Annotated in this window: 197 protein-coding genes, 15 tRNA genes, 1 other RNA gene and 1 pseudogene (2 of these 214 cut by a window edge); 128 read left to right on the top strand and 86 right to left on the bottom strand. The window is 52.2% G+C overall.

The genetic code is table 11. The features are described 5' to 3' along the window. A protein-coding gene (locus ATY27_RS19805) for a DUF885 domain-containing protein (RefSeq protein WP_208930545.1) crosses the window boundary here: on the top strand, positions 1-712 show its final stretch. It extends 1,100 nt beyond the left edge of the window; the window shows 712 of its 1,812 coding nt (coding positions 1,101-1,812); the start codon falls outside the window, past its left edge; its stop codon occupies positions 710-712. A 66-nt stretch (positions 713-778) separates the two neighbouring features. Here the strand turns inward: ATY27_RS19805 and aguA are convergent, their stop codons facing one another. The 3 genes from aguA to ATY27_RS19790 all read right to left on the bottom strand — a co-directional run bounded on the left by aguA (position 779) and on the right by ATY27_RS19790 (position 3,787). Continuing rightward, positions 779-1,900, bottom strand: coding sequence for an agmatine deiminase (gene aguA, locus ATY27_RS19800; protein WP_244151259.1), 1,122 nt, complete (start codon positions 1,898-1,900; stop codon positions 779-781). Positions 1,901-2,010: 110 nt separating this feature from the next. Next, entirely contained in the window at positions 2,011-2,898 is an 888-nt protein-coding gene (gene aguB, locus ATY27_RS19795; RefSeq protein WP_208930546.1) for an N-carbamoylputrescine amidase, read from the bottom strand. A 250-nt stretch (positions 2,899-3,148) separates the two neighbouring features. Further along, a complete protein-coding gene (locus ATY27_RS19790) occupies positions 3,149-3,787 on the bottom strand; it encodes a peroxiredoxin-like family protein (protein WP_244151260.1) in 639 nt (212 codons plus the stop codon). A gap of 182 nt (positions 3,788-3,969) precedes the next feature. On the opposite strand from ATY27_RS19790, the gene ATY27_RS19785 reads away from it, so the two are divergent. After that, on the top strand, positions 3,970-5,127 hold the full coding sequence (locus ATY27_RS19785) for an FAD-dependent oxidoreductase (protein WP_208930547.1): 1,158 nt from the start codon (positions 3,970-3,972) through the stop codon (positions 5,125-5,127). Positions 5,128-5,230: 103 nt separating this feature from the next. Here the strand turns inward: ATY27_RS19785 and ATY27_RS19780 are convergent. The 4 genes from ATY27_RS19780 to ATY27_RS19765 form a co-directional block, all read right to left on the bottom strand. Next, positions 5,231-5,305, bottom strand: a tRNA-Gln gene (locus ATY27_RS19780). A gap of 58 nt (positions 5,306-5,363) precedes the next feature. Then, positions 5,364-5,438, bottom strand: a tRNA-Gln gene (locus tag ATY27_RS19775). A 28-nt stretch (positions 5,439-5,466) separates the two neighbouring features. Continuing rightward, positions 5,467-5,551 (bottom strand) — tRNA-Leu (locus ATY27_RS19770). Positions 5,552-5,578: 27 nt separating this feature from the next. Beyond that, a tRNA-Met gene (locus ATY27_RS19765) sits at positions 5,579-5,655 on the bottom strand. Between the two features lie 247 nt (positions 5,656-5,902). On the opposite strand from ATY27_RS19765, the gene ATY27_RS19760 reads away from it, so the two are divergent. Next, positions 5,903-7,447, top strand: a complete 1,545-nt coding sequence (locus ATY27_RS19760) for an oligopeptide:H+ symporter (RefSeq protein WP_208930548.1) — start codon at positions 5,903-5,905, stop codon at positions 7,445-7,447. A gap of 61 nt (positions 7,448-7,508) precedes the next feature. Here the strand turns inward: ATY27_RS19760 and ychF are convergent, their stop codons facing one another. The 6 genes from ychF to lolB form a co-directional block, all read right to left on the bottom strand. Further along, positions 7,509-8,600, bottom strand: coding sequence for a redox-regulated ATPase YchF (gene ychF / locus ATY27_RS19755; protein WP_208930549.1), 1,092 nt, complete (start codon positions 8,598-8,600; stop codon positions 7,509-7,511). Between the two features lie 58 nt (positions 8,601-8,658). Continuing rightward, a complete protein-coding gene (gene pth / locus ATY27_RS19750; protein WP_208930550.1) occupies positions 8,659-9,252 on the bottom strand; it encodes an aminoacyl-tRNA hydrolase in 594 nt (197 codons plus the stop codon). Beyond that, positions 9,252-9,851, bottom strand: a complete 600-nt coding sequence (locus ATY27_RS19745; protein ID WP_208930551.1) for a 50S ribosomal protein L25/general stress protein Ctc — start codon at positions 9,849-9,851, stop codon at positions 9,252-9,254. Before ATY27_RS19745 ends, pth begins: the two co-directional genes overlap by 1 nt. 181 nt (positions 9,852-10,032) lie before the next feature. Then, positions 10,033-10,968 carry a ribose-phosphate pyrophosphokinase gene (locus ATY27_RS19740; RefSeq protein ID WP_106388982.1) on the bottom strand — a complete coding sequence of 312 codons (936 nt, stop codon included), beginning with the start codon at positions 10,966-10,968 and terminating at the stop codon, positions 10,033-10,035. A gap of 83 nt (positions 10,969-11,051) precedes the next feature. Continuing rightward, entirely contained in the window at positions 11,052-11,915 is an 864-nt protein-coding gene (ispE, locus tag ATY27_RS19735) for a 4-(cytidine 5'-diphospho)-2-C-methyl-D-erythritol kinase (protein ID WP_208930552.1), read from the bottom strand. Continuing rightward, positions 11,912-12,514, bottom strand: a complete 603-nt coding sequence (lolB, locus tag ATY27_RS19730) for a lipoprotein insertase outer membrane protein LolB (RefSeq protein WP_208930553.1) — start codon at positions 12,512-12,514, stop codon at positions 11,912-11,914. The genes ispE and lolB overlap by 4 nt, the downstream gene beginning before the upstream one ends. A gap of 144 nt (positions 12,515-12,658) precedes the next feature. Here lolB and hemA point away from each other — a divergent pair, with 144 nt between their 5' ends. The 6 genes from hemA (at position 12,659) to kdsA (ending at position 19,068) form a co-directional block, all read left to right on the top strand. Beyond that, complete coding sequence (gene hemA, locus ATY27_RS19725) at positions 12,659-13,906, top strand: glutamyl-tRNA reductase (protein ID WP_208933477.1); 1,248 nt, start codon at positions 12,659-12,661, stop codon at positions 13,904-13,906. Between the two features lie 30 nt (positions 13,907-13,936). After that, on the top strand, positions 13,937-15,028 hold the full coding sequence (gene prfA, locus ATY27_RS19720) for a peptide chain release factor 1 (RefSeq protein WP_208930554.1): 1,092 nt from the start codon (positions 13,937-13,939) through the stop codon (positions 15,026-15,028). Beyond that, entirely contained in the window at positions 15,028-15,882 is an 855-nt protein-coding gene (gene prmC, locus ATY27_RS19715; RefSeq protein ID WP_208930555.1) for a peptide chain release factor N(5)-glutamine methyltransferase, read from the top strand. Before prfA ends, prmC begins: the two co-directional genes overlap by 1 nt. Positions 15,883-16,076: 194 nt before the next feature. Next, positions 16,077-17,630, top strand: a complete 1,554-nt coding sequence (locus ATY27_RS19710; RefSeq protein ID WP_208930556.1) for a DUF3369 domain-containing protein — start codon at positions 16,077-16,079, stop codon at positions 17,628-17,630. Positions 17,631-17,790: 160 nt separating this feature from the next. Then, a complete protein-coding gene (locus ATY27_RS19705; protein ID WP_208930557.1) occupies positions 17,791-18,165 on the top strand; it encodes a SirB2 family protein in 375 nt (124 codons plus the stop codon). Positions 18,166-18,228: 63 nt separating this feature from the next. After that, positions 18,229-19,068: a 3-deoxy-8-phosphooctulonate synthase gene (gene kdsA / locus ATY27_RS19700; protein WP_208933478.1), complete on the top strand. Its 840-nt coding sequence runs from the start codon at positions 18,229-18,231 to the stop codon at positions 19,066-19,068. Positions 19,069-19,108: 40 nt separating this feature from the next. Here kdsA and ATY27_RS19695 read toward each other — a convergent pair whose 3' ends face one another. Further along, the gene (locus ATY27_RS19695; protein WP_208930558.1) at positions 19,109-21,805 is read right to left on the bottom strand and encodes an ATP-binding protein; all 2,697 of its coding nucleotides are present in this window, start codon (positions 21,803-21,805) and stop codon (positions 19,109-19,111) included. 254 nt (positions 21,806-22,059) lie between these two features. Here ATY27_RS19695 and ATY27_RS19690 point away from each other — a divergent pair. The 6 genes from ATY27_RS19690 to gpt all read left to right on the top strand — a co-directional run bounded on the left by ATY27_RS19690 (position 22,060) and on the right by gpt (position 25,126). Next, positions 22,060-22,135, top strand: a tRNA-Phe gene (locus tag ATY27_RS19690). Between the two features lie 69 nt (positions 22,136-22,204). Next, positions 22,205-22,280 (top strand) — tRNA-Thr (locus tag ATY27_RS19685). 15 nt (positions 22,281-22,295) lie between these two features. Further along, a tRNA-Phe gene (locus tag ATY27_RS19680) sits at positions 22,296-22,371 on the top strand. A gap of 323 nt (positions 22,372-22,694) precedes the next feature. After that, positions 22,695-23,912: a phosphopentomutase gene (locus ATY27_RS19675; RefSeq protein ID WP_208930559.1), complete on the top strand. Its 1,218-nt coding sequence runs from the start codon at positions 22,695-22,697 to the stop codon at positions 23,910-23,912. Between the two features lie 20 nt (positions 23,913-23,932). Further along, positions 23,933-24,634, top strand: a complete 702-nt coding sequence (deoD, locus tag ATY27_RS19670) for a purine-nucleoside phosphorylase (protein WP_208930560.1) — start codon at positions 23,933-23,935, stop codon at positions 24,632-24,634. A gap of 15 nt (positions 24,635-24,649) precedes the next feature. Then, positions 24,650-25,126 (top strand): xanthine phosphoribosyltransferase, encoded by a 477-nt coding sequence (gpt, locus tag ATY27_RS19665; protein ID WP_208930561.1) that lies wholly within the window; start codon positions 24,650-24,652, stop codon positions 25,124-25,126. 111 nt (positions 25,127-25,237) lie between these two features. Here the strand turns inward: gpt and ATY27_RS19660 are convergent, their stop codons facing one another. After that, complete coding sequence (locus tag ATY27_RS19660; RefSeq protein ID WP_208930562.1) at positions 25,238-26,416, bottom strand: endonuclease/exonuclease/phosphatase family protein; 1,179 nt, start codon at positions 26,414-26,416, stop codon at positions 25,238-25,240. Positions 26,417-26,777: 361 nt separating this feature from the next. Here ATY27_RS19660 and ATY27_RS19655 point away from each other — a divergent pair, with 361 nt between their 5' ends. From ATY27_RS19655 to ATY27_RS19615, 9 genes are all read left to right on the top strand, one after another. Beyond that, positions 26,778-29,966, top strand: a complete 3,189-nt coding sequence (locus tag ATY27_RS19655; protein ID WP_208930563.1) for a TonB-dependent receptor — start codon at positions 26,778-26,780, stop codon at positions 29,964-29,966. Between the two features lie 158 nt (positions 29,967-30,124). Then, positions 30,125-30,757 (top strand): uridine kinase, encoded by a 633-nt coding sequence (gene udk, locus ATY27_RS19650; RefSeq protein ID WP_208930564.1) that lies wholly within the window; start codon positions 30,125-30,127, stop codon positions 30,755-30,757. A 354-nt stretch (positions 30,758-31,111) separates the two neighbouring features. Next, positions 31,112-32,326, top strand: coding sequence for a NupC/NupG family nucleoside CNT transporter (locus tag ATY27_RS19645; RefSeq protein WP_208930565.1), 1,215 nt, complete (start codon positions 31,112-31,114; stop codon positions 32,324-32,326). Positions 32,327-32,341: 15 nt separating this feature from the next. Next, positions 32,342-33,295, top strand: coding sequence for a 2-oxoglutarate and iron-dependent oxygenase domain-containing protein (locus ATY27_RS19640; protein ID WP_208930566.1), 954 nt, complete (start codon positions 32,342-32,344; stop codon positions 33,293-33,295). Positions 33,296-33,515: 220 nt separating this feature from the next. After that, positions 33,516-33,600, top strand: a tRNA-Leu gene (locus ATY27_RS19635). A gap of 46 nt (positions 33,601-33,646) precedes the next feature. Then, positions 33,647-33,731 (top strand) — tRNA-Leu (locus ATY27_RS19630). Positions 33,732-34,273: 542 nt separating this feature from the next. Beyond that, complete coding sequence (sixA, locus tag ATY27_RS19625; RefSeq protein ID WP_208930567.1) at positions 34,274-34,762, top strand: phosphohistidine phosphatase SixA; 489 nt, start codon at positions 34,274-34,276, stop codon at positions 34,760-34,762. Positions 34,763-34,945: 183 nt separating this feature from the next. Next, the gene (locus tag ATY27_RS19620) at positions 34,946-36,121 is read left to right on the top strand and encodes a tetratricopeptide repeat protein (RefSeq protein ID WP_208930568.1); all 1,176 of its coding nucleotides are present in this window, start codon (positions 34,946-34,948) and stop codon (positions 36,119-36,121) included. Continuing rightward, positions 36,099-37,091 carry a M28 family peptidase gene (locus tag ATY27_RS19615; protein WP_208930569.1) on the top strand — a complete coding sequence of 331 codons (993 nt, stop codon included), beginning with the start codon at positions 36,099-36,101 and terminating at the stop codon, positions 37,089-37,091. Before ATY27_RS19620 ends, ATY27_RS19615 begins: the two co-directional genes overlap by 23 nt. On the opposite strand, the gene ATY27_RS19610 is transcribed toward ATY27_RS19615, so the two are convergent. From ATY27_RS19610 to ATY27_RS19600, 3 genes are read right to left on the bottom strand one after another with little or no spacing between them, the layout of a single operon-like run. Then, positions 37,070-38,584 carry an FAD-binding domain-containing protein gene (locus ATY27_RS19610; protein WP_208930570.1) on the bottom strand — a complete coding sequence of 505 codons (1,515 nt, stop codon included), beginning with the start codon at positions 38,582-38,584 and terminating at the stop codon, positions 37,070-37,072. The two genes, ATY27_RS19615 and ATY27_RS19610, sit on opposite strands and share 22 nt — an antisense overlap. A 3-nt stretch (positions 38,585-38,587) precedes the next feature. Continuing rightward, positions 38,588-39,976 carry an FAD-binding domain-containing protein gene (locus ATY27_RS19605; RefSeq protein WP_208930571.1) on the bottom strand — a complete coding sequence of 463 codons (1,389 nt, stop codon included), beginning with the start codon at positions 39,974-39,976 and terminating at the stop codon, positions 38,588-38,590. Further along, positions 39,973-41,496 (bottom strand): cryptochrome/photolyase family protein, encoded by a 1,524-nt coding sequence (locus tag ATY27_RS19600; protein WP_208930572.1) that lies wholly within the window; start codon positions 41,494-41,496, stop codon positions 39,973-39,975. The genes ATY27_RS19605 and ATY27_RS19600 overlap by 4 nt, the downstream gene beginning before the upstream one ends. A gap of 177 nt (positions 41,497-41,673) precedes the next feature. Here ATY27_RS19600 and ATY27_RS19595 point away from each other — a divergent pair, with 177 nt between their 5' ends. Next, positions 41,674-43,023: a GAF domain-containing protein gene (locus ATY27_RS19595; protein WP_208930573.1), complete on the top strand. Its 1,350-nt coding sequence runs from the start codon at positions 41,674-41,676 to the stop codon at positions 43,021-43,023. A gap of 80 nt (positions 43,024-43,103) precedes the next feature. Beyond that, on the top strand, positions 43,104-43,643 hold the full coding sequence (locus tag ATY27_RS19590; RefSeq protein ID WP_208930574.1) for a DUF2796 domain-containing protein: 540 nt from the start codon (positions 43,104-43,106) through the stop codon (positions 43,641-43,643). Between the two features lie 63 nt (positions 43,644-43,706). Here ATY27_RS19590 and ATY27_RS19585 read toward each other — a convergent pair whose 3' ends face one another. Beyond that, positions 43,707-44,318, bottom strand: a complete 612-nt coding sequence (locus ATY27_RS19585; protein ID WP_208930575.1) for a DUF3299 domain-containing protein — start codon at positions 44,316-44,318, stop codon at positions 43,707-43,709. 72 nt (positions 44,319-44,390) lie between these two features. On the opposite strand from ATY27_RS19585, the gene ATY27_RS19580 reads away from it, so the two are divergent. The 3 genes from ATY27_RS19580 to ATY27_RS19570 all read left to right on the top strand — a co-directional run bounded on the left by ATY27_RS19580 (position 44,391) and on the right by ATY27_RS19570 (position 48,086). After that, positions 44,391-45,098 (top strand): ATP-binding cassette domain-containing protein, encoded by a 708-nt coding sequence (locus ATY27_RS19580; RefSeq protein WP_208930576.1) that lies wholly within the window; start codon positions 44,391-44,393, stop codon positions 45,096-45,098. Then, positions 45,089-46,348: an ABC transporter permease gene (locus tag ATY27_RS19575; protein WP_208930577.1), complete on the top strand. Its 1,260-nt coding sequence runs from the start codon at positions 45,089-45,091 to the stop codon at positions 46,346-46,348. The genes ATY27_RS19580 and ATY27_RS19575 overlap by 10 nt, the downstream gene beginning before the upstream one ends. A 70-nt stretch (positions 46,349-46,418) precedes the next feature. After that, on the top strand, positions 46,419-48,086 hold the full coding sequence (locus tag ATY27_RS19570) for a response regulator (protein ID WP_208930578.1): 1,668 nt from the start codon (positions 46,419-46,421) through the stop codon (positions 48,084-48,086). A 48-nt stretch (positions 48,087-48,134) separates the two neighbouring features. Here ATY27_RS19570 and ATY27_RS19565 read toward each other — a convergent pair whose 3' ends face one another. The 10 genes from ATY27_RS19565 to smpB all read right to left on the bottom strand — a co-directional run bounded on the left by ATY27_RS19565 (position 48,135) and on the right by smpB (position 57,662). After that, complete coding sequence (locus ATY27_RS19565) at positions 48,135-50,942, bottom strand: PAS domain S-box protein (protein WP_208930579.1); 2,808 nt, start codon at positions 50,940-50,942, stop codon at positions 48,135-48,137. Positions 50,943-51,025: 83 nt separating this feature from the next. Beyond that, a complete protein-coding gene (locus ATY27_RS19560; RefSeq protein ID WP_208930580.1) occupies positions 51,026-51,502 on the bottom strand; it encodes a hypothetical protein in 477 nt (158 codons plus the stop codon). Between the two features lie 158 nt (positions 51,503-51,660). Then, positions 51,661-52,155, bottom strand: coding sequence for a Dps family protein (locus tag ATY27_RS19555; protein WP_208930581.1), 495 nt, complete (start codon positions 52,153-52,155; stop codon positions 51,661-51,663). 226 nt (positions 52,156-52,381) lie between these two features. Beyond that, positions 52,382-53,806, bottom strand: coding sequence for an APC family permease (locus tag ATY27_RS19550; protein ID WP_208930582.1), 1,425 nt, complete (start codon positions 53,804-53,806; stop codon positions 52,382-52,384). Positions 53,807-53,977: 171 nt separating this feature from the next. After that, a complete protein-coding gene (locus ATY27_RS19545) occupies positions 53,978-54,199 on the bottom strand; it encodes a hypothetical protein (RefSeq protein WP_208930583.1) in 222 nt (73 codons plus the stop codon). 73 nt (positions 54,200-54,272) lie between these two features. Continuing rightward, complete coding sequence (locus ATY27_RS19540; protein WP_208930584.1) at positions 54,273-54,896, bottom strand: DUF1294 domain-containing protein; 624 nt, start codon at positions 54,894-54,896, stop codon at positions 54,273-54,275. Between the two features lie 80 nt (positions 54,897-54,976). Further along, the gene (locus ATY27_RS19535; RefSeq protein ID WP_244151261.1) at positions 54,977-55,414 is read right to left on the bottom strand and encodes a DUF86 domain-containing protein; all 438 of its coding nucleotides are present in this window, start codon (positions 55,412-55,414) and stop codon (positions 54,977-54,979) included. Further along, positions 55,404-55,811, bottom strand: coding sequence for a nucleotidyltransferase domain-containing protein (locus ATY27_RS19530; RefSeq protein WP_244151262.1), 408 nt, complete (start codon positions 55,809-55,811; stop codon positions 55,404-55,406). Before ATY27_RS19530 ends, ATY27_RS19535 begins: the two co-directional genes overlap by 11 nt. 856 nt (positions 55,812-56,667) lie before the next feature. After that, positions 56,668-57,025, bottom strand: a transfer-messenger RNA (tmRNA) gene (gene ssrA, locus ATY27_RS19525). 154 nt (positions 57,026-57,179) lie between these two features. Continuing rightward, the gene (gene smpB / locus ATY27_RS19520; protein ID WP_208930585.1) at positions 57,180-57,662 is read right to left on the bottom strand and encodes an SsrA-binding protein SmpB; all 483 of its coding nucleotides are present in this window, start codon (positions 57,660-57,662) and stop codon (positions 57,180-57,182) included. A 114-nt stretch (positions 57,663-57,776) separates the two neighbouring features. Between smpB and ATY27_RS19515 the strand changes: the two genes are divergently transcribed. Next, positions 57,777-58,220: an SRPBCC family protein gene (locus tag ATY27_RS19515; RefSeq protein WP_208930586.1), complete on the top strand. Its 444-nt coding sequence runs from the start codon at positions 57,777-57,779 to the stop codon at positions 58,218-58,220. After that, positions 58,213-58,581, top strand: a complete 369-nt coding sequence (locus tag ATY27_RS19510) for an RnfH family protein (RefSeq protein WP_208930587.1) — start codon at positions 58,213-58,215, stop codon at positions 58,579-58,581. The genes ATY27_RS19515 and ATY27_RS19510 overlap by 8 nt, the downstream gene beginning before the upstream one ends. A 210-nt stretch (positions 58,582-58,791) precedes the next feature. Here the strand turns inward: ATY27_RS19510 and ATY27_RS19505 are convergent, their stop codons facing one another. From ATY27_RS19505 to nadK, 3 genes are all read right to left on the bottom strand, one after another. Then, entirely contained in the window at positions 58,792-59,157 is a 366-nt protein-coding gene (locus tag ATY27_RS19505; RefSeq protein WP_208930588.1) for an outer membrane protein assembly factor BamE, read from the bottom strand. 86 nt (positions 59,158-59,243) lie between these two features. Then, positions 59,244-60,911: a DNA repair protein RecN gene (gene recN, locus ATY27_RS19500; RefSeq protein ID WP_208930589.1), complete on the bottom strand. Its 1,668-nt coding sequence runs from the start codon at positions 60,909-60,911 to the stop codon at positions 59,244-59,246. Between the two features lie 103 nt (positions 60,912-61,014). Further along, positions 61,015-61,896 (bottom strand): NAD(+) kinase, encoded by an 882-nt coding sequence (gene nadK, locus ATY27_RS19495; protein WP_208930590.1) that lies wholly within the window; start codon positions 61,894-61,896, stop codon positions 61,015-61,017. 201 nt (positions 61,897-62,097) lie between these two features. Between nadK and hrcA the strand changes: the two genes are divergently transcribed. The 5 genes from hrcA to ATY27_RS19470 all read left to right on the top strand — a co-directional run bounded on the left by hrcA (position 62,098) and on the right by ATY27_RS19470 (position 69,158). Beyond that, entirely contained in the window at positions 62,098-63,105 is a 1,008-nt protein-coding gene (hrcA, locus tag ATY27_RS19490) for a heat-inducible transcriptional repressor HrcA (RefSeq protein WP_208930591.1), read from the top strand. 42 nt (positions 63,106-63,147) lie between these two features. Further along, the gene (gene grpE, locus ATY27_RS19485; protein WP_208930592.1) at positions 63,148-63,708 is read left to right on the top strand and encodes a nucleotide exchange factor GrpE; all 561 of its coding nucleotides are present in this window, start codon (positions 63,148-63,150) and stop codon (positions 63,706-63,708) included. Positions 63,709-63,895: 187 nt separating this feature from the next. Next, complete coding sequence (locus ATY27_RS19480; RefSeq protein WP_244151263.1) at positions 63,896-65,383, top strand: NAD-dependent succinate-semialdehyde dehydrogenase; 1,488 nt, start codon at positions 63,896-63,898, stop codon at positions 65,381-65,383. A gap of 40 nt (positions 65,384-65,423) precedes the next feature. Further along, positions 65,424-68,375 (top strand): ligand-binding sensor domain-containing diguanylate cyclase, encoded by a 2,952-nt coding sequence (locus tag ATY27_RS19475; protein WP_208930593.1) that lies wholly within the window; start codon positions 65,424-65,426, stop codon positions 68,373-68,375. 54 nt (positions 68,376-68,429) lie between these two features. Further along, positions 68,430-69,158 (top strand): transporter substrate-binding domain-containing protein, encoded by a 729-nt coding sequence (locus ATY27_RS19470; RefSeq protein WP_208930594.1) that lies wholly within the window; start codon positions 68,430-68,432, stop codon positions 69,156-69,158. Positions 69,159-69,204: 46 nt separating this feature from the next. On the opposite strand, the gene ATY27_RS19465 is transcribed toward ATY27_RS19470, so the two are convergent. Then, entirely contained in the window at positions 69,205-72,795 is a 3,591-nt protein-coding gene (locus ATY27_RS19465; protein ID WP_208930595.1) for a hybrid sensor histidine kinase/response regulator, read from the bottom strand. 79 nt (positions 72,796-72,874) lie between these two features. Further along, positions 72,875-73,369 carry a TIGR00645 family protein gene (locus tag ATY27_RS19460; protein WP_208930596.1) on the bottom strand — a complete coding sequence of 165 codons (495 nt, stop codon included), beginning with the start codon at positions 73,367-73,369 and terminating at the stop codon, positions 72,875-72,877. A 208-nt stretch (positions 73,370-73,577) separates the two neighbouring features. Here ATY27_RS19460 and ATY27_RS19455 point away from each other — a divergent pair, with 208 nt between their 5' ends. From ATY27_RS19455 to ATY27_RS19410, 10 genes are all read left to right on the top strand, one after another. Next, entirely contained in the window at positions 73,578-75,749 is a 2,172-nt protein-coding gene (locus ATY27_RS19455; RefSeq protein ID WP_208930597.1) for a S46 family peptidase, read from the top strand. A 160-nt stretch (positions 75,750-75,909) separates the two neighbouring features. After that, positions 75,910-76,410 (top strand): WbuC family cupin fold metalloprotein, encoded by a 501-nt coding sequence (locus tag ATY27_RS19450; protein WP_208930598.1) that lies wholly within the window; start codon positions 75,910-75,912, stop codon positions 76,408-76,410. Beyond that, positions 76,407-77,150, top strand: coding sequence for a hypothetical protein (locus ATY27_RS19445; RefSeq protein ID WP_208930599.1), 744 nt, complete (start codon positions 76,407-76,409; stop codon positions 77,148-77,150). Before ATY27_RS19450 ends, ATY27_RS19445 begins: the two co-directional genes overlap by 4 nt. Further along, positions 77,140-77,607, top strand: a complete 468-nt coding sequence (locus ATY27_RS19440; RefSeq protein ID WP_208930600.1) for a regulatory protein RecX — start codon at positions 77,140-77,142, stop codon at positions 77,605-77,607. The genes ATY27_RS19445 and ATY27_RS19440 overlap by 11 nt, the downstream gene beginning before the upstream one ends. A 14-nt stretch (positions 77,608-77,621) precedes the next feature. Further along, entirely contained in the window at positions 77,622-80,240 is a 2,619-nt protein-coding gene (gene alaS, locus ATY27_RS19435) for an alanine--tRNA ligase (RefSeq protein WP_347876422.1), read from the top strand. 3 nt (positions 80,241-80,243) lie between these two features. Further along, positions 80,244-81,455 carry an aspartate kinase gene (locus tag ATY27_RS19430; protein WP_208930602.1) on the top strand — a complete coding sequence of 404 codons (1,212 nt, stop codon included), beginning with the start codon at positions 80,244-80,246 and terminating at the stop codon, positions 81,453-81,455. A 111-nt stretch (positions 81,456-81,566) separates the two neighbouring features. After that, positions 81,567-81,770 carry a carbon storage regulator CsrA gene (csrA, locus tag ATY27_RS19425; protein ID WP_031568392.1) on the top strand — a complete coding sequence of 68 codons (204 nt, stop codon included), beginning with the start codon at positions 81,567-81,569 and terminating at the stop codon, positions 81,768-81,770. Between the two features lie 167 nt (positions 81,771-81,937). Next, positions 81,938-82,027 (top strand) — tRNA-Ser (locus ATY27_RS19420). An 18-nt stretch (positions 82,028-82,045) separates the two neighbouring features. Then, positions 82,046-82,122: transfer RNA gene (locus ATY27_RS19415), tRNA-Arg, on the top strand. 64 nt (positions 82,123-82,186) lie between these two features. Further along, positions 82,187-82,263, top strand: a tRNA-Arg gene (locus ATY27_RS19410). Between the two features lie 522 nt (positions 82,264-82,785). On the opposite strand, the gene ATY27_RS19405 is transcribed toward ATY27_RS19410, so the two are convergent. Further along, positions 82,786-83,043, bottom strand: a complete 258-nt coding sequence (locus ATY27_RS19405) for a hypothetical protein (RefSeq protein WP_208930603.1) — start codon at positions 83,041-83,043, stop codon at positions 82,786-82,788. Positions 83,044-83,501: 458 nt separating this feature from the next. On the opposite strand from ATY27_RS19405, the gene ATY27_RS19400 reads away from it, so the two are divergent. From ATY27_RS19400 to ATY27_RS19385, 4 genes are all read left to right on the top strand, one after another. Then, positions 83,502-85,580: a methyl-accepting chemotaxis protein gene (locus ATY27_RS19400; RefSeq protein WP_208930604.1), complete on the top strand. Its 2,079-nt coding sequence runs from the start codon at positions 83,502-83,504 to the stop codon at positions 85,578-85,580. Positions 85,581-85,844: 264 nt separating this feature from the next. Continuing rightward, positions 85,845-86,987, top strand: a complete 1,143-nt coding sequence (locus tag ATY27_RS19395; RefSeq protein WP_208930605.1) for a hypothetical protein — start codon at positions 85,845-85,847, stop codon at positions 86,985-86,987. After that, on the top strand, positions 86,981-87,514 hold the full coding sequence (locus ATY27_RS19390) for a polysaccharide biosynthesis/export family protein (RefSeq protein ID WP_208930606.1): 534 nt from the start codon (positions 86,981-86,983) through the stop codon (positions 87,512-87,514). Before ATY27_RS19395 ends, ATY27_RS19390 begins: the two co-directional genes overlap by 7 nt. Beyond that, positions 87,514-89,646 carry a polysaccharide biosynthesis tyrosine autokinase gene (locus ATY27_RS19385; RefSeq protein WP_208930607.1) on the top strand — a complete coding sequence of 711 codons (2,133 nt, stop codon included), beginning with the start codon at positions 87,514-87,516 and terminating at the stop codon, positions 89,644-89,646. Before ATY27_RS19390 ends, ATY27_RS19385 begins: the two co-directional genes overlap by 1 nt. Before the next feature lie 5 nt (positions 89,647-89,651). Here ATY27_RS19385 and ATY27_RS19380 read toward each other — a convergent pair whose 3' ends face one another. Continuing rightward, the gene (locus tag ATY27_RS19380; protein ID WP_208930608.1) at positions 89,652-90,884 is read right to left on the bottom strand and encodes an ROK family transcriptional regulator; all 1,233 of its coding nucleotides are present in this window, start codon (positions 90,882-90,884) and stop codon (positions 89,652-89,654) included. Positions 90,885-91,067: 183 nt separating this feature from the next. Here ATY27_RS19380 and ATY27_RS19375 point away from each other — a divergent pair, with 183 nt between their 5' ends. From ATY27_RS19375 to ATY27_RS19350, 6 genes are all read left to right on the top strand, one after another. Continuing rightward, the gene (locus ATY27_RS19375; RefSeq protein ID WP_208930609.1) at positions 91,068-92,147 is read left to right on the top strand and encodes a substrate-binding domain-containing protein; all 1,080 of its coding nucleotides are present in this window, start codon (positions 91,068-91,070) and stop codon (positions 92,145-92,147) included. Further along, positions 92,144-93,109 (top strand): ABC transporter permease, encoded by a 966-nt coding sequence (locus tag ATY27_RS19370; protein ID WP_244151264.1) that lies wholly within the window; start codon positions 92,144-92,146, stop codon positions 93,107-93,109. Before ATY27_RS19375 ends, ATY27_RS19370 begins: the two co-directional genes overlap by 4 nt. Then, positions 93,102-93,875 (top strand): ATP-binding cassette domain-containing protein, encoded by a 774-nt coding sequence (locus tag ATY27_RS19365; protein WP_208930610.1) that lies wholly within the window; start codon positions 93,102-93,104, stop codon positions 93,873-93,875. Before ATY27_RS19370 ends, ATY27_RS19365 begins: the two co-directional genes overlap by 8 nt. Before the next feature lie 6 nt (positions 93,876-93,881). After that, on the top strand, positions 93,882-95,504 hold the full coding sequence (locus ATY27_RS19360) for a glycoside hydrolase family 3 N-terminal domain-containing protein (protein ID WP_208930611.1): 1,623 nt from the start codon (positions 93,882-93,884) through the stop codon (positions 95,502-95,504). A 207-nt stretch (positions 95,505-95,711) separates the two neighbouring features. Further along, positions 95,712-98,231 (top strand): TonB-dependent receptor, encoded by a 2,520-nt coding sequence (locus ATY27_RS19355; RefSeq protein WP_208930612.1) that lies wholly within the window; start codon positions 95,712-95,714, stop codon positions 98,229-98,231. A 140-nt stretch (positions 98,232-98,371) separates the two neighbouring features. Further along, positions 98,372-100,570 carry a carbohydrate-binding protein gene (locus tag ATY27_RS19350; protein WP_208930613.1) on the top strand — a complete coding sequence of 733 codons (2,199 nt, stop codon included), beginning with the start codon at positions 98,372-98,374 and terminating at the stop codon, positions 100,568-100,570. 85 nt (positions 100,571-100,655) lie between these two features. Here ATY27_RS19350 and luxS read toward each other — a convergent pair whose 3' ends face one another. Further along, positions 100,656-101,162, bottom strand: a complete 507-nt coding sequence (luxS, locus tag ATY27_RS19345) for an S-ribosylhomocysteine lyase (protein ID WP_208930614.1) — start codon at positions 101,160-101,162, stop codon at positions 100,656-100,658. A gap of 251 nt (positions 101,163-101,413) precedes the next feature. Between luxS and dnaK the strand changes: the two genes are divergently transcribed. The 3 genes from dnaK (at position 101,414) to ATY27_RS19330 (ending at position 105,469) form a co-directional block, all read left to right on the top strand. Further along, entirely contained in the window at positions 101,414-103,315 is a 1,902-nt protein-coding gene (gene dnaK, locus ATY27_RS19340; RefSeq protein WP_208930615.1) for a molecular chaperone DnaK, read from the top strand. 117 nt (positions 103,316-103,432) lie between these two features. Continuing rightward, the gene (dnaJ, locus tag ATY27_RS19335; protein WP_208930616.1) at positions 103,433-104,575 is read left to right on the top strand and encodes a molecular chaperone DnaJ; all 1,143 of its coding nucleotides are present in this window, start codon (positions 103,433-103,435) and stop codon (positions 104,573-104,575) included. Between the two features lie 90 nt (positions 104,576-104,665). Continuing rightward, positions 104,666-105,469, top strand: coding sequence for a M48 family metallopeptidase (locus ATY27_RS19330; protein ID WP_208930617.1), 804 nt, complete (start codon positions 104,666-104,668; stop codon positions 105,467-105,469). A gap of 70 nt (positions 105,470-105,539) precedes the next feature. Here the strand turns inward: ATY27_RS19330 and ATY27_RS19325 are convergent, their stop codons facing one another. Then, positions 105,540-106,850, bottom strand: coding sequence for a Na+/H+ antiporter NhaC family protein (locus ATY27_RS19325; RefSeq protein ID WP_208930618.1), 1,311 nt, complete (start codon positions 106,848-106,850; stop codon positions 105,540-105,542). A gap of 267 nt (positions 106,851-107,117) precedes the next feature. On the opposite strand from ATY27_RS19325, the gene ATY27_RS19320 reads away from it, so the two are divergent. The 8 genes from ATY27_RS19320 (at position 107,118) to ATY27_RS19285 (ending at position 117,180) form a co-directional block, all read left to right on the top strand. Next, positions 107,118-108,272 (top strand): iron-containing alcohol dehydrogenase, encoded by a 1,155-nt coding sequence (locus ATY27_RS19320; RefSeq protein WP_208930619.1) that lies wholly within the window; start codon positions 107,118-107,120, stop codon positions 108,270-108,272. Positions 108,273-108,380: 108 nt separating this feature from the next. Further along, a complete protein-coding gene (locus ATY27_RS19315; protein ID WP_208930620.1) occupies positions 108,381-109,310 on the top strand; it encodes an NDP-sugar synthase in 930 nt (309 codons plus the stop codon). Further along, on the top strand, positions 109,300-110,385 hold the full coding sequence (locus tag ATY27_RS19310) for an aminoglycoside phosphotransferase family protein (RefSeq protein WP_208930621.1): 1,086 nt from the start codon (positions 109,300-109,302) through the stop codon (positions 110,383-110,385). The genes ATY27_RS19315 and ATY27_RS19310 overlap by 11 nt, the downstream gene beginning before the upstream one ends. 363 nt (positions 110,386-110,748) lie before the next feature. Then, positions 110,749-111,558: a 4-hydroxy-tetrahydrodipicolinate reductase gene (dapB, locus tag ATY27_RS19305; protein ID WP_208930622.1), complete on the top strand. Its 810-nt coding sequence runs from the start codon at positions 110,749-110,751 to the stop codon at positions 111,556-111,558. Positions 111,559-111,755: 197 nt separating this feature from the next. Beyond that, on the top strand, positions 111,756-112,886 hold the full coding sequence (carA, locus tag ATY27_RS19300; protein WP_208930623.1) for a glutamine-hydrolyzing carbamoyl-phosphate synthase small subunit: 1,131 nt from the start codon (positions 111,756-111,758) through the stop codon (positions 112,884-112,886). A gap of 18 nt (positions 112,887-112,904) precedes the next feature. Beyond that, the gene (gene carB / locus ATY27_RS19295; protein WP_208930624.1) at positions 112,905-116,126 is read left to right on the top strand and encodes a carbamoyl-phosphate synthase large subunit; all 3,222 of its coding nucleotides are present in this window, start codon (positions 112,905-112,907) and stop codon (positions 116,124-116,126) included. Further along, complete coding sequence (greA, locus tag ATY27_RS19290; RefSeq protein WP_208930625.1) at positions 116,123-116,599, top strand: transcription elongation factor GreA; 477 nt, start codon at positions 116,123-116,125, stop codon at positions 116,597-116,599. The genes carB and greA overlap by 4 nt, the downstream gene beginning before the upstream one ends. Before the next feature lie 149 nt (positions 116,600-116,748). Further along, positions 116,749-117,180 carry a hypothetical protein gene (locus ATY27_RS19285; RefSeq protein WP_208930626.1) on the top strand — a complete coding sequence of 144 codons (432 nt, stop codon included), beginning with the start codon at positions 116,749-116,751 and terminating at the stop codon, positions 117,178-117,180. 11 nt (positions 117,181-117,191) lie between these two features. Here the strand turns inward: ATY27_RS19285 and yhbY are convergent, their stop codons facing one another. Continuing rightward, positions 117,192-117,488 (bottom strand): ribosome assembly RNA-binding protein YhbY, encoded by a 297-nt coding sequence (gene yhbY / locus ATY27_RS19280; protein WP_208930627.1) that lies wholly within the window; start codon positions 117,486-117,488, stop codon positions 117,192-117,194. 83 nt (positions 117,489-117,571) lie between these two features. On the opposite strand from yhbY, the gene rlmE reads away from it, so the two are divergent. The 17 genes from rlmE to ATY27_RS19195 all read left to right on the top strand — a co-directional run bounded on the left by rlmE (position 117,572) and on the right by ATY27_RS19195 (position 135,152). Beyond that, positions 117,572-118,201 (top strand): 23S rRNA (uridine(2552)-2'-O)-methyltransferase RlmE, encoded by a 630-nt coding sequence (rlmE, locus tag ATY27_RS19275; RefSeq protein WP_208930628.1) that lies wholly within the window; start codon positions 117,572-117,574, stop codon positions 118,199-118,201. A gap of 53 nt (positions 118,202-118,254) precedes the next feature. After that, on the top strand, positions 118,255-120,174 hold the full coding sequence (gene ftsH / locus ATY27_RS19270) for an ATP-dependent zinc metalloprotease FtsH (protein ID WP_208930629.1): 1,920 nt from the start codon (positions 118,255-118,257) through the stop codon (positions 120,172-120,174). 56 nt (positions 120,175-120,230) lie between these two features. Further along, entirely contained in the window at positions 120,231-121,070 is an 840-nt protein-coding gene (gene folP / locus ATY27_RS19265; protein ID WP_208930630.1) for a dihydropteroate synthase, read from the top strand. Beyond that, the gene (gene glmM, locus ATY27_RS19260; RefSeq protein ID WP_208930631.1) at positions 121,070-122,404 is read left to right on the top strand and encodes a phosphoglucosamine mutase; all 1,335 of its coding nucleotides are present in this window, start codon (positions 121,070-121,072) and stop codon (positions 122,402-122,404) included. The genes folP and glmM overlap by 1 nt, the downstream gene beginning before the upstream one ends. 150 nt (positions 122,405-122,554) lie before the next feature. Then, on the top strand, positions 122,555-123,295 hold the full coding sequence (gene tpiA, locus ATY27_RS19255) for a triose-phosphate isomerase (RefSeq protein WP_208930632.1): 741 nt from the start codon (positions 122,555-122,557) through the stop codon (positions 123,293-123,295). 2 nt (positions 123,296-123,297) lie between these two features. After that, positions 123,298-123,642 carry a preprotein translocase subunit SecG gene (gene secG, locus ATY27_RS19250; RefSeq protein ID WP_208930633.1) on the top strand — a complete coding sequence of 115 codons (345 nt, stop codon included), beginning with the start codon at positions 123,298-123,300 and terminating at the stop codon, positions 123,640-123,642. Positions 123,643-123,667: 25 nt separating this feature from the next. Further along, positions 123,668-123,751: transfer RNA gene (locus ATY27_RS19245), tRNA-Leu, on the top strand. A 119-nt stretch (positions 123,752-123,870) separates the two neighbouring features. After that, positions 123,871-123,947, top strand: a tRNA-Met gene (locus ATY27_RS19240). 213 nt (positions 123,948-124,160) lie between these two features. Continuing rightward, entirely contained in the window at positions 124,161-124,616 is a 456-nt protein-coding gene (gene rimP, locus ATY27_RS19235) for a ribosome maturation factor RimP (protein WP_208930634.1), read from the top strand. Positions 124,617-124,647: 31 nt separating this feature from the next. Further along, positions 124,648-126,144: a transcription termination factor NusA gene (nusA, locus tag ATY27_RS19230; protein WP_208930635.1), complete on the top strand. Its 1,497-nt coding sequence runs from the start codon at positions 124,648-124,650 to the stop codon at positions 126,142-126,144. Between the two features lie 24 nt (positions 126,145-126,168). After that, complete coding sequence (gene infB, locus ATY27_RS19225; protein ID WP_208930636.1) at positions 126,169-128,841, top strand: translation initiation factor IF-2; 2,673 nt, start codon at positions 126,169-126,171, stop codon at positions 128,839-128,841. Positions 128,842-128,918: 77 nt separating this feature from the next. Beyond that, a complete protein-coding gene (rbfA, locus tag ATY27_RS19220) occupies positions 128,919-129,353 on the top strand; it encodes a 30S ribosome-binding factor RbfA (RefSeq protein WP_208930637.1) in 435 nt (144 codons plus the stop codon). Positions 129,354-129,355: 2 nt separating this feature from the next. Continuing rightward, on the top strand, positions 129,356-130,282 hold the full coding sequence (gene truB, locus ATY27_RS19215) for a tRNA pseudouridine(55) synthase TruB (protein WP_208930638.1): 927 nt from the start codon (positions 129,356-129,358) through the stop codon (positions 130,280-130,282). A gap of 107 nt (positions 130,283-130,389) precedes the next feature. Beyond that, entirely contained in the window at positions 130,390-130,659 is a 270-nt protein-coding gene (gene rpsO, locus ATY27_RS19210) for a 30S ribosomal protein S15 (RefSeq protein WP_208930639.1), read from the top strand. Between the two features lie 267 nt (positions 130,660-130,926). Next, entirely contained in the window at positions 130,927-133,050 is a 2,124-nt protein-coding gene (gene pnp / locus ATY27_RS19205) for a polyribonucleotide nucleotidyltransferase (RefSeq protein WP_208930640.1), read from the top strand. Further along, positions 133,031-134,008 (top strand): lipoprotein NlpI, encoded by a 978-nt coding sequence (gene nlpI / locus ATY27_RS19200; RefSeq protein WP_208930641.1) that lies wholly within the window; start codon positions 133,031-133,033, stop codon positions 134,006-134,008. The genes pnp and nlpI overlap by 20 nt, the downstream gene beginning before the upstream one ends. Further along, positions 133,998-135,152, top strand: a complete 1,155-nt coding sequence (locus ATY27_RS19195) for a hypothetical protein (RefSeq protein WP_208930642.1) — start codon at positions 133,998-134,000, stop codon at positions 135,150-135,152. Before nlpI ends, ATY27_RS19195 begins: the two co-directional genes overlap by 11 nt. On the opposite strand, the gene ATY27_RS19190 is transcribed toward ATY27_RS19195, so the two are convergent. The 16 genes from ATY27_RS19190 to ATY27_RS19115 all read right to left on the bottom strand — a co-directional run bounded on the left by ATY27_RS19190 (position 135,133) and on the right by ATY27_RS19115 (position 153,334). After that, entirely contained in the window at positions 135,133-135,486 is a 354-nt protein-coding gene (locus tag ATY27_RS19190) for a PilZ domain-containing protein (protein WP_208930643.1), read from the bottom strand. The two genes, ATY27_RS19195 and ATY27_RS19190, sit on opposite strands and share 20 nt — an antisense overlap. Positions 135,487-135,590: 104 nt before the next feature. Next, a complete protein-coding gene (gene lipA, locus ATY27_RS19185; protein ID WP_208930644.1) occupies positions 135,591-136,556 on the bottom strand; it encodes a lipoyl synthase in 966 nt (321 codons plus the stop codon). 5 nt (positions 136,557-136,561) lie between these two features. Further along, the gene (gene lipB, locus ATY27_RS19180) at positions 136,562-137,209 is read right to left on the bottom strand and encodes a lipoyl(octanoyl) transferase LipB (protein ID WP_208930645.1); all 648 of its coding nucleotides are present in this window, start codon (positions 137,207-137,209) and stop codon (positions 136,562-136,564) included. 86 nt (positions 137,210-137,295) lie between these two features. Continuing rightward, positions 137,296-137,577 carry a DUF493 family protein YbeD gene (ybeD, locus tag ATY27_RS19175; protein WP_208930646.1) on the bottom strand — a complete coding sequence of 94 codons (282 nt, stop codon included), beginning with the start codon at positions 137,575-137,577 and terminating at the stop codon, positions 137,296-137,298. Between the two features lie 110 nt (positions 137,578-137,687). After that, positions 137,688-138,845, bottom strand: a complete 1,158-nt coding sequence (locus ATY27_RS19170) for a D-alanyl-D-alanine carboxypeptidase family protein (RefSeq protein ID WP_208930647.1) — start codon at positions 138,843-138,845, stop codon at positions 137,688-137,690. 45 nt (positions 138,846-138,890) lie between these two features. Continuing rightward, positions 138,891-139,949, bottom strand: a complete 1,059-nt coding sequence (locus ATY27_RS20045; RefSeq protein ID WP_279614554.1) for a septal ring lytic transglycosylase RlpA family protein — start codon at positions 139,947-139,949, stop codon at positions 138,891-138,893. Then, on the bottom strand, positions 139,946-141,061 hold the full coding sequence (gene rodA, locus ATY27_RS19160) for a rod shape-determining protein RodA (protein WP_208930648.1): 1,116 nt from the start codon (positions 141,059-141,061) through the stop codon (positions 139,946-139,948). Before rodA ends, ATY27_RS20045 begins: the two co-directional genes overlap by 4 nt. Then, positions 141,058-143,277 (bottom strand): penicillin-binding protein 2, encoded by a 2,220-nt coding sequence (gene mrdA / locus ATY27_RS19155; protein WP_208930649.1) that lies wholly within the window; start codon positions 143,275-143,277, stop codon positions 141,058-141,060. Before mrdA ends, rodA begins: the two co-directional genes overlap by 4 nt. Positions 143,278-143,280: 3 nt before the next feature. Beyond that, positions 143,281-143,751, bottom strand: a complete 471-nt coding sequence (gene rlmH / locus ATY27_RS19150) for a 23S rRNA (pseudouridine(1915)-N(3))-methyltransferase RlmH (RefSeq protein WP_208930650.1) — start codon at positions 143,749-143,751, stop codon at positions 143,281-143,283. Between the two features lie 3 nt (positions 143,752-143,754). Then, on the bottom strand, positions 143,755-144,075 hold the full coding sequence (rsfS, locus tag ATY27_RS19145) for a ribosome silencing factor (RefSeq protein ID WP_208930651.1): 321 nt from the start codon (positions 144,073-144,075) through the stop codon (positions 143,755-143,757). 98 nt (positions 144,076-144,173) lie between these two features. Beyond that, entirely contained in the window at positions 144,174-144,812 is a 639-nt protein-coding gene (gene nadD, locus ATY27_RS19140) for a nicotinate-nucleotide adenylyltransferase (protein ID WP_208930652.1), read from the bottom strand. Between the two features lie 4 nt (positions 144,813-144,816). Beyond that, on the bottom strand, positions 144,817-145,857 hold the full coding sequence (gene holA, locus ATY27_RS19135) for a DNA polymerase III subunit delta (protein ID WP_208930653.1): 1,041 nt from the start codon (positions 145,855-145,857) through the stop codon (positions 144,817-144,819). A gap of 3 nt (positions 145,858-145,860) precedes the next feature. Beyond that, entirely contained in the window at positions 145,861-146,349 is a 489-nt protein-coding gene (gene lptE, locus ATY27_RS19130; RefSeq protein WP_208930654.1) for an LPS assembly lipoprotein LptE, read from the bottom strand. Next, positions 146,349-148,997 (bottom strand): leucine--tRNA ligase, encoded by a 2,649-nt coding sequence (gene leuS, locus ATY27_RS19125; RefSeq protein WP_208930655.1) that lies wholly within the window; start codon positions 148,995-148,997, stop codon positions 146,349-146,351. The genes lptE and leuS overlap by 1 nt, the downstream gene beginning before the upstream one ends. Before the next feature lie 148 nt (positions 148,998-149,145). Beyond that, positions 149,146-150,318, bottom strand: coding sequence for a serine hydrolase (locus ATY27_RS19120; protein WP_244151265.1), 1,173 nt, complete (start codon positions 150,316-150,318; stop codon positions 149,146-149,148). A 142-nt stretch (positions 150,319-150,460) separates the two neighbouring features. Beyond that, entirely contained in the window at positions 150,461-153,334 is a 2,874-nt protein-coding gene (locus ATY27_RS19115) for a TonB-dependent receptor (protein WP_208930656.1), read from the bottom strand. Between the two features lie 326 nt (positions 153,335-153,660). Here ATY27_RS19115 and ATY27_RS19110 point away from each other — a divergent pair, with 326 nt between their 5' ends. The 5 genes from ATY27_RS19110 to ATY27_RS19090 all read left to right on the top strand — a co-directional run bounded on the left by ATY27_RS19110 (position 153,661) and on the right by ATY27_RS19090 (position 158,297). After that, on the top strand, positions 153,661-154,122 hold the full coding sequence (locus tag ATY27_RS19110; protein WP_208930657.1) for a hypothetical protein: 462 nt from the start codon (positions 153,661-153,663) through the stop codon (positions 154,120-154,122). A 107-nt stretch (positions 154,123-154,229) separates the two neighbouring features. Next, entirely contained in the window at positions 154,230-156,650 is a 2,421-nt protein-coding gene (locus tag ATY27_RS19105; RefSeq protein WP_208930658.1) for an ATP-binding protein, read from the top strand. Between the two features lie 4 nt (positions 156,651-156,654). Further along, the gene (locus ATY27_RS19100) at positions 156,655-157,305 is read left to right on the top strand and encodes a DUF2959 domain-containing protein (protein WP_244151266.1); all 651 of its coding nucleotides are present in this window, start codon (positions 156,655-156,657) and stop codon (positions 157,303-157,305) included. 18 nt (positions 157,306-157,323) lie between these two features. After that, entirely contained in the window at positions 157,324-157,647 is a 324-nt protein-coding gene (locus ATY27_RS19095; RefSeq protein WP_208930659.1) for a hypothetical protein, read from the top strand. 119 nt (positions 157,648-157,766) lie between these two features. Beyond that, positions 157,767-158,297, top strand: coding sequence for a cytochrome b (locus ATY27_RS19090; protein WP_208930660.1), 531 nt, complete (start codon positions 157,767-157,769; stop codon positions 158,295-158,297). 64 nt (positions 158,298-158,361) lie between these two features. Here the strand turns inward: ATY27_RS19090 and ATY27_RS19085 are convergent, their stop codons facing one another. The 6 genes from ATY27_RS19085 to miaB all read right to left on the bottom strand — a co-directional run bounded on the left by ATY27_RS19085 (position 158,362) and on the right by miaB (position 164,728). Further along, positions 158,362-158,910, bottom strand: coding sequence for a glycine zipper 2TM domain-containing protein (locus ATY27_RS19085; RefSeq protein ID WP_279614555.1), 549 nt, complete (start codon positions 158,908-158,910; stop codon positions 158,362-158,364). A 133-nt stretch (positions 158,911-159,043) separates the two neighbouring features. Beyond that, positions 159,044-160,708, bottom strand: a complete 1,665-nt coding sequence (lnt, locus tag ATY27_RS19080; protein WP_244151267.1) for an apolipoprotein N-acyltransferase — start codon at positions 160,706-160,708, stop codon at positions 159,044-159,046. 33 nt (positions 160,709-160,741) lie between these two features. Then, the gene (locus tag ATY27_RS19075) at positions 160,742-161,608 is read right to left on the bottom strand and encodes a transporter associated domain-containing protein (RefSeq protein WP_208930662.1); all 867 of its coding nucleotides are present in this window, start codon (positions 161,606-161,608) and stop codon (positions 160,742-160,744) included. A gap of 21 nt (positions 161,609-161,629) precedes the next feature. Then, complete coding sequence (gene ybeY / locus ATY27_RS19070; RefSeq protein ID WP_208930663.1) at positions 161,630-162,085, bottom strand: rRNA maturation RNase YbeY; 456 nt, start codon at positions 162,083-162,085, stop codon at positions 161,630-161,632. Next, positions 162,086-163,198, bottom strand: coding sequence for a PhoH family protein (locus ATY27_RS19065; RefSeq protein ID WP_244151268.1), 1,113 nt, complete (start codon positions 163,196-163,198; stop codon positions 162,086-162,088). It lies immediately after the preceding gene. A gap of 93 nt (positions 163,199-163,291) precedes the next feature. Next, positions 163,292-164,728 carry a tRNA (N6-isopentenyl adenosine(37)-C2)-methylthiotransferase MiaB gene (gene miaB / locus ATY27_RS19060; protein WP_208930665.1) on the bottom strand — a complete coding sequence of 479 codons (1,437 nt, stop codon included), beginning with the start codon at positions 164,726-164,728 and terminating at the stop codon, positions 163,292-163,294. 205 nt (positions 164,729-164,933) lie between these two features. Between miaB and ATY27_RS19055 the strand changes: the two genes are divergently transcribed. Together ATY27_RS19055 and ATY27_RS19050 are read left to right on the top strand one after the other, a co-directional pair. Then, complete coding sequence (locus ATY27_RS19055) at positions 164,934-165,341, top strand: phosphate ABC transporter substrate-binding protein (RefSeq protein ID WP_208930666.1); 408 nt, start codon at positions 164,934-164,936, stop codon at positions 165,339-165,341. A 318-nt stretch (positions 165,342-165,659) separates the two neighbouring features. Then, a complete protein-coding gene (locus ATY27_RS19050) occupies positions 165,660-166,475 on the top strand; it encodes a hypothetical protein (protein ID WP_208930667.1) in 816 nt (271 codons plus the stop codon). Positions 166,476-166,491: 16 nt separating this feature from the next. Here the strand turns inward: ATY27_RS19050 and ATY27_RS19045 are convergent, their stop codons facing one another. The 8 genes from ATY27_RS19045 to ATY27_RS19010 all read right to left on the bottom strand — a co-directional run bounded on the left by ATY27_RS19045 (position 166,492) and on the right by ATY27_RS19010 (position 177,848). Continuing rightward, on the bottom strand, positions 166,492-167,346 hold the full coding sequence (locus tag ATY27_RS19045) for a DMT family transporter (RefSeq protein WP_208930668.1): 855 nt from the start codon (positions 167,344-167,346) through the stop codon (positions 166,492-166,494). Positions 167,347-167,351: 5 nt separating this feature from the next. Next, entirely contained in the window at positions 167,352-171,953 is a 4,602-nt protein-coding gene (locus ATY27_RS19040; RefSeq protein WP_244151269.1) for an EAL domain-containing protein, read from the bottom strand. A 20-nt stretch (positions 171,954-171,973) separates the two neighbouring features. Further along, positions 171,974-172,966, bottom strand: coding sequence for a cobalamin biosynthesis protein (locus ATY27_RS19035; protein ID WP_208930669.1), 993 nt, complete (start codon positions 172,964-172,966; stop codon positions 171,974-171,976). A 6-nt stretch (positions 172,967-172,972) separates the two neighbouring features. Next, complete coding sequence (mtnN, locus tag ATY27_RS19030; RefSeq protein ID WP_208930670.1) at positions 172,973-173,677, bottom strand: 5'-methylthioadenosine/S-adenosylhomocysteine nucleosidase; 705 nt, start codon at positions 173,675-173,677, stop codon at positions 172,973-172,975. A 120-nt stretch (positions 173,678-173,797) separates the two neighbouring features. Next, positions 173,798-174,685, bottom strand: coding sequence for a pirin family protein (locus tag ATY27_RS19025; RefSeq protein WP_208930671.1), 888 nt, complete (start codon positions 174,683-174,685; stop codon positions 173,798-173,800). 85 nt (positions 174,686-174,770) lie between these two features. Continuing rightward, positions 174,771-175,343 carry a methylated-DNA--[protein]-cysteine S-methyltransferase gene (locus ATY27_RS20040; protein ID WP_208930672.1) on the bottom strand — a complete coding sequence of 191 codons (573 nt, stop codon included), beginning with the start codon at positions 175,341-175,343 and terminating at the stop codon, positions 174,771-174,773. Position 175,344: 1 nt separating this feature from the next. Next, positions 175,345-176,790, bottom strand: a complete 1,446-nt coding sequence (locus tag ATY27_RS19015; RefSeq protein WP_208930673.1) for an AlkA N-terminal domain-containing protein — start codon at positions 176,788-176,790, stop codon at positions 175,345-175,347. Between the two features lie 80 nt (positions 176,791-176,870). Further along, positions 176,871-177,848 (bottom strand): hypothetical protein, encoded by a 978-nt coding sequence (locus ATY27_RS19010; protein ID WP_208930674.1) that lies wholly within the window; start codon positions 177,846-177,848, stop codon positions 176,871-176,873. Between the two features lie 74 nt (positions 177,849-177,922). Between ATY27_RS19010 and ATY27_RS19005 the strand changes: the two genes are divergently transcribed. Beyond that, complete coding sequence (locus tag ATY27_RS19005) at positions 177,923-178,267, top strand: HopJ type III effector protein (RefSeq protein WP_208930675.1); 345 nt, start codon at positions 177,923-177,925, stop codon at positions 178,265-178,267. Positions 178,268-178,293: 26 nt separating this feature from the next. Here ATY27_RS19005 and ATY27_RS19000 read toward each other — a convergent pair whose 3' ends face one another. Beyond that, entirely contained in the window at positions 178,294-178,680 is a 387-nt protein-coding gene (locus ATY27_RS19000) for a response regulator (RefSeq protein WP_208930676.1), read from the bottom strand. A 273-nt stretch (positions 178,681-178,953) separates the two neighbouring features. Between ATY27_RS19000 and ATY27_RS18995 the strand changes: the two genes are divergently transcribed. The 5 genes and pseudogenes from ATY27_RS18995 to ATY27_RS18975 form a co-directional block, all read left to right on the top strand. Next, positions 178,954-179,030, top strand: a tRNA-Trp gene (locus ATY27_RS18995). Between the two features lie 33 nt (positions 179,031-179,063). Beyond that, positions 179,064-179,537 carry a hypothetical protein gene (locus ATY27_RS18990; protein WP_208930677.1) on the top strand — a complete coding sequence of 158 codons (474 nt, stop codon included), beginning with the start codon at positions 179,064-179,066 and terminating at the stop codon, positions 179,535-179,537. After that, on the top strand, positions 179,534-179,989 hold the full coding sequence (gene rimI, locus ATY27_RS18985; RefSeq protein WP_208930678.1) for a ribosomal protein S18-alanine N-acetyltransferase: 456 nt from the start codon (positions 179,534-179,536) through the stop codon (positions 179,987-179,989). Before ATY27_RS18990 ends, rimI begins: the two co-directional genes overlap by 4 nt. Before the next feature lie 28 nt (positions 179,990-180,017). After that, positions 180,018-181,196 carry a serine hydrolase domain-containing protein gene (locus ATY27_RS18980; protein WP_208930679.1) on the top strand — a complete coding sequence of 393 codons (1,179 nt, stop codon included), beginning with the start codon at positions 180,018-180,020 and terminating at the stop codon, positions 181,194-181,196. Between the two features lie 469 nt (positions 181,197-181,665). After that, positions 181,666-181,915: pseudogene (locus ATY27_RS18975) on the top strand (transposase); the annotation flags it as partial. A 20-nt stretch (positions 181,916-181,935) separates the two neighbouring features. Here the strand turns inward: ATY27_RS18975 and ATY27_RS18970 are convergent. The 4 genes from ATY27_RS18970 to ATY27_RS18955 all read right to left on the bottom strand — a co-directional run bounded on the left by ATY27_RS18970 (position 181,936) and on the right by ATY27_RS18955 (position 183,973). Next, on the bottom strand, positions 181,936-182,283 hold the full coding sequence (locus tag ATY27_RS18970; protein ID WP_208933544.1) for a hypothetical protein: 348 nt from the start codon (positions 182,281-182,283) through the stop codon (positions 181,936-181,938). 95 nt (positions 182,284-182,378) lie between these two features. Continuing rightward, positions 182,379-182,627 (bottom strand): hypothetical protein, encoded by a 249-nt coding sequence (locus tag ATY27_RS18965; protein ID WP_208932113.1) that lies wholly within the window; start codon positions 182,625-182,627, stop codon positions 182,379-182,381. Between the two features lie 503 nt (positions 182,628-183,130). Then, positions 183,131-183,796, bottom strand: coding sequence for a hypothetical protein (locus ATY27_RS18960; RefSeq protein ID WP_208930681.1), 666 nt, complete (start codon positions 183,794-183,796; stop codon positions 183,131-183,133). 18 nt (positions 183,797-183,814) lie between these two features. Further along, positions 183,815-183,973: a hypothetical protein gene (locus ATY27_RS18955; protein WP_208930682.1), complete on the bottom strand. Its 159-nt coding sequence runs from the start codon at positions 183,971-183,973 to the stop codon at positions 183,815-183,817. 626 nt (positions 183,974-184,599) lie between these two features. On the opposite strand from ATY27_RS18955, the gene prfC reads away from it, so the two are divergent. The 9 genes from prfC to ATY27_RS18910 all read left to right on the top strand — a co-directional run bounded on the left by prfC (position 184,600) and on the right by ATY27_RS18910 (position 194,987). Next, positions 184,600-186,198 carry a peptide chain release factor 3 gene (gene prfC / locus ATY27_RS18950; RefSeq protein WP_208930683.1) on the top strand — a complete coding sequence of 533 codons (1,599 nt, stop codon included), beginning with the start codon at positions 184,600-184,602 and terminating at the stop codon, positions 186,196-186,198. A 26-nt stretch (positions 186,199-186,224) separates the two neighbouring features. Next, positions 186,225-187,964, top strand: coding sequence for an arginine--tRNA ligase (gene argS, locus ATY27_RS18945; RefSeq protein ID WP_208930684.1), 1,740 nt, complete (start codon positions 186,225-186,227; stop codon positions 187,962-187,964). Positions 187,965-188,034: 70 nt separating this feature from the next. Next, the gene (pdxH, locus tag ATY27_RS18940; RefSeq protein WP_208933488.1) at positions 188,035-188,673 is read left to right on the top strand and encodes a pyridoxamine 5'-phosphate oxidase; all 639 of its coding nucleotides are present in this window, start codon (positions 188,035-188,037) and stop codon (positions 188,671-188,673) included. Positions 188,674-188,774: 101 nt separating this feature from the next. After that, positions 188,775-189,353 (top strand): GNAT family N-acetyltransferase, encoded by a 579-nt coding sequence (locus tag ATY27_RS18935; RefSeq protein WP_208930685.1) that lies wholly within the window; start codon positions 188,775-188,777, stop codon positions 189,351-189,353. 66 nt (positions 189,354-189,419) lie between these two features. After that, the gene (locus tag ATY27_RS18930) at positions 189,420-190,076 is read left to right on the top strand and encodes a TetR/AcrR family transcriptional regulator (protein ID WP_208930686.1); all 657 of its coding nucleotides are present in this window, start codon (positions 189,420-189,422) and stop codon (positions 190,074-190,076) included. Continuing rightward, positions 190,069-191,028 carry an HlyD family efflux transporter periplasmic adaptor subunit gene (locus ATY27_RS18925; RefSeq protein WP_208930687.1) on the top strand — a complete coding sequence of 320 codons (960 nt, stop codon included), beginning with the start codon at positions 190,069-190,071 and terminating at the stop codon, positions 191,026-191,028. Before ATY27_RS18930 ends, ATY27_RS18925 begins: the two co-directional genes overlap by 8 nt. Next, complete coding sequence (locus tag ATY27_RS18920; RefSeq protein ID WP_208930688.1) at positions 191,015-192,019, top strand: ABC transporter ATP-binding protein; 1,005 nt, start codon at positions 191,015-191,017, stop codon at positions 192,017-192,019. The genes ATY27_RS18925 and ATY27_RS18920 overlap by 14 nt, the downstream gene beginning before the upstream one ends. Next, positions 191,982-193,103, top strand: a complete 1,122-nt coding sequence (locus ATY27_RS18915) for an ABC transporter permease (protein ID WP_208930689.1) — start codon at positions 191,982-191,984, stop codon at positions 193,101-193,103. The genes ATY27_RS18920 and ATY27_RS18915 overlap by 38 nt, the downstream gene beginning before the upstream one ends. 195 nt (positions 193,104-193,298) lie before the next feature. Further along, complete coding sequence (locus tag ATY27_RS18910; protein ID WP_208930690.1) at positions 193,299-194,987, top strand: M20/M25/M40 family metallo-hydrolase; 1,689 nt, start codon at positions 193,299-193,301, stop codon at positions 194,985-194,987. 327 nt (positions 194,988-195,314) lie between these two features. Here ATY27_RS18910 and ATY27_RS18905 read toward each other — a convergent pair whose 3' ends face one another. Continuing rightward, the gene (locus tag ATY27_RS18905) at positions 195,315-196,283 is read right to left on the bottom strand and encodes a hypothetical protein (protein WP_208930691.1); all 969 of its coding nucleotides are present in this window, start codon (positions 196,281-196,283) and stop codon (positions 195,315-195,317) included. Positions 196,284-196,424: 141 nt separating this feature from the next. Continuing rightward, on the bottom strand, positions 196,425-196,592 hold the full coding sequence (locus ATY27_RS18900) for a hypothetical protein (protein WP_208930692.1): 168 nt from the start codon (positions 196,590-196,592) through the stop codon (positions 196,425-196,427). A gap of 2 nt (positions 196,593-196,594) precedes the next feature. Between ATY27_RS18900 and ATY27_RS18895 the strand changes: the two genes are divergently transcribed. Continuing rightward, positions 196,595-197,410: a TatD family hydrolase gene (locus tag ATY27_RS18895; protein ID WP_208930693.1), complete on the top strand. Its 816-nt coding sequence runs from the start codon at positions 196,595-196,597 to the stop codon at positions 197,408-197,410. Between the two features lie 16 nt (positions 197,411-197,426). Here ATY27_RS18895 and ATY27_RS18890 read toward each other — a convergent pair whose 3' ends face one another. Next, positions 197,427-198,065, bottom strand: coding sequence for an AhpA/YtjB family protein (locus ATY27_RS18890; protein ID WP_208930694.1), 639 nt, complete (start codon positions 198,063-198,065; stop codon positions 197,427-197,429). 79 nt (positions 198,066-198,144) lie between these two features. Here ATY27_RS18890 and serB point away from each other — a divergent pair, with 79 nt between their 5' ends. Both serB and ATY27_RS18880 read left to right on the top strand, forming a co-directional pair. Then, positions 198,145-199,176: a phosphoserine phosphatase SerB gene (gene serB / locus ATY27_RS18885; protein WP_244151270.1), complete on the top strand. Its 1,032-nt coding sequence runs from the start codon at positions 198,145-198,147 to the stop codon at positions 199,174-199,176. Beyond that, the gene (locus tag ATY27_RS18880) at positions 199,173-200,069 is read left to right on the top strand and encodes an alpha/beta fold hydrolase (RefSeq protein WP_208930695.1); all 897 of its coding nucleotides are present in this window, start codon (positions 199,173-199,175) and stop codon (positions 200,067-200,069) included. The genes serB and ATY27_RS18880 overlap by 4 nt, the downstream gene beginning before the upstream one ends. Before the next feature lie 28 nt (positions 200,070-200,097). Here ATY27_RS18880 and ATY27_RS18875 read toward each other — a convergent pair whose 3' ends face one another. Further along, on the bottom strand, positions 200,098-202,635 hold the full coding sequence (locus tag ATY27_RS18875; RefSeq protein ID WP_208930696.1) for a PilZ domain-containing protein: 2,538 nt from the start codon (positions 202,633-202,635) through the stop codon (positions 200,098-200,100). A gap of 94 nt (positions 202,636-202,729) precedes the next feature. Between ATY27_RS18875 and radA the strand changes: the two genes are divergently transcribed. Further along, on the top strand, positions 202,730-204,094 hold the full coding sequence (gene radA, locus ATY27_RS18870) for a DNA repair protein RadA (RefSeq protein WP_208930697.1): 1,365 nt from the start codon (positions 202,730-202,732) through the stop codon (positions 204,092-204,094). 67 nt (positions 204,095-204,161) lie between these two features. Here the strand turns inward: radA and ATY27_RS18865 are convergent, their stop codons facing one another. Further along, positions 204,162-204,911 carry an outer membrane protein assembly factor BamD gene (locus ATY27_RS18865; RefSeq protein WP_208930698.1) on the bottom strand — a complete coding sequence of 250 codons (750 nt, stop codon included), beginning with the start codon at positions 204,909-204,911 and terminating at the stop codon, positions 204,162-204,164. Between the two features lie 125 nt (positions 204,912-205,036). Here ATY27_RS18865 and rluD point away from each other — a divergent pair, with 125 nt between their 5' ends. The 3 genes from rluD (at position 205,037) to clpB (ending at position 209,487) form a co-directional block, all read left to right on the top strand. Continuing rightward, entirely contained in the window at positions 205,037-206,011 is a 975-nt protein-coding gene (gene rluD / locus ATY27_RS18860; RefSeq protein WP_208930699.1) for a 23S rRNA pseudouridine(1911/1915/1917) synthase RluD, read from the top strand. Further along, positions 206,011-206,787: a peptidoglycan editing factor PgeF gene (gene pgeF, locus ATY27_RS18855; protein ID WP_208930700.1), complete on the top strand. Its 777-nt coding sequence runs from the start codon at positions 206,011-206,013 to the stop codon at positions 206,785-206,787. The genes rluD and pgeF overlap by 1 nt, the downstream gene beginning before the upstream one ends. A gap of 114 nt (positions 206,788-206,901) precedes the next feature. Beyond that, a complete protein-coding gene (gene clpB / locus ATY27_RS18850) occupies positions 206,902-209,487 on the top strand; it encodes an ATP-dependent chaperone ClpB (protein WP_208930701.1) in 2,586 nt (861 codons plus the stop codon). Positions 209,488-209,545: 58 nt separating this feature from the next. On the opposite strand, the gene ATY27_RS18845 is transcribed toward clpB, so the two are convergent. Then, positions 209,546-210,013, bottom strand: coding sequence for a DUF4124 domain-containing protein (locus tag ATY27_RS18845; RefSeq protein ID WP_208930702.1), 468 nt, complete (start codon positions 210,011-210,013; stop codon positions 209,546-209,548). 156 nt (positions 210,014-210,169) lie between these two features. Here ATY27_RS18845 and ATY27_RS18840 point away from each other — a divergent pair, with 156 nt between their 5' ends. Together ATY27_RS18840 and gshA are read left to right on the top strand one after the other, a co-directional pair. Beyond that, a complete protein-coding gene (locus tag ATY27_RS18840; RefSeq protein ID WP_208930703.1) occupies positions 210,170-210,613 on the top strand; it encodes a CBS domain-containing protein in 444 nt (147 codons plus the stop codon). 114 nt (positions 210,614-210,727) lie between these two features. Beyond that, positions 210,728-212,323 carry a glutamate--cysteine ligase gene (gshA, locus tag ATY27_RS18835; protein ID WP_244151271.1) on the top strand — a complete coding sequence of 532 codons (1,596 nt, stop codon included), beginning with the start codon at positions 210,728-210,730 and terminating at the stop codon, positions 212,321-212,323. A gap of 279 nt (positions 212,324-212,602) precedes the next feature. Here gshA and ATY27_RS18830 read toward each other — a convergent pair whose 3' ends face one another. Continuing rightward, positions 212,603-213,871, bottom strand: a complete 1,269-nt coding sequence (locus ATY27_RS18830) for a CNNM domain-containing protein (protein WP_208930705.1) — start codon at positions 213,869-213,871, stop codon at positions 212,603-212,605. A 69-nt stretch (positions 213,872-213,940) separates the two neighbouring features. Then, entirely contained in the window at positions 213,941-214,738 is a 798-nt protein-coding gene (gene ccsA / locus ATY27_RS18825) for a cytochrome c biogenesis protein CcsA (RefSeq protein WP_208930706.1), read from the bottom strand. Between the two features lie 135 nt (positions 214,739-214,873). Here ccsA and ffh point away from each other — a divergent pair, with 135 nt between their 5' ends. From ffh to ATY27_RS18795, 6 genes are all read left to right on the top strand, one after another. Next, complete coding sequence (gene ffh / locus ATY27_RS18820; RefSeq protein ID WP_208930707.1) at positions 214,874-216,244, top strand: signal recognition particle protein; 1,371 nt, start codon at positions 214,874-214,876, stop codon at positions 216,242-216,244. A gap of 337 nt (positions 216,245-216,581) precedes the next feature. Then, a complete protein-coding gene (rpsP, locus tag ATY27_RS18815) occupies positions 216,582-216,833 on the top strand; it encodes a 30S ribosomal protein S16 (RefSeq protein WP_208930708.1) in 252 nt (83 codons plus the stop codon). Between the two features lie 28 nt (positions 216,834-216,861). After that, positions 216,862-217,386, top strand: coding sequence for a ribosome maturation factor RimM (rimM, locus tag ATY27_RS18810; protein WP_208930709.1), 525 nt, complete (start codon positions 216,862-216,864; stop codon positions 217,384-217,386). A gap of 17 nt (positions 217,387-217,403) precedes the next feature. Further along, the gene (gene trmD / locus ATY27_RS18805) at positions 217,404-218,147 is read left to right on the top strand and encodes a tRNA (guanosine(37)-N1)-methyltransferase TrmD (protein ID WP_208930710.1); all 744 of its coding nucleotides are present in this window, start codon (positions 217,404-217,406) and stop codon (positions 218,145-218,147) included. A gap of 34 nt (positions 218,148-218,181) precedes the next feature. Beyond that, on the top strand, positions 218,182-218,541 hold the full coding sequence (gene rplS / locus ATY27_RS18800; protein WP_208930711.1) for a 50S ribosomal protein L19: 360 nt from the start codon (positions 218,182-218,184) through the stop codon (positions 218,539-218,541). A gap of 251 nt (positions 218,542-218,792) precedes the next feature. Then, positions 218,793-220,019 carry a threonine/serine exporter family protein gene (locus ATY27_RS18795; protein ID WP_208930712.1) on the top strand — a complete coding sequence of 409 codons (1,227 nt, stop codon included), beginning with the start codon at positions 218,793-218,795 and terminating at the stop codon, positions 220,017-220,019. Between the two features lie 17 nt (positions 220,020-220,036). Here ATY27_RS18795 and ATY27_RS18790 read toward each other — a convergent pair whose 3' ends face one another. Beyond that, the gene (locus ATY27_RS18790; RefSeq protein ID WP_208930713.1) at positions 220,037-220,795 is read right to left on the bottom strand and encodes a transporter substrate-binding domain-containing protein; all 759 of its coding nucleotides are present in this window, start codon (positions 220,793-220,795) and stop codon (positions 220,037-220,039) included. Positions 220,796-221,160: 365 nt separating this feature from the next. Between ATY27_RS18790 and ATY27_RS18785 the strand changes: the two genes are divergently transcribed. From ATY27_RS18785 to ATY27_RS18765, 5 genes are all read left to right on the top strand, one after another. Next, the gene (locus ATY27_RS18785) at positions 221,161-222,219 is read left to right on the top strand and encodes a 3-deoxy-7-phosphoheptulonate synthase (protein ID WP_208930714.1); all 1,059 of its coding nucleotides are present in this window, start codon (positions 221,161-221,163) and stop codon (positions 222,217-222,219) included. An 8-nt stretch (positions 222,220-222,227) separates the two neighbouring features. Next, positions 222,228-223,376 carry a bifunctional chorismate mutase/prephenate dehydrogenase gene (gene tyrA, locus ATY27_RS18780; protein ID WP_208930715.1) on the top strand — a complete coding sequence of 383 codons (1,149 nt, stop codon included), beginning with the start codon at positions 222,228-222,230 and terminating at the stop codon, positions 223,374-223,376. Positions 223,377-223,433: 57 nt separating this feature from the next. Next, positions 223,434-224,159, top strand: a complete 726-nt coding sequence (gene mtgA, locus ATY27_RS18775) for a monofunctional biosynthetic peptidoglycan transglycosylase (protein ID WP_244151273.1) — start codon at positions 223,434-223,436, stop codon at positions 224,157-224,159. Positions 224,160-224,369: 210 nt separating this feature from the next. Beyond that, a complete protein-coding gene (locus ATY27_RS18770) occupies positions 224,370-225,863 on the top strand; it encodes an alanine/glycine:cation symporter family protein (protein WP_208930716.1) in 1,494 nt (497 codons plus the stop codon). Between the two features lie 63 nt (positions 225,864-225,926). Further along, on the top strand, positions 225,927-226,442 hold the full coding sequence (locus tag ATY27_RS18765) for a GNAT family N-acetyltransferase (protein WP_208930717.1): 516 nt from the start codon (positions 225,927-225,929) through the stop codon (positions 226,440-226,442). On the opposite strand, the gene ATY27_RS18760 is transcribed toward ATY27_RS18765, so the two are convergent. Continuing rightward, positions 226,443-226,667 (bottom strand): hypothetical protein, encoded by a 225-nt coding sequence (locus ATY27_RS18760; protein ID WP_208930718.1) that lies wholly within the window; start codon positions 226,665-226,667, stop codon positions 226,443-226,445. Between the two features lie 168 nt (positions 226,668-226,835). Here ATY27_RS18760 and ATY27_RS18755 point away from each other — a divergent pair, with 168 nt between their 5' ends. Together ATY27_RS18755 and ATY27_RS18750 are read left to right on the top strand one after the other, a co-directional pair. Then, complete coding sequence (locus ATY27_RS18755) at positions 226,836-227,840, top strand: M14 family zinc carboxypeptidase (protein WP_244151274.1); 1,005 nt, start codon at positions 226,836-226,838, stop codon at positions 227,838-227,840. Then, positions 227,825-228,562 carry an alpha/beta hydrolase gene (locus tag ATY27_RS18750; RefSeq protein WP_208930719.1) on the top strand — a complete coding sequence of 246 codons (738 nt, stop codon included), beginning with the start codon at positions 227,825-227,827 and terminating at the stop codon, positions 228,560-228,562. Before ATY27_RS18755 ends, ATY27_RS18750 begins: the two co-directional genes overlap by 16 nt. On the opposite strand, the gene ATY27_RS18745 is transcribed toward ATY27_RS18750, so the two are convergent. Both ATY27_RS18745 and aceK read right to left on the bottom strand, forming a co-directional pair. Beyond that, positions 228,559-229,245 carry a tRNA-uridine aminocarboxypropyltransferase gene (locus tag ATY27_RS18745; protein ID WP_244151275.1) on the bottom strand — a complete coding sequence of 229 codons (687 nt, stop codon included), beginning with the start codon at positions 229,243-229,245 and terminating at the stop codon, positions 228,559-228,561. The genes ATY27_RS18750 and ATY27_RS18745 overlap by 4 nt on opposite strands. A gap of 61 nt (positions 229,246-229,306) precedes the next feature. Then, positions 229,307-230,686, bottom strand: partial view of a bifunctional isocitrate dehydrogenase kinase/phosphatase gene (gene aceK / locus ATY27_RS18740; RefSeq protein ID WP_208930720.1) — the 3' portion only. 369 nt of this gene lie beyond the right edge of the window; 1,380 of the gene's 1,749 nt are visible here — the last part of the coding sequence; its start codon lies off the right edge, out of view; it ends in the stop codon at positions 229,307-229,309.

The raw sequence follows: 230,686 nt of genomic DNA, 5'->3' as shown, positions 1-230,686 counted from the left end.
GGCGTTTAATATCAGACCGAAAGCCCCTATGGACGTGCAACGCGTCCCTGAATTTGCTGAGAAAACCTCGCCCGGAGCTTATTACAATGGGCCTGCGATGGACGGCTCACGGCCAGGTGTATTTTTTGCCAATCTGTACGATATCCGCGCGACGCCTAAATTTGGCATGAAAACACTGGCAGTGCACGAAGGTATTCCAGGCCATCATTTCCAGATTGCGATCCAACAGGAACTGAAAGGCTTACCAACCTTCCGCAATATTCTGCCATTTACCGTCTATGCCGAAGGCTGGGCGCTGTACACCGAACGGCTGATGGCTGAGCTGGGTCTCTATAAAGATGATCCTTTTGGTGATTTAGGCCGGCTGCAGGCTGAGCTGTTCCGCGCCATCCGGCTGGTGGTTGATACCGGTATTCATCACAAACGCTGGACCCGGGAACAGGCCATTGCTTATATGTCCGGTAATGCCGGTATGGCGAAATCGGATGTGGAAGCTGAAATTGAGCGTTATATCGTGATGCCGGGCCAAGCCTGCGCTTATAAAGTCGGCATGATGAAATTACTGGAACTACGCAACAAAGCACAGCAGGAACTGGGTGATAAGTTTAAGCTGACCGATTTCCATGACGTGGTGCTGCAAAATGGCTCGATGCCACTGACGATCCTGGAACGGGTGGTTGACCAGTATATCGCAGCGAAAAAAGCGGCCTAGTCAGGTATTAGACCATTCGATAACAAAAAGGCGCCTGATGGCGCCTTTTTCACATTGTAACTTTCGTTACGCAGGTTGTTGTTGAGTAATACAATGCACGTTGCCACCACCTAACAGAATTTCACGGCCAGGCACAGTCACCACCTGATGCTGCGGAAACACCTTGGCGAGGATATCTGCGGCAACGTTATCCATCGGATCGTCAAAGGTTGGTAGGATCAAACCGCCGTTACACAGATAAAAGTTGATATAAGAGCCAGCCAGGCGGGCTTCGGCTTCGCGCGGTACCGCAGCACCTGTTAAGTCGACACTGTCATATTCTTCGGCATTGGCCAGTAACGGGCCCGGTACCGGCAGTTTATGCACGATAAAAGGCCGGCCTTTGGCGTCTGTGCTGTTTTCCAGCACTGTGAGCGCCGCGCGCGAGCGGGTGTATTGCGGGTCGGATTCGTCATCGGTCCAGGCCAGCAGTACTTCGCCCGGACGGACAAAACAGCACATATTATCGACATGACCATCGGTCTCGTCGTTAAAAATGCCTTCTTCCAGCCAAATCACTTTATCAATACCGAGGTAGTCACTGAGTTGTTGTTCAATTTGCGCTTTTGTCAAATCCGGGTTGCGGTTTGGATTGAGCAAACATTCGGCGGTGGTCAATAAAGTGCCTTCACCGTCGGAGTGAATGGCGCCGCCTTCCAGCACAAAACCTTCAGTGCGATAGCGCGGCAGCCCTTCGATATTCAGCACTTTTTGCGCGACCTGGTCGTCCAGATCCCACGGGAAATACAGGCCGCCATTGAGGCCGCCCCAGGCGTTAAAGGTCCAATCGATGCCCCGCACTTCTTTGCCGTTGGTGACAAAAGTTGGGCCGGTGTCACGGCACCAGGCGTCGTTATTGGACACTTCCACGACACGGATCGGATGCACGGTTTCCTGCAGGCTCAACTGTGCCTGCGCATTGGCAAACTGACGGGCTGACGCCATCACTGTCACTGGTTCAAACCGGGCAATAGCACGGATCACTGCCACAAAAGCTTGTTGTGCCGGTTTCGCGCCTAAACGCCAGTTATCGGTCCGCTCTGGCCACACCAGCCAGGTTTGTTTGTGGCGGGCCCATTCGGCGGGCATATAAAAGCCATCAGCGCGGGGCGTGCTTTGTAAGGTGCGATCTGAAATAAATCCGCTCACGTCAGGTTCCTTGTTCAAGGTTCAACATACTGCTGAAAAGTCGTCAGGCCAGAATAATCCGGCCTGAAGTTCGTCTGTCACTGATTTCCTGCGGTGGTGCCGCAGCGCACTTAGTTGCTGTTTTTAGGCACTGTTTTGCCGTCTTTGGTCAGCAAGGTCTCAAACAGGTCGATGCGGCGGTCACGGTAGACGCCCCAGCTACGGCGGATATGCGCCAGCTCGTCGAGGTCAAAACTATGCACCAGCACCGCTTCGCTGACTTCATCGGCTTCCTGCACTTTGGCACCAAACTGGTCAGCAATAAATGAGCTGCCATAGAAAGTGATAGAGAAATCCTGTTCAGATTCAGTACCGATGCGGTTCGATGCAATCAGCGGCACCAGATTGGCAGCCGCGTGACCTTGTTGCGTGCGTTGCCAGTGGTCGCGCGAAGAAATAGTCGGGTCATGCGGCTCGCTGCCAATGGCTGTTGGGTAGAACAGCAGTTCTGCGCCCATCAGTGCCATAGTGCGGGCACATTCCGGGAACCACTGATCCCAGCAAATACCGATACCGATTTTGGCGTAGGCGGTGTCCCAGACTTTAAAACCGGAATCACCTGGCGTGAAATAGTATTTTTCGCTGTAACCCGGGCCGTCCGGGATGTGGCTCTTGCGATAAGTACCAAGATAAGTGCCGTCGGCATCAATCACTGCCACGCTGTTGTACAGGCAGTTACCGGCGCGTTCATAAAAGCTGATTGGCAGAACCACCTTCAGCTCTTTAGCGATTTTAGTGAAATGCGCGACCGCCTGATTGTTTTCCAGCGGTGTAGCGAATTCCAAATATTCTGGTTTTTGTTTCTGGCAGAAGTAGTTACGTTCAAACAGTTCCTGCAGCAGGATAATTTGGGCACCTTTTGCCGCAGCATCACGCACCAGTTTTTCACCGCGGGCGATATTTTCTTCCACATTCCAGCCACCGATCATCTGAGTGGCAGCAACAGTTACCTTACGCATGCAAAGCATCTCCTGGCAAAAGAACAAAATGGACACATTACTTTAGCCACTTATCGTCACCGCAGCAAAGACTGACGGGCAGTAATGGACGGGCACATAATGCAGTTTGGCCGCGCAAAATGCCGGATTTTTCCCCGCGGGTCAATGAAATTCTGCTGATTTTTCCGTACCTTGCCTGAGATGAATTATCCGCGAATTTCTATTCGGCATTCGCGGATATTCATTAGGTTTTTATGCGATTTTGGCAGGCTTATTGATTGGCCAGTTCAGCGGCCAACAGCAACAACCGTGGTTGCAGGCGGGTTTTGTAATTGATATGCACATAACTGAACTGAATTTCGCCGCTTTTACTGACAATAAAAACGGCCGGCGCCGGTAGCACAGCCTGACCGGTACTGTCATAGGTCAGCTGTATGCCATAAGTACCTTTATAGGTTTTCTCTGTCGCTGCATCCATGTAATACGCCACACCAAAGCCCTGCAGAGCATTGAGGTGAGAATCGGACAACAGCTGGTAATTCAATGCTGCGTCTTTGGTCATTTGTTCCGACTTAGCACTGGCTGCCGGTAATTCAGGGCTGACTGCCAAAATGCGGTAACCCAGCTTTTGTAGTTGCGGGGAAATATCACGAAGGCCGGCCAGTTGCGTGTTGCAATAGGGGCACCAACCACCGCGATAGAACACCAGAATGGTTTTTTGCTGGCTTATCAAAGCCGACAAATCGACAGTGGCACCTGTACTATCCTGCACCTGTAATCCGGCAGGTACTGACTGACCGTTTAATAGAGGTCGGATTAACTCAGGTTTTAAGGCAATCTCTGCCGCACCGGCAAAAAAAGTACAAAGCAACAGCGGGATGGACAATAACATCTGTTGGTAACGGGTCATAGCTTGGGCCTGTGGTTAATTAAAGTCATTGGCATGAACAGACCCGCAGTCTGCCTGTTTTTGTTCATCCAACGAAAAAAATTGTCATTTTGTGATTTACCGCAGCTTTCAGGTGCTGAAGCTGCGTAAAATACCGGCTCAGGATAAGTGTTTGATGGTCATCATGAATAAGGCAGGTCAGCGTGTTTGATATTGCAATTGTCGGTGGCGGCATGGTTGGCGCGGCTTTGGCTGTGGCAACAGCGCGAGCGGGTATGAAAGTTGCGTTACTGGAGCGGCAAATGCCAGTCACGATCAGCGAACACAGTGACGTGGACTTGCGGGTCAGTGCAATTAACCGACGCAGTGAACAATGGCTCAAAGACCTCGGCGCCTGGCCGCGCCTATTAAGCAGCCGGCTGGCTCCTTACGCAACATTACGTGCTTTTGAAGGGGATGCGGCACCGCTGGATTTTACTGCCGCCGAATTGGGTGAAGATCACCTCGGTCACATCATCGAGAATTTACATATTCAGCAGGCGTTATGGCAACATTTACCGGACACCGTCGAACTGTTTTGCCCGGTTCAGCTGCTGGGGTATCAGCAATTTAACGACTATGCCAGTCTGCAGACCGATCAGGGTGAGATTAAAGCTCGTCTGTTGATTGCTGCCGACGGGGCACAGTCGCAACTGAAGCAACTGGCGGGGATTGGCTCACTGGGCTGGCAGTACAGCCAAGCCTGTTTGTTGGTGCACGTCCGCACCAGCTACGATGCATTGCCGATGACCTGGCAGCAGTTTACGCCACAAGGGCCACGGGCTTATTTGCCACTGCCGGGCCGCGAGGCATCATTGGTGTGGTATGACGACCATCTGCGCATACAGCAACTTGCAGCGCTGCCGCCACAACAGCTGGAACAACAAATCAGACAGCATTTCCCGGCGGTACTTGGTGAATTTAGTGTGATCAAACAAGGTTATTTCCCGCTGACCCGAAGTCACGCCAATCAATATGTCAAAGGGCGTCTGGTATTGGCCGGTGATGCAGCGCATACCATCAATCCACTGGCAGGGCAGGGTGTCAATCTTGGTTTTGCCGACGCGCAGTGTCTGGCCGCATTACTGATTAAACAGTTCGCTGCCGGTGCTGATTTGGCTGCCCCTGCGTTGTTAGCCCAATACGAGAGTGAAAGGCGTAAGGCGAATTTATTGATGATGTCCGCGATGGATGTGTTTTATCAGGTGTTCAGCAGCAAACTGACACCGTTGGTACAGCTGCGCCGGCTCGGGTTACAGATGGCCGCAAAAGCAGGGCCGCTAAAAACTTATGTGGGTAAATATGCAGCGGGATTAGTGTGACGCAGTGAAACCAATGCTTGTCGAAACAAAAAGGCTGCAAATCTGCAGCTTTTTTATTTGGTTATAAAAAAGAAAACCCAGCCGAAGCTGGGTTATCAAAGAATGGCAGGGGTACAGGGATTCGAACCCCAGAATGGCGGGATCAAAACCCGCTGCCTTACCGCTTGGCTATACCCCTGCAGAAACACATGTGGCTGTAACGTATGAACTGATGACCATACTGCCACTAAAATTAATGGCAGGGGTACAGGGATTCGAACCCCAGAATGGCGGGATCAAAACCCGCTGCCTTACCGCTTGGCTATACCCCTGCAGAAACTGCAGAATTCTTACTTGCTTTGGTGCGGAAAGAGAGACTCGAACTCTCACGCCTCGCGGCGCTGGAACCTAAATCCAGTGCGTCTACCAATTTCGCCATTTCCGCAATTTACGGCGAACAACGCAGAGAAAGTGGTGGCTACAGCGGGAATCGAACCTGCGACCCCAGCATTATGAGTGCTGTGCTCTAACCAGCTGAGCTATGTAGCCACTGCGTCTTAGTTGTCCTAAGCAAGTGGCGCGTATTATGCTCATCCATGTTTTTTGCGTCAACCGTTTTTTTGCCACAAATCCATGCATTTGAATCGTTTGCTGAATTTATGTTCGCCTTGCTGCAGTTCGCAGCAATTTCTGGCGAAATCATCGCCGCTAAGACCGATAAGGTTTGGCACTTGGCGCTTTTGCGATAGTATCGCTACTAACCTTTTATACGTGAACAATCGCCATTGGATGACTAATGACTGATAAATCTGCGCGCTGGCCGCGCCAACTTCCATACATTATTGCCAGTGAGGCCTGTGAACGCTTCAGTTTTTACGGTATGCGCAATATTCTGACGCCGTTTTTGATGACAGCGTTGCTGCTGTCGGTGCCGGAACAATTCCGCGCTGGTGAAGCCAAAGACATTTTCCACTCCTTTGTCATCGGTGTGTATTTTTTTCCGCTGCTGGGCGGATATCTGGCCGACAAATTCCTCGGTAAATACCGCACTATTTTGTACCTAAGTATTCTGTACTGTATTGGCCACGCTTTTCTGGCGATGTTTGAGACCAACAAAGAAGGTTTTTATGCCGGTCTGTTTTTAATTGCTTTAGGCTCCGGCGGCATCAAACCGCTGGTGTCGGCTTTTATGGGCGACCAATTTGACCAGTCGAATAAACATCTGGCCCGCAAAGCTTTTGACTGGTTTTATTTCACCATCAACTTCGGTTCGTTTTTCGCGTCATTATCGATGCCGCTGGTGCTGAAACACTATGGCGCCGCATGGGCTTTTGGTTTGCCTGGCGCGCTGATGGCGCTGGCCACGTTGTTTTTTTGGCTTGGACGCAGCCGCTACGTGCACGTTGCGCCGGAACCGGATAATCCGCATAGCTTTTTGCAGGTGGTGAAAACAGCGCTGTTAAGTAAACAGGCTGGTCACGCAGATAAAGGCTTGTATCTGGCCTGTACCGGTGTGGCGCTCGCGTTATTTTCGCTGTCACAAACACCTAATTTAGGATTTGTTGCGGCTTTCTGTCTGGCTTTAGTTTTTATGATTGGTTTTGGCGGAGGTGGTGCCGCCTTGCAGCTTGAGCGTGCGCGTGGGGTCCATCCGGATGACGCAGTGGATGGGGTACGAGTGGTATTGCGGGTATTAGTGCTGTTTGCGCTGGTCACGCCATTCTGGTCTTTGTTTGATCAAAAAGCTTCGACCTGGGTATTACAGGCAAATCTGATGAGCCGGCCTGAGTGGTTTGAACCGGCGATGATGCAGGCGCTGAATCCGTTGTTGGTGATGATCCTGATCCCGTTTAATAACTTTGTGCTTTATCCGCTATTGGAACGATCTGGCTTAAAAATCACGGCATTACGCCGGATGGGGGCGGGGATTGCTTTCTCCGGTTTTGCCTGGATAGTGGCGGGCAGCCTGCAGGTTTGGCTGGATAATGGTCATATTGTCAGTATTTTATGGCAGATGCTGCCGTATGCCTTGCTGACCTTTGGTGAGGTGTTGGTCTCTGCGACCGGGCTGGAATTTGCCTATAGCCAGGCGCCGGCCGCGATGAAAGGCATTATCACGGCATTTTGGCAGCTATCGGTCACGATCGGTAACCTGTGGGTGTTGGTGGCCAATAATAGTATCCGCAGCGAAGCTGTGTTATCGCATGTCGACAGTACAGGTCTTAGTCAGACGGCGTTTTTGATGTACTTCTTTGCGGCTTTTGCGCTGCTGGCTGCCAGTGTATTCGCGTTATATGCAAGGCGCTATCAGCTGGTCGATAACTATCGGGCGGCGGGTTAAGCTGCGCCTTGTGCCTATAAAAAAAGCCCGCAGCGCGGGCTTTTTTTTGGCAGAAAACTAATCAGACGTTAAACAAGAAGTGCATCACGTCACCGTCTTTACAGACGTAAGTTTTGCCTTCAACTTTTAATTTCCCGGCTTCTTTGGCACCGGCTTCACCGTTACAAGCGATAAAGTCGTCAAATGACACCACTTGGGCGCGGATGAAACCGCGTTCGAAGTCGGTGTGGATCACGCCGGCAGCTTGTGGTGCGGTGGCACCAACCGGAATAGTCCAGGCGCGCACTTCTTTCACACCAGCGGTGAAATAGGTGTGCAGATTCAATAATGAATAACCGCCGCGGATCACCCGGTTTAAACCAGGTTCATTTAAGCCCATTGATTCTAAGAATTCGGCTTTTTCGTCATCTTCCAGTTCAGAGATTTCTGATTCAATGGCGGCGCAAACCGGCACGACAATAGCGCCTTCTTTGGCGGCAATTTCGCGCACAACATCGAGGTGTGGGTTATTTTCAAAACCATCTTCCAGCACGTTGGCGATGTACATGGTTGGTTTGATGGTCAGGAAATTCATGTAAGAAATCAGCGCTTTTTCTTCTGGCGACAGCTCCAGCTGGCGCAGCGTCAGGCCTGATTCTAAGTGAGCTTTCACCTTTTCCAGCACTTCAATTTCAGCTTTGGCGTCTTTGTCACCGGCTTTGGCTTTTTTGCTGACGCGGAAAATGGCTTTTTCTGCGCTATCCATATCGGCCAGCACTAATTCCATATTGATGGTATCGATGTCGTCAGCCGGGTCGACTTTGTTGGCAACGTGGATCACGTTTTCATCTTCAAAACAGCGCACGACGTGGCCGATGGCGTCGGTTTCGCGGATGTTGGCCAGGAACTTGTTACCAAGACCTTCGCCTTTAGATGCGCCTTTGACCAGACCTGCGATATCAACAAATTCCATTGTGGTTGGCAGGATACGTTGTGGTTTGACGATGTCAGCCAGTTGCGTCAGACGCGGATCCGGCACAGGCACCACGCCGGTATTCGGTTCAATGGTACAAAACGGGAAGTTCGCCGCTTCGATACCCGCTTTGGTCAGCGCGTTAAACAGTGTAGATTTACCGACGTTGGGTAAACCAACGATGCCACATTTAAAACCCATGGAAATATCCTCAGTGCTGAGCCGGCGCCAAGATAGCGCAGCCGCTGTTACCAGACCCTCAGGTCGTGGCGATAAAACTGTGTAAACGATGCTGGGCTTTGACGAGGCCGTCTTTTTGCCACAGCTCAAGGCAACGCAACGATTCGTCGAGCGCGTCCTCTATCAATTTTTGCTCTGCTTGCGGGGCTTTGCCCAACACGTATCCGGTGACGAGGTCTTTATGACCTGGATGGCCGATACCTAAACGCAGGCGGTAAAAATTGGCATTATTGCCCAATTTACTGGTGATGTCTTTTAAACCATTGTGACCGGCATGACCGCCACCGAGCTTAAATTTGGCTACGCCCGGTGCTATCGCCATTTCGTCGTGCGCGACCAGAATATGCTCTGGAGCGACTTTAAAAAACTGCGCCATTGCTGCAACAGCTTTTCCACTTAAATTCATATAAGTGGTGGGGATTAACAACTTGATTTCCTGCCCGGCTAACAGGAATTTCCCTGTCAGGCCAAAATATTTCGGGTCGGCTTTTAACGGTACGTTATAGCGGCGGGCCAGTTGTTCAACAAACCATTGGCCGGCATTGTGGCGGGTTTTTTCATATTCGGGGCCTGGATTACCCAGGCCCACGATAAGCTGAACAAAGTCAGACATTACTCAGCAGTTTCTTCCGCTTTACCAGCTGGTTTGTTTACAGAAACAACCGCCTGGTCATGGCCAGCGCCTTTAGCCAGTTCAGCGATAGTCACGCCGGCTGGAACTTTCAGGTCTGACAGGTGCAGAGTTACGCCAACTTCAACGTCTGCCAGGTCAACTTCAATGAATTCTGGCAGGTTAGCTGGCAGAACTGTGATAGCAACTTCGTTGATGTGGTGAGCAACGATACCACCTTTTTTACCAGCAGCAGCTTCGTTAACGAAGTGCAGAGGTACTACAGTGTGCAGCTCGTGGCCAGCTTCAACGCGTTGGAAGTCAACGTGCATGACTTTTGGCTTGAACGGGTGACGTTGCATGGCTTTAACGATTGCTTTTACTTCTTCACCGCCGACATTGATAGTCAGGATGTGCGTGTAAAAACCTTCGTTGGCTTGTGCCTGGATCAGTTTGTTGTGGTCCAGAGTCACTGACAGAGGCGCTTGGTGGCCACCGTAAATGATTGCAGGAACTTTGTCCGCGTGACGCAGGCGGCGGCTCGCACCTTTCCCCAGGTCGTTACGGATTTCGGCATTTAACGTGTAAATGGCTTCAGACATTTGGATCTCCAAAAATTAAGAACGCCGGTTTCCGCGACCAGAAAACCAGCTCAGATTTTTTTCTCACCAGAAAAACGCAAGGCGCTCTGGCGGAAAAAAGCGCGACATAATAGCACCGGCCCCAGGTTCAGGCAAACAAAAAAGCCGCTCTGGGAGCGGCTTTTATCAACACTGTCGACTGTTAGTCAAACATCGAAGAAATCGATTCTTCGTTGCTGATACGGCGGATACATTCCGCCATCATTTCACTCAGCGTCAGCTGTTTCACTTTGCTCACGGCCTGCATGGCCGGCGACAGTGGAATAGTGTCGGTGATGATCAGTTCATCAATTACTGAGTTGGCGATGTTTTCTGCGGCATTACCCGAGAACACCGGGTGCGTAGCATAAGCAAACACACGGCGGGCGCCTTGTTCTTTTAACGCTTCTGCCGCTTTACACAGGGTACCACCGGTGTCGATCATGTCGTCGACGATGATACAGTCGCGGTCTTTGACGTCACCGATAATGTGCATCACTTGCGCCACGTTGGCTTTTGGCCGGCGTTTGTCGATGATGGCGAGGTCGGCATCGTTCAGCAGTTTGGCAATAGCACGGGCACGCACCACACCACCGATATCCGGAGACACCACGACTGGCGCCTGGAACTCACGCTTACGCATATCATCCAGCAGCACTGGTGAGGCGAAAACGTTGTCGACCGGGACGTCGAAGAAACCCTGGATTTGTTCAGCATGCAGGTCAACGGTCAATACACGGTCAACACCGACGCTCGACAGGAAATCTGCCACGACTTTCGCCGTGATAGGCACCCGGGCAGAGCGGACACGACGGTCCTGGCGGGCATAACCAAAATACGGGATCACCGCAGTGATACGACCGGCAGAAGCGCGGCGCAGCGCATCGACCATCACGATCAGTTCAATCAGGTTATCGTTGGTCGGGGCGCAGGTGGACTGGATAATAAAAACGTCCGATCCACGGACGTTTTCATTAATCTGAACGCTGACTTCTCCATCGCTGAAACGGCCAACTTCGGCATCGCCGAGCTTGATGTACAGGCGGCTGGCGATTTTTCTGGCGAGTTCTGGTACGGCGTTACCAGCGAATATCTTCATGTCGGGCACGGTAGGATCCTCAGGGATTGCTCCGGTTAAAATCTGAAATCAGCACCCGGCAGCAAAAGGGCGCTGATCCCTCGTCATACGGCATGTCGTAACGCAGTCAGCAGCGGCGACTGGTTGAGCCCCCGGGCGACAAATCCGCGGCAATTAGCCGGCAGGTCAGCCAGGGCGCGACGAGCACTGAGTTCATCGGCGAATTCAGCGAAAACACTGGCACCAGTACCCGTCATTCGAGACGGCGCGTATTCTACCAACCACTGTAAGGTTATTGCAACCTGCGGACAGAGACGTTCAACCAGTGGCTGACAGTCATTTCGCCACGGACTGGTCATTAAATCTGCCAGCGTCAGTGCTTTACTGTCGCGAATTAAATCCGGATGGGTAAATACCGCAGCGGTTGAGACGTGCGCATCCGGTGTCACCACTAAGTACCAGCAGTCTGCTAACTCAACCGGCTGCAGCTGCTCGCCAACGCCTTCAGCAAAGGCGGTCTGACCAAACACAAACACCGGCACATCTGCCCCGAGTTTTAAGCCGATATCGGCAAGCTGCTGTGTTGACAAGCCCAGCTGCCACAAGACATTTAACGCGTGCAGCGTGGTTGCCGCATCAGACGAGCCGCCCCCCAGACCTCCGCCCATCGGCGTGCATTTTTCTAAAAAAATGTCGATACCGGCATCGGGGGCGGCGAATGGTCGCAGCAGCTGGGCGGCGCGTACGACCAGATTGTCACTACCAGCAATGCTGATATCTGAGCAGCGAAAATCGATAGTACCGCTTTGGTTGGCGCGAAAACTCAGCTCATCCCCCACGTCCAGCATGCGAAACAGCGTTTGCAGATTGTGGTAGCCGTCCGCGCGCCGCCCGGTGATATGCAAAAATAAATTCAGTTTGGCCGGCGCCGGTAAAATCAGCGTGCTATTGATAAAAGTGCCTGTCATGGCTGCCACTCCCGGATCACCAGCTTGATGCGGGTTTCGCCGGATTGCAGCTGCATTTTGCGTGGCAGTGCTTTGGCGTCAGGGAAAAAATCACTGTAACTGACCTGCCATTGCCGCGCGCGGCTGTCAGTCAGAGTAAAACTGGTCAGCCGGCCCATGCCGTCGCGTTGTAAATTTTCACTGCTGGGGCCAGGCAGGCCTTTGAGCCACAACTGCATCTCTTCAATCGGCAAAGACCAGCCGGATAAATAATCCAGTAAAGCACCGGCAGACATGGCCTGATGCGTCTGACCATCGACTTTGACTGTCGCACCTTGTTGATGAGTTTCCAGTTCAAACACGGTCAGACCCAGGAAGTTGGTCATGGATGCCTGATAATATTCGCCGTGTTGTTGCCAGTTCAGTGTGCCACTGACATTTTCCCCGGGTGCTTTGACGCCCAGAGCCGCCACCACTTTAAATTCGGTCAGCGCATCCAGCGCCTGTTCGCGTTCAGCGGCGGGGAGTGGGCGTGAAACTTGGGGTGTCGGCTGGCTGGCGCAGCCGGTTAACAGTAGGCCCAGCAAACAGCTGGCCCAGAGATTTTGCTTTAAAAACACAGTTTTTCCTGCTTTAAAGTGATGTGCCGGACCTGCAAGCTTATGCAGCAGGCTTTTCAGCGTCCGTGGATTTTCGTACAATCCGCCCTTTATCCGGTACTCTGGCAATATCCTGCCAAAGTTTCCTTACTTATTTTCAGGTGAATCGCTATTTTTGCACTTGGCATCAATCACAAAACTGCGCCGGTCGCCCTGCGTGAGCAACTGGCGTTTGCGCCAGAGCAAGTCGCTGATGCGCTGCTGGATCTGACTGCCAAAACGGCGGTGACTGATGCTGTGATCGTATCCACCTGCAACAGAACTGAATTGTATTTTAGCGGCAGCAGCGAACAATCGAAACAAGTGATTGACTGGCTGGCACAATTTCATCAGCTGAACCGGCAGGAAGTCGAGCCGCATCTGTATCTGCATAGCGCGGATGCCGCCTCGACCCACCTGATGCGCGTCGCTTGCGGTTTGGATTCACTGGTGCTTGGTGAGCCGCAAATTCTTGGTCAGGTTAAGCAGGCTTATAGTCAGTCGCGTCAGTTGGGTACTATTCAGCCGGTGTTTGAACGGCTATTCCAGAAAACCTTTGCGGTGGCCAAGCAGGTGCGAACCGACACTGAAATTGGCGCCAGTGCAGTGTCGGTAGCTTTTGCTGCGGTGACGCTGGCCCGGCAGATCTTCGGCAAACTCAATGATGTCAAAGTGTTACTGATTGGCGCCGGTGAAACGATTGAATTGGTTGCCAAACATTTGCTGGAGCAAGGTGCGGCACACCTGACGGTGGCAAATCGCTCTTATGACAGAGCCGCCGGGTTGGCGGCACAGTTTAACGGTCAGGCGATTAGCCTGGCGCAAGTGCCGCAAGCGCTGGTCGATGCCGATGTGGTGATCAGCTCCACCGCCAGTACTTTGCCGATTGTCGGCAAAGGCATGGTGGAGCAGGCGTTAAAAAAACGCCGGCACAAGCCGATGTTTCTGGTCGATTTAGCGGTGCCACGTGATATCGAAGCACAGGTAGCAGAGCTTGAAGATGCGTATCTGTATACCGTCGATGACTTACAGAATATCGTTGCGCAGAATATGCAGTCCCGCCAGGCGGCCGCTGAGCAGGCCGAACAGATGATTGCGGTTGGCGTGGCAGATTTCAGTCAATGGCTGGCGCTGCAGGGCAATGTCGACTGGGTGCGGGATTACCGCGAACGCTGTGACGCAGTGAAGCAGGAATTATTACAACGGGCGCTGAATCAGCTCGCCAGCGGCCAGAGTGCCGATAAGGTGATGACTGAATTAGCGACTAAACTCAGCAACAGGTTAATGCATGCGCCAACCCGGACTATCCGGCAGTTGCTGCAAGATGACACTACTCAACCCCAAACATTGATCAACACGCTGTTAGATGTGTAGTTGGATGTTTAATCAGGTATTTATTGTTCCATGAAAGAATCGGTATATCGCAAACTCGAAGGTCTGGTCGAGCGTTATGAAGAAGTGCAGGCGCTGTTAAGCGACGCTGCCGTGATCTCTGATCAGAATAAATTCCGCGAGTTATCCCGCGAATATAGTCAGCTGGAGCCGATCGCCCAGCATTTTGCGCTGTATTGTCAGGCGCAGGACGACTTGCAAAGCGCCGAAGAAATGTTAAAAGACGCCGATCCGGATATGCGGGAGATGGCGCAGGAAGAATTTAAATCGGGTAAAGAACGGATTGAAGTCCTCGACCAGGAATTACAAATCCTGCTGTTGCCGAAAGATCCGAACGATAACAACAACTGTTTTCTTGAGATCCGCGCTGGTGCCGGTGGCGATGAAGCCGCGATTTTTGCCGGTGATTTATTCCGCATGTACAGCCGTTATTGTGAAAAGCGCCGCTTTAAAACTGAGATCATCAGTTTTAACGACGGTGAACATGGCGGCTATAAAGAAATTATCGTCAGTGTGCAGGGCGACGGCGCTTATGGTGTGCTGAAGTTCGAATCCGGTGGTCACCGTGTGCAGCGCGTCCCTGCCACCGAATCACAAGGCCGGGTGCATACCTCGGCCTGTACAGTCGCGATTATGCCGGAAGTGCCGGAAAGTGAAGCCATTGAAATCAATCCGGCCGATTTAAAAGTTGATACGTTCCGCGCTTCCGGGGCCGGTGGTCAACACGTTAACCGGACCGATTCTGCGATCCGTATTACGCACTTGCCAACCGGTATTGTGGTGGAATGTCAGGACGAGCGTTCGCAGCATAAAAACCGCGCGCGCGCCATGGCGGTGCTGCAGTCGCGTATTCAGGCGGCTGAAGATGAAAAACACCGGCTGGCGGAAGAGTCGACACGCCGGTTACTGGTGGGGTCGGGCGATCGTTCTGAACGTATTCGTACCTATAACTTCCCGCAAGGCCGTTTGACCGATCACCGTATCAATCTGACCATCTATAAACTGCTGGATGTGATGGAAGGTGATCTGGATCCGGTATTAGGTCCGCTTAGCCATGAATATCAGGCCGACCAGCTGGCCGCACTGGCCGAGGAAAACCGCTGATGTTATTGCGTCAGTGGCTGCAGCAGGCAGAAAACGCGCTGCAGGCGCTGGCGCAGCAAGACCCGCACGCCACCGATCTCGCTTTTGAAGCCACCCGGCTCTGGGCCGATGTGCTGGATAAAAATCCGGCCAGTGAGCGGCTGTTTCTGGAACAACCGCTGAGCGACGCCGAACTGAGCCGCTTAAATGCTGCGTTACAGCGACGCGCCAGTGGCGAGCCTCTCGCCTATATCACCGGGCGTTGGTGGTTCTGGGATCTGGAACTCGAAGTTGCCCCTTGTACATTGATCCCAAGACCGGATACAGAGCTATTGGTTGAGCAAGCTCTGGCGCTGCCGTTGCCGCCAGAAGCTACAGTGTTGGATATGGGTACCGGAACCGGCGCCATTGCGCTGACGCTGGCGTCGCAGCGGCCTGACTGGCAAGTCACGGCTGTCGACTTTTCGCCGGACGCCGTTGCACTGGCGGAGCGCAATCGCAGTCGCCTAAAGCTGGTCAATGCGAGTGTCGTGCAAAGTGACTGGTATCAGGCTGTGGCCGGCAAACGATTTGATCTGATCATTTCAAACCCGCCTTATATCGACGGCTCGGACCCACATCTGCAACAAGGGGATGTACGCTATGAACCGCTCAGTGCGCTGGTCGCAGCTGATGACGGCCTTGCTGATATCCGGTTAATTTGCGCCAAAGCGCCGGCACATTTGCAGCCTGGCGGTTGGCTCTGGCTTGAACATGGTCATCAGCAGCACAACGCGGTACAACAAATCCTTACGGATGCCGGTTTTATCGCGGTGCAATCACGCCGTGATTATGGCGGCAACTGGCGTATCAGCGGCGGTAGTCGGCCGGACTGATCTGCAGCTCATCGCGCCACGTAAACACTCCATCACTTCCACGACTAATTTGCGGCGATCTTTTTGACCGCGCTGCGATTAGCGCATATAACTATTTCTGTTCATTACTAAAATAATTAATTCATCTCAATCACTTAAGCTGAAGGTCGCACAGAGATCAGCTTAAGCAGACAGAAGCTCAAGAGGGAACAAGCGTGGCGAATGATTTTTTATTTGCGGATGAGCCGGAAGATCAGGCGCCGCAACATAACGGCAGCTGGAAAATTCTGATCGTCGACGATGAGCCGGAAGTGCACGCCGTGACGAAACTGGCGCTCAGTGATTTTGCCTTTCAGGGCAAAAATCTGGAGTTTTTCAGTGCTTATTCCGGCACTGAAGCGAAGAAACTGATTGAAACCCACCACGATGCAGCCATTATTCTGTTGGATGTGGTGATGGAATCTGATGACGCCGGGCTGATTGTGGCGCGTTACATCCGTGAAGAACTGCACAACCATTATGTCCGCATTATCCTGCGTACCGGACAACCGGGACAGGCGCCGGAACGCCAGGTGATTGTCAATTACGACATCAACGACTACAAATCCAAGACCGAACTGACCGCACAAAAACTCTTTACCGTGATTATGTCGAGCCTGCGCTCGTACCGCGATATTCTGTCGATCGACAACAGCCGGCGCGGTCTGGAGAAAATCATCACGGCCTCTGCCGATTTGTTTTCCTCGCACTCGATGGAACAGTTCATCGATGGCGTCCTGCAGCAACTGACTTCTATTTTGGGCTGCGATGACAATGCGCTGCTGGTCACTTCGTCACTGGTTGCCGGTAACATTCACGAAAATACCGATCCGGACCAATTGGTGGTGTTTGCCGGTCTCGGTGAGTTTGAGCATCAGGAAGGCCGTGCTGTGTCGGATGTGCTGGACCATACGCTGATGGATGCTTTCCATCAGGCGCTCAGAAGCCGCAGTATTGTGTATCGCGAAAACTATCTGGTGGCCTACTGCACCAGTAAATTCACCCATGGTTCGTTGTTATATGTCTCGGGGCTGCCGAATCAGGTCAATGAAACGCAAAAACGGCTGATTGAGCTGTTTTCGCAAAACGTGCAAATTGCCTATGAAAACGTGCAGTTGCAGCATGAAATTGAAGATACTCAACGCGAGATTGTTTACCGGCTCAGTGAGGCCGTTGAACAACGCTCAATAGAAACTGGCAATCATGTCAAACGCGTCGCGTTTATTTGCTACGAACTGGCCGTGGCTTATGGCTTACCGGGTGATGAAGCAGAAAAACTGATGTTTGCCTCGCCATTGCATGATGTTGGCAAAGTGGGTATCCCGGATGGCATCCTGAATAAACCGATGAAACTGGCTGAGCACGAGTGGGAAGTGATGAAAACCCATTCCAGCATCGGTTACGAGATCTTAAAAAACTCCAAGCGTGCCATTATTCAGGCGGGGGCGGTGATCGCCCGTGATCATCATGAAAAATGGGATGGCAGTGGTTACCCGGCCGGCAAACGTGGCGAGGAAATTCATGTCTACGGCCGTATTGCGGCAGTCGCTGATGTGTATGATGCGTTGCGGCACCGCCGCTGTTATAAATCCCCCTGGACTGCCGAAGCAACGCTGGCGCACATTGAAAGCGAAGCGGGGCGCCAGTTTGACCCACGTCTGGTGGAGATCCTGAAAAGCCGCATCGATAAAATTGAGGCGATTTTGACTAAGTATCCGGACGAGGAATAAAGCCGATACGCTGCTGACAAAGCCACCTTCTGGTGGCTTTGTTGCTGATAAGCATGGACGATCTGGCGATGAACATGCAAAATGCGTTTTTCTTCAGCCAATCCATTGATTGTGCGTCGTTCCCATGCGTCTGCTCAATCTGATCCCGGAGTAAAATCTAATGTACATGGCATTAAAACATACCCATCTGTTATTGGTTGCCCTCAGTGTGTCGTTGTTATTTATTCGGTTTGTCCTGAGCCTGCGTGACTCCGCATTGTTGCAGAAAAAACTGTTTAAAATAGTGCCACATGTCATTGATACCTTTTTGTTGTTATCTGCTGTTGGTCTGATGCTGACCATTCAGCAATATCCATTTGTCACGCCGTGGCTGACTGAAAAATTTATCGGTTTACTGGCCTACATCGCCCTTGGCGTGATGGCGTTAAAAGGCCGGACCAAAGCGCTGCGGGTGTTCGCGTTTTTCGGCGCTCTGGGCTGGTTGGCACTGATGGTGCGCGTGGCAATCACTAAGACTCCGGTGTTATTTGGTTAAGTTTGGACTTGTATCCGGCTGCAGCAGTCGGTCGTATTATTGAAGGAGGCCCCCGTGGCGTCGATGAATATTCAGATTGGTAAGCTGGAAGTTGCCAACGATAAACCTTTTGTATTGTTTGGTGGTATGAACGTACTGGAATCGCGTGACATGGCACTGCAGGTGGCAGAGCACTATGTCAGAGTCTGTGAAAAACTCGGTATTCCGTATGTGTTTAAAGCGTCTTTTGATAAAGCCAACCGGTCGTCAGTACATTCTTACCGTGGCCCTGGCCTCGAAGAGGGGTTGCGGATTTTTGAAGAAATTAAACGCACTTTTAATATTCCGCTGATCACGGACGTACATGAACCCTACCAGGCCGCTCCGGTGGCAGAAGTGGTTGATGTGATCCAGTTGCCTGCGTTTCTGGCACGTCAAACCGATCTGGTCGTGGCCATGGCCAATACCGGTGCGGTGATCAATGTGAAGAAGCCACAATTCCTGGCTCCGCATGAAATGCGCCATATCATCACTAAGTTTGCCGAAGCCGGTAATGACAAAGTGATCCTGTGTGAACGTGGTTCGTGCTTTGGCTATAACAACCTGGTTGTTGACATGCTGGGTATGGACGAAATGAAGCAATATGGTCCGGTGATTTTTGACGCGACCCATGCGCTGCAAAAACCAGGCGGTCGCACCGATTCAGCCGATGGTCGTCGCGCACAGGCGGCGCAGCTGGCACGCTCTGGCATGGCCCTGGGTCTGGCCGGTCTGTTTATCGAAGCGCATCCGGATCCAAATCAGGCCAAATGCGATGGTCCTTGCGCGTTACCGCTGGCGAAGTTAGAAGATTATCTGCAACAAATGCAGGCGTTGGACCAATTGGTGAAATCTTTTGCACCGCTGGATACATCTGCCAATTAAGCGATACGCCTTAACCGTGACAAACGCTGCAGCGCGATGCTCAGCGTTTGTAGCGTTCCTGCACATACACCACCACTTGCTGATAACTCTGTTGTAACCCGTCCGCCAATGCGCTCAATTCGGGCCAGTATGGCTGTTCTGCCCGCTGTTCCAGCTGAAATGCCAATTCCGACAATGCTAAAGCACCCACACTCTTGGCCATCGATTTTAACTGATGGGCCAGGCTGCGACAGACGTCTGCCTGTTGCAATTGTCGGGCGTCCTTTAGTTGCATCAGTAAATCGGCGGCATGACTGACAAAATAATTCAGATATTGTTGATGTTTCGCCGGATCCGGCCCCAGAAAATTGGCGATAGTGGTAAAACAAATTGGGCTGACCTCCGCGGCTTCCGGTACCGCCGGCATGTTCTGGACTATGGCTGGTTGCGGCTCAGGCGCTTCAGGCGCAACGAGCGGCAGCCAACGCTGCAGCACCGCATGCAGTTTGGCCAGTTCGACCGGTTTGGTCAGATAGTCATCCATACCAACACTGAGGCATTTTTGCGCCTCACCTTTGAGGGCATTGGCGGTAATGGCAACAATGCGGGTAAATACAATGTCTTCATCATCATATTGCGCGGCTTCTTTGCGGATCGCCCGGGCCAAATCATAACCGCTGAGGTTTGGCATATGCAGATCGGTCAGCAGCAGGGGGTAACGATATTGCCGCCATTTATCCAGCGCGATTTGACCGTCGTCGGCCACTTCGACCCGATAACCCAACGTTTGTATCTGTTCGACCAATACCTTTTGATTCATCGGATTGTCTTCTGCCAATAACAACAACGGCGCATTTTCGCCTGCGACGGCCGGGCCGCTGTCCAGTGTCTGCGGAAATTGCGACGTCGGTTTGTTGCTGAGCTGCCCCTGTAGTTTTAACAATGCTGTCGCCAGGCTGCTGCGACAGAGCGGATTGAGCTCCAACACCTCGCTGCCGGCTGGTGCACTGCGCAGCGAGGATTCCGCGGCGACCAGTAACAAAGTCGGCACAGGTAGCGGTACAGGTAACTGCTGAAGTGCACTTTCCGGCGACTGACTGCAATCCAGTACAACCAGATCTGCCTCCTGCTGCGATGACCACAATTCTGCCGGACCGACCAACACCGGTGTCGCACCAAAAGATGCCAGATACCGCTGCAGCAGTTCCTGCTGTGCGCTGTCGTCGCTGCAAATCAACACCCGCTGATTCAGCAGATCGGGTTGTTGGCGCGGGATGTCTTCTTCGGCGTGGCGCATCGGTATCAACACACTGAATTCACTGCCTTTACCAATCACACTCTGGACTTCAATCCGGCCAAACATCAGTTCCGTCAGATGCTGACAAATCGACAGACCAAGGCCGGTGCCGCCATATTTACGCGTGATTGAGCCTTCTGCCTGCAAAAATGGCTGGAATAACTGATTCAGCTGACGAGGGGTCATGCCTTTGCCGTTATCTGTTACCGAAATTCGGATCTGGCAAAACTCCATATTATCGTCGATTAGTTCAGCCCTGATGTGCACCTTGCCACGTTGTCCCGGTAAGGTTTCAGTGAATTTAATTGCATTGCCGGTCAGGTTATAAAGGATCTGCCGCAGACGCACCGGATCACCGAGCAGACTTTCCGGGATGGCAGGGTCAACAAAAATACTGAGCTGCAGCTGGCGCTGTAATGCGACAGTGAACATCACTTGGGCGACAGCTTCCACCACTTCGTTCAGCGACAATGGAATGTGCTCGATTTCCATTTTGCCGGCTTCGATTTTGGAAAAATCCAGAATGTCATCAAGAATGCGTAACAACGCAAAGGCCGATTCACGCACCGTATTGGTCAGGCGGAACTGATTGCTGTTCAACATCGTATTTCGGAGTAAATCGACGGTACCGATGATGCCATTCATCGGAGTCCGGATCTCATGACTCATCGTGGCGAGAAAAGTCGATTTCGCTTCATTCGCCCGTTCTGCACTGATTTTGGCGCTGGCGAGCGCTTCGGTGCGCTGCAGGATCTTGTCATCCAGTTCGTGTTGTAACAGGGAGCAATCGGCTTTCGCTTTTTCCAATAGCAGTTGTTGTTCGCGGCAATGTTGTAACAGCAAGTGCATTGGATGTTCCAGTGCCTGCAAACTATCCGGCACAGGCAGTACCAAATCAAACTGCTGCCTGCCAATACAGAGCAGTAATGAGTCGATCAGTTGTTGCTGCTGCTGTTGCAGACGACGCTCGAATAAACGCATCGGCACAGCCCCTAACAATATCAACAGGCAAGCACCAGCCGCCGCCAGTAACAACCAGAGCTGCCAGTCGGTCTGGAGCTGCCGCACCACCAGGATCAGTTCCCCTTGTGGTACTGATTGACGCGCAAGCTGCAATTCCGCAGTCAGGGCTTCAGGATGCAACGGATTAAAACCTGCGAGGCCAGGGGTATGCGCCAGTACTTTTTGGTTGGGGCCAAGCAGGTACAAGGCTTGTTGCTGCGGTGCAGCCAGCAGGTTCATCAGCCGCTGATTCGCTTGTTCCAACGGCATGGTTGCAATGTTAGCCGGCAACAACTGACTCATTAACTGCAGCTGATGCTGCAATTGCAGCCGTTGTCCATTCTCGTGCTGATGTTGTTGATACCAGGACTGGCACCAGAGCGCACTGAACAATAAACAACTGCCAACAGCCAATAGCCAGATGAGAAACAGCGGCGTTTTAAAGCTTGATTGCGGCATATGGATGGGTACGGGTAGATGGAAGTTCTTTCATTTTAATCAGTATTTTCTAATTATCTGAGAACTTTCAGAAAATTTGCGACCTAAGCAGGCTGGGTTCAAAATCAGCCATGCCTGTATTCGTCGTCATTGACTGAAAATATGCTGATAGTTTCAGCAGAATAGCCGGAATTGGTCAATCCATAAGCGGTTAGCAGGCTCTTGCCAAAAAAAAGTTGACTTGATCCGGCAAAATCCGTTTAATACCCCCCGTTGCCCAGATAGCTCAGTCGGTAGAGCAGCGGATTGAAAATCCGCGTGTCGGTGGTTCGATTCCGCCTCTGGGCACCACAAATTTTTAGTGTCTTGATTTTCCTCATCAATTCGCTACACAAGCAAAAACCGTTTCGCTTGAGATATGCCGCTTTAGCTCAGTTGGTAGAGCAACTGACTTGTAATCAGTAGGTCATCCGTTCGACTCGGATAAGCGGCACCATTCAAGACCAGTTTTGCCCAGATAGCTCAGTCGGTAGAGCAGCGGATTGAAAATCCGCGTGTCGGTGGTTCGATTCCGCCTCTGGGCACCAAAACAACAAGCCCCGGACAGTGTCCGGGGCTTTTGTTTTTCAGTGTTGTCTGTTTTTTCTCTGTCTTGTCATCGCTTCATCAGGCTCTGTTATCAGGCCTGTGTTGTCAGCAATCAGTTAAGTTGTTGCTAATTCTTCGCGTTCGTTCTAATCTGCGTGCCCCTTTTTGCATTCGCGCTGCAACAAGGGACTGGTTTTGTCATTTTGCTGAAAAAAGCAGCGGTCAGTGCAGACTGAGTATCAACAGTTTCCGCTTCAGCTATGGTTATCAAATCTGCTGTGAGTCCACTGGCTTGCAGATCAAGCGCTGTAGGGGTCAATCCATGAAAAAAGCTGTGATTCTGGTATTGGACAGTTTTGGTGTCGGCAGTGCGCCGGACGCTGATAAATTTGGTGATAGCGGGGCCAATACCTTTGCCAGTATTGCCCGGGCTTTTGCCAATCAAAAAGGCCGGCAGTTGCAACTGCCAAACCTGGCGAGACTGGGTCTCGTTAAAGCCGCTTTTGCGGCCTCTTCTGAAATGGCTTGCGTGACTGACAATGAGCCCGCCGTTGGGGCCTATGGTTATGCCCGCGAGTTGTCGAGTGGCAAAGATACGCCAAGTGGCCATTGGGAAATCGCCGGCGTGCCTGTGTTGTTTGAATGGGGCTACTTCCTGAATAAACAACACAGCTTTCCGCCAGAACTGATCGACGAATTATGCCGCCGTACCGGCGTGCCCGGCATTCTGGGCAATTGTCATGCGTCTGGCACCGACATTCTGGTGCGCCTCGGTGACGAACATGTCCGCAGCGGGATGCCGATTTGTTACACCTCGGCCGACAGCGTGTTTCAGGTTGCTGCCCACGAAAGCCATTTTGGTCTGGAACGCTTGTATCAGTTCTGTGAAACTGCCCGCCAGTTGCTGGACGATTACAATATCGGCCGGGTGATTGCGCGGCCATTTTCAGGCGATGCGCCAAATAACTATGCCCGTACCGGTAACCGCCGTGATTATTCGGTATTACCACCAGCGCCGACAGTACTGGACAAACTGACCGCTGCCGGCGGCACTGTGGTCAGCATAGGTAAAATCGCTGACATCTACGCTCATCAGGGCATCAGTAAAGCAGTGAAGGCCAATGGCCTTGAGGCACTGGTGGACAAAACCATCAGCGAATATCAAGCCGCACCGGATAAAAGCCTGATCTTCACCAATCTGGTGGATTTTGACCAGAACTACGGCCACCGCAGGGATCCGATTGGCTATGGTGACGCGCTGGAGTATTTCGACAGCCGGCTGCCGGAACTGATGGCGATGCTGGAGCCAGACAGTCTGATGCTGCTGACCGCAGATCACGGTTGTGATCCAACCTGGATTGGCACCGAACACACCCGGGAATATGTGCCGGTATTGTGTTACGGCCCGCAAATCACCGCCGGCTCTTTGGGCGAGCGCGCCAGCTTTGCCGACATGGGCCAGACCTTTGCTGAGTATTTTGCATTGGATACCCTGGCGTATGGCCAGTCGTTCCTGACAGAACTCACCCGTACTCATTAAATAATCAGAGAATTAAGTTTATGACCACTCCACATATCCACGCCGCTGCTGGCGCTTTTGCTGAAACTGTGTTGATGCCGGGCGACCCGCTGCGCGCTAAACATATCGCCGATACCTTCCTGACTGACGTGCAGTGCATTAACACTGTGCGCAATATGTATGGCTTCACCGGTAAATATCAGGGCAAACCGGTCAGCGTGATGGGTTCAGGCATGGGCGTGCCGTCGATGTCAATTTATGCCACCGAGCTGGTGAAGTTTTATGGTGTAAAAAACATTATCCGGATCGGTTCTTGTGGCGGCTTGCCGCTGTCGGTCAAAGTGCGTGAAGTCGTAGTTGCTATGGGCGCCAGCACTGATTCTGCCGTGAACCGTAACCGTCTGCAGGGTATGGATTTTGCCGCGCTGGCAAGTTATGACCTGCTGGAGCGCGCAGTGGCTGCTGCCCGGGCGAAAAATATCGGCGTGAAAGTCGGTAATGTCTTTACGTCAGACCTGTTCTACAACCCAAGCGACACTCTGTTTGATACGTTGGAAAAATACGGCATTCTCGGCGTGGAAATGGAAGCGGCCGGTTTGTACGGCGTTGCTGCCGAGTATGGCATTAATGCGCTGGCGATCATGACGGTCTCAGACCATATCCGTACCGGTGAATCGTTAAGCCCGGATGAGCGTCAGACCAGCTTCAACGAAATGGTCGAAATCGCGCTGGCCTTGGTGTAACAGGAGAGTTCTGACATGTCTTTATCCGGCAATAAAAACTTTTATGTGTCCTGGGAAGCGTTCCACCGCGCGACCAAAGAACTGGCAAAAATGTGTCTGCACGGTAATTTTGACAGTATTGTCGCGGTCAGCCGCGGCGGTCTGGTGCCGGCAACTATCATCGCGCGCGAACTGAATATCCGCGTGCTGGACACCATTTGTGTTTCCAGTTATGACCATGATCAACAACGCTCGTTGCAGGTGCTGAAAGATGCCACGCTGCCAGATTCAGAGCGCTTGCTGGTGATTGACGATTTAGTTGATACCGGTGAAACCGCCCGCGCACTGCGTGAACGGTTTCCTAAAGCTTGTTTTGCTACTGTCTATGCTAAGCCACAAGGTAAAGCACTGGTCGACAAATACGTCACCGACATTGAGCAGGACACCTGGATCCATCTGCCTTGGGATATGGAGCTGGCCTACAGCGCGCCACTGGCGGAACAACCCCGGTAAGTAATTGTCTTTGAAATAAAAAAAGCAGCTTCGGCTGCTTTTTTATTTCTATGAACCGACAGTGCAACGGCGGCGTGAGAGCAATTGCCGCTGTTGATCAGCAAAAAAGACTTATTTTTTTTCGCCGGTGAGACTGAGCTTCACCCAAACCAGCCGGTGATCCGAGCTGGCGCCGCGGCTGGCGACTGCATCGTATAAGGCTTCACCTTTAACCGGCCAGAACACACCACTGCTGTGTACGGTAATACCTTGCTTTGACGGCAGCACATAATCAGCGCGCATCCGCCAGCCGGCGGTGTGGAATTTCGCCAGCGGATTATCCGGACTGTGCGCCGCGCCACCAGCGCTTTGCGGTACAGGTTCATGCTGGATTTTTGGGTGATAAACCAGGGCTTGAATGGCATCGCGATGCGCATCACCTTCATCTGGTGACGAGTTCTGATCCCCCATCACCACAAAAGGTGCATCTGTCTGATAACCGCCGCGACCACCTTTGTCGTCATAGATGTAGTCGGCTTTGCCAGATATATAGTCGACCCAGAACTTCACTTCGTCATGATTACGATGGCCATTGCGGTTTTCCGGGCCATCAAATACCGGTGGGGTCGGGTGACTGATTAATAAATGCAGCGGCTTTCCATCGACATTCAGCGGTAAATCCCAATGTGATTTACTGGATAAGCGCATCTGCTCCCAGGTGTCTTTACTGAACCAGGGGCTGCCATCTGCTTTAGTGGTGACTTTATGTCCCGGCAAATCTTTCCACTTAAAGTGCTGAAAGGTCCGTGCTTTTTCGGCATCAATCGGGAAACGTGATAGCACCAGCATGCCATATTGGCCCGGATAATGACCAAAACCCCAGGCGTCTTCGGCGCCTTCGGCTTTGCCATCATTATTCAAATCAAAACCGCTCGGCTGACCGGTATTGACCGTTTGGTAATAAAAGTAGGGATATTGCAGCGGTTGACCGCCATGCTGTGGTTTATGCAGATACTGCTGAATGAATTGCGTTACACCCTGCGCCGGGTCTGCAATGTAGTCAAATTCGTTTAACAGCAGAATATCCGGCCGCACCTGCTGCAGGATTGCTGCAATATTACGAATTTGTGCATTTTGGCCGTTGGCCAGTTCGCGTACCAGCACTTGTGGGCCCAGCGGGCTGCCTTTGGCAACATAGTTTTCGGATTCCATGCTGACATTAAAGGTGGCAATAGTCAGTTCAGTTGCATGCACGTGCAGACCTCCACAGAGCCCCAGTCCGGCCAACAGACTTGTGATTTGTGATTTCATCAGTAAAAACCCGGCGTAAAAAGACCAGACTAGCCTAACCAGATCTGGCACGTTATCCCAGAAGTTTCGGATTTAGATGGCTGGATAGCTGCAAATGTCGCCAAAATGCAGCGAAAATTTAAACAAACTTATTTAGGCTGCCTGCATATTTCTGGTCTGATATGTTACACTCGCATGACATCAGGCACCTTGACTGCAGATGTGCGGATAAGTTCCGCGTGCTGATATTAATATTTCATCAGCAAGAGCTTGTGTAAGAAAAACGTAATGTTACTGCGTTAAGCTTGCCACCCAAATTGGACATACAGTTTGGTTTATTTCAGGGTTTGACAATACCTACAACTACCAGGTGAAAAACGATATGAAAATCAGACATATTGCTATGGCAGTCGCCGTAGCCTTAGGTTCTAGCTATGCCAGCGCTGATACTTCTTCAGCAATCCGCGGTCGTATTTCGAATCCTGAAGGCGCCGCCGCCGCAGGAACCAAAGTCATCATTCTGCACGTGCCTTCAGGCACCAGCCGCACTGTCGTCACTAATGAATCCGGTAACTTTGTTGCTTCTGGTCTGCGCGTGGGTGGTCCATATAAAGTTACAGTTGACTCAGACACTTACAACGATGAAACCGTTAGTGACGTATTCTTGCAACTGGGCGATACTTACCAGTTAAACCGTCAGCTGCAGTCTGCTTCCGTTGAGCGTATTGCGGTTACCGGTGCTGCAATTGCAACTTCATCGAGTGGCGCTGCCAGTTATTTTGGTGCTGATCAGATTGAAAAATCACCAAGTCTGAATCGCGATATTAAAGATATGGTCCGGAATAATCCGCTGGCTGTTGTCTCTCCAGGTAACAACAACGAATTGTCTGTTGCGGGTATGAACCCACGTTTTAACAGTATCAATATCGATGGTATTGCTCAAAACGATGATTTCGGTCTGAACTCGAATGGTTACCCGACACAACGTCCACCAATTTCAATGGATGCAATTGATCAAATTTCCATCGAAACTTCGCCGTTTAATGCGAAAGCAAGTGGTTTTCAGGGTGCGTTAATTGATGCTGTAACCAAGTCTGGTACAAATGATACCGCTGGTTCAGTAATGTTTGAATTCATGAATGACAGCATGGCTGGTACCCCTTACAGCAAACTGACTAATCGTGAAGTTCCACTGGATTACAATTCGAAGACTTTCGGTGCGACGTTAGGTGGCGCCATTGTTGAAGATAAACTGTTTTTCTTCACCGCCGTTGAAAAGTTCGAAAACAAAACACTGCCAATTTGGGGACCAAAAGGTTCAGGCTCATCGAATGAAGCTTTCGCAACTCAAGCTTCCTATGACGAAGTTATTCGTATTGCCAAAGAAGTTTATGGACAGGATGCTGGTTCATGGGACTTTACTCCGATTGAAGATGACGAAAAGCTGCTGATCAAATTAGATTGGAATATGAACGATATGCATCGTTCAGCTCTGACTTATCAGTACAACAAAGGCAACAAAACCGAAAACACGACCACAAGCCGCAACTTACTGCGGATGTCGTCAAACTGGTATAACAAAGAAGAAACGCTGAATAACTTCGCATACAAACTGTATTCTGATTGGAATTCTGATTTCTCTACCCAATTAAGTGCGACTTATATGCAGGTCGACACGGTTCAGGCTTCACTGAACAGTGCAATTGGCGACGTCACTATCAAGACTATTCCAGGTGCAACCCGTAATACCGAAGGCAACATTGGTATTGGCTCTGATACGTCGCGCCATTCAAATGATTTACGTAAAAAGATTTTGATTTTAGCTGCGGATGGCGACTACCTGCTGGATGAACATCACCTGACATTTGGTTATCAGCTGAAACGTTCAGACATCTACAACCTGTTTTTACAAAACACTAAAGGTTCGTATGAGTTTGCCAGCCTTGCTGATTTTGCTGCACGTCGCGCCAAAGTTAACTATCGCAATACCTTCAGTGGCGACCCGTCAGATGCAGCTGCTAGCTTCGTTCGTGACGAGCATGCGCTGTATCTGCAGGACGAATGGGCAGTCAGTGATGAATTGACGCTGGATCTCGGCGTTCGATATGAGCGTTTGTCGTCTAATGATGTACCTGCATTAAACACTGCGTTTGTTAAGCGTAACGGTCTGGAAAATACCGAGAACCTGGACGGGATCGATATTCTGTTACCTCGTTTTGGCTTTACTTACAATGCAACAGTTGACCTGACTCTGCGCGGCGGTGTCGGCCGGTTCTCTGGCGGTCAGCCAACGGTTTGGGTATCTAACAGTTATTCAAACACTGGTGTTGGTGTAGGTGATACAGGTTCACTGTCCAGCTCACCTGTTTATAGCAATGTTGATTTATCTCGTGTACCGCAGGCTTTAATAGATGCTGTATCAGGTCGGGCTTTATCAGCCGATGTGAACTTCGTCGATCCAAACTACGAGCTTCCATCTGATTGGCGTGCACAACTGGCTGCCGATTATATTTTCGAAATTCCAGGCATTGGTGAAGACTTCCAATGGTCGACTGAATATATGTTTATGCGTAAACAGGACGATTCATACTGGAAAGACATAGCACTGGATGTTCCAGGTCGCAAGACTGGTACTATCCTGAACGGCTTGATGAATGTTTACAGCTCAAACAGTGCTTTACGTCGCGATATCATGCTGACGAATACAGATCTGGAAGCTGAGTCTAAGATCCTGAGCACCACATTGAGCAAAGAGTGGGAAAGTGGTATTCGCTCTACCTTCTCTTATACAAATCAAGATGTTGAAGATGTACACGTAAGTACTAGTTCGACTGCTAGCAGCAACTTCGGTAATAACATCGTTGTTAATCGTAACGATGCAATCTTAGGTCGCTCAACATTCGAAACAAAACACCGATTTGTGTTGAGTCTGGATTATTCGGCTGAATTTATCAGCGGATACCCAACGAATTTCAATATGTTCTTTGAGCGTCGTTCAGGCCGTCCGGTTACCTATATCATGAATAACCTTGATATGGACGACCAGTCTGGCAATGGCGGCACCAACGGTCCATTGCGTAACCCGGGTGATTTCCTGAGTCCATTAACTACGAACTCAGCTTTCCTGGCATATATCCCGACGTCTGAAAACGACCCGGCTATCCGCTTTTTCAGTGCTCAGGACAAAACCTTGTTTATGGAGCGCGTTAAAGCCCTTGGTTTAGACCGTTATGCTGGTGGTTTTGCTCCGAAAGGCGCTGGTGATTCACCATGGGTAAGTTCAATGGACGTAAGTATCCGTCAGGAATTGCCAGGTTTCACTGAAGGTGATAGCGGAACATTCTATGTGACTATTACTAACTTCCTGAACTTGTTAAACGATGATTGGGGTCAGGTATACGGCACTCGTTTTGGTTCTATCAACCTGATGGATGCTTCATACGATCCAAACACGAAACAACTGGTTTATCGTGCACCGGACATCAATACGACACCGAACGTACATTACTCTGAGTTCTTTGCTCCTGAGTCAACGTACCGTATCAAAGTTGGTGTAAGTTACCGGTTCTGATTTCAGATTGTTGGTAATAGCAGGACGCTGGCTCAAGTAGCCAGCGTCCTTTTTGTTTTAATGACCTTGTCAGAGCGATAGGATATTTTCAGTCTGAACTGTTAAAACAGAGCTGATCGTTAATAATACTGCTACCTGACTATTCGAAGAAGTTCACCGTGGCCAAACCTACCATCATCGCTATCGCCGGCGCTTCAGCGTCTGGCAAAAGTTTATTTGCTTCCACCGTCTATCAGGAATTGGTGGCAGAATTTGGCGGAGAACGTATCTCCGTGTTGGCAGAGGATGCTTATTACCGGAATCAGGATCATCTGTCGATGGACCAGCGCGTGCTGACCAACTATGACCATCCTGCAGCTTTTGAACACGAATTGCTGGCGCAGCATTTACAGCAGCTACGCGACGGCAGTGCGGTGGAAATGCCGCAATATTGTTATAAAACTCATACCCGTAAAACCGAGACGATTAAAGTGCAACCAGCCAAAGTGGTGCTGGTCGAAGGCATTTTATTGCTGACCGATGCACGCCTGCGTGAGCAGTTTAATATCACAGTATTTATGGATACGCCGCTGGATATCTGTTTGCTGCGCCGGATCAAACGCGATGTGGAAGACCGTGGTCGTACTATCAGTTCCATCACAGAACAATATGAAAACTACGTGCGGCCGGCTTTTTTTGAATTCATTGCGCCGTCTAAGCAATATGCTGATATCGTGGTGACCCGCGGGGGTAAAAACCAGATTGCGATTGATATTCTGAAAACAAAAATCCGCGCCTTGCTTGCCAATTAAGCGAGCGTCACATGGTAAGTAAATCCCGCTAAGGCGGGATTTGTTGTTTTTAGTGATTGTCGTTGATTATCTTTGAACTGGTAGCGAACAAGCAGGGATATTCTGTCTTTTATTTGTTTGCATTGCTGTTAAATTAGTCTCTTTTCAACTGCAAGTATTCTGCTATATAATCGACCGGCAAAACTTCAAGTTCAGACAACCCCATAAGAGCAATTCCAAGCCAGAGCACTCAGCTCCGGCTCCCGCTTTGAAACTGTAACTACTTGATCTTTTGATGCTATCCTAGGATTTCAGCATCACAAGAACAATAATTCCGCAGTGCTGTAGCGGACCTAAAATCCAAGGAAAATCAATATGATGAGTTTAGTTGGCATCGCTGCCATCTTATTAATCGCTTATCTTTGCTCGACCCACCGTCATGCCATTAAATGGCGCACAGTCGGTGGTGCTTTTGCAATACAGCTGGCGATTGGTGCTTTTGTGCTATATGTGCCGGCAGGCAAAGATGTGTTGATCAGTGTGTCCAACGCGGTTGGTGCGGTGATTGGTTATGCCAACGAAGGCATTTTATTTTTATTCGGTGATGCCGGTGCGAAAAAATATGGTTTTGTGTTTGCCATTCACGTGCTGACCGTCATTATTTTCTTTTCATCGTTAATTGCGGTGCTGTATCACATCGGCGTGATGAAGGTTGTTATCGGCGTCATTGGTGGTGGCTTACAGAAACTGCTTGGTACCAGCCGGCCGGAATCGATGAGCGCGGCGGCGAATATTTTTGTTGGCCAGACCGAAGCACCACTGGTAGTGCGGCCGTTTATTCCGACCATGACCCGCTCTGAGTTATTTGCCGTGATGGTAGGCGGCCTGGCTTCTGTTGCCGGCTCGGTACTGGCGGGTTACGCCGGTATGGGTGTAGAGCTTAAGTATTTAATTGCGGCCAGTTTTATGGCAGCACCAGGTGGTCTGTTGATGGCAAAACTGTTGTTGCCGGAAACGGATACGCCGAAAAACGATTTAACCGAAATCAGTTCAAACGAAAACAATACCAACGTGATCGACGCCGCCGCATCAGGCGCAGCCAGCGGTTTGCAGCTGGCGCTGAATGTTGGCGCAATGTTACTGGCTTTTGTTGGTCTGATTGCGCTGGTCAACGGTATCGTTGGCTGGGTCGGGGGGCTGGCTGGTTTTGAAGGTCTGACTCTGCAGCTGATATTTGGTTATCTGTTCCAGCCACTGGCGTTTATTCTGGGCGTCAACTGGGAAGAAGCACGTCTGGCCGGCAGTTTTATCGGTCAGAAACTGGTGATTAATGAATTTGTCGCTTACGTTGATTTTATGAAGCATGTGCAGGCCGGTGAATTGTCGGCGCATACGCAGATTATTGTCACGATAGCGCTGTGTGGCTTTGCGAATTTCTCGTCGATTGCCATTTTGCTGGGGGGTCTTGGCAGTATGGCGCCAAGTCGGCGCAGTGATATCGCAGAGCTGGGTTTAAAAGCACTGTTTGCCGCAACATTAGCGAACCTGATGAGTGCGGCAATTGCAGGCTTTTTCTTCTCGTTAAGTTAAAAACAGGTCGATATTATGACTCAACAACAAGTCCCTACGTTGGACATCAGACGGTTTGCCACCGACAAAGACGCCTTTGTTGCCGAAATTGGCAAAGCCTACACTGAGTTTGGATTCTGTGGTATTAGTGGCCATGGCATTGCAGACGAAGTGGTTGGGGAAACCTACAAAGCAATTAAACAATTTTTTGCTTTACCGACTGAAGTAAAACAGCAGTACCATGTGCCGGGTCAAGGCGGCGCGCGGGGCTACACGGGATTTGGCGTTGAGAAAGCCAAAGACAGCAAGCATCCGGATTTAAAAGAGTTTTTCCATGTTGGCCGCGAGCTCAATGGTCCGGCGCAGCACGAATGCCTGTATCCGAATGTCTGGCCAAGCGAAGTGCCAGAGTTTAAGGCGGCGACGTATACACTGTATCAGGCGCTGGAAAACCTCGGTTGCCAGGTGCTGGAAGCTTTGGCGCTGTTCTTAAAGCAAGAACAACAATACTTCGCAGATAAAGTGAATTACGGCAACTCGATTTTACGGCCGATCCATTATCCGCCAATCCAGGATACATCGACGCAAAGTATTCGCGCCGGCCAACATGAAGATATTAACCTGATCACCTTACTGGTGGGTTCACACGAATCAGGTCTGGAAATTTTACGTCGCGACGGCAGCTGGCTGCCTGTGACGACCATTCCGGGCACTATCGTGGTCAATATCGGCGATATGCTGCAACGTCTGACTAACCATGTGCTACCGTCAACGACGCATCGCGTGGTGAATCCGGCTGGCGCTGCTGCAGGTCAGCCACGATATTCGATCCCGTTTTTCATGCACCCGAATCCGGACTTTGTTATCGAAACGCTGAGTTCTTGTGTCAGTGCTGAGAATCCGGACCGCTATCCGCAGCCGATTAATTCCAACGACTATTTATTACAACGTCTGGAAGAAATTGGTCTGCTGAAAAAAGCCAAGTATTGATTTTAGTTTTGATCTGAAAAACGGAGCCCGGGGCTCCGTTTTTTTATGCCGGCAGCACGACGTACCCGGCAATTAAAAGCGACAACGCAGGCGGTTCTGTTGCAGATTTCTGCAGGTTGCTGATGATTTGTGCAATCAAACCGCTTTTGCCAGATTTTTTGCATTCAGCAGTTGACGACTTTGTCAGTGGCGCATAATATGCACGGCGTCGGCGGCATATGCCTCGGTGGTGGAATTGGTAGACACACTAGCTTCAGGTGTTAGCGCTTCGCGGCGTGGGGGTTCGAGTCCCCCCCTAGGCACCAAAGTCGCAGACAAATAAAGTCGTATTGCAAAATACGCAGAACACATGCCTCGGTGGTGGAATTGGTAGACACACTAGCTTCAGGTGTTAGCGCTTCGCGGCGTGGGGGTTCGAGTCCCCCCCTAGGCACCAAATAATCCAGCTTAATGCTGGATTTTTTGTTTTCTACATCCATGTAGAAAATTGCTTCGCAACCAGCCTGCGGCTGTCAAAAATCGCTCCAGGCGATTTTTTGCATTTTACATCCCTGTAAAATGTCACTACGTGACCCTCCGGCCTGCACCAGAGGCGCAGGCGTTCAGCCGGCAGCAAGCCAAACTATTGGCTTGCTGAAAGACCGGCTTCACCCAATGGCGGTCCAAAAAACGGTAGGATTGCCGTGTTGCACAGCTTTAGCTGCCGTCAGGCGAGCGACATGGATGTTGCGAGTGAAAACGTTCCGGACGTTTTTGTGTTTTTGGCGTTCGCCAAAAATCCCTGCGGGACCGGCGTTCCGCCGTCCAAAACCGCCTCCTAGCGGTTTTGTGTTTTCTACATCCCTGTAAAAAATTGCTTCGCAACCAGCCTTCGCCAGAGGCTCTGGTGTTCAACCGGAATCTCGCCTGATTACTTTCTGTCTTGTTGTTGTCATCTGGATCGCTGACACTGGGAGCTGACCAGTGCCCGGAGTGATTATGTCGGTTCAAACCATTTACCTGTTGCGTCATACCAAAGCAGAAGACCGATCGGTGTTGCGGCCCGATGTCGACCGGTGTCTGGTGGAAAAAGGCCGGCAGCAGGCGATGCGGATCGGCAATTTTGTCCGCCGCCAGCAGTTACAGCCGGATCTGGTGCTGACCAGTCCTTATCCCCGTGCTTTACAAACTGCGATGCTGGTTTGCGCCAGTGCCGATGTGCAAACCGAAGTTCAGGAAACTTTGTGGTTATCGCATGGCACCGCGGCGAAAATACAGCTGGAACAAATTGAACAGGCACGGGCAGACTGGCCGGCTAAGTTGCTATTAGTCGGGCACGAACCTGAGTTATCCCAGTTGTTGGCGCTGATGCTGGACTGCAGTGCAAACCGCTTGTCGATTAAAAAGGGCACGCTGGTGGCTGTGCAATACGACGCGCAGGCGGGCTGGCGTTTATTATGGTCATTGCCTTGCCAGCTGATGCGTTGATCAACCGACGCTTTGCGTTACGTTAAGTTGCCAGAGTTTGCCAGTCCTGTGGTCGTCTTTTCATCCCTTCTTTGCCCTGCTGGTCACAAATATTGGTCATAAACGGGTCACAAAGCACTAAGCTGAAGTATTGCTTGCCTGAAATCCCACGGGCGACAACTTCAGCTGTGGTGGAGGTGTGTGATGTGGCGAATAGTTTTAATCCTGTTGATTGCGGCATTAACCGGTTGTCAGCAAACGCCAAGCAGCCAAATGCTGCGTTCCGCCGACGATCTATTACAAGATCAGGCATTTATGCCGGTTGATACACCTATCGAAACACGTGAACAGATTTTTAAACTGCCGGAAGATTTAGTGCTGAAGGCGCGACAGGAAGTCCTTGCTTACAGCGACCCGCGGGAACGTAGCCTGGCGTTATTGAAGTTTATTTTTCGTGAGCAGACCGACCCTTTGCAATACGTCAATAATGCCACACTCACGGCATTAGAAACCTATGAACAACGCGAAGCGAATTGCCTGTCACTGACTATCTTGTCTTATAGTCTGGCACGATCGCTGGGGTTTCGCGTACAGTTTCAGGATGTGCAAATCCCTGAATACTGGATCACCCGCAATGGCACCAGTGTGCTGAATGGCCATGTCAATCTGATAGTCACGCCACCTTATCTGCAAACGCTGGCCAAAACCTTTATTTCGGCTGATCACAATTTCCTGATTGATTTTGAACGGGCAGGCGGCTCACGCGAGCGCCTGCCGGTGCGCAAAATTCGCGAAGCGGATATCGTGGCGTTGTTTTACAACAATAAAGCTGCAGATGCGATGCTGACGCAGCAGTTTGATTTAGCTTATCGGTATTTACAGGAAGCAGCTGCTGTGGCGCCTGCCGTCGCAGCTACCTGGAATAATCTGGCTGTATTGTATCGTCAGCGCAGTATGCCCGAAGCCGCCGAACTGGCCTATTTACAAAGTCTGGCACTTGAACCGGAACATCCAAATACCATGGCCAATCTGGCGATTTTATATGACTTGCTGGGCCGTCATGATGAAGCGATGCGGCTCAGTGATAAAGTGCAGCAAACACGACTGCGTAATCCGTATTATTTTGTGATGCAGGGCAATGAAGCACTGAGTCAACAGCGGTTTAACGATGCAGAAATCGCTTTTCACCGCAGTATCCGTTTAGAACCAAAAATGCCGGAGGCGTTGTTTGGTCTGGCGCGTGTGGCTATTCTGCAGCATGACTATGCTGCGGCGTCAGGCTATTTGCAGCGCGCGCGGCTGCATGCAGCTCCGGGTGCCGATCGCCGTTTGTATGACCACAAAATTGAGATGTTAAATGCAGTGGCGCAAGCTGATTAAACAGCAGCTTGTGCGCATCGGCTTGCTGCTGTCGCTCTGCGTTATGCTGCCGTTGGCGTCAGCCAACAATAGCGCGCATAGCGACACCAGCTGGATGCAGGCCTGGCAGGATCTGCAGCAGTTGTCAGCAGACGACATGGCTGGCCGCGCGACTGGCACGGCCGGCAATCAGGCGGCGCGTCTATATCTGCAGGCGCGTTTTACTGAGTTACAGCTGCAAGCGCCGGGCGACAGTTATTTTCAACCCTTTGTGTTTAAAGAAGGCTTTAGCCAACGCCAGGGCGTCAATGTACTGGGTCTGCGGCGCGGCTGTGTGCATCCCGATCGCTATATCGTCGTCACGGCCCATTACGATCATCTGAAACCCCGCGGCAAAAAGATCTTTAATGGCGCTGATGACAATGCATCCGGTGTCGCTGGCTTGCTGTATCTGGCAGCGCAGACAATGACGCAGTGTCCGGCCTATTCGTATTGGTTTGTGGCGACCGACGCCGAAGAGCTGGGGCTGGATGGCGCTAAAGCGTTTCTGGCGGCGCCGCCGGTGCCGCGCGAGCAACTGCTGCTGAATATCAATCTGGATATGATTAGCCGCGGTGAAATGAATCAGCGTTTGTATCTGGCCGGTAAAAAACAATTACCACAGCTGAATACGTTCGCTGCCGCCGCAAAAACGCCGTTAAAACTGACGCTGGCGCATGACGGCCGGCAGTCACGGCTCGGCCGCCACAGCAACGCCGCCGTTGATTGGGCCAATGCCAGTGACCATGCGGTGTTTCGTAAGGCCGGGATGCCGTATTTGTATTTTGGTGTCGACGTGCATCCGCAATACCATACGCCACAAGATGACTGGCAACGGATTGATCCGGGGTATTTCCGTGCTGCGCTTGAATTGATTGAGCAAAGCCGGCGCTGGGCCGACGCATTACCTTTGGCTGAACTGGCTGCGGCTCAGAAATCCAACGTTAACTGAGGCGCCGGTGCAGTTTTAGACGGGCGGCGTTCTGGCGGCCGTTTGCGGCTTGCATGGCGTTCCCGCACAACTTCGCGGCCTTGTTGCCAGACTTGTTTGTCATATTGGCTGTGCCATTGCGTCAGCCGGCTGCGCGCCAGCCGGGTCGCCTGAACTAAATCGACGATAGGTAAGGGATAGTCGCGCCCCGGCACCCATTGATAGTGTCGTTGTAATGTTGCGGGCAATAACCAGGGCTGGTGCAACCAGTCATTCGGCAAGCGCGCCAGTTCCGGACACCACTGGCGGATAAAATGACCTTGTGGGTCTTTCGTCAGGCTTTGTTTCAGCGGGTTATACATCCGGTTCGGATTGATTGACGTGGTACCAGCCTGCATCTGGATTTGGGGATAGTGGATGCCGGGTTCGTAGTCGGTAAAGCAACGGGCCAGATGCAAGGCCACCGGGCGCCAGTCCAGCCACAGCTGGTAGCTGGCAAACGACACCAACATCGCCCGTGCCCGAAAATGCAGCCAGCCGGTTGCGACCAGACAACGCATCGCCGCATCGATCAGCGGATAACCGGTTTCACCGCGTTGCCAGGCCTGAAACAACGCCGGTTCAAACTGGTCACGCATCCCCTGATACAGCGGCTGCATTGGTGAAAATTCAATGCGCGGTTCATCTTCCAGTTTCTGCATAAAATGACAATGCCAGCGCAGCCGGCTGAAAAAGGCCGCCAGGGCCTGCTGTTGTCGCGGATCGGTTTGTTGTTTCATTTGCAGATAAGTGTGTTGCTGCAGCTGGCGCAGACTGAGCTGACCGGCGCTCAGATAAGGACTGAGCCTGGAACAACTCTGGCCGGCCCGCGCCGCAATTGAGATATCACGCTGATAATGTTTACTCCGAAACTGCCAGAACGAATCCAGTGTCGGTTGCAATGCATGCGCTTGCTGGATCTGCACGACCGGCGGTAATTCTCGGCGCTGCGGTGCCTGCCACAATGCCTCTTGCCACGGGGCCGCAGTCAAAAAGGGCAACGCATTCGGAGTGGCAACATAGGGACTACGTAAAAACGCATCGGCCTGCTCAAACCATTGATCGCGATGCTGCAGACGCCGTTTAACCGCATGCTGACTATATTGCTGCCAAGGCAACCCAAGTTCCCGCAGCAGTTTGCCGACCGCTTCGTCACGCTGATAAGTCCACAGATTGCCGGTTTCCTGATGACTGACCACTTGTTGCAGCGGGAATTCCCGGCACAGCTCGCGCAGCACCCGCGTGGCTGGCCCGCGTCGCACCAGCAAAGGTTGGCCCAGTTGGCTCAGCTGCTGATGTAAGCCATAGACGGCATCGCGCACAAATTGCCATTGGCGCACCGAAGTGTCAGGTTGCTGCCAATAATCCGGTTCAATAATGTAAAGCGGTAAAACCGCGCCTTGCTGCAGCGCGCGTACCAAAGGTTCATGATCGTCAATCCGCAGATCACGTTTAAACCAGACCAGCGTCAGCATGGTTCAGAGTTCCGGCAGTTGCTGCAGCTGTTGCAAATACTGTTGCCAGGTCCAGGCCTGGGGCGCCGGCCAGCCTGGTTGTGCATAAGGCTGATGACGATGTGTACCGTCAGCCGTTTTGCCGAGCAGCAAGCTGGTAAAGCTGGCCGCCTCGTCATATTCCAGCGCCTGTTTCAGCGCATTAAAACTGCGCGGGGCTGAATATAATGCGCCGGCAATATAAGCCCAGTTGCCCCAGTTACTGGCCACATCGTAATCCAGTAGTTGTTGTTCAAACCAGGCAGCGCCGAGGCGCCAGTCACAGCCGAGCTGAAACATCAGATAACTGGCGACATTCTGCCGGCCACGGTTTGACATCCAGCCGGTTTGTGCCAGCAGCCGCATATTGGCATCAATAAACGGCAAACCGGTCTCACCACGGCACCAACGCTCGAAACCTTCGCCGGCGACTGCGGGCTGTCCCGGCACCAGATGTAAACCGAGCCCCTGATGGCGAAAACACGCCAACGGATGTTTACGTTGCAGATGGCGGAAATATTCCCGCCATAGCAGTTCAAACCGCAACCAGTAACTGGATTCACTCTGACCAAATTTCTGTTCATATTGCACAATCAGCTGCCATGCCAGCCGCACCGACAGCGTACCCCTGCTTAGTGGGATTGACAGGAAACTGGCAAATTCGCTGCCGATCAGCGCATTACGGCTGAGCTTGTAATGCGATAAATGCAGCTGCAGATATTGTTCAAAATGCGCGATTGCCGCAGTTTCGGTCTGCGCCTGCCAGTCACTGATCCCCGCGTTCAGCTGAGCGGCCAGCGCAGGCGCCACTATTGCCGGTGGCGCTGCAGGCATCGGCGGAAGATCTGATAAAGCGATAGCGGTGGCTACATTCAGAATGCCGTTTAACTGCGACACCGCCACTGGCTGCTGCTGTGGCGGGCTGACGTTCAGCAAAGGTTCCCGTTGCTGGCGAAATGCTGTAAAGCTGCGCGGTAACGTGGCAAGGTCCGGTCTTAATTCGTCAGCCAACAGTGAATTCAGATCCAGATATTGCATCGGCAAACCGGTGCCCCAGCGATATTCATCGATGGCGGTTGGTTCTGCTGCAGCTACCCGGTTTATCTGATACTGAGCGCAGAGCTGGCGTAGCACAGTGGCCGGCTTACCATGGCGCAATAACAACGGGATCCCAAGACTGGCCAGTCGCTGCTGAAATTCAGTCATCAGACCCAGTTGTTGTTGCAAACGGCGTGGGCTGGCCCGCTCATTGCGGTAGGCTGCAGCGGGCAAAATACACACCAGCAGACCAACATCACGTGTTTCCGGCAGGCTTAGCAGGGCGTTGTCGTCGAGCCGCAACAGGTCATTACATAACAACAGCCAACGGGTCATAGTTGCTCCAGATGGATCAAAAGGTCGGCAGCCTTGTCGCGCAGTGCCTGCTGCACGTCCGGACTTTTACGGCGCCATTGCTGATAAGTCAGTTGCATCCGGGCATTACCGCCGAGTTTGTCACTGTTACGGGCGATAAAGTCCCAATACAACGCATTAAATGGACAAGCCGTCGGGCCGGTGCTTTGTTTCACATCGTAGTGACAGTGCTGGCAGTAGTTGCTCATCTTGGCGATGTAGTTGCCGCTGGCGACATAAGGTTTCGACGCCAGCACACCACCGTCAGCAAATAACGCCATGCCGAGCGTATTTGGCAGTTCGACCCATTCGTACGCATCGGCATATACCGCCAGATACCATTGGGTCACTTCGTCCACCGACAGGCCGGCCAGCAGCGCAAAGTTGCCGGTCAGCATCAGGCGCTGAATATGGTGCGAATAAGCATGCTTGATGGTGTGCTGGATCGCCTGCGACATGCAGTTCATTTTGGTGTCGGCATGCCAATACCAGCCCGGCAAGGGCCGGTCGGCGGCGAAATAGTTTAACTCGCGGTACTCGGGCATTTTCAGCCAGTACAAACCGCGCACATATTCACGCCAACCGATGATCTGGCGGATAAAGCCTTCAGCAGCGGCCAGCGGCACCGCGCCGGCTTTCCATGCCTGTTCAACCTGCAGACAAACCCAGCGCGCGTCAAGCAAGCCGCAATTCAGATACATGCCGGCCAGACTATGAAATAAAAAGGCTTCGTCCTGGCGCATCGCATCCTGATATTTCCCAAACAGTGGCAGACGATGTTGCACAAAGTGTAAAAAAGCTGCTCTGGCGTCCTTGCCAGTGACAGCAAAACAAAAGCGCTCCGCCTGACCCATATGGCCGGCAAATTGCTGCTGCACCATCCGGATCACGTCAAGGGTGATCGCATCTGGCGCAAATTCTGGCGCCTGTGGTAACTTTAAATCGGGGGGGCAGGGCAACCGGTTCTCTGCATCAAAATTCCATTGACCGCCGACCGGGCCGGTTGCATCCATCAACAGGCCGGTATAACGACGCATTTCCCGGTAAAAATATTCCATCCGAAAACTCTGCCGGCCGTCCGCCCAGCGCCGGAACATGGCGTGGCTGCAGATAAACCGGTCGTCTTCGACTATTTCAACCGGCAGACCCAGTTGTTGTTGCCAGCTTTGCGTCTCAGCCGCCAGCCGGTGTTCAGCCAGTTCCGTCAGTCGGACGCTGTCGATGCCGCTCTGTTGCGCCAGCACCAGGCGGACAGCGGCCAGCAGGGAAGGTACTTGTTGTTCGTAGTTGAAATAATGCACCTGATGTCCCTGCGCCTGCAGGGTGGCGGCAAAGTGACGCATTGCACTGAAGAGCAGTACCAGTTTCAGCTGATGGTGCGGCGCGTAATGGGCTTCAGTCTGCACTTCGGCCATCACGATCTGGTCGCCGGGTTGCAGCGCGCGTAGTGAACTGAGCGCCGGGCTCAGCTGATCAGCGGTCAGCAGAATCAACGCCGGCATCAGTAGGAATTCATTGATTTGTATAACATTTGGGGAAATTCATCGCAAAATCAGCACCTAAAGGTGTCTACGCGATAAGTTCGGTGCTGGATCAATGGATCGGCATGACAGAACAATTTACAACGCTGGTACTTTTCGTTAGTTTAGTTTTTCAGCGAACCGGATTTTGAGGGTGTTGTGGATCCACTGGAACAAATTTTACTGGACGTCTCTGCATCGCCGCTGATTGACCTCGGGGCCTGGGATCAAGCCAGTCAGTTAATTTTACAAAGCGTCCAAAACGGCTTGCAGGTGCAGCGCGTCAGTTTGTGGCTGTATGACCAGGATGATCACAGCATGGTGTGCCAACTGTTATTGGATGGCCATGCGGTGGCGACGGAGCCTTTGCGATTACACGCCAGCCAGTTTCCGGCCTATTTTCAGGCGCTGCGCCGCGAGCGCGCAATTGTCGCACATGATGCCCGTCATGACCCTAATACCGCTGAGTTTCTGGAGCCTTATTTGCGGTCGCACCAGATTTTTTCGATGCTGGATTTACCAGTGCGCCATCTTGGCAAAATGATCGGCATTATTTGTTGTGAGCACACCGGGCAACCGCGCTACTGGCAGGATAATGAGGTCCGTTTTGCCGCCGCGCTGGCTGATCAGGTCGGACGCGCGCTGAATGCCGACCGTTTTCTCAGTGCACAAAGCCAGCTGGAGCAACTGAATCTGCAGCTGGAACAACGGGTCGAGCTGCGTAGTCAGCAACTGGCTGATTCAGATGAAATTGTCCGGCGAGCGCATCAGCAGATGGCCGCACAGGCCCGGCTGGCGACTTTGGGTGGGATCGTCGCTGGCGTCGCGCATGAAGTGAATTCACCGCTTGGTGTGGCGCTGACCGCCAATTCCTTGCTGGAACAGCGGCTGCAGGATTTTATCCACGGCATGCGTCAGCGTACGATCAGCGCCGCGCAGGCGATGCAGGTGCTGGAGCAAATGCATGAGAGTTCGTTATTAGTGACGGCAAATTTGCAACGGGCGCAGCGCCTGATGGAGCAATTCAAAGACACCGCCGCTCATCAGACCCGGGTCGAATCCGCGCCGGTGGCGTTTCGTCAGCTGGTGGTGGATTTGCTCGCCAGCCTGACCCCGGCCACCCGACAGGTGCCGGTGTTTCCTGATGTGTATATTGATCCGAATCTGATGTTGATCACTGCCGCCGATGTCTGGTTACAAATTCTGACCAATCTGGTGATCAACAGTTGCCTGCATGCATTTACCGACACAGCGCATCCGTCAATCAGTATCAGTGCCACGCTCAATGAGCAGCATGAGCTGAGTTTTGTCTATCGCGATAATGGCTGTGGCCTGACCCCGCAAGTGCGCCGGCAGATTTTTGAGCCGTTTTTTACCACAAAACCGCATCAGGGCGGCACCGGCCTTGGTATGTCGATCTTGCGCCAGCTGGTCGAGAAAAAACTTTGTGGTGAATTGCAGCTGCTGGACGGGCCGGGTTTTGGCCTGCAAATCAGCTGTCTGGCGTAACAAACTGGTCAGTCGCACAAATTTGTTATAGTGTCACATTTTGCCGGAAACGGCAGCATTGCTGATGTGGAGAATTTGCTATGCGTTGTCACACTGTTATTCCACTGCTGGCGGTATTCAGTATCCCAGTTATCGTCGCTGCGGCAGAGTCTGAGCAGAGCGGCTCGTTTGGGGCTCATGTACATGGCGAGGCGCAGCTGAGCTTTGCCACTGAGGCACAACAAGTCGAACTGCTATTAGAAAGCCCGGTCGCCAATTTAGTCGGTTTTGAACATGCACCTGGCAGCGCCGCAGAAAAAGCCGCCTGGCAGCAAAGCCAGACGTTGTTAAAAAGTGGTCAGTGGTTGCAATTGCCGGCTGCGGCGAAGTGTCAGTTGCAGCAACAGCAGTTGAATGAGCCCTGGCCGCAGTCGCCGGATCCACATCATCATGCCGATGTCGAATTGAGTTTAACTTACCAGTGCAGTACCCCTGCCGCGCTGACTGAGGTGCGGTTAGATTTGTTTCGCCATGCCGCCGATCTGCAGCAGATTGACGTGCAATGGGTAAGCGGGCAGCAACAGGGCGCAGCGACGCTGACGCCACAGCAACGCGAATTTCACTTAACACCGGCCAACTAAGGCGGTTAGCGGCATAAAAAAACACAGCATTTGCTGTGTTTTTTACGGAAGATCGTCACGAATTTATTCGTAAACGTATTCGCTGATCTTATTCACTTTCAGACTATAGGCCGAATTGGCCAGATCATGGCTCATCGTATCTGTGGTGAGAGTGCCTTCAATCCAGAATGGGTTATAAATCAAATCGGCTTTTAAGTTTTTCGCGCCGCTGACATACACAATCTGGTTCGGTGGTGGTGGTGGTACGTGGATACAAGCACCAAAATAGGGCACCAGGAAAAAAGCGGTGATGTTCTGGTCTGCATCGTATTCAATCGGCACGACAAATCCCGGAATTTTGACCAGACGACCATTCAGCTCGCCACGCACATTGGCTGAGGACATTACGTCAGCCCAGGCTTTCATTGATGGGTCATTGCTGGTATTGAGGTTTTTGTTGATGGCAGAGCCGGCGCCTTCGCCGCCTTCATGACTGACTTCCGGTAAGCCTTCCATTTTTTGTAAATCCGCGTCAGGCAACAGATCAGTCCATTCCAGTTCGATGACTTTGCTTTTATCGGCGGGCAGGACCCGCGCTGCTGGTGCTTGTTCTGCAGCTTTTGCTGTTTCAGCGGCCTGTAATGGCGCCGATGCGACCAATACCAGCCAGGATCCCACTAACAACGGTTTGAACATAAGCGCTTTTTCCCGACAATATGTTATAAAATCACGATTTATTGCATCATATCATTTTTCACAGGACAGCTTGTGGCCGCGGATCTGAATATTCCCGCAGTTGAACTCAAAAATCTGCGACATCAATGGCCGGGGCAGGCCTTCACGCTGGACATTCCGGCGTTGCAATTAGCCACCGGACAACACTTGTTTGTGCGGGGCGCCTCCGGCTCCGGTAAAACCACGTTATTAAACCTGTTATGCGGCGTGCTGACGCTGCAACAGGGTGAGATCTGGTTACAACAACAACGCCTGCAGCCCAACAAAGCGGCGGTACGGGACCATATCCGCGCCCGCGAGATCGGTGTGGTGTTTCAACAACTGAATCTGATCCCCTATTTATCGGTGCTGGATAACGTGGTACTGGGGCAGGCCTTTTCCGGCAAAGCCGCTGATGGAGCGCGAGCCCGGGATTTATTAACGGCGTTGCAGCTGCCAGACAATCTTTGGCAGGCGCCGGCGGCACAGCTCAGCGTCGGTCAGCAGCAACGGGTCGCGATTGCGCGGGCCTTGCTGGGCAAACCGACCTTGTTGATCGCCGACGAACCGACATCCGCATTAGACGCCGACAACCGCGATGCTTTTATGCGGGTGTTGTTGCAGGAAGCCAATGACGCCGGCAGTACGGTGATTTTTGTCAGTCATGATCAGGCGCTGGCGCAGTATTTTGGCTTTCAGCTTGATATGGATCGGTTACAGGACGGCGTGACGCCAGTAGTCGCGGAGGCATTATGCTGCTGAAACTGGCCCGACAGAGTTTATGGAGCCGGCGCGGCACGGCCTGGCTGACGTTGTTTTCACTGATTATATCGTTGAGTTTATTGCTTGGGATTGACCATCTGCGCCTCGAAGCCAAACGCAGTTTTACCAGCACAGTGGCGGGTACAGATCTGATTGTTGGTGCGCGCTCCGGTCAGCTCAATCTGTTGCTGTACACCGTGTTTCGCATTGGCAACGCGACCAATAACATCAGTTACGCCCATTTTGAACAAATCAGCCGCCATCCGCAGGTACGCTGGGCTATTCCGCTGGCGCTCGGCGATTCGCACCGTGGTTTTCGGGTGTTGGGCACCAACAATGACTATTTCCGCTATTTCCGCTACGGCGAACAGCAACCGCTGCGGCTCAGTAGCGGCCGTGAATTTACCTCTGTTTATGAAACTGTGCTCGGCGCTGATGTGGCGAAGAAGCTTGGTTATCAGCTGGGACAGGATATTGTGTTGTCGCACGGTGTGGGCAAAGTCAGTTTCAGTCAGCATAAGGACCAGCCATTTACTGTGGTCGGGATCCTGGCGCCAACAGGTACACCGGTTGATCAGTCCGTACACGTCAGTCTGACCGGCATTGAAGCCATTCATCAGGGCTGGCAAAACGGCGCACCTGCGATGCGAAAAGCCAAACAAACTCTGAGTGAAGCGGAGCTGGCGGCGCTGCAACCCAGCGTGCTGACCGGCGCTTTGCTTGGCTTAAAATCAAAAGTGGCGACTTTTGCTGTACAGCGCCAAATCAATGAATTTAAAGCCGAACCGCTGACTGCGATCCTGCCCGGCGCCGCGCTGGCGGAGCTGTGGCAAATGCTGGTGGTGGTTGAAAACCTGCTGCTGGTGATCACGGCGTTAGTGTTACTGGCGGCGCTGATTGGCCTGACGACCACTTTATTGGCGGCACAGCGGGAACGTGCGCGTGAACTGGCGATCCTTCGGGCCATTGGCGCCAGGCCTTGGCAATTATTTTTACTGATTGAACTGGAAGTGTTGATCCTGACGCTGTGCAGTATCGCCGGCGCCTTCCTGTTGCTGACCGGCAGTCTGGCGGCGTTGCAACCCTGGCTCAGCAGTGAATATGGTCTGGTGATTAGCCTGTTCGCCTGGCATCCGCATACCGCAGTTGGCCTCGGCATTGTCACAGGTCTGGCGTTGCTGCTGGGGGCAGTGCCCGCGATACAGGCATACCGGCAAAGTCTGAATCAGGGTTTACAGGTGCGATTATGACGGCGCTGGAGTCGCGCTGCGGCCCTTGCTATAGTAGGCAGTAATTGCTTGATATTGATGTGGGAAGTGCATGGACGGAATTCCGGCAAATCTGGAACAACAACTGGCTGAACTGAACCAGCAATACCTGCGGCGTCTGCAACAGGAGATCCCGCAGTTGCAGTGGTTGCTGTTGCAGTTTATGCAGGCTGGACCACACGAATGGCGGGAACAGGCCGCTGTGCTGGTGTTACGTTTTCATACCCTGGCCGGTTCCGCCGGTACTTTTGGTCTGGCGCGTGTTGGCACTGTGGCCAAAAGTATCGAGTCGCAAGTCAAAACGCTGCTCAGTCAGCAACAAGTGCCGGATCGGGAAGAACACGCGCTGCTGCAGCAGTTTTTTGTTGAAATGCAGCAAGCTGCCGGTCAGCCAAGTGCACAAAGTTTCAGCAAAACCAAGCCAAAGAAACGGGCGGATAAAAACGATGCCCGCATCCTGTTGTTATGTAACGATCCATTGATTTCACAACCGATGGGCCAGACGTTAAAAACCTTTGGCCATCAGGTAGAACGCTTTGCCGATTTAGCGCAGTTAGTTGCGTCGGCTCAACTTGATCCACCCGACGTGATTATTGTTGATTTAGATGCGCTGGACGATTCCACTGCGGCCTTTCAGTCGCTGAGTCATCTGCAATGTCCGCAGGCCCAGCCTATTCCGTTGTTTGTGTTGTCATCGCAGGATGAATTCAGTCATTACCTGCAGGCCGTGCGGGCCGGGGTGATCGGCTATTTTGTCAAACCGCTGAATCCGGCCACGCTGGAAGCGCGCTTACAACGGCTGTTGTCGGTCCGTGAGCGCGATGCCTTTCGGGTCCTGATTGTTGATGACGACATGTTGTTAGCCCAGCATTATGCGCTGGTGCTGCAAAATGCCGGGCTGCGGGCGGAGATCCTGACCGATCCGGCCGAAATTTTTCAAGGGCTGCGGCGCTTTCATCCGGATGTGATCTTGCTCGACGTTAATATGCCGGAATGTTCCGGGCCCGAGCTGGCGCAGACAGTCCGGCTGCAGGACGAATGGCTCGGTGTCCCTATTATCTATTTATCTTCCGAAACTGACAGTGACCGCCAGATGGCGTCGCTGATTAAAGCCGGGGATGATTTCCTGACCAAGCCAATCAGTGACAATGCGCTGGTGGTGGCGATCTTTGCCCGTGCCCAGCGTGCCCGCCAGTTGGCCGAGGTCATGACCAAAGACAGCCTGACCGGCCTGCTGCAGCATGCGCATATCAAAGAGCGGCTGGGGGCTGAGCTGGAACGCGCCGCCCGGTTGCAACAAAACGTCAGTGTGGCGATGTTAGACATTGACCATTTTAAAAAGGTTAACGATGTCTATGGCCACTTGACCGGCGACCAGGTGATTAGCAGTCTGGCGAATTTGTTACGCCAACAACTGCGCAAAACCGATTTGATTGGCCGTTATGGCGGCGAAGAATTTTTACTGGTGTTGCCGGAGTGTCAGCTGGATAAAGCCTGTCAGGTGGTCAATCAGCTGCGCGAAGCTTTTGCCCGTATTCCGTTTGTCAGTAATGGCCAGACCTTTCATTGCACGCTCAGTGCCGGCGTGACCAGCGGCAGTGACAGCCAGCAGGTTGATGTAGTGGTGGAACATGCCGATCAGGCGCTGTATCAGGCCAAAGGCGCCGGCCGCAATCAGGTGATTTTGTATCAGCCGCCGGTTCCGGTGCTCAACGAGTAAAATCCACAGGCTGGCCCGAACTAAGGGCCGGCAACTCCTTTTGAAGTTTTAATGTAAAGCGCCGGCATTGTTGTCTTCGCCTTGCTGATCCAGGGCAAATTCCAGATAAAAACAACTGCCATGTCCGGTGACACTATCAAACCCAATTTCACCGCCCAGCCGGTTGGTCAGTTCTTTCACGATCGCGAGGCCCAGGCCGGTACCGCCGCGCTGGCGGGCGTCCACGGCATCGGCCTGTGAGAATTTCTCAAAGATGCGCGCGCGGAAATTGTCGGGAATGCCGGGCCCTTGATCCTGCACGCTGATCCGCAGCTGCTGCGCGATTTTTTCAGTCCGCACCGCCACCACTGAGCCCGGCGGCGAAAACTTCGCCGCGTTGGACAATAAATTCGCCATGATCTGGTGAAAGCGCATCGGGTCGAGCAACAACACCGCGTCGGGGCCGGGTTCCAGCACAATCCGGGTAAGAAATTTGTCGGCGTACGGCTGATTGTGCCGCACACTTTGTGTCAGCAGTTCACGCACCGAACAATCCTGCAGTTCAAACTGCATTTTGCCAGCCACCAGTTTGTCGATATCGAGTAAATCGTTAATCAGCTGCGTCAGCTTTTCACTGTTATCGCAGGCGATTTGCAGCATCGGCTGCATCGCATCCGGCAATGGACCCAGCGCGCCGCCACTGATGAGGCCGAGTGCGCCGGAAATGGCCGTCAGCGGCGTGCGTAATTCGTGGCTGACCATCGAGACAAACTGGTTTTTCATTTGCTCAATGCGCCGGCGCTCAGTAATGTCCTGAATAATCGACCAGACCTGCGCGGTACCGCTGGCGTTTTGGATTAACACTTCACTGAGCAGCACCGGAATTTGTTGCCCTTCGACATGACTCAATTCGAGTTCGATCGGGCCAAAGCTAGCGTTGCTGGCCAGAGCCTGCTGACGGGCTTCCAGTTGGACTTGGTTAAACGACAATAAGGTCGGCAGCGGCAGGGCCGGGATCTCGTCACTGAGACCGGATAACTCGTACCACTGCGGGTTCACGTTCAGGATCTCACCGCTGTCAAACTGACTGAGTAAGATCGCCAGCGGGGCCAGCTGATACAACGAGGCCAGCTTTTGCTCTCCGGCGCGTAGGGCCAGCTGCACTTCTTTTTGCGCGGTGACGTCCCAGATAAATCCGTCGATGTACAACAATTCACCATTGGGGTCATAGATGCCACGTCCCAGCTCCTGCACCCAGCGCACGGCGCCGTTGGCATGACGGATGCGGTATTCGACACTAAAGCGCGCGTGGTTAGTCAGATCGCGGTCGACCACTTCGCGCAGCAAGGGCTGATCTTCGGCCAGCTGTAATTCGGCAAAGTTAATCTTTTTATTGCGGATAAAACTGCGGGCCGGGTGACCGGTGAGTTTTTCTACTTCATCACTGATAAATAACATGGTCCACTGTGCGTCATTGATGCAGCGGTAAACCACGCCCGGCAGGTTTTCCAGCATAGAACGATGGCGCTGTTCGCTAAGTAGCAACGCGTGATGCAGTTGTTCCAGTTGGGTGATATCAATGGCGACGCCCAGGTAACCGCGGATTTCGCCCTGATCGGTGCGGATGGCCGATACGCTGAGGCGGACCTGTTTGCGCTCGCCATTCTTGCCAATATAAGTCCATTGCCGCGTTTCGCTGGTGCCGTGGCGCGCTTTGTAGACAAACACATCAAAGCCGTCGATCGGCAGCTGATATTCGGCGCTCAGCTGTGCGGCACGGGCGCGCACTTCGTCTGGATCATGCAGGATAGCCGGCGTACTGGTGCCGACCAGCTCTGAGGCCTGATAACCCAGCATCCGCTCAGCACCGGGGTTAAACAGCCGGATCACGCCATGAATATCGGTCGAGATCATCGCGGCTTCGGTGGACGAATCGATAATCGCCTGCAGGTGCGAGCGGGTGCGTTGCATTTCCTGTTGTTGAGCACGCTCCTGGGTGATGTCGCGGTGCGTACCAAACATCAGCAAAGGCTGGTGGTCGTCGGTCCAGGCCATGACGCGGCCGACCGCGTGGATCCACACCCAATGCCCTTGATGGTGTTGCATACGAAAACGCGCATCAAAAAACGGTGACGTGCCGGCAAAATGTTGTTCCAGTGCAGTGGCTGCGGCGGGCAAATCTTCCGGATGCACCCGACTGCGCCAGATATCAACATCAGATTGTGTCAGTGGATCCAGCCCCAGCATGCCGTACCAGTATTGGTTGTAGACAGTGCTGCCGGTTTGCACGTTCCATTCCCAGGTGCCCATGTTGGTGCCATTGATGATGGCGTCAATGCGGTTTTTTTCCTGCTGCAAATGCAGGTTCTGCTCGGCGCTTTGTTGTTGTAATAACCGGTTGTTCATCAGCAAAACGGCCTGATCGGCCAGTTGCAGTAGCGATTTTTGCTGCGCCGCGGTTAAGGTTAACGGTTTGGTATCAAACACACACAAGGTGCCAAGTGCCAGGTTATCCCGCAGCACCAGCGGCGCGCCGGCATAAAAACGCAGGCCATCCGCGCAGGTAACCAGCGGATTGTCGGCAACTCTGGCGTCTTGGCGGGCATCGGGGATATAGGTCAGCTGGCTTGGCGTTAAAATGGCGTGGGAGCAGAATGAATTGTCGCGGCTGTTTTCCTGCTCACAGAAGTTGAACGTGCTTTTAAACCACTGCCGGTTCTGGTCAATCAGCGTCAGGGCGGCAAAACCGGCACCGCTGATTTGCGCAGCGATCTCGGTCAGGGCATCAAAGGCGGCTTCAGCGGGCGTATCTAAGATATGCAGCTGACGCAGCGCCTGCAGTCGTTCAGTTTCGTTGGATGGAATTAATGCCTTCATAGCTGCCGTGACTGGGAAAATGCTGTTCCTAGTGTACGCAGAAAAGTCAGCGGCGAGATCTTTTCTTCACAGATATTTCTGGATCAAGACTGGGGACTAACGGCGGCCGGCTGTGGTGCGCTTGCCTGCAATCTGGCGTCCAGCAGCTTACGTGCCTGCAGTTTTTCCTGTTGCTGTTTGATCCGTAATAAAGCGGCATACAGCTGGGCGGCATTAAAAGGCCGGGCCGGGTCCACTAAATCACTGATATCAACCTGGGTACTTTGCTGCAATTGCTGCACTAACGTCAGATGACGGCTTTGGATCAGCGCTGCACGCATATCCGCATCCTCAGTGCCCGGGGTGACAGCATAGGTGCGCATCAGCAAATCAATAGTTTCGATGTTGTCGGCTGCCGTCGGCACTTGCTTTGGCGGCGTCAGCAAGGCTTTTTGTTCACTGAGCCACTGTTGCTGCAGCTGATATACCGTTTCGGTATGCCAGAAATAAAACAATAACGCCGCAGCGCCGATGCCAAGACCAAGGCCTTGCAGAAATGTTTGTTGAGGAGATGCAGACACAGGACAACCTTTATAAAGCGCTGGAGCAACGCGGGCGCGGATACAGGCGGTTATCTTCAGTGCTATGGCAGGAGCTGTCAACCTTGCACCGGCAGCGCTGCGACAGTTTGCTGAAAATGTCAGCAGCATGGCGCACATGCTGCTGGCATCGGGGGAGATTATTCGACTAACAGGCTTCTGAGCATCCAGGCGGTTTTCTCGTGAACATTCAGCCGTTGCGTCAGCACATCGGCGGTCGGCTGGTCATTGGCGTCACCGACCAGTTCAAACAGACTGCGTGCAGTGCGGGCCGTGGTTTCCTGCGCCGTGACCAGATGTTGCACCATCTCGTTGGCACTTGGCACACCTTCGACTTCTTTAATCGAGGTCAGTTTAACAAATTCTTTGTAAGTGCCCGGAGCCGGAAAACCCAGCGCGCGAATGCGCTCGGCGATGATATCCAGCGCATTCCATTGTTCGGTGTACTGCGCCATAAACATATTGTGCAGGCTGTTAAATTGCGGCCCGGTCACGTTCCAGTGGAAATTGTGCGTCATCAGATACAGCGTATAGCTGTCGGCCAGCAGGGCGGATAAACCTTTGACGATTTTCTCCCGGTGGTCCAGTGAAATGCCAATATCCAGTTGCGCTGATTTCGGTTGTTTCTTCGCCATGTTAAATCCTCGGATGCCAGAGCCTAAGCCCTTGATTGATGTCACTGTATTTAAAGTGGAGCCAGCAGCGGCAAAATTAAAGCCCGCTGCCGCCAATTTTCCTGATGGCCATACGAACGGCGATAAATCCCAGCATAGCCGGTTCTGGCCTGGCTGACGGTGCTACAGGCGACATATGGCAGAAAATTACCGACCACTTGCGATTCATTTGAACGGTATAAACTTTTCAGCGTTTTGATGCGCTTTTAGCCAGCAACGACAGTGCAAGCCCTAAGGCGATGAGCGCAGCAGTCAGCCAGACTGAAGTGCTGCTGACCTGTGATGCCAGCCATAGACAGACGATACACGCCAGCCATGGCAAAGGTGTGGCCAGCGGCAGTTGCAGCGGGGATTGCTGCTGGCGGCGCAGCACCGGCAAGGCTGCACAGCACAGACCATACAACAAAGCGCGGATTAATACTGTGGCAGCAGCCAGATATAAAAAGCTGCCAAGGCTTGCCAGCAACAACGCCAGCCCGCCAAAAAACCAGATGGCATGCGCCGGCGTCAGAAACCGTGGATGCACCGCGGCAAACCAGGCCGGCAGCTGGCCTTGTTCTGCTAAGGCATGACTTAGCCGCGGCGTGGAAAACATCGCACCAAGCAGATTGGCCGCGACTGAAGCAATAATGCCCAGCATCAGCAACGATGTTGCGATACTGATCAATGCTGCTGCGGACTCCGTGGATATGTGTGGGGTCAAATGTGTCGCAAGCTGCGCTGTGGCGTCCAGCAGCGGCGTTTTGCTGTGCGCCAGATCGGGTAATAAGGCCAGACAGGCCGCCTGCACCGCCATGTACAACAGCGTGACCAGCAACAGCGCCGAGATCAGCGCCCGTGGCAAATCGCGTTGCGGGTTCTTGGCTTCACCGGCCGGGATCAGCGCCGATTCAAAACCAACAAAGGCATAGACCAATAACAACAGCGCAGCTGGTCCGTCGACAATGTCCGGGTAGCTGAGCAGCGGTTGCCATTGCACCGCTGTATTTAAAGTAGGGTTTAACGTTTGTATCAAAGTGTTGGTTGCTGGCCACAGCAACACACTGCAGCCAGCCAGCGCAAAACCCACCAATACGGCGAGCTTGGCGACAGTTAAAGCGCCCAGCCAGCGCATCGTTTTGCGCACGCCCCAGACGTTCAGCAGCGTCATCGCCCCCAGCACTGCCACCAGCAATAACAGTCGCTGCGGGCCTGCCTGCAGTGCCGGCAGAAAATAACAAACCGAATCGACCAGTAACACGGTATTGGCCGCTACCGACACCAGCCGGGCCAGATAATACAACCAGCCAGCCTGAAAACCGGCCGCCGGGCCAAAGGCCGCACTGACATACACCGCTGGGCCGCCACTGCCGGCAAAGCGGCTCGACAGCTCAGCAAAACACAACAGCACCGGCAGGATGAGCAGGGCGCAGAGCGGATACAACCACAGACTGAAATCACCGGCCAGCCGCGCCGCACCAGCCGGCAGACCAAAAATACCGGCGCCGATCAGCCCGTTAATCACCAGTAACCACAAGCTCCAGAAACCGAGTTGGCGCGGCAACGCAGCTGTGGCAAACCCGGCAGATGCAGGTGATGGCGCTAAGAGATGTGGCTGGTCGGGGATCGGCATCGGCAGCTGGTCGCTTCAGTGGGCAGGGAATAAATCCAACATAGCCAGAATTGCGCCACCGCGGCAAGGCATTGTCGCCACTACAGAAAAAGAAACAGACAAATAAAAAGCCGGCAGCCAAAAGGACAACAATGACCAGGCTGCCAGCAGGGGAATCGAATAACAGGGAAATCAGAATGGCGTTTGGACGGACGCCTGACATTGTTGCTGCAACAGCGGACTGCTGATATCACCACAGCGGCGCACATCCAACTGCGCTTTCGCCAGGCACATCGCCTTTAAATCCGTATCCGGCAAACCCAGACAACGCGCCGGCGCCGACGACCAGGCAGAAATCGAAAACGTCACGACACCGGTCAGAATTAACAAAGTACGTAAAACAGGCTTTTCCATTTCAGACTCCGGGACATGTGCAGCAAGGGATAACTGCAGCCTACCGGGTGCGGATGAATTTTAAATGAATGGGTTAGTGAAATAACCCTGTAGGCAAGCCAATAAATCTTTGGTCGTACCACAGCAACAACAGGCAGACATTCAGGCCGACTGTCAGCCAGAACCAGTTGCGAAAGGCGGCTTTGACTGATTTGTGCCGCAGGATTTGTTGTGCCAATACGGCACCGGGCCAGCCACCGAGTAGTCCGAACAGTAATAAAGTAGATTCCCGCACGCGCCAGCTGCCGCGCCGGGCGGCGGCTTTGTCATGCCAATACAGGATGAAGGTCAGTACCGAGCATGCCAGGTAGCAATAAGCGAGTGACAACGGCACTTTTTGCAGCCAGACGGCGATGGCGAATAAGATCACAAAACAAAGGCTCAGAAAGCTGCTGAGTTTACGTTTGCCGGCGGTGGGTTCGGTTGCGGCTTTATCCAGTGTGCTGAAGATCACATTGGCTGCGCGGTGTTTGCCGTCGGGGCCCTGTGTCGGCTGATACACCACCATATCGCCGGCAACCGGGCGCCGCGGTTTGCGGCTGAAATCACTGATGTGGACAAAAAGTCGGGGGCCTTTGAGGCAGGGCTCAATAAAGCCGTAGCCTTTGTCGTCATCCCACTGACTGATTTTACCTTTTTGTTTGCTGCCTGCTAACATCGCATTCCTTGGTGATTGCCGCACAATGTCCGTTTTGTGCTGTGTTCAATGAAACTAAAGTACCTGATGAGAGGACCGGATTAGAGTGCTGGATTGCACAGCAGCAGCTGACAATAGCGCTGAAAATCGACCAAGCGATGCTGAATAATGTGCTCGGTAATGGGCAACTGCAGACGCTGATATTCGTGCACAGCAATATTGCGAAATCCGACCATTTTTTTCAATTGTTCAGCGAGATCTGCCGGAATAAAACTGGCGCCGGCGAGTAGGGTAAATACATCGCGTGAGCTTTGTGGCACGCCTAATTTGTGTTTGCGGATCAGGTGTTGGCCGATATCCAGCGCAGCTTCACAAGCGCGCTGGATATTTAGCACCGCTGCGTCCTGCCGGGTAAAATCGGTGGCAAAACTGGCCGGGTCTTTATGAAATTCCTCTGCTGCTCGTTTGACCGCGCGTTCGATGCTGGCGGCTTTATTCAGCACCACATCGTCTGGCGCCTTTGTCTGTTCATTTGCCATAGACTGTGCCTTGTTGCTGAATATCATCAATTAAACCCTGCCGGGCTTCATTTAAATCCGTCATATCGGACAATAAACCAGATTCGTAGCTGTTGATGTGTGGGTCGGTTGCTAATAAGCGCGTGCCGGTGCTGAGAATTTGATGCTGCATCACCGTTGAAGCGGCGCGAAAGTCGAGTAAATCAACCTCCAGTTGCAACACTTCAGCTAAATCGCCACTGATATCCCAAAGTTCAATCGAGTCCAGATAACCCGGCACTAATACCGCCAAATCGACATCACTGGACGGAGTCGCCTGGCCACTGGCCTGACTGCCAAACAAATAAACAGCAAGCAGGTTTGGCAAGCGCTGCTGCAGCAGCTGCAGGATTAATTCAGTGTTGAATGAGGTTGTCACAATATTGTTCCAGGGATCTGCGCCCGCAATAAAAACCATAGTAACCATTTACATACTGAACACTAAATAGCCGACGGCACAATTCGGCGGATTTATTCTGTAAATGTCTTAGGTCGCGGCCAGAAAAGCAAAAGGCCACCCGAAGGTGGCCTGGGGGGATTTACCGCCCTGCGGGCGTTGTCTCCGCTTGCTGCGCAAGCTCCGGCTGAACCCCGAACGTGGCTTCGCGTCCGCCACAACACTACCACTTAAAGCAAAAGGCCACCCGAAGGTGGGTGCTTCGATTAAATCACCGGAGTGGGGATTTATTCGCGGCTCTGCCGCTCACCTCTCGTTTGACAACGAGAGGCCGCCCTGCGGGCGTTGTCTCCGCTTGCTGCGCAAGCTCCGGCTGAACCCCGAACCTGGCTTCGCGTCCGCCACAACACTACCACNAATAAAAACCATAGTAACCATTTACATACTGAACACTAAATAGCCGACGGCACAATTCGGGGATTTATTCTGTAAATGTCTTAGGTCGCGGCCAGAAAAGCAAAAGGCCACCCGAAGGTGGCCTGGGGGGATTTACCGCCCTGCGGGCGTTGTCTCCGCTTGCTGCGCAAGCTCCGGCTGAACCCCGAACCTGGCTTCGCGTCCGCCACAACACTACCACTTAAAGCAAAAGGCCACCCGAGTGGAGGGATTTATTCGCGGCTTTGCCGCTCACCTCTCGTTTGACAACGAGAGGCCGCCCTGCGGGCGTTGTCTCCGCTTGCTACGCAAGCTCCGGCTGAACCCCGAACGAGGCTTCGCATCCGCCACAACACTACCACTTAAAGCAAAAGGCCACCCGAAGGTGGCCTTTTACTTTAAGTGGTGGAGCTGGGGGGATTTGAACCCCCGTCCGAAAAACCTACGTCTTCAGTACTACATGCTTATCCATTCGTTTGGTTAACCCTTGGAGCGCCGAATGGCAGGCTATCGTTGGGCGAGTCCGATTGGTTTTAGCATCTTGGCTCCGGACAAAGCCGCCATGCGATCCTATTAGGGGTGATCTTCCAGAGTCTCAGCTTATAGGCATGCGTGAGGGGAAGAGCATCTACCGCTTATTAGGCGGCGATTGCGTATGTTTCGTCGTTTGCGACTACTTTTTTGCGGCTTTTTACGAGGCCAACCGCCCCTCGGCATGCACTTAGGAGTTCGTGAATCCCGTCGAATCCAGTATCAGCCCCGAATTCTTCGTGAAGCGAACGCTTCAGTTACGTGGGCATTCTATGCCCTGCAGCACGTCGCGGCAAGCAATGCTTTTGTGCTTTGTCGCCTTTCTGTGCTGCTTTAGTTCTAAGTGGTGATCAATTCGCCAGTTTCAAGCCCTGGCAAATAAAATCAGCGCTTGGAATGCTTCATCATCCGTTCTTTTTCGCGTGACCAGTCGCGGTCTTTGATGTCGTCGCGTTTATCGAATTCGCGTTTACCTTTGGCCAGGTAGAATTCGAGTTTGACCCATGGGCCTTTCCAGTACATCGCGGTTGCGACCATGGTGTAGCCGTCGCGCTCTTTGGCGCCAATCAGTTTGTTGATCTCGCGTTTGTTCAGCAGCAATTTGCGTGAACGTTCGGGGTCACAGACGACATGGCTGGAGGCGCTGTTCAGTGGCTGGATTATGGCGCCGAACAAATAGGCTTCGCCATCTTTAATAATGACGTAGGAATCAGCGATATTGGCTTTGCCCTGGCGGATACTTTTAATTTCCCAACCTTGCAATGCCATGCCGCCTTCGAATCTGTCTTCAAGAGAGTATTCGTGGCGGGCTTTTCTGTTGAGGGCGATGGTACCGCCCTGATCTTTTTGATTTTGTTTCTTAGTCATGCTAACTCAGAGAAGACTTGCGGGCCTTTGCAACACAGCTTGTGTCGCTGCCGTGAAAACTTGTGACAGGGGCAGGATCTGTTACAATCGCCGACCTGATCCAGGGGAGTGAGTATGCCACAAATTGAGCGCAGCGCGCTGGTTTTTTACAGCTGCCAACAGATGTATCAACTGGTTAACGACGTACCTTCATATCCGCAGTTTCTGCCGGGTTGCAGTCATGCGGTGGTGCTGTCCAGCACAGATACTGAACAGACCGCGCGTTTAGATATCAGTAAAGCCGGTATCACCCAGAGTTTTACTACCCGTAATCGTTTAGAACCGCATCAGCGCATTGGCATGGAGCTGGTCGACGGCCCGTTTAAATTTCTGCGCGGTGGCTGGCGTTTTGTGCCGTTGAATGACCAGGCTTGTAAAGTGGTGCTGGAACTGGAGTTTGAATTCTCCAGTAAATTAATCGAATTTGCCTTTGGCAAAGTGTTTAATGAACTAACCGGGGCCATGGTGCAGGCGTTTACCAACAGAGCCAAACAAGTCTACGGAGTATCACATGGCTGATGTCATTCTGATTGAAGTGGCGTTTGCGTTACCGCAGCGTCAGTCGTTACTCAGTGTCAGTGTACCGGTAGATGCTACCGTCAAATCAGCGATTGAAAGCTCTGGCATTTTGCGGATGTATCCGGAAATTGACCTGACACAGCACAAAGTGGGCATTTGGAGCCGGACTGTGCGGCTGGAAGACTCTTTGAGCGCCGGCGACCGGATTGAGATTTACCGGCCACTGATCGCAGATCCTAAAGACATGCGGAAAAAGCGGGCGGATAAAGCCAAAGAAGAAGGCAGAGCCGATAAAACTACCGGTGGCCGGCCACAACAGCATAAAAATCACGACCATGATGGTTCGGACTCAGCGCACTGATGCTTTTCCTGCTGTGCAGCAATGCGGTGTAGTAAAGCGGTGCAGTAAAGCTGTGTGGCAGTTGCCGGTCGAACCAGCATAAAGCGAGAGCCGGAGCAGCCAAAGAAAAACCCGCACTAAAGCGGGTTTTTTATTTTCTGTTGGTCGTAGTGCTATTTGGAGCAGTGCTATTTGTCGTAGCACTAAATAGAGGCCGGACTGCCTGCTGGTTTATTGATCCAGCGGTACGTTAAATTCTTTTGGTGTATCAAAATCACCGGTCATTTTGACCAGCTTGCCATTTTGAAAATTCAGCACCAGCTGCTTCTCAAAATTGTCACCGCGGCCACCTTTTAACGCATAAAAATAATGCCAGGTGTTGTCTTCAAAACTATTTTCAGCGACCGGATTACCGAGGACATACTGGACTTGCTCTTTGCTCATCTGGATGCGCAATTTATCGATATCTTTTTGCTCCAGGAAGTTGCCTTGCGGCACATCGATCCGGTAAATCCAGCTGCTGCAAGCTGTCACGGACAGCATCAGGCCAGAGGCAAACAGCCAGGCTCCGGCTTTTTTTAACGTCAACTCGCGCATAATTCTCTTCATTATCAGCTTTAGTTAGCAAAGTGACCGGCATCATACCGCAAGCGCCGGCCAAGATTAAAGTGCCAAGTTCTGACTTATGGTGTGCATAAAAGTTCGCGGGCATTGGCAATTGCATGCGCACTGACGTTTTCACCGGCTAATAAGCGGGCAATTTCCTGCACCCGTTCATCGTCGGTCAGTGTGCGCATGCGGGTTTCGGTGTGTATGCCGTCGGTATATTTTTCCACATAAAGTTGCTGATGGCCCTGGCTCGCGACCTGCGGTAAATGCGTGACACAAATCAGCTGAGTGCTGCTGCCAAGCTGACGCAGCATCCGGCCGACTCCGGCGGCGACCGGGCCGCTGATGCCAACGTCGACTTCATCAAAAATCAGCGTAGGGGTTGTGACCTTGTCTGCCAGGATCACCTGTACTGCCAGACTGATGCGCGACAGCTCACCGCCGGAAGCCACTTTGTGCAGCGGCTGCAGCGGCTGGCCCGGGTTGGTACTGACCAGAAATTCAATCTGATCCCAGCCGTGGCCGTTAGCGCGCTCGGGCGCCTGTGGCTGGATATCAATAAAAAAGCGCGCGTTATGCATGCTGAGCTCGGCCATACTGCTGGCGATCCTGGCCGACAGTTCCAGCGCAGCCTGCTGCCGGCTGACACTGAGTTGTTCCGCCGTGCTGCTGAATTCGCGCAGCGCTTGCTGGATATGCAGTTCAAGCTCGACTAAGCGTTCGTCATCGCCGGCCAAGGCCTGTAATTGTTGGCTGAGCAGCTGATGATGCAGCGCCAGCGTGTCAGGTGCGATCTGGTGTTTCCGGCTCAGATTCAGCCACTGACTGAGGCGCTGATCGATTTCAAGTAAGCGTTCCGGATCGATTTCGACCCGTTCTGCATACCGGCGCAGTTCACGGCTGGCTTCTTCAATTTGCACCAATGCTTCCTGCAGCATCTGCTCGATAGGGCTCAGCTGTGCATCGACGGCGGCGCTGTCGGTGACGGCAAAACAAGCCTGACGCAACATGGCAAAAGCATTGGATTCATCGTTGTCATATAGCAGCTGCAATGCGAGTTCACTGCTTTGGATCAGGCCCGAGCTATGGCTTAACCGCTGATGTTCGGCTTCTAGCGCGGCGAATTCATCGTCTTGTGGTGCAAACTGGTCGAGCTCTGCCACCTGATATTCCAGTAACTGACGCTGTGCTTCCCGTTGCTGCTGATTTTGTTGCAGCGCCTGATATTCGCTTTTCAGCTGCTGCGCGTGTTTCCAGCGTTGTTTGCATTGACTGAGTAATTCCGGATGCGCGGCAAAAGCATCCAGCAGCTGGCGTTGATAATCGTTTTTTAACAGTTGCTGATGGGCATGCTGACCATGGATGCTGAGCAGATATTGGCCCAGCGCTTTTAATTGCTGCGCCGGTACCTGCACGCCATTGATATAACCGCGGGAGCGGCCTTCGTGCCCAATCACCCGCCGGACTATACATTCCAGGCCCATGGCCAGATCTTGTTCTGCCAGCCACTGTTGTGCCGCGGGTAACGCACTGATTTCAAAAGTGGCGACCAGATCGGCTTTGTCTGCGCCCGGCCGGACTGCCAGACCGTCGGCCCGCTCGCCGAGACACAGTGCTAAGGCATCGAGGGAAATTGATTTGCCGGCGCCGGTTTCGCCGGTGATGGTGGTCATCCCGGCTTGCCATTCGATTTCAAGGGCTCGGACTATCGCGAAGTTACTGATGTGGAGATGGGTCAGCATGTCAGTTCCAGTCATGGCGGATAATGACTGTTAATTTATACAGTGTTTTTCAGGCTGACAAGCTGCATTATGAAAAAATTTATAAAGTGATGATTCAAAACGATTAATAGAGTTTTGAGCCCCAGCCGAGTTTATTGCGCAGCACGTGGAAATAACTGTAGCCCGGTGGATGCACCAGAAACAGTGGCTTCGGATGCTTGCGGATCACAATTTCATCACCGGGCATCACCGCCAGGATCACATGGCTGTCGCAGCTGATCTGCAGGTGCGCGTCATTGCTCGGCGCCACTTTTAGGCGGATCTCGCTGGTGCCGGCTACCACCAGCGGCCGGCTGCTCAGCGTGTGCGGGAACATCGGCACCAGGCTCATTGCGTCCAGTTCAGGCGTCAGGATCGGGCCACCGCCAGACAATGAATACGCGGTAGAACCGGTCGGCGTGCTGACAATCAGGCCGTCGCTGCGTTGGCTGAACACAAATTCGTTATTAATATAGGCTTCAAATTCAATCATATGCGCGACTTTGTCGGCATGTAGTACTGCTTCGTTGACGGCGCTGTTGCTGCTTTTAATCGCATCGTTGCGATGCACTTCGATTTCCAGCAAATTGCGTTTTTCGGTGACAAACTGGCCAGCTAAAACTTCTGACAGCGGCAGCTGAAAACTCTCCGGTGACAGGTCGGTCAGAAAACCAAGATTACCGCGGTTGACGCCAAGCACGGCCACGCCAAAGCGTGCCAGCACCCGCGCTGCACCGAGCATATTGCCATCACCACCGACGACAATCGCTAGGTCACATTGTTTACCCAAATCGACCAGATCGGCCGCTTCAACGGCCGGCAGTCCCAGTGTCGCGGCGACACGCTCTTCCACCAGAATACGGACATCATATTTACATAAGAAGTGATACAGACTGACCAGCGTATGGTTGGCGCCTTGATGATTGGGTTTGCCGATAAGGCCAATAGTGCGAAAACTGGGAGTCATGCAGGACATTCCGCTTGCTGCTTATCGGCCGAGTATACAAAGCCGGGGCGGTGGCTGCCAGACTTTCCTGCGGCTGAATCACAGGCCAGCTCCTGCGGTGACGCATTTGCCAGCTGCGCCTGCGGCAAATCAGGTCATTGATTTTTTCGGTTATATCCCCACTATAGACAAGTGTTTTATTCCTAACGAGCAACAAACCTGATGCTGAGCCGGCCCGAGCTGATCCTGAAACTGATCGTTGAGCAGTACCTGAGTGATGGAGCGCCGGTATCGTCGAAATTTATTTCCGAGCAAGGCGGCCTGCAGGTCAGCTCTGCCACAGTGCGCAATACCATGGTCCAGCTCGAACAAATGGGCCTGATCCGTTCACCACATACCTCGGCCGGCCGCATTCCGACCACGCAGGGGATCCGGCTGTTTATCGATAAAATGCTGCAGCTCGAAGCGGTGCCGCAGCGTTGGCTGAATGAAATTCAACAGACTTTGTTGCCGCAGTTGCCGCCGTCGGTGCTGATCCAGCGCGCCGGTCAGCTGCTGGCTAACTTAACCGGGCTGGTCAGTCTGCTCAGTCCACCAAAAGCCGGTGGCCGGGTGATCCGTCAGGCAGAGCTGGTGCGGTTGGCAATGGATAAATTGCTGTTGGTGGTCATTGATGCCGAAGGCGACGTGTTACACAGGGTGCTGGCGCAAAATGCTGATATCCCACAACAAACCTTAAGCCGTAGTCTCTGTGTGCTGAATGCGGCGCTGTGCGGCCAATGCTGGCCGGATGCGATTGGCCGGCTGGCGCTGATGGCGCGTACCGAAGGCGGTGATACTGAACGCTTGTTGCTGGAAGTGATGGCGCAGCTCAGTCTGGACGAGATGCAGCAGAATCAGCCGTTGGTGTATGGTCAGCATCATTTATTACAGGAAGCCGAACATCAGCCTGATGCCGCGTTGCAACAAGTGGTGCAATTGCTGGAGCAGCCGGCCTGTTTGCTGCAAATCTTAGCGCCGGTGTTACAGGATCAGTGCACTAAATTAATTCTCGGCCGCGAGTCGGGTATCACGGAACTGCACAATGTCAGCATCATTGCGCTGCGCTATCAGGCCGAGCCGCACCGCGTGCTGGCGTTGCTGGGCCCGAGCCGGATGCATTACGCGCATTTAATCCCATTAGTCGAAGCGGTTGGCTTGCAGCTATCAAAGCACTTGAATCAGCCGTGACAATCCCCATAATAGCCGCATTCATTTCGGAGTAAGTAAGCAATGAACGAACAAGACATGGTACAAAGCGCGGAACAAGCAACGCAAACAGAGCAGGAACAAGTGCAACTGTCTGATGAGCAACAGATTATCGCTAAACTTGAGGCTGAGCTGGAAAAGGCAAAAACCACAGCGGCCGAACAGACCGATTTAGCGCTGCGGGTGCGCGCCGAAGCTGAGAATATGAAACGTCGTGCGGCGCAGGACGTAGAAAAAGCGCATAAATTTGCGCTGGAAAAATTTGCCGGCGATTTATTACCGGCACTGGACAACCTGGAACGCTCGTTAGGCTTTATCGATCCGGCCAATGAAGCGGTTAAAGCACTGGCCGAAGGCGTGGAGCTGACGTTAAAAGGCCTGATTGACACCGTTGCCAAATATGGTGTGCAACAAATTGACCCGCAGGGTCAGCCATTTAACCCGGATTTCCATCAAGCGATGTCAATTCAGCCAAATGCTGATCTGGCGCCGAACACTGTTGTTTTCGTGATGCAAAAAGGCTATGAGCTGAATGGCCGTTTATTGCGCCCGGCGATGGTCGGCGTGACGAAAAAACCGGATTAATCGGTCGCCAGATATAAAAAAACCAGCCTCGGCTGGTTTTTTTGTATCCACATCCCTGGCGCTCACCCTTCGGGCCAACGCGTTGCGTTGTTAAAAACCGCTCCCGGCGGTTTTTTTTATCCGCGTCGTTGCTGAAATCGTGAAAAATGCGGGTATTATCAGCAAGATTGAATACAAGGAATTTCTGATGGAATTGATGTCCGACGCCATGCCGACGCCCTTGCAGTTGCCCCCTTGTGCTTTGCTGATTGATGGTCAGTGGCGGCAAAGCAGTCACAGTTTTTCTGTTCTCAATCCGGCCAATGGACAGGTGCTGGCTCAGGTTGCTTCGGCGTCGCTGGACGATGCCGCAGAGGCGCTTAGTGCCGCGACCAGCGCTTTTGCCTGGTGGCGGCGTAGCACTGCCAACGATCGGGCGCAATTATTACAGCGCTGGCAACAGCTGATGCTGCAACAGCGTGAGCGGTTGGCGCAATTGCTGTGTGCGGAGCAGGGCAAACCACTTACCGAAGCGCGGGCGGAAATCGATTACGCGGCCTCTTATCTGAACTGGTTTGCCGGCGAAGCGCTGCGGCTGGAAGGTGACTGGCAACATCCGAGTGTCGCTGGCCGGCAATTATTGAATATCCCTGAACCGGTTGGTGTGGTGCTGGCGCTGACACCATGGAATTTCCCCGCCGCGATGGTCACGCGCAAACTTGGCGCAGCGCTGGCGGCCGGCTGTACTGTGTTGTTAAAACCGGCCGAAGCTACGCCACTGACCGCATTGGCGCTGGCGGAACTCGCCATCGAAGCTGGCATTGCGCCTGGCGTGTTGCAGGTGTTGCCTTGCGCCACACCGGATCCGCTGGCGGCATTTCTGATCGCATCGCCACAGGTCGCCAAAGTCAGTTTCACCGGCTCTACAGCCGTTGGCCGGTTGTTGATGCAACAAAGTGCTGCCACGTTAAAACGACTGTCGCTGGAACTGGGCGGCAACGCGCCGGTGCTGGTATTTGCCGACGCCGATCTGGATGCAGCGGTGGATGGGATTATGGCGGCCAAATTCCGTAATGCCGGCCAGACCTGCATCTGTATTAACCGGGTGCTGGTCGATGCTCAGGTAGCACCCGCGCTGGAACAGCGGCTCGCCGCCGCAGTGATGGCGTTGCAGGTCGGCGCAGGTCAGGCTGACATTGTACAAATCGGCCCGTTAATTTCGGCCAAGGCAGTCCACAAGGTGCAGCAATTGGTTGACGGCGCAATACAACAAGGCGCGCGGCGGGTCTGTCAGCAGGCTTTATCCCCCGCACTGAACACAGATCTGGCCGGTGGTTATTTTTTTCCGCCGACTTTGCTGGCCGATGTGACGATGCAGATGGCGATATGTCAGCAGGAGATCTTTGGTCCGGTGCTGACGCTGCAGACTTTCACAGATGAAGTGCAGGCGCTGCAGTTGGCCAATCAGACTGATGGCGGTCTGGCGGCCTATCTGTATGGCGCCGACGAAAAACGCAATTACCGGCTGGCGCGTCAACTGACCGCCGGCATGGTCGGGATCAATGCGACCGCAATTTCCGATGCCCGCATTCCGTTTGGTGGTGTGGGCAGTGCCGGCTTTGGCCGGGAAGGCTCAAAATATGGCGTGGCAGATTATCTGCAACTGAAGCACTTGTGCTGGGAATTAGCTGATTAAGGTCAGCCGGATTAATCGGCTGTCGTGACCGGAGAAGCAAATGCAATGGATTTTCTTTACGTTGTTGCTTGGCATCAGCACGCTGCTGGCAGGCGCGGCACAGGCGGTCACGCCGCTACATGATTATTTCCGCGAAAGCTGGACCACCCGCGACGGGCTGCCGCATAACACCATCAACAATATTCATCAAAGTGGCGACGGCTATCTGTGGCTGGCCACTTGGGAAGGCGCGGCCCGCTATGATGGCCGCAGTTTTACCATTTTTGGCCGCGACAGTGTGACCGGATTGCCGGATGTCGGGGTGCGGACTTTTTTCCGCGAACACGATGGCAGTATGCTGGTTGCCGGTGCCCGCGGCGGCTTTAGCCGGGTCAGCAATGGTCATTGGCAAAGTTTTCCGCCGCTTGGTTATCTGATCAATGATTTGCTGCGCGACAGCAAAGGCCAACTGTGGTTTGCCACTGAAGGTGGTGGCGTGATCCGGCAGCTGGCCGACGGGCAATATCAGCGCTTTGGCGTGCCAGATGGTCTGACAGTGCGGGTGGTCTACAAACTGTTGCAAGACCGTGCCGGCATCTTGTGGTTTGCCACTTTGCAGGGCGTATATCGCCTTGATCCTACTGCCGCTGAACTCAGGTTTGAAAAGGTGTCGTTGCTGGCCGATGCACCGGATCTCAAAGCCTTTATGCTGGCACTGGACGCGCAGGGGCAGTTGCTGGTTGGTGCAGAGCAGGGCTTGTTCCGCCAGGACGGTGATCATTTTGCACTGGTACATCCGGCACTGGCGAATGTTGCCGTCACCGCGCTGCATGTGCTGGCGGATGGGCAAATCTGGATCGGCACTATTAATCAGGGGCTGCAACGGGTCAGTGCGCTGGGGCTTGAACAACTGGGTGTGCAGGATGGCCTGCCAAATAACCGGGTGCTGAGCATTTTTCAGGACACCGAGCAGAGTGTCTGGGTTGGCACCAATGCTGGTCTGTACCGGCTACGCGAAACGCCTTTTACCAATCTGACGCAACAACAGGGCCTGGTAGACAATTATGTCCGCACTGTGCTGGAACATTCCGATGGCAGTGTCTGGATCGGCAGTGCCGGTGGCCTCGATCGCTGGGTGGCAGGCAAACTGGAGCCGGTCGTACTGGATGCCGGCGTCTCGGTATTAAGCCTGGCTGAAGGTGAACACGGTGAGGTCTGGGTTGGCACTTACAGCGATGGCGTGTATCGGTTACGCCAGGGTAAGGTAACGGACCGCTACGATCGCAGCAACGGCCTGGCCAGTAATGAAATTCGCGCCATTGCGCTGGCCGGTGACCGGGTGTTCTTTGGCACTTCGGGTGGACTCAATATGCTGCGCCAGCAGCAAATCAGTACGCTGACCACGGCCGATGGGTTGCCAGGTTTGTTTGTCTCGGCGTTGTACTATCAGCCAGCGGAGCCTGGGCGCTCTGGCCAGCTGTGGATTGGCACAGGTACCGGGGCTGCAGTCTGGTCAGACGGTACGATCCGGCCACTGGATCTGCATAGTCAGGAACAGGCCGAGTATGTGTTTGATTTTTATCATTCCCCCGGTACGGATTGGTTGTGGCTGGCCACAGACCGTGGCCTGGTGCGTTATGACCAGCAGAAAAACCAGTTACGGCTGATAGGTCGTGCCGCCGGTTTACCGGTAGACAAAATTTTTAGCGTATTGGCCGACAGCGCCGGCGCATTTTGGCTCAGCAGTAACCGCGGCATTGTCCGTATCAGTCAAAGTGATGCCAATGCTGTGGCTGATGGCCTCCAGGCCACTTTGGGCAATTCCGACATGTTTGGCGAAGCCGACGGCATGCTCAGCTCGCAATGTAACGGTGGATCTGTGCCAGCCGCCACTTTGCGCCGCGACGGGACTTTATGGTTTGCCACTTCACAGGGGGTCGCCACCGTCGATCCGTCCCGCCTCGCTCAGTTCAGCCTGAAACCTCCGCCTGTGGTGGTGCAGCAACTCAGTGCGGATGGCCGGGCAGTCGCCCTGCAGCAAGCCAAGTTGCCGGCCGGTACTTTGCGTGTCGTTGTCCAGTTTGCCGGGCTTAGTTATGTGATGCCTTCACGGATTTTGTACCGCACGCAACTGCAGGGCTTTGAGCAGGACTGGGTCGAACGCGGCACCGCCAATCATGCCGAATACACCAATTTGCCGCCCGGCGATTATCGGTTGCTGGTCAGTGCCGCTTATCCGGAAAGTGACTGGAACAAGGACGTGGCCCGGGTGGAATTTACCGTGTTGCCGCTATTCTGGCAAAAAGGCTGGGTGCAGATGCTGGCAGGATTGCTGATGTTGTGTGCGCTGTTTGGCTTTGTGCGCTGGCGGCTGTATCGGCTCAGTCAGTCGGAATTGCGGCTGAAACTACAGGTGGCCGGCAAAACCACCGAGTTACTGGCGCAGGCGCAGTCATTGCGTCAGGCGGTAACGGAAAAAACTCAGCTGGCGGAGCAATTACAACTGCAGGCGCAGGCATTTGCTGCACAGGCCCGGGAAGACGGCCTGACTGGCCTTGCCAACCGGCGCGCCTTTGATGAGCAACTGGCATTTGAATTCAGCCGGGCGCAGCGCTCAGGTCAGCCACTCTGTCTGGTGATGCTGGATATCGACCATTTTAAAACTATCAATGATCGCTGGTCACATCAGGCCGGCGATTTGGTGTTGCAGCAACTGGCGCAGTTATTACGCCAGCAGGTACGGGATATTGACCGCATTGCCCGCTGGGGTGGGGAAGAGTTTGCGTTGTTATTGCCACAAACTGATTTGACGCACGCCGTCGAGATCTGTCAGCGTATCCGGCTGGCGATCGCAGCGCTGGATTTCAGCGCCGATGTGCCGGGCTTGCAGGTGACCGCCAGTTTCGGCGTGGCGCAACACGAGGATGTCGGCAGTTACGACAAGTTACTGAGCCGGGCCGATCAACTGCTGTATCAGGCTAAAGCGCAGGGCCGCAACCGGGTTTGCAGTTAGTCTGGGGTTACGGCTATGCTCAGTGTCTGAACAAGGGACACCGGAGTCGCCACATTGAATGTCAAAACCTGCTGCTGGCTGAATATGACCTGGCTGCTGCTGTTGCCAGCAGCGCTGGCAGACCAGACGCCGCTGCGGGTGCCACACATTGCCGATGCGCCGCCTTTTATGCTGACCGATCAGCAGCAAACCCCGGTCGGCGGGATCCTGTTTGATATTTATCAGCAGTTAGCCCACACGTTAAACCGTCCACTACAAATCGAAGCGATCCCGCGCAAACGGGTCACTGATTTATTACTTCAAGGCCAGCTGGATTTTTATTGTAATGGCACGCCAGAGTGGTTTACCGATCCGCAATTACGCTGGAGCCCACCGTTATTTGTGCACCGGGATCTGTATATCTCGGCGGAGCATTTCGCCGATTTCACTGATTTCAGCCAACGCAGTAAAGGCAAAGTCGGCACCACCTTTGGTTATGTCTATCCAACGCTGACGGAACTGTTTGCCCGTGGCCAGTTGCAGCGCGTGGACAGTTATTCGCCGGCGGAAAGCCTGCGCCATCTGCAGAAAAAACATCTGAGCGCGGTGGTGGTGTCCGAATTTGAATATGGTTATTTGCTGAAGGATAAGCAGGGTCTGCATGCAGTGGAAATAGAACGCAATCAAATCCAGTGCATGTATTCACCGCTGCTGGCTGAATCAACGGTCTTGCAGCTGGATCAGGCGATCAAAGCTTTGCGCCAGCAAGGTCAACTTGAACAAATACTGGCGCATTATCGGTGATGCTGTGGCGCTGAACCGGCAGCGCTGACACATCTACCTGAAAGTGCTACGCCCATTCCTGTACTTTGCTGAGCAGAGTACGGGCATCAAATGGCTTGGCGATAAAATCGTTCATACCGGCTTCCAGACATTCGCGGCGGAATTCTTCAGTGGCGTGTGCCGTCAACGCAATCACCGGTAGGCGCGCATGCACCGCCTGCTGACGTAAGATCCGGGTCGCGGTATAGCCATCCATGGTCGGCATATGCACATCCATCAGTACCAACGCATATTGATGCTGACTCAGTTGCTGTAACGCCTGTTCACCATGGTCTGCTACATCCACGGCAAAGCCGGCATGTTGCAGAATGATCCGCGCCAGTGTCTGGTTATAGCTGTTATCTTCCACCAGTAATATCCGGCCTTTAGGTGTTGTATTGTTGTCTGACAGGCTGCTGTTCAACGCCTGGGGCGGCGTTGTATTGGCATTGGTCAGGCTGCTGGCTTCGGCGCGATAGCTGCGGATACTAAAGCTGAACGTGCTGCCAATGCCCGCCAGGCTTTGCACTTCGATGCGGCCACCCATCAGTTGCACCAGACGCTGGGCGATACTGAGGCCCAGGCCGGTACCGCCATATTTACGGCTGGTCGAGGTGTCGGCCTGACTGAACGCCTGAAACAGGTTCTGACATTGCTCCGGACTGAGGCCGATCCCGGTGTCCTGCACGGCAAAATGCAACCAGACTTCAGCGGCGGTTTCCGGCGGATTCACCTGTAACGCCAGATCGACCAGCAATACTACCTTACCCTGACCGGTGAATTTCACGGCATTACTCAGTAAATTAATCAGCACCTGACTTAAACGCAGCGGATCACCAATCAGCCAGGCCGGCACCTGCGGATCAACACTGAATTGCAGTTCCAGCCGTTTTTGCCGGGCCTGTTCAATAAATAAATCGCGGATTTGCTGCAGCATATCCTGCAGCCGGAAGCGGACCTGCTCTAACTCAAGTTTGCCGGCTTCGACTTTTGAGAAATCAAGAATGTCGTTGATAATGCTTAATAAAATTTTACTGGACGCGGTGATTTTACTTAAATACAGCTGCTGATCGGCAAAAGATTCACTGTTTTGCGCCAACTGGGCAAAGCCAATAATGGCATTCATTGGCGTGCGGATCTCATGGCTCATATTGGCCAGAAACTCACTTTTGGCCACAGCAGCCGTTTCCGCTTTTTGCTTGGCGCCTTCCAGCATCTGCATCGTATCTTCCAGATGTTGGGTCCGTTGTCTGACCAAATCTTCCAGTTTGCTGTTTTCCTGTAACACCGGCCGCACGCGCCAACCAATCAGCACTTTAATCAGCGCCAGGGCAGAGAGTAGATAAAGCACATAAGCCCACCAGCTCTGGTACCAGGGGGCGGCGATTTGCAGATGTAACGGCGTCGCTTCGCTGATCTCGCCAAAAGCGTTTTTGTAGCGCAATTTAAACTGATAATTGCCCGGTGCTAAGTTGGTGTAATCGCGGTAAGTTTCATTGTGCCAGTCCGACCAGGCCGGATCGTTACCGACCAGCTGCACCTGAAACAGGTTGGTGTCGAGATGGCCATAGCGCGGCACCGTATATTCAAGCCGCAATGAATTCTGGTCTGACGCCAGTTGCAGTTTGGCCAGTTGACCACCGGCAAAGTGCGTTTGATTGTCACGACTGATCACCCGGCGGATCAGCGGTGGATGCGCCACAATGCTGCGGCTGACCCGGCTGGCGTCAAAGCGGAAGATACCTTCGGCGCCACCGAACCAGGTAATGGCTGCATCTTCGGCCAGGATCACATCCAGTGGTGTATCGGCGAGCGGAAACAATGGCGCGGTGGACCAGTGATAGGGCTGATCCGGCCCGGTTTTTTCTGCAGCGCCGGCCTGACGTTCGCCGGTCTGATTGTCCCAGTTAATCATCCAGATACGGCCACTGCTGTCCTGCGTTGGCGAGCGCACCCAGGGTTGTTGCGCAAACAGGCCGCTGAACACCGGATGGATGCCGAAGGTCTGGGTACTCTGATTAAACTGGTACAAACCGGCGACAGTGGCAAACAACAGGCCACCAGACCAGCGATGTACCGAGTTGCGGTTCAGACTGGGTAAGCCGGCCGCTTCGGTAAAATTGTCCAGTAATGGCGTTTTTTGTCTGTCACCATTAAATTGCAGCCGGTATACGCCATTCGCCAGCGTCCCGATCCACAGACTACCGTCCGCCTCTTCAATCAGGCTGTTCAGATTGCCGACTACGCCGCTGACTACCCCAAGATTGCGCCACTGGCCGGCGCTGTATTGCAGGCGCAGCAAGCCATTTTGCAAACCCACCCAGACCGTATCAGGCTGCTGGCGCGACACCAGCAATACTTTGGCCGGTACCGGCGTATCCAGGATCAGTGCAGACTGCCCATCCTGATACTGATAAACGCCTTTATTATTTGCAATCAACATGCTGTTGGCAAAATCGGCAAAATCCCAGGTTTGGTTGCTGAAGTTATCAATGGCGCTGAAATGCGCCGCTTTCACGCCGTCGGCCTGTAACCGGAACAAGCCCTGGCTGGTACCGGCAAATAACTGTTGTTGATAGCGATGGAGCGACAACACGTTGCCTTTGAGGCCCATCACATGATTAAACATGGAGATGGCCGAGGAGGCTTCGACCCGCGCCAATCCATGATCCATAGCCACCCACAGACCTTGCTGGCGGTCTTCCATCAGCGCGCGCACATTGTCATCGAGCATGCCGGAAAACTTATTGATATGGCTGTGGATGTTGCCTTGCTGGTCCAGCAGATAGATGCCGTCCCGCACCGTGCCAATCGCCAGCAGGCCGTTACGCAGCCGCTGACTGGTATAAATCATCGCCTGATCCAGTTCTTTGCTGGCGGGCATCTGAAATGGTTGCATACCATTTGGACCCAACAGAAAAAATCCGGCGTCGCGGGTGCCAATCAGCACCTGATTTTCGTTCCATTGTTCTGCGATAAACACGGCTTTATCCGCCAGTGGCTGCGTGCTGTTGACCGGCTCCAGCCGCCCGTCTTTCAGTTCGAGCAGGCCAGTATCCTGTTCTTTAATCAGGATGCGGTCATTAAGCTGAAAGGCTTTCATAAAGGCGGACTCACTGGTCCAGCTGCGAACTTCCTGGTCGTTAATCAAAAACAGATAGGAGCGGGCAACAAACAATACGCCCTGTTCGGTGACAAAGGTCTGGCGGATATCCTGAAAATTGCGGTAGGCGGCAGGGATACGGTCGCGCCACGAAATAAACTGAGCGCCTTGCGGGCGGGCTTTGTTGATATAACCGAGGTCGCCTTTGGCACCGACATAAATTCTGCCGTCATGCCCCAGTGCCAGCGAGCGCACCACGGACTGATTGGTGGTCGCGATGACGCGCCAGTGCACGCCGTCGAATTCCAGTACACCGACGTTATTGCCGGCGTAAATCAAGCCATCACTGTCCTGCAGCATGGCCCAGTTCTGGGTGCCGGCATTGTAGTCTTTTGGCTTAAAGTTTTTTAACAGCGGCAGACCCGCTTCCATCGAGAACAGGGGATAACTGAACACCAGCAGTGCGACGACTGCGGCCTTGATGAAGCGGTAAAAAACTTGCGCGGATCCCTGCACAGCAAAACCTCGTGGCGTATGACTGACCGCGCAGAGCGCGGATCTCCTAAACTAACTCAGCCATCCGCCCGGGTCAATTTCAGACTTTCTCTTTCGTCAGTTTATCGAGGTAGCCCATGACAAAGGCTGATAACACAAAAGTGATATGGATCAACAGGTACCACATGATTTTGTCATTATCGATGTTCGGCGTGTCCATAAATATTTTTAGCAGGTGAATGGAAGAGATCGCCACGATAGAGGCTGCGACTTTATTTTTCAGTGAACCCGAGTCGACTTTGCCGAGCCAATTCAGTTTCTCTGCCGACTCATCAATGTCCAGCCGCGACACGAAGTTCTCATAACCGGAAAACATCACCATCACAATCAGCCCACCGACCAGCGCAATATCAATTAATGACAACACCACCAGGATCAAGTCGGCCTCTTTGGTGGCGATGATATTGGGCAGGAGATGGAAAATTTCCTGAAAAAATTTAATACCGAGCGCAATAAGCACCAGGCTCAGTCCCAAATAAATCGGCGCCATCAGCCAGCGGCTGGCGTACATCAGTGTTTCAATTTGTTTTTCCATCGTCGTTACAGCGCCATCCGGTGATTAAAACTGCACTGGATCTGGGGGATCCTGCCGGATTTTTCAAGTTCTGTATTTTTTCTGCGACTGGGACTGTTATTCCCCGGCAGATTTATCGCACAATGCGGCAAAATCCAGATAAATCATCCATGTCGTGGAACCCGTCAGCTGATATGCAGGCGCGGGACGGATCTAAAGGAATCGTTGAATGAAAAATTCTGTGCTGGCGTTGTCGATATTCTCAGTATTGACGGCCGCTGTGGCAAACGCCGATGAAGGCATGTGGCAACCGCATCAGTTGCCGGAACTGGAAGCGCTACTCAAAGCCAAAGGTCTGCAAATAGATGCCAAATCTATTGCCGAACTGACCGCCTTCCCGATGAATGCAGTGATTAGCCTCGGTGGCTGTACCGCATCTTTTGTGTCAAAACAAGGCCTTGCGCTGACTAATCACCACTGTGCGTACAGCAGTATTCAGCACAATAGCACCGCGCAGAACAACCTGATTGAGCGGGGTTTTTTGGCGAAAACGCCGGCAGAAGAATTGCCGGCTGCGCCTGGCAGTAAAATCTTAGTGACCGAAGCGGTCAGTAATGTGACCCAACAAATTAAGCAGGAACTGACGCCGCAACTGCAAGGCAAAGACCGCTTTGACAAAATCGATCAGCTGCGTAAAGAGCTGGTGGCTGAATGTGAAGCAACCGCCGGCTATCGCTGTGAGGTCTACAGTTTTCACGGTGGCCTTGAATATTACCTGATCAAGCAACTGGAGATCCGCGATGTGCGGTTGGTGCATGCGCCGGCAGGGGGCGTGGGTGTGTTTGGCGGCGACATCGACAACTGGATGTGGCCACGCCATACCGGTGATTATGCGTTTTACCGCGCTTATGTCGGCAAAGATGGCAAACCGGCGGATTACAGTGCCGACAACGTCGCTTTTGTGCCGCCAAGTTCCCTGAAAGTGTCGGCCAAAGGCGTCCAGGCAGGCGATTTTGTTATGGTCCTTGGCTATCCGGGCCGAACCAACCGCTATAACACTGCTTTTGAAGTCCGCAATCAATTCACCACTGTGCTGCCGGCTGCGCGCCAGTACCGGCAGGAAGCGATTGCGCTAATTAAACAGCATGCCGCAGAAGGCACTGAAGCGCGGATCAAATATGAAGCGATTTTGGCCCGCCTCGCCAACTATGCGAAAAACTATGATGGCATGATCCAGACTTACCAAAAAGGCGGCACGCAACAGCGTAAAGATGAGTTTGAAGCGGTCCTGCAGCGCTGGATTGAAGCTGAGCCTTCGCGCAAAGCCAAGTACAAACCGGCCTTGTTGAGCCTGCAGCAATTGCTGGATGCAGAAACGACGACCCAACAACGTGACTTGATCCTGAATTATTTCGAGTATGCCCAGCTATTCAGTACCAGCCGTAAATTGTACCGGTTGGCGTTAGAGCAACAAAAATCCGACGAAGAGCGCGAAACCGGTTTTCAGCAGCGCGATCTGGATCGGTTCAAAGCCGGCTTGAAGCGGATGTCACGTAGTTTTGATGGCGCGGTAGATTTAGAAATCGCGTTACATTTCCTGAAACATTATGCGGCGCTGCCAAAACCGCAGCGTCTGGTCGCATTTGATCAATATTTTGGTATTGCAGAAGGGTTTGACGAAGCCGCTGTGCGCGCCAAACTGACGCAGATTTATCAGACAAGCCTGCTTGGTGATGAGATTGAACGGCTGGCCTGGATCGGGAAATCGGTCGATGAGTTTAAAGCCAGTCAGGATCCGGCCATTCAGTTCGCTGTTGCAATGGCGGATACCGATCTGCAACTGGAACACGACAGTAAAAATCATGCCGGCAAAATGGCTGTGGCACGACCCAAAGTAATGGAAGCGGTGATTGCCTTTAACAAAGCCAGCCAGAAGCCGGTGTATGCCGATGCTAACGGCACGTTACGGGTAACTTTTGGTGAAGTGAAAGGTTATCAGCCACGCGATGGGGTGGCCTATCAGCCGTTTACCACGCTGAAGGGCATCAGTGAAAAACACACAGACCAAAGCCCGTTTAATGCGCCAGCGGCGCAACTGGCAGCTATTGCTGCCGGTGACTTCAGTGCGTACGCGCATCCTGAGCTGAAAACGGTCCCGGTGAATTTTTTAAGCACGGTCGACACGACTGGCGGTAACTCAGGCTCACCGACGTTAAACGGCAAAGCGGAATTGGTTGGCTTGCTGTTTGATGGCGTGATTGAAGGCATTATTGGTAATTATGACTACGATCCGGCGCTGAATCGCTCCATCCATGTCGACAGCCGCTACCTGCTGTGGCAAATGGAGAAAGTCGATGGCGCGACCAATCTGACGGCGGAGATGGAGATTGTCCGCGAGTAAACACTGCTGATGCGGCGATTAAAACAAAAAAGGTGCCAACGGCACCTTTTTTGTCAGTCTGGCTGCGGTTTTGCCCTGATTTAGCACTATGGGAAGCGCAGACATTTGCAGTATGATAGGCCGCCTTAATTCACCGCAATTAAACCGAATTTTTGCTGGTATGTTATTAGATCAAGCCTTATTTACTGAATTGCTCGCGACTGCGGCACAACAGCCGCGGCGCCGGACATTTTTGAATTTGCATCAAAGTTTTGCTGAGCCGGTGCAGCGGGTAGTCATAGCGATGCAGCCAGACAGTTACGTACCGCCACATCGACATACCGAATCACAACAGTGGGAATTGTTTGTGATGCTGGCCGGCACGGTGGACTTTTTGCAGTTTGACGAAGCCGGCACAGTAACTGCCCGTTGGCACCTTTGTGCCGGGTCTGCGGTCACCAGCCTGGAACTGGCCCCGGGCCAATGGCATACCGTGTTGGCGCGGGGGCCGGGGGCTGTATTTCTTGAAGTCAAACAAGGGCCATTTGACCCGGCGCAGCCGCGGCATTTTGCGCCCTTTGCACCGACTGAGCAGGACGCCCAGGCGTCATTCTTTCAACAGTGGCTTTGTGCTGCAACCGTGGGCGATGTCAGCCCGACTTGGCAGGAGATAGCCGGATGAAATTACAATTAGTGATCCGCCGGGCGCCGGCGAAAGCCGGTCTGGACTGGCTGAAACAAGGCTGGCTGCTGTTGCGCCAGCATATGCTGTTACTCGCGATGTTCTGGCTGATGCTGCTTATATCATTGGTTGGGATGGTACATCCGTTGCTAGCGGTGATTGCGCAACTGCTGAGCCCGTTTTTAATGGCTGGTTTTTATGATTGCATTGTGCGGGCCCAACAACAGAAACCACTGACGTTGGAGCTGTTGTGGCAACCAGTCAAAGAAAGTAGCCATCGGGCGGCTTTTATCCGGCTGGCCGGTCTGAATATTTTATTATCGATCCCGAGTCAGCTGTTGCTGGTGCAACAAGTGCCATTGTGGCAGACCGGCGAGGCGGATTTACTGGCATTATTTGCGTTAGTGGCGATGGCATCGGTCAATGCGATGTTATTTGCCTATGCGGTGCCGGTGATTTATTTTCTACGGGAACAGCGGCTGTGGCCGGTGCTGCAAGCCAGTTTTATGGCGTGCTGGCGCAATGTACCGGCGCTGACGGTGTTTGGTATTATCTCTGTACTGCTGGGGATGACTGGTCCTTTTGCGATGGTGCTGCTCGGTATTACTAATCCATTTACCATGATGATTCCGTTGATTTTGGTCTTGCCCTGGCTGGCCATCAGCTTTTTCCTGTCGTTCCGGGAATTTTTTGTGCTGACGCCGGCACGGCCGGATGAGGCGGCAGTGTTTGAAGTCTGAACCTGAAGTTTTGACTGCGCAGCAAGTCTGGCAATTAGCCATCGGTTTGCTGAGCCGGCGCGAGCATAGCAGCCATGAACTGCTGGATAAACTGCGCCAGCGTGGCGCAGATGACGATTTGGCTCAGGTAACATTGGAACGTTGTCAGCAGGAGCAATACCAGTCAGATCAGCGCTTTGCTGAGATGTTATTGCGCCATTGCATCAGCAAAGGCCAGGGGCTTGCGGTGCTGCGGCAATTAAGCCGGCAACACCGGCTGGACCAGGAGTTGTTACAACAAGCGCTCGACAGCGCTGAACCCGATTGGTTTGAACTGGCCCGCAGCTGCGTGCAGAAGAAATTCGGCGAGCTGGCGGCCGGTTCAGACAAAGAACGATTAAAACGGATGGCGTTTTTACAACGCCGGGGCTTCAATTCGGAGCAGATCCGCTACGCATTACAACATTCAGATAGTTAGGACAGCCTATGTACATGACCTCTGCGCAACTGCGCCGCGCCTTTCTGGACTTTTTTGCCAGTAAAGGCCACCAAATTGTTTCCAGCAGCTCGTTAATTCCGGGCAATGACCCAACGCTGTTGTTTACCAACGCCGGCATGGTGCAATTCAAAGACGTATTTCTCGGTCAGGACAAACGCAGCTACAGCCGCGCCGTCACGGCCCAGCGCTGTGTACGCGCCGGTGGTAAACACAACGATCTGGAAAACGTCGGTTATACCGCCCGTCACCACACCTTTTTTGAAATGCTGGGTAACTTCAGTTTCGGTGATTATTTCAAAGAAGATGCGATTAAATACGCCTGGGAATTTCTGACCGAAGTGGTCAAATTGCCAAAAGAAAAACTATGGATCACCGTCTACGCGACGGATGACGAAGCCTTTGATATCTGGACCCAGCAAATCGGTGTGCCAAAGGAACGGGCGATCCGCATCGGCGATAACAAAGGTGCACCTTTTGCTTCAGACAATTTCTGGGCCATGGGTGACACAGGCCCGTGCGGTCCTTGTACCGAGATTTTCTACGACCACGGCGACCATATCTGGGGTGGCCCACCGGGCTCACCGGAAGAAGATGGCGACCGGTTTATCGAGATTTGGAACAACGTTTTTATGCAGTTCAACCGCCACGCCGATGGCCGGATGGAACCACTGCCAAAACCAAGCGTCGATACCGGCATGGGGCTGGAGCGGATTGCCGCGATTTTGCAACACGTGCACAGTAACTATGAAATCGATATCTTCCAGGGCCTGATCAAAGCGGCTGCAGCGGTGACCGGCACGACAGATTTAGACAATAAATCGCTGCGCGTGATCGCCGACCATATCCGTTCCTGTTCTTTCCTGGTCGCTGATGGTGTGATGCCATCCAATGAAGGCCGGGGTTATGTGCTGCGCCGCATCATCCGCCGCGCGGTGCGTCATGGCAATCAGCTGGGCGCCAAAGGCGTATTCTTCAGTAAGTTAGTGGCTGAACTTGCAGTCCAAATGGGCGAAGCTTATCCGGAACTGATTGAAAAACAAGCTATTATCGAAAAAGTACTGCGGATGGAAGAAGAGCAGTTTGGCAAGACGCTGGAACGTGGTCTGTTACTGCTCAAAGATGCTCTGGCTGCGCTTGGCGACAGCAAGGAAATTCCGGGCGAAGTGGTATTTAAGCTGTATGACACTTATGGCTTTCCGGTCGATTTGACCAGCGATGTCGCGCGCGAACAAGGTTTGACCGTTGATCTGGCAGGGTTTGAAGCCGCAATGGAAGCCCAGCGCAAACGCGCCCAGGCCGCTTCCAGCTTTGGTCAGGACTATAACCAAACGGTAACTTCTGAGCAAGTGACTGATTTTACAGGTTATACCGAGCAACACGGTAATGCGGTGGTGCTGGAAATCGTCCGTGATGGCGAAAAAGTTGAGTCTGTGATCGACGGCCAGCAAGCATTAGTGATTCTGGACCAGACACCATTTTATGCTGAGTCCGGCGGTCAGATGGGGGACACTGGTACATTCACGCTGGCGTCCGGCGCTGTGTTTACTGTGGTCGATACGCTGAAAATTGGCAAAGCCTTTGCGCATCGCGGCACCATCAGCGGTACTTTATCCGTCGGCGAGCGTGTCGATGCGCAAATTGATAACGAACGGCGCAGCGCTATCCGCAAAAACCACTCGGCAACGCACTTGTTACATGCTGCACTGCAGCAGGTACTGGGTGCGCACGTGGTACAAAAAGGCTCACAAGTTGGTCCTGACCGCCTGCGTTTTGACTTCGCCCATTTTGAAGCGGTGAAAGCAGACGAAGTTCGCCAGATTGAACAACTGGTGAACGCGCAAATTCAGGCCAACCATGAAGTACTGACCCGGCTGATGCAGCTGGATGCGGCTAAAGCCGCCGGCGCTATGGCGCTGTTCGGTGAAAAATATGATGACGACGTCCGTGTTCTTTCGATGGGCGAGTTCTCGATTGAACTCTGCGGCGGCACGCATGTGGCCCGCACTGGCGATATCGGTCTGTTTAAGATCGTCGTAGAAAGCGGCATCGCTGCCGGTGTACGCCGCATCGAAGCGGTCACCGGCGTTGGCGCCCTGGCTTATTTACACAAACTGGAACAGCAAGCGCAACAAGTTGCGGCTTTGTTAAAAGGCGATGTGCTGTCGATTGGCGAGCGGGTGATCCAGACTTTAGACCGCAGCAAGCTGCTGGAAAAAGAACTGGAACAACTGAAAGCGAAAATGGCCAGCGCTGCCGGTGCTTCATTGCTGGAAAAAGCAGTGGCGCTGAACGGCACTAAAGTGTTGATTGCAGAGCTGTCCGGCGTGGATCCAAAAGGTTTCCGCACTATGGTCGACGAGCTGAAAAACAACATCGGCTCCGGCGTGATTCTGCTTGGCACTGCCAGCGACGGCAAAGTCAGCCTGATTGCAGGTGTTACCAAAGACCTGACCGATAAAGTCAATGCCGGCCAGCTGGTGGGCTGGGCGGCGGAGCAACTGGGTGGTAAAGGTGGCGGCAAGCCGGATCTGGCGCAAGCCGGTGGTACAGACGTTGCCGGCCTTGGCAAGGTATTAGCGGCGGCCACAGACTATCTGGCAGCGAAGCTGTAACAGGTGGCATTACTGGTGCAAAAGTTCGGTGGAACCTCGGTAGGGACCACTGAACGGATTGAAGCGGTGGCGGATCTGATTATCCGCACTGTGCAGGCTGGTCATAAAGTGATTGCGGTGGTATCAGCAATGGCCGGGGAAACCAATAGGTTACTCGGGCTGGCCCAACGTATCGATGTGAAAGCCACGGCGCGCGAGCTGGATGTACTGGCAGCTGCCGGTGAACAGGTCACTATCGCATTGCTGGCCATTGCCTTGGTCAAACGTGGCTACCCTGCAGTTTCGCTGTTGGCCGATCAGGTCTGTATTCATACCGATAACAAGTTTGGCAAAGCCAGAATTGAACGGGTGGATACCGAGCGACTGGCGCTGGAACTGGAACAAGGCCATATTGTAGTGGTCGCCGGTTTTCAGGGGCGGGATATCGAAGGCAATCTGACGACGCTGGGGCGGGGTGGCTCTGATACGTCGGCAGTCGCGCTGGCTGCCGCAGTAAAGGCTGACGAATGTCAGATCTATACCGATGTGGATGGCGTATACACCATAGACCCGCGCATTTGCTCCGGCGCCCGCCGGCTGCCCCAGATCCCGTTTGGCGACATGCTGGAGCTGGCCAGTGTCGGTGCGAAAGTGCTGCACTCACGCTCGGTCGAATATGCCGGGCGGCATCGGGTGCTGCTGCGCGTGTTATCGACTTTCAGGCCGGATGCCGGCACGCTGATGACTTACGAGGAAGATCCAATGCAACTGCCGTTAATATCCGGTATTGCCTGCCAGCATGGCCTGACGTTTCTGCAGTTGCAGGCGCTGAGTCATACTGATTTTTGCCGGTTATTGAACCTGCTGGCCGAGCGCAACGTTGAAACGGATATGGTGCAACAATATGGCGTGTGGCCTGATCAGCTGACGGTGCAATTGGTGCTGACCAACAGCGATTGGCTGCAAGTTGCTGACGATGTACAGAATTTGCTGAAAAATTGTCGGGACGCTCAGCACCGCATTCAAGCAAATCTTGCTAAACTGTCGGTGGTCGGTATCGGCGTCAGGTCGCAACCCGATGTGGTCGCACGGATCCATCAGCTATTAAACCAGCTGAATATTCAGATTTGGGCGATGACGCAGACTGAAAGTCGGTTTTCTGTATTAATGGCGCCGGAACTGGTTGAAGGTGCCGCTGCAAAATTACATCAGGTTTTGTTCAACAGTGATAATTAATCGCTGGATTTTCATAAATTTGAATGCTGAGTTATGATTGGCAACATGGACGCGTTGGTGAAAGGCTAAGCGTCGTTTAAATAGCTGGGACTAAAGGATAGGAGCAAACGAATGCTTATTTTGACCCGTCGCGTTGGTGAGACATTAATGATCGGTGATGAAGTGACTGTCACTGTATTAGGCGTAAAAGGTAATCAGGTACGGATCGGTGTGAATGCACCAAAAGAAGTATCGGTACACCGTGAAGAAATCTATATGCGGATACAAGCGGAAAAGGGCACACCAGGCAGTTACAGCCAGGATGATGATCAATAAGTCTGTTTTCGTAAATCATTGTTTTTATTGTTTTGTTGTGTAAAAAGTAGTCGTTTACGTTATTAATTGCGCAGATTGTCTAAAAGGTCGGCAATCGCACAGTCAGGTTCAAAATTTTGTTTGACATATTTTCCTGAGACATTAATATACGCACCGCAACGTAGCGCGGAGAGATGGCCGAGTGGCTGAAGGCGCACCCCTGCTAAGGGTGTATAGGGGAAACTCTATCGAGGGTTCGAATCCCTCTCCCTCCGCCAGTTGTTTTTAGATTAGATGGACGCATAGCTCAGCTGGATAGAGTACTCGGCTACGAACCGAGCGGTCGGAGGTTCGAATCCTCCTGCGTCCGCCATCTGAAACACTGGCACTACAAGCAAGATTGAAAATTGTAAGACCTGTCGCAAGACATACTCCCAGGACGCATAGCTCAGCTGGATAGAGTACTCGGCTACGAACCGAGCGGTCGGAGGTTCGAATCCTCCTGCGTCCGCCATTAAACCTGCTTAGTGCAGGTTTTTTTGTTTAAAGCCAGTCCCCAAATAAAGAACTGATGACGCAGGCGGTGAGAACCTCCCTCCTCGCGGAGCTCGTCGCGTTCAGCCGGCAGCATGCCAAACTGATGGCATGCTGAGATCCCGTCTTCACGGTTCGACGTGTCGGCTTTGCCGACCGAGCGCGCGCAGCGCGACCCGAAGGGCAGTTGGCGCAGCCAGCTGTAATCCTCCTGCGTCCTCCGGCCTGTTGCAGAGCAACAGGCGTGAAATCAGAGCGAGCCAAATTGTTGGCTCGCTCGCTGCTGATTTCACCCATTAAACCGGCTTAGTGCAGGTTTTTTTGTTTTTGCCATCCTGGCAAAAATCCCTTCAGGACCAGCTAAAGCTGTCCAAAAAACGGCAGGATAGCCGTTTTGCACAGCGCAGCTGCCGGTAGGCGAGCGGCAAGGATGTCGCGAGTGTAAAACGCTCCCGGCGTTTTTGTGTTTTTGCCATCCTGGCAAAAATCCCTGCGGGACCAGCTAAAGCTGTCCACAAAACGGCAGGATAGCCGTTTTGCACAGCGCAGCTGCCGGTAGGCGAGCGGCAAGGATGTCGCGAGTGTAAAACGCTCCCGGCGTTTTTGTGTTTTTGCCATCCTGGCAAAAATCCCTGCGGGACCAGCTAAAGCTGTCCACAAAACGGCAGGATAGCCGTTTTGCAAAGCGCAGCTGCCGGTAGGCGAGCGGCAAGGATGTCGCGAGTGTAAAACGCTCCCGGCGTTTTTGTGTTTTTGCCATCCTGGCAAAAATCCCTGCGGGACCAGCTAAAGCTGTCCAAAAACGCTCCCGGCGTTTTTGTGTTTTTGCGTCCCGCGGCTCCTCGCAGAGCTCGTCGCGTGAAAACAGAACATTATATTCTGCGTCTTAAACTTCTGTTTGGCCCCTCATCCAAAAATCACGCATAGCCGCCGCACTGTAAGGCCTCTTCAGCATGTGGCGAGTTTAAGGGCGCTCCTGAGTGATTAAGGCGCTATTACATGCCGGTTGTGCCTGAAAAGCCGGCGATCGGTTCGGAGCAAGCAAATCTGCTGCGCCAAAACAGCGCGGCTGGTACAGATTTATGCCCGATTTTTGTGCCTGTCGTCATGCAATTCAGCTCAGATGCTTCGAATTGGTGCGAATTCTGACTTTCTAATTCAATTAATTCTTATGAATCATATATTTAATTGTCTGATTTGAACTGCTGGATTTAATTCATGCGTTGTGATTTGATGGAGCGGCACTTGTTTGGGGGTTTTATGTTGTATCAAAAAATAACATCAATAAAAAAGAAAATTTTGTTTGCTGTCGGTGGCTCCACGGCCATTTTATTAGCAGTTGCTGCATTTCTGGTGATCCAGCATATCGCGGCGCAAACCAGAGCGCAGGTGGAAGCAGAGGCAAATAGCCTGATGCAGAAAGAATCTGTCGCTGTGGGCCAGTTCTTTGCGGAATATGCGCAGGTCGCAAAGACATTTTTACACAGTCCACAGTTTCAGCAGTGGTTTTTACAATATCCGGGGCGTGGCACCGATTTGGCAACTGCTGAGGGTTATCCGCAAATTAATCAGACGTTTAAAACCATAAGCGCTGGCGACGCCAATATCCTGTCGGCATTTTTTGCGCTGACCCGTTCTGACGAGTATTTCCGCGAAGACTCCAGGACTGGTGTTGACGTGGATGGGCCAGACAAAGGGGTGGTGGACAAAGGTTATTTCGCCAGTCAACGGCCTTGGTACATTGAGACGATGAAGCACAATAAGTTTTTCGTCGGTTCACCGTCGGCCGATTTTACCACCGGCATCGTCTCAGCCGTCGTGGAAGGTCCGGTGTACCTGCCGGATGGCACTTTGCTTGGTGTTGGTGGCCTGGATCTGCATATCAATAAAGTCGGGGATAAAGTGGAAACCATTCGCTATCAGGGTGAGGGCTTGCCGTTTTTACTCGATGGCAAAGGCCAGATTGTGCATTTCTCCGGACGGGCGGGTATCACGACCAAAGCCAATGACCCGATCCAGGGGCTGGATAACAAAGACAAAAATAGCAGCGGTTTTGCTGTGCTGGCGAAAGCGGCACAGCAAAGCCAGGCTGGTTTTGCCGAGGTCCGGCTGAATGGGGTGGATTATTATGTTGCTTACCAGCCGGTCAGCCGCGATTTTCCGCAGATGAACTGGCTGGTTGGTATCCTGATCCCAGCCGCGTTAATCGACGCGCCGATTGAATCGACGGTGCAGTGGTCAATCTTTGGTGCGCTGCTGATCCTTGCCTTGATCACGGCGAGTATCATGATCACGACCGGGGTCATCACCAAACCATTGCAACAACTGACCCATGCTATGCAGGATATTGCCAGCGGCGATGGTGACCTGACCCGGCGCATCGATATTGCACAGCAGGATGAAGTGGGCGCGCTGGCGCGGCATTTTAATACTTTCGTCAGCAAATTACGCCAATCACTGGCGCAAACGCAACAGCAGGCGGAACAGGTCAAATTGTCCAGTGAACACCTGAACCAGGTGGTTGGGCTGACCAATCAGGAGATCCAGCACGAGAAGGTGCAGATCGACTCGGTGTCAGCTGCAGTGACGGAAATGGCCGCGACCGTGCAGGAGATCAGCCGAAACGCGCAATCGACCAGCCAGGCCGCAGCGGATGCTGAGGTGCGTGGCCAGCAAGGCGCGAAATTGTCTGAGCTGGCGGTCAATGATATGGAATCGCTGAATCAAAGCATGGTATCTGCCGTGGATGTTGTAGTTGGACTTGCCAAAGAATCTGAAAATATCGGTACTGTGGTCGACGTCATTAAAGGCATCGCTGAACAGACCAATCTGCTGGCATTAAATGCTGCTATCGAAGCGGCCCGTGCCGGCGAGCAAGGCCGCGGTTTTGCTGTCGTGGCTGATGAAGTCCGTTCATTGGCAGGACGCACCCGGGAAAGTACTGATGATATCCGCCGGATGGTGGAAAAACTGCAACATATCGCCAAGCAGGCAGAAGACGTGATGCAATTGGGCCGCAGTCAGACTGAGGTCAGTGCGGAACGCGCCCGGGCGATGCAACAATCATTAACTGCGATTAGCGCGGCTATCATGGTTGTGCAGCAACAAAGCACCCAGATTGCGGTGGCAACCGAGCAACAAACGATTGTGGCTGATGATATTAACCGCAGCCTGACCGCGATCACGGCTTTGGTTGATAATACCGCGGAGCATGCACTGGAACTAACGGGGGAAGCCCGTCAGCTGGATAATTCCGCTTCTGCGTTAAATCAGGTGGTCGCGCAGTTTCGGATTTGAGCCCTGTCGCAGCGCTGCGTAAAAAAAACGGCCGGAGTGGTATCAATCTGGCCGTTTTGTTTTGGCCGCCTGACTGATATAAAAGCCGTTTTCCGTCATATTTGCAGACGATCCTGAATGGGCTGATGTGATCAATATTTTTACACGATTTTAATGCGCTGGACGCAGGATAAAGGCTTTGTTTTTTTTTCGTTCTCCATTACCATGCGGTAAGGGAAAAATAAAAGGAAAATATGGATATTTTATTTTTCAAGAGCATTTTGCATGAACAGGTCGTATTTAGTCGGATTTGTACCGCTTTTTTTAATCACCTCAGCGCAAAGCGTCGCCGCTGACTGGGATCAGGCTCACAACGAGCTCAGTGCCTTCCTTGGTGTGCACAGTAATAACAATCTATTCAATACCGCAATTCAGCGTCAGTCAGACCAAAGTGGTATCGCTGGCATCCGTTGGGATTGGCTTGGTTTGTTTGAAGGTTATGGTCTGCAAATGCCGCTGCAAATCAGCCGCCAACACTACAGGGACACCAGCGATTTAGCGCAAACGCTGTATCAGTTGCAGCCAGAATTACGCTTGTTTCTGACACCACAAACCGATCTGTCGTTACAGGCGACCTTACGCAAAGACCAGCATCTGGCCGGGGATAGCGCGGCAGAATTTTTGTCAGCGGCAGAGCAGGCCTTACTGGCAAAGCAATCCGGCGCAAAGGCTGCACTTGGTTTTGGCCGGGCACCTGATACCCAGAATCTGCGCGTCACTGTTGGCACAGACCGACGTCAGCAAGATGTCCGTGAGCAACGCTATTCCACTTTAGACAGTGATTTTGCTGAAGCGCAATACAGCCACAAGCTTAACGAAAATATCGCATTGGTATTGGATGTCGCAAGACGCCAGGAACAACAGAATCAACTAAGCACCGACCTGACTCAATATGGTGGCGGTCTCGCTGTGCAATGGACCGGCCAGCAGTTTTTCCGCCTGACCGGTGGCCGGTTTTCGCGCAGTTATCCGGCAAATCAACTGGCAAAATCGACGGGCAGTTACTGGCAGCTGGATAACCTCTGGCAGTTTGACCAGCGCTGGCAGCTTCAACTGCAAAGCGGCCGCAACTCTGTGTTGTCTTATGCTACGGCCAGTGTCAGCCAGCTCGATACCCGTCATGCGGCCAGTGTGCGCTGGCAATATGATCAGTCACATCAGTTCAGCGCTGAACTCAGCCAGCTGACGTCCCGTCTTGATCAGGGCGATTATCGCAGAACCCGCAGTGCGCTCAGTGCAGGCTGGCGCTGGCAGTGGGCACAGCAATGGCAAAGCCTGGTCCAACTCAGTCAGGTGCATCAACGCCAACAACAGCAACCGGATCGCAACCGTGCCGAATTGCTGGCTGAGGTCAGCTGGTCATGGTGAAGTGGTGTAGTGCTTTCCTGAGCCTGTTATTGCTCGCATCTGTGCAGGCACAGACTCCGGCTGCGCCGGGGTTACAAAGCTACAAGTTCGGTCCCGGCGACTCGATTAAAATCAGTGTTTATCTGGAACCGGATCTGTCGGTGACAGCTGAGATCAGCCAGCAGGGGTTTATAGATATGCCTTTACTGGGCAGTATCCGGCTGACCGGTCATACCCAGCAAAGCGCCAAAGAATATCTGGAACAACGGCTGAAAGATGGTTATCTGGTTGCACCGAGTGTTTCGATCACGGTCGACAGCTATCGACCGTTTTTCATCTATGGCGAAGTGCGAAATCCTGGCAGCTATTCGTATCAGCCGGATATCACACTGGAACAGGCCATTGCGCTGTCAGGCGGCTTGCTGGACCGGGCTTCGCGCAGTGCCTGGCAAATCCAGCGTGGTGCGGATAAAGCAACGTTTAAAGCCAGCTCGGACACGATCATCCTGCCCGGTGATGTGATTAAAATCGATAAGAGCTTTTTTTGATGCAGGCACAGCAGCAACAACAGCAACAGCAGCAGGTACAACAGGCCAATGATGCGATTGAATTAAGTGTCATCCTGGCCATCCTGTCGGCCCGGCGCTGGCTGATTGTGCTGATCACCACAGTCATTTTTGCGCTGGTCACTGCGTTTGTGTCGCAATTGCCTTCGGTTTTTCGCGCCGACACCACGCTGATGATCAAAGGCGGCTTGTCGGCCAATCCGCTGCAATCGCTGATCCCGGGGATGGGCGGTGGTAACGATGAACTTGATACACAAATTAAACTGTTGACCTCCACACAATTTGCCCAGGACGTGGTGAAGAATCTGCCGGCCGATCTTGAACTTGGTTTACCGAACGATATGCGTCGGGATGACGTGCAGGCATTGCTGGCGGATCTATCCGTGGCCGCAGTACCAAAAACTACGTTGTTACAAATTTCCTATAAACACCACAATCCATTTATCGCTGCAGAGGTGGTGAATCAGCTGGCTGCCCATTTCATGAATTATCAGACCGGCCTGATGCAGCAGCACAATCATCAGGCGAACGATTGGATTAAAGAGCGGGTGGACGATGTCCGGCTGAAGCTGACCGAGTCGGAGCAAAAGCTGCAGCAGTTCCGGCAGGAACGCAATATTATCGATATCAGCAGCGATATAGAACTGAGTAAGCAGGAAATCGCACAGCTATTCAGTGAGCGCCGCCTGCTGCAAAAACAAAGCGATGAGCTGTCTGTTCTGCTGAATAAAATTCAACAGGCGGGCCAGAACTATGAAGCGCTGATCAATATCGCTGAGGTGGCCGCAGTGCCGGTGATCGCCTCGCTGCAACAACAACTGGCGATGCAACAGGCGGAATTTGCCCAGCTACGGCTCAGTTATCTGGAGAAACACCCACGTTATATTGCCGCCAATCGCAAAATAGAAGTGACCAGCCAGCAGCTCAACAGCGAAGTGAACAAACTGTCTGGCAATTTCCAAATCCGCCAACGCGATTTACAACGCAATCTGCAGGAAATCGCAGTGAAAGCTGACGCTGCAACCACCCGACTGGAGCAACTGGTTGGAGTCGGACAAGTGCATAAAAAACTCGAAGCTGAAATTCAGGCCAATCTGCATTTGCTGACCACGTTGTCGGACAAAATGAAAGAAACCGAACTGATGAAAGACATCAATAAAACATCGAGTATTTTTGTGGTCGACCCGGCGATAGTCCCGGTCAAACCAATAGGGCCTAAACGGCTGTTATTGTCGGTTGCCGCTTTTGTTCTGGGCATTATCAGTGCGGTATTTCTGGTGCTTTGCCTGCATTTTTTTGCCGATGTCACCTCGAAGTACCGGCATATCGCGACGCGTTATGGCTATAAGTTACTCGGCGTGGTGCCACAAATCCGCATCAAAGGCATCGACCGCAATCTGCCGGTGATCCAGCAATCCGGCAAACAATACACCTTGTATCAGGAATACATCCGGTCATTACGGACCAATATTTTACTGGATAAACAACTAGGTACGCAGCGATTGCTGGCGCTGACATCAATTTCACCCAATGAAGGTAAATCGAGTATTTGTCTGCAGCTGGCTAAATCGTTTTCTGAGCTGGAACGGGTGATCATTATCGACGCTGATCTGCGTTTTCCGGCACTGGCCGAAGCGCTGGGAGAAAATCCGCACCGGCCCGGCCTGACCAACCTGCTGGCAAAGACCCATACCTTTGAGCAATGTGTGTTTTACAGCAAAGAGCTGAACGCCGATGTCCTGCCATCCGGCATCCGGCCGATGAATCCGCTGTTATTTCTGTCGATGCCACGCTTTGATGCGGTGCTTAAAGTGCTGGCGAAAAAGTATGACCGGGTCATTATCGAATGTCCGCCGATTTTGTCGGTGTCGGACGCGATGGTGGTGGCCAAATGTGTTGGTAAGCTGGAGTTGGTGGTGGACGTGAAAAAAACGCCGTTGGTAGACTTCGCCGCCAAAATGGATTTGTTATCGCAGTCAGGCGTCAATATTGGTGGCGTGATCCTGAACCGGGTGAAAAACGATACCTCCAACTACTACGCTACCTCCGCCACCCGCGCCAAACAACCGTCCGCGCTGCGTCAGCTGCTGCATGATAATTTACGCCGTGCCTGATTGGCTTATTGTTCGTCCTCTGCGGTGTCCGCACTGTCCATACTAAATAACAATTGTTGCCGCGGATCCAGCTGCGCCTGTGGGGGCAATAGGACCTGCCGGGCTTGATCCGGTCGTAGCGCAGCATGTAGCGGCAGCGCCGTCAGTCCTTGCATCGCCACTTGCTCTACTTGTGGCGTTTTAATCAGCCTCGGTACATCACGCGGGCCATATTGCGCGATGGATGGAATGAATGGCCGCAATTTGCTGATCAGTTTATCGAGAAACCAGGTACTGACTTCACCGCCAATTATAATGGTCTGGCAGTTAAACAGAGTCTCCAGCGTATGAATAGCCACCCGCATCGGTTCGGTCGCGCGGTCAAACCAGGGGGTCAGTTTGTCGGCCTGCATGGCGAGACGGTCAAAGCCGTCCGCGGAATCCAGTAGCAGTCCAGGCAGTTTTTTATCGACAAATTGCTGCAGCGATCGCACTGAAGCAAAATCATTCAGCCGGCCAAAATCACCATTGCTGTGATCCTGATCCGGCGTGACAAAAATCTCACCCAACGCCCCCGTTAAGCCATGTTGCCCCTGCAATAACCGCCGTTCAAATACAATCGCCGTATCGATTTGCTGGCCCAGATGGATATAACAAAAGCTGTTGAGCTGGCGTGCCTCGCCATGCAGCAGTTGCCAGGCCGCGCAGGCTGCCGCTGTGTGGGCGGCACAAACCGGCAGCTGCAAAGCAGTGGCAAGCTGTTGTTGCAGCAGCTGTAATTCCTGATGGCGCTGCTCCGGCTCACTGACTGAGGCCGATACTATGGTCAGGCCGGCACCCAGCAGCTGACTGTGGTTGTGCGCCGACTGCTGCAAAAACAGCGTACTGAACTGACCGATCTGACTAATCAGGCTGACATCATTTTGCCGGGACTGGGTCTGATGCTGTAACAACTGACCGGTTAAATCGCTTAAGGCCAGTTCAATCCGGGTCGGCCAGACGCGGATGCCAAGACTAAACAACCCCGGGCCATTCAGCATCAGCATCGTCGATGGCTTGCCAACGCCCACTTTCAGCTGGCCTGTCTCAATCACCAGTTGATGCGCGATCAGCTCATCAACCAGATTGGTGATGGTCTGTTTGGTTAATGCCGTGGCCCGCGCCAGATCGGCACGCGACAACGGACCTTGGGTGGCCACTTGTGACAGTACCAGCCGAAGATTTAACGATTTGTTTTGTTTAGAGTTAGAGCCTTTCATGCAAGGGCCTTGTCTGGCGTTTGTGCACGAACTACGTGCCAGGAGATCGACCGTCATTCTTGACCTGAAGCGTCGTCAAACGCAAACAATTTGTCGGCTTAAAGTTATTAGTAAAAATGATTGACTTAATGATGCTGGTTGGAATATAACCAATCTATCAAAGTTGTGAATAAAAGGTGTCGAGTGAAACAAAAAAAACCACAGTGGCGGCAATTCGCACTGATGTGCCTGTTGCCAGTCCTCAGCCTGCCGGTCCGCGCGGCGACGCCGGCACTGGATTTAACCACTGCAGCCCGCGCTGAACAGGTGATATTGACGCCGGCTCAGCAGCAGCAACTTAAAACGACGAAGCGCCGGGCCGCACTGGTCTGGCACGGCTCCAGCGCCTGGATCAATGCGGTCACTGCTGGCGCCCGCGCAGAATTTACCGCAGCCGGTGTCGATGTAGTCGCTGTCACCGATGCGAACTTTGATCCGGCCCGGCAGGTAGCGGACATTGAAAATGTCACGACGATGCAACCGGATTTTATTCTGACGTTGGCGATTGACCCTTCCAGTGTCAAAAGCAGCCTGCAACGGGCGGCGAAGCAGGGTGCAAAACTGGTGCTGCTGAGTAATCCGGTTGCCGGTTTCCAGCATCCGGCTGACTATGCCGGCATTGTTACTGACGACATGATTGGTATGGGCCGTCGCGCGGCATCGGTGTTGGCGGAATACAGCAACAAGCCGGTTAAAGTTGGGATGATTTTTCATGATGCCGACTATTTCATCACCAACACCCGTGATCAAGCCTTCGCGAATGCGCTGAAGGCGCATCCACAGTTGCAGCTGGTCGCACGGAAGGGGTTTGTCCGCGAACAGGAAACCAGCGATGTTGCGGCGGCATTGCTGCTGCAACATCCGGAAACAGAGCTGATTTATGTGTCATGGGACAGCGCCGCCGAAGGCGTGCTGGAAGCTCTGCGAGCTGCCGGGCGCAAGGATATCCGTGTGGTCACCCATGATCTTGGCGTCAACAATCTGCTGGATTTGGCGCGTGACGGTAACATGCTGGCGACGATCGCCGACCAACCCTATCTGATTGGCCAGACCATGGCCAAAGTGGCATTACTGGCTGAACTGCAACAGCCAACACCGGCGCTGACGCTGGTGCCATTTGACACCGTACATCGCCACAACATCAGTGAAGGCTGGTTACGTGCTTTTCATAGTCAGTTGCCGGCGGTATTACAACCTTTCATCGCAACGGAGAATAGCCGATGACCACTCAGACCCAGGCGACGATGCTGAAGCAGCTGCTGCTGCGCCGCGACGCTTATATCTATTACATCTTTCTGATTGTACTGAGTTTTTTTGCAGTGCTGCTGCACGACACCGCATTTTTGAGCCTCGACAATTTACTCAATATTGTCCGCCAGACTACGCCGGTGACTGTGATGGCGGTGGCGCTGTGTTTCGCCCTGGCGGTAGGTCATATCGATTTATCGATCGGCGCCGTGGTGGCGGTCAGTGCTTTAGTCGCGGCTCTATTGCTGCCGCAGTATGGCGTGTTGGTCGCGACGGCCGCAGCCCTGGGACTAGGTGCGGCGGTGGGTTTTATCAATGGCCTGCTGACCGAAAAATTACAGGTTTCCAGCCTGTTAATCACGCTCGGCACTATGAGTGTGCTGGCCGGCGTGGCGCGGCAGCTGACTGGCATGGAATCAGTACCGGTGCTGCATGATGGCTTTATTTTCTGGTTTGGCGGCGGCGAGCTGTTGGGTATCCCAACCTTATTGCTGTGGACAGTCGCGGTGGCACTGCTGGGCTATTTGTTACTGAATAAACTGCGTTTTGGCCGGCATTTACTGGCGGTGGGTGGGCAGCCGCAGGCGGCCCGCGCAATGGGCATTGCATTGCAACGGCTGCGGGTGCAGGCGTTGATGATTTCGGCCACTGGTGCGGCATTGGCGGGGTTGTTGTACGCAGGCCGGCTGCAGGGGGCGCGTTATACGCTGGGTGAAGCGGATCTGCTGACAGTGATCGCAGCAGTAGCGATTGGCGGTACCAGCCTGTTTGGCGGACGGGTCTGCATTCTGGGCGCTGTGCTTGGTTCCTGGCTGATGGGGATGATTAATAACGGCCTGATCCTGTCAGGTTTTTCTACCAATGAGCAAATGGTGGCGCGTGGCGTGATCCTGATTGTGGCGGTGGCGATTGGTGTGCGGGAGATGAAAAATGGTTAGGAATGCATTGGGACAGGTCGCCTTAGAGATCCGCCATCTTGGCAAAGCTTTTGGCGCGGTCCAGGCGTTAAAAGACGTCAGTTTTTCGATTCAAAAAGGCGAAGTGGTGGCACTGCTTGGCGACAATGGTGCCGGTAAAACCACGCTGGTGCGATGTCTGGCCGGTATACATCAGCCGGACCGCGGTGACATCCTGTTTAACGGTCAGGCAGTACAACTGGCGAATCCACAGCAGGCGCGCGCCCTTGGCATCGAAACGGTGTTTCAGGATCTGGCGATGGTGCCGGAGTTTGATATCGCCACCAACCTGTATTTAAACCGGGAAATTCTAAGCAAAAACCCGTTGCTGCGTGCTATCGGCTGGCTGGACAAAGCGGCGATGGCGCGGCAAGCGCGTAAATCGCTGCATCGGCTGAATAGCCGGATGCCGGATTTTAGTGCCCGGGTGCAGAGTCTGTCCGGCGGTCAGCGCCAGGCAATAGCCATCGCCCGTGCTGTGAACTGGGGTGCTGATCTGGTGATCATGGATGAGCCGACCGCAGCGCTTGGTGTTGAGCAAAGTGCGCAGGTGAACGAGCTGATCCGGTTGATTAGCTCCCAGGGCGTGGCGGTGCTGTTAATCAGTCACAACATGCAGCATGTGCTGGAAACCTGCGATCGGGCCGTGGTGTTGTATCAGGGCTGTTCGGTGGCCGATGTCGCGCTTGGCGACGTGACCAAAGAACATCTGGTGGCACTTATTACCGGTGCGGCGCTGGCCGCCTGAGGAGCAATGATGAAACATCGCATCCGGCAGCTGATCGACAGCCTGTCGCTGGAACATAAAGTCGGTCAGCTGTTTATGCTGGCGTTTGCCGGGCCGGACCTGGCTTATGCCCGCCAGTTGGTCGAGCAATATCAGATCGGTGGTTTTTATCTGACCGACGACAATGCCGCCGATCCACAGCAAGCGGCCGCGCTGAATCTGGAGCTACAGAAACTGGCAGCACTGCGCAGCGTCGATGCGCCGCTGATCCTCGGTGTTGATCAGGAAGGAGCCTGGAGTGTGTTGACCGATTTTACCGACACAGGCCCCGGCAATCTGGCACTGGGTGTGGTTGATGATGTGGCGCTGACCGCACAGCAGTATCAAAGTATGGCGCTACAAATGCAGGCGCTGGGTTACAACACTTTATTGGCGCCTTGCGTCGATGTGAACAGCAATCCGGATAATCCTATCATCGGCCAGCGTTCTTTTGGCGCTGAACCTGCCTTAGTGTCACGTCACAGCAGTGCTGCAGTGACAGCGATTTTACAGACCGGCATGCTGGCCTGCGCCAAACATTTTCCGGGTCATGGTGACACCGCGACCGACAGTCACAATGGCCTGCCGGTAGTGGATCTGGCGCTGACCGAATTACTCGATACACATTTGCAGCCTTTTGTGGCGGCGATCGAGGCTGGCGTGCCGTTACTGATGACCAGCCATATCTGTTATCCACAGCTGGATGCTGAGTTTCCGGCCACGTTGTCGCCGTCAATTTTGACCGGTTTGCTGCGGCAGCAACTGGGGTTTGATGGCGTGATCCTGACCGACAGTATGAACATGGGGGCGATGCGCCGCCACTATGGCCCGGTAGAGGCCGCGGTGCAGGCGCTGCGCGCTGGTGCTGACATGATTATGTTAAGCGAAGAGCACTATGAAAATGCCGTCACTGATTATCAGACGTTGCAACGTCAGACCATCGAGGGTGTGATTGCGGCAGTGCAAAGCGGCGAGTTGGCGCCTGGTGTGATTGATGCCGCATTGCAGCGGGTATTGTTGCTGCGTTATCAGCTGGCGGAGCCCAAAATCCGGCCAGTGCCGGATGGTGCCGCGGTTGCTGCAGAAGCGGCCCGCCGTGCTTGTCGGGTGCTGCGGGATGAGGCCGGGATGCTGCCGCTACAGCAGCCATTTTATCTGGCCTGCATGGCCGATCCTGCGGAATATACGCAGATCCGCAATAGCCGCGGCATTGGTCCGAACGACGCGGTACCGGCAAGCAGCGTGCTGCAGGCAGCGCTGCAACAGGCCGGCGCTCAAGTGGAAGTGCTGAGCTGGCCTGTGCTGGCCGGCTGGCTGGAACGCGGTCAACGTCCGGAATTGCCGTTGCTGCTGCTGAGCGAAGACTATCCTTTGCCGGGCAGCCGGCTCAATCTGCCACGTCAGCGCGAGCGGGTACAGCAATGTCTGCAAGCCTGGGGTGGGCAGGTGCTGCTGCTGGCGCTGCGATCTGACACTGAACTCAGCGCTTATCCACAACTGCAAACTTACCTGTGCAGCTATTCCAGCCGGCGTTGCAGTGCGTTGGCGGCCACCGCCATGTTATTGGCTCAGCCCGTTACACTGCCGGCAGAACCTGCCATAAATTTGTAAATAAATCGCAATTTATTTTAATGGAATAAATAGTCAAAACAATTGACAAATAATTAGTAAAGCAAATAGACTAAAATTTAAGCAGCAAAGGTAAGACAATAATGTTGCAGTTCTGATGTCGGGAAGCATTGGGGTTGTGTAGTAACTTGTTGATATTGCTAGCGCTGTAACTGTCCAAAACCAATAAAAATACACGGGGTACTACAGATGAACGGCAAAATCACTTACCTGGGCTGTTGCGTGGCCGCTGCATTGTTAAGCAGCACTGCAGTGGCGCAAAGTAACAAAAATGTAAGCGCTGACGACGGCAAAATTGAACGGATCTCGGTCACCGCCAGTAAACGCAAAACCTATCTGATGGAAACGCCGGGCGCAATCACGGCGATTAGCCAGGATCAACTGACCCGCGGCGGCATCAAAGAATTACGTGAACTGACCACCAGTATTCCGAATACCCAGTTTGTCGTTTCTGGTACCGATTCCGGTATTCAGGCATCCATTCGCGGGGTGCGCTCCGGTAACAATACTGAAATCGGCGATCCGGCAGTCGGCGTGCATATCGACGGAATTTATTCACCACGGCCACAAGGGGCGTTGGCGTTGCTGTACGACGTGTCGCAGGTTGAAGTATTGCGCGGTCCACAAGGTACCTTATTTGGCCGCAACTCTACCGGTGGCTCCATCAACGTGATCCCGAATAAAGCGGACACCTCAGATTCTTACTCCAGCGTGGTGCTCGGTTACGGCAACTATGCGCATAAACAACTGCGCGGCCTGACCAACATCGCCGTCAATGACCGCTTTGCATTGCGTTTTGCATTGATGGCAGATCGCCGCGATGGCTATATCCAACAGGATTATGACGTGCGGGATATCAACAGACCGGATATTATAGATCCATTTACCGGTAAGCCAATGGTCGCTGATGGCCGGCCGGACACCGACCAGCGGGAAAACCGCCGCGTTGGCAAAGAAGACTACTACAGCAATGCCGACAAACAGGCGGTCCGGGCGCTGGCGCGTTGGGTACCAACCGACAGCCTGACCTGGGATCTGACCCTCGAACACTTTGCCGATAAAAGCGCCGGTGAATTGTTTTTAAAAGACTGTAAGCAGGCCAAAGGTACTGTTGACCAATGTACGCAGCAACAGTTCTACGCCAACATCAACGTGCCGGGCGACATGGATATGACCATCGACACCACACGTTCACACCTGAACTGGCTGATCAACGATATGTGGAGCGCTGACTACCGTTTCAGCGTGGCGGATCAGGAACGTTATCAGCTGTTTGACGAAGATGCCGGTTTTGCCGCCGCGCCAAGCCGTGCCAAGCTCGACAGCTTCAGTCATCCGTTGTTGTTTGACCGTTATGCCCGCACCGATGCGCAGTTTAAATCGACCATCCACGAGCTGCAGTTCACTTATTCCAGCGCCGATCTGAAATTTGTCACCGGTGTGTTTTCGATGCGCGAGAAAAACAAAATCAAATTTGATGTCGAGCTGGTGCACGGCCTGCGCCATTCCGCGCTTGGTTATCATCCGGCGGCATTTTCTTATCCGCAGGACGACCGGCGAGCCAACGCAGATGCCGTTTTTGGCCAGTTCGACTATCAGCTGACCGATAAACAGCAGGTGACTTTTGGTTACCGCCAGACCCGTGACGAGAAAATCGATAATGGTGGCGTCGGTTATGAACTGGTGTTCAGCGACAAATACTACAACGGTAAATATGACCCAACCAAAAGTGGCAGCATTCAGGGCGACAGCCTGACCAAAGACATGGGCACATATCCACCACTGGGTCAGGTGTTAACTGCTGGCCGGCGCACATACGCCAGTGAAGACTGGCAAAAAGGCACCTGGAAACTCGGCACCGATTATCGCCTCGATAACAACGACCTGTTATACGCCTTTGTCGCGACAGGCTTTAAAGCCGGTGGTTTCTTCGAAGACTTCGACATCTGTGACTGTGGTCAGTACTCCAACCTGCCATATGGGCCGGAAGAAGTGTTGAACTACGAGGCCGGTTATAAAGGCAGTCTGCTGGACGGCAAGATGAACCTGTCGGTGGCGCTGTTTTACAGCGACTACACCGATATGCAGGTCACCAACAATCAGAAAGTCGGCACCCGGCCGGATGGCAGTGAAAAGACTCATAACGTCACCACCAACATTGGCGAAGCGTCGTTAAAAGGTCTGGAACTGGAACTGGATTATATTCCCTGGGTGGGCGGCCGCCTGACTGGTTATGTCGCCTGGCTCAATGCCCGGGTCGAGGATATTCCGTTTGAAGATGCTTATTACTGCAGTGAACGGCTGGAATATGGCCAGAAGCCTTGCGCCGGTAAAGTCGACATTAGTGGCAACAGCCTGCCGTATTCACCGGACTGGTCCACCAGTCTGACGCTGAAACATACGCTGGAGCTGACGCAGGGTTATGCGCTGGAACCGCAGATCACCGCGCACTGGCAAAGCAAAATGTACACCTCGCTGAACAACTATGACGGCGCGCATTTATCGGATGCGCAGGACGCTTACTGGAAAATCGACGCCAGCGTGCGGTTATTGCCGGCGCAGGGCAACTGGTGGCTGGAAGCTTACGGTAGCAACCTGACCGACGAGATTGTGCGCAATGCCAATTACTTCCAGTTCCGCGATGGTTTTATCCGCTCCACTTATAACCCGCCACGGATGTACGGCGTGCGGTTTGGTTACGACTTCTGACAAGGATAGTTGACGGGCTGATACCGGAAGTTTTGTGCTGACGGTATCCCTTCACAGCTTTGCGTCCTGAGCCGGGCCCGGGCTCAGGGTATTACGCGATGGCTTTTGCCAACCTTTGTTCTAATCCAGCGGAGTTACCTATGAATATTCTATTAAAGCGGCCATTGAAGCGACTAGTGACCTTATGTTGTCTCGGGTTGAGTACGCAGGCACTGGCGGCTCAGGGCAGTTTTCAGCAATTTCTTGATACGATGCGCTCGTTTGAATCCGGTATCGACCCGGCCAAAGCAGCGTTTTACCGGCAGAATCTGGATCAGCCGGTCTACAATTATGCCAAAGTGACAGCGCCGGGCCAGATCATCCGCGACCCGGTAACCGGTTCGATGATTTCAGAAGCCACCACTATCCGCGAGTTTTTCCAGAAACTCGGCGTCGCCACTTTTTACAGTGAATTCCCGGCCGATGAAGCGGCGATGTTCCGTACCATGCAATACAACTCACTGAATGCCTGGGGTTTTATTGGTTATCAGCTCGGTGAGGCGGTATTAATTTCTGCCGGTTATTACAGCCCGAAACAAGTGACAATCGGCAATGAAACGCTGGACAGCTTTTATATCTTTATGCCGGACAGTACCTGGGCCAATGGTGTCAAACAAGCGCGCTCGGAAATCCCTGGCTCAGGCGGTAACTTTATTCTGGCGACTGATACGAACCGCTGGCAGGGCAGTTTTGTCGGTAAAAACGGCGTCAGCAGCTTTGCCGACCTAAAAGTACCAGATAAGCAAGAAGTGGTGATCCGCGACGTGATGCGGTTTAACTATGGCGTGATGACGGAACTGCTGACCAAAGCCAATATGACCTGGGCCCAGGCTTTGGCAAAAAGCTGGCCGGGTAAAGACGAAAACGGCAATAACATCACCATTCAGGCGACAATGTCGGGTCTGCTGGCGGCTGCACATTTGCGTGGCGCCTGGGGCACGGCGGATTTACTGATCAAAAACCAGCAAAGTTGTGACGAGCTCGGTACCTGTATCACCACATATATTCATAAGTTCGGTGGTTACGACACCATTTTTGATACGCCGGCCAATGACCAAATCAGCGGCAGTCCGTACAACGAAGTGTTAGCGGCGGGCTGGGGCAACGATGTGGTACAGACCGGTGGTGGCAAAGATCTGATCCAGCTGAATCAAAGTGCCAATGGCCGCACCTTGGTAAAAAGCTTTACCGTCGGCGATGATCGCGTAGTGTTGCGCGGCTGGTCCGTGGCCAATCCGCTGGCAAACCTGGTGGTGACCCAAGGTGTGCAGGGCGCTGAATTGAGTTTTGCCGGTCAGACGCTGGTACTGGAAAATGTCACAGTCGCACAGGTGCAGGCCAATATTGGTGCCGTGATCCAGGCCGGGCAAATTTATCCTTTGGCCTGGAGTGGCAAATCTGTCGTCAACAACTTCAACCCACAGGCGGACCAAATTCGCGGCACTGCTGGTATCGACTTTAAACACCTCAAAGCATTTCAGGACAATGGCAGTCTGTTTGTCGGTACTCAGGCCGCAGACGGTGGCATTTATTCCTGGATTGAACTCAAAGGCGTTAATCGCAGCCAGGTCAGCCCGGAGATGTTTGTTGATGTGACCGGCAGCTACAACCGTTTAGGTTTTACCGTACTGCTGACTAATACCAGCTGGAGCTGGGGCCAGACCAAAACAGTCGACTATTTTAAAGCGGCGGATACGACGCTGAATTTAAGTGCCTTTCCTTATACCTTCAGCACGCTGAAGCTGACACAAGACGGTACCGCCACAGTAGTCAGTCTCGTGAGCAGTCAGGGGCAGGGTGATACCAAGACTTTGCGTTTACTCAATACCAAAATCACCGATTTAACTGCGGCCAATTTTTATGGCCTCAAAGGCGGCAGCTTCAGTGATGTGACTATTGATGACCCATCCAATGCTGTCTATCACACCATCAATGCCAGTGTCAGCGGCAGTGGCGGCGTAATTACGCCAAGCGGTGCAGTGCAGGTGCGGGACAATAGCAATCAGCTGTTTACCATCACGCCGAATGCCGGATTTAAAGTGAAATCCATTTTGGTCAATGGTGTGGCTCAGTCCATCAGTAACAGCCTGACGCTGACTCAGGTCAAAGCCAGTGGCACAGTGGTGGTCAGTTTTGACGCGGGCAGCAGCTGTACCACGCCAGCCTGGGAAGCGACCAAAGTCTATGTCGGTGGCAATAAGGTCAGTTATCAGGGCTTTGTGTATACGGCTCGCTGGTGGACGCAGGGCAATACGCCTGGTACCAATGAAGTCTGGACCAAAGGCGCGGCTTGTCAGTGAGCCGGCGATGAGTGCGATGTAACTTCGGCCGGCATCCTGTCCGGCGGGAGATATTGCCAACCGGCCCAGCAACGGGCCGGTTTTTTTAGTGCTGTAAAAACTCTGGCGCCAGCGTCAGTTCTTCGTTGCGGTTGACACCAACACCTCGGTCAATCACGTTTTGCGCGATCTGTTTGGCCTCTGTTAGCGAATGCATTTCATAAGTACCGCATTGGTAGATATTCAGCTCCGGGATCTTATTCTGGTCCTGCACCTGCAGCACATCGTTCATTGCGGCTTGCCAGGCATTGGCAACGCGCGCTTCGTCCGGTGTGCCAATCAGGCTCATATAAAAGCCGGTGCGACAGCCCATTGGCGAGATGTCGATGATTTCGACACCCTGGCCATTTAAATGGTCACGCATAAAACCAGCGAATAAATGTTCCAGCGTATGGATGCCTTTTTCCGACAGAATTTCCTGGTTCGGCACGCAAAAACGCAAATCAAATACAGTGATGTCGTCGCCTTTTGGCGTGGTCATTTTTTTCGCCACGCGCACGGCCGGCGCTTTCATGATGGTGTGGTCAACGGTAAAGCTGTCGAGTAATGGCATTCCAAGTATCTCCAGAAAAGCAAGTTGGCCGATTATAGCGGTGCAGTCTGACCTTGGGTACGAAAATTCCGTTGTATCAGACTGACGGACTGCGACAAATCACTGAAGTTCCCGCCTTTACCGGCGTTTTCGCCCCGTTAAACGCAGAAAAATGAAAAATTTTATTGGAATAACCTTGAATGCATTGGGGGTTAACCCCATTAACTGGTCAACACAATGAAATTGTTCCAAATTATAGAGCGGAGTAAATTATGGGCAGAATTATTGGTATTGACTTAGGTACAACAAACAGCTGTGTGGCCATTCTGGATGGCGATCAACCTCGGGTGATCGAGAACGCTGAAGGCACGCGCACCACACCATCCATCATCGCTTATGCCGAAGATGGTGAAGTACTGGTCGGTCAGCCGGCAAAACGTCAGGCCGTCACCAACCCGAAAAATACTTTGTTTGCGATCAAACGCCTGATCGGCCGTCGTTTCGAAGACGCTGAAGTGCAGCGCGACATCAAAATCATGCCGTACCAAATTGTCCGTGCGGATAATGGTGACGCCTGGGTTGAAGTCAAAGGCAAGAAATTAGCAGCACCGCAAATTTCTGCCGAAGTGCTGAAAAAGATGAAGAAAACTGCGGAAGATTACCTGGGCGAACCAGTGACTGAAGCGGTGATCACTGTTCCAGCTTACTTCAACGATGCACAGCGTCAGGCGACCAAAGACGCCGGCCGTATTGCTGGCCTGGAAGTGAAGCGCATTATCAACGAGCCAACTGCTGCGGCGCTGGCTTATGGTATGGACAAGAAAAAAGGCGACACCAAAATTGCGGTGTATGACTTAGGTGGCGGTACTTTTGATATCTCGATTATTGAAATCGATGATGTTGATGGCGAGCAAACCTTTGAAGTTCTGTCGACCAACGGTGACACCCACTTAGGTGGTGAAGATTTCGACTCACGTCTGATCAACTACCTGGTCGACGAGTTCAAGAAAGAACAAGGTATTGACCTGCGTAACGACCCGCTGGCAATGCAACGTCTGAAAGAATCGGCGGAAAAGGCCAAAATTGAGCTGTCTTCAGCCTCTCAGACCGAAGTGAATCTGCCGTACATCACTGCTGATGCTACAGGTCCAAAACACCTGAACATCAAAGTGACACGCGCCAAACTGGAAGCGCTGGTGGACGATTTAATCACCCGTACCATTGAACCGCTGAAACAAGCATTAAAAGATGCTGATCTGTCGGTCAGTGATATCAACGATATCATTCTGGTCGGTGGTCAGACGCGGATGCCAAAAGTACAGGAAGCGGTGACCGCTTTCTTCGGCAAAGAGCCACGTAAAGACGTGAACCCGGACGAAGCGGTTGCGGTAGGCGCGGCTATCCAGGGCGCGGTACTGTCTGGTGATGTGACCGACGTATTACTGCTGGACGTGACGCCACTGTCTTTGGGTATCGAAACCATGGGCAGCGTGATGACAGCGCTGATTGAGAAAAACACGACTATTCCAACGAAGAAGTCGCAAACATTCTCAACAGCAGAAGACAATCAGTCTGCCGTAACGATTCACGTGCTGCAGGGTGAGCGCAAGCAAGCGTCAGCGAACAAATCACTGGGTCAGTTTAACTTAGAAGGCATTCGTGCTGGTCGCCGTGGCGAGCCACAAATCGAAGTAACTTTTGACCTGGATGCCGATGGTATTCTGCACGTATCGGCGAAAGACAAAGACACCGGCAAAGAACAGAAGATCACTATCAAGTCTTCTTCAGGTCTGACCGATGACGAAATTCAACGCATGGTACGCGATGCCGAGCTGAACGCCGAAGAAGATAAGAAGTTTGAAGAGTTGGTACAGACGCGCAACCAGGCTGATGCACTGGTGCACGCGACCCGTAAACAGGTCGAAGAAGCAGGTGCCAACCTTGCGACCAACGACAAGCAAGAGATTGAAGCCGCGATCAGTGCGCTGGAAAGCGTGATCAAAGGCAGCGACAAAGCTGAAATTGAAGCCAAAACTCAGGCGCTGGTGCAAGCCGCGCAAAAACTGCAGGCAGCTGCGCAACAACACAACCCGGGCGCTGAGGCAGGTAATGCCAAAAACGCCAACGACGATGTGGTGGACGCTGAGTTTGAAGAAGTGAAAGACAACAAGTAAGCGTTGTCTTAGGAAGGCTGAAGCTTTAAGCTGCGGTTTTCCGGATTTTTACAGTAAAAGCGACCGCCCCGGCGGTCGCTTGTTTATCCGCTGACCCTGAATAGTTGAAGCAGCATTATGTCAAAGCGTGATTATTACGAAGTGTTAGGCGTCAGCAAAGGCGCCGATGAAAAAGAAATCAAAAAGGCTTATAAGCGCCTGGCGATGAAATATCACCCTGATCGCACGCAGGGTGATAAAGCCATGGAAGAGAAATTTAAAGAAGTTCAGGAAGCCTACGAGATCCTGAATGACGACCAGAAACGCGCCGCCTATGATCAATACGGTCATGCCGGTGTCGATCCAAATCGCGGCGCCGGTGGTTTTGGCGGCGGCAACGGCGACTTCGGCGATATTTTTGGTGACGTATTTGGTGACATTTTCGGCGGTGGCCGGCGGGGTGGTGGTGGCGGACAGCGTGCACAGCGCGGTTCGGATTTACGCTACAACCTGGAGCTGAGTCTGGAAGAGGCGGTCAAAGGCAAAGAGCTGGAGATCAAAGTACCGACATTGGTTGCTTGTGACACTTGTGATGGCTCAGGCGCGAAAAAAGGTACTTCTGCCAAGACTTGCGGCACCTGTCAGGGCCATGGTCAGGTCACGATGCGGCAGGGCTTTTTTGCCGTACAGCAAACCTGTCCGACCTGTAACGGCCGTGGCAAAATTATTCCGGAACCGTGCCCGAAATGTCATGGTGACGGTCGCGTTGAAAAGAGCAAACTGCTGAAAGTGAAGATCCCGGCTGGCGTAGATACCGGCGATCGCATCCGTTTAACCGGTGAAGGTGAAGCGGGCATGCATGGCGCACCAGCAGGTGATCTGTATGTGCAGGTGCATGTCAAAGACCACCCGATCTTTGTCCGTGACGGCAATAATTTGGCCTGTGAAGTGCCGATCAGTTTCTCCATTGCCGCCCTTGGCGGCGAAATTGATGTGCCGACTTTAGATGGCCGCGTCAAATTGAAGATCCCGGCCGAGACTCAGACCGACAAAATGTTCCGTTTACGCGGTAAAGGCGTGCAGTCTGTGCGTGGCGGCGGAGTTGGTGATTTGGTCTGTAAAGTGGTGGTGGAAACACCGGTCAATTTGTCAGAAAAACAAAAAGACCTGCTGCGTCAGCTCGATGAAAGCTGGGGCGGCGACGGTGAAGCGACCCACAGACCGAAATCGAAAGGCTTCTTCGATGGTGTGAAGAAGTTCTTTGACGATTTAACCGGTTAATCGCCTACTTGAAAATCACCGCCAGCCTCGCTGGCGGTGTTGTTTCTGCGATCAGGCAAATTGTTAGTTTTTTTACGAACAGGATTTCAGATGAAAAAACCATCTACGCTCGGTGCTTTGCTGTTAGCGCTCGGTATATCTGCTTGTGCGGAGTCGCCGACAGGCCGGCCGCAATTGATGTTATTTGATCAAACCCAAGTCAATAAAATGGGAATTCAGACGTTTGAAGATCTGAAAGCCAAAACGCCGGTCAGCAAAGACAAAAAAACCAATCAGTATGTGCAGTGTGTGGCGAAGCAGGTGCTTAGTGTGACGCCGGCGAAGTACCAGCAAAATCCGTGGGAAATCGTTGTATTTGACAGTGATCAGGTCAATGCCTTTGCATTACCTGGCGGTAAAATCGGCGTTTATACCGGCTTGTTACTGGTCGCCGAGAATCAGCATCAGCTGGCTGCGGTGATTGGCCATGAGATAGCGCACGTGATGTCGGGTCATTCAAATGAACGCTTATCCAGTAATCAGGCGGTACAGGCCACTTTAGGCGTTGCCGATGTGGCGCTAAGCGCGATGGATACCCGGTTTAAAACTGAATTGTCGACCGCGTTTGGCCTTGGTGCGCAAGTCGGCGTGATTTTGCCGTTTAGCCGGGTGCACGAGTCAGAAGCGGATTTGATTGGGCTTGAATTGATGGCAAAAGCCGGCTTTAAACCAGAAGAGTCGGTCAAGCTATGGCAAAACATGGCAAAACAAGGCAGTGGCGGTACGCCGCAGATTCTATCCAGTCACCCGGTGCCGGAGAATCGGATTAAAGCGTTGCAAAAAAATATGCCCAAGGCCGATGCTGAATACCAGCAGCGTAAAGCCAACGGCGGCCTGCCAGCCTGTAATAAATAGCGTTGTTTGATCGGTAAAAAAAATCCCGCTGTTGCGGGATTTTTTTATGCCATGTTGCTGATCAATAGCATCAGTGACCACGCGCCGGCCGCAGCAAGATCACGCCAAGCGCAACGACTAATAAAATCAGGCAATAATAACTCTGAGTCACAACATCCCATGGCGATAAGCTGAAGCTGGCACCCAGTAACAGCGCCTGAGCACCGTAAGGCACCAGCCCCTGACTGATGCAGGAAAAGATGTCCAGCAAGCTGGCACTGCGTCTTGGGCTGATGTCGTGATGCTCAGCCAAATCACGGCTGACATCAGCGGCCAGAACTATCGCCACTGTGTTATTGGCAATACAGAGGTTACTGATAAACACCAGTGCCGCAATGGCCAGCTGCTGCGCTTTATTGCCGGCAAGTCTCAGTCTTTTCGCCAGTCCGTCAATCAAACCGGCGATCCAGGCCAGGCCGCCCTGCGCTTTAACAAATTCGCCTAAGGCGCCAACAAACATCGACAGCAGGAAAATTTCCTGCATGCTGCCAAAGCCTTTGAAGATATCTTTACCCAGGTTTGCCACTGCATAGTCGGCAAACAACACGCCTTGCAGTGCGGCCAGTACAATACCAAGCAGCAGCACGGCAAACACATTCATCCCGGCGATCGCCAGTACCAGAATGGCCGCATACGGCAGCACACCGGTCCAGCTGAACGCTTTGGCCTCAATCACCTGTTCTGTACTTGCCATCCCGGCAAATAACAACACGGTCAATAGTGCTGCAGGTGCGGCAATTTTCAGGTTTTCGCGGAATTTGTCTTTCATTTCAGCACCCTGAGTGCGGGTTGCTGCAATGGTCGTATCAGAGATAATCGACAGATTGTCGCCAAACATGGCGCCGCTTAGCAATGCACCTGCCATCAATGCCGGCTCTATCTGCGCTTGTTGTGACAGACCCACCGCGATCGGCGCCAGGGCGCCAATAGTGCCCATCGACGTACCCATCGCCGTTGCGACTATGGCGGAAATGATAAACAGGCCCGGTAAAATCAGACTGGGCGGGACCAGACTCAGACCCGCGTTGACCACCGCATCAACACCACCGGTGGCCTGCGCGACGGTTGCAAAAGCACCTGCCAGCAAGTAGATAATACACATGGTGATGATATTGCTGTTGCCGGCACCTTTGACCAACAGGTCAATAGATTCGGTCAGCGGCGCCCGGTGTAACCAGACTGCCAGCACTAACGCCGGCAGGATCGCCACTGGTCCCGGCAGTTGATAAAACGCATAGGCGACGCCCTGACTTTGCAGGTACAGGCCAGTGCCTAAAAATAACACTACAAACAGCAACAACGGCAATAACGACCGTTTGGCGCCGACAGCAGATCCGGACATAATGAACCTCGGTATAAATGCTACCGCTTATTCAGCGACATTACATTCTTAGTTAAATTTGTGTTTTTTGTATTTTTAATAATTTTGCGGAATATAAGGACGTCCAGAAGGCCAGTCAATATGAATTCGGACTTGCTTATATCGATGTTTTACCGCAATTTGCGGCAAATGCCGAATGTTTTGCCTTGAAATACACCATTTGGCGACCATATCTGTCTGACCGATCTGTAGTTTCCTGTGTTTTCACCACTTCTCCCGGAGCTCGTTATGCTGAATTTTACCTTCCAGAATCCGACCCGCATTGTGTTTGGCGAAGGCCAAATCAAAGCACTGCGCCAGCTGGTCCCCTCGGGTGCCCGGGTGTTAATGACTTATGGTGGTGGCTCGATCAAACACAATGGTGTGTATGATCAGGTTAAGACCGCACTGGCGGATGTGGTGCTGTTTGAGTTTGGTGGCATTGAACCAAATCCAAGTTATGAAACGCTGAGTAAAGCGGTGGAAATGGTCCATGCACAGCAAATTGACTTTCTGCTGGCGGTCGGTGGTGGCAGCGTCGTCGATGGCACCAAATATATCGCGGCAGCTGCGCGCTATGATGGCGAAGGCTGGGACATTCTGAGCAAACAAGCCAAGCTGAAAGACGCTGTGGCGCTGGGTTGTGTGCTGACCTTACCGGCGACCGGTTCGGAAAGTAACGGGTTTGCTGTGATCACGAAACAGGCGACGCAGCAGAAATTATCGTTTGGCAGCCCGTTGGTGTATCCGCAGTTTGCCGTGCTGGACCCGACAGTGACCTATTCATTACCAGCCAAGCAGCTGGCAAATGGTGTCGTTGATGCCTATATCCATGTGATGGAACAGTACCTGACCTATCCGGTGGGAGCGGCAGTGCAAGATCGCTTTGCTGAAGGCTTGTTGTTAACGTTACTGGAATTTGGGCCTAAAGCGGCCCAGGCACCACAGGATTATAATATCCGCGCCAATCTGATGTGGAGCGCGACAATGGCGCTGAATGGTCTGATCGGCGTTGGCGTACCGCAGGACTGGTCGACCCATATGATTGGGCATCAGTTGACTGCACTGTATGGTCTGGACCACGCGCAGACGCTGGCCATTGTATTGCCGGCGGTGATGCAACAGCAGCGCGAACAAAAACGCGACAAGTTATTGCAGTATGGTCGTCGTGTATTTGGTCTGCAGCACAGCGACGAAGAGCGGCTGATAGATGAAGCAATTAGCCACACCCGGGCGTTCTTTGAGCAGATGGGCGTACCGACGCGGCTGGCGGATTATGGCATCACTGCCGAAGCTAAAGCCGCAGTGGTGGCGAAGCTGGCCGAATTAAAAGCCGACCGGCTCGGTGAACACGGCGATATCACGCCGGAAGTCGTGCAGCAGATCCTGCAGCGGGCGTTGTGACGCAGGTCCGATAAGCGAAAACCACGGTGTTGTGGTAAAGTGTTGTTTAATTGTTAACAAGCGCCGGCATTGCCGGCGCTGTCGTTGACGAAATACCGGAGACAAGGAATGACTGCGCAAGTCTCGTTATTAATCCTCGCTGGCGGCATGGGCAGTCGGTTTGGCGGCGACAAGCAACTGGCGACTGTTGGTCAGACAGGCCGGCCTTTATTGTATTTCAGCGTGATGGATGCCTATCAGGCCGGTGTGCGCCATTTGGTGTTGGTGATCCGGCATAATCTGAAAGCGGCGTTTGCAGAACAAGTATTACCAAACTTTCCCGCTGATTTACAGGTTGATTTGGTGGTGCAGCAGCTGGATGATCTGCCGTCTGGTGTCAGCGCTGATGTAGCCAGCCGTAGCAAACCCTGGGGCACAGCACATGCGGTCTGGTCCGCACATCGGGTGCTGAATCAGCCGTTTATTGTGATCAATGCCGACGATTATTACGGCGCTGCTGCGATGCAGTTGCTGGTCCGGCATTTTGCTCAATCCACAGCTGATTGGGCCATGGTGGCTTATCCGCTGACGCTGACATTATCGGAGCACGGCGGTGTCAACCGCGGCTGTTGCGACGTGCGGGACGGCCGTTTAATTCAGGTGGAGGAGTGGACCGAGATCAAAGCAGATGCACAAGGTAGCCTGAGCGGTATCAATACCGATGGGCTGCGCTGTGGTTTGTCAGCGCAGCAGCTGGTGTCGATGAACATCTGGGGCTTTACGCCAGCGCTGTTAACTCGGCTTACGCACCAATTACAGCAGTTCTTTTTGGCTGGGCCAGGCGAGAAAGCCGAATCCTATCTGCCTTATGCAGTGGACCAGGCCATCAGACAGGGCCAGCCCCTTGATGTTTATGTGTCGGATGAAGCCTGGCACGGTATTACTTATCCAGCCGATCTGGCGGCTCTTGGCAGTTTTTTTGACAATAAAATGCAATCCAGCACAATAGATGTTTTGGCAGAAGATGCCGCTCAATCAGGTAGTTGTTATGTCCGTTGAATCCGCCGCCGTTGCGGCTATGCCTTTATTGCCAGCAGACGTGCTGGCTGCTTATCAGTTTACGCCCGAAGCCACTGTACGGCTGTTTGGCAATGGCCATATTAACCGGACGTATCTGATTGAGAATTCAATACAAAAATTAATTTTGCAGCAAATCAATACGCAGATTTTCCCATCGCCACAGCATCTGGTCGACAACGCACTGCGTATCGAGCAACACTTAACGCGGAAACAGCTGCAGGGTTTATATCCGCTACAAATTCTGCGGCAGCAGCCGCGCCATGATGGTCACTATTTGAGTGGCGAGCAGGCAGATTTGCGCGCTTTAGCCTTTATTGACGGCGGGCGCAGTATTGAAGTTGTGGACACACCAGCTCAGGCATTCGCCGCAGCGCTGACCTTTGGTCAGTTTGCCGCCGCACTGGCAGATTTCCCGGCCGATGAGCTGTATACCGTGATCGCGGATTTTCATAATCTCGGTTTCCGCTTTCGCCAGCTCGACGACGCCATTGCTGGCAATAAAGTTGGCAGGCTGGCGGGGTGTCAGGATCTGGTCAATTATTGCCTGTCACAGCGTTCGCTGGTGACAGAACTAGAGCAGACTTGCGTTGGTTTACCGCGCCGGGTTTGCCACAATGACACTAAAATCAATAATATGTTGTATTCAGATGCTGAAGGCCGTGGCATTGCAGCTATTGATCTGGACACCTGCATGCCGGGTTATTGGTTGTTTGATTTTGGCGATATGGTGCGTACCTGCTGTTCGCCAGAGCCGGAAGATTCATTAAATCCAGCCGCTGTACGGATCCGTCCGGAGATTTTTACTGCACTGGCGCAAGGTTATTTGCAAGGTCTTGCCGGCATCATCACGCCGGCCGAGCGGCAAAGTTTGTGGCTGGGTGCCAAAGTGATGTGCCTGATGATTGGCATCCGCTTTCTCGCGGACCACTTAAACGGTGACACTTATTTTGCCGTGCACAGACCCAACCATAATCTACAGCGGGCAGAAAACCAGCTGCGTCTCTATCTGGATTTACTGGCACAACAAGACCAATTACAGCCACTGCTAAAATAATTCGTTATTTCTGCCTGCCATTTACAACTAAACAGCCACACCTACCGACAGAGTGAGTGTTGTTGTCTGACTTACGCACCCTCCGGGGTGCGTTTTTTTTATTCGCGGAAATACGGTATATCGAAAATGCAGCGACTTGGTACTCAGAGCAAATTTCGGCGATGCACTGCAGGTCAGTAATGATGTGGGACCTTTGTCCGGCCAATCCGCAGGGTTTACCCCTGGAAAAGCGCTGTCTTATCATCCTCAGCGCCGCTGATACTACAAATTTGATTAGAGCCGCCGGCAATTTTTTGCTTTAATAAGCCACTTTTTTAAATATGGCGGTCTGGACTGCCATTTTGGCAAAACAGGAACTTACCAATGACTTCAATTGGCATCTTTGGTGCAAATGGCCGCATGGGCCGTGCTTTGGTTACCGTGGCAAAAGAGCAACAGCTGCAATTGATCGCAGCGACGGTGCGTACAGGCTCTGACCTTGCCGGTACCGATGCCGGCGAGCTGGCTGGCTGCGGCAAGTTGCAGCTGCCGTTAGCAGAAACCAGTCTGGCCGAAGTCGAAAAAGCCGATGTCTGGGTTGATTTCACGATGCCGGAGGCCATGCTGGCGCATTTGCAGCTGGCGGTGGCGGCAAAAAAAGCCATGGTGATTGGTGTCACCGGGCTCACCGATGCGCAATATGCTGAAGTTCAGGCGGCAAGTAAGATTATTCCGATTGTCTGGGCGCCGAATATGAGTGTTGGCGTCAATTTGCTGCTGCACTTGGTGCAAACCGCAGCGCGGGTGATGGGGCAGAGTGCGGATATCGAAATTATCGAAGCCCATCACCGCTTTAAAAAAGATGCACCCAGTGGCACGGCGTTAGCCATTGGCAACAGCATTGCCAAAGCGATCGGTCGTGATTTAAGCCAATGCGCTGTGTTTGGCCGCGAAGGCATCACAGGAGAGCGCGATCAGCAGACCATCGGTTTTGCCACAGTGCGTGGCGGTGACATCATTGGCGACCATACCGCACTGTTTGCCGATATCGGGGAACGCCTCGAAATCAGCCATAAAGCCTCCAGCCGTAACACTTTTGCCCAGGGGGCTTTGCGAGCAGCGCTGTGGTTGAAAAATCAACAGGTCGGACTTTATTCTATGCAGCAAGTGCTGGGTTTGGCAGACTTAACATAGATTTTTGCCGTTTTAAACGCAATTTGTCAGTTAAGTCGTTATTTTCGCAAAATACCAAAATATAATTAGACCAAAGAGCGCAAATGACCTAGAATAAGCAGGTTTGCCTAGGCAGAACTGAGTACACAATTTCTGGGTCAAAACGGGTGGTAAAACAGCAGCATTTTACGCCCGTTTTTTGCTGTTTGGAGGTTATCTTGACTAAGTCCGCCCTGCTCGTACTGGAAGACGGCACCGTATTTCGTGGTAGAGCCATTGGCGCTGAAGGTGTGTCGGTTGGTGAAGTGGTGTTTAATACTTCAATGACCGGGTATCAGGAAATCCTGACCGACCCTTCGTATGCAGAACAAATGGTCACTTTGACCTATCCCCACATTGGTAATACCGGCACCAATGATGAAGACGAAGAATCCGGCAGAGTCTGGGCCAAGGGCCTGATCATTCGTGACCTTCCTCTGCTTGCTTCAAATTTCCGTAATCAACGTTCCCTTAGTCAATACCTCAAAGATCACAACGTCCTCGGCATCGCCGACATTGATACCCGCAAACTGACCCGCATCCTGCGTGAAAAAGGCGCTCAGAATGGCTGCCTGATGGCCGGCGATATCGACGAAGCCAAAGCGCTGGAACTGGCCCGTAGTTTCCCGGGGTTGTCCGGCATGGATCTGGCCAAAGAAGTTACAGTCCAGGCGCCATACAGCTTCAGCGAAGGCAGCTGGGAACTGGGGCTGGGCCATAAAAAAGCACCAGAGTCAGTCTTTCACGTCGTTGCTTACGATTTTGGTGTGAAACGCAATATTCTGCGTATGTTGGTTGATCGCGGCTGCCGTTTAACGGTAGTTCCGGCGCAAACGCCAGCAGCAGAAGTGTTAGCGCTGAATCCGGATGGGATTTTCCTGTCGAACGGTCCTGGTGACCCGGCGCCTTGTACTTATGCCATTGAAGCGATTAAGACTTTCCTTGAGACCGACATTCCGGTGTTTGGTATCTGTCTGGGTCACCAGTTACTGGCTTTGGCCAGCGGTGCCAAAACACTGAAGATGAAATTTGGTCACCACGGTGGTAACCACCCGGTGCAAAACCTCGACAGTACAAAAGTGTTAATCACGGCGCAGAACCATGGTTTTGCCGTGGATGAAGCCACTTTGCCCGCCACGCTGCGTGCGACGCACAAGTCGCTGTTTGATGGCTCGCTGCAGGGCATTCATCGCACGGACAAACCGGCATTCAGCTTTCAGGGCCACCCTGAAGCAAGCCCGGGCCCGCATGAAGCCAGTGAATTGTTTGATCACTTTATCGCACTGATGCAACAGCGTAACGCCAAATAAGCCAGGATTGAGAGAGCTATGCCAAAACGTACCGACCTTCAAAGTATTTTAATCCTCGGCGCTGGCCCAATTGTGATTGGCCAGGCCTGCGAATTTGACTACTCAGGCGCTCAGGCCTGTAAAGCGCTGAAAGAAGAGGGTTACCGGGTGATCCTGGTAAACTCGAATCCGGCGACCATCATGACAGACCCGGAAATGGCCGATGCGACTTACATCGAGCCAATCCACTGGCAGGTGGTAGAGAAAATCATCGAAAAAGAACGGCCATGTGCGGTGTTACCGACCATGGGCGGCCAGACAGCACTGAACTGTGCGCTGGATTTAGAGCGCCATGGTGTACTGGCGAAATACAATGTCGAAATGATCGGCGCTACTGCAGACGCCATCGACAAAGCGGAAGACCGTGGCCGCTTTGACAAAGCCATGCGTTCGATCGGTCTGGCTTGTCCACGCGCCGGTTTTGCCCACTCGATGGAAGAAGCCTACCAGGTGCTGGAAACCATCGGTTTTCCATGCATTATCCGTCCGTCGTTCACGATGGGCGGCTCGGGCGGCGGTATTGCCTACAACCGGGAAGAGTTCGACGAAATCTGTGCCCGCGGCTTAGATTTATCGCCGACTAAAGAGCTGCTGATCGATGAATCATTGATTGGCTGGAAAGAATACGAGATGGAAGTGGTGCGGGATAAAAACGACAACTGCATCATCGTCTGTTCCATTGAAAACTTCGACCCGATGGGTGTGCATACCGGTGACTCAATCACTGTGGCACCAGCCCAGACGCTGACTGACAAAGAATACCAAATCATGCGCAATGCCTCGCTGGCAGTGTTGCGTGAAATCGGCGTTGAAACCGGCGGTTCCAACGTGCAGTTCGGTATCAACCCGGTCGATGGCCGGATGGTGATCATCGAAATGAACCCGCGTGTATCCCGTTCATCGGCGCTGGCATCAAAAGCCACTGGTTTCCCAATTGCCAAAGTGGCAGCGAAACTGGCGATTGGTTATACACTGGACGAGCTGGCCAACGACATCACCGGCGGTCGCACGCCTGCGTCGTTCGAGCCGAGCATCGATTATGTTGTGACCAAAGTGCCACGCTTTAACTTTGAAAAATTTGTTGGTGCCAATGACCGCCTGACCACCCAGATGAAATCGGTTGGTGAAGTCATGGCGATTGGCCGCAATCAGCAGGAATCGCTGCAAAAGGCGCTGCGCGGCCTTGAAATTGGTGTTTGTGGTTTAGACCCAATCATCGACATTCATGCACCGGAAGCGAAAGAGAAAATCACCCGCGAATTGCGCGAACCTGGTTCACACCGGATTTGGTACATCGCCGATGCCTTCCGTTTTGGCATGACGATGGATGAGATTTTCAAGCTGACGAATATCGACCCATGGTTCCTGGTACAGCTGGAAGATCTGGTGAAAGAAGAAGCCGCCATTCAGGCCGCAGGTTTTGCTGGTCTGGATCAAGCGCGTCTGACGGTTTTGAAACGCAAAGGTTTTGCTGATAAACGTATCGCCGACCTGCTGGGCGTTGCTGAAGCTGAAGTGCGGAAAAAACGCCACGGTTTTGGCCTGCACCCGGTGTACAAGCGCGTCGATACCTGTGCGGCTGAATTTGCTTCAGACACTGCGTACATGTACAGCACGTACGATGAAGAATGTGAAGCGGCACCAAGCAACCGCGATAAAATCATGATCATCGGTGGTGGCCCGAACCGCATTGGTCAGGGTATCGAATTCGATTATTGCTGTGTACACGCGGCGTTAGCCCTGCGCGAAGACGGTTACGAGACCATTATGGTCAACTGTAACCCGGAAACCGTGTCTACCGATTACGACACCTCGGACCGGCTGTATTTCGAATCCATTACGTTGGAAGATGTGCTGGAAATCGTGCGTAAAGAACAGCCTAAAGGTGTGATCGTGCAATACGGTGGCCAAACGCCACTGAAGCTGGCACGCGCACTGGAAGCGAATGGCGTGCCAATTATCGGCACCTCACCGGATGCGATTGACCGCGCAGAAGACCGCGAGCGTTTCCAGCAGGCGGTCGAGCGTCTTGGCCTGAAACAGCCGAAAAACGCCACTGTTACCAGCATGGAAGAAGCGTTGGCGAAAGCACCGGACATTGGTTATCCGATGGTGGTGCGTCCGTCTTATGTCCTCGGTGGCCGTGCGATGGAAATCGTGTACGACGACCAGGACTTACGTCGTTATATGACGGAAGCCGTCAGCGTGTCGAATGATTCGCCGGTATTGCTGGATCGTTTCCTCGATGATGCGATTGAAGTGGACATTGATGCGATCTGTGACGGTACTGATGTGATCATCGGTGGCATTATGGAGCACATCGAACAGGCGGGTGTGCACTCTGGTGACTCGGCTTGTTCATTACCACCACATAGCCTGAGTCAACAAATCCAGGACGTGATGCGGGAACAGGTGCGTAAACTGGCACTGGAACTTGGTGTTGTGGGTTTGATGAACACCCAGTTTGCGGTCAAAGACGGTGAAGTCTACCTGATCGAAGTCAATCCGCGCGCTGCCCGGACTGTGCCATTTGTGTCAAAAGCGACCGGGGTTGCCGTGGCAAAAGTCGGTGCCCGTTGTATGGCAGGCAAATCACTGCAAGAGCAGGGCGTGACCACGGAAATTATTCCACCATATTTCTCGGTGAAAGAAGTGGTGATCCCGTTTAACAAGTTCCCGGGTGTTGACCCGTTACTTGGCCCTGAAATGCGCTCTACCGGCGAAGTCATGGGCGTCGGCGAAACTTTCGCTGAAGCCTTTGCCAAAGCAGAGTTAGGCGCCGGGACGTTAATACCAACCGGTGGTCGCGCTTTACTTTCAGTACGTGATAGCGATAAAGTGCGCGTCGTTGAGCTGGCGAAAACCATGGTCGCCCTTGGTTTTGAACTGGATGCCACCGGCGGTACTGCGAAAGCATTGCAAGCCGCAGGTATTCCATGCCGTGCAGTCAGCAAAGTATTTGAAGGTCGTCCGCACATTCTGGATCGGATTAAAAATGGTGAGTACAGCTACATCGTGAACACCACCGAAGGCCGTCAGGCTATTGAAGATTCCAAAGTGTTACGCCGTGGCGCTCTGCAACATAAGGCCAATTACACCACGACCCTGAATGCCGCATTTGCGACCTGTAAAGCCAACGCTGCTAATGCGTTTGCGACAGTGAACTCGGTGCAGGAGTTACATAAGAGAGTAAACGGATGAGTCAAATCCCGATGACAGTTCAGGGCGCACAACGGTTGCGCGATGAACTGCATGAACTGAAAACAGTGAAACGGCCGGCAATTATAGAAGCGATTGCCGATGCGCGTGAACACGGTGATCTGAAAGAAAACGCTGAATACCATGCGGCGCGTGAAGCGCAGGGGTTCTGCGAAGGACGGATCCAGGATATTGAAGGCAAGTTGGCTAATGCGCAGATCATCGATATCACTAAGCTGACCAATAACGGCAAAGTGATCTTCGGCTCTACAGTCACCATTCTGAATCTGGATTCAGAGGAAGAAGTGACCTACAAAGTCGTTGGCGATGACGAAGCCGATATCAAAAACAATCTGATTTCGGTTAACTCGCCGATCGCACGCGGTTTGATTGGTAAACAGCAGGACGATGTTGTCAATATCACCACACCAAGCGGCGTGGTCGAGTTTGAGATCACGGACGTGAAGTACCTTTAACTACGACTTTAGTCTCGGATTGACGGAAAAAAGCGGCTTCGGCCGCTTTTGTCGTTTTATTTACAAAGAGATATGGTTAAATTGCACAGCGACTTGTGGTACCAGGACCTGGCGCAATTGCCTGATATCAGCGCGTAGAGGATTTTGTTATGAAAGATGCCAAGCCAGCTTACGAATTGTGTTTGGAACAGCAAACGTTGTGGGTGCGGGCTATCGGTGTCTGGACCAGCCGCGATATCAGAGAATATATCGGCGATTTCCGGGACATAGTGCAGCCAATCATCGATCGGCCCTGGGCTTTGGTATTAGATGTACGGGATTGGCAGACCAGCCCAAAAGAAATTTTCGCCGGCGTGACAGATAATTCGAACTGGTGTGTGCAACACGGCCTTGCCCACGTCATTGCCTTGTTACCGGCTGACCATGTAATTGGCTGGCAGTTTCTCAAAGCCACCGCGATTGAGATGCCCGATGCATTGGTCAGACAACGTGCAGATACTGCAGATGAAGCCCGCCGCAATTTATTTGCGGCAGGTTTTCTCGAGGTGAATGTGTTGCCGGAAGATCAAAAAACCGGCTAAACGAGCTGCAATCAGCCGCGTGGCAATTGTAGTTTTTTCTCTTTAGCGGCGCGGTACAGCACCAAAATATGACCGATCACCTGAACTTTGTCGGCTTTTGCTTCACGGATAATGGCATCCATGACAGCAACCTTTTCTTCCCGGTCAATGCTCGGGACTTTGATTTTAATCAGTTCGTGATGTTCCAGCGCCAGATCAACTTCGGCCATCACGCCTTCCGTCAGACCATTGCCGCCGAGCAGGATCACAGGCTTCAGCTCGTGTGCTTTGGCTTTTAAAAATTGCTTTTGTTTGTTAGTAAGACTCATAAAATGACTTTTTCCGTTTGGAAAGCTTGAAATAGCGTCATTGTACCGCCATCTTGCAGGGAAGACCAATTAAGAGTGTTTCCATGACAAAGAAAAAGCGCTCGGCCAGTTCCAGCCGTTGGCTGCAAGAACATGTGACCGATCCTTTTGTGCACAAAGCACAAAAACTGGGGCTGCGTTCCCGGGCTTCGTTTAAGCTCGAAGAGATCCAGCAGAAAGATAAACTGATCAAATCCGGCATGACAGTCGTAGATCTGGGCTCAGCCCCAGGCAGTTGGTCGCAACTGGCGGCTGAGCTGGTTGGGCGCGAGGGCATTGTGATCGCCTGTGACATCCTGCCTATGGACCCACTGGCAGGTGTGGCGTTTTTGCAGGGCGATTTTCGCGAAGATGCGGTGCTCGAAGCACTGTTAAACCGGATCGATGGCCGCAATGTCGACGTCGTGTTGTCTGATATGGCGCCGAATATGAGTGGCAATGCGACGGTAGACCAGAGCCGCAGCATGTATCTGATCGAACTGGCACTGGATATGTGTAACAAAGTGCTGAAGAAAAACGGTAGTTTTGTCGTCAAAGTGTTCCATGGGGAAGGGTTCGATGCCTTTGTCCAGCAGGTCCGCGACGTATTTACCAATGTACGGATCCGCAAACCCGATTCGTCCCGCGCCCGTTCCAGCGAGACATATATCGTGGCGACAGGTTTCAAACTCTAGTAAAGTAGCAACAGAAGCAATTCTGGTAACAAGAGGTTATTTCCTTGAGCGACATGGCAAAGAATCTGATGGTGTGGCTGGTGATCGCCGTCGTACTGATGACGATGTTCAACAGTTTCAGTCCGGCCGATCGGTCTGACAGAACAACAAGCTATACCCAATTCATTAATGATGTGAATCAGGGCCAAATCCGAGAAGTCCAGGTGGATCGGGGCGGTGTAGTCCGTGCGGTACGCAAAGACGGACAACGGGTTGAAACTACAATCCCAGGCGGCTATGACGAGAAGCTGCTTGACGACCTGATCAAAAACAACGTGGACTCAACCGGTGTGAAACCGGAAGAAACCAGTTTGCTGGGCCAGATCTTTATTTCCTGGTTCCCAATGCTGCTGTTAATCGGCGTCTGGATATTCTTTATGCGCCAGATGCAGGGCGGCGGTGGCAAAGGCGCGATGTCCTTTGGTAAGAGCCGTGCGCGCCTGATGGGCGAAGACCAAATTAAAACGACTTTTGCGGACGTCGCTGGTTGTGACGAAGCCAAAGAAGAAGTGACTGAGCTGGTGGATTACTTAAAAGATCCGTCACGCTTTCAGAAACTGGGCGGCCGTATCCCGAAAGGCGTGTTGATGGTTGGCCCACCGGGCACTGGTAAAACGCTGCTGGCTAAAGCCATTGCCGGTGAAGCCAAAGTGCCGTTTTTCACCATTTCCGGTTCTGATTTTGTCGAAATGTTTGTTGGTGTTGGTGCGAGCCGCGTCCGTGACATGTTCGAACAAGCGAAAAAAGCCGCACCATGTATCATTTTCATCGACGAAATTGATGCGGTCGGCCGTCAGCGTGGTGCAGGTCTTGGCGGTGGTCATGACGAGCGCGAACAGACATTGAACCAGATGCTGGTCGAAATGGACGGTTTTGATGGCAACGAAGGCATTATCGTTATTGCCGCGACCAACAGACCAGACGTATTAGATCCAGCATTATTGCGGCCGGGCCGCTTTGACCGTCAGGTCGTTGTAGGCTTGCCAGATGTGCGTGGCCGTGAGCAAATTCTGAAAGTTCACATGCGTAAAGTCCCATTGGGTGACGGCGTGGACGCGTCATTGATTGCGCGTGGTACCCCAGGTTTCTCTGGTGCTGATTTAGCCAATCTGGTCAACGAAGCGGCGCTGTTTGCAGCACGTAACAATCGCCGGGTTGTGTCGATGGATGAGTTTGAAAAAGCCAAAGACAAAATCATGATGGGCACTGAACGTCGCTCGATGGTGATGACCGAGAAAGAAAAAGAGATGACTGCTTATCACGAAGCAGGTCATGCCATTGTTGGTCGTCTGGTGCCTGAGCACGACCCGGTGTACAAAGTGAGTATTATCCCGCGCGGCCGCGCCCTGGGTGTCACCATGTACTTGCCGGAGCAGGACCGTTACAGCCATTCGAAGCGATTCCTGGAAAGTATGATCAGCTCGTTGTTTGGTGGCCGGATCGCTGAGGAGATCATTTATGGCAGCGAAGCAGTCAGTACCGGTGCTTCCAACGACATCGAGCGCGCTACCAACCTGGCACGTAAGATGGTGACACAGTGGGGCTTCTCAGAAAAATTGGGACCACTGTTATATGCCGAAGAAGAAGGTGAAGTGTTTTTAGGGCGCTCTGTGACTAAAAACAAACACATGTCGGAAGACACAGTCAAAATGATCGATCATGAGATCCGTGATTTTATTGACCGTAACTATGTGCGCGCCAAAGAGCTGATCGAAGCCAATATCGATATTCTGCACGCGATGAAAGATTGCCTGATGCAGTACGAAACGATTGATGCCAAACAAATCGATGACTTGATGGCACGTCGTGACGTACGTCCGCCTGAGCATTGGGAGCCAAAGGATAAAAAGCCGGAGGCACCTGGTTCTGGTGGCACAGCGGCAACTGCAGCTCCGGCAGCAGATACAACGCCAAGCGAAAGCCACGGCAGCTAAATCTGAGTTGTGAAATTAAAACCCCGGTTCGCCGGGGTTTTCTGTTTGGAGTCCCGATGGAATTATTATTACCCCGCCAGCGTCGGCTGGATTTGCGGCAAAGCCGGCTGATGGCGATCCTCAATGTGACGCCTGACTCTTTCTCTGATGGTGGCCAATTTACCGGCGAAACCGCTTGTCTGGCACGCGTCGCTGATCTGGTCGCGGCTGGCGCTGATATTATCGATATCGGCGGTGAGTCCACTCGACCCGGCGCTGCCGATGTCAGCCTGGATGATGAACTGCAAAGGGTCGTGCCGGTGATCCACACGATACGGCGTCAGTTTACTGATATCGTCATTTCTGTGGACACCAGTAAAGCAGAAGTGATGCGACAGGCCGTATTGGCCGGAGCGGACATCATCAATGATGTCCGCGCTTTGCAAGAGCCTGGAGCGCTAGAGGTTGCAGTAGCCAGCCAGCTGCCGGTTTGCCTGATGCATATGCAAGGGCAACCGCGTTCAATGCAACATCAGCCGGATTATCAGCAAGTAGTGACTGAGGTACTGCAATGGTTGCTGCAACGCGCGCAACAATGTGAAGCCGCCGGCATCGCGTCCAGCCAGATTATGCTGGACCCTGGATTTGGCTTTGGTAAAAGCCTCAGTCATAACTATCAGCTGCTGGCAGCAATGTCTGAATTTGTTGCTACCGGCTACCCGGTATTGGCCGGAATGTCACGTAAGTCAATGATCGGGCAACTACTTAAGCGTGATGTATCAGAACGTTTGGCAGGTAGTATTGCCTGTGCCACAATAGCCGCTATGCAAGGGGCACAGATCATTCGTGTCCATGATGTCAAAGAAACGGCAGATGCATTAGCCATTGTTGCCGCGACCAAATCTGGAGTCATTTAATGAGCAGGAAGTTTTTTGGAACTGATGGTGTGCGTGGCCGTGTCGGCGAGTTTCCAATCACACCGGAATTTGCAATGAAATTAGGCTGGGCCGCCGGACGCGTATTGTCGCAGCGCGGTACCCGCAAAGTGTTAATTGGCAAAGACACGCGTATTTCTGGTTATTTGCTGGAAACAGCGCTGGAAGCCGGATTGATTTCTGCTGGCATTGATGTGCGCCTGCTTGGCCCTATGCCGACGCCGGCAGTCTCTTATCTGACCCACACTTTCCGAGCCGAAGCGGGGATCGTGATCAGTGCCTCGCACAATCCATATTATGATAATGGTATCAAATTTTTCTCCGGCGACGGCAGCAAACTCGACGATGAGATTGAACTGGCGATTGAAGCCGAGCTGGAACAGCCGATGGTCTGTGAGCCGTCGGAAAAATTGGGAAAAGCCCAGCGCATTGATGATGCGTCCGGGCGTTATATCGAGTTCTGCAAAAGCCACCTGCCAAATCACATGTCATTAAGTGGCTACAAAATCGTGCTGGACTGCGCCAATGGTGCGACTTATCACATCGCCCCGAATGTGTTCCGCGAACTCGGTGCTGATGTGCATACCATCGCCTGTACGCCTAACGGCCTCAATATCAACGAAAAATGTGGCGCAACTCATACGGACGACCTGCAAAAAGCGGTGGTTGAACTCGGCGCTGATTTGGGCATCGCCTACGACGGCGACGGCGATCGCGTAATGATGGTCGATCATTTAGGTCGCCAGATTGATGGTGATGAAATTATTTATATGATTGCCCGTTCAGCCAAACAACGCGGTCGTCTGACCGGTGGGGTGGTCGGTACGCTGATGAGCAATATGGGCTTAGAACTGGCTTTAGCCGACCTTGATATTCCGTTTGTGCGCAGTAAAGTCGGCGATCGCTATGTGATGGAGCTGCTGCAGGAGAAAGGCTGGCGCATCGGTGGCGAAAATTCCGGTCATGTGATCAATCTTGATCATACCGGTACCGGCGATGGCATTGTTGCGTCACTGCAAGTACTTGCGTCGATGATGGATACTAATTTAAGTCTGGCGGATTTAAGCCACGGCATGACGAAATTGCCGCAGGTGCTGGTCAATGTGAAGTTTGAAAAAGGTTCGGCACCGCTTGATAACATGCACGTCAAAGAAGTTATTGCGAAAGTCGAAGCTGAATTACACGGCCAGGGCCGGGTTTTAATCCGCAAGTCCGGTACTGAACCATTAATCCGTGTAATGGTAGAAGGAAGAGAACAAGCTCAGGTACAGGAATATGCCGAACGGATTGCGGCGGCGGTGAAGCTGGCGAGCTAGTCAGTTTCATTTTTGCCTGCAAAAAGGCCAGCGGGCAGTCATGCAAATGTTCAAGCCGGAAAAAATCGTGCAACAGGTTTTTTTCGGCTTTTGCTTGTCTGCAAGGCCGATGTTCGTTAAGATCGCGCCGGCTTAAACAGGGGAGTCCGCATGACATTTCGCCGTCCGCTTATCGCTGCAAACTGGAAAATGAATGGGAACCGTGAGTTGGTGCAGGCCACTGCAACGATGCTGCAAAGTATCGATTGCCCGCATGAAATTCTGATCTGCCCTCCTGTAATATTTCTGGCTGACTTTCCTAAATCGACAAAATATTGCCTGGGCGCTCAAAATACCAGCAGTGAGAAGGCCGGTGCCTTCACAGGTGAAATCAGTGCTGATATGATTCGCGCCGTCGGAGCCGATTATGTCATTCTCGGTCACAGCGAGCGTCGAAGTCTATATGGCGAAACTGATGCGACTGTATTGCAGAAAGCCCAGCAGGCAATCGCAGCCGGAGTAACGCCAATTATTTGTTTTGGCGAGACTTTATCCGAAAGGCAGCAAGAAAAAACCATGTGGGTTCTTGCACAGCATTTGGATGCAGTGTATGCTGCGCACCCTGATTTGCTGGCCCGGACCGTGATTGCTTATGAACCCGTTTGGGCGATTGGCACAGGACTGACAGCAACGCCTGAGCAAGCACAGCAAGTGCATGCATTCATCAGGCAACACCTGGCGCGCATTGACCAACATGCGGCAGCGCAGGTCAGAATTTTATACGGTGGCAGTGTGAATGCTGAAAATTGGCAAACACTGTTTAGCCAGCCAGACATCGATGGTGCTCTGGTCGGTGGCGCCAGTTTAAAACCAGCAGAGTTTGCTGCAATTTGCCAGATGGCAAAGGAATAAAGATGTACGAAATTATTATCGTATTATACGCAATCGTCGCGCTGGCAATTATCGGACTGGTATTGATCCAGCATGGTAAAGGTGCGGACATGGGCGCTTCATTCGGTGCCGGTGCTTCAGCAACGATTTTTGGTTCAGCAGGTCGCGGTAATTTCCTGACACGCTCAACCAGTATTCTGGCGGTGTTGTTTTTTGTGTTAAGCCTGATTTTAGGCAACTACAACACATCACATATCCAGAAAAAATCTGAATTTGAAAATATCGCTGCGCCGGTTGCTGCAGAAACTGCACCAGCCAAGCCAGAAGAGAAAAAAGAAGCTTCAAAAGATATTCCGGTCGGTAATTAATCTCCCGGATATCCCTCTGAATAATGCCGAGATGGTGAAATTGGTATACACGCTACCTTGAGGTGGTAGTGCCCTAGGCATGCGGGTTCGAGTCCCGCTCTCGGCACCAATTCTTGATGTTGCTGTGGTTCGAATACAGTAACGTAGCAGCGAGACTCACGTGTCAACTGCTAAAACAATATGTTGCGATACAGTGGTCACCACTATATAATGCACGCCAGTTACGGACGCGGGATGGAGCAGCCTGGTAGCTCGTCGGGCTCATAACCCGAAGGTCGTCGGTTCAAATCCGGCTCCCGCAACCACTTTTACCGGCAATGATAATTTCAGCTTGAAACCATCGTTGTCGCGAACCGCAAGTGTTAACTTCAGTTCGCAACCAGATTTAGAACGGGATTGGCGATATCCTGTTTTACCGGTGTAAAGTCGCCCCGATCTGTCGGGGCGTTTTTATATCTGGGGTAACGTTGTACTACTATTCTGGGCTATATGCCCTTTTTTTATTTCCGGAGGTCTCTTTGACTAAACAAGAACAGCGTTTAACTGAGCTGTTGGCACCCACAGTTGCAGCCAATGGCTTTGAACTGCTGGGCATCGAGTTCATGGCGGCAGGGCGGCATTCCACCTTACGCTTGTTTATTGATCATCCGGATGGGGTTAATGTTGACCACTGTGCGTTGATCAGCCGTGAAGTCAGCGCCATCCTTGATGTCGAAGACCCAATTCCTAACGAATACAATCTGGAGGTTTCATCTCCGGGTTTGGATCGTCCTTTGTTTACGCTGGCACATTTTGCCAAAGTTGTCGGACAAAAAATTGAAGTCAAACTGGCCATCCCACAAGATGGCCGTCGTCGTTTCAAAGGGATCCTCAATGCAATTGAAGATGACATGCTGGTCATCGAAGTGGATGGCAAACCATATCGTTTGCTTATGGATAATGTAGAGAAAGCAAACGTAGTTCCGGTGTTCTGAACAGAACCACGGCTCTAGTGAGGCATAAATCATGGCAAAAGAAATACTATTAGTTGTTGATGCGGTTTCAAACGAGAAATCGGTTCCACGGGAAAAGATCTTCCAGGCGCTTGAATTTGCGCTGGCTGCAGCTACTAAAAAGAAAAATGAAGGCGATATTGAAGTTCGTGTCTCGATTGACCGCAAAACGGGTTCATATGAAACATTCCGTCGCTGGTTGGTGATCCCGGATGACCAGGTGCAGGAACATCCGTTCCGTGAAATGACGTTGTCTGCAGCGCAGTACGACGAACCTGAGTTAAATGTCGGCGATTATGTCGAAGAACAAATTGATTCGATTCAATTTGACCGTATCACCACGCAGATGGCCAAGCAGGTCATCGTGCAAAAAGTACGTGAAGCAGAACGGTCTCAGGTTGTTGAAGCTTATATTGACCAGGTTGGCGAGCTTGTGACCGGCGTGGTCAAAAAAGTGAACCGTGAAAGTGTCATCGTCGACCTTGGCAACAACGCAGAAGCGATGTTAGCCCGTGAAGAGATGATCCCACGCGAAACATTCCGTCCGGGCGACCGCATCCGTGCTTTGTTGTATGCAGTGAACCCGGAAGCCCGTGGTGCCCAGCTGTTCTTAAGCCGGACCCGCCCGGAAATGCTGATTGAGCTGTTCCGTATTGAAGTGCCGGAAATTGGCGAAGAAATGATTGAAATCCGTGGCGCAGCCCGTGATCCGGGGTCACGCGCGAAAATCGCAGTGAAAACCAACGACCGCCGGATCGACCCGGTTGGCGCTTGTGTTGGTATGCGCGGTTCACGTGTTCAGGCTGTATCTGGTGAGTTAGGTGGCGAGCGGGTCGACATCGTGTTGTACGATGATAACTCCGCACAATATGTCATCAACGCGATGGCACCAGCTGAAGTTGCTTCGATCATCGTTGACGAAGATGCACATGCGATGGACATCGCTGTGGAAGACTCTAATCTGCCGATGGCCATTGGCCGTGCTGGTCAGAACGTGCGTCTTGCCAGTCAGCTGACACAGTGGGAACTGAACGTCATGTCAGTATCTGACATGAAGAAAAAGCACCAGGAAGAGACATCTAAAGTCCTCAGCGTCTTTATGGACGCGCTGGAAATCGACGAAGATTTCGCGTCAATTCTGGTCGACGAAGGGTTCTCCACACTGGAAGAAGTGGCATATGTGCCAGTGTCTGAATTACTGAGCATCGACGGTCTGGACGAAGACACAGTCGAAGAGTTACGTAAGCGCGCCAAAGCGGTTCTGACGACCCGCGCACTGGCCAGTGAAGAATCACTGGAAGGTTCACAGCCAAGTGAAGCGCTGCTGAATCTGGAAGGAATGGAGACCCACACCGCTTATGTTCTGGCCAGTAAAGGTGTGGTTTCGCTCGATGATCTGGCCGAATTAGGTGTCGATGATTTGATTGAAATTGAAAAAATGGCAGAAGAAAAAGCTGCTGCATTAATTATGGCTGCACGCAATATCGTTTGGTTTAGCGAGCAGAACTGATAGGTCAACGGAGGAAACTATTACATGGCAGATGTCACGATAGAAAAACTGGCCAGTGATGTGGGAACGACTGTTGATCGGTTGGTTCAACAATTTGCTGATGCAGGTATTGCAAAGCAGTCTGGTCAGATGGTCAGCGAAGATGAGAAAAAATCTCTGCTTGAGCACCTGAGTAAACAACATGGTGGTGCCAGCAGCGAGCCGTCACGGCTGACGCTGAAGCGCAAAGAAAAATCAACGCTGAGCGTAAGCGGCGGCGCTGGTCGCAACCGTGAAATTCAGGTTGAAGTGCGCAAGCAAAAAACCTATGTCAAACGTCCGATCATGGATGAAGCGGCATTAAAAGCCGAAGAAGAAGCGCGTCTGGCCGAAGAAAAAGCGAAAGAAGAGGCGCGTCTTGAAGCAGAACGTCAGGCCGCGGAAAAACGCGCCCGTGACGAGGCTGAACGGAAAGCTGAAGCAGAACGTAAAGCGGCCGATGCTAAACGCCGTGAAGCAGAACGTGCACAGCTGGCGAAAGATGATCCGGAAGAAGCGGCACGTCGCACGGCAAAAGAAGAAGCCAAACGCGAAGCCGAGCGGATTATCGCTCAGCAAGACGCTGAACGTCTGCGTAAGCTGGAATTAGAAGCACAGCGTCAGGCCGAAGAAGCCCGTCGTCTGGCTGAAGAAAACGCAGAGCGCTGGTCACAGGAAGCTGCACCAGCGGTTGAAGTCGGTGATTACCACCTGACCAGCAACGTCTTCGCCAAACGTGCCGAAGATGAAGAAGATTCACGCGATGAGCGTGGCGGTCGTCGTCATGGCAAAAAAGCGCCAGTTGGCAAAGCCAAGAAAAAAGATGACGCGGACGATAAAGACGCCTTTAACCGCGCCAATCGTCATAAGAAAAAGAAAACCCCAACCAGCATGCAGCATGGTTTTAATAAGCCAGCGCAGCCGGTGGAGCGTGAAGTGAAAATTGGTGAAACGATCACTGTAGCCGAACTGGCTGCCAAGATGGCTGTGAAAGCATCTGAAGTCATCAAAGTGATGATGAAAATGGGCGCTATGGCGACCATTAACCAGGTGATCGACCAGGAAACTGCCGCCATCGTCTGTGAAGAGATGGGCCACAAGTTTACGCTGACTCGTGAAAACGAGCTGGAAGAAACGGTGATGGCAGATCGCGAAGGCGAAGGTGCGCAGGAACATCGTGCGCCAGTCGTGACGGTGATGGGTCACGTTGACCACGGTAAAACCTCATTACTCGACTATATCCGTAAAGCGAAAGTGGCTGCAGGCGAAGCCGGTGGTATCACCCAGCATATCGGTGCTTACCACGTCGAAACTGACCGTGGCATGATCACCTTCCTCGATACCCCAGGTCACGCCGCGTTTACATCGATGCGTGCCCGTGGTGCCAAGGCGACGGACATTGTCGTACTGGTTGTTGCAGCCGATGACGGCGTAATGCCACAAACCAAAGAAGCTATCCAGCACGCGAAAGCAGCTGGTGTGCCAATCGTGGTGGCAGTGAACAAGATTGATAAACCAGATGCAGATCCGGACCGTGTGCGTAACGAATTGTCGCAATACGGTGTGATTTCAGAAGAATGGGGCGGCGATACCCAGTTCGTGCAGGTTTCTGCAAAAACGGGCTTAGGTATAGATGACCTGCTGGAATCATTGCTGGTGCAGTCTGAATTGCTGGAACTGACAGCGGTTCGTGAAGGCATGGCGCGTGGTGTAGTCATTGAATCCCGTCTTGACAAAGGCCGTGGTCCTGTAGCGTCTATCCTGGTACAGGAAGGTACGCTGAGTCAGGGCGACATCGTGTTGTGTGGTCTGGAATACGGTCGTGTCCGTGCGATGCGCGACGAAAATGGTCAGGACGTGAAAGAAGCTGGTCCGTCAATCCCGGTCGAAATTCTGGGTCTGTCAGGCGTACCGTCTGCCGGTGATGAAGTGACAGTAGTGCGTGACGAGCGCAAAGCCCGTGAAGTTGCCCTGTACCGTCAAGGCAAATTCCGCGACGTCAAACTGGCACGTCAGCAAAAATCTAAGCTGGAAAACATGTTTGCCAACATGACCGAAGGCGATGTGGCCGAGCTGAACATCGTACTGAAAGCTGACGTACAGGGTTCTGTCGAAGCGATCAGCGAGTCGTTGTCGCGTCTGTCTACAGATGAAGTGAAGATCCGCATCATCGGTAGTGGTGTTGGTGGTATCACTGAAACTGACGCCACTCTGGCAGCAGCTTCTTCAGCCATCGTGATCGGCTTCAACGTTCGTGCTGAGGCCAATGCCCGCAAGATCATCGAAGACGAAGCGCTGGACTTACGTTACTACAGCATCATTTATGAACTGTTGGACGAAGTGAAAGCGGCGATGACCGGTATGCTGGCTCCAGAGTTTAAGCAGCAGATCATCGGTCTGGCGCAGGTTCGTGACGTGTTCCGCTCACCGAAATTTGGTGCAGTTGCTGGTTGTATGGTCACTGAAGGTATCGTCAAACGCAATGCACCAATCCGTGTTCTGCGTGACAACGTGGTGATCTACGAAGGTGAACTGGAATCACTGCGTCGCTTTAAAGACGACGTCTCTGAAGTCCGTAATGGCTTCGAGTGTGGTATCGGCGTGAAGAACTACAATGATGTCCGTGAAGGCGACCAAATCGAAGTATTCGAAGTGGTTCAGGTTGAACGTACACTGTAATCTATTGAGTTAATAGAAATTATTAAATGAAGCAGGGGCCAGCGGCCCCTGTTTGTTTCTGATTTCAGGTGAGAATTATGGCAAAAGAATTCAGCCGGGTTGACCGGCTCGCCCAGCAGATGCAGCAGGAAATGGCACTGATTCTGCAACGGGAAATTAAAGATCCACGCTTACACACCATGATCACAGTCTCTGATGTGGATGTGTCAAAAGACTTATCCCACGCCAAGGTCTATGTGACTTTCCTTGGACTGGAAGCCGATAAGGTAAAACAAAACCTCGACATTCTGAATGATGCCAGTGGTTTTATCCGCAGTCTGATCGCCAAGCGGATCCAGGCGCGTATCGTACCAACCGTTCGTTTTTACTTCGATAAGTCGCTGGATGAAGGTATCCGGATGGCAAATCTGGTTGAAAATGTGCGTAAAAGTGACGAACAGAAACGCGTCGCAGCAGGCCAGGAGCTGGATCCAAGACCAGGTACTGAGACCAAGTCAGACGAAGAAGAATAACAATGGCGCGTCGTATCGTTGATGGCATTCTGCTGTTAGATAAGCCGCTGGAAGTGTCCAGTAATGGCATTTTACAGCGCGTGCGCTGGTTATTTCAGGCGGAAAAAGCCGGTCACACCGGCGCTTTAGATCCGCTGGCTTCTGGTTTATTACCGATCTGTTTTGGTGAAGCGACCAAATTCAGCCAGTTTCTGCTGGACACTGACAAGACCTATGAAGTCAGTGCGCGCTTTGGTGTGCGCACTGATACTTCAGATGCTGCCGGTGAAGTGATTAGTGAAAAGCCGGTTAATTTTGTGCTGGAGCAGCTGCAGGCGGCGGTAATAAGCATGCGTGGCCCGCAAATGCAGGTGCCAACGATGTTTTCGGCGCTGAAGTATCAAGGCCAGCCTTTATACAAATATGCGCGTCAGGGTATCACAGTGCCGCGTGAAGCCAGGCCTATCAACATCTTTCGCTTTGATTTGCTCGATTTTGACGGACAGGACGCACGGTTTATCGTGCACTGCAGCAAAGGGACTTATATCCGTACCCTGATTGATGATTTGGGTGAAACGCTGGGATCTGGTGCTTATGTTACTGCGCTGCGCCGGACTCAGGTCGGGCCATTTCAGGCCAGTCAGATGTTGACGGACGAATTTTTGGCGCCGCTGAATCAGGCGCAGGATTGGGCCGGGCTGGATGCACTGTTATTACCGATGGACTATGCGCTGGCTGGTTTGCCGCGTCTGATGCTGGACCCTGCTGCGGTGAAACGCCTTCGCCATGGCCAGACTGTGTTGTTAACGCCTGAACTACTGGAATTACTGCCAGTGGGACCGAGTGATGCAATAGCACTGTATGACGAAAGCCAGGCTTTTATTGGCGTCGGCATGCAGGACGCTGCTGAGCTCAAAGTTCGTCGTTTGCTCAATACGGCGAATAGTTAAGATAATCCTTGTACTGCGAGTATGCTGTGTTAGAATGCGCGCTCATTTTTGGTCGTAGGCTGGATTAGTGCCTGGCTGCGATCGTATTTAATATCCTGGAGGATACTATGTCACTAACTACTGCTGAAAAAGCAAAAATCCTGGCCGATTTCGGTGCAAACGCTGCTGACTCAGGTTCTACTGAAGTTCAGGTTGCTCTGCTGACTGGCTCTATCGCCAAGCTGCAACCACACTTCGCTGAACACAAACACGACTTCCACTCACGTCGTGGTCTGTTACGGATGGTTTCTCAGCGTCGTAAACTGCTGGATTACCTGAAGCGTTCAGACTCTGCACGTTACGCTGCACTGATCGAGCGTTTAGGTCTGCGTCGTTAATCGACCAAACCAGTGAGAAAAGGGGCTTTTGGCCCCTTTTTTTATGGCTGAAATCGATGCCGATCTGAGAATACCGCAAAATCCTGTGATGCCCGTTTTCCTGCAATAAAAAGCGACGCTTTTTCCTGCCACTGTCTGGTCCTGAACTATCTTTTCCGCCTCTGAAACAGCTATACTGTGCCGCGCAATATCGAGCCAAAAATACACCGCGTAAAAGGCCCATCAGGCGCCCTCATCCACGCGTACAAGACAAAGGAAAAATATCAAGTGAATCCTATCGTAAAATCATTCCAGTTTGGTCAGCATACCGTCACGTTAGAAACAGGCGTTATCGCCCGTCAGGCTGACGGTGCCGTATTAGCCAGCATGGGCGACACCGCAGTGCTGGTCACTGTTGTTGGTAAAAGAGAACCAAAACCAGGTCAGGACTTTTTCCCTCTGACTGTAAACTATCAGGAAAAGATGTATGCTGCCGGTCGTATCCCAGGTGGCTTTTTCAAACGTGAAGGCCGTCCGAGTGAAGGCGAAACATTAACCTCGCGCCTGATTGACCGCCCAATCCGCCCATTATTCCCTGAAGGCTTCACTAACGAAGTTCAGGTTATCGCGACTGTAGTTTCTGTTGAGCCGGACATTCAGCCGGACATCATCTCTTTGCTCGGTACTTCTGCCGCACTGGCGATTTCTGGTATTCCGTTCAGCGGTCCACTTGGCGCTGCCCGCGTTGGTTATATCAACGACCAGTACGTACTGAACCCTTCAGAAACTGATCTGAAATCAAGCAAGCTGGACCTGGTTGTAGCCGGTACTGCTAATGCAGTACTGATGGTTGAATCTGAAGCTGAAGTGCTGTCAGAAGACGTCATGTTAGGTGCTGTGGTTTATGGTCATGACCAAATGCAGATCGCCATCAAAGCCATCGCTGAATTTGCCGCAGAAGCAGCAAAACCGGCCTGGAACTGGGTCGCAAAACCGAAAAATGACACGCTGATCAGCAAAATTGAAACACTGTCGACTGCCCCTGTTGGCGAAGCGTACCGTATTACTGAGAAAGCAAAACGTTACGAGCGTATCGGCGCGATAAAAGCTGAAGTGTTTGCCAAAATCAAAGCTGAACTGGCTGAAGGTGAAAGCTTCAACGAAACCGAAGCCGGCGACATCTTCCATAACCTGGAATCAAAAATTGTTCGTAGCCGTATCATCGCCGGTGAGCCGCGTATCGATGGTCGTGATAACGAAATGATCCGTGGTTTGTCTGTGATGACTGGCTTACTGCCACGCACACACGGCTCTGCACTGTTCACCCGTGGTGAGACGCAGGCGCTGGTGACCTGTACTTTAGGTACTGCCCGTGATGCGCAGACAGTAGACGATCTGCTGTCAGACAAAACCGATAACTTCCTGTTCCACTACAACTTCCCTCCGTTCTCGGTTGGCGAAACCGGCATGGTCGGTTCACCAAAACGCCGTGAAATCGGTCATGGTCGTCTGGCGAAACGTGGTGTTGCTGCAGTGATGCCAGAATTCGACAAATTCCCGTACACAGTACGGATGGTGTCTGAAATCACTGAATCAAACGGTTCAAGCTCAATGGCATCAGTGTGTGGTTCTTCTCTGGCGCTGATGGACGCTGGTGTACCAATCAAAGCATCTGTTGCTGGTATCGCGATGGGTCTGGTCAAAGAAGGCGACAACTTTGTAGTACTGTCAGACATCCTCGGTGACGAAGATCACCTGGGCGACATGGACTTCAAAGTGGCCGGTACCACTGCTGGTATCACTGCACTGCAGATGGATATCAAGATCGAAGGTATCACCAAAGAAATCATGCAGATCGCACTGAAACAAGCCAAAGCCGCCCGGATCCATATCCTTGGCGTAATGGATTCTGCAATCAGCACGCACCGTTCAGAGCTGTCTGAGCACGCACCACGTATCTATACCTTACACATCAACCCGGAGAAAATCCGTGATGTGATTGGTAAAGGCGGCGCGGTGATCCGTCAGATCACTGAAGAATCAGGCACGACTATCGAAATCGAAGATGATGGTACCGTGAAAATTGCCGCCACCAACAGCGCCGCTGCTGGTATCGCCATCGCCAAAATCGAAGCTATTACTGCTGAGATTGAAGTTGGTGCTATCTATGACGGTGAAGTGGTGCGTATTGTTGATTTCGGTGCCTTCGTTAACGTATTACCGGGTAAAGATGGTCTGGTTCACATTTCACAAATCTCTGATGAGCGCGTGAACAATGTGGCAGAACACCTGCAACTGGGTCAGAAAGTCAAAGTGAAGGTACTGGAAGTAGACAAACAAGGCCGTGTCCGTCTGTCTATCAAAGAAGCCAACAGCAAAGCGGGCGAAGCCCATGCCGAAGCAGTTAACTAAGCTGCTGCTGGCGCCACTACTGCTTGCTGCAGTAGTGGCATTGCCTGCCTGCCAACTGGTGCCAACAGCGCCAGTTGGTATCCTCGTTGAAGATCCGCTTGAACCAGAACCTCTTGCTGCACCATTTCGCACTGAAATAGCGGTCGCCCGTATCAGCGAAATGTTACAAAATGCCAAACTGTCTGAACCTGAACGTGCCCGCCTGCATTATGACCGCGGTGTGATGTACGACAGCGTCGGCTTGTCGGCGTTAGCGCGCTATGATTTTATGCGTGCGCTGCGTTTACAGCCAGATATGGCGGATGCCTATAATTTTATCGGGATCCAGCATACAGTCAGCGGTGATTTTGAGCAGGCCTACGATGCGTTTGATTCGGCTTTAGAGCTGGAACCTAAGTATCAGTATGCCTATCTGAATCGTGGTATTGCGTTGCAGTATGATGGCAAACTGGCGTTGGCGATCAACGATTTCCAACAGTTTCAGGCAATGAAACCGGACGATCCATATCGTAGTTTGTGGTTGTACCTGGCTCAGGTTGAACAATCTGCCCCACAAGCACTGGACACTCTGACCAAACATCAGAGCGCTTTGGATAAAAAAGCCTGGTCTTCACAGATTGTGGCGTTTTACCTCGGGCAAATCAGCGAAGCACAGCTGTTAAAAGCAGCCAGCAGCGATGTCACAGAGCCGCGGCAATTAGCAGAGCAACTGTGCGAAGTGTATTTTTATCTGGCTCGCTGGCATGGTCTGAAACAAAACCCGACGCAGGCAGTGGCATATTATAAAAAGTCACTGGCGACGAACGTGTATGAGTTTGTTGAACATCGTTATGCCCGTCTGGAAATGACCCGCTTACGTCAGGCGGTGGTCGAACAGGCGCACGAACAAGAGCCAGATCATCAGCACGAGCAAACACAAGAACCTGCGGAAACGCCGGACAGTGGTCATGCGCACTAATCAGGCGCTGTCACAACAAAAAGGCCGGCTTGCTGGCTTTTTTTTATTGCTGTTAAGTGCTTGCCAGCCCAGCGAGACGGTTGTGCCCGGCGCTTTGGAGTTTAGCAAGGCGCAGCAGGCCATCCAGGCGCAGCTGCCAATGAAGGCCGCTGAACATCTTGCGTTAGCCATTCAGCAAGGCCATCCGGCTGCTGCATTACAATGGTTGCAGCTCACGCAGCCTGAGCAAGGGCCACTAAAGCAGTATCAACAATTACAACGATGGCGCCAGCAGCAACCAGATCCAGATTCTGCTGCGTTATTAGGACTTTGGCAGCAACAGGGCCTGGCCGCACCTCAGTTATCACCAGAACCGGTCACCGCGCAGTGTCAGCTGCACATTCAGCCAGTGCTGACGTCAGCCTCAGCTATCAGTCACTGGCAGCGGTTTCGGCAGGACTGGCCGGCTTCTTCTTTTGCCACTTTACCTTTATGTTTTCTGCCGCCAGCCTTTGTCGATAGTCGGGCGCTGCAATGTTCTGAGACACCAGGCAGACGAATTCAATGCAATGCGCAGGTGCTGCAGGGGATCGTCAGCAGCGGCCGCGCACAGCTGCTGATGGTCGTTGCCGGACGCGGACAAGCCAGTTTTAACAATGGTTGGTTGCAATTGCCGGAAAATTTCACGCCAGCGTTATTTCGCCACGAATTCAGTCATGCCTTGGGCTTTCTGGATGAATATGCTTTACCGGCACCTGTGGCAGCAGCGGAATGCCAACGTACAGATCTGACGCCGAATATTCTGTTTGCTGCCGCCGATTTGGCGCGTTATGCCGATTATTGGCAACTGGCCCCCGAGCAAGTACGGTTAACGCCAGTCGCGACCTGCGACGCAGCAAACAAACAAGTGTTCCGCGTGGTTCAGGCAAACAGCCACATGCAGCACTTTGAATTGCCGGTTCCGGCTCTATATATCAATTTAATGCAGCAACAGTTGAAACAGCCGCAACAGGTAATGCCGGTGCAGTATTATTTTGCGGCGCTGGCACGCCAGCGGCAGGATATGGTCAGTTGGCAACAGTTGATGCAGCAGGCTGCTGCATTTGGCTATCCGGCCGCACAGGACGGCCTGACCGCGGCAGGACTTAGTTCGACAGCTCGTTGAGTTCGCGACTTAACAATTCAGCATCGCCAAGATTCAGCTCAAGTAACCGGCGCAGATGGCTGGCACTTTCAATATCAATTCGTTCACAGCGCAGCCCAATTGAGCCAGGGTGCATATGCGCAATACTGACGTCCATTTCCAGTACTAACTCAGATTGATCTAACTGAAATTGCAATTGGGCATGTTCACCTACCAGTCCCTTGAACTCTGCAGGGCGCTGGATCAGCGCGCCTTTTAACGACAGATCTGTCACTTGCGTGAAGAAATTCTGTCCCTGAAAACGCAGGGTCGCCTGATTACTATATAAAATACGGCTGAACTTACGGTTGTCCATGACAGCTCCTTGAGAAACTTTTAGAGCATAAGCCCTTTTGCTGAAAAAAAACAGGCTGTTGCGACACAGCCTGTTCCAGATCAACGCATATCCACCAATCAGAATTAACTGATGTCTTCGCCGGCAGCCTGACGGTCAGCATGGTAGCTCGACCGGACAAATGGCCCGGCGGCAACATGTTTAAAACCAAGTTCGAAGCCGATCCGTTTGATTTCATCAAACTCTTCCGGTGGCATATAGCGTTTGACCGGCAGGTGATGTTTACTTGGTTGCAGATATTGACCTACCGTCAGCATATCCACGTTGTGCGCCCGTAAGTCTTTCATCACTTCGATGATTTCTTCAGTGGTTTCACCGAGGCCAACCATCAGTCCTGATTTGGTCGACACTTCCGGATGTGCCTCTTTATAACGGCGTAACAGCTCCAGCGACCATTTGTAGTCAGCACCCGGCCGCGCCAGTTTGTACAGGCGCGGAGCAGTTTCCAGGTTGTGGTTAAACACGTCTGGCGGTGTCTGAGTCAGAATATCCAGCGCCGTGTCCATGCGGCCGCGAAAATCCGGTACCAGCACTTCAATTTTGATTGCCGGCGTTTCACGACGGATGGCGCTGATACAATCGGCAAAATGCTGAGCACCACCGTCACGCAGATCGTCCCGATCAACCGAGGTGATCACGACATATTTCAGCTTCATGTCTTTAATGGTCAGTGCCAGTTTTTCCGGCTCTTCAGCGCTCGGTGGCAGCGGGCGGCCATGCGCAACGTCGCAAAACGGACAACGGCGGGTACAAATGGCGCCGAGGATCATAAAAGTGGCAGTGCCGTGGTTAAAACATTCAGTTAAATTCGGGCAAGACGCTTCTTCGCAGACGGAGTGCAGGCCGTGCTTTCGCAGCGCGCCTTTGATTTCGTCGATGCGTTCAGAACTTTTCGGTAATTTGATTTTTAGCCAGGCCGGCTTACGCAGCATTTCTGCCGGTTCCGTTGGCAACACTTTTACCGGAATTAACGCCATTTTGTCAGCATCACGCAGCTTGACGCCTGGTTCCATACGGGCAGTTTTGGTCATCTGTACTAAAACCCTGTTATTTCCTGAAATTCACTGACGTTCAACAGCTTTACCAGCTGTGCGGTCAGTTGTTGTTTTGCCTGCAGCATGCTGACAGGTCCGCCCAAATCTTTGCTTTGTACCATCTGCATGCCGGCATACCCACAAGGGTTAATCCGGGAGAATGGCGACAGATCCATATCGACGTTCAGCGCCAGACCATGAAAGGTACAGCCTTTACGTACGCGCAGGCCTAATGAGGCCACTTTTTTTTCATCAACATAGACACCGGGCGCGTCACTCTTGGCATAAGCCTTGACCCGATTGGCCGCCAGTGTATCAATAATGCTTTGTTCGATCAGGTTCACCAGCTGGCGAACGCCTAAATTGCGACGTTTGATATTCAGCAGCACATAAGCGACTAGCTGGCCTGGGCCGTGGTAAGTCACCTGACCACCACGATCCACCTGGACCACCGGAATGTCACCAGGAAACAGCAGGTGCTCAGCTTTACCGGCCTGGCCTTGGGTGAATACGGGCGGATGTTCCAGCAACCAGATCTCATCGACAGTGCTGTCATCACGCTGATCAGTAAATTGCTGCATCCGTTGCCAGGTGGACGTGTAATCAACCTGACCTAAATCGCGGATTATCAGTGCATCAGAACAGGCCAATATGCATTCCTCAGATCAGTACTGCAGAGCGTAGCGCCGGCGGCATTATACGGTGTGTGTCACGCGGAGCGAGCATTACATCGCCGTTACATGACATAGCGGACCAGTTCAAGCCGGCCAAGTTCGGTATACAGCAGTTCGATATGGTCTTTATCGCGCACCACAACAGATACCGAAACAGAATGGTAATTGCCTTTGCTGGATGGTTTGACGCTGGGAGCATAGTCGTTGGCACCGGCATGTTGATGCAGTGTTGCAATGACTTGCGGCACTAAATCCTCATGTGCGACGCCAAGCACTTTGAAAGTGAAAGCGCAGGGGAACTCCAGAAATTCGTCAAATTTGGTATCTTTAACCACAGTCACCATAGGTCACCTCTTGCTTGTGGTGGGGAACAGCAAAAAAACGGGCCTTATTCTAACAAAAAGTCCCGGGCTGTGCCGGGACTTTCTGCATTGCGCCAATATTGACGTGGCGTTTATTGCAACTGCATCTTCACGTAATCGACCAGACGACCAAAAATGCCTGCCTGTTCAATATCTTCCAGAGCAACTAATGGGTACTCTGCCACATCGGCCTCATTCAGTTTCAGATAAACAGTGCCCACCACCTGACCTTTGGCGATAGGCGCTACCAACTGTTGGCTCAGTTTAAAATCGGCTTTGATATTCTTGCGTTGACCGCGTTGTAAGGTGATTGGCGTTTCGCTCAAGACACCCAGGCTGATCATTTCTTTGCTGCCTTGCCAGACGCGCTGCGATGCAAATTCTTCACCGGCCTTGTATGGCGAGAAAGTTTCGAAAAAGCGGAAGCCATAGGTCAGCAGTTTTTTGTTTTCGGCTTCGCGGGTTTTGGCGCTGTCTGTGCCCATCACCACGGAAATTAACCGCATGCCATCTTTGGTGGCAGAAGTGATCAGGCTGTAACCGGCTTCTGAGGTGTGACCGGTTTTGATGCCGTCAACATTCAGGCTTTTATCCCATAACAAGCCATTACGGTTGTATTGCTTGATGCCATTAAATACATACTCTTTTTCTGAGTAAATTTTGTATTCGTCCGGCACATCTTTAATCAGCGCGACAGACAGTTTCGCCATATCGCGCGCTGTGGTGCGCTGTGCTTCATCCGGCAGGCCGTGGGAATTGACATAAGTAGTATTGTCCATGCCAATCCGCTTGGCGTGTGCATTCATCAGCTCAACAAAGGCGCCTTCAGTGCCGGCGATATGTTCGGCCATCGCGACACAGGCATCATTGCCCGACTGGATGATAATGCCACGGTTTAACTCTTCGACTGAGATGGTGGCGCCGACTTCAATAAACATTTTACTGGAGTCGCTGTATTGTTTGGCCCAGGCATTTTCACTGATGGTGACCTGATCGGTGGGCTTCACATTACCATTTTTGATTTCGGTGCCAATAACATAACTGGTCATCATCTTGGTCAGACTGGCTGGTGCCAGTGAGGTATCAGCATTGCCTTCGGCCAATACTTTACCGGTATGAAAATCAATCAGGATATAACCTTTGGCGTTGACTTCCGGCGCAGTAGGGGTGATTTGCACGGCCTGGCTATGGGCAAAAAAACTAAAGCAGCTCAGGCTGCTGGCAAGTAAAAGACGACGATACTGATTCATGAGACTCTTTCTTATTGTGCTAACAGGTTAATTTAATTCGACTTTTCAGCCACATAAGCTTTTGTTGGTGAAATATGCTTTTGGATATTCACCTGAACGCACTGTGTCCAGCACATGCTGCGCATTGTTTTGTAACGGACCAGCCAGTAGCCGGAATAAGCCGTTCACTGTTTCAATCGCTGTAGGTACGGACAACTGCTGCTGCAATTCGTTCCCGAGCCGCTGTACTTTGGCTTTGTCGCTGCTGGCGAGCAACTGGATATAACAGCCGTCCGCACTTGATGCAGTAGCAAGCTGCGGGCGGTTAGCGCTGGTATTGCGCGCCTGTGTTGGCGCGATCTGTGGTGATGTTACCGGTGCCGCGACAGTCGCAGTCCCGGCCGGATTATAAGGCCGCTCGACAAATTCATTGCTGCGGCTGGGACGATCGCTGGGTGTCACTGGCTGATAGGGAATATCCGGCAATTTGGCAATTGGCGTGGCGAAACTTTCCTGGGATGCCATCGCCGGCGATGAGATTAATTCCAGTTTGACCCGTCCGGTGCCGCCAGGAAAAATACCGAGCTTGTAGGCGGCTGAATATGACAAATCGATAATGCGGTTGTCGTGAAATGGCCCGCGATCATTGACCCGCACAATGGCCGTGCGGTAATTGTCGAGGTTGGTCACCCGCACATACGATGGTAATGGCAGAGTTTTATGCGCCGCGGTCATCGAAAAGACATTGTAAACTTCGCCGTTTGACGTCAAATGACCATGGAATTTACTGCCATACCAGCTTGCTGTGCCTTGCTCTTCATACTGCAGAATATCGGTACGAGGCGAGTAATTTACGCCATAAATATTGTATGGTTTGTTGCCACCACGGCTTAAGCCTTCGACCGTTGGTTCCGGGTCACGCAGTTCATCTTCTGTCGGCAATCGCAGCGGAATACTGTCTTTGTCCTGCGAATAACGGCCGGCATTCGGGTCCATGTTGTCGCGCAGGCCAGTGTCTGATTGCTCAGGCGCACTGGAACAGGCGCTGAGCACGACTGCGAACGCAATGACGGATATTTTTTTGCCGCAAAAGGGCAGGGAGAAAAATGCGGAACTGTGCTTCATGATTGTTTTGCTAACATCCGTTTGTGGGTACTGATCGACATCAGAATGCCAAAGCCGGCCAATAAAGTAACCATCGATGTGCCGCCGTAACTAATTAGCGGTAACGGCACACCGACTACTGGCAGGATACCAGATACCATACCGATATTGACGAACACATAGACAAAAAACGTCAGGGTGATGCTACCGGCGAGAAACTTACTGTAATTGTCCTGCGCCTGGCTGGCGATCACCAGGCCGCGTCCGAGAATAAACAGGTAAATCGCCAGCAGAGCCAGCACACCCATCAGACCAAATTCTTCGGAATAAACCGCAAAAATAAAGTCGGTATGCCGTTCCGGCAAAAACTCCAGCTGTGACTGAGTACCGTGCAACCAGCCTTTGCCTTCAATACCGCCGGAACCAATCGCGATTTTTGACTGAATGATCTGGAAGCCTTTCCCAAGTGGATCCCGCTCTTCGTCCAGCAGCGTTAACACCCGCTGGCGCTGGTAATCATGCATCAGAAAATTCCACAGTACGGGGATAAAACCGGCGATTAGTGCTGCGATCACGCCGATGATCTTCCAGCTCATGCCGCTTAAAAATATCACGAAGACCCCGGCAACACAGACCAGGATCGACGTGCCGAGATCCGGCTGTTTGGCAATCAACAATGTCGGCACCAGACAGATGACAAATCCAATCAGAATATCGCGGATCCGGGGCGGGATCGGTTGATTCCCCATATACCAGGCGACGGCCATCGGTACTGCCAGCTTCATTAGTTCGGATGGCTGGAATTTGGTAAATCCGAGGTCAAGCCAGCGGGTGGAACCTTTGGCGGTATAACCAAACAACTCGACCAGCACCAACATCACGACACCGACAGAGTACAGCGGTACTGACCAATGCTGATAGGTTTTGGGATTAATTTGCGCCAGTGTAAACATCACCACCAGCGCAAAGCCAAGCCGCGCAACTTGCTGTTCCAGTTTGACCAGGTCTTGTCCGTCAGCGCTGTACAGGGTGAGCAGGCCCAGTATCGTTGCGCACAGCAAGCCAATCAGTAATGGTAAATCAATGTGCCAGCGCTGCAGGCGGTTGCTGCTGGTTTCCGCGAAACTATTCATAAACCGCCTCCGGTGGGGGCCGTGGCGTTGTTGCCGCCATTTTGCTGCTGACCATTTTGTTGGGTTTCATCGTCCAGCTGTGGCGCCGGTAGATCTTCCGGCTCCGGTGTGAGGATCACTGGCGCAGCATTTTGCGGCTGGCCACGCGCCGGTACGTTGTCGGCGTTGGTCTCCGCTGCTGCAGCTGGTGGCGTTGTATTCACCTGAGTGGTAGTGGCTTTAAGCGCCGCCAGCTCTTTTTCAGCTTTATCGCGCGCCGCCTGTTCAGCATAACGCTGTTCCCTTGCCACCATTGCCGCTGCGCGCTCAGTCTGCATTTTTTGTACAGTCGCGCGGTCTGGCAACTGCGGTGTGTTGTATTGCTCGGAGAAATAGTAGTCCATCAGCTGGCGGGCAACGGGCGCAGCATTGGTGCCACCACCGCCACTGGCGACGTTTTCCACAATGACTGAAATAACAATTTCCGGTTTGTCATGCGGCGCATAACCGACAAACAATGCATTATCGCGATGACGTTCGTTGACGTTGCTGGCTTTGTATTTCACGCCAGCGGCGATATTAATGACTTGCGCCGTGCCGGTTTTACCACCGACAGTGTAAGGGACGCCGATAAAAGCACCGCGTGCGGTCCCACCTTCCTGATGTGCTGTGCGATACATGGCTTCGCGTGCGATGGCCCAGTTTTGGGGATTGACCACTTCAATCACCTGCTGCAACGGCATTAACAGCGACGTCTGGCCGGTGCTGTTACGAAAGCTCTCACCCAGGCGCGGTGTGATGCGGGCGCCATCGTTGATCAGTGTCGCTGTGGTCAGCGCGATCTGTAGCGGCGTAGACTGCCAGTAACCCTGACCAATACCGATGTTGATGGTATCACCCGGCCCCCAGTTTTGTTTACGCCGGACTTTTTTCCACTCGCGACTGGGCATCAGACCTGCGGTTTCTTCACCGATATCAATGCCGGACAAATGGCCATAGCCTGCTTTTTGCATAAAGTCGGAGATGCGGTCGACGCCCATTTTATAGGCCAGATCGTAGAAATAGGTATCACAGCTTTTGATAATGCCGGTATAAACATCCACATAACCATGGCCATACTTAATATGGTCACGCCAGGGCCGGCTGACTTTTGGCAAACGATAAAAGCCCGGATCCGGGACTCGGGTATGTTCGGTGACGATGCCGGATTCCAGGCCTGCCACAGCCATCAAAGGCTTCACTGTTGATGCCGGCGGGTAAACGCCTTGGGTCATCCGGTTCACCAGCGGGCGGTCGGGAGAATTGAGCAGCATGCGGTAATCTTTGCCGCTGATGCCATGCACAAATAAATTCGGGTTATACGACGGGTTCGAATAAAACGCCAGAATGCCACCGGTGCGCGGATCCAGCGCGACAATAGCGCCGCGGTTCTCGCCCAGCGCTTCCTGAGCTTTTAATTGCAAGCCTAAATCCAGCGTCAGATGTAAGTCATCGCCGGATACAGCGGGTTGTTCGCGCAGCGTGCGGATCACCCGGCCACGGTTGTTCACTTCGACTTCCTGAAATCCGACAGTGCCGTGTAGCTGGGTTTCGTAGAAACGTTCAATACCGATTTTGCCCATATCCCGGGTGGCGGCATAGTTTGGGCTTTGGCCGTCTTCTTCGATTTTCTTAAATTCTTTGTCGTTGATTTTGCCAATATAACCCAGCGCATGCGTCAGCAGGTCACCATACGGATAATGGCGGGTCAAGCGTGCTTCCAGCGTTACGCCTTTGAGTTTGTGCAAATGCACAGCGAGACGCGCGACTTCCTGCTCACTCAGTAACTCTTTCAGTGCGATACTTTTAAACCGGCGCTGCGCTTTCACTTCTTTAAAAAAATCGGCTTTTTGCTCCGGCGTGATGTCGATAATGGCGGATATTTGCTCTACTGCTGCGACTAGATCCGGCACTTGTTCCGGGACCAGTTCCACTGAATGTACTGGTGCGTTTTCCGCCAGTAAAGTGCCGCGCCGGTCGAAAATCATGCCGCGATTCGGCGACAGTGGCACCAGCTTGATGCGGTTGCCGTCGGCGCGGGTGGAATATTCTTCATAACGCACCACCTGCAGGTTATACAGGTTGGCGATCAGGATGCCAAAACACAGCAGAACAAAACCAAAAGCAAATAATGCCCGGCGATTAAACAGCAGGGTTTCAAAGGCCAGGTCGGCGATGGCAATACGGGATTTACGCATCCGTTACTCGCGGTGATAAGGATGGTTGGTACTGATACTCCATGCGCGGTACAGGCTTTCAGCCAGCACGACCCGCACCAGCGGATGTGGCAACGTCAGGGCCGATAACGACCATTTGCCTTCACTGGCCGCGATACAGGCCGGCGCCAGGCCTTCAGGCCCGCCGACCAGCAGACAAACATCGCGGCCATCGAGTTGCCATTGCACCAGTTTTTGTGACAGCTGTGGACTGGACCAATATCCGCCTTCTACTTCCAAGGTGATGATGCGGGCGCCTTTGGGCACGGCTGCCAGCATTTTTTCGCCTTCAAGATCCAGAATACGTTTGATGTCGGCATTTTTGCCGCGTTTACCGGCCGGGATCTCAATCAGCTCCAGCGGCATATCACGCGGGAAACGCCGGGCGTATTCTTCAAATCCGGTGGTTACCCAGGCAGGCATTTTGGTGCCAACGGCAATCAGCATCAGCTTCATTGATCAGGCCGCCCAGAGTTTTTCCAGTTGATAAAACTGACGGGATTCTTCCTGCATTACATGCACGACCACGTCACCCAAATCAATCAGCACCCATTCTCCGCCGCGATCGCCTTCAGTACCGATGATATGCAGGCCGGCTTTGCGCGCTTCGTTGACCAGATAACCGGCAACAGACCGCGTGTGGCGGTTGGAAGTGCCGGAACAAATCACCATATATTCGGTTTCGGAAGACTTGCCTTTGACGTCGAGCTGGATGATATCGCGGCCTTTCATGTCGTCGAGTTTGTCGACCACAAAGGCGACTAATTGGTGGCTGTGCACAGAGCGGAGTCCTTCAATTGCTAACACTGCATGTTAACAGTTTCTACCGGTCAAACCAAAGCGGCGAAGCCGGCTTTGTGCCGGCTTTTGCGCAATTTTTATTGTGGATACAGACCATGCTGACGGATGTAAGCCTGCACTGCTGAAATTTGCAGCGCCGCCGGGGCCTGACCGCTGCGAATTGCCGTGGCGGAGACGTCGACCGGTGGATTGGGTAGCAGCAAAATTTGACCGCAATTGGCTTGTTTTAATTGTGTGAAGCTGGTCGCACCAAACTGTTGCAATAACTCTGGTGCATCGCCATCAGCGCTGCTGTAACCCGGTCTGGCTAACACCAGTAAATGGCAAAGTGTCAGGATCTCGCGCCAGCGGTGCCAGCGCGTCAGATAGGCCAGTGAATCCATACCGATGACAAAGCACAAGATATCGCCGGGATATTGCTGTTTTAGTTGTTCCAGCGTATCGACGGTGTAAGAGGGCGTATGCCGTGTCAACTCCAGTAAATTGAGCTGCAGCTGCGGATAAGGTGCGATGGCCAGACGCACCATTTCGGCGCGGTGCAGACTACTGCTTGGCGAGTCGCGGTGTGGTGGTAAATGACAAGGTAGCAGGTCCAGACTATCGAGCTGACAATATTGCTGCACAAATAACGCCGACTGCAGATGCCCCTGATGAATAGGGTCAAAAGTACCACCGTAAAAGCCACGGAGTTTGGGCGACGGGGCGGGCGTTGACATTGTCTTAGTCCCCGGCAACCAGTTGCTGCAGCGAAAAAACTTTGGGCACCGGTTTGATAAACAGCGTTACCAGGTGCGCCAGCGCGGTTTCGGTGTGGGTCAACTGACCGGATTTAAAACCGCGGTCAAAAGTCTGTAGTTCCTGCAGTAAAAAATGCAGCCAGTTCGCTGACAATCGCAGCAGTGCCTGCTGGTAAAGCGGCTGGCGCTTCGGCCAGATACCATATTTTTTATACTGTTCGTCACCGACCTGACCTGCCTGTTGCAGCGCCAGTAAAGTTGTGGCTTCTTTTTGCAGCTGCCAGGCGATAATCACCGGCTCGGTATCCTGCTGTAGCAGCCGATCCAGCCGATGTAAGGCTTCTTCGCCCTGGCCCGCCAGCAGCGCGTCAACCAGCTGGAACACAGTAAAATGCGATTGGTCAGCCAGATATTGTTGTAAAAAGGCGCCATCGAGCCATTGGCCCTGAGCCGTCAGCGCCAGTTTTTCCAGCTCCTGCCGTGCCGCCAGTAAGTTGCCGGCAGCATGGTGTTGCAATAATTGCAGTGCGTCAGTTTGCAGCTTCAGGCCAAGTTGCTGCGCTCGCTCTTTCAGCCAGCGCATAAACTGATGGTCGTCCAGCGGGTAAAACTGCACCTGCACACCTTGTTCTGACAAGGTCTTAAACCAGCTGGTTTTACTGAATTCACCGCTGTTTCGCGCGCCGTGCAACACCAGACAAATGTCCGGATGCAGCATCGCCGGGATTTTTTTCAGCTGGTCTTGTTGTGCCGGCGTGATTTTACTGGTGCCGAGATCCAGCTCAATCAGCTTGCGATCGGAGAACAGCGACAGACTGTTAAATTCACCGAACAGACTGTCCCAGTCTAATTGGGCTTCCAATAAATAACTTTGCCGCTCGGTAAAACCCTTAGATTTGGCCGCCACGCGGATCTCATCAAGGCTTTCCAGTTTTTGCAGCGGTTCTTCACCAAATACCAGATAAATGGTGGCCAGCTGTTTTTTTAAGCTGGCCGCCAGTTGATTGGCATAGAGTTTCAGCATGGCTTACAGCCGGCCGAACTGACGGATAATGCGGGCGACCGCCTGCGAGCGCAGCTCGGTCAGCATCAGGTCCAGTTCTTTTGATTTTGCCAGCGCGCGGGACGGGTCGTCCTGATAATCGCGGTACAGCTCAATCTGATATGGCCGTGGCTCTTGCCCCGGCAATACCAGCTGATAATTCACTTTGTAAATCAGTTCATATTCCGCCACCTGGCCGTTTGGGAACAACGACAAAGTACGGCGCTGCAGACTGTCAGAATCCAGCACAAAAATGGCGGCGCCGGCGTCTGAACTGTCGAGCAATTTGACCTGATTACGTTCCAGTTGCAAACCCAATTGCTGCAGCAGTTCGGAATGCTTATCGCCTTGCAGGTACACCGCCGGATATTTTTCCAAAGGTAATGAACCGCGTAACTGAAATCCGCAGCTGCTGAGCAACAGACTCAGCAGCAGCGGCAGCAGCACCTGTACAGACAGACGCCAGCCGCGCATCAGCCGACCACCAGGCTCAGCAGTTTACCTGGTACATAGACGACTTTTTTCAGTTCAACGCCCTCTAAGTACTTCTGAACTATGTCTTCGGCCATCGCCAGTGCCAACACGTCGTCTTGTGTCGCATCAAGCGCCACTGTGACTTTGCTGCGCACTTTGCCGTTGATCTGTACCACTACCAGCTTAGCGTCTTCCACCAGCGCGGATTCATCCAGCAGCGGCCAGCCGCTCTGTTCCAGCTCAGTGCTATGGCCCAGTGTTTTCCACAGATATTGGGATAAATGCGGCGTGATTGGGTTCAGCAGCTGCAATACGGCAATGATGGCTTCAGCCAACACGGCTTTATCCTGCGCGGTCTCAGTTGCGGCTTTTTGCAGCTTGTTCATCAGCTCCATAATGGCGGCAACTGCGGTGTTAAAGGTATAACGCCGGCCGAGGTCGTCGGTCACTTTGGCAATGGTTTTATGCAGTTCACGGCGCAGCGCTTTCTGGTCGGCATTTAATGCTGCTTTATCCAGCGCGGCGAGTTGTGTGTCAATCGGGCCAAAAGCGTTAAATTCATTGACCAGCGTCCAGACGCGGCGCAGGAAACGCATCGCACCTTCCACGGCAGAATCCTGCCATTCCAGCGTTTGTTCTGGCGGTGACGTGAACATCATAAACAGTCGTACTGTATCAGCGCCGTACTGGTCGATCACCGTTTGCGGGTCAATGCCGTTATTTTTTGACTTCGACATTTTGCTCATGCCAGCCGATTCAACTTTCTGACCGTCGGATTTCAGCACAGCACCGGTGATACGGCCTTTGTCGTCGCGTTCAACTGCGACATCTTGTGGCGAGAACCAGGTTTTGCTGCCGCCTTCGTTGTCGCGGTAGAAAGTTTCCGCCAGCACCATGCCCTGACACAGCAGGCGTTTGAATGGCTCATCCGATTGCACCAGGCCAACGTCACGCATCAGTTTGTGGAAAAAACGCGAGTACAGTAAGTGCAGAATGGCATGTTCAATGCCGCCGATGTACTGATCAACCGGCAGCCAGTAATTGGCTTTGGTCGGGTCCAACATCATATCGGTACTGTCCGGGCTGCAATAACGGGCGTAGTACCAGCTCGATTCCATAAAGGTGTCGAACGTATCTGTTTCGTGGAAAGCAGCTTTGCCGTTATAGCTGGTTTTGGCCCATTCCGGGTCAGCTTTGATAGGCGATTTCACGCCATCCATCACCACATCTTCCGGTAAACGCACTGGCAGTTGATCGGCAGGCACCGGCACTTGCGTGCCGTCTTCCAGCGTCAGTACCGGAATTGGCGCGCCCCAATAGCGCTGACGGGATACGCCCCAGTCGCGCAGCCGGTAATTGACTTTGACCTGACCGACGCCTTTCGCCACCAGCTTGTCAGAGATCGCTTTAAATGCAGCGCTGAATTCCAGCCCGTCAAACTCACCAGAGTTGATTAACACGCCTTTTTCGGTAAATGCCGCTTTGCTGAGATCCACCACAGATGTAGAACCTGCAGCCGGTGCAACCACTTGTTTGATCCGCAGGCCGTATTTGGTCGCGAATTCAAAATCACGCTGGTCATGGCCAGGCACCGCCATTACTGCGCCTGAGCCGTAATCCATCAGCACGAAGTTGGCGACAAAAATTGGCACTTGTTCGCCGGTCAGTGGGTGGACCGCGAAGAAACCGGTTGGATGACCTTTTTTCTCCATGGTGGCCATGTCGGCTTCAGCAACTTTATTGCCTTTGCAGTCTTCAATAAAGGCCGCCAGCTTGTCGTCAAGCTTTGCTGCTTTTTGCGCCAGCGGGTGTTGTGGCGCAATAGCGACATAAGTGACGCCGAATAACGTATCCGGGCGCGTCGTGTAAATGGTGAAATCGTAGCTGGAACCGCCGAGGCTGAACTTGATTTCGACGCCTTCAGAGCGGCCGATCCAGTTGCGTTGCATGGTTTTGACCTGCTCTGGCCATTCGTCCAGCTGGTCTAGGTCATTGAGTAATTCTTCGGCATAGTCGGTGATTTTGATAAACCACTGCGCCAGCTCGCGTTGTTCTACTAACGCGCCTGAGCGCCAGCCGCGACCGTCAATGACCTGCTCGTTCGCCAGTACACACTGATCAACCGGGTCCCAGTTGACGGTAGCCATTTTTTTGTAGACCAGACCTTTTTCAAACAGCTTGGTGAAGAACCATTGTTCCCATTTGTAATATTCTGGTTTGCAGGTGGCGATTTCGCGGTCCCAGTCATAACCAAAACCGAGGCGTTTTAACTGGTTTTTCATGTACTCGATGTTGGCGTAGGTCCACTTGGCCGGCGCGGTTTTGTTAGCAATCGCGGCGTTTTCTGCCGGCAGACCAAACGCATCCCAGCCCATTGGCTGCATGACGTTTTTACCCTGCATGCGCTGGAAGCGGCTGATCACATCACCGATGGTGTAGTTACGCACGTGGCCCATGTGCAAACGGCCACTTGGATAAGGAAACATCGACAGGCAGTAGTATTTTTCTTTGCTTGGGTCTTCGGTCACTTTAAAGGCGTTTGAGCTCGCCCAGTGCTGTTGTAACGCGGTTTCAATCAGGCGCGGTTCGTATGGCGCTGCAACGGCTTGCGCTGAAGGGGCCTGAGTGCTGTTTTCTGGTGCTTGCATGCAAAGGATCTCAACAGATAAATATCACGGGGGATATGGGCAAAAAATAAAAACTATTACCGTTAGGATAACGCATTCAGGCCAGTGGCAACAACTGCCACGATGGCCTGACAGCGGCTTCTTGCTGCCATATAGCAGCTGAATCGGCTTAATTTGCCGCAGGCAGCGCCGCCAGTACTTTGCCGACCAGCTGATTGAGCTCGGGGCCATTGCCAATCCAGCGGGTGACAATCAGCAGATCATGTTCTTTATCGAGATAAATCACATTACGGCCGGCGCCTTCAAAGGTCACCGCAGAGGTGGGGGCACTCGGCAGGGCTTTTTGATCGGTATTTAAAAACCAGTTGGCAAAACCATATTGTGGGTTAGCCGGGCCACCCGTGCGAGCTTGCTGAATAAACTGCTGGCTGACCAGTTGCTGGCCATTCCAGTTACCGTCACGCAAAAACAGATAACCAAAACGGGCCAAATCCCAGGCATTGATAAACATACCGCCGCCCCAGTGACCGCCACCGGACACTGACTGCATGTTCTGACCATCAAGCTCTAGCCAGCTATTGTCATAGCCAACCCAGCGCCAGGTCGACGATGCGCCAATCGGCTGCATAATCCGTTCGTGTAACACCTGCGGCAGTGGTTTGCGCCAGACATATAAAGTGGACAGCGCCAACAGATTCATCCGCACGTCGTTGTATTTGTAAAAACTGCCGGGGGTGCGCAGTGGGCGCTGTGGCCAGTCGGCCGGTGTTTTGCCTTCCGGCCGGTCGGCCCAGTCCGGTTTACCCCACAAGGTGCCTTGCCAGTCACTGCTCTGACGTAATAAATGCTCCCAGCGGATCTGACTGTTATGCGCGCCCTGATACAAATCCACACCCGGTGGCATATAAGCTGCGACTTTATCGTTTAGGTTGTGGATCAGGCCCTGTTGCAGCGCAAGACCAGTCACAGTGGTTAAAAAAGTTTTGGTAATGCTGTGCGTCATATCAACTTTGTCGACATCACCCCAGCGCGCCACGACTTTGCCCTGATACACAATCAGGCCATTAGCGCCGGCCCGCACACTCATAGGCCCGATGATTTGATCATAAGGCTCGCGCGCACCAAAAGTGGTGGCCTGCACTATGGCTTGATCTTTGGGAGCTTTGTTTTCGCTGGCGATTGCATAATCGACCGCCTGTTGCAGCCGCTGTGGATTAAGCTGCAGGCTCTGTGGTGTGGCTTCGGCCCACTGGCCGGCCGGCGGGAAATACAGCGTGGCCATTGACGGGATAGAGATCACAAACAGCACAGCACATAAGCGACGAATAGCATGGCAGGTCAATTGCTGCACTCCTGATGCAAATCAGCAGCATGTCGGCGGAATTGGCGACAGGCAACCGGGCTGCGACCAATGCAGGTAAATCGCGGGCGAAAAAAAGGAGAGGCAAGCTCTCCTTTGGTTATGGACTAAATCCGGGTAGGGATTAGAACTTGTAGTTCACACCCAGCGTCAGACGACGACCCAGAATGTCGTAGTGCTCACCCGAGTTATAAGTATTCGGGTTGCGCACCGGTTGACGGTCCGCCAGATTCAGCACGCCAGCGCGTAATTGCAGCTCTGGGGTCAGGTTATATTTACCGGTTAAGTCCCAGGCAATATAAGAGCCGATATCGTTGTAGTTGTTCACTTCCGGTGTCCAGGCGTTACGATCCCAGACTGAACTGTGGATATAGGTTGCGCCTAATGCCAGCGACAGGTCGTCATAGCTGTAGTTGGCGTTAAAACGGCCTTTCCAGCGGAACGTGTCGTAGCTGCCGGCATACTTGCGGTTATCACCGGCCCGGCCTGTGGTGTTTTGGTTCCAATAATCGGTGTAAGTTGCAATCAAACGCAGGTCCAGGTTGCCGTAGTTGCCGAGATCAAACTTATAGTTGGTTTCGATATCGTAACCTGCCAGTTCGGCAGACGCAGAGTTCACCGGCTTCACGAAGTAGTTGGTGATATCACGTGTCACTGTATCGCGGGTGAACAGTGAGCAATACGGGTTATCCAGGCTGTCCAGCTGATAGCAGAAGTTCACCACGTTTTGGGCGGTGTGGCTTTCGATCATATCCGCGATCTTAAAGCTCCAGTAATCCACGGTCAGGCTGAAACCATCCAGGTATGACGGTGTATAGATGAAGCCGGCTGTGATGTCGTAAGCGCGCTCGCTGTTCAGATCGGTGTTACCGATGATAAAGCCAGGTTTATTGCCGCCATTGACCCATGCTGGTGTTGGCGACCAGCCTTGTGGCATACCATCAGCGCGACAGTTTTTCTCGACGTTGGCTTTGTACACACCGGCGCTGTCGATGCGCAGTTGCTGGCATGGATCCACCAGCGTACTGTAGGTCTGGCCCGGCGGGTTATACAGTTCACCAATGTTGGGTGCCCGGACGGATTTCGACCGGTTCAGCCGCAGTTTCAGGTCATCGTTGATGGTGTAGTTCAGACTGATTTTCCAGGCATTTTCACCGCCAGTGGTGCTGTAATCCATCGCGCGGACTGCAGTTTCCAGCGTCAGGTCTTTGACATAAGCCAGGTCAGCCAGTAACGGCACGGAGAATTCGGCAGAGGCTTCGCGCACAGAGAACTCACCGGATAAAGGCGAGGACTGGTTGTTAAATAACGCGCCTGAACGCATTGCCGGATCTGGCAACGATGATGAACGCTCTTTGCGGTATTCCACACTGAAAGCCGAGCCAACAATACCGGCCGGCAATTCATAGATATCACCGGTCAGGGTGAAACCGGCAACATCCTGATCCAATGTGGCATCACGCATTGCATCGGTGCGGATCCAATCCAATGCAGACTGAGAAGCCATGCCGGAGCCGTAAATGTTCAGCGGCACACAGCCTTGGGCACGGGCGGTCACGTCTTTACAGACAATATTGCCGTTGGCATCACGGGTGGCCTGGATCGCGGCATAAAAGCGGTCTTCCAGCATTTCACCAAACCATTTTGAATTGGCATCGACATGGCCTTTCTGGGCATATGCTTCGTAGCCCCAGGTATCCGTCAACACACCTTCCAGGCCAATAGCCGCACGGGCCAGAGTACGGTTCTGGTCGTATTTACGGTTACCGAAAATATCCGCCAGATAGGTATTCTGGATTTGTGAAGTGACTTTGTTGTCGGCAAAAAACTTGCGCGCGCTGTCAGTCAGCATTGGGTTCAGCGGGTCGATACCGTTAGCACCGCTTAATACAAAAAATGCCGGAGAGCTTTCGCCAAAGGCTTTTGTATTCGAATATGTGGATTCAAAGGTAAAACGGTGGTCATCGTTAATCTGATAACCATAATTCATATTCAGGTTCAGACGTTCCAGCGGGGTGCGCAGGTAAGTGTGGTCCAGCGTGTTGTAACCATCGCCCGGCGCACCGTCCGCAGATAAATAACGGCTGTTGTTGGCGCTGCCTGTAACGAACGGATAAGCCGTGCCGCCATTCATATCAAATGGACGTACTGAACCGTCATTGGCAAACACATAATTCTTACCGCCGACTGCGAAAGTACCGGTTTTGCCATAGTTGATCAGAATTGGATTACCGGTTTTTTCCCAGACAATACGGCCAGGAATACCGTCAGTGCCGGTTTTGTTATCCGGGTTGTCGATCATGATCAGACCATCGCGGACAAAATCACGCTGACTGCCGCGGATCTGTGACTGCTCTGCGTACGTCAGGTTAGCGATAAAATCGGATTTTCCTTCGCTGTTGCCAAAAGTCAGGCTGTAAAAATCTTCTTCACCGCCACTTTGTGACGGCCGGCTGGTCGCTGCATCGACTTCAAAGCCGTTAAATGATTTTTTCGTGATGATGTTCACTACACCTGCCACGGCGTCAGAGCCGTACACGGCGGAAGCACCGCCGGTGGACACTTCGATGCGTTCGATCATCGCCGTTGGAATGTTGTTTAAATCGACTGCGCTGTTGCCCGGGTTAGAACCAACAAAACGGCGGCCATTTACCAGCACCAGCGTGCGGTTAGTACCAAGACCGCGTAATGCTGTGTTGTTCAGACCGGAAGCGAAAATTGTGCCGTTGGTGGTTTCTGGTGACAGTCCGGTAACAGCATTTGGCATGTCATTGAGCAGTTCACCGACGTTGGTGACACCCGCATCAACGATAGAATCACCAGTGATCACGGTCACTGGCGTAGGCGATAATTCACCGATCCGTTTGATTTTTGAACCCGTCACTTCAATCCGTTCGACTTTGTCGTCGGTCTGGGTTTGTTGCGCCTGCGCCTGGCTGACCAGACCCAAACTCAGGGCGATTTGTACGGCAATCGCCAGCTTATTATTTTTGTACATCCTGGATATCCTCTAATTGGCTTGTGTACTGCAGCCCCCGGTTCGTCATGATCGCAGGGAGAAGTTGTTTTCATAAAATAGGTACTAGGGGCCGCAGCGGCGACAACCTAGACAGTTGATGAATCGGGAACAACAAAATTGCGGTGATTTCACAGAAAAATCATAATGAACGACAAAATCGGTACAATTAATATACAGGGCTGGCCCGGCACTGATTGCAATGGGGGCCGGCATTGATCTGGGGCTGTGTGTGCTGATGTTGTGCGGATGTCCTGACCGCAGCCAGCTATACTCGGCTTACAACGGGTCTGTGGTACGAGGTGAAGATGGCTGATTTAATGCAAAAATACCGGCACTGGCTGCAGCAACTTGATCAGATGCTGCAGCGACAGCCGCCTGGCGTTGATCCGACGCTGAAACCGGCGCTGCAGCTGGCCGACACCATCAGTGCTTATGTCAAAGCCGGCCGGGAGCTGACCGCCTACGAGACCCAGCTTTTTATCGAAACTTTTTTTCATCAGCAACAACAGCCGCAGCCGCCGTCGATCTGGCCGGAAACCTTGTGGCAGCTGCTGGCCCAGGTCACTGATAAAACCCAGGTGGAATGGCAGGAACTGGAGCAGGATCTGTCGCATCAGGGGTTGTATCTGCAGGGCGAACCGGTCGGGATGGGGCTGTATGTTTGTCGTGTATGCAACGAAGTGTTGCATTACAACCATCCAGCGGAACTGATCCCTTGTCAGGCTTGCGGCGGTGGGCACTTTTTGCGTCGTGGCCTGCCGGTCTGATCTTTTCCTGTGGTGCCAAAGAGATCTGGTGCCACAGCACAGATATGTTTTCGGCATGCTACTGATTTTGTTAGTATGCCGGTATATCCCTGTAAGGAATCTACGGCATGACGCAAATTGCAGTAACCAAAGCTGCCGACGCTAAACTTCAGCTGCTCGCCCTTAGTGCGGCGCAGCTATCCCCGCAACTGGACGACGCCCAGATCAAAGATGCATTAGACGTGGCGGGATACAGCAGCACCTTTATCGGTCAGGACCGTGCCAAGGCCGCGCTGGGTTTTGCTATCGGCATGGATATGCCGGGCTATAACCTGTATGTGATGGGCGAACCGGCCTTGGGCCGTTTCACATTGGTGCAGGATATTCTGCAGCAGGCGGCCAGTGAAAAAGAAACGCCGGATGACTGGTGTTATCTGAATAATTTTGACGACGAACGCACACCGCAAACACTGCGCCTGTTGCCGGGTGAAGGCCGCGTGCTGGTGAAAAAACTCGAAGCGCTGATCGACGAACTGCTCGACACCTTCCCGGCCGCCTTTGATAACCCGGGTTATCAACGGCGCAAAAAAGCCATCCATGCCGCTTTTGACAATAAATACGAAGCTGCCATCGCGCTGGTGGAACGTAAAGCACTGGAAAAACAGGTGGTGCTGTACGAAGAAAACGGCGCCGTTAGTTTTTCACCAATGATCGACGGCAAACCGCTGGACGATGCTGAATTTGCCAATCTGGCCGATGATAAACGGCAGTTTTTTTACGAACTGGTCAGCGAGCTGGAAACCATTCTGAACGAGCAGCTGCTGGAATTGCCGCAGTGGAAACGTGAGTTATCGGAAAATCTGCGTACGCTGCGCCGCGAAACGATCGAACAGGCGATCAAACCGCTGTTAAAGCAGCTGGAACACGACTATGTCACTGAGCTGGGTATTTTGCGTTACTTACGCGAAATGCGGCCGGAACTGGTGAAAGCGGTGCTGGAATTGTTGCCGGAAGAGCTGGAGAGCGACAAAGCCGAAGAGCTGGATATCCGCAGCTTTTTTATCAACGACTTTGTACCCAATGTGCTGGTGCATCACGAATCGATGTCCGGCGCGCCTATTGTGTTTGAAGCCAACCCCAGTTACGGCAATTTGTTTGGCCGGGTTGAATACAGCTCGGCGCAGGGGTCTTTGTACACCAATTACCGCATGATCCGCGCCGGCGCTTTGCATAAAGCCAACGGCGGTTACCTGATCCTGGACGCAGACCGGCTGCTGACGCAACCCGCAGTGTGGGACGCGCTGAAACTGGCACTGAAATCCGGCGAGATTGTTATCGATACCTTGAGTGAACACGCGGTTACTAACTCGACCATTATCACACCCAAAGCCATTCCGCTTAGCGTCAAAGTGGTGCTGCTCGGCTCGCGCGATTTGTATTATCTGGTGCAGGACGTTGACGATGAATTTAACGAATTGTTCCGCGTGCTGGCCGATTTTGAAAGTTATCTGCCGCTTAATGATCAAACCATTAAATATATGTCGCTGCAGCTGCAGGATCAGATCCAGCAGCTGGAAGCAGGCCCGCTGACGGTCTGTGGTCTGAAGCAATTGTTGTTATTCAGTTTCCGCCAGGCCGAACATCAGCGCAAACTATCGGCGCGCTTTGCCGACGTGCTGGAACTGGTGCGCGAAGCCTGTTATTACGCCAATCAGCAAGGCGATGCCGAGCTGACCGGCGCCCATGTGCAGCAGGCCTTAGCCGGCAAACAATACCGCACCGGCCGCATCAGCGAGTCATTTTTGGAAGATATTCAGGAAGGCCAGATCCTGATTGATTCCGACGGCTGGGCCGTTGGTAAAATCAACGGCCTGACAGTGCTCGAAATTGGCGACACTGCCTTTGGTACGCCGGCACGGATCAGTGCCACTGTCTATCCGGGTTCAAATGGTGTGATCGACATCGAGCGGGAAGTCGAACTCGGTAAAGCCATCCATTCCAAAGGTGTGATGTTGCTGACCGGTTATCTCGGCGCCAAATATGCGCAGCAATTCCCGCTGACGCTGTCCGCCAATATTGCGATGGAACAATCTTACGGCCTGATTGACGGCGACAGTGCGTCGCTGGCGGAAGTGCTGGCGCTGATCTCGGCGATCTCCGGCATGCCACTGCGGCAGGATCTGGCGATCACCGGCTCGATCAACCAACATGGTCAGGTCCAGGCCATTGGCGGCGTGAACGAAAAAATTGAAGGTTTCTTTAAGCTGTGTCAGTCGCGTGGCCTGACCGGCCGGCAGGGCGTGGTGATCCCGGCCAGCAATCTGCTGCATTTGGTGCTGCATCAGGATGTGATCAATGCGGTTGAAGCCGGCTTGTTTAGCATTTACACGGTGCGCACTGTGGATGAAGCGCTGGAGCTGTTAACCGGTCTGACCGCCGGCGAGCGTAATGCCAAAGGCCAGTATGCGAAAAAAACCTTAAACGCACTGACGATGCAAAAACTTGCTGCCATTGCTGAATTGGTCAATGGCGGCGCTGAGGAAAATTAAATTGATGAAAAAAATGGGATGGCTGGCGCTAATGCTGGCGACATTGTTGGCGCAGGGGGGCTGCTCGACGGCTTATTATGCGGCGATGGAAAAGGTGGGTATTCATAAACGTGACATCCTGATCGACCGGGTTGAAGAAGCGCGGGATGCGCAGATTGCCGGTCAGCAGGAATTTAAAGATGCGTTGGATCAGCTGTCACAGTTGATCGGATTCCATGGCGGCGATCTGCAAGGCCGCTATGAAGCGCTGAACAGCCAGTATGAAGACAGTAAAAAAGCGGCGGCGGACGTCAGTAGCCGCATCAATAAAGTCGAGCTGGTGGCGTTTGACCTGTTTAACGAATGGGATGATGAGTTAAAACAATACCAGAATAAAAAACTGCGGGCTGAGAGCAAACAAAAGCTGCTCGATACCAAACGTCAGTTTGATGCACTGGTTAAAGTCATGCGCCGCGCCGAGAGCAAAATGCCGCCGGTATTGCGGGTATTGCAGGATAATGTATTGTATTTAAAACATAATCTGAACGCGAAAGCGGTCGGGGCAATTTCCGGTGAATTCTCTGTGTTGCAACAGGATGTCGAGCAATTGGTGCAGGACATGAACCGGGCTATTGCCGACTCGAACCAGTTTATCGCAGCGATCAAACAGTCTTAACAGCACGAAGGAATGGGCATGACAAACAAACCTGTGGTGGTAGCGACTTACCGGCTGGAGCCTGGTTGTCTGGGGCCAGATGGCGCGCAATATATTACCGAGTTTTGTCAGTTTGCCCAGCCGCTGGTGAGTAGTCACACCCCGGCCTTTATGCAATGGGTGTTGACGCCACGATTTGATAAATCGTTACCTGAGTTAGAGTTTTCGCTGGCTGGTCGGGTGCTGACTGACAGTCAGGCCGAACGGCTGTGCAGCAGTTACCAGACAGACGCCGATACACTGGTCGAAGAGCTAAATCATCATCTGATGTTGTTAATTGACCAGTATTTTGGCCGCTGGTGACTAGCTGGTAACTCAGAGTTTCTTCAGCATTCGCTGTTATCTTTGCGGTACCGCAAGGTTTGTTGCGATCGCATACTGCATGCTGAGCGCAGATTATTATTTTGATACGGAGCCACCCGATGAGCACATCCCGTTATTCGTTTCCAACCATTGCTTTGCACTGGATCACTGTTCTGCTGATTATTGCCGTGTATTGCACCATGGAGTTTCGCAGTAATTTTGAACGCGGCAGTCCAGAACGTGAATTGATGAAGACCGTACACTATATGCTGGGACTCAGTGTATTGCTGTTGACTGTGGCGCGGCTCTGGTTTCGCAGCCGCCAGCCTTATCCGGCGATTGAACCTGTGCCGCCGGTGTGGCAGCACAAACTGGCGGCGCTGGTGCATCTGGCACTGTACGCGCTGTTAATTGGTTTACCATTGTTGGGTTGGCTGATTTTATCGGCCGAGGGCAAAGTGATCCCGTTTTGGGGGCTCGAATTACCGGCGTTGATCGCGCCGAATGAAGAGCTGGCCGGGACTTTTGAAGATTTACACGAATTGCTGGCGGATGCCGGTTACGCACTGATCGGTATCCATGCGCTGGCGGCGATTTACCACCACCATATTGTCAAAGACAACACCTTGGTGCGGATGAAACTGAAGTAAGAAAAAGCAGCGCTTTGGCCTTCAGGATTAATGGCCAGAGCGCTGCCGGGAACCCGGCTGAAGGTTACGAACTGACGGGTTCTACCGCCATCAGCTTGCCATCTTGCAATAACATCCGGCCTGATGGTTTCTGACTGACCTGCGTGGTCTTCAGCTCGCCATCATGCAGATAACGCACTTCATAGCCGATAGTTTTCTCGACGGTCTTTTGCACCGTTTTGCACACTTGTTGTTCCTGATAGCTCACATCTTTTTGCTGCATGTCTTCCTGGACTTGTTTGCCGGCATAACCACCGGCGGCAGCACCGGCAACCGTTGCCAGTTTTTTACCTGAACCACCACCGACCTGATTACCCAGTACACCACCAACCACTGCTCCTATCACAGTGCCGGCAATTTCATGCTGGTCCTGTACCGGTGCGGTCTTGGCGATTTTTTTAGTGGTGCATTGTTGTTGCGGTTCAGTGGAGGTTTCTGTCAGCGCTTTACTGCTGACGATTTCAACCCATTGTGGTTGATTGTTTTTGCTGCTGGTGTAGTTGGTGGCGACGGCGCCTAAGGCAGTAATAGCGGCTGCGCCTAACATAGAACCAACGATCATCATTTTACTCATAAAGATACTCCGAAAAGTCCGACTGACTTGGTGGACAGACTAACCGGCTGTAACTGTATTGTGGCTGAATGAAAAAAGGGACTACTAAATTAGTTGTCCCTTTAAGTGCAAGCATCTGCAGGTTAGACAAGTTTCAGAAATGTGGCTCAATCCGTTCTTTTGTTGGTGGTTCTGCTGGCGCATGCTCAGCCATTGGCTCGACCGGCGTGACACTCACAGGTTCAGCAGTGTTGGCTGGCGTGAACAACGCTGCAGGAGCCGTCTCTTTGCGCTGGCGCTGCCGCCACCACAGCATGGCGCAGGTCAGCAGGCAGAACGCGTATAGCGGCCAGTCACCAACCTGGCTATACAGCGTACGGCCCTGAGTCAATGGAACATCCAGCGTCAGCACGCCATCCTGAAATTGCGGCAGCTGTGCCAGCACCTGGCCATCGGCGCCAACGGCCGCGGTCACGCCGGTGTTCGTGGCACGCAGCAGAGGACGACCAAATTCAAGCGCCCGCATCCGGGCAATTTCCAGATGTTGCCAGGGGCCATGTGAATCACCAAACCAGGCGTCGTTGCTGACAGTTAACAAAAAATCGGTGTCATCGCTGAAATTGGCGCGGATCTGCCGTGGAAAAGCGATTTCAAAACAAAGTGCTGCCAGTAGCTGATAACCTTTGGCCTGCAGATTCGGCTGTTGCCATTCACCGCGGGCGAAGGAACTGTTTGGCAGGTCAAAAAATGGTGCCACGTCACGCAGGAAGCGTTCAAACGGCACAAATTCGCCAATCGGTAACAGGTGGTGTTTCTGGTAGCGGTTGCGCGTTTCGTAATGATAAATCTGGCCTTTCACGCCGGTATCACCGACCACAATCATGCCATTGTAGGCATCGCCATTGCGTTTCCAATCGAGGATCCCGGTGACCACCGCCGCTTTGTTTTCTGCAGCCAGCATATCAAGGTTAAACAAATAAGCCTGCGCTTCAGGTTCTACCTGCGGGATCGCCGCTTCCGGCCAAATCACCAGCCGCTCCGCCAGCTGCGGCCGGGTCAGCTGCATATATTTTTTCATCGTCGGCAGTTCCTGCTCTGGCGCCCAGCGCAGCTCCTGACGGATATTGCCCTGTACCAGCGCGACCGGCACTTGTGCGCCAGTTGTCTGCCAGCCTTTGAAGTGATTTGGCGCAGGGGCCAGCACCAGCAACATGACCGCAGCGGCTAACTGCCACTGCGCCACCCGGTTTGCTTGATAACGCCATAACAACGCAAAACTACCGGCGGCCAACAGCAGGATAAAGTTAATGCCGGTTTCGCCAACCAGCGGCGCATAACTGGCGAGCCAACCATCTGTTTGACTATAACCGAGTGATAACCACGGGAAGCCGGTAAAGAGCCAGGAGCGCAGGTTCTCGCTGAGCGTCCAGCAGACAGCTAACAACAATGGCCAGTAGTGCGACCGATTTGCGACCAAACGGGCCGCAGTATAGGCTGCGAGAGCAGGAAACAAGGACAAATAAGCAACCAGCAACGCCATAATACCAAGACTGGCAATCAGTGGCATACCGCCAAAAGTGGCGATGCTGACATGGACCCAACTGACGCCCAGGCCAAACCAGCCGAGACCATAACAATAGGCCAGCCAGGCAGCCTGACCTGGGGTCTGGCTCTGGCGTAAAGTGACTGCCAATATAGTTAGGGTCAACAGGGGCAGGGCGTGCCAGCTATATGGCGCAAATGCAAAAGTATTAAGTAGACCTGCGCATAGCAGCAGCAGGCTGAGCAGCCCGGTGCGGGCGGAAATTCTGAATTGCACTGAGTTCATCCTGCGGCACGGTCCGTGCCGCTATTATTCATCCTGGGCACTGTCAGTTTTGGGCTTAATGACCTGTAACTGCACCAAACGACGATTGTTCGCTTTGTTCACTTTAAAAGTCAGACCGCCGAGACTGATACTTTCACCCTTCACCGGCATATGACCAAAGGCATGTAGCACAATACCGCCAATGGTACTGGCTTCGTCCTCATCAAAACTGGTGGCAAAGGCTTCATTAAATTCATCGAGGGGCGTTAAAGCGCTGACCAAAAATACATGGCTGCCGAGCTTACGAATGTCGGAGCCTTCAATTTCATCGTGCTCATCTTCAATTTCACCGACGATTTGCTCCAGAATATCTTCGATAGTGATAAGGCCGGACACGCCGCCATATTCATCAACCACAATGGCCATATGGTAACGTTGCTGGCGGAAATCTTTCAGCAGCGCATCAACCCTTTTACTTTCCGGAATAATGACGGCCGGTCTTAAGATGTCGCGCAGCTGCCATTCAGTCTGCGGCTTTAGTGCATATTGCAGGATATCTTTAACAATCAGAATGCCTTCGATGTGGTCTTTATCTTCATTGACCACCGGGTAACGGCTGTGATTATTTTCCAATAAAATCGGCAGATATTCTTCCAGTGGCTGGTCGATATCAATAGTCGCCATCTGTGAGCGTGGCACCATGATATCGCGTGCCCGCATTTTGGAGATTGCCAGCACGCCTTGCAGCATGCCTTTGGTATCAGTGTCGATTAACGCGCGGGCATTGGCCTCGGTGATGATCGCTTGTAAATCGGACAGGTCTTGGGGTTCTGCAGTAAAAATCGCGGCAATGCGCTCTAACCAGGATTTTACGGCAGAACCGCGTCCCGAGTGTGGATTGTCGTCACTCATGACTTCAAATCAGCTCCATGTTCAGTCAATCAAATAGGGATTGGCAAAGCCAAGTTCCTGTAATATTTGGATCTCTTCCGCTTCCATTTCTTCGGCGTCAGCGTCATTTATATGGTCAAAGCCGAGCAAATGCAAGCTGCCATGTACCACCATATGCGCCCAATGTGCCTGCAGGGTTTTTTGTTGTTCCTGCGCTTCGCGCGCGACAACCTGAGCACAGATCACCAAATCACCCAGCAACGGTAACTCAATACCCGGTGGGCACTGAAATGGGAAACTCAGCACATTGGTCGGTTTGTCTTTTTCCCGATAATCAAAATTAAGCTGCTGGCTTTCGGTTTCATCTACGATGCGGATGGTCACTTCCGCGTCAGCCTGAAAAGGCGTAATCGCTGCTTCCAGTACCCGTTGCAGCTCCGCTTCAGTCGGTAAGTCTGTTGCCGTGCTGGCTTGCTGTAAATCCAGGATAATCGCCATTTAAACCTCTTTGCTGCGCCGGCGTACCGGTTTGGCCACAGGATCTGCCGTAGCGGCAAGCGCCTGCTGGGCGGCTTTTTCAACGATTTCAGCTTGTTCAGCAGCACGTGCCGCCGCTTTGGCATCGGCCACGGCTTTTTCGTGCGCTTCATAAGCGATCACAATCTTCTGCACCACTGGGTGGCGCACCACATCTTTGGCCTGGAAATAGTTGAAACTCAGTGCGTCGACTGCAGACAACACGTCGATAGCATGTTTCAGACCTGAATACTGACCGCGTGGTAAATCGATCTGGGTGACATCGCCGGTGATCACTGCTTTGGAATTAAAGCCAATCCGGGTTAAAAACATTTTCATTTGCTCGACCGTGGTGTTTTGGCTTTCGTCGAGAATGATAAAGGCATCACTTAAAGTGCGTCCGCGCATATAGGCCAGCGGTGCGATTTCGATCGTGCCGCGTTCGAGGTACTTTTCAACCTTTTCAAAGCCCAGCATATCAAACAGCGCGTCGTACAAAGGCCGTAAATACGGGTCGACTTTTTGCGCCAGATCACCAGGCAGGAAGCCGAGCTTTTCACCAGCTTCAACGGCAGGGCGGGTTAGCACAATACGGCGCACCTGCTGTTTTTCCAGTGCATCGACGGCACAGGCGACTGCCAGATAGGTTTTACCGGTGCCAGCCGGACCGATGCCAAAGGTCACGTCATGGGTCAGCACATTGGCGACATAACGGCTTTGATTGGCGTTGCGGCCTTTAATCAACCCTTTTTTGGTTTTGATGCTGACTTCGTTCTGCGCCGCATCCACACTGACCAGACTGCTTGGGTTTTCCACACTGCTCAGACTCAGATGGACCTGTTCCGGGCTCAATGGCTGTATTTTGCCATTGGCGGAGACAGTTTCCAGATACAGCGACTCCAGCAACTGACGCACCAGTGGTAGTTGCTCGGTCAGGCCAAGCAGGCGGAATTTTTCTTCGCGGTTTTGGATTTGTACGCGAAAACGCCGTTCAATCTGATGCAGGTGATCGTCAAAAGGGCCACATAACATCGCAAGACGCTGGTGGTCAGCGGGGGTAAAACTGAATTCTAGGCTGCTGATCGGGTTGTCCAAATGTCCTTCTCTCATCGCTGGATAAACAAAGTCCGGTATGGTGACCGGACTTGCTTATCAACACTACAGGCCTGCAGCAACTGCAGCTGGTGTTCAGGGTTGGTAAGTAGCGACGCCGAGTGCATCGGCGCTGCCTTCTGGCCGGTTTTGCCGGGCCATAATTTGTTGCGGGGAAATTTCCCGGCGCAGGTCCATCTCTGCTTCCGTTCTGATCACTACACCTTTGAGGGAATTGGTGAACACATCGGTGATCCGGACATCAACGAACTGCCCAATCATATCAGGCGTGCCTTCGAAATTCACCACCCGATTGTTCTCGGTGCGGCCGGTCAATTCCATCAGATCTTTTTTCGACGGACCTTCCACCAGAATACGCTGTTCAGTGCCCAACATGCCACGGGCGATTTGCAGTGATTGCTGGTTGATGCGGTCCTGCAGAATATAAAGACGCTGCTTTTTTTCGTCTTCCGACACATCATCCGGCAGGTCGGCCGCCGGCGTGCCTGGCCGCGCGCTGTAGATAAAGCTGAAACTCATATCAAAGCCGATGGCGCTGATAAGGTCCATGGTCTGGGCAAAATCTTCCGCCGTTTCACCAGGGAAACCGATGATAAAATCGGATGACATCGACAGATTGGGCCGGATTTTTTTCAGCTTACGGATCTGGGCTTTGTACTCAATCGCGGTATGGTTGCGTTTCATCAGCGTCAGGATCCGGTCAGATCCGCTTTGCACCGGTAAATGCAGATGGTCTACCAGTTCAGGAATATCGCGATAGACTTCAATAATATCGTCAGTAAATTCAACCGGATGCGACGTGGTGTAGCGAATACGGTCAATGCCGTCGATGGCGGCGACCAGGCGCAGTAATTCAGAAAAGTGACAAATCTGGCCATCGTGCGTTTCACCGCGATAAGCGTTGACGTTCTGCCCCAGCAGATTGACTTCCCGCACGCCTTGTTCGGCCAGCTGCGCGATCTCCAGCAGTACATCATCGAGCGGGCGGCTGACTTCTTCACCGCGGGTGTAAGGCACGACGCAGAACGTACAGTATTTTGAGCAGCCTTCCATAATGGATACAAAAGCGCTGGGACCTTCGGCTTTTGGTTCTGGCAGCCGGTCAAATTTTTCAATTTCCGGGAAAGAAACATCGACCACCGGAGAGCGGTCACCGCGGACGGCATTGATCATTTCTGGCAGGCGGTGCAAGGTTTGCGGACCAAACACGATGTCAACATAAGGCGCGCGTTCACGGATAGCGGCGCCTTCCTGCGAGGCGACACAGCCACCAACACCAATGATTAAATTCGGATTTTTCTTTTTCAGCGGACGCCAGCGGCCCAACTGATGAAACACTTTTTCCTGGGCTTTTTCGCGGATAGAGCAGGTGTTTAATAAAATAACATCCGCTTCTTCTGCTTCTTCAGTCAGGGTATAGCCATGAGTGGCATCCAGTAAGTCAGCCATTTTGGATGAATCGTATTCGTTCATCTGGCAGCCCCAGGTTTTAATGTGCAGCTTTTTGCTCATGGTCAGAATTTGCCTGTAAAAAAGTCGGACGGAAAAATGGCGCGTATTTTAACTGACACCCCGCACAAGTACCAGCCTTGTGCAGGTTATTCGGTGGCAGCCTTGGGCCAATCTGGCGAATTGGTAAAATTTTGCTTTCAGTTCAGTATGTTCAGAATACTGGTCTACACTTCAAAAAAGTTGTAAGGCAAGCGTGGAGCTTAAAATGAAGAAAATTCTTTGGGTGCCTTTGGCACTTCTCAGTGCATCCGTATTCGCCGAAGTTGCAGTTGTTGTACATCCGTCCAATGCCGCAGCGTTAAATCCTGAAGCCATAGCGCAAATTTACCTTGGACGCAGTAAAAGCTTTCCGGATGGCAAAGCTGCTTTACCGTTAGGTCAGGCAGAAGGCAGCAAAACCACAGAACAATTTAATCAGAAGGTGCTGAATAAATCCGGCAGCCAGATTAAAGCTTATTGGTCCAAGCTGGTATTTACCGGCAAAGGCACACCACCAAAAGAGATCAGTACCGATGCAGAAATGCTCGAACTGGTCAGTCAGAATCCGAGCGTCATAGGTTACGTCGACAAAGCATCTGTCACAGATAAGGTCAAAGTACTGGCCACTTTCTGAGCCGCAGGGCTAGCCTTTTATTAATGCCGGAGTAAATAACATGAATTGGCTGAATCCTAAGCAGCAGGCTTTGCCTTTGCTTGTGTGTACGTTGTTTGTCAACAATGGGTATGCGGCAGAGTTTAACTGGAGTGGTTTTATGACTCTGGCTGCCGGCAAAACGCTGAGTGGCTCGGTGCAGGGAAAAAATGAAATTGGTATAAATTGTCCTTGTATGATTTCCGATTTTTCCCAGTCGGGTGTCATTGACAGCAGCTGGGATTTTGCTGCCGACTCGAAATTGGGCTTGCAAGGCAATCTGCAGCTGTCTGACCAACTGTGGAATGGGTTTATGCCGGTTGGCAACTGGGCGACAATGATTTACTACAGGTTGGCCGAAAGCGCTTACCGTTATTTTATTACTCAGAACAACAGGATGTCAGCTTCACTTATCCGTGGGTGCACCTGCCACCGCAAACCTATGGTTGGGAAGCGGTCAATTACAACGGGATTAACTGGAATCATAGTTTTCAGGCCGGCGACTGGAGTGGGCTGGTCAATACTTTTGCTGGCAGCGAAACCCGCAAAGACAATGATTACATGAAAATTTATAACGGCATCGACAGTGAAACCGATACGCGCTGGCGCAAAATCATCGGCGCCGAAGTGCTGATGAACCGCGACTGGTTTGAAGGCCGCCTGATGCTGATGAAGTCCGATACGCAAAGCCGTTTAGTCAGTGACAACGAGGATTGGTCCACGCCTGCTGAACAAATGCTGTTTGGTGCATCTGGTTTGATTGATTATCAGGACTGGATCTTCAGTGCCGAGTTGTTTTTCTCCGACCGCACAGAGTCTTATGGCCGTGATTTGGCTTATACCCTGACAAGCGGCAAAAGGCTCGATGGCTGGGCCTGGTATTTGACACATGGTTTGTACCAGCAAAAAATCAATGTAATGAATCCGCTGGAACTGACCACAGAAGCGGACCAGGAGAAACACCGGTTATCCTCTGCTGTGGTGCGGTTTGACGTCAGCTCTGCTGCTGCTGTTAAAGTACAGCTGGACCACTGGCAGGATTGTGGTGGGCAGTGGTTTAAACAAACCTATGGCGATGCCAATGCGCTGAGTATCAGTTACGATCGCGTGTTCTGAGCAAGACCGGCAGCGTTCAGAACAAGCGCTGCCGGCTTGTGACATAACCGGCATAAAAGATAATCAGCACACCGGCAGACCAGGCCATTGACACCGGCTCCTGCCAGAACAAATAACCAAACAATCCGGCAAATACCACGCTGCTGTATGTCCACATCCCGATATCACTGGCGGGTGCTAAGGCATAAGCACGGGTCATTGCCATCTGTCCGGCAGCGGCCAATACCCCCATCCCGGCAAAGGCCCACCAGGCGATTGCCGGCAACGGATGCCAGTCAAATGGTACCGGGATAAAAGAAATAATGGCCGTCAGCAGCGAGAAATAAAACACGATGCGGGCGGCAGGTTCGGTATCCGACATATAACGGATGGTGGTTTTGGTTACCGCCACCAGCACCGCTGACAACAGTCCAATCGCCAGCATCAACCAATTGCCAGGGCCTTCACTGACTGGGATCGCAATAAAGACGCCGACAAAGCCCAAACCAATGGCAAACAACGTTAAGCGGCTTGGCCGTTCATTTAGCCAGAAGCGGGCAATAATGGGCACAACAAAAGGCGAGAGCAGCAAGACCAACATGGCCTGTGCTAAAGGTAATTGGCTGATCACATAGAAAAAACAGTACATGGAAATGATGCCGGTAGTGGCCCGGCTCAGATGTAAATACCAGCGGTCAGTTTTCAGTATTTGCATGCCTTGCAGGTAGATCCACGGCAGCATCACCAACAGCGCAAAAAAATTGCGGAAAAACACCACCTGCACCTGGCTGGCAGACTCACTGGTCAGTTTGACCAGCGCACCGATGCCGGCAAAGCAGGCTTCCGCCAATAACAATAAAGCCGCAGCCAGATAGAGTCGGGAAGGTGTCACAGGGTTCAATCTTGTAGAAGCTTGCGGAGCAGTTGATCCGCGGCCATCGGTTTGCCAAACAGATACCCCTGAATTAAATGACAACCACGCTGGCTGAAAAACGCCAGTTGTTGTTCCGTTTCGACGCCTTCGGCCACACAATACATCCCAAGACTGCTAGCCATGCTCAACATGGCATCGATAATGGTTTCATCATTGCGGTCGATACCGATATCTTTGACAAAGCTGCGGTCAATTTTAATGCCGTCTATCGGTAATTCTTTCAGATATTTCAGCGAAGAATAACCGGTACCAAAATCGTCGAGCGCCAGCTGAACGCCCAATTCACTCAGCGCCAGCATGGTCGCGATGGCACTTTGGTGATCCTGCATCAGCGCACTTTCGGTGACTTCAAAGCGCAGGCAACTGGCCGGTAACTGGTACTGCGCCAATAACGCCGCGGTTTCCAGCGCCAGATTTTGCTGCTCCAGATGGCTGGGCGACAGGTTCACTGACACATACAATGGAAAACCTGCCTGATGCCAGCGCTGTAAATCAGCCAACGCCCTGACCAGCAACGCCTGCGTCATCGGCACTATCAGCCGTAAATCTTCCGCCAACGGAATAAAATCATTTGGCGGCACTAAACGGTCGCTATCCTGCCAGCGCATCAGCACTTCGACTCCAACAATTTTCTGTTGCACGCTGTCGTAAATCGGCTGGTAGTAGTTCAGGAATTCATTGTGTTGCCAGGCGCTGCGCAGCCGGGTTTCACGCGCCAGTTGCATATGCGCTTTGTCATTCATTTCCTGAATGAAAAACTGGAAGTTATTGCGGCCGAGATCTTTTGCATGGTACATCGCAACGTCTGCATGTTTCAGCAACTCACCGGCGTCGGCTGCGTCTTCCGGATATACGGCAATACCGATACTGGGGGACACACTGACCGAATGCACGCCAAGCTGCATCGGTTCCCCGATTGATTTCAACATCTTGCGCGCCACGTGGCTGATATTGTCGTCGTTTTTATAACTTTCCAGCAGCACGACAAACTCATCACCGCCTAACCGGGCCACGGTATCAGTCAGCCGTAAAATAGAGCTCAGACGTTTTGCCACTTGTTTTAGCAACAAGTCACCGATGTCATGACCCAGACTGTCATTGATTTGTTTAAAACGGTCCAAATCGATAAAACACAATGCCAGTGAGCGTTTTTCCCGTTTGGCCGTTTCGATACCGTGCAGAATACGGTCCGTCAGCAGTGCGCGGTTTGGTAAACCGGTCAGCGCATCATAATTCGCCAGATAACGCAGATCATCTTCAGCTTGTTTCTGTGCGGTAATATCGGTAAACACCAAAACATAGAAATCGACCCGTTCGTCGTCGCCCACCGCGCTGATATTTAGCAGAGTGGGGCGTTCGGTGCCGTCCGGGCTTAACACCAGCTCTTCGCCTTGCCAGTGCTGATTGGCCTGCATGCCACCGAGCAGGCGGGTGTAAAAACGTCGTCTGCTCAGACTGATGCCCAGTTCATGCACACGCGGATTGCCGAGATAGTCATCCATGTTGCCAAACACATCGGCAAACGACTGGTTGGCGGCGAGTACCCGTTGTTCCGGGTCGAGCAATACCACCCAATCGCGGGTTTGCTGGAATGCTTCGCCAAATAACCGCGCTTTTTCTTTGGTGGCCCGAGTTTCGGTGATATTGCTATAGGTGCCGATGACACGTAGTGCCTGATTACTGTTGGTCTCTGTTACCTTGCCGATATCGCGGAACCATAACCAGCTGCCATTTTTATGCTGCATACGATAAGTAAAATCAAAACTGCGGTCGGGCGCACTGACAAACTTGTTCCAGGCTTGTTGATAACTATCGCGGTCGTCCGGGTGGATCAGGGCCAGATGTTGCTGCATCGACAGTGGATTTAACTCTTCGCTGTAACCAAGCATCGCATGCACACGTTGGGCATACATGCTGTTTTTTGGCACTAGATAGTCCCACACGCCGCTGTTGACTGCTTCCAGTGCCTGTTTCAGCCGCTGCTCACTGGCTTTTACTTTGTAATGCGCCTGCGCCAGCAAGCGCTTTTGCGCCAAACGATTGTGCTGCCACAAAAATAACAGGATCAGCGCCAGCACGGCATAGCTTGCCAGGGCCGTTGGTGAATACCAAGGCGCCGGATCGATACGCAGCGTTAATACTGCGGTGTCACTTTCCAGCCCATTGTGTGGAGAAAGAGCTTTGACGTGAAAGGTGTAGAGGCCGGGCTCGAGCTGTGGAAAAGTAACGCTGGCGCTCTGTTGCTGTGGAAAGCGAATTTCGCGGTTGCCTTCAAGCCAGAATTTATACAGGATTTTGTCGTTGTCGCGAAAATTCAACGCAGAAAAACTGACTTCAATGCCCAGGCTGTCATAAGCAAACCGGAACGATGCGCCGTTTAAATTGCTTAACGACGTCGACTTAGCCTGATTCATTGCCCCGATATGGGTAATGGCAATCACCGGCTTTTGTGGTGGTTCTAGCAGCTCGGCCGGGTTAAACCAGGTGACACCGGCATTGGTGCCATACGCCAGGTTTCCATTGGACAACTTCAGGCTGGCGGCATAAGTAAACTCACTGCCGGACAGGCCATCGTTTTTATCAAAGGCTTCCAGCCGCAGTGTGGCCGGGTCGAGCCGGGTCAGCCCTTGTTGGCTGGCAAACCATAGCTGGCCGTTCAGGTCGGTTTCGCATGAATAGATGGCGTTATTGGGTAAACCGTTTTGTTTATGCAGATGATGTTTCAGTTTTAACTGCTGACCGTCAAAACTCAGCAAGCCAAGGCCACTGATGGTAAACCACAGATCACCGCGGCCATCGACACACATTTTGTCAGCCTGTCGCGCAAGACCTGGTTGGTACGGCATCGCTTCATAGATCTTCTGCACACTGCGATCGCGCTGATTAAACAACCAGATCCGGTCGGATGCACTGAAAAATATTTGCTCCGGATGCTGCGGACGCTGCCCAAGGAAACGACCCGCCCTATGGGGCGGCTCTGCTTGTTTTAACTCAGATAAAGTTGTCAGTGTGCCGTCGGCCGGTTGATAACGATAATAATCTTCCGCGTTGTAGTACCAGAAGGCGCCAGCATGGTCGCGCCAGTGCCCGGCAGCCTGGAGCTGGATCAGGGGTTGCTGCTGGCTGTCTTGCAGCGGTAGCGGTAAAAACTCCGCGCTGCTGGCTGAGTACAGATGTAATGAGTTGCCACTACGTAGCCAAAGTCTGTCGGCGGTATCCGGATAAATACGCGCCACAATTCGGGAAAAAAGGGCGGGCAACGGATCCGGGTAGGCCAGATCCTGCACCGCGCCTGACGGCAAATCCAGCCGTTTTAAACCATTAATGGTGCCAAGCACGAGCTGATTCGCCGGGCTTTCGGCCAACGCCAGCACCGCTCTGGGGCTGTATCCGGCTGGCTGGGCAGACATTGGCTGTTCCACTGGCGGCATGGCGAGCCGGACATGATTAAAATGGGTACTGCGGGGGTGCCAGTAATAGGCGCCTTGTAAGCGACTGGCCACCCAAAAGCCGCCATCTGGTGTGCGGACCAGATCGGTAATGCTGTCCTGATCGACTTCATGCACGCTGTCGGTAAAACGCCAGAGCAATTCCGCCTGCGCGGCGCCGGGTGTAGCCAGATACAGGCCTTTATGGGAGCCAAGTAAAAGTTTGCCGAAATACGGCAGGATTTTATTAATCTGCAAATCAGTTAAAAACGGTGCTGTAGCAATTGGCGCGACGGCACTCTGGCGCAACTGGTCTTCAGTCAGTTGATAAAGTTGCGAGCCAATCGCCAGGTAAAGCTGATTATTGGTCACTTCCAGTGACCGGACCAGCTGAGCGCCGCGTTCGGGGCTTAGTTGTGTCAGCGCGACCAGCCAGTGTTGTTGGCTCTTTAAATCATAAACATAGAGCCCACGTGTCGTGCCGATGAGCAGCAACTGGTTGAATTTTTTTAGCAGCCGTATCCGCGACATCAGGCTGTTACCGCCATCAAATTCAAAAATTTGAGTCAGTTGCCTGCCGGGTAATTGCAGTTGGTAGACGGCTTTATTGATTGCCAGCAGCAGTAAATCAGGTTGTTGTTCAATCACATCAAACAATTGCGGGGTAGTGTCGCTTTCCAGTTGCTGCAGCGGCGTCAGCAGTTCTGCCGCGGACGTCTGTAGATCAACCTGATACAGCCCTTGATTTTTCGCTGCAACAAAAAAGCGTTGCTGACTGTCTTCCAGCAGCTGAGAAATATCCAGTTCAACCTGTGTATCACCGGCCAAAGGTAATTGTTGCACCTTATAGGCATCATACCGGTTCAGACCCCGGTCGGTGGCCAGCCACAAAAAACCGGTGTTATCGATGTAAAGACGATTGATGGTGCCGCTAATCAGACCCTGCTCAGTCGTCAGTGGTGCTAAAAGTGGTGGATTTGCATGTTCAGTATGCGCGGCCGTTGATTGCGGCGTCCAGACGCCGATGAGCAACAACAGCAGGAAATGGCATAAATTGTGGCGTAGCACAGACATTTTTGTTGCCAATATTTTGACCAGCTGTTGAAGTATGGCGGCGAACATAACGCAGAAACTCATCAAAAGTCCAGTGGGATCCATCAGAAGGGCAGCGGCCATTGATAAAGCATCGTCAGTGCAAAACCGCAGCACAGCAGCAAAAAAAGCGTGCGCTGAATTTGCCGGCTCAGTTGCAGCGCCAGCTGCAAATCGGCGAGCTGCGGGTTTTCTGCCGGACCAATCCGCTCGCGTCGCAGTTTAGTGCCCTGATACATCACAGGGCCGGCCAGATTGCGTTGCAGCGCAGCGCTCCAGGCCGACAGATACCAATGATCAGCTGCGGGCAACCCTGCGCCCAGGCTGGTATGAAAATAACGCAAAGTTGGGCGAAATCGGTACAACAATCCGACTAGAGCCCCTTGTAACCACAACGCAGGCACAGTAAAAAAACGCCCGCCGATACTGACTGCGCCGCTAAAAGCGCGCTGGCTGGGTAATTTGCCGGACCAGACTTGTTGCAGCTCCAGTAATAAGCGGTAACTGAGAGCCAGCATCGCGCCGCCAAGTAAATACCACAGCAGTACTGCTATCACATGCCGGACCTGACGCTGCGCCAGTACTTCAATGCCGGCTTTAGCCAGACCTGTGGCAGACAGTGCTCCACATTCACGTCGCAGCAGTGGTTGCAGCTGATCTTTGGCCAACTGGTATTGCTGGCGTTGTAAACTGCTGGCCACACTCTGGACCTGTAACTGGTAATTACGATAATCCAGGCACAGATATAGCAGAACGGCATCAAAGCCAACCGGCCATTCTGACAGCTGGCGCATAGTCCAGCTCAACAGCAGCACTGGCAACAAGATCACTGAAAGTGCCAATGCCCCGGCGAGTCGTTGCTGTGAGCGGCTATCAGTGCTTTTATTTACTTTCAGTTCGATGCGTTGAGCGAGCAGGCGCAGCAGTGGCCAAAACTGATATTGCTGTGGCAATGCGGCGTATTGCGCCAGCACGACCGCCAGCAAAAACAGCAGTCCCGGCTCGAAGGCCGGGATCTGTGTCAGCAGTTGCCAGTATTGGGCAGCGAGTTGTGGCATCGTTGCTTATGCTGCGTGCAGTTCGCGCAACAATTCCAGCACCATGGCGCTACTGTTTTTCGACGCAATTTCCAGATAGGCGTCAAAAGAGGTTGGTGATTCTTTGCCGGCAATATCACTTAAGCTACGGATCACGACAAATGGCGTGTTGAGCTGATGGCAAACCTGCGCAATAGCCGCGCCTTCCATTTCGACTGCAAGCATTTGTGGGAAGGTGGCACGGGTTTTATTGATCCGTTCCGGATCGCACATAAACACATCACCGGTGGTAATAAGGCCGGTTTTGGTTTTGCAGAAACCCAACGTATTGATACTGCGCACTGCGGCGGCCATTAAGGCTGGATCCGCGGTAAAAGCGGCAGGTAAACGTGGCAGCTGGCCTGGTTCATAGCCAAAAGCGGTGACGTCAACATCGTGATGGCGTAATTCAGTGGAGACAACGATATCGCCGACATTCAGTTCAGGGTCAAAACCACCGGCAGAGCCGGTGTTAATCACTGCCGACGGCTGAAATAACTGAATTAACAAAGTGGTCGCAATAGCTGCGGTGACTTTACCGATGCCGGACTGAACCAGCACAACGTCATGGCCCTGTAGTTGGCCACGGTGAAATTCAAAACTGGCGACGCGGGTGGTTTCAATATTGCTGAGCTGTGCTTTGAGGATCGCAACTTCCTGTTCCATTGCGCCGATAATACCGATTAATTGCATAGGGATAGTCCTGTGACATAAGTCCTGTGACAAAAATGGCATTATACAAGCCGGAAGGATAATGGCCCAGCGCGATTTCGCGCCGGGTGCTTCGGGTGCGTCAGTGGCCTTTGCCGCGGCTTAAATTTGCAGGACTTTAGCGGCGCCTTCCGTCAATTTGCCTTGCTGATAATCCTGAATCGCCTGTTCAATCTCAGCCACTGAGTTCATCACAAAAGGCCCGTATTGCACGACAGGTTCCTGTAACGGTTTGCCGGCGAGCACGATGATCCGGGCCGGTCCTTCGGTACGCAGCTGCAGACTATCGCCATCAGTGAGCACGCCCGCATGGTGCTGCGGCACCCGATGGTCGCCGAGCCAGGCTTCGCCTTCGTAGGGATAAATCAGCGCATTGTGGCCGCCCGGTACGGCGAGCGTTAAATCAGCCGCACTGTGCAGTTGCAGGTCCAGATACAACGGCTGCGTCGACGCCGCGCGGATCGGGCCTGTGGTCACGGGCAGCAGTGGTGCACCGGCATCGGCCGGGCTTTGTAATGTTCCGGCGATGACTTTTATCAAACCTTGTGGGATCTCAGCCAACGGGATTTGCGCCGGATCTAAATCCAGATAAGCAGGTTCCTGCATTTTCTCCGCCGCCGGCAGATTCAGCCACAGTTGAAAACCGCGCATCAGGCCTGATTCCTGCTGCGGCATTTCCGAGTGGATAATGCCGCGGCCGGCCGTCATCCATTGCACTCCGCCGCTTTTCAGATGGCCCTGATTACCCAGATGGTCTTCATGCAGCATGTGCCCGTCCAGCATATAAGTGACGGTCTCAAAGCCACGATGCGGGTGCGGCGGGAAGCCGGCGATATAATCAGCGGCTTCATCGGAGCCAAAACAGTCCAGCATCAGAAATGGATCGAGCCGCCATTGCGGTTGCAGCCCAATGCTGCGGCGGATTTTGACGCCGGCACCGTCAGAGACTTGCTTGGCGGGCCAGAGTTGGGCAAGGCGGCGAATTTTCATGATGAATAAATCCTGCGATTTGAGAGGAGCTTAGTTAACCCTAAAACTAATCGAAGTAAAATTGCAATGAATCCACATTTTTGTTCTAAATAATCGAATGAAAATGGCCAGCTACACGCTGTTCATGTTGCAGCAGCCAGATTTTCCGATCCAGCCCTCCGGCGTAGCCGGTCAGTTTGCCGTCAGCGCCGATGACGCGGTGACAAGGCACAATAATGGCGATTGGGTTACGGCCATTGGCGGCACCGACGGCGCGCATCGCATTTTTATTGCCAAGACGCTGCGCCAGCTCGCCATAACTTTGGGTGTGGCCAAACGGGATCTGCCGCAATTGATGCCAGACCTGCTGCTGAAACGTCGTACCGGGCGCGGCGAGGGGCAGGTTAAAAGTCTGGCGCTCGCCGGCGAAATATTGTCGGAGCTGCTCTGCGGCTTCCTGTAATAGTGACTTTGTGTGGCTGTCCGTTTGTAGATGCAGCAGTTCAAAAGCTGTATTTGCACCGAGTGCCGCCGGCAACTCCGTATGCCGGGCGCTGGCCAGACTTCGGTCCTGCTGCACTGCAGGGAAATGCACGGCCACAAGACCGGCCGTACTGGCATGGATCTCCAGTTCACCTAGCGGTGACAGGCAATAAGCGGTATTTAACGGTAATGACATCTTATTCTCCTTGCGCCGCCGGGCTGTCCGCCAGGCCAAACCAAAGTTGTAATGTGGCATAACTGCGCCAGGGTGACAGGCTTTGCGCATCAAAACCGGCGTGCTGGCGTGCCAGCGCTTTTTGAATGCCTAAATCGCCACCGAGCCAGACGTCAGTTTCTGACAGACCCCGCATACAGGCATAAGCCACAGTCCAGGGACCGATGCCTTTGATCGGCAGCCATTGCGATGGATGTTGGTCTGGCACTGTGATCATGCTGACGGCAAGGGCTAACAGGGTTTGGCGCCGGGCGCCGGGAATTTTCAGCATCAATAACGCATCGGCGTGAACTTGTGCTGGTGTTGGAAACTGCCGCCATTGCAAATCGCTGGTATGCTCGGCAGCGCAGCTTGGCGTCTCCTGTTCGCAGCCCAGCACCAACAGGCGATTGAGCTGTGCGCGTGCGCCGGCAATACTGACCTGTTGACCCAAAATTGCGCGGATGCCTGCTTCCCAGGCGGACCAGACACCCGGAATCCGCAGGCCGGTTTTGACTTTATCGCCCAGTTGCCCGCGCAGATGTTGTTCGATGACCTGTAAATCGGCATCCAGATCCAGTAAACGCCGGATATGTTTCACCACCGGCAATAGCGTGTCGTGATGCTGCCAGTGTAGTTGCAATTGCAGCGCATGTTTATCCGGGACTGGTCGCACCTCAAACCAACCTTGTTGCTGACCCTGGCCGGGCGGCCAGTCAATCAATCGGCCATAACGCTCGCCATCGAGCCATTCCAGCCCAGTTAAGGTGCGAAGTTGCCAGAACTCCAGCAATAAATGCCAGGCCAGTGGTGGGCGATAACTCAATTCCAGCTCAATCACTGCGGAATGTTGCGACATGCGTTGTCCCCGTATTTGTGTTGGTGTCAGTTGTAGTTGTTGTTTAAACGCATCGTGGAAGCGGCGCAGACTGTGAAATCCGGCCATGGCCGCAATATCAGTCACCGGCATGGTGGTTTGATGCAGCAGTTGTTTTGCAAACAGGATTTGTTGATACAAGGCATATTGTTTCGGCGAAACGCCCAGATATTGTGCAAAGAGTTTGCGTAAGTAGCGCTCGCTGATGCCGAGGCGTTCACACAGACTGGCCTGATTGCCATCCTGCAGGGCACCTTGATCGATCAGTTTCATTGCACGGCGCAGACTAGTTTGATTGCCTTGCCAGGCGGGAGAGCCGGGTGCACTGTCAGGCCGGCAACGTAAACAGGGCCGAAAGCCAGCAGCAGCAGCGGAGGCTGCAGAAGCAAAATACTGCACCTGATGTTCTGCCGGTGCACGCGCCGGGCAAACCGGGCGACAGTAGATGCCGGTGCTTTTCACTGCGATATAAAACAGTCCGTCAAAGCGGGCGTCACGGCTTAACCGGGCTTGTTGGCAGGTTTCGGCGGCGGGTAACACTTCACTGTACACAGGCGGCGCTCCACTACTAAGTTATGCCTGCAGTGTACAGCGAAGTATCATGGCGGATCAGCCAGATCCGGCACTGAATATCAGATATTCAAATCGACCTGTTGCAGCAGGCCAACATTGCCTTGTTCAGACAAAAAGATGCCGCTGCGTGCAATACGGGCCATCAGTGCATCGCCATCATATAGCCCAAACGAAGTCGCAACCGATTGTGCCGAGATGGCACCAATGCCGGCGTCGGTCAGACTTTGCAGCGCTTCGCCGGGCCGCCAGATACTCAGTTGTTGCCAGGCGCTGTCGCTGCTATCGACAAAGCCGTCCTGATCTTCGTCCAATGCGGCCAATTCAGCAAAACCACTGCCGGTACTGGGACCAAATAATTCTTTACCTTGCGTGATACGACCATCCTGATTGCGATCATAACTCAGGTAATACTGGCCATTAGCAAGTGTGGGAAGTTCTGCACTGGTGTCGTTACTGAAAAAATCAAAGGATTGACTGGCGCCTGTCCACTGAAAGCTTTGGCCTGTGGTGCTGAGCACTAACGGGTCTTGCAGTACCGCTTCTTGCCGGATACTGAAGCTGGCATATGTTTCCTGCATACTGAAGCTAAAAGCAAAACTCTGGCTGCTGCCATCTTCGAGCTGTACTGCACCGGCAAAGCTGGCTTCGACCGCCTGATAGCGATAATTAAATTCCATGATGGTGCGTTCAGCAGGCGCTGGTGGCGGCGCCACTTCGTCGTGCAGTTGCTGTTGCTGCGCCTGAATCTTGTCAAAAGCTGTGCCGTCGAGCCAACTCAGCAGTTTGCCACTGCTTAGTTGTTCCAGAATACGTTTGACGGTGCCAATACTTTCTTTGGCGCTGAATTGCTGACCATCTTCATTTTGTTCGTCGGATGACTTAGACTCGGTTTCGCTCTTTGGATCAACTGTTTGCGCTGATGTCGTTGTCGCGGGAGTGGCGGGTGCTACCGGTGAAGATTGTACTTCGATCCGGCTGTGTTGAAATAACTGCTGTTCACGGGCACTAAAGGCCTGTGTGGCGCTAATGATGTTCATTGGATCCTCCCATCGGAATTGATGGATTGCTGATCGCGTAATCGGCAGGACTTGGTCAAACTTTAGGCGGTTTTATGCTGGAAACTTTTTTTCGACAGTTAAGTAGCGAGCCGGACAGCATCAGCTTCCAGCAAACCATAACGTTAATTGATGCTTTATACGATTTCACCCCGACGGCGTTTCAGAATGGTGAACAAGCCAATGCGGCGGGGGAGAACAACGGTTCTTGCAAAATTCTGGCTTTTGCCTTGTTGCATCAGCTGTCAGAGCCGCAGACACTGCAGCTATTTGGTGATTTTTACCGGTTAGAGGTATTGCCGGATGTCAAAGGCACCAATCACGCCAATATCCGCAATTTTATCCGGACCGGCTGGGATGGTGTGGAATTTCACGGCGCGCCGTTAAGTGGCAAGCCTTAACGCACAAATGACAAGTCTGTTAATGCTCAGGCAGTCAGGCTTTTTTTCTGGCATTTCACCAGTACAGATTCAATTTTTTTCGCCGAAAATGGTTTAGCAATAAAACCACAAGCGCCAGCCAGGATACTTTGCTGCACATTTTCTACTGTGCTGTGGGCTGTCATAATCACGACATTAGCATTTGGATTGATTTCTTTCAGTTGGCGTAGCAGCGACTTCCCGTCGCAATCCGGTAGTTCTATATCGAGGAACACCACATCCTGATGTTGTTTGGTGTAGCTACTAATTCCGAGGCTACCATTGGACGCCTCGCTGACATGGGTGATGCCGAGTAGCATCAGGGTCTGACGTAAATACTCTCTGACTGAAGGTACATCGTCAATGATTAGTACGGAACAATCGGTCATTTTCATGCAAACATCCTTGGTAATCCAACTTCCTGCTTCCTAAGTTGTAGTCGTTGATTTCAAAGACCGCAACCTTGCTTTGCCAAAGGCGCGCCATGCTAGCAAAGTCATTCTTCAATTGCATCTTTTTAACACAAGCAAAACTGCATATAGCTGAATTGTGCAGCATCAGTTGGATGATTGGTCAGCGTTCTGGCTGATTTATGCGCAATCGATTGCTTTGTCTGAGATTTTTGCTTTACCTTTGCAACTCCTTTTGTATAATGGCGCCTCAATCACAGGGGCATAGTTCCAATTGGTAGAACAGCGGTCTCCAAAACCGATGGTTGGGGGTTCGAATCCCTCTGCCCCTGCCAATTCTCTCAGGCAAGACCCAACGAGGTACTGAGATGAATCCAGAAGTGACAAATAACATCACATCAGCCATGTCAGAACTGCAGCTGCAGTTCTTACAGCATTTAAAAATCCAACCATTACAAACCGATTTGGCTGCGCCTGATTATCAGGCGCCTCAATATGCGGCTGTGATCACAGCCCCTGCGGCACAAGACTTCGCGGTTTCGCAAAAGACTGCACTGCAATCCATACCAGCAGCCATGCCACCAGAACCGGTGCTCCCGCAGTGGACTACCGCTGAGACCAGTTTACCGTTGGTGCAGGATATGTTGATGTTTTTGCAGCAAGCCGGTGTTCAGGCTCAATGGTTCTATCAGGCTGCTGTAACAGACATTCATCTGACCGCAGAAGGTTTGTTCAGCGCGCCTCCGCAACATTTTTTGGCCGCAGCTAGCAAAAAACAACTCTGGCAAAGTCTTGTCCAGCAGTTGCCGGCTGAAATCTCCACCGACACGGACCCGACATGATCCAAATCCGCAGTGCCAGGCCGGCAGATATTCCGGCGATGCTGGCCACAGAACAAGCCGCAACTTCGTATCCCTGGGCAGAATCCTCTTTTTTAAGCAGTTTTTCCGAACGCTATTTTAATGCCGTAGCGCTTATCAATGAGCAGGTGGTAGGGTTTTATATCGGTGAGCTGGTTGCCGGCGAAGCCAGCCTGTTTGATATTGCCGTGCATCCACAGCAGCAGGGCAAGGCGATTGGTAAAGCGCTGTTAAACCATTTTCTCGATGAAGCCGAGCGCCGGCAAGCGACTGATTGCTGGCTGGAAGTCCGTGCATCGAATCATAAAGCGATTGCGTTATACCACCAGCAGGGGTTTCATCAGGTTGGGGTCAGACCAGCATACTACCCGGCTCCGGGTGGAAAAGAAGATGCTATCCTGATGGCCATGTCATTGGCGATGCCGTCACTCTGAAACGGCATACCTGCAACAGGGATGCTCTATGCAATTGATCTGCAAAATTTTTCTCGTCCAGTACTGCAAACATTTTTCTGCTAATGGCATTTCATTTTTACGCTACAGCCTGTGTTGTCTGATGCTGGTCTGTCTCAGTGCCTGTGGTGGTACTGACCAGGTAGACAGTACCGGTGACAACCCGGTGAGTGGCTCTGTCCTCTGGCGCGCCAGCGAAAATCCGGCGTTTCCGGTCAGTACCGCAGCTGCGGAAGGCTTCAATGAATCGATGCTGGAGCAAGGTTACAACGCCGCGCGTGCTACATCAGGATTGTATGCAGTATTGGTGTTACGCCGTGGCCGGTTAGTCGGCGAGGCTTATTTCAGCGGCCGCAAGTCGACTGATTTATTGCATTTGCGTTCGGTGACCAAAACGGTGATCAGTCATTTGATTGGTGCTGCTATCAGTCAGGGCAAAATTCAGAGTCTGCAACAGCCAATCAGCGAATTATTGCCACAGCGTTATCGTGCGCTGCTAAATGGCAAAGCACCTGTCACAGTTGCGGATTTACTCAGCATGCGTAGCGGATTTGCCTGGGACGAAAGCACCCTGGCGGGTTTTGAGCAATGGGTGATGGCGGCAGATCCTACCCGCTATGTGCTGGAACAAGAGCAAACCCGGCAGCCAGGTACCGAATTTAGCTATAACTCAGCCAACTTTCATTTGTTGTCGGTGATCCTCAGCGAGAAAACCGGCATGGCCACCCGTGACTACGCCCGTCAGGTCCTTTTTATGCCGCTTGGCATCAGTAACTTTCGCTGGGAAAAACTAAAAGATGGTTATGACAATGGTGGCGCCGGTCTGGAACTCACCGCACGTGATCTGGCTAAACTAGGTCTGTTGTGGCAGCAACAGGGGCGTTGGGGCAGTCAGCAGGTGTTGGATCAGGCCTATGTCATGACGAGCGCAAGTGTACAGCAACCACGCAGCCGCACTTTTGCCGGGTTAAGTATCGGCGGATATGGTTATGGCTGGTGGTTGTTCAAACAGAATAATCAACCGGCCGGTCAGCTGGCCTGGGGTTATGGCGGCCAGTTTGTTTTTACAATCCCGGAGCAGGAATTGACCTTATTGCTGATGGCCAATAATCAGACAACGGAAGTGGCGCCACAGGAAAATGCTGTGATGCAGTTGGCGACACAATGGTTTTTGCCGGCAGTGCAATAAAAACAGGGATAAATCCGGCTGGCAATGCTGGTTTTCACACTTCGCCAAAGCCGTGGTTGCTGCTATAATCGGCGCCATTTTTCGCCGGACTCCAGCTGCTGTACAACACTGCATCAGAGCCGGCCGCCCATTAAGCTTATATTCGGAACTCACTCAGGCATGGCCAGCGCAGAATTTCTCCAAGAAGTCAGTATACGCAGAACCTTTGCGATCATCTCGCATCTGGACGATTGCCTTTAATTCAAAACATTTCAAACCAATTCATTCGATTTCAACGCACCTTTGCAAAGCCCGATCCCGATAGATAAAGAAAAATCCTCCGCTCATTTTATTCAAAAAGCCTCAAAACATTTCATCTGCATTCACCAGCACTGACTACATAGCTGTGTACAGAATTTCAGTTTTTAGGTTACCAATCTGATCCAGCAGTACTGGACACCTCGCTAAGTGAGTGAAATCACATAACGAGGTGACTTTAACAATCAAAAAGAACCTCAAGAACTATACCGCTGAATGTAAAGCAGAAGCCTTGAAACTGGCAGAACGTGTTGGTGTGGCCGAAGCCGCCAGACAGCTGAAGATTTCTGAAACCCAAATTTATAACTGGCGTAAAGCGTCTGAGAAAATATCCAATACCAGTCAACGTGAAGTGGAACTGGCTGCAGAAGTTGCGTCGCCAACTGGCTGATCAGGCTGAGGATTTAGCCATCCTAAAAAAGGCCGCTGTAGATTCAAATGGTCAAAGCAACCTACTTTGCCAAAAATCAAACGTAGCGACATTTGCATTTATGCTGGGGCATATGACCATTGCCACTATCTGCCAGAGCAGGTTGAGGCTTATACGACTTGGTGGAATCGGATCCAGCGCATCAGGAATCCGGAGCTGTATCACAACGTGGTTGAAATGAAGCGGGGGTGATTGTGGCACAATGAGGGAAAGTGTTTTTAAGCTGACGGATCCCCAGAATCGCCAAGGCCGCCAGAGAAGCAGCACTGCTAAACGGCCTTTCTTTTTCGTCCGATGCGCGTTGCTGCCAAGGCCGTACGTCTGGCTTTTCTGGTCGCGGAATGCTTCTTCAATTTGCATCCTTGCATCCTTGCATCCTTGCAGCATAAAGCTTGTTGATTTTCTTTGCATAATTGAAGCAATACGCCAGGTTAGATACCAGCAGCCATGGCTCTTTAAACGGCAGATGTTTGTCGCTTTTTTTTCAGTTTCCAGCCTTTACCGGCAAGCACGGCGCGACAGGCATATTGCTGAGATTGACCAAGCGCAATCTCGCCGAGAACCATCGGCTGCTGCCGGGCCTTTTTATACACCTTCGCCACGCTGATAAATTCACTCTGGCCCGGTAATCTGAGCGATACCTGACCGCGCACCCGACCAATAAAATGCCAGCCTAAGGCACTCACTTCCTTAAACCACGGCACTTTGAAGCCTGCATCGGTGACGACTGGCCGTTGGTGAGTAAACTCTGCAGCGATGCCGTCAGCGAGTTTAAAAGATGTTTATGGAAATTTTTTGGGGTGACAAGGTCGAGAAAATCGGCGAGCATAGCTTGAGCTTTCATGGCGGTTATTCATGGTTTGTGATTTTTGGCGAAGGATCAGATCAGGGACTGCCATGAATGTTCCCTCCCGCGCCTGAATTATTGTTTTACCTACACAACTTCTGGGGATACTTCAGGTTTTTAAGTCAATCTTCTACCGGCGTGATTCAACAATCGGCTTATAGCTTTGGTTCAAGATGCTGTCGACCGAGCTATATGTGGGTTTTAGTGGCCAACTAAATTTGGCCGCATAAACTGCCGACTACCTAGCAGTGTACTTCAATAGGCGAGCATTTGCTGACACCCGCCCGAATCTTCGTCGTGAGCCTGGTAGGTCTCCACAAATATTTACCATACACGATGGCATAGAAGAAATATTTTTGATTATGGAGATTGTGGCTTGAACTTATCTGAAAATGACTGCCACTCTGCGGTCGTCGGCGTATAATTTTTATCTATTGGAATACTAAAACGCACTGCAATACCTGTTTCATCTTCCATGAGCCGGTAGAACTTAAAATTAGGCAGCTGTTTGCTAATCAACATTTGTTCAATTGCCTCTTCCGCTTGCTGTTTCTCTGTAAAGCCTTGCAGTAGCATCGCACAAAATTGTTGGTTGCAGCCTGAAGTGTAATAACTACCAAACTGTCGCGTAAAAGTGTCGGCAAGTTGGGTCAAATGTTTGTTTGCCGCTTCCGCTTCTGGACTGTAGTTTCCTTGAAAACTCTGTGCCCACTGCGCATTGTCGGCAATTTTGGCAAGTTGCAGCGTTGTGGCCTGATAGGGATCTGTCGGCGAAGCCGAGGGAGAGCTTTCAGACTTACCAGAAGGCTGCTCTGGATAATCATGGGTAGCTCGTTCTGAGTTTTCACGAGTTGGCCCGTTTTCACCTCGCCGGGTATTATCAGTTACTGCTGCTGATGTCATCACCGACTGAGTATTGTTGGCAATATCAAGCTGAACTTCACGCACCGGCTCAGTTTCGAGCAGGTGTAGAATACCAGCTCCTGTAACCAAACCAATCAGAAGAATAGTGATTTCCTTTTTCATTAGTTTACCTTCCAATCTTTACAAAGACCGCAAATGATGCGGTCTTTCAGTTTCTAATTCAATTTCTTGTAAGTTATTTCTTTTTCTTTTTTCCGCCCTTGTTTGTACCGCTGTCTCCACTGCCAGCGCCACCGCCACCGCCACCGCCACCAGTTCCGCCACCAGTTCCGCCACCATTGCCGCCGCCTGGAGAAGCGATAGGGCCGCCACTACCGCCACCACTGCCACCGCCACCACTATTATCAAAACACAGACCACCGGGAGGCGTCTCATACGTACCACAACCTAAATCAGTGCAAACCCTTACTTTTCCGTCGACGCAGATAGTTAGATCTGCATGCGCTGGTGCTGAAAATAAAGGGATTGTGACTAATAGTGCCGCGAGCATTGAATAGCGTGAAGATACTTTACTAATTCCATATTTAGCTATTTGCATTTCTATAATCCATCGGAAATTTGTCGAATTGAATCTAAATATTAGCGCTTACCAGAGTTAACTATAAATTAACATAAATAGCTATTTTGTAAGCAAATCGAGATTACAATGAAAACAAAAAGTGTGTCAATATGTTAATAGTGTTTACTAGATGTAAATTTGCATCTGTTTCTGATTGTTATCGTCGGATAGCCACTGTCATTGCCGATACCCGCGTGCTGGCCAAGTTCAATAGTTGGAATCAGTGAATTGAGACATCCGGAGATAAATTTCAATCAAGGGAGCTGGTCTGGTAAAATGCGCGCCACGTTTCATAGGTACTTTTACTGCTGACTACATAGCGGTGTACATAAATTAAGAATTCGATATGGCAAATAAAGATTTTTTGAATGAAATCAATAGTAGACGCACCTTTGCGATCATCTCTCACCCGGATGCCGGTAAAACCACCATTACAGAAAAGGTGCTGTTATTCGGACATTTGATCCAAAAAGCCGGTACCGTGAAAGGTAAAAAATCTGGCCAGTACGCTACGTCTGACTGGATGGAAATGGAAAAAGAACGTGGGATCTCGGTCACGACTTCTGTGATGCAGTTTCCATATGCTGATTGTCTGGTCAACCTGCTCGATACGCCGGGCCACGAAGACTTCTCGGAAGATACTTACCGCACGCTGACGGCAGTCGATAGCTGTCTGATGGTGATCGACGGCGCCAAAGGTGTCGAAGAACGCACCATCAAACTGATGGAAGTCACCCGGCTGCGCGACACGCCAATCATCACCTTTATGAACAAAATGGACCGTGATATCCGCGATCCGATTGATTTGCTTGATGAAGTGGAAAGTGTACTGAAAATTGCCTGCGCGCCCATTACCTGGCCAATTGGCTCAGGCAAAGAATTTAAAGGCATCTACCATATCCTGCGCGATGAAGTGATTTTTTATAAATCCGGTATGGGTCACACCATTCAGGATGTCGATATCATCAAAGGCATCAATAATCCGGAGCTTGATGCACGTTTAGGTTATTTTGCTGCGGATTTACGCGAGCAAATGGAACTGGTGCAGGGCGCCAGTCATGAATTTGACCGTGAAGCCTTCTTAAAAGGTGAATTAACACCGGTATTCTTTGGTACCGCCCTCGGTAACTTTGGTGTGGACCACATGCTGGATGGCCTGACGGAATGGGCACCGGCGCCACAGCACCGCGCGACGACCGGCCGTACCGTCGAGCCGACCGAAGAAGGTTTCTCCGGTTTTGTGTTTAAAATTCAGGCCAATATGGACCCGAAACACCGCGACCGCGTGGCGTTTTTACGCATCTGTTCCGGCAAATACGAAAAAGGCATGAAAATGCATCATGTCCGCATCGGTAAAGATGTGCTGGTGCCGCATGCGCTGACGTTCCTCGCCGGCGACCGCGAACACGTTGAAGAAGCGTTTCCGGGCGATATCATTGGTTTACATAACCACGGCACCATTCAAATCGGCGACACTTTTACCGCAGGTGAAAAATTCACTTTCACCGGTATTCCGAACTTCGCGCCTGAACTGTTCCGCCGCATCCGTCTGCGTGACCCGCTGAAACAAAAGCAGCTTTTAAAAGGGTTGGTGCAGTTGGCCGAAGAAGGCGCAGTGCAGGTATTCCGGCCGCTGGATAACAACGACCTGATCGTCGGCGCCGTCGGTGTGCTGCAGTTTGATGTGGTCGTGCACCGCTTGAAATCGGAATACAACGTTGATGCGATTTACGAAAGCGTTAACGTCAGCACGGCGCGTTGGGTCTATTCAGAAGATGGCAAAGCGCTGGAAGAATTTAAAAACAAAGCCAGCACCAATCTGGCGCTCGATGGTGGGGATAACTTAAGTTACCTGGCCCCGACAATGGTGAACCTGAATTTGTCGATGGAGCGGCATCCGAAGATCCGTTTCCATAAGACCCGCGAACACGCGCACGCCGGTTAATTTCAAGGTTTTACACAGGATACGAAATGAATATCAAACAGTTATTGGCCGCCAAAACGCAGGCCGCAATGATCAAAGTCGGCTTGCCGGCGGATACCAATACCGCCGTGACGCAAAGCACCAAAGTGGAATTTGGTGATTACCAGATTAACGGCGCTATGGCGGCCGCCAAGTTATTAAAAACTAACCCGCGCGCGTTAGCGCAGCAACTGGTGGACGTGCTGGAATTGGCTGATATCGCCGATAAAGTCGAGATCGCCGGCCCGGGTTTTATCAACGTGACGTTAAAACCAGACTGGCTGGCGATGCAGTTACAGCACGCAGTGGCAGACCCACGTTTAGGGGTCAGTGCCAACACCACGCCGCAAACGGTTGTTGTCGATTATTCAGCACCAAACCTGGCCAAAGAGATGCACGTCGGTCATTTACGTTCCACTATTATCGGTGATGCTGTGGTGCGCGCGCTGGAATTCTGGGGCGATAAAGTTATCCGGCAGAACCATATGGGCGACTGGGGCACGCAATTTGGCATGCTGATCGCGCATCTGGAAGACAAGCTGGCTGCAGGCGTTGATTTGGAAGCTGTGGCGCTGGCGGACTTAGAAGATTTCTACCGCGAAGCGAAAAAACGCTTTGATGACGAAGTCGGTTTTGCTGACAAATCGCGTGATTATGTGGTGAAACTGCAAGGCGGCGACGCGCATTGTCAAAAACTGTGGCAGCTGTTTATCGATACGTCAGTCAAGCACAGTGAAGAAGTGTACCGTACGCTCAATGTGACTTTGGGTCATGACCACATTAAGCCGGAATCGGCCTATAACCCGATGTTGCAGCCGATTGTTGATGATTTAATGGCTCGTGGCATTGCCGTGGAAGATCAGGGCGCTTTAGTTGTGTTCCTGCATGAGCTGGCCGACAAAGAAGGCAATCCATCGCCTTTTATTATTCAAAAAACCGGCGGCGGCTTTTTATATGCCACCACCGATTTGGCGGCCTGTCAGTATCGCAGCCACGAACTCAATGTTGACCGCATCATTATTTTCACCGATGCCCGCCAGGCGCTGCACTTTAAACAAGTGGAACTGGTGGCGCGTAAAGCCGGACTGTTGCGCGACGACACTGCTTACGAGCATTGCCCGTTCGGCACTATGATGGGTGAAGACGGCAAGCCGTTTAAAACCCGTACCGGTGGCACCGTTAAACTGGCTGAACTGCTGGAAGAAGCAGTAGTGCGCGCTGAAGCCGTGGTGAAAGGCAAATCAACAGAATTAACTGCTGAGGAAATCGCCGAAGTGGCGCGCAAAGTCGGCATTGGTGCAGTGAAATTTGCGGATCTGTCGAAAAACCGCACCTCAGACTATATCTTCAGCTGGGATGCCATGCTGAGCTTTGAAGGCGCCACCGCGCCGTACCTGCAATATGCCTACACCCGCGTCAGCAGTATTTTGCGCCGCGCCGGCATCAGCGCCAGCTTCAGTGCCACGCTGCAACTGGGTGAGCTGCAGGAAAAACAACTGGCGCTGAAAGTGCTGCAGTTTGAAGAAACGCTGCAACAGGTGATGAAAGATGCGCAGCCAAACTTGCTGTGTAATTACCTGTATGAACTGGCGAGTCAGTACATGAGTTTTTACGAGGCCTGCCCGATTTTAAAAGACGGTATTGAACCAGCGCTGCGCGACAGCCGTTTAATGCTCAGTATCCTGGTGGCTAAACTGCTGGCCAAAGGGTTGGATCTGCTTGGCATCGATGTGATGGAGCGGATGTAATCTGTTAAAAAGGCTGGTCAGAACCGGCCTTTTTTCTGCCTGTTTCTGTAAAGAGGAAGTGTTCATGAGTGTGAATGTCGCGGATATCCGCCGCAGCTACAGCAAAGATAAACTGGACATGGATAAGTTAAATCCGGATCCATTTGTGCAGTTTGAAGGTTGGCTGAAAGACGCCATCGCGGCCGAATTGCCAGACCCTACAGCAATGTGTGTGGCCAGTGTCGATGCTGAAGGCCAGCCGTCACAGCGGTTGGTGTTGCTAAAAGACGTCAGCCAGAACGGTTTTGTGTTTTACACTAACCTCGGCAGCCGCAAAGCGCAGGAACTCAGCGCCAATCCGAAAGTCTGTCTGCATTTTCCGTGGCATCCACTGGAGCGTCAGGTCATTGTTTATGGCACTGCCGAGCGCGTTCCGACCTCTCAGGTGTTGCATTATTTCACCTCGAGACCAAAAGAAAGCCAGCTCGCTGCCTGGGCCTCTGAACAAAGCCGGCCTGTGTCGACCCGCCTCGCGCTGATGCAGAAATTCGCCGAGATCAAACACAAGTTCGAACACGGCGAAGTGCCGGTGCCGAGTTTCTGGGGCGGCTTTTTGGTCAAACCGCATAAAATAGAGTTTTGGCAGGGTGGTGAACACCGCTTGCACGACCGATTTATGTACAGCCAGCAAGCCGATGGCAGCTGGATCATCGAGCGGCTTTGCCCGTAAAACAGCGTCGTCCAGTGAACGTAGTGTTTACGGCGCAGCTCTTGATAGCTGCGCCGTTTTCGCTTTAAGCTCGGGGCAGTTTTCAGCACCGGATTTACCAAGTGAACCTTCTGCAACAAGTCTTAACCAGCCCAACCCTGCGCTTAATCCCGCTACAACCCGAACATTGGCCGGCCCTGATGCAAGCGGCCAGCGACCCGTTGATTTGGACTCTGCACCCAGAGCCCGAACGGTATAAACCGGAGCTGTTCCGGCCGGTATTTGACAGCGGTCTCGCCAGTGGCGGTGCTTATCTGATCTGCGACAAGCAGAGTAGTGAAGTGCTGGGGACCAGCCGCTATTACGATTTTGACGCGGGCAAACGCGAAGTGGCGATTGGCTACACCTTCTTAGTGCGTTCACGTTGGGGCGGGTCGACTAATAGCGAATTAAAACATCTGATGCTCAGCCATGCCTTTAGTTTTGTAAGTACAGTTTGGTTTCACGTCGGTGAACACAATCTGCGTTCACGCCGCGCCGTGGAAAAACTCGGCGCTTGTTATACCCACACGGAAACAACATCCCCAACCGGCGTCGCCCGCGCCACAGTGTTTTACCGGCTGGATAAAACATGCTGGCAGGCGCGCAATCTGCCTGCTGACTGTGGGTACTATCCAAAACCGCCCCTGGTGGAGAATTAATCTCATCGCTTAATGTTTCACCGGCGGCTAGCATATTCATCAGCTGGATAATTTGGAGACTTGCTGATGAATACCAAAGCCGGACGCCCGGCCGCTGTGGCGCAGCAGAATAATACCCGGCAGCATCTGCTGGTGCAGGCGCGGCTGTTATTCTCTGAACTGGGCTATGAGCGCGTCACCACCCGGATGATTGCGCAGGCCGCCGGCGTCAATGCCGGCATGATCCGTTATTATTTTGTCGATAAAGCCGGCTTGTTTGAAGCTATGTTACGCGAAACTATCGCACCTTTGCTGCAACTGGCACAGCAGCAGGCGCGGCTGGCCGAGCTGCGCGACCCGGCTGCGATAGTGGCCGCTTATTATGCGGTGATGGCACCGCATCCGCTGTTACCGACCTTAATTTTCCGCGCCCTGCACAATGTGGATTCGGCGGAATATCAGATTGTCAGCCGGGTGTTTGCTGGTTTTGTCCAACAGATGTTGAGCAGCCTGGCGCAAGTGCTGAGCGCTCCCGACCAGCTACAACAAGGTTTGTTGCCATTTAATGCACTGCTGACCTGTTTTAGCCTGGCGATTTTCCCTTTTGTGATTCCGCCTTTTATGAAACAGGCGCTTGGGCTGCAACTGACGCCGGAATTTTTGCAGCAACTGGCGGCGCACCAACAGCACGTGCTGCGTCATGGTTTGTTACAAACCGCACCCAATGGAGACAGCCATGCGTAAACTGGTTTTACTGAGTCTTTGCGTTGCAATGGTCGCCTGTCAGCCACAAGAACCGCCGTCGGCTTTTGGCACGCTGGAACGGGAGCGGGTGCTGTTGACGGCGCCGGCAACCGAACTGATCCTGACGCAATCGGCGTTGGTAGGCAGCAAAATCAAAGCCGGCCAGGTGTTGTTGCAACTTGACCCAAAACTGCAGCAGTTGAAAGTCGATAAGGCCAGCGCTGAAGTGCAGCGTGCGCAGGCGGCACTGGAATTGCTGTTGCAGGGCAACAGAGCTGAGCAAATTGCTGCCGCAGCGGCGCGGCTGGCACAGGCGAAGCTCAGGCGTGCTGACAGTGAGCGTCAGCTCAACAGGGCAAAGCAACTACGTGTGCAGAAACTAGTCGCACAAGCTGAGCTGGATGCGGCGGAACTGAGTAGCCAGCTGGCCCAGGCGCAATATGCCGATGCCGCACAGCAGTTACAGGAATTGCAGGCTGGCAGTCGCCCAGAACAAGTCAGTCAGGCCCGGTTTGCACTGGAAAGTGCGCAGCAGTCACTGAATGTCGAACGTAAACTGCTGGCGGACTTAACGCTGGTGGCCAGTCGCGACGGCGTGTTGGAAGATCTGCCGTACCATATTGGTGAACGGGTACCACAAGGTGCTGTGCTGGCGGTGATCGCAGCAGACGCGGCGCCTTATGCCAGAGTTTATTTGCCACAAACGGCGTTATCACAGTTCAGAATTGGTCAGCAGGTGCAGATCCGCGTGGACGGTCAGTCTCAGCCGATCGCCGGCATCGTGCGCAAAATTGCCACTGAAGCCAGCTTTACGCCTTATTTTGCGTTACATCAGGCCGAACGGGCGCATCTGATGTATGTCACCGAAATCAGCCTGCATACAGAACTGACGCTGGCGACCGGGCTGCCGGTGCAGCTGGCATTACCGGAGTCTGCTGATGCTGCGCAATAACCCGACAGCTGCCTCAGAGCAGTTGCCAGCTGAAGTGGCCAATAGCGCTTTGGCGATCGATGTCAAAGGCATGAGCCGGCGGTTTGGTGACTATCTGGCGGTGAATCTGCTTGATTTGCAAATTCCCACGGGCTGTATTTATGGCTTTCTCGGGCCCAATGGCTGTGGCAAATCGACCTCGATCCGGATGCTGACCGGCTTGTTAACGCCAAGTAGTGGCGTGATTAAAGTGCTGGGGCTGGAACTACCGCGTCAGGCGGACCAACTGCGCCAGCGCATCGGCTACATGACGCAAAAGTTTTCGCTGTACGACAATCTGACAGTGCGGGAGAACCTGGAGTTTGTCGCTGGCATCTATCAAATCCGCCGTGCCGTAAGGACTCAGCGCATCGGCGAATTGCTGGATTTGTACCAGCTGGCTGATAAACAGCAGGTGCGGGCCGGCAGCTTAAGCGGCGGCCAAAAGCAGCGCCTGGCGCTGGCCGCTGCAACTATACACAAACCGGCGTTGTTATTTCTCGATGAGCCGACGTCCGCAGTCGACCCGGAAAACCGCCGTGAATTCTGGGAGCGGCTGTTTGATTTAAGCGATGCCGGCACCACGATTTTGGTGTCGACCCATTACATGGATGAAGCTGAGCGCTGTCATCGGTTGGCGATCCTCGAGCGCGGCGAAAAAAGAGCTGACGGCAGCCCAACCGAATTGATGGCGCAAATGGCGGCCGATGTGTTTGAGGTCAGTGGGCCTGAGTTACGCCGGTTACGCCGGCAACTGTTGCTGTGGCCACAAATCATGTCGGCGGCACAGATTGGCCAGCGCCTGCGGTTGCTGGTGTATAAATCTGCCGGCTGGGATCTTGGGCAGCTGCAACACCGGCTCGGTGCTGACTACCAGATTGAATCGGTTCGCCCATCACTTGAAGATGTCTTTGTTGCCAACACCGGAGCTGCATATGCTGAGTCTGTCTCGCATTCACGCGATTTTTCGTAAAGAGATCTGGCAGTTATCGCGTGACCGCATCACCTTTGCGATGATCGTGATGATCCCGCTGGTGCAGCTGATGCTGTTTGGTTACGCCATCAACACCGATGTGCGTCAGGTGCCGGCTGCGCTGGTCGACCACAGCGGCAGCAGCGCCGCCAGGCAGTTAACCACTGATTTGCAGGCATCGCAGGCGGTGCGTTTTGTGACAGGTCGCTTCGACGTTCAGTCCGCGCAGGTGGCTCTGACGGCTGGTGAAGTCAATGCGATTTTGCTGATCCCGGCCGATTTCGAGCGCCGGCTGGACGAGCGTCGGCGAGGTAGCAGCAAGGCCATTGCGCAGTGGATCACCGATGGTTCAGATCCGATGCTGAGCAATGCGATTAATGCGCTCAGGCAGATGCCGTTGCCACAGCTGGCGCCGGTGCATCGTGAAGCAGCAGTGCCGCCCGCTGCGTTATTTGATGTGGTGAATTTTTATAATCCGGAGCGGCGCAGCGCGGTCAATATAGTACCAGGGCTGATTGCGGTGATCCTGACGATGACAATGATCCTGTTTACTTCTGCAGCCATCGTGCGCGAGCGCGAGCAAGGCAATATGGAGTTTCTGATCAATACGCCGATCCGTCCGATTGAGCTGATGCTGGGGAAAATTCTGCCTTATATCGCGATTGGTTTGTTGCAGGTGGCGATTATTCTTGGCCTCGGGCATGGTCTCTTTGCCGTGCCGTTACCTGAGCAATGGCTGTCGTTGTGGCTGGTGACCTTGCTGTTTATTCTGGCCAGTCTGACGCTGGGGTTGTTGATTTCGACCAAAGCGCAAACGCAGCTGCAGGCAATGCAACTGACGGTGTTTATCCTGTTGCCATCGATTTTGTTGTCCGGTTTTATGTTCCCTTATGTCGCGATGCCGAAACCGGCGCAATACATCGCAGAATTGTTGCCGGCCACGCACTATGTGCGGCTGGTGCGTGCTGTGGTATTGCGTGACGCCCATTGGACTGCACTTTTAAACGATATCATGGTGTTAGCGGCTTTTATTGTGGTGGGCATGACGCTGGCGACGCTGCAATTTCGCAAGCGACTGGATTGAAGCCTGGCTGCGGATAAGTTGCCGGCGGATTGTCGTTACAAATATTGTGTTGACCGCAAAGCCGTTGCCTTGTGTCTTGTGCTGGCTGAGTCTGATCTCTGCCTGTTCCTGCCATTGCGAAGGAACACTGAAAGGGAACACCTTGCGGCTATGCGAGGCAAAAGAGCAACAATAAATAAAAGCGGGAACATGATTATGAAACGAATTTTAGCAGCGACGACAGCTTCAGTGCTGGCGCTCGCGGTGTCTCAGGCATTGGCCGCCGACTTAGAAATGGCCAACAAAATCCGCCACGAAGGCCTCTATCAAAGTGAAGTGCTGCATACACTGGAATATCTGACCGATGAAATTGGGCCGCGCCTGACTGCATCGCCACAAATGACTGCTGCGAACCAGTGGACTTTAAAACAACTGCAAAGCTGGGGCCTGAAAAATGCCGAATTGCATCCATTTGAATTTGGTCGTGGCTGGAGCTCATCGGCATCCAGCATCGCACTGACAGCGCCAAGAGCGGTGTCTTTGCATGGGATCCCGGTGGCCTGGACGCCCGGCACCAACGGGCCTGTGGCCGGCGACGTGATGATGTTTGATGTCAACACTGAAGCCGAACTTGCTCAATATGCCGGCAAGTTACGCGGTAAATTTCTGATGATGGGCGAAGATCTGAAGATTGAGCCGCCAAACACTATCATTTTCGAACGGCTGGGTAGCGACAAACTCAATAAACTAAAAGACAGCGAAGCAGGTGCCAGACCGAGTTATGAATCGGCGATGACCAAGGCTCTGCGCGCCAGCCGCAAACAGGCCTACCAGTTTAATAAAGCCCTGAGTGCCTTTTTAGTCAAAGAGCAGGTTGCAGGTGTGATTTATCGTTCCAGCCGTCAGGGCGGATTGGTGCGGGTGTTTGGTAAATCGCACAAAATCGGTGAAACCTTTGGTGTGCCGGCGATCATTATCGAACAAGAAGACTATGGTCAATTGCTGCGGATGCTCGACCGCAAAGAGCAGCCGCAGCTGACGCTGGATATCAAAGCGCAGTTCCATGATGACGACAAAAACGCCTACAACACTATTGCTGAAATTCCGGGTACGGATAAAAACGCCGAAGTGGTGATGGTCGGCGCGCATCTGGATTCCTGGCATGCCAGCGATGGTGCGGTGGACAATGGTGCCGGTGTCGCCGTCGCGATGGAAGCGGTACGCATTTTGTCGAAACTGAAAGTGAAACCAAAACGCACCATTCGTATCGCGTTGTGGTCGGGTGAAGAGCAGGGGCTGTATGGCTCACGCGCTTATGTCAATGATTTCCTGGCGAGTCGGCCAATGCCAACAGACCCAGCAGAAAAAGCCTTACCGCGTTATTTATGGTCCAGCCCGGGCTGGCCAATTTCGCCAAAAGCTGGTTATGACAAGCTATCGGTTTACTTAAATATGGATAACGGCAGTGGCCAGTTCCGCGGTATTTACACCGAAGGCAATGTGGCGGTGAAGCCAGTATTTACCGACTGGTTTGGCCCTTATATGGATCTAACGAGCGGCACGGTATCTCCACGGTCGACCGGCGGCACTGACCATGAGTCCTTTGATGACGTTGGTTTGCCGGGCTTCCAGTTTATTCAGGACCCACTGGATTACAGTACCCGCCTGCATCACACGCACATTGATTCTATTGATCATGTGATTGAAGATGACCTGAAACAGGCGTCGGTGATCATGGCTGGTTTCCTGTATGAAGCAGCGATGTCCGATAAAAAGCTGCCACGTAAACCGATGCCAACGCCGGCATCTGCTGTGCAGCAACAACAGCAGGATCTGGACAGTCAGAAAGAACAACGCAAAGCTGAGCTTGAGGCAAAGCGCACGTTGGAAAGTGGTCAGCTTTGATCTGTCGCAGTCTGTTGTGGGCGAATAGCTGACATTTGATTGGGTTGTTTTTTGGTGCGCCGCGCTTCGCGTGGCAGCACCCTACGTTTGCTTATGATCCGTAGGGTGCCGCTGAGCGAAGCGATGCGCACCATGACATTGCCGTTCTGCGATAAACGGTATGCGATACCGGGTATCACATGTCTGCTTGTGACAAAGTCCCCACTGCCGGCTTGCTTTTTCGGCTGGCTGCTGTTGGAATTCCTGATACCCCCTGCAGCTCAAGACGTTGTATGCCAAGGCGTTGTATCAGATTAAGTCGAAACTAATTCTATTCATACACGCACACTAGGGCTCATGGGCAAGTCGCATTGTACTCCGAACCCGCAGTGCCAAAAAATCAGGTACTTTTTTACCTTCAGAATGAAAAACATGATCTATACGGAACTCATATAACCCGTCAGTTCCAACTATTGGATACCAAATCCACTTATCACTGTTGCTTATCATCAATTTGTGTTTGCGTCCGTCAAGTCTATACACCAGCTCAAATTTGTCTTTGATGTCAGGCACCTCAAACTGGAGTTTAAATGCCCCTTTCTGCCGTGGTAACTCAATCATGCCTGACCTTGTTCCTGAGCGCATAATGACATATTCAATGACTGCAGCATCTATTAAACGGCCATGCAATTCTGCAAGATCTGTGAGGACTGTTGCCTTTTTTAGTCCCAATTGTATTTTTTGTTCAGTTTGGTCAGAACGTTGTTCAAGACTAATAAGTTTTTCTTTGTTTTCACTAATTATATTATCTAACTCTTTAATCGAAGTTGCTTCCTTTTGAAGCTTTTGCTGATTTTCTTCAATCAATCGGATTGCATAATTTGACTGATGAAGTAACATTTTTTCTTGATGGCCAGCGCGACTTTGGAGTAATTCCTCTGTTATTTCAGCTTTCTGCACTAAGTTATCGACTTTCAACCTTGCATTTACAATGTTCTGTTGCAAGGTCTCCAAGTTGGCAGCAACCAATTTTTTTTGCTCCTCGATTATCTTGAGCTGTGTCTCTACAGAGTTTTTGGCATCAGATAATGAATACCCAAAATAACCTAGCACTACAACTATAAAAGTTAAAGTAGGATAAACTCGATGCACAAGATAATTTTTTATTGCATCATGTACAGCGCGTTCAACTGCATATCCTATGATTGATTGCTCAACAAGAGCTATTCCTTTTGAACTTTCAAGGAATTCTTTGACGGCAGTGTACATTCCATCGTTTGATTTAGTTCCACCAGTTGGGGGGTCCACATTTGACATTCAAACCAGCTCCAGATTATTGTTATCTTTTATCTAATAGTGTTAATTATCTAGTTCTGAATTCTTGAATTTGCAAGGTAATGCTCCTAATCACCGGCATTCAGAATTAGGGCCCACTCAAGGTGGACGTTTGAATACTTACTAATTAGCCTGCATCACGCCAACTCCTGCTTCTAACACGATATCCAGATAATCTTTATCCAACATCAGCACCCTTTTTTTCGCGGGGGTTCTCAGCTTTCTGCTTTTTTCCCGCTGCATCAAACGTGAAATTGCTTGCGTTTCAAACTTTCTAATGATGAAGTTCATGTATGCCAAGCCTTGTCCCCCCATTATTTGACACGCACTGCCATCTGGATTTACCGGAGCTGGCGGCGGACTTGCCGCTGCACGTCGCAGATGCTGCCGCCGTCGGCGTAACGCGGATATTGGTGCCTGCGGTGGAAGCCGCACGCTGGCCAGGGTTATTACAACTGCAACAACACACGTCAGCGCTGCAGATCGAACTGGCACTGGGCATTCATCCCTGGTGGGCCGATACCGCAACGGACGCGCAGCTGGCGCAACTGCAGCAGTGTCTGCACACCGAACCCGGCGTATGCGCGGTCGGCGAGATTGGGCTGGATTTTGCCTTAAGCGGACCGGATGACGCCGCCACAACGCAGCTGCAGCAACGGCAACAGCAGCTATTCAGTGCGCAACTGACACTTGCCGCCAAAGCTGGCAAACCAGTGATCCTGCACCATCGCAAATCACAGCCGGCATTATTAGCTGAAATAAAACGCCAGCAGTTTAGTCAGGGCGGTATTTTGCATGCATTTTCTGGCAGTACAGCGCAAGCACATGCTTTTTTAGATCTGGGATTTAAACTCGGTATTGGTGGCACTATCAGTTATGAACGGGCACAGAAAACCCGCGATACAGTGAAAAAGCTGCCGCTGTCAGCTTTGGTGCTGGAAACTGATGCACCAGCGATGCCGCTGGCTGGTTTTCAGGGCCAGGTCAACACGCCGGCGCAACTGGCGCTGGTGTTTAACCAGCTATGCGCGCTGCGCCATGAGTCTGTCGATGTGCTGGCACAGGCTTTATGGCAAAACAGTCTGGATGCGCTGCAGCTGCCGGTTTAGCTGCTGGCTTTTTGTATTAGTCTTTTGCCGGGACGTGGTGGATCTGATGCTCGGGACTGTCGAGTGCGGCGTGGTGCAATTCTTTATTGGAGGCCAGCCGATGCGACAGCGCCTGTAACGATCCGCGTAACATCAGTGCCAGTAAGACAGTAAAACCGAGCATCCACAACACCTGTTCCATCAGCTGATGCCAGCTTTTACTCACCGCATCAAAGCTGCTGTATTGCTTCAGACTGATTTTGATGTAACCAAGCAACTGATTACCCTGATAAATTTCCTGCACCATCGGCAATAAATGATCCGGCGTCTGCGGGGCGTACAATAAACGCGCTGGTTCGCTGCCCACTGATTCACTGAGACGTACGCCATTGGCATCGTACACCACGACATCGTGCAGATAGGGATTGGACGCCATTTGTTGCGTCAGTGCTTTGAGGCCTTCGAGCTGGTCGTTTTCAATCAGATAAGCACAGGTTTGTGCCAGCGCTTTTAAGGTTTCGCGCATCAGCACGGCACTTTGTTCAGCAAACAGCTGCTCACCATGTTTATTGCTTTGTTGCCACCATTGCAGTAACAACACGAATCCACTGATCGCCAGTACAAATTGTACGCTGCGCCAGATGTTTGCTGATTTTTTTGGCTTTTTTACTGACATTTGACCTGATGATCCGCTGACAAGGCCGGAAAAATGCCGGTAGAATGCCACGCAGCCCACTTAAAGTACAGGTACGCCCGTGAGTCGTCTTTCGTCCGACATTGCAGTTCAGCCAGTAAAGCAGTTTTTTCCTGAATTATTTCAACAGCATCCGATCGTGCTTTTGCAGGAGACTGCAGAAGGCTTACAGGTCAGTCCGGCGCAAATCTCAGCCCCTGCAGCAGCGACACTGCGGATCTGGGACAGTGTGCCGGATGCACTGAATATGATGACGCTGCGACAAATATTGCAGCCGCTGGCGCAGCCGGTTCTGGCGTTGTCTTGTCAGCCCCATGCGGATTTAGCGCCGGCACTGGAGCTGCGTCTGCAGACGCAGCTGAGTGCTGAAACCGTCAGTCAATTGCGGGAACTGGCCGCGACGCTGACACTGGAACTGAATTATCTGACCACACAGCCCAAACTGACCACGCCAGGCGTGTTAGTGATGGATATGGACAGTACTGCGATCCAGATTGAATGTATTGATGAAATTGCGCTGTTAGCTGGTGTCGGGCCACAAGTGGCGGCAGTGACTGCCGCCGCCATGCGCGGTGAGCTGGATTTTGCCCAAAGCCTGCGTCAGCGTGTTGCTACTTTAAAAGATGCGCCGGAGCAGGTGCTCGCGACCGTCCTTGAACAATTGCCGTTGATGCCGGGGCTCGAAGCGTTAGTTGCCACCTTGCTGCAGCACAACTGGACCGTGGCGATTGCGTCCGGTGGTTTTACCTATTTTACCGAAGCTTTGAAACAACGTCTGGCGCTCAGTGCGACTTTTGCCAATGTACTGGAGATCCGCGACGGCAAACTGACTGGACAGGTAGTTGGGGATATTGTCGATGCGCAAGTCAAAGCGCAGGTGGTACAACAACTCGCCGCTGGCCGGGACATTCCGCATGGACAGACTGTTGCTATCGGCGATGGTGCCAATGACCTGCCGATGCTGGCCGTGGCCGGACTTGGTGTCGCTTTCCACGCTAAACCGCTGGTTCAGGCCAAAGCGCAATACGCTATCCGCCAGGGTTCATTACTGCAGTTATTATATTTGTTTGATACTTCAGATATCAGCGCATGAAGCATCAGCAACATTCCATTTATCTGGACCAGGGCGTCTACCAGTTGCATGTAAAAGCACTGGTGCCACACCACGCCAGCGCAACGCCGGTGCTGATGTTGCATGGTGCTATTGAAAACGGCCGGATTTTTTATAGCCAGTCCGGCAAAGGTCTGGGCTGTTTTCTCGCCGATCAGGGCTTCTCCGTATACTGTGCCGATTTTGCCGGCCGTGGTTTATCCAGACCTCATGTCAGCAGTGGCTTTGATCAAAACCAGCATCAGTTGATTTGTCAGGATATCCCGGCGCTGATCGAAGATATTTATGCCCGACATCAACAAAAGGTCAGCATCGTCTGCCATAGCTGGGGTGGGGTTGTGGCGCTGGCTGCTTTGGCACGCCAGCCTGAGTTATTGGCCAAAGTGCGGGCTATCGTCTGTTTTGGCAGCAAAAGGCGGATCAGCGTCCGTTCCTGGCGTAAAAGTCTGCAAGTTGATTGGGTCTGGAACAAGTTCTGTCCTTGGCTGGCCGGTAAGCGTGGTTATCTGCCGGCAAGGCAATGGAAACTGGGGGCCGACGATGAACCGGTACAGTTTTTACGCGATACCATTCATTGGATTAGACAGCCTCATTTCGTCGATCCGACCGATAACTTTGATTACAGTGCCGCTGCACAGCAACTGCACTGGCCGCCGGCTATGTTCTTCGCCGCCGTAAATGATTTAGTGCTCGGACATGCGACCGATGTCAAACTGCTGATGCAGGAAACGGGTCTGCACCAAGCACAATACCGGCTACTGGGCAAAGCGCAAGGCGATGCATTGGATTATGACCATATTTCGATGCTGACTTCGGCCAAAGCACGGACCGGGCATTTTGCTGAACTGGCTGAATGGCTGAAATTGCCGGGATGAACTCTGCGTGCAGTTTAGCGGTGCTGGATTAGCTTTGCTGATCCTGTTGCTGCACAAAAGTCCGGCGTTTTTGCTGTTGTAGCTGGATTTGTTCCGGTGCGATGCTGTAACGCAACAGGATCTCATCACTGATATCAATGACATCACCGACGCCAACCACACTCCATAACTCTTCTTCTAGCACCTTGGCTTTGTGAATGGCATAGACGCTGATGTAACTCAGTTCTTTATTAATGTGCTCGGTATCCGGCCGGCCGGTGCGCGATAAATGAATGCGGAAACAGAACAATAAATCGTTGGCGAGTGCATCCTGAATAAAATAATGTTTGGCCTGCGTGGTTTTCAGGTCAAAATCGAATTCGGTAATAAAGCTCTGTTCAAACTTTTGTTGATTCTGCCGGTAGCGGATAAACACTTCGTAAGTCCGTGGTGGGTCCTGCCGTTTCATGCCTTTGAGCTGGTTGGCAAAATGCAGATTGGTCGCGCTGTTTTTCAATAACGGCTGCAGATTCGGTTTGCTTTTGTCATCTGCAAAGACGCCAAGCAAGCGATGTAAATTATTCGGTTCGGCGCCTCGTCCCAGCACATTTAAGTCATAACGGATGCCATGACGGTGCATAAAAAACGGGAAGCTGTTCAGGGCCTTCACGTACATATTCCGCAGCGCCTGACCGAGGCCGGCAAATTTTGGCGTTTCTTCCGCCATCGTCAGTTTGGCTCTGTTATTTTTGATCAGCTGTTCAAAAAACAACCTTCCCTGGTGTGGCAGATCCTGTTCAATGATCCGCAGATTCATAATCAGCTGATTTTTACTGACTGCCATGACTTCGTAGTCGAGTTCCTGCAGGCCATATTTACTGGAGATCTTCTGCATGTCCGGCAATGACAGCTGTATTTTGTCGCCTTTTTGATAGGCCACTGGTTCGTGCGACTCAATTTGTAAGCCACGCGATGAAAAATCGCGGGTGTGCGCGTCAAAAAACTGTTCTTTATTGATTTTTAGCAGTACGCGGGTTTTGTATAAAAAGCGTCCTTCCGCGCGCAAATTGACATATTGCACTGCCACCGATTCCAACGGCGGCAGATCGTCCAGTTTCGGATGGCCAAACACCTTCAGCTGACTAAGTAAATTTTCATCAAAACTAATTTGTTGATACAACAGATTGCTTTCGTTGTGGTTGATCTCGGTCAGTGCCGCAACGTAACGGAACTCCTGGATCAACTGCAGCACTTGCGGTGGCGGCGGCTGATTCAGTTTTTGAATTTCCTGATCGGCTGTATCCGGTAACGACATCAGGATATGGGCATCTTGTGGGTGCGTGCGGTGCACGACCAGATGAAAGACCCGCCAGCTGGGTTTCTGTGCCCCAAAGCCAAAAAATACGTTCTGCAGCTGTGGTTGCTGAGCGAGCTCGTCGGCGGTAGCAGAATAAAAATAAAGTTTGCCTTTGGCGGCATGAGTGAAGCAATACAACACAGTGGAACGTTCAGCCGGCGCTTTTTGTAAGCAGCTTTTCAGCCGTTTTCCGGCCAGAATCTGCATCAGCACTGATTGTTGCCGTTCGTCCTGAAAATACTGGACGTGCTGCCGGTTATTTTCAGTCGTCAGTGCACACATTGGCACCGGCAAACCATCTCTGACCGCGAGAAACACCGGCAAAGAGGCGATGCGCGGTAAATAAAACTGCTCATAGCCTTTGACGATCACCGCATCCAGCGTATTGTCCAGATTGACTTTGTAGCGCCGTTTATTGCCATGAATAAACTGCTTGAGAAAATCGGTAAAACCACGCTCATCCGCCAGCGGCAGCCGTTTCACCCGCACATATTGCGCCCGATCAATGATTTCGCTGTCAATCACCTGGTAGGGAATGCCATGCGACAAACCTAAGGCAAACTCTTGCTCTAAACCGGTGAAATGGATGGCAATTTTCTGCCCACTTTGCAGACGGCGACTGCCAGGGACTTTCAGTTTGCTGCCAGAAACAGACAAGTCGACGGTGCTGGCCTGAAATTTTTCGCCACTGTCGAGCTCCACTTCGATATCAATCGTGAAGTTCATCCGTTCTTCACCGCGGCTGCAATAACTGGCGAACTGCACGATACGGGGGCCGGCTTTGTCTTGTTCCTGCTCAGTCTCCAAAGCGGATTCTTTATTGATCAACGGTTCGCCGGCAATCACGGCCTGCAGCCGTTGTTCAGTTTCCTGTTTGTGCCGTACCCGATAATTGTTATCGGTGTTCATTACTTCTTCGTACAGCCCAAGTGTGTACTGGCCATAACGTTTGATGCCGCGTTCAAAGGCTTTGACGGCAGTGTCGTCCATATAATGGGTTTTGCCGGCATGGTCGTAAGGGCGCACTTCGCCGTCGACCCTACCGCGCAAATCGATGTAGTAATTACAGGGCTGACCAAGTCGTTTCAGCTCCATTTTTAACAGGAATTGTTTGGGCTTCGGGATCTCTTGCGTCAAAATGGCGAAAACCTCGCTGAACTCATTGGAGTTCAGCAAGGGTTTTAATCGCTCAATAATGCCCTGATAAGGGAGGAGATCCTGTGTTGTCATTCTGCCCTGTAGTGCCGTCTGACTGCGACGGTCTGTGTTAATATCGATACAATAAAAGCAATTATTATGCCTATCAATCACTTTGAGGCCAAAGATGGCAAAAACCAAGACGGCTTATGTCTGTAACGAATGTGGTGCCGATTTTGTACGCTGGCAAGGACAGTGTACAGAGTGTGGGGCATGGAACACCATCAGTGAAGTAAGAATGACGGCGCCAGCCAAAGGCAGTCGCGGCGGCAGTGGCGGATATGCCGGTGCAACGGTCGCTAAAGTGATCCGGCTCGATCAGGTCGATTTGCAGGAAGTGCCGCGATTTAGCTCTGGTTTTGCTGAGTTTGATCGGGTGCTTGGCGGTGGTATCGTACCGGGGTCGGCGATTTTGATTGGCGGTCATCCCGGCGCCGGTAAAAGTACCTTGCTGCTACAAATCATGTGTCATCTGGCATCGACCGGGCCGGCGCTGTATGTCACCGGGGAAGAATCACTGCAGCAGGTGGCAATGCGCGCCAACCGGCTGGGGCTGCCGACCAACCAGTTAAAAATGTTGGCTGAAACTCAGGTCGAGACCATTTGTGAGCTGGCGCTGCAGGAAAAACCCCGCATTATCGTCATCGATTCGATTCAGGTGATGCAGATGGCCGATATTCAGTCGGCGCCGGGCAGTGTGTCGCAGGTGCGCGAAAGTGCAGCCTACCTGACACGTTTTGCCAAACAGCATCAAATCGCCGTCATTATGGTGGGGCATGTGACTAAAGATGGTTCTTTAGCAGGGCCTAAAGTGCTGGAACATTGTATCGATTGTTCTGTGATGTTTGACGGCGACAGCGACAGCCGTTATCGCACGCTGCGCGGCAATAAAAACCGTTTCGGTGCAGTAAACGAGTTAGGCGTGTTCGCGATGACCGGCCAGGGCATGAAAGAAGTGAAAAATCCATCCGCGATTTTTTTAAGTCGTGGCAAGGAAGAAGCGCCGGGTTCGCTGGTCATGGTGTTGTGGGAAGGCACCAGACCGCTGTTGGTCGAAATTCAGGGGCTGGTGGATTATTCGCCTCTGAATAACCCACGCCGAGTTGCGGTCGGGATGGAGCAAAACCGGCTGTCGATGTTGCTGGCGGTGATGCACCGCCACGCAGGGATCCAAATGGCTGATCAGGATGTGTTTGTCAACGTGGTCGGTGGGGTCCGTGTTGGTGAGACTGGCGCCGACCTCGCTACTTTGCTGGCGCTGGTGTCGAGTTTTCGCAATAAACCACTGCCAATGGATTTGGTGGTGTTTGGTGAAGTGGGGTTATCCGGCGAGATCCGGCCAGTGCCCAGTGGCCAGGAACGTCTGCGTGAGGCCGCCAAACATGGTTTTCGCCGGGCTATTGTGCCGCACAGCAATGTCCCCAAAGAACCGCTGGAGGGCATGCAGGTGATTGGCGTGAACAAACTCAGTGACGCGCTGGAAGCACTCTGAGGAGTTTTTTGAACCCGCTACATAGCAAAAAGGCCACATCAGTGGCCTTTTTCAACGAGATATGGGTTTAGCTTTGCTGGTTCGGGAAGTTCAACTGCAACACCGCTTTGGCGTCGTCACGCAGTTTAGTCAGACCTAACTCGTCATAACTTTTCACCATCAGTGCTAACGCCTGCGGGACCAGCGGAGAATCGCGATAATTTTCCAGTACAAAACGTGCACGGTTCGCAGCAGCTAAATGGGCGCCACGGCGACTGTAATAATCAGCGATCAGCAATTCATGGCGTACCAGTTTTTCTTTGATCACAATCATCTGCGTTTTGGCAGCTGCAGCATATTTACTGTTTGGATAAGTACTGGTCAGGATCTTGAAATCGTCGAATGCCTGTTTCGTACTGGCGATGTCGCGGTCAGCCCGGTCAATGCCAAAAAATTCCTGAAATGAGTTCTGATCGGACTGCAGATTGCTGACGCCGCGCATGTAATACACGTAATCCAGGTCCGGATGGTTAGGATTGAGGCGAATAAAGCGGTCAATACTGGCCAGTGACTGTTTTATATCACCAGACTGGTTGTAGGCGAAAATCAGGTCTAGTTGCACCTGGCGGGCCATCGGACCAAATGGATAGCGACTTTCCATCCCTTTAAGTAATTCGATGGCACGACTGTAAAGGCCTGAATCTAATACAGCTTTTGCTTCATTATAAGATTGTTGGGCGGTTTGGTTGGTGTTAACCAGCTCATCAGCTGGCTTGTTGCCGGCACATCCGGACAGCAGTGCGGCGACTGCTAAAACTGCGAAAAATTTCACTTTCATTAAAAAACCCACTCAGACTGCAGCCTTTGGCTGTCTAGTCCTGCATAAAATCGTTAAAATAGGCAGAATAGTTTCGATTCTACCCCAGAGCGTGCAGTGATGCACAGAGGATAACCGGTTCCGACATGACAAAACAGATAAAACTTACAGAAACAGTACCTGATCATCTTTACGGCAAACGCTTGGATCAGGTTCTGGCCGAAATGTTCCCCGATTATTCGCGTTCGCGGATAAAAGAGTGGATCCTGGCTGGCTGGGTCAACGTCAACAACCGCCTGTGTGACACACCGCGGGAAAAATTGCTCGGCGGTGAACATATCGTGATCAATGCCGAGATTGAAGAAGACGAGCGGTTTGAAGCCGAACCGATTGATCTGAATATTGTTTATGAAGATGAACATATTCTGGTGATCAACAAACCGGCGGGACTAGTGGTCCACCCGGGCGCCGGCAATCACGATGGCACGCTGCTGAATGCGTTATTGCATCATTGTCCGGGCATTGGCGAAGTGCCGCGCGCTGGCATTATTCACCGCCTCGACAAAGACACCACGGGTTTGATGGTGGTGGCGAAAACCATCCCGGCGCAGACCCATTTAGTTGAGATGATGCAAAACCGCGAAATCACCCGCGAATATGAAGCCATTGTGCATGGTTCGATGACCGCGGGTGGTATGGTGGATGAGCCGATTGGCCGTCACCCAACCAAACGTACGCACATGGCGGTTACGTCCAGTGGTAAACCAGCGGTCACACACTACCGCGTCATGGAGAAGTTCCGTAATCACACCCGGTTGCGGTTACGTCTCGAAACGGGGCGTACCCACCAAATCCGTGTGCACATGACGTATATCAACTATCCGTTGGTTGGCGATCCGGTATACGCTGGCCGGCCGCGTCCGCCACGCAAAGCGGATGAATCTTTGTTAGTGGTACTGCGCGCATTCCGCCGCCAGGCGCTGCATGCCGCGATGTTACGTTTTGCGCATCCAATTACCCTTGAATTGCTGGAATGGCATGCGCCGGTACCAGAAGATATGGTCACATTGACTGTGGCACTGCGAAACGACACCTTACAACACGGCATGGACAACAGCTGATGCAGCGGTTGGACGCGCCGGATTTTCTGTTGCCAGACTGGCCGGCGCCGGCGCATGTTCGTGCGCTGTCAACCAGCCGCGGTTTGGCGCCGCAGTCTCAGTTTGGTAGCTCGGCAGGCGTGTATGCCGGGCTGAATCTTGGCACTCATGTTGGTGATATACCTGATGCTGTTTTGGCAAATCGCCAGTTGCTGCAGCAATACTGTGATTTGCCCCGGCAACCAGCCTGGCTTAATCAGGTGCATGGCATTGCGGTGCTGGATCTAGATCTGTGGCAAGGTCAGCTGACTGATGCCGATGCCAGTGTCACTTCTATACCCGGGCTTGCTGCGGTTGTGATGACAGCGGATTGTCTGCCGGTGTTGTTTTGTGACCGTCAAGGGCGAAAAGTTGCGGCCGCGCATGCTGGCTGGCGTGGCCTGTGTGATGGTGTGCTGGAAGCGACACTTCAGCATTTTCCTGAGCCGGCCGAAGTGCTGGCCTGGCTCGGACCGGCAATAGGCCCGATTAATTTTGAAGTCGGCAGCGAAGTGCGGGCGGCTTTTGTCGCCAAAGATCCACAGGCAGCAGCTGCTTTTGTGCCCTCGCATAACCCCGGTAAATATCTGGCAGACATCTATCTGCTGGCCAGACAACGGCTGCAAGCCGCCGGTGTCAGCGCAATTTATGGCGGTGACTTTTGTACTGTTGCAGATCCGCAGCGGTTCTATTCTTATCGACGCGACGGTCAGACCGGCCGTCAAGCCAGTTTGATTTGGTTGACTGCCGCTAATTGACCGCATTCCCCATAGTTTTTTGACATAAGTCAATTTTTTGACGGCTAACGCTTGAAAAAACAGCAGGCGTTCCCCATCTATGCCATAACAAGGTTTTCAGATGGGAGTATTCCAATGCGTTTAGATCGCTTCACCAGCAAGTTTCAGGAGGCCATCGCTACAGCTCAGTCGCTGGCGCTTGGCCGTGACCATCAGTTTATTGAGCCTGTACATTTGATGCATGCTTTGCTGAATCAGGAAGGGGGCTCCGTCCGTGATCTGCTGAGCAAAATAGGCGTCAATCTGCATGACCTGCGCTCAAAAATTTCGCAGGCGATTGAACGGTTGCCGAAAGTCGAAGGCACTGAAGGTAATCTGCAGCTGTCGGCCAGCATGATCAACCTGCTGAATCTGTGTGACAAACTGGCGCAAAAGCGCAAAGACCAGTTTATTTCCAGTGAATTGTTTGTGCTGGCGGCCTGTGAGGACAAAGCCGAACTCGGTGCATTATTTAAAAGTCTGGGTGTCAGTAAAGATGCGGTAGAAAAAGCTATCGAGCAAATGCGAGCTGGTCAGAAAGTCGATGATCCAAACGCTGAAGATACGCGGCAGGCACTGAATAAATACACCATTGACCTGACTGCCCGCGCCGAAGCCGGCAAACTAGACCCGGTCATTGGCCGCGACGAAGAGATCCGCCGTTGTATTCAGGTGCTGCAACGCCGTACCAAAAACAATCCGGTGCTGATTGGCGAGCCAGGCGTTGGTAAAACCGCCATTGTTGAAGGGCTGGCACTGCGCATTATCAATAAAGAAGTGCCGGAAGGTTTAAAAGACAAACGGGTGCTGTCGCTGGATTTAGGCGCATTGCTGGCTGGCGCCAAATATCGCGGCGAGTTTGAAGAGCGGTTAAAAGCGGTACTCAGTGAACTGGCTAAAGAAGAAGGCCGTGTCATTCTGTTTATTGACGAAATCCATACGATGGTCGGCGCCGGTAAAGCCGATGGCGCGATGGATGCCGGCAATATGTTAAAACCGGCATTAGCGCGCGGTGAGCTGCATTGTTTAGGCGCAACCACACTGGATGAATACCGCAAATACATCGAAAAAGACGCGGCGCTGGAGCGGCGTTTTCAAAAAGTGCTGGTGGAAGAACCCTCAGTGGAAGACACCATCGCTATTTTACGCGGCCTGAAAGAGCGCTATGAGTTGCACCATGGTGTCGATATTACAGATCCGGCGATAGTTGCCGCGGCGATGTTGTCACACCGGTACGTGGCAGACCGGCAATTACCCGACAAAGCCATTGATTTAATTGATGAAGCGGCATCCAGCATCCGGATGCAGATGGATTCCAAACCTGAAGAACTGGACCGGCTGGAGCGGCGTATTATTCAGCTGAAGCTGGAAGACAATGCGCTATCGAAAGAAACCGACGATGCCAGTAAAAAACGCCGTGATTTTATTCTTGAGCAAATTCGTGAGTTGGACGCTAAATACAACGAACTGGACGAGGTCTGGAGTTCGGAAAAAGCTGCATTACAAGGCACACAAAGTATCAAAGCCGATCTGGAACAGGCACGGCTTGATATGGAAGTAGCGCGACGTGCCGGCGATTTGAACCGCATGTCACAGTTGAAATATGAACGGATCCCGGCGCTGGAAAAACGGCTGGATTTGGCTTCACAGGCTGAAATGCATGAAATGAAACTGCTGCGCAATAAAGTGACGGAGCAGGAAATTGCCGAAGTACTGTCCAAAGCCACCGGCATCCCGGTCAGCAAAATGCTCGAAGGTGAGCGCGACAAACTACTCAGAATGGAAGAAGCGCTGGCGCGCCGGGTTATCGGCCAGGTTGAAGCGGTGGCGGCAGTATCGAATGCGATTCGCCGTTCGCGTGCCGGCTTGTCTGATCCGAATAAACCGATTGGGTCGTTTTTATTCTTAGGCCCGACTGGTGTCGGTAAAACTGAGCTGACTAAAGCATTGGCCAATTTCCTGTTTGACAGTGAAGATGCGTTGGTACGTATTGATATGTCGGAGTTTATGGAGAAACACGCGGTGTCACGCCTGGTCGGTGCACCGCCGGGATATGTCGGGTATGAAGAAGGCGGTTATCTGACTGAAGCGGTACGCCGCCGGCCTTATTCAGTGGTGTTGTTGGATGAAGTGGAAAAAGCCCATCCGGATGTGTTTAACATCCTGCTACAAGTGCTGGATGATGGCCGGTTGACTGATGGGCAGGGCCGTACCGTCGACTTTAAGAATACCGTGATCATCATGACATCGAACTTAGGCTCAGATCTTATCCAGGAGCACTATGCCGACCAAAGTTATGAGCAAATGAAAAGCATGCTGATGCAGGTGCTGACGCAGCAGTTCAGACCGGAGTTTTTAAACCGTGTCGATGAAACGGTGGTGTTCCATCCGCTCGATCATGCGCAAATTAAGAATATCGCAGGTATCCAGCTAAATCGGTTACGGCAACGGCTGGCTGAACGGCAATATGGTCTGGAGGTGTCCGAAGCCGCACTTGAGCACATTGCTGCAGTTGGGTTTGACCCGGTATTTGGGGCAAGGCCGCTCAAACGCGCGGTACAGCAATATGTCGAAAACGCATTGGCGCAAAGTCTGTTGCGGGGCGATATCCCGCCCAACAGCCTGATCCGCATTGATGTTGCCGCTGATAAATTCATTATCAGTAGCCAACCCCTGCACTGAGCATCATTGCATGCAACAGCACACCGCTGCGTCGTCATAAACGCGGCGGTGTGCTGTTTTATTTTTTGCGTGGGGCTGGGGACTCTGGCTGGCAAAATTCGCGAATATGTTGTTCAGTGACCACCAGTTGCTCTGCCCGCATTTCCATTGTTAAAGCAACTTCTGCGCCTTCGGCATTGGTTATAGATACAGGTGCTTCTGCCGTCAGCCGCTGTTTATTCATCCGTGCCTGCTGGCAGTTCTGTTGTTTCAGTTGCTGATTAACCTGTTCAACCTGTTGGTTTAACGCCGCTATCTGTTTTGCGTCCAGCGGTTTAACTGGTATGGCCGCAGCTGGGACTTTCACTTTGGTCACTGTTGACTTTGCCTGGGTATCGACAATTTCGTAGTCGATACCGGCAGGCGGAGGTGTCTGACTGACATGTAACTGGCCGTTGTTATCCTGCCAGCGATAATATTCCTGAGCATTGACGGCGAACGCCAGCAGCGCAGCACACAGCAAGCGACAATACAAAGCAACATTCATCGGGAACCCCTTGCCAAAATCCGTTCTTTCTCACAGTGTACCTGAATTCCTGGCTGCTGCTAACGGGCAATTGTCGTTGACCTGCTGCACTTTGCGATTCGACAGCTGCAAGTGGTAGAGTAATGATTCATAAATGAAATTGACCGGAGGCGCTCAATGTCCATCGACGCCATTATGTCGAAAAAAGTGGTTGTGACACATACGGAAGCAACCCTGGCCAGCCTGCGCAGTATATTTACCGAAGCGCATTACCAACATGTTCCTGTGGTGGACAGTATGCAACGGGTCGTTGGTATTGTGTCGGTCAAAGATTTTTATAAAGCGATGAGTCCGGTCGTCGATTCAGCTTCAGAACAAACGGCAGAACTGTTTGCGCAAGGTCGGAAAGTACGTTCGATTATGACCAGTCCCGTCGTCTGTGTCGGGCCAGATACTTCCGTGATCCAGGCCGCAACTTTATTGATTGAACGCAACATCAGCTGTTTACTGGTGACAAATCAACAGCATAAGCTGCTGGGTATTGTGTCCTGGAAAGATATAATGCGGTTGATTGTACAACGTCAGCAGTCCAGACGCCGACAACAGGAAGAAGAGGAATAGGCTGAACTTCCCTTGTTTTTTACGCTCAGCTCCCCAATGATAGGGATCCGGACCGCGCCTTGCTGCCGCGTTTTCACACTAGAGGGTGCATTGATCACCCGATAAGGAATGCAATTGAGTCAGCTGTTTACCTCCCGTATCGCCGCTTTGCGCACCGCGCCGTGGCGCAACGACATCACTGGTATTCGTCGCGGTATTGAACGCGAAACTTTACGGATCAGGCCCGATGGCAGTTTATCGCAGCAGGATCACCCGCTGGCGCTGGGCTCGGCATTAACGCATCCGCTGATCACCACAGATTTTTCCGAATCTTTGCTGGAGTTTATTACGCCGGCAACGACCAGCATTGAAACCACTCTGGCGCAGCTCACCGATATTCACCGTTTTGCCATGCGTCAGCTGGGGGATGAGCGGATCGGTGCCGGCAGTATGCCTTGTTATATTGCGCATCAGGACGAGATCCGACTGGCCTATTATGGCGAATCGAATGTTGGCAAAATGAAAACGCTATACCGCCAGGGCTTGAAGAACCGCTATGGCAGCATGATGCAGGCCATCAGCGGCGTGCATTTTAACTTCTCAATCCCAGAGGCTTTCTGGCAGCATTACCAGCAAATGCTTGGTGATACGCAGCCGCTGCAGGAGTTTATTTCTGCACAGTACCTGCATTTGATCCGCAACTATAAGCGTTATGTCTGGCTGATTGTGTACCTGTTTGGTGCGTCGCCTGCAATGTGTAAATCATTTCTGCAGGGGCGGCAAAGTAAATACAGTTTCCAGACGCTTGGCAGCGGTACTTTGTATCTGCCCTATGCCACTTCACTGCGGATGAGCGATTTGGGTTATACCAACAGTGCACAGTCCAGTCTGGCGATTACCTATAACAATCTGCCGGAATATATTCGCGGGTTGCATCAGGCGATCACGACGCCGTCGCCTGAATACCAGGGGATTGGACAAGAAAACACAGGTGAACATCAGCAACTGAACAGCAATATCCTGCAAATTGAAAACGAGTTTTATTCGACCATCCGGCCAAAACGGACAATCAAAAGCGGTGAACGGCCGACTTGTGCACTAGCCAAGCGCGGTGTCGAGTATATTGAAGTACGTGCGCTGGATGTGAACCCATTCTGTGCAGTCGGGATCACTGCCGAGCAAATGCGCTTTCTCGATTTGTTTTTGTTGTATTGCCTGCTCGAAGAGAGTCCGGAACAAGATGCGCAGGCGCAGGCCGTCACAGAGCAGAATCTGAAAAAGGTCGTGACCGATGGTCGCCGGTTGAATCTTGAATTAGATCAGGACGGACAGCCACGGTTGATGCAGGACTGGGCAGAAGAGATTTTTGCTGAGCTGTCGCCATTGGCGGCATGGCTGGATGATGCTTATCAAAGTGCCGATGACCCGGCCCGATCTTACCAGAGTGTTCTGAAGCAGTATTATCTGAGCTTACTGGACCCGGCGCGGACACCATCCGGCAAAATGCTGGCGATGTTACAGGCCAATCAACAGGATAATGGCCAGGTTAATCTGCAACTGACAAATTTGTATCGTCAGCAGTTATTAGCCAGTGATTATCAGCATTATCAGCAGGCCGAGTTTATGCAGATGGCGGCAGATTCACTGAAGGAGCAGCAACAGATTGAAGCTGCGGACACCGTCGGTTTTGATGAGTACCTGCAACAGTATTTCGCTGAGAAACCTTGTTAGCCGGCAGCATGTTGCATTGACGTACCCAGAGCCCGCAAAAATGCGGGCTTTTTATCATCTGGCTGCGGTTTAACTGCTCTGTGTCATAAGTAGCAGGCAAAAAAAACGGCCACATCAGTGGCCGTAAAACTAAGGATAGGGAGAATCCAGGGATGAAAACAAAAACTTGGCAGAATCCATTCAAATAGTCAGACGAAGCCGGCAAAAGAAAGTTCAGAAATATTTGTGTTTTTTTTAATTATTTTACAAGTCTTTGCTTTTTCGGGATTTTTAGCTGGTTTAATCTTGCTTCAAATGTGGATAAAGCCGGACCAGTTTTATCATATTGTCCTGCACTTCGACGATCTCCAAAGGATATCCCAGCAGTTTCAGACTGAGGTTTGATTGCGGGATGTCTTCCAGATACTCCAGCACCAGTCCATTAAAAGTCTTCGGGCCGTCGGTAGGGAAGTTCAGATGCAACTCGCGGTTCAGGTCGCGCAGGTTAATACTGCCTTCAACCAGAAAAGAGCCATCTGGCTGCGGTCGGATCTCTTCACTATTGGCTTCGGCGGTATCTGTGGTGAATTCGCCAACAACTTCTTCCAGAATATCTTCCAGCGTCACCAAACCCTGAATATCGCCAAATTCATCGACCACCAGGCCAATCCGTTCCTTAGAATGCTGGAACTTCACTAACTGGGTGTTCAGGCTGGTGCCTTCCGGAATGAAATAAATATCATGCACCGCCCGTAACAAACTGGCTTTATTCAGCTGCTCTTTCAGCACCAGCCGCATAATGTCTCGCGTGTGCAAAAAACCAAGGGCATCGTCGACGCTATCCCGGTACAGCAAAATACGGCTGTGCTGGGTGATGGACAGTTGATGCAGGATATCTTTCCACTCGTCGTTGATATCGATACCAACCAGTTCGTTGCGCGGCACCATAATGTCTTCAACTGTCGCTTTTTCCAGATCCAGTACACCAACCAGCATACTCTGATGCTGACCTGGCAATATAGCACTGGCTTCGTGCACGACAGTCCTGAGTTCTTCATTACTGAGACTGTGACCGTGATGTTGTTCAGCACTGACGCCAAACAAGCCGAGAAAGCTATTACAAATATGATTAACCAGCCAGACCGCTGGGTAAAAGACCTTCATCAGCGGACGTAACAATATACTACTGGGAAATGCGACGCGTTCCGGATGTAATGCCGCCAAAGTTTTCGGGGTGACTTCACCGAAAATGAGAATTATCAGGGTCAGTACGGCCGTTGCAATTGCAATACCATAGTCACCATACAGACGCATCCCGATAATTGTACCAATCGCTGACGCGGCAATATTCACCAGATTGTTGCCGACCAGAATGAGACCAATCAGCCGGTCCCGTCGTTGTAATAGAGCATGCGTACGCTGGGCGCCGGGATGATTTTCGGTTAATAAATGCTTCAGCCGGTAGGGGTTTACCGACATCATCGCAGTTTCAGTTGCGGAGAAATAAGCAGAGCAGAGCACCAGAAACGCCAGAATGAGCAGCAGCGTGCTGGTAGAGATTGCGTCCAAGTCGGAATATGCCTGTGTTGCCGTTCAGCCTCAATTAATATGCGAAATCAGATACAGCGTCAAGTCAGACTACAGCAGCACTTCGCGCACAAAGCGACTGCCGAAGTAAGCTAAAGTCAGTAACAGGCTACCGCTCATCGTCAGACCATTGGCGATCCGTCCACGCCACCCGGCTAACCGATGACCCGCTAACAACACGACAAAAACGACAAAGCCAAGCGTACTCAGTACGTTTTTATGCAAGTTGTGACGGGCAAACCAGTCCTGGCTAAACACAGCGCCACTGAATACAGTAATGCCCAGTAGAACAGTGCCTAATAAAATCAGCCGGAACAGAAGTTGTTCGGCCTGCATCAAAGGTGGCAATACAGTGCCACTTGGCAGCGGGGTTCTCTGTTTCAGCCGCTGACTGATCAGGCTGACCTGAAATGAATATAAAGTCGCCATAATCAGAATCACATAGGCAATAAACGCGACCATGATATGGATAAGCAACCAGGGGCTGTGTTCAAAATGCTGCAGCTGTACAGCGTCTGGCAACAGAATGACAGCCAGTTGCACCATAGCGGCAAAGCCATACACGATAGGTAACAGTAACAAAATCGGCGTGCGCAGCGCGGTGACAGTAAAAGCTGCGGTAATTAGCCAGCACACCAGAGAACTGACATTCAGCAAGCTAAAATTCTGGCCTGCTGCAGTAAACAGGCTCTGACTTAGTCCCAGCATATGCAGGACTACGCCGGCAATGGCGACTGAAAACAGCAATTTCAGGCGTGGCCCATCGGCGTGATAAAGCCGCTGCGACACAATCACAGCAGCGACCAGGTAACATAACAGGGCGAGTACAGGCAAGAATGCGGCCGACATGCAAATAATTCCAATTTGAATGCATATTTTTCTGCATTGTATGGGAAGAGGCGACAGATTGACAGAGCCTGAGGCTGACGCCTTGCCCCTGCTTTGTTATAATCGCGGTCATTTTTGACAGAACCGGATTTGACCATGTTTGAGAATTTGTCGGATCGCCTGACCCGAACGCTGAAAAATATCAGTGGCCGTGGCCGCCTGACCGAAGACAACATCAAGGAAACCTTGCGTGAAGTGCGCATGGCGCTGCTGGAAGCTGACGTGGCGTTGCCAGTCGTACGTGATTTCGTCAATCAGGTGAAAGAGCGCTCGGTAGGCCTTGAAGTCAGTAAGAGTCTGACACCAGGTCAGGAATTTCTCAAAATCGTTAAAAAAGCGCTGGAAGAGGCGATGGGGGAAGCCAATGAAGAGCTGACCCTGAATACGCAGCCACCGGCTGTGGTATTGATGGCCGGTTTACAAGGCGCAGGTAAAACCACCTCAGTGGCGAAACTGGCCAAGTTCTTAAAAGAACGTAAAAAGAAAAAAGTGATGGTGGTATCGGCGGACGTGTATCGCCCTGCGGCAATCAAACAGCTGGAAACGTTGGCAAAAGATGTAGGCGTTGAGTTTTTCCCCAGTGATATTTCACAAAAACCGGTGGATATCGCCAATGCAGCCATCAGCGCGGCTAAGTTAGGTTTCTACGATATCCTGTTGGTCGACACCGCTGGCCGTTTACACGTCGACAGTGAAATGATGGATGAGATCAAAGCGTTACATGCGGCGATCAAACCAATTGAAACGCTGTTTGTTGTTGATGCAATGACAGGTCAGGATGCCGCCAATACCGCTAAAGCTTTTAACGAAGCACTGCCACTGACCGGTGTGATCCTGACCAAAGCCGACGGTGATGCCCGCGGTGGCGCTGCTTTATCTATCCGCCACATCACTGGTAAACCGATTAAGTTTATCGGTATGGGCGAAAAAACCGATGCCTTAGAGCCATTCCACCCGGATCGGATCGCATCGCGAATTCTCGGCATGGGCGATGTTCTTAGCCTGATTGAAGAGCTGGAACAGAAAGTTGATCGCGATCAGGCTGCTAAAGTCGCGGCAAAGATGATGAAGGGTCAGGGTTTTAGTCTGGAAGATTTCCGTGACCAGCTGGTACAAATGCGCAGTATGGGCGGCATGATGTCGATGCTGGACAAATTGCCGGGCATGAAGAATCTGCCGGCTGGCGCCAAAGATCAGATCAACAATAAAAGCTTTAATAAAATGGAAGCCATCATCAATTCGATGACGCCAAAAGAACGCCAGTTCCCGGATTTGATTAAAGGCTCGCGGAAAAAGCGCATCGCGGCCGGATCGGGCACCTTAGTGCAGGACGTCAATCAGTTGCTGAAGCAATTCACTCAGATGCAAAAAATGATGAAACAAATGAGTGGCAAAGGTGGCATGATGAAAATGATGCGGGCGATGGGTGGTAAATTACCGCCAGGTTTGCCGGGCGGCGGACGTTAATCTTCGAACGGACTAGTTCAAGGGGCCATTGCATCGCAGTGGCCTTTTTGTATTTATGGCCTTAAGAATTGCCATGTCGCTTCAGTAAACGCCTGATGACTGCAGCGATTTTCATGCTGGATCCTTGTGATCCGCACAGTATCTTCAGCGCTTGTCCCAACAGCTTGTCAAGAGCTTATCCACAGAGTCATCCACTGGCATTACTGGCCTGATAACCGGCTGCAAAGCCTGAAATCCCTTGCATTACAATGAAAAACGCGTACAATTCGGCGTCCCTGCGGCCTGACCGCGGGGATTTTGATTTACAAAAACCTGAACGATTGAAATAGAGGACGGTATGGTAACTATTCGTTTACAACGTGGTGGCGCGAAAAAGCGTCCATTTTACCAAGTTGTGGTCGCTGACAGCCGTTTTGCTCGTGATGGCCGCTTCATTGAGCGCGTGGGTTTCTTTAACCCAATCGCTGGCGGTTCTGAAGAGAAAGCGCGCATCGACCTGGACCGCGTTGATCACTGGGTTGCACAAGGTGCATCTCTGAGCGATCGCGTTGCGTCACTGGTAAAAGCTGCTAAAAAAGCTGCTGCTTAATTAGCAAACTGGGTAGGAATTAACCTTGATGGGTAAAGATTTAGTTGTCTTAGGTAAGTTTGGTGCTGTTTACGGTATCAACGGGTGGCTAAAAGTAATTTCCTACACAGATATCCCGGAAGGGATTTTTGATTACACACCCTGGCAGATCCAATCTCAGGGCAAATGGCAACCAGTGCAAATCTCCAGTTGGAAACGCCATAGCAATGGCTTAATCGTCAAACTGGAAGGTGTTAGTGACCGGGACCAGGCACAAGTTTTCGTGAATGCGGAAATCGCTGTGACTCAAACCAGTCTGCCCGCGCTTGATGACGGTGACTTTTACTGGAAAGACCTGATGGGTCTGACCGTGGTAAACGAAGCCGGTTATGACTTAGGCGTAGTGGATGACATCATGGAAACGGGCTCAAACGACGTTCTCGTTGTGAAGGCAAACCGGACCGATGCATTTGGTAAGAAAGAGCGTTTGATTCCATTTTTGACTGATTCTGTCATCAAAACTGTGGATAAAGCGCAAGGACGAATTATCGTCGACTGGGACCCAGATTTTTAATGTCCGGACAGTACAACATGTGGTTTGGGGTGATAACCCTGTTTCCGCAGATGTTCGAGGCAATCACAAAATATGGTGTGACCAGCCGGGCAGTCAAAAATGGCCTGATTGAATTACAGTGCTGGAATCCGCGGGATTTTACCTCGGACAGACATAACACTGTTGACGACAGACCTTTTGGTGGCGGTCCCGGTATGTTGATGATGGTGCAGCCGTTGACCGACGCAATTCGCGCCGCCAAAGCTGCCGCAGGGGAAGGGGTCCATACCATCTACTTATCGCCGCAAGGCCGTAAGTTAGATCAGGCAGGGGTCGCGGAACTGGCGAAACGTCCAAAGCTGTTGCTGGTAGCAGGTCGCTACGAAGGGATTGATGAACGCGTAATAGAGTCGGAAATTGACGAAGAATGGTCAATCGGCGATTACGTGCTGAGTGGGGGCGAATTGCCTGCGATGACGCTGATTGATGCGGTATCGCGACTGGTACCAGGCGTACTGGGGCATGACATGTCAGCAGTTGAGGATTCGTTTGCCTCCGGATTGCTGGATTGTCCGCACTATACCAGACCAGAAGTGTTAGACGGCAAACAGGTTCCCGCTGTACTACTCAGCGGACACCATGAAAACATCAGACGCTGGCGTTTGAAGCAGTCTCTCGGGAGAACCTGGCTTCGGCGTCCGGAATTGTTAAATGTCCTGGCTCTGACTAAGGAGCAACGCAAACTTCTGGAAGAGTTCCAATTGGAACACCAGGCGTTGTAGCAACGATAGTTTATCCAGGTAAAGTGAGATTGTTATGAGCAAAGTTAGCCAAAACATCATCAAAGAACTTGAAAACGAACAGCTGAAAACAGACGTTCCAGCTTTCGGTCCAGGTGACACTGTGATTGTTCAAGTTAAAGTTAAAGAAGGCGATAAAACTCGTCTGCAGGCTTACGAAGGCGTTGTTATTGCCAAACGTAACCGTGGTTTACACTCAGCGTTCACAGTTCGTAAAATTTCGAACGGTGAAGGTGTTGAGCGTGTATTCCAAACGCACAGCCCAATGATTGACAGCATCACGCTGAAACGTCGTGGTGCAGTACGCCGTGCCAAGCTTTACTTCTTACGCGATCGTTCAGGTAAATCAGCGCGTATCCGCGAAAAGCTTAACTAAGCACTTGAAGGCTGCCCCCGGGCAGCCTTTTTTTATGCCTCATCACGCCCGGTAATGTCATACACTTTATCTCAAATGAATTCCTGACCTGCTACGATCTTCATTGTCCGTTTTACTGCAAATTCAGGCTGACGGCTAAAAGTACAGCAATTAAATCATCACCTTAGTCTAATCCCTTGTTTTGTCACTCTGCACTGTTAGTATGGAATGAACAAACTGTAGACGGGTAGCCGTGCCACAAGGACAATCCAGTGCAATCTTCTGATTTCAATGAAAAACGAAAGTTTATCGTCAAGCTTGGCAAGATGCTGCATAAGTTCGGCACACCAGCGTACCGACTGGAAGCGCACCTGCAGGACGTAGCCAAAGATCTCAATATTGGTGCTTCATTTGCGATTACCCCAACCGTACTTACTTTTGTCATTTGGGTACCGGGTGAAGACAGCGAATATACCCATGTTGCGCGGGTGATGCCTGGCGATCTGGATTTAGGCTCTTTATCGCGTGCAGACGAAGTAGTGGATGCCGTACTGAAGCATCAGATGACTTTGCAAGAAGCGACTGAGCGGCTGAATACTATTGCGGTGATGCCGAATCCATACTCACGCTGGGCGACTTTTTTCGCTTATGGTGCCGCCGGCGGTGCTTTTGCCATGCTGATGCGTGCCAGCTGGCTCGATGTGGCTTATGCCACTGGTCTGAGTTTAATCGTCTATTTATTTGTGCTGTGGGCCGAAAAAAGCCGCCGTGTTACTCATATGCTGGAACCGCTGGTGGCGATGAGTTCAGCCTTAGGCGCCACTGCACTTGCTGCATATATTGATCCCCGAATAAATATCCCTATCGTCGTGTTGTCGGCGATTATCGTGTTTATACCCGGGCTCGCCCTGACACTGGGTTTTGCTGAAACCGCTGCCCGGCATTTAGTGTCCGGCACGGCCAGGATCATGGATGCCGTCATGATCCTGTTTAAATTGTATTTTGGCGCCTTTCTAGGCATGGCCTTAGGCGAGCGCCTGTTTGGTAAAGTCGATTATGTGCCGACGCAGGCGGTTGAAGCCTGGACGGCCTGGCTTGCTGTCGCCATTTTATGTGGATCCCTGGTGATCGTTTTTCGCGCCCGGCGCAAACATATCAGCTGGGGCCTGATGTCTGGCTTTATCGCTTATGGTGCCAGTCAGCTTGGTGGGATCTATCTTGATTTAGCGTTGGGTGCTTTTGTCGGTGCTTTTGCCGTTGGCGTGTATGGCAATTTGTTTACCCGATTGATGAATGCTCCAGCCAGTATCGTTTCGTTGCAAGGCATGATTGTACTGGTGCCAGGCAGTAAAACTTATATTGGCCTGAATAGTTTTATCTCGGGTGAACATATGGTGCCAACCGACCATATCGGCCAACAGACTTTTTTGATTTTTATGTCTCTGGTGGCAGGTTTTATCTTTGCAAATGTGGCATTGCCGCCGAAGAAGAGTTTGTAGCCGCGCGGGTTTGAGCGTTAGTTCAGACGTTCTGACCAGCCGGCGACAATTTTATCAAAACGGCCATCTGCTTTAAGAGCCTGCAGACTGTGGCGTAATTGCGTTAATACGGCCGGCGGCGTTTTCAGGCTGCAGGCCAGATGAAAGTCCAGCGGCAAATCAGGTAACACCAGCAGTCTATGAAATTCAGCCGGTGCCAGGCCGGCTTCTATTGCACGATACTTCAGAATGGTTTCATTAATGATGACCAAATCGATGCCCTGACGCCGGTTTGCCAGCACATTCAGCATACTGGAGACATTTTCCAGCACATACAGATTTTTCCCTTCTTCAAAACCATGCCGCAGTAAATAGTGATGTGTGACATCGTCTCTTGTTACCGCGGTGACATAATTTTTTGCCTGTTCCAGCGACTGCAGATTTATGTCCCTCCGGCTCGCCATGCCGTAAATTGCGGTTGTGTTATACGACAGCTCGCCAATCCACTGAAACAGCGCCTGCCGCTCTTTGCTTTTAGAAATAGAATAAATACAAGTGTTTGGGTCACGCAAAGCCAATTGGTAAGCACGGCTCCAGGACTGAAACTCAATCTGATAGGAAATCCCGGCATCCTGAAATGTTTGCCGCACTATATCGGTAGCAAAGCCAGTTGCAGCGCCAGGTGTATCAATCTGAAATGGCGGCAGGTGTTCCGTCAATACCCGGATCTCTGCGCCAGACACCGGGGCCAGCATCAGTAGCAAAGTAATATTGCTGCAGATTCGTATTTTAGACACGCGGCTGCTACACCTTTGAAGTTCCGGGATCCTAACTGTAATCAGCTCGGGCTGGTCAGGCAAGCGCTGGCTGGAAAATGTTCGCTGGGCTGGTCAGAACGGGAGAAAAGCTGTGTTTTGATCAAAATGGTCGATCTCAAAAATTCACATTGTAATTAAAAGTGTACAAAAGTAACTATCTCGCAATGTTAATTGTGTTAGCCATATTTATTGACTTCTGGCATTGACATTACTTCGTGCGCTTTTTAAGATGTCGGCAAATTGTAATTATAAAAATACAGAGTGTACATATATATGTACATGTGATTTTAAGGGAAGGCCAGTCGAATTGACACTTACTTCCGCTGAGTTTAGGAGCGAACGCGATGAGCAAAATAGTTGACGATTTACGTATTCTGGCGGAAAAACCGTTGAGTCCGCCGCTGGTGCTGAAAAAAGCGCTGCCATTATCAGAACAGGGAGCCTTGTTTGTACAACAATCGCGCCGGGAGATCGCCGATATTGTGCATGGCCGGGATAAACGGTTATTAGTGATCACCGGGCCCTGCTCGATCCATGATCCGGTTGCGGCGATTGATTACGCTGAAAAATTGAAAACCTTGCAGTTAAAATACGCTGACAGTCTGTACATTGTGATGCGGGTCTATTTTGAAAAACCACGCACAACAGTGGGCTGGAAAGGCTATATCAACGATCCGCACCTGGACGACTCCTTTGATTTGGAAACCGGCCTGACGCGCGGCCGTGAGCTGTTACTGAAGCTTGTTGAGATGGGGTTGCCAACGGCAACTGAAGCTCTGGACCCGATCAGCCCGCAATATCTGTCAGATTTGGTGTCGTGGGCGGCAATAGGCGCCCGTACAGTAGAAAGCCAAACCCACCGTGAAATGGCCAGCGGCTTATCGATGCCGGTTGGTTTCAAAAATGGTACTGATGGTAATTTGAATATCGCCTTAAACGCACTGCAGTCTGCTGCCAGTCCGCATAGTTTTATTGGGATTAACCAACGCGGCGAAGTGGCTTTAGTGCAAACCGCGGGCAACCCGGATGGACATATTATTCTGCGTGGCGGCAGCAAGCCGAACTATGACGCAGAAAGCATCAATGCGGCTGTCGCCGTACTCGACAAACATCAGTTACCGCGTGGCATTGTGGTTGATTGCAGCCACGGCAATTCCAACAAAGACCATAACCGGCAGCCATTGGTGGCAGAAGCTGTGGTGGCACAACGGGTGATGGGCAATGACGCTATTATTGGCCTGATGCTGGAAAGTAACATCTGTGGTGGCAAACAGAATATCGTTAACGGCAAGGCTGAGTTATATGGTGTATCAGTCACTGATGCCTGTATTGACTGGGCGACAACAGCACAACTTTTGGCAGGTCTGCACCATCAGATGTTAGGCGTGTGCCAGGCGGCCTGAGGAACATCATGACAATTTCTACTTCGGCGCAAGCCGCTTCTGCCGCTGAGTTGGCGCCGCTGCGTCAGCAAATTGATGCGATTGATACGCAGCTGGTGCAGCTTTTAGCGGCCAGAGCCAAAGTCACGGCGCAGGTCGGTCAGGTTAAACAGCAATATGCCTTACCTTTGTATGTGCCAGAGCGCGAGAAGGCGTTGCTGGAGGCGCGCAGAGCACAGGCAGAAACAGTAGGTGTGTCGCCGGAGCTGGTGGAAGATGTACTGCGCCGGGTCATGCGTGAATCCTATTCCACGCAGGAAACCGGTTTTGTCTGCTGTCGTGAAGGCGGCGGCAAGGTCGTTGTAGTCGGTGGCCGTGGCGCACTGGGTCAACGTTTTGTTAGTTTGTTCCAGCGCTCGGGTTTTGTTGTGTCAGTGCTGGAACAAACGGATTGGCCACAGGCAGCAGAAATTTGTGCTGATGCATCTCTTGTATTACTCGCAGTACCTATTGCGGTGACTGAACAGGTGATCCGGCAACTTCCAACGCTGCCGGCAAACTGTATCCTGGCCGATATTACCAGTATCAAAGCCGCGCCATTAGCTGCCATGCTACAGCAACATGCAGGGCCAGTGCTTGGCCTGCATCCAATGTTTGGCCCGGATATCAGTAATATAGTTAAACAAGTGGTTGTGGTTTGTCACGGTCGTGCAGCAGAGCAATATCAATGGTTATTGCAGCAGTTCAGTGTCTGGGGCGCGGTATTGACCGAAAAAGATGCCCGGCAACACGATGAACTGATGCAGTTAATTCAGGCGATGCGCCATTTCAGTTCACTGGTCTATGGTGTCCATCTGGCAGAAGAACAGGCAGATTTGCCACAACTGTTGGAGCTGAGTTCGCCAATTTACCGGCTGGAACTGGCAATGGTAGGCCGGCTGTTTGCGCAGAACGCCGAACTCTATGCCGATATCATGCTGAGTTCAGTCGCTGTTACCGGGCTATTGCAGCGTTATCAGCACAGATTTAATCAGTTATCACATTTACTGGCGGCGCGCGATAAAGCCGGACTGATGGCAGAATTTGCCAAAGGTCAGCAGTTTTTTGGTCCCCTTGCCAGCCAATTCCTGCAGGAAAGCCGGCGTTTACTGCAAAAGGCTGCGGATGAGCGCAGTTAAACTGTACTTTTTCTGACTATTAAAAGCCGGAGTACCAAGTTAGACTGGTCTCCGGTTTTGTTCAATGTCTGCAATCACTTGCTGAAATTATCCCTCAATTTTCTGTTCCGCCCGCTGCTGTTGCTGCTGCGTTACTGCAGTCTTGGCGTACTGACGCTGGTGTTGCTGTTTGCATACTTGCCTGTGCCTTATACCGGCGTGATGCTGGAGCGTCAGCTCAGTGCCTGGCTGGATGGTAAAACTCAGTATCAGGCACGACATCAGTGGCGTTCGTTAACGCAGATATCACCAAATCTGATGCAGGCGGTGGTCGCAGCAGAGGATCAGAAATTTTTGCAACACAGTGGCTTTGATTTGCAGGCCATTGAAAAAGCACTGGTCTATAACAGCAAAGGCCGCAAAGTGCGTGGCGCTTCGACAATCAGTCAGCAAACAGCTAAAAACGTATTTTTATGGACTGGCCGCAGCTGGTTGCGTAAAGGCCTGGAGAGCGGCCTGACCCTATTGATCGAGGGGGCCTGGGGCAAAAATCGCATTCTGGAAGTCTATTTAAACAGCGTCGAATTTGGACCTGGTATCTTTGGCGCAGAAGCGGCGGCGCAGCGTTATTTTGGCGTTTCAGCGGCCCGACTGTCCCGGCCGCAAGCCGCATTATTGGCTGCTGTGTTGCCAAACCCCCACCGTTTTTTGGTTCAGGCGCCATCGCCATATGTGCGTAAACGCCAGCAATGGATCCAGAAACAAATGCAGCAGCTTACGTCAGTGCACCGGCAGCTGCGCTGAAACTACTCCTACCTCTGCTCATTTTGCCGCTTTTCCCGGCAGAACTGCCGTACATTAGCGAAATAATACTGGGCGCATCCGACTTTAGTCGTTATCTTATGACGCTGATCTGCCGTGGGCTTTGGGACATCTTACTGACCTTGCCAGACTCTTGTCAGACAACGGTGCAGCAATAGCACCGCACTATAACAATCTCCGAGGAATGTACTAATGAATGAATTTGTTGCTGTGGTGAACGGCATCATCTGGAGCAAGGCGTTAATCGCACTTTGTCTCGGGGTGGGCCTGTATTTCTCCATACGCTCACGTTTCCTGCAATTACGTCATGTGCGCGAAATGATCCGGCTGATGTTTGACGGCAAAAGCTCTGACAGTGGTGTTTCGTCGTTTCAGGCATTAACGATGACGCTGGCCGGACGGGTTGGCACAGGCAATATCGCTGGTGTCGCAACCGCGATCACTTTTGGTGGTCCGGGCGCGGTATTCTGGATGTGGATGGTGGCATTTTTAGGCGCCAGTTCGGCGTTTGTCGAGTCGACTTTAGGCCAGGTTTATAAAGAAAAAATCAACGGCCAGTATCGCGGCGGTCCGGCCTTCTACATCGAAAAAGGTCTGGGCATGAAATGGTATGCCTGGATTTTTGCTGTCGCGACAGTGATTGCAACGGGTCTTTTATTACCAGGTGTGCAGGCAAATTCTATCGCGTCCAGTCTGGAAACGGCAGTCGGTGTTTCACCAAATGTCACAGCCGGAGTTCTCGCTATTGCGCTTGGCTTTATAATTTTTGGCGGTGTAAAGCGTATCGCAACCTTTGCTGAAATCGTCGTACCGTTTATGGCGCTGGGATACATTATTGTGGCTTGTGTGGTCATTGCATTAAACATTGATCAATTGCCAGTAGTGTTAAAACTGATTATCAATAGTGCTTTTGGCACTGAAGCGGCTTATGGCGCTATTCTGGGCCTGGCAATCGAATGGGGCGTTAAACGCGGCGTCTATTCAAATGAAGCCGGCCAGGGTACAGGTCCACACGCATCGTCGGCAGCTGCGGTGTCCCATCCGGCCAAACAAGGTCTGGTACAAGGGTTTTCAGTATATGTAGACACGCTGTTTGTCTGTTCCGCCACTGCATTTATGTTGTTAATCACTGGCCAGTACAATGTGCAGGCTGCTGATGGTCAGGCCATTTATACCGGTGTGGCTGGTGTTGCAGCTGGTCCTGGTTATGTCCAGACCGCGCTTGAAAACGTCATGCCGGGATTTGGCTCAATGTTCGTAGCCTTTGCACTGTTGTTCTTCGCTTTTACTACCATCGTGGCTTATTACTACATCGCTGAAACTAATATTGCCTATATCAACCGCACAGTATCGCGGCCTTGGCTGGGTTTCCTGTTGAAAATCGGCATCATGGCGGCTGTGGTCTATGGCACAGTAAAAACTGCAGATATGGCATGGGCATTGGGTGATATTGGCGTCGGTCTGATGGCCTGGCTGAACATCATTGCCATTATCCTGCTGCACAAAACCGCCTTTAAATGCTTGCGTGACTATGAAGCACAAAAAGCGGAAGGCAAAGATCCGGTATTCCATCCGGAAAAACTCGGTATTAAGAATGCCCATTATTGGGAAGGCAAAACCGACGAAGAATTGTTAAGTTCCAGTCTGACTAAACTGGCAGAACAAGACCAGAAACGCGTCGGATAATCGCTGAACAAAGCCAGTCAAAGACTGGCTTTGTTTTATTCAGCTCTTTTGGGAGAAAAGTTGATGTCTACAGTCCTGACCACCGACCGATTGCGCTTACGTCACGCCGAACTGAAAGATGCGCCGGCTATGCTGCTGTTAGTCAATGAACCTGAGTTTCTGCAGAATATCGGTGATAAACAAGTGCGGAATCTCGAGCAGGCGGAGCAGTATCTGCTTAACGGTGCAATCGCCAGTTATCAGCAACATGGCTTTGGTTTATTTCTGGTCGAGCGGTTGTCCGATAACGCCACTTTAGGTTTGTGCGGACTGGTGCAACGAGATTATTTGCAGCTCCCGGATGTCGGTTACGCTTTGTTCCGCCAGTATAGCGGACAGGGCTACACCTCAGAGGCGGCGTTAGCGGTAGTCGCTTATGCCCGTGATGTGTTGGGTCTGGATCAACTTTGCGGCATCGTGTCGCCGGATAACCTAGCGTCCAAGCGTATCCTTGTGAAAACCGGCATGCGGCCTGCCGGACAAAAAATTATACCGGGCTCAGACAAACTGGTTGATTTTTATCAGTTAGACCCACTTTAATCAGCTTTCAGCGCCGTCACGCTGGCGCTGAAAATCCTCGTATTTTTTCGACGCTACATCCTTCAGGCAGCTTTCGGACAACGGTGACGGCAATAGCCGGCACTGCGCGCGCTGCTCGTCACGCATCTTATTGAACCAATATTCTTCGCTGCCGCGTTGCGGGTTCTGACAGGCAACCAGCGCTGGCAGTACCAGGCTTAGCAATAACAGCGTTTTGCACGTCATGGTGTGGTCCATTGCATAATTCCTTCGGGTACTATGCCACAGCCGGGCTATGGTCCGCTACTGACGATAAGGCCAGCAGTGGCTTGCGGTGAAATTTCACTAAATTGCCATAAAACTGCGGCAGTGGTGCCTTATGCTGAGTTTTTATCCACTATTGCCGGAGTGGCTTTGCAAGATTCTCTGCCAGAGCTGCATCAGCTGGAATTGCTGCTACGGCATGCGCCAGCGCCCGTCAGTGCGCAGATCCTGGCGATGATCAGCGCTGCTGACCAACAATTTCCGCTTTACGCGATCTCTATCGGCAATGCAGCGCCAGACAAGCCGGTATTGTTGCTCACGGGTGGCATTCATGGGCTGGAACGGATCGGCACGCAGGTGTTGTTGGCCTATCTGGAAAGTTTGTGTAGCAGGTTGCGTTGGGACCAGCAATTTGCCGCGCTGTTCGACCGGGTCCAGCTTTATATATTGCCTTTGCTGAACCCGGGTGGAATGGCGCGGGGCTGGCGCTCTAACGCCCGGCATGTCGATTTAATGCGTAATGGCCCGCAAGACTGTGTGGAAGGTGCGGCGTTTTTAGTCGGTGGCCAACGTTACAGTAAATTTATTCCCTGGTTTCGCGGCGCTGCCGACCAGCTGGAAACAGAAAGCCGGGTGTTGTGCGATTTCGTGCAGCAACGGTTGTTCAGCGCACCGTTTTCACTGGTACTGGATTGCCATTCCGGTTTTGGTCAGACCGATCGCTTGTGGTTTCCTTACGCGAAATCCAGTACGCAGCCGATTGCCCATCTGGCGCAAATGCACCGGCTACGGGAATTATTGTTTCAGACTTATCCACATCAGAATTACATTTTTGAGCCACAGTGCCGGCATTATTTATGTCACGGTGATTTATGGGACCACCTGTTTGATCAATCTTTATTGCATAACCACCTGATGCTGCCACTGACGCTGGAAATGGGCTCCTGGAATTGGGTGCGGAAAAATCCGTTTCAGCTATTTAAAAGTCATGGTTTGTTCCATCCGGTGAAACCACACCGGGTGAAACGGGTGTTGCGCAGCCACCTGATTTTGTTCGAATTTTTGCTACAGGCGACGGCAGCTTCGGCACATTGGCTGCCCACAGTGGATAGTCGCAATGCCGTGGAGGCGAATGACTTATGGTACAGCCAGTAGTGTTGTTACGCGGCTTAGCCCGCGAGAGAGCACATTGGGGGGATTTCCCGACAACGCTGGCGCAGCAGAGCCGAAGGTTAGTTTTGTGTCAGGATCTGCCCGGGATGGGTCAGTTTCATCGGGAGCAAAGCCCGGCGGATATGGCGCGGCTGGCAGAACTGATGTTGCCCAGAATACGCCGGCAGCATCCCGGTCCCTGGCATTTGGTGGCGATGTCACTTGGAGCCATGCTCGCCGTGCAACTGGAAGCCTTAGCACCGCAACAGGTCGCATCTCTGGTATTGATAAATACCAGTGCCGGCGCGCTTACACCATTTTATCAGCGTTTACGCTGGCAACAGTATCCGAAAGTATTAAGTGCTTTTTTTGCGCCTGTGCTGCAACGGGAACGGCTGATCTTACAGTTGACCAGCCAGTACTGGCAGCCACAACAATTACTTCATGCCGTTGATATTGCCAGACACAGGCCGGTGCTGCGCCGCAATGTGCTGCGGCAACTGATGGCCGCCAGCCGGTTTAGTCTGCCAGCCAAACCACAATGCCCGATATTATTGTTAAGCGGTGGCGCGGACCAGCTGGTTCATCCGATCTGCAGCCAACGGCTGGCAGAATACTGGCAGGTGCCGCATCGGCAGCTGCCTGACGCCGGACATGATCTGGTATTGGACGCACCAGGTTGGTTACTTGGTCAGCTACTACAGTTTTATGCGAATGCAGATTAGCTCTCGTCAAAATGCAGATGCGGTTTGCCCGCCATATATTGGCGACGAAAATGCTGGAAATAACCGGTTAAATCCTGTGATGCCTGATGGTCGCCGGCCAGTTGCAGCACTTCTATGCCAACTTCAGCAGTACATAGCTGATGCAAATGCACAGCTTCGCGCAGCAAATAGCTTGAAGAGACAGTTGGATTGATGCCAAGGACCGGAAAATCATCCAGATAGGGACTTTTAGTAAACATCTTTTTAGCTTCGCGCCAGGTGCCATCCAGCATCACAAAAAGTGGCTTCTTCGTGCCTGTTTGCAGTACGGCCGGGACAGTACTGATGCAACGTTCAGCTGCGGCATATTCATGCGGGAATACCAAAATGGGGGCGTAGTCCGGCTGCTGCAGCAGTTGTAGTAATGCCGGATCCGGATTGGTGCGATCCCAGACAAAGGCATAACTGTCTGCGGCCACATCCGCAATCAACCGGCCTGTGTTGCTGGGTTTATAGCATTCACCGGTATACATCAGAAATAAAAACGCGCTACGGGCTGAAGGCGCTGGAATAGCCGCGCAGATACAATCAGCTTTCGGCAGTAGGCAACCGTCACAACGGATCACTTTGCTGCCGCGGGCATTAAAAGGTTTGGTGGTTTTAGCGAGCTCGCGCAGGCGCAGCTCCAGCACTACATTAGCCAAAATAAAATCCGGACCGCTGAAAAGGCCGGCATTTTAACGTAGTTCCGTGCTGAAGTGTGTTTTAGCTTTTCGGGTTGAATTCCTGCGGGTACAAACGGACAAACCGCTGCTGCTGCGGATAGGCGAAGACATCTTCCACTATGCCACTACGGATACGTTGCTGTTTTTGTTGCCAATAGCTGGCATCGAGCAGTTCCGGGTGCAGCGCCTGCAATAGCTCACGCAGTTCGGGCTGGGCTGTGACAAAAGTGGCGATCTGTTCCGGAAATACATCGCCCGGGTGGATTGGATACCAGGGCTCGGCACTGAGCATATCGTCCCAGTTCTGTGGCGCTGGTATAGCGCGGAAATTCATATCGAGCAAATACTGCACTTCGTCGTAGTCGTAAAACACCACGCGGCCATGACGGGTGACACCAAAGTTTTTCAGCAGCATATCGCCGGGAAAAATATTGGCGGCAATCATATCTTTCAGTGCCTGACCATAATCCTGCATCAGCCGGCGTTTTTCCTCCGGTCCGGCCTGCTCCAGCGCCAGATTCAGCGGCAACATACGGCGTTCGATATACAGATGCTTGATCACCACCAGCTCATCTTCGATCACCAGCGAGCTGGCGATGCTTTGTTGCAGCTCAGCCAGTAGTTCCGCCGAAAAGCGATTTCTCGGCAATGCAACATCAGAATATTCCAGTGTATCAGCCATCCGGCCGACCCGGTCGTGGGTTTTGACCAGGTGATAGCGGCGTTTAACGGTATCGCGACCAAAGGGTTTGGTATCGGCGAAGCGGTCGCGGATCACTTTAAACACATAAGGAAATGACGGCAGTGTAAACACCATCATCACCATGCCGCGGATACCGGGGGCCGCGACAAAAGCATCGCGGCTTTGCGCCAGATGTTGCAGCAGCTCCCGGTAGAACTCGGTTTTGCCTTGTTTATGCAGGCCGATGGAAGCATACAGCTCAGCCAGTGTCTTATGCGGCAACAGTTCTTTTAAAAAATGCACTAAGGCCGAAGGGACCGGCACATCGACCATAAAATAGGCGCGGGAAAAACCGAAGATGATGGTCATTTGCTGGGTGTCTGTGAGCAGGCTGTCGACATAAAGCCCGCGGCTGCGCTGATGGAGCAGCGGCATGATAAATGGCTGCTGGCCATCCGGACTGACCACCCGGCCCACCACATAAGCTGCTTTATTGCGATAAAACACCGATTTTAGAATATCAAAACGGATTTGATGGACCGGATGGCGGCCATGGCTGGACTGAGCCACAAAGGTTTTGACGATCAGGCGGATGTCACGGTCCAAATCTTCAAAAGGCACACCGAGACTAAAACCGCTCAGAATACGGCGCAGACACTGGCGCAAGCCATCTTGTGCCGGAAAATAACTGTCATAGACCGAGGCCACCGGCGCCGGCAATTGCTGTTTGCTTAAGGT

This window comes from Rheinheimera sp. F8, from assembly GCF_001518915.1.
Note: the sequence above shows the minus strand (reverse complement) of the source record. Positions and strands in the feature narration are given on the sequence as shown.

Bases quoted from the DNA above. Each gene is read 5' to 3' on its own strand.
- aguB (WP_208930546.1), bottom strand. From the start codon at position 2,898: ATGCGTAAGGTAACTGTTGCTGCCACTCAGATGATCGGTGGCTGGAAT.
- ATY27_RS19790 (WP_244151260.1), bottom strand. From the start codon at position 3,787: ATGACCCGTTACCAACAGATGTTATTGTCCATCCCGCTGTTGCTTTGT.
- ATY27_RS19760 (WP_208930548.1), top strand. From the start codon at position 5,903: ATGACTGATAAATCTGCGCGCTGGCCGCGCCAACTTCCATACATTATT.
- ychF (WP_208930549.1), bottom strand. From the start codon at position 8,600: ATGGGTTTTAAATGTGGCATCGTTGGTTTACCCAACGTCGGTAAATCT.
- pth (WP_208930550.1), bottom strand. From the start codon at position 9,252: ATGTCTGACTTTGTTCAGCTTATCGTGGGCCTGGGTAATCCAGGCCCC.
- ATY27_RS19745 (WP_208930551.1), bottom strand. From the start codon at position 9,851: ATGTCTGAAGCCATTTACACGTTAAATGCCGAAATCCGTAACGACCTG.
- ATY27_RS19740 (WP_106388982.1), bottom strand. From the start codon at position 10,968: ATGAAGATATTCGCTGGTAACGCCGTACCAGAACTCGCCAGAAAAATC.
- ispE (WP_208930552.1), bottom strand. From the start codon at position 11,915: ATGACAGGCACTTTTATCAATAGCACGCTGATTTTACCGGCGCCGGCC.
- prfA (WP_208930554.1), top strand. From the start codon at position 13,937: ATGAAAGAATCGGTATATCGCAAACTCGAAGGTCTGGTCGAGCGTTAT.
- prmC (WP_208930555.1), top strand. From the start codon at position 15,028: ATGTTATTGCGTCAGTGGCTGCAGCAGGCAGAAAACGCGCTGCAGGCG.
- ATY27_RS19705 (WP_208930557.1), top strand. From the start codon at position 17,791: ATGTACATGGCATTAAAACATACCCATCTGTTATTGGTTGCCCTCAGT.
- kdsA (WP_208933478.1), top strand. From the start codon at position 18,229: ATGAATATTCAGATTGGTAAGCTGGAAGTTGCCAACGATAAACCTTTT.
- ATY27_RS19695 (WP_208930558.1), bottom strand. From the start codon at position 21,805: ATGCCGCAATCAAGCTTTAAAACGCCGCTGTTTCTCATCTGGCTATTG.
- ATY27_RS19675 (WP_208930559.1), top strand. From the start codon at position 22,695: ATGAAAAAAGCTGTGATTCTGGTATTGGACAGTTTTGGTGTCGGCAGT.
- deoD (WP_208930560.1), top strand. From the start codon at position 23,933: ATGACCACTCCACATATCCACGCCGCTGCTGGCGCTTTTGCTGAAACT.
- gpt (WP_208930561.1), top strand. From the start codon at position 24,650: ATGTCTTTATCCGGCAATAAAAACTTTTATGTGTCCTGGGAAGCGTTC.
- ATY27_RS19660 (WP_208930562.1), bottom strand. From the start codon at position 26,416: ATGAAATCACAAATCACAAGTCTGTTGGCCGGACTGGGGCTCTGTGGA.
- ATY27_RS19655 (WP_208930563.1), top strand. From the start codon at position 26,778: ATGAAAATCAGACATATTGCTATGGCAGTCGCCGTAGCCTTAGGTTCT.
- ATY27_RS19645 (WP_208930565.1), top strand. From the start codon at position 31,112: ATGATGAGTTTAGTTGGCATCGCTGCCATCTTATTAATCGCTTATCTT.
- ATY27_RS19640 (WP_208930566.1), top strand. From the start codon at position 32,342: ATGACTCAACAACAAGTCCCTACGTTGGACATCAGACGGTTTGCCACC.
- sixA (WP_208930567.1), top strand. From the start codon at position 34,274: ATGTCGGTTCAAACCATTTACCTGTTGCGTCATACCAAAGCAGAAGAC.
- ATY27_RS19620 (WP_208930568.1), top strand. From the start codon at position 34,946: ATGTGGCGAATAGTTTTAATCCTGTTGATTGCGGCATTAACCGGTTGT.
- ATY27_RS19615 (WP_208930569.1), top strand. From the start codon at position 36,099: ATGCAGTGGCGCAAGCTGATTAAACAGCAGCTTGTGCGCATCGGCTTG.
- ATY27_RS19610 (WP_208930570.1), bottom strand. From the start codon at position 38,584: ATGCTGACGCTGGTCTGGTTTAAACGTGATCTGCGGATTGACGATCAT.
- ATY27_RS19605 (WP_208930571.1), bottom strand. From the start codon at position 39,976: ATGACCCGTTGGCTGTTGTTATGTAATGACCTGTTGCGGCTCGACGAC.
- ATY27_RS19600 (WP_208930572.1), bottom strand. From the start codon at position 41,496: ATGCCGGCGTTGATTCTGCTGACCGCTGATCAGCTGAGCCCGGCGCTC.
- ATY27_RS19590 (WP_208930574.1), top strand. From the start codon at position 43,104: ATGCGTTGTCACACTGTTATTCCACTGCTGGCGGTATTCAGTATCCCA.
- ATY27_RS19585 (WP_208930575.1), bottom strand. From the start codon at position 44,318: ATGTTCAAACCGTTGTTAGTGGGATCCTGGCTGGTATTGGTCGCATCG.
- ATY27_RS19575 (WP_208930577.1), top strand. From the start codon at position 45,089: ATGCTGCTGAAACTGGCCCGACAGAGTTTATGGAGCCGGCGCGGCACG.
- ATY27_RS19570 (WP_208930578.1), top strand. From the start codon at position 46,419: ATGGACGGAATTCCGGCAAATCTGGAACAACAACTGGCTGAACTGAAC.
- ATY27_RS19565 (WP_208930579.1), bottom strand. From the start codon at position 50,942: ATGAAGGCATTAATTCCATCCAACGAAACTGAACGACTGCAGGCGCTG.
- ATY27_RS19555 (WP_208930581.1), bottom strand. From the start codon at position 52,155: ATGGCGAAGAAACAACCGAAATCAGCGCAACTGGATATTGGCATTTCA.
- ATY27_RS19550 (WP_208930582.1), bottom strand. From the start codon at position 53,806: ATGCCGATCCCCGACCAGCCACATCTCTTAGCGCCATCACCTGCATCT.
- ATY27_RS19545 (WP_208930583.1), bottom strand. From the start codon at position 54,199: ATGGAAAAGCCTGTTTTACGTACTTTGTTAATTCTGACCGGTGTCGTG.
- ATY27_RS19540 (WP_208930584.1), bottom strand. From the start codon at position 54,896: ATGTTAGCAGGCAGCAAACAAAAAGGTAAAATCAGTCAGTGGGATGAC.
- ATY27_RS19535 (WP_244151261.1), bottom strand. From the start codon at position 55,414: ATGGCAAATGAACAGACAAAGGCGCCAGACGATGTGGTGCTGAATAAA.
- smpB (WP_208930585.1), bottom strand. From the start codon at position 57,662: ATGACTAAGAAACAAAATCAAAAAGATCAGGGCGGTACCATCGCCCTC.
- ATY27_RS19515 (WP_208930586.1), top strand. From the start codon at position 57,777: ATGCCACAAATTGAGCGCAGCGCGCTGGTTTTTTACAGCTGCCAACAG.
- ATY27_RS19510 (WP_208930587.1), top strand. From the start codon at position 58,213: ATGGCTGATGTCATTCTGATTGAAGTGGCGTTTGCGTTACCGCAGCGT.
- ATY27_RS19505 (WP_208930588.1), bottom strand. From the start codon at position 59,157: ATGCGCGAGTTGACGTTAAAAAAAGCCGGAGCCTGGCTGTTTGCCTCT.
- recN (WP_208930589.1), bottom strand. From the start codon at position 60,911: ATGCTGACCCATCTCCACATCAGTAACTTCGCGATAGTCCGAGCCCTT.
- nadK (WP_208930590.1), bottom strand. From the start codon at position 61,896: ATGACTCCCAGTTTTCGCACTATTGGCCTTATCGGCAAACCCAATCAT.
- hrcA (WP_208930591.1), top strand. From the start codon at position 62,098: ATGCTGAGCCGGCCCGAGCTGATCCTGAAACTGATCGTTGAGCAGTAC.
- grpE (WP_208930592.1), top strand. From the start codon at position 63,148: ATGAACGAACAAGACATGGTACAAAGCGCGGAACAAGCAACGCAAACA.
- ATY27_RS19480 (WP_244151263.1), top strand. From the start codon at position 63,896: ATGGAATTGATGTCCGACGCCATGCCGACGCCCTTGCAGTTGCCCCCT.
- ATY27_RS19475 (WP_208930593.1), top strand. From the start codon at position 65,424: ATGCAATGGATTTTCTTTACGTTGTTGCTTGGCATCAGCACGCTGCTG.
- ATY27_RS19460 (WP_208930596.1), bottom strand. From the start codon at position 73,369: ATGGAAAAACAAATTGAAACACTGATGTACGCCAGCCGCTGGCTGATG.
- ATY27_RS19455 (WP_208930597.1), top strand. From the start codon at position 73,578: ATGAAAAATTCTGTGCTGGCGTTGTCGATATTCTCAGTATTGACGGCC.
- ATY27_RS19450 (WP_208930598.1), top strand. From the start codon at position 75,910: ATGTTATTAGATCAAGCCTTATTTACTGAATTGCTCGCGACTGCGGCA.
- ATY27_RS19445 (WP_208930599.1), top strand. From the start codon at position 76,407: ATGAAATTACAATTAGTGATCCGCCGGGCGCCGGCGAAAGCCGGTCTG.
- alaS (WP_347876422.1), top strand. From the start codon at position 77,622: ATGACCTCTGCGCAACTGCGCCGCGCCTTTCTGGACTTTTTTGCCAGT.
- csrA (WP_031568392.1), top strand. From the start codon at position 81,567: ATGCTTATTTTGACCCGTCGCGTTGGTGAGACATTAATGATCGGTGAT.
- ATY27_RS19405 (WP_208930603.1), bottom strand. From the start codon at position 83,043: ATGGCAAAAACACAAAAACGCCGGGAGCGTTTTACACTCGCGACATCC.
- ATY27_RS19400 (WP_208930604.1), top strand. From the start codon at position 83,502: ATGCGTTGTGATTTGATGGAGCGGCACTTGTTTGGGGGTTTTATGTTG.
- ATY27_RS19395 (WP_208930605.1), top strand. From the start codon at position 85,845: ATGAACAGGTCGTATTTAGTCGGATTTGTACCGCTTTTTTTAATCACC.
- ATY27_RS19390 (WP_208930606.1), top strand. From the start codon at position 86,981: ATGGTGAAGTGGTGTAGTGCTTTCCTGAGCCTGTTATTGCTCGCATCT.
- ATY27_RS19385 (WP_208930607.1), top strand. From the start codon at position 87,514: ATGCAGGCACAGCAGCAACAACAGCAACAGCAGCAGGTACAACAGGCC.
- ATY27_RS19380 (WP_208930608.1), bottom strand. From the start codon at position 90,884: ATGAAAGGCTCTAACTCTAAACAAAACAAATCGTTAAATCTTCGGCTG.
- ATY27_RS19370 (WP_244151264.1), top strand. From the start codon at position 92,144: ATGACCACTCAGACCCAGGCGACGATGCTGAAGCAGCTGCTGCTGCGC.
- ATY27_RS19365 (WP_208930610.1), top strand. From the start codon at position 93,102: ATGGTTAGGAATGCATTGGGACAGGTCGCCTTAGAGATCCGCCATCTT.
- ATY27_RS19360 (WP_208930611.1), top strand. From the start codon at position 93,882: ATGATGAAACATCGCATCCGGCAGCTGATCGACAGCCTGTCGCTGGAA.
- ATY27_RS19355 (WP_208930612.1), top strand. From the start codon at position 95,712: ATGAACGGCAAAATCACTTACCTGGGCTGTTGCGTGGCCGCTGCATTG.
- ATY27_RS19350 (WP_208930613.1), top strand. From the start codon at position 98,372: ATGAATATTCTATTAAAGCGGCCATTGAAGCGACTAGTGACCTTATGT.
- luxS (WP_208930614.1), bottom strand. From the start codon at position 101,162: ATGCCATTACTCGACAGCTTTACCGTTGACCACACCATCATGAAAGCG.
- dnaK (WP_208930615.1), top strand. From the start codon at position 101,414: ATGGGCAGAATTATTGGTATTGACTTAGGTACAACAAACAGCTGTGTG.
- dnaJ (WP_208930616.1), top strand. From the start codon at position 103,433: ATGTCAAAGCGTGATTATTACGAAGTGTTAGGCGTCAGCAAAGGCGCC.
- ATY27_RS19330 (WP_208930617.1), top strand. From the start codon at position 104,666: ATGAAAAAACCATCTACGCTCGGTGCTTTGCTGTTAGCGCTCGGTATA.
- ATY27_RS19325 (WP_208930618.1), bottom strand. From the start codon at position 106,850: ATGTCCGGATCTGCTGTCGGCGCCAAACGGTCGTTATTGCCGTTGTTG.
- ATY27_RS19320 (WP_208930619.1), top strand. From the start codon at position 107,118: ATGCTGAATTTTACCTTCCAGAATCCGACCCGCATTGTGTTTGGCGAA.
- ATY27_RS19315 (WP_208930620.1), top strand. From the start codon at position 108,381: ATGACTGCGCAAGTCTCGTTATTAATCCTCGCTGGCGGCATGGGCAGT.
- ATY27_RS19310 (WP_208930621.1), top strand. From the start codon at position 109,300: ATGTCCGTTGAATCCGCCGCCGTTGCGGCTATGCCTTTATTGCCAGCA.
- dapB (WP_208930622.1), top strand. From the start codon at position 110,749: ATGACTTCAATTGGCATCTTTGGTGCAAATGGCCGCATGGGCCGTGCT.
- carB (WP_208930624.1), top strand. From the start codon at position 112,905: ATGCCAAAACGTACCGACCTTCAAAGTATTTTAATCCTCGGCGCTGGC.
- greA (WP_208930625.1), top strand. From the start codon at position 116,123: ATGAGTCAAATCCCGATGACAGTTCAGGGCGCACAACGGTTGCGCGAT.
- ATY27_RS19285 (WP_208930626.1), top strand. From the start codon at position 116,749: ATGAAAGATGCCAAGCCAGCTTACGAATTGTGTTTGGAACAGCAAACG.
- yhbY (WP_208930627.1), bottom strand. From the start codon at position 117,488: ATGAGTCTTACTAACAAACAAAAGCAATTTTTAAAAGCCAAAGCACAC.
- rlmE (WP_208930628.1), top strand. From the start codon at position 117,572: ATGACAAAGAAAAAGCGCTCGGCCAGTTCCAGCCGTTGGCTGCAAGAA.
- ftsH (WP_208930629.1), top strand. From the start codon at position 118,255: ATGGCAAAGAATCTGATGGTGTGGCTGGTGATCGCCGTCGTACTGATG.
- folP (WP_208930630.1), top strand. From the start codon at position 120,231: ATGGAATTATTATTACCCCGCCAGCGTCGGCTGGATTTGCGGCAAAGC.
- glmM (WP_208930631.1), top strand. From the start codon at position 121,070: ATGAGCAGGAAGTTTTTTGGAACTGATGGTGTGCGTGGCCGTGTCGGC.
- tpiA (WP_208930632.1), top strand. From the start codon at position 122,555: ATGACATTTCGCCGTCCGCTTATCGCTGCAAACTGGAAAATGAATGGG.
- secG (WP_208930633.1), top strand. From the start codon at position 123,298: ATGTACGAAATTATTATCGTATTATACGCAATCGTCGCGCTGGCAATT.
- nusA (WP_208930635.1), top strand. From the start codon at position 124,648: ATGGCAAAAGAAATACTATTAGTTGTTGATGCGGTTTCAAACGAGAAA.
- infB (WP_208930636.1), top strand. From the start codon at position 126,169: ATGGCAGATGTCACGATAGAAAAACTGGCCAGTGATGTGGGAACGACT.
- rbfA (WP_208930637.1), top strand. From the start codon at position 128,919: ATGGCAAAAGAATTCAGCCGGGTTGACCGGCTCGCCCAGCAGATGCAG.
- truB (WP_208930638.1), top strand. From the start codon at position 129,356: ATGGCGCGTCGTATCGTTGATGGCATTCTGCTGTTAGATAAGCCGCTG.
- rpsO (WP_208930639.1), top strand. From the start codon at position 130,390: ATGTCACTAACTACTGCTGAAAAAGCAAAAATCCTGGCCGATTTCGGT.
- nlpI (WP_208930641.1), top strand. From the start codon at position 133,031: ATGCCGAAGCAGTTAACTAAGCTGCTGCTGGCGCCACTACTGCTTGCT.
- ATY27_RS19195 (WP_208930642.1), top strand. From the start codon at position 133,998: ATGCGCACTAATCAGGCGCTGTCACAACAAAAAGGCCGGCTTGCTGGC.
- ATY27_RS19190 (WP_208930643.1), bottom strand. From the start codon at position 135,486: ATGGACAACCGTAAGTTCAGCCGTATTTTATATAGTAATCAGGCGACC.
- lipA (WP_208930644.1), bottom strand. From the start codon at position 136,556: ATGACCAAAACTGCCCGTATGGAACCAGGCGTCAAGCTGCGTGATGCT.
- ybeD (WP_208930646.1), bottom strand. From the start codon at position 137,577: ATGGTGACTGTGGTTAAAGATACCAAATTTGACGAATTTCTGGAGTTC.
- ATY27_RS19170 (WP_208930647.1), bottom strand. From the start codon at position 138,845: ATGAATCAGTATCGTCGTCTTTTACTTGCCAGCAGCCTGAGCTGCTTT.
- ATY27_RS20045 (WP_279614554.1), bottom strand. From the start codon at position 139,949: ATGAAGCACAGTTCCGCATTTTTCTCCCTGCCCTTTTGCGGCAAAAAA.
- rodA (WP_208930648.1), bottom strand. From the start codon at position 141,061: ATGAATAGTTTCGCGGAAACCAGCAGCAACCGCCTGCAGCGCTGGCAC.
- mrdA (WP_208930649.1), bottom strand. From the start codon at position 143,277: ATGCGTAAATCCCGTATTGCCATCGCCGACCTGGCCTTTGAAACCCTG.
- rlmH (WP_208930650.1), bottom strand. From the start codon at position 143,751: ATGAAGCTGATGCTGATTGCCGTTGGCACCAAAATGCCTGCCTGGGTA.
- nadD (WP_208930652.1), bottom strand. From the start codon at position 144,812: ATGTCAACGCCCGCCCCGTCGCCCAAACTCCGTGGCTTTTACGGTGGT.
- holA (WP_208930653.1), bottom strand. From the start codon at position 145,857: ATGCTGAAACTCTATGCCAATCAACTGGCGGCCAGCTTAAAAAAACAG.
- lptE (WP_208930654.1), bottom strand. From the start codon at position 146,349: ATGCGCGGCTGGCGTCTGTCTGTACAGGTGCTGCTGCCGCTGCTGCTG.
- leuS (WP_208930655.1), bottom strand. From the start codon at position 148,997: ATGCAAGCACCAGAAAACAGCACTCAGGCCCCTTCAGCGCAAGCCGTT.
- ATY27_RS19115 (WP_208930656.1), bottom strand. From the start codon at position 153,334: ATGTACAAAAATAATAAGCTGGCGATTGCCGTACAAATCGCCCTGAGT.
- ATY27_RS19110 (WP_208930657.1), top strand. From the start codon at position 153,661: ATGGCTGATTTAATGCAAAAATACCGGCACTGGCTGCAGCAACTTGAT.
- ATY27_RS19105 (WP_208930658.1), top strand. From the start codon at position 154,230: ATGACGCAAATTGCAGTAACCAAAGCTGCCGACGCTAAACTTCAGCTG.
- ATY27_RS19100 (WP_244151266.1), top strand. From the start codon at position 156,655: ATGAAAAAAATGGGATGGCTGGCGCTAATGCTGGCGACATTGTTGGCG.
- ATY27_RS19095 (WP_208930659.1), top strand. From the start codon at position 157,324: ATGACAAACAAACCTGTGGTGGTAGCGACTTACCGGCTGGAGCCTGGT.
- ATY27_RS19090 (WP_208930660.1), top strand. From the start codon at position 157,767: ATGAGCACATCCCGTTATTCGTTTCCAACCATTGCTTTGCACTGGATC.
- ATY27_RS19085 (WP_279614555.1), bottom strand. From the start codon at position 158,910: ATGAGTAAAATGATGATCGTTGGTTCTATGTTAGGCGCAGCCGCTATT.
- ATY27_RS19075 (WP_208930662.1), bottom strand. From the start codon at position 161,608: ATGAGTGACGACAATCCACACTCGGGACGCGGTTCTGCCGTAAAATCC.
- ybeY (WP_208930663.1), bottom strand. From the start codon at position 162,085: ATGGCGATTATCCTGGATTTACAGCAAGCCAGCACGGCAACAGACTTA.
- miaB (WP_208930665.1), bottom strand. From the start codon at position 164,728: ATGAGCAAAAAGCTGCACATTAAAACCTGGGGCTGCCAGATGAACGAA.
- ATY27_RS19055 (WP_208930666.1), top strand. From the start codon at position 164,934: ATGAAGAAAATTCTTTGGGTGCCTTTGGCACTTCTCAGTGCATCCGTA.
- ATY27_RS19040 (WP_244151269.1), bottom strand. From the start codon at position 171,953: ATGAGTTTCTGCGTTATGTTCGCCGCCATACTTCAACAGCTGGTCAAA.
- ATY27_RS19035 (WP_208930669.1), bottom strand. From the start codon at position 172,966: ATGCCACAACTCGCTGCCCAATACTGGCAACTGCTGACACAGATCCCG.
- mtnN (WP_208930670.1), bottom strand. From the start codon at position 173,677: ATGCAATTAATCGGTATTATCGGCGCAATGGAACAGGAAGTTGCGATC.
- ATY27_RS19025 (WP_208930671.1), bottom strand. From the start codon at position 174,685: ATGAAAATTCGCCGCCTTGCCCAACTCTGGCCCGCCAAGCAAGTCTCT.
- ATY27_RS20040 (WP_208930672.1), bottom strand. From the start codon at position 175,343: ATGTCATTACCGTTAAATACCGCTTATTGCCTGTCACCGCTAGGTGAA.
- ATY27_RS19010 (WP_208930674.1), bottom strand. From the start codon at position 177,848: ATGAACATCATTAGCGCCACACAGGCCTTTAGTGCCCGTGAACAGCAG.
- ATY27_RS19005 (WP_208930675.1), top strand. From the start codon at position 177,923: ATGCTGGAAACTTTTTTTCGACAGTTAAGTAGCGAGCCGGACAGCATC.
- ATY27_RS19000 (WP_208930676.1), bottom strand. From the start codon at position 178,680: ATGAAAATGACCGATTGTTCCGTACTAATCATTGACGATGTACCTTCA.
- ATY27_RS18990 (WP_208930677.1), top strand. From the start codon at position 179,064: ATGAATCCAGAAGTGACAAATAACATCACATCAGCCATGTCAGAACTG.
- rimI (WP_208930678.1), top strand. From the start codon at position 179,534: ATGATCCAAATCCGCAGTGCCAGGCCGGCAGATATTCCGGCGATGCTG.
- ATY27_RS18980 (WP_208930679.1), top strand. From the start codon at position 180,018: ATGCAATTGATCTGCAAAATTTTTCTCGTCCAGTACTGCAAACATTTT.
- ATY27_RS18970 (WP_208933544.1), bottom strand. From the start codon at position 182,283: ATGCAAATTGAAGAAGCATTCCGCGACCAGAAAAGCCAGACGTACGGC.
- ATY27_RS18960 (WP_208930681.1), bottom strand. From the start codon at position 183,796: ATGAAAAAGGAAATCACTATTCTTCTGATTGGTTTGGTTACAGGAGCT.
- ATY27_RS18955 (WP_208930682.1), bottom strand. From the start codon at position 183,973: ATGGTGGCGGAACTGGTGGCGGAACTGGTGGCGGTGGCGGTGGCGGTG.
- prfC (WP_208930683.1), top strand. From the start codon at position 184,600: ATGGCAAATAAAGATTTTTTGAATGAAATCAATAGTAGACGCACCTTT.
- argS (WP_208930684.1), top strand. From the start codon at position 186,225: ATGAATATCAAACAGTTATTGGCCGCCAAAACGCAGGCCGCAATGATC.
- ATY27_RS18930 (WP_208930686.1), top strand. From the start codon at position 189,420: ATGAATACCAAAGCCGGACGCCCGGCCGCTGTGGCGCAGCAGAATAAT.
- ATY27_RS18925 (WP_208930687.1), top strand. From the start codon at position 190,069: ATGCGTAAACTGGTTTTACTGAGTCTTTGCGTTGCAATGGTCGCCTGT.
- ATY27_RS18920 (WP_208930688.1), top strand. From the start codon at position 191,015: ATGCTGCGCAATAACCCGACAGCTGCCTCAGAGCAGTTGCCAGCTGAA.
- ATY27_RS18915 (WP_208930689.1), top strand. From the start codon at position 191,982: ATGCTGAGTCTGTCTCGCATTCACGCGATTTTTCGTAAAGAGATCTGG.
- ATY27_RS18910 (WP_208930690.1), top strand. From the start codon at position 193,299: ATGAAACGAATTTTAGCAGCGACGACAGCTTCAGTGCTGGCGCTCGCG.
- ATY27_RS18905 (WP_208930691.1), bottom strand. From the start codon at position 196,283: ATGTCAAATGTGGACCCCCCAACTGGTGGAACTAAATCAAACGATGGA.
- ATY27_RS18900 (WP_208930692.1), bottom strand. From the start codon at position 196,592: ATGAACTTCATCATTAGAAAGTTTGAAACGCAAGCAATTTCACGTTTG.
- ATY27_RS18895 (WP_208930693.1), top strand. From the start codon at position 196,595: ATGCCAAGCCTTGTCCCCCCATTATTTGACACGCACTGCCATCTGGAT.
- ATY27_RS18890 (WP_208930694.1), bottom strand. From the start codon at position 198,065: ATGTCAGTAAAAAAGCCAAAAAAATCAGCAAACATCTGGCGCAGCGTA.
- ATY27_RS18880 (WP_208930695.1), top strand. From the start codon at position 199,173: ATGAAGCATCAGCAACATTCCATTTATCTGGACCAGGGCGTCTACCAG.
- ATY27_RS18875 (WP_208930696.1), bottom strand. From the start codon at position 202,635: ATGACAACACAGGATCTCCTCCCTTATCAGGGCATTATTGAGCGATTA.
- radA (WP_208930697.1), top strand. From the start codon at position 202,730: ATGGCAAAAACCAAGACGGCTTATGTCTGTAACGAATGTGGTGCCGAT.
- ATY27_RS18865 (WP_208930698.1), bottom strand. From the start codon at position 204,911: ATGAAAGTGAAATTTTTCGCAGTTTTAGCAGTCGCCGCACTGCTGTCC.
- rluD (WP_208930699.1), top strand. From the start codon at position 205,037: ATGACAAAACAGATAAAACTTACAGAAACAGTACCTGATCATCTTTAC.
- pgeF (WP_208930700.1), top strand. From the start codon at position 206,011: ATGCAGCGGTTGGACGCGCCGGATTTTCTGTTGCCAGACTGGCCGGCG.
- clpB (WP_208930701.1), top strand. From the start codon at position 206,902: ATGCGTTTAGATCGCTTCACCAGCAAGTTTCAGGAGGCCATCGCTACA.
- ATY27_RS18845 (WP_208930702.1), bottom strand. From the start codon at position 210,013: ATGAATGTTGCTTTGTATTGTCGCTTGCTGTGTGCTGCGCTGCTGGCG.
- ATY27_RS18840 (WP_208930703.1), top strand. From the start codon at position 210,170: ATGTCCATCGACGCCATTATGTCGAAAAAAGTGGTTGTGACACATACG.
- ccsA (WP_208930706.1), bottom strand. From the start codon at position 214,738: ATGTCGGCCGCATTCTTGCCTGTACTCGCCCTGTTATGTTACCTGGTC.
- ffh (WP_208930707.1), top strand. From the start codon at position 214,874: ATGTTTGAGAATTTGTCGGATCGCCTGACCCGAACGCTGAAAAATATC.
- rpsP (WP_208930708.1), top strand. From the start codon at position 216,582: ATGGTAACTATTCGTTTACAACGTGGTGGCGCGAAAAAGCGTCCATTT.
- rimM (WP_208930709.1), top strand. From the start codon at position 216,862: ATGGGTAAAGATTTAGTTGTCTTAGGTAAGTTTGGTGCTGTTTACGGT.
- trmD (WP_208930710.1), top strand. From the start codon at position 217,404: ATGTGGTTTGGGGTGATAACCCTGTTTCCGCAGATGTTCGAGGCAATC.
- rplS (WP_208930711.1), top strand. From the start codon at position 218,182: ATGAGCAAAGTTAGCCAAAACATCATCAAAGAACTTGAAAACGAACAG.
- ATY27_RS18785 (WP_208930714.1), top strand. From the start codon at position 221,161: ATGAGCAAAATAGTTGACGATTTACGTATTCTGGCGGAAAAACCGTTG.
- tyrA (WP_208930715.1), top strand. From the start codon at position 222,228: ATGACAATTTCTACTTCGGCGCAAGCCGCTTCTGCCGCTGAGTTGGCG.
- ATY27_RS18770 (WP_208930716.1), top strand. From the start codon at position 224,370: ATGAATGAATTTGTTGCTGTGGTGAACGGCATCATCTGGAGCAAGGCG.
- ATY27_RS18765 (WP_208930717.1), top strand. From the start codon at position 225,927: ATGTCTACAGTCCTGACCACCGACCGATTGCGCTTACGTCACGCCGAA.
- ATY27_RS18760 (WP_208930718.1), bottom strand. From the start codon at position 226,667: ATGACGTGCAAAACGCTGTTATTGCTAAGCCTGGTACTGCCAGCGCTG.
- ATY27_RS18750 (WP_208930719.1), top strand. From the start codon at position 227,825: ATGGTACAGCCAGTAGTGTTGTTACGCGGCTTAGCCCGCGAGAGAGCA.